This is a genomic window from Levilactobacillus mulengensis, from assembly GCF_003946045.1.
Taxonomy (GTDB): domain Bacteria; phylum Bacillota; class Bacilli; order Lactobacillales; family Lactobacillaceae; genus Levilactobacillus; species Levilactobacillus mulengensis.
Genome location: NZ_RHNW01000004.1, coordinates 1 through 215,930 on the forward strand (window position 1 = coordinate 1; position 215,930 = coordinate 215,930).

A 215,930-nucleotide genomic window follows, 5' to 3' on the forward strand; every position below is an offset into this window, starting at 1 on the left:
GCATAAAATCTAATTTAAGTTGCTCCAGTTCAAGTATCCCAAGGGCTGAAGCCTATTTGAGTACTTTCAACCTTTAGTTTTTTAAGGATTCTGGGACGGTTGTGGCCCAGGCCGATTCCAGATATGTATACAATATTTATTTGGAATCGGAGAATGACAGTACAAATAGTACCTTTGCTGGTGGTGGTGATACTAATCCTGTGACGTTACCGGACAGTGATGTCAATGGTGTGTCCTATAATGATTTCTTTAAAACGCAATTTAAATATCAGTTCAACTCACCTTACACGATGTATGACGTTATCAATACTTATTTTGATTATTCCAATAGGATTATTGACGAAAGTACGGCAATTGCTAAATTTTCCGACATGTATGCCAACCCTAAAAATGTTCCTGATGCAGAAGGGATTAATCAGAATATCGAACAACAGCTCGCAAGCTTTCCAAAGTCCTCTGTTGACATGGAGAAGACACGAGCAGAAGCTGGGGAAACTATGGTGCCAGAACCTGCTGCGGATCCTAATTCAGCGGGATATGATTATAAGATACCGGATTTTAAGATCTATATCGTTGATAATGATTATCAAATGACAATTAAATACGTCTTGCCAGATGGTACGGCGGCACATGCCGATGATGTGGTGACTGGCTATGCTGGAAAGACGCCAATCACGATTACCAGTCCATCCGTGGACGAGTACGTTCCTGACCAGAAGGAAGTTAAGATTAATTTCGCCAAGGAAGGAAAATACGTTACGACCGTGCATTACGTTAAACCGGGTAGCCAAACGGGGTCAACGAATGCGACTGATCAATCTAGTTTAACAGCAAATGATACTGCAACTGTTAAAGTGGGACAATCCATTGATGCGGCTACATTTGATGCAAAGGCAACTGATCGTTCGGGAAATTCTATGCCGGTTACGGTAGATACTGGTAAAGCCAATCTTCAGAAACCAGGGACTTATTTAGTCGTTCTCAAAGCCGCAAATGGGAAAACGAAGACTGTTTCGTTAACCGTGATGGCAGATGAGGCGGCTGATGTCGCTGCGCCTAAGCGGTCAGTTATTTATGGGCTAAAGACGTTGTACCTGTATCGAACGCCAACGTTTAACAAGAGTCAGCGGGTTGTAAAGTATTCTAAGACGACCAGAACGAATCGGCCAATGTTTGTCGTAACGGGCTACGCTTACTCTAAATCAGGTTCACTCCGCTACAAAGTTAAAGATGTAAATCATACTAGTAAAACTACTGGTAAGACAGGATACGTGACAGCCCGGAAAGATTTTGTTGGATCAGCTTATTATCAAAAGTCGGTCAAGCAGATTAAAGTTTTAAACAAAAAGGGTGTCAATTTATACCAGAATGTCAATTTAACTAAGCGGACGAAACATGTGAAGCAGAGCAAGGTATTGAAAATTGTTGGTTTAGAGCAGCATAATTTAGCGACACGTTTTGTCTTGAGTAATGGTCAATATTTGACTGCTAATAAGAAGATTGTGATGGCAATCAAATAAGTAGCCAGTTATGCGTTTAAAGTGGTGGTCTCTGTGGCCATCATTTTTTTGTCGAATTTTTTAAGCCTTTAAGATTTGTCCTCTCATAAATTTGTGTCAAAGCTAGCGTAAAGTTTATTAGTTTAATTACCTTTTTAGCTAATTTAGCGTAATCAGCTATTTGGAACAGGCTATTGCTGGAATGCTGATAGCCCTATACGATTGTAGGCCTGTTAGGGGTTACGGCCCCTTGTCCATAGTCAACCATGTGGCTATTTTTGCGAACAATAAGCATCTTTGATAGTTATTGAGAACATAGTATAAACGCTTTAAACACAGCGTTTTGGTTGATTTTATCATCTGATTAATATTTTTTAAAATATAAGCACAAAAATTGTTTACAACGAAATCAATTGGCCTTATAATAGCTTTGTTACATAGTTAGTGAATCGTAACACCTTTTCAGGGGCGTTGCGTTTATCCAACTGGTCGCAATGGTTGAGGTGCTTAGGCTTTTACCGAAATCAGCGAGGCCCATAAGCTTGTTGCATTGTTTTGGGAATTTATTAAAAGATAAATTAAGGGGTGCTTTATTTATGAAGAAGACATTAAGTACAATCGTATTAGCCAGTGCATTATTGTTGGGGACTGTCGCACCAGTTGCTGCTCATGCCGATGCCGTCACTGGGACTTCAGGTACGACCGACACGCATGCTACGTTCACGGCACCAACTAACAAGACCAACCCAGTTGATCCAAACAAGCCAGATACGGATGCTGGCGGTTCAGCCACCGATAATAATGGTGCCACGAACAACGATGGTCCATTAAGCTTCTTATACGTAACCAAGAACATGGCTTTCCAGTCTGTTCAAGCTGTTACTTCTGCAACGCAACCTGACATTGCTGTTGACAAGATCAGTACGGATACTTTCAGCAGCGCTACCGATGCGCAAGCCAACCCTAACTTTGTCACTGAAATCTCTGACACGCGTGCGACTAACGCCGGTTGGTCTGTCAGCGTCTCTAGCTCACCAATGACGGATAAAGATACGAACGTTTCTTTGAAGGGTGCCACGGTTGACTTCAACGGTGCTGGTGCTACGACCATCAAGAACTCTGGTGACGCCGCAGATGCTAGTGGTAACTCAGCTGGAATCTCAGCCAACACGGTTAGTGTGCCAACCACGACAGCTACCGCACAAACTATTTACAATGCTGAAAAAGGCTCCGGTGCTGGGTCAACGTCATTCCAACTCGATCCAACGAACATTAAATTAGCCAATGTCGGTGGGAACACCGCTGCCGGGACTTACGATGGGACCTTAACTTGGGCCTTATCTGATACCCCAGTGGACGCGCCAGCTACGACGCCTGCTAACTAAAAAAATGTGTGATTTACGAGAAAAGGTGTCCATTGGATAAAATGAACACCTTTTTTATTTACATATGGGGTATTATGAAATTGATGAGTTAAGTATTTAACTAGGGTAAATCAGGGGTGAAAGTATGACAAAGTTCAAGAAGTTTCAACTAATTTTTCTCGCAATTTTTGGTGTATTCATGGGTGGCTTAGCAACGGTTAAGGCTAACGCTGCGGCGCAAAACGATATTGGCTATAGTGTGGCGGCTCAGTTGCCGAAGAACCAGATTGACAAGCGCAACTCATTTTTTGAATTGAAAATGAAGTCAGGGCAAACGCAAACGCTGCATACCAAAATTTTTAACGTGACGAATCAAGAGATCAAGGTGAAGTCCGCGATTCATACGGCTTGGACCAACTCGGGTGGGGCGATTGATTATGTCAACCCAACTAAGACCTAAGATTCTTCATTGAAGTACAAGATGAGTGAGTTGACGAAGGTGCAAGGCCAGAAGACCGTCACGATTCCAGCTCATGGGTCTAAAGTGGTGACTGCTAAGGTCGCGTTGCCGCAAATGTCTGGGTTTAATGGCTTGGTTCTGGGTGCGTGGTACTTTGAACGGACCGACACCAAGGTGACGGGTAACGTCAAAGGGGCCAATAACGTTCGGAACAAGTACGCTTACGTGGTCGGCATGGAATACGTCCTGGGCAAGGTTCCCAGTGGCAATCTGACCTTAGGCAAGGTGGGCGCTGGGCTCAGCAACTATCACCGCGGTGTGATTGCGAACCTGCGGAACCCAACGGCAACGATTGTGCCTAACTTGAAGATGAACACCACCATTACCAATCGGGATGGTGGCAAAGTTGTGAAGCAACTGAAACAAACGAATGTTCAAATGGCACCGAACACGACATTTGGCTACCCCATGCTTTATGGCAAGACACCTTTAAAGGCGGGATACTATCATCTGCACATGGTTGTGAAGAATACGGATCGAACCTGGGTATTTGACCGCGACTTCACGATTACCAAGGCCCAAGCCAACAAGTACAACCGCAGTTCCGTGGACAATCCCGGGATGAATATGTGGCTGCTGATTGGGATCGGTGCGTTAGTCATGCTGCTATTGATCCTCTTAATCTTGTTGATCATCTATCTGATTCGCCGCCGTCGTCGGGATGAAGAAGACACTGAGAAATAAGCACGTTCGGCCCGAGAGGAGGGCGTGGGTGATGAAAAAAATAATCATGAGCGTCATCTTGGCTGTCACACTGGTTGTGGGGGTTGGCGTTGGCACGCCCGCACTCGCCACGACGGTTGGCGGAACCGGTGGGACGACCCAGATGGGGGTTCATATCATTGGGAACCCCCAGCAACAGCGGTTAGCTGACCTGGTGGATCAAATTCCCAGTGGGCAAACACCCACAACGGGCGCTGATGGCGATCGGCTAACCGGTTCTCAGTCAACCGCATCAAAGAAAACTGGATCCAAGACGGGGAACAAGCAGACTGTCCCAGGGGCCGTCGTCACGGCGGTTAAATCTGGCTCAGCTGACTTGGTCGCGGGTCGGTTGCCACAAACGAGCGAGTCACAACTATTTTTGGTGAGCTTGTTTGGCATGCTGCTATTAATGGTCGCCATGTTAGCCATGCTGGTTTACCAGCAAGCACGTCGGCTTAGGGAGAGGAATTAAGTTTCAGGATGAAGGTTAAGAAGGTTTTAGAACAGCTGGTTTTGCTGCTCGCGTTTATGGGGCTTGCGACTGGCATGCAAGTGGCACGGGCAGATACTTTGACCCCAATAACCACAGACTCAGGCGTTTACGGCAGAAATACCGACTTTGTTTTGGCTAAAGGTGATAGTGTTCCCTTTGGGACGTCGTCTTACCCTAATATAGGTGATGTGTCTGCGGATGGTGTGGTTAATGGCCGAATCACAAACAAGACAACCCAGTTTAAGATTATGTATGATGGGACGGCAACCACAACTAAAGGGAAGTATGGGACGTTCTATACCGACGTGATTGCCATGGTAGACGGCAAGCCGAAGTCGTTAGCAACTTCAACACCGACGCCCTGGACGATTACCAATTCTGGTCAGACGGCCACACCGCCAACGACAGGATTTATTTTCACGAATACGGTTGCGACAACGATCAACGTCGATTTGTCACAGTTAGGGACGAAGATCCCTCTACCGATCTACATTGGCTTTTCGTACGTAGCACCCTCAAGCACGGAGTGGGTTCACTATGGGGACATGGCGCTGACCGCTGCCAGTGACGCTGTTTCTAAAATGGCGGATGTCACCATTAATAAAGGTGCCGACCTGCCTTCGGCTAGTACAACGATTACGGGTACCGGTGAGTCTGGTACAACGGTCACGCTGTCTGGGGAGTCTATTCCGGATAATAAATATACGACGACGGTTGATGCCAACGGCAATTACAGTATCAGCCTCGGAGCAGCAACACTTAAGAGCTTAGGAAATATGTCAAGTGTGAAGGTGACCGAGAGTAATCAATTTGGTGATGCCAAATCAGCAACGGCCAACGTCAGTGACTCACTGCCACTGACGATTTCGCCAGCAACGTCGACTGTGAGCGTCACACCGGATGAGTGGACTGATCATATTACGGGCAAGTCATCGGCGGACATTGCTGATTGGCTGGCTGAGCAAGCTGGGTTGACCGTCACCAAACAAGGTGACCCAACGGCATTAACGAAGACGAAGGACGGTCTGGTTTTTAATACCAGTACAACAGCGGACACACTGAGCTCAGTGATGGCTGGTGGTAACACGAGTGTGGCTATTAACGCCAAGGACTCAGCCGGTGATACGAGTACGAGTGATGCGACGACTAACGTGTTGCGGAGTGCTGGTCAGCTCCAGTTTGGGACGTATACGTCACTGGAATTTGGTAGTAAGAGTCGGCCGTTGCCAATTCCAAATCAATCGACCTTGATTGCGCCTAATGGCAGTTTGAACACGGATGGTTCGGATGCGGGCGCCTACAGTGTTCACATTTCTGATACGCGGGCGAAAGGTTCGCCTTGGTACTTGGCAGTGCAAGCAACGCCACTGACAGATGGTAGTGACCATACCTTGAGCTTGGTTTACGCAGACGGTGAGGGGCATAACCAGACCTTGGATGATAGTTTAGTCAAGATAATGTCTGGAACGCGGTCGAGTGATGATACCAATGTCGCTAGTGATTGGGAGCATTCTGGTCAACAGTACCCAGGAAATGCTTCGGACGCGCCGGCAGGCATATACTTGCAGGCGCAGCCCAATATTTACGCGGGTGGTGGCCAGACAGCGAATTACTCTGGCAACATGACGTGGTGGTTGAACAACACGCCTTATTAGAGGGTTAATTAAATTTGATAAACGTCTCAACAAGGATTTATGGCTGACTTGTTGGGATGTTTTTTTGTTAAGTTTACTATTGAACTGGGGGCTAGAACTGGCGGAAATCAGGTCGAGTCGATTTTGGTTGGAAAGCACACACGAGAATTGGACAGACTGTTAAGTGCAATCGTGGGCAGCCATCCCAGCTCGGATGACAAACAATAATTTCTGCTTGAAGCAGGATAATATCACCATAACGTCAATAGTCGTCGCCACATCCACTGATTAGCCAGTGTGGCCGCGAACGGTTAGCATACGAGTTCGGCTCCTAAAAGCCAATGGCCCTATACGATTGATGACCTAACGGAATTTAGAAAGCGCTATCCAGAATCGTTTAGATGGCTAGTTCGTATGAACGATAAACAGCTGCAATAGTCCCGTTAAATGGGCTATAAATGCCCGAAGAACGGTAGTTTACTTAACTTTTATCAATTGATTAATATTTTTTAGATTTATGTCAGAAAATGGTTTACAACTGAACTATTTGGACTTATAATAGCTTTGTTACATAGTTAGTGAAGCGTAACATCCTTCTAGGGGGAGTTGCTTTTCCACAACTGGTCTTAATGATTGAGGTGCTCATCTTCTTGCCAAAAGTCATGACGACCCATAAGATGTGTTGTCTGTCACAGTGTTTTGGGAATCCATAAAAGATAAATCTAAGGGGTGCTTTATTTATGAAGAAGACATTAAGTACAATCGTATTAGCCAGTGCATTGTTGTTGGGGACAGTTGCACCAGTTGCTGCCAATGCGGACACAACTGCTCCAGATTCGACTGGGAATACTGCTACGCACGTTAAGATTGATGCGCCAGCTAACATGACTAAGCCAGTTGATCCATCGAATCCAGAAAATCAATCTAACACGGATCCAGCTGATCCATCAGATCCTAATAATTCAAATAATAACGGTGCTTCTGTTAGTGGTCCGTTGACCTTCCTGTACGTCACGAAGGATATGACTTTTGACGAAACAACTTCATCAATTAGTGAAGCTCAAACCATTCCAGTTAAGAGCATTACGGAAAGTACCTTTACCAAGGGTGGCGCACTCAACGATAACTTCGTCACTGAAGTTGGTGACTCTCGTGGGACGAACGCCGGCTGGTCAGTTCAAGTTAAGAGTTCTCAAATGACCAATGAAAATAGTGCCGTCTTAAAGGGTGCCACGGTTGACTTTGGTACTGGCGCTGCCGGAACTGAAAACACTGACACAATTGTTACCAACTCCGCCAAGGATACTGGCATTACTGCTAACAACGTTAGTCTGTCTACCGATGGTACTTCAAACCCAACTACCATCTACACCGCAGCTGCTGACCATGGTGCCGGTGCCACCGCTTTCCAATTAGCGACTGACAAGATTTCCCTGGGCAACGTGGCGCCTAACGCCAAGTCCGGGACTTACAACGGGAACTTAACTTGGAGTTTAACCAACACCCCAACTTCTTCAGATCCAATTAAATAATTGTTTGGTTGCGAGTGAAGGTGTCCATTGTTTAGAGATGAGCACCTTTTTCGCCTACATATGTAGTATCATGAGATTGATACGACAAAGTCTAACTAGGGTAAGGCAGAGGTGTAAGGATGTCAGGATTTAAGAAGCTTCAACTCATGGTACTCGCGATTTTTAGTGTGGTGCTGGGGTTATCGGTCCCAGTGATTTCAAAGGCCGCTGTGGCCAATGATATTGGCTATAGCGTGGAAGCCAAGATTCCACAGAATCAAATTGATAAGAACAAGTCCTTCTTTGATCTGGCCATGAAGCCAGGCCAAACGGAGACGCTGCAAACCAGAATTTACAACGTGACGACTCAAAATATTCGCGTTAAGTCCCAGGTGAATACCGCCTGGACGGGGTCATCTGGTGCGATCAACTATATGAGCGCCGCCAAGAGTTATGACCCATCGTTACGTTACAAGATGAGCGATATTAGTCGGTTACAGGGCAAACAGGTTGTGACGGTTCCTGCTAAAGGGTCCAAGGTTGTGACGGTCAAGGTCAAGATGCCCAAGAGCAATTTTAACGGGGCTATTCTCGGTGGCTGGTACTTTAAACGGGTCGATCGTAAGGTGACCGGTAGCGTTAAAGGGGCCAACAACATCACCAACAAGTATGCGTACGTGGTGGGGATGGCCTACACGGTGGGTAAGCTCCCGAACCCTGATTTGAAATTGGGCAAGGTTGGCGCTGGTATCAGTAATTACCACCGTGGCGTTATCGCTAATCTGCGGAACCCAACGGCCATCATCGTGCCTAACCTGAAAATGACCACCACGATTACTAACCGTGATGGTGGTAAGACGGTGGGTCACTTCACCAAGGAAAATGTTCAGATGGCCCCTAACACTGGCTTTAGCTATCCCATGCTTTATGGGAAGACTAAGTTGGCGGTTGGAAACTATCACTTGCACATGGTGGTGAAGAACACGGATCGGACCTGGGTGTTTGACCGTAACTTCACGATTACCCGCGCGCAAGCTAGTAAATATAACAAGGACTCGGTCGATGACCCGGGTGTGAACATCTGGCTCTTGATTGGCTTGGGTGCCTTGGCCATGTTAATTTTAATTTTACTGATTCTATTGATTATGTACCTGATTCGTCGCCGTCGTCGGGATGATGAGGATAACAAGGAATAGGCTGCTGTGTACGAAAGGAGGGCGCTGGTCATGAAAAGAATATTCATGCGACTGGTTCTCGTTTTGACAGTTTTAATTGGCCTTGGCGCGGGAACGCCAGCGCTCGCCACCACAGTTGGTGGTACGGGCGGCGATACCGGAACGGCTGTCACAATTCATGCTAATCCGAATGCGGCCAAGCTGGACGGCTCAGGAATGGGCGCCGGTGCCGATGAAGGTTCTGACACCATTTCGAATGGCCAAAAACCTTCTCTTAAGAATAAGACACAAGATGATCAGGTAGCCCCAGCGGCCAGTAAAAAGGCCTCGCCGGCCGCGGCGGTGGCTACGGTCGTGAAGGCTGGCTCAGCTGATTTGATTGCCGGTCGGTTACCGCAGACCAGTGAATCGCGGATGTTTTTAACCAGTATTTTCGGGTTGTTATTGTTAATCGTCCTAATCTTGTCGGTCACAGTTTATCGGCAAGCACGCCTATTACGGGAGAGGGAGTGAGCTAAGATGAAGTTGAAGAAAATTTTACTACAGCTTGGTTTGCTGCTGGCTTTTGTTGGTGTGGGGATGGCTGGTGTTAATACTGCTGAGGCCGCAGGGAGTAATCCGAGCGGTGTTGATGCTGATGCAACAAAGCTATCTGGTGCGTCTTTTGATAACAATCGAGATTCTCCAAATTATGTCAACGATGTAATCCAGGATAGTTGGTATGGGATAAACAATTATCCAGAGATGCCATCTGGCGTTTATGCAAATGGCGTAGAAAATGGCCGTGTGACAACTAAAACGACGAAATTTTTCCTTAAGTATACGCAATCGGGTAATGGAAGTAATCCAGAGATTAAAAATGGGTCGCTAATCAGTTTTTATCCGGATATCATGCACACTGATAGCGTACATTCGACATCGTTAGTTAAAAATTCGGTTACTAGCTGGCCAATTTCAGGAAAAAAAGTCACAAGTATTCCAAGCGGCTGGACTGAGCTAGACGTTGACTTAACCAACTTAGGTAAGGGGCTGACGTTGCCAATCTATATTGGCTTCACAGCTAATTATGGCACGAATCTTTATAACCGGTATTATTGGGTAAGTTTGAAATCTGACCCAGATGCTGTAGCAGCGATGGGTGATTTAACGATTGACGGTGGCGGTACAGTATCCTCGAGTGCCTCAAAAATTACGGGTACTGGTAAACCAGGATTAACGGTAAGTTTAAGCAGTGTTTCTGGTACGCATACGGCGACGGTTCAAGCTGACGGGAAGTATACGATTGATTTAGGTAGTGATACACTTAAATCTCTAAAGGCCGGGAATCAAATCACGGTTACTGAATATTCTGGCAACGAATTTGGTGATTATAAGGACGTAACTGCTAAGGTGGTTCCGACAGTTCCGCTTTCTATGACAGCTACTACTCCGACAGTTGCCGTTGATCCTGATACTTTGTCTGCAAACATTACCGGTAAGTCGGACGCCGATATACTCAAATGGTTGGCAAGTTCCAATGCAGCAGGGTTAACTACTATTAAAGAAGGATCTACGACACCTTTGAGCGATTCGGATGGATTGACTTATACAGCTGATAGTACCGATTTAGCAACTAGTATAGCCACAGCGACTGCAACCAAGCCTTTGACCATCAATGTTAGCGCTAGTGACAGTGCTGGTGACAAGACGACAAGCACGACACCTATCAGTGTATATGCAACGGATGGTGTTTTTAAGTTTAATTCACTGACAGATTTTGAGTTCGGTAGTTTGCCTGTTCCAGCACAAGAAACACTGTTTGCGCCAACTAAGGCACCGTCAATTTTACTTGACGATACACAGACGGTGGGTAGAGGTTGGACAGTGACGGCTAATGCTACCACAATGACAATGGCTGATGGCGATAAGAGCCCATTGAATGGGAAGCTCGTATATGTTGATGCTGATGGTAACAAGCAAAATATGACGGGCACAGCTGTAGAGGTTGGCAGCGGCAAACGTGAATCTGGTGCGACAACTGCTGATGTGGCCAAGGGCTGGGCAAGTGGCAATGCTATTCCTGGAAGTGCCTTTGATAAGGGGTCTGCAAGTGGAACAACCCAGGGTATCTATCTGGATGCACAGCCCAACATTTATGCTGGTGAGCTTGAAACGGATAAGGGTTATACCGGATCAATTGCCTGGGTTTTGCGGAATACTCCTCAGTAATTATGCTATAAACTTCAAGCTAAATTAAGATGAGTCGTGTTTTCCAATTGGAGAATGCGGCTCTTTTTGAGTAAATCATAATTTCTCGAAATAATTCAAACGAAAAAATCACCCCAGTCCAGCCGGACCAGAGTGATTATCTTAAATTCATTATCGTTGCACCAGCCGCATCCCCGCATCAACCAGCATCCCCACCGCCATACCCCACATTGCCAGCATGTCCAAGTGAAACGCCACCAGCAACAGGATCACCGCGTAGTAGGCGGTCGCCACAATGGCCCCAGTTTGCTTACCAGCCATTAGAGCGCCACAATCTTACCGACCGCAATCGGCAGGGTGACGTGCGTCGAGTAGTGGCCGACCGCACCGGCAACCGTGTCTGGCAGGACGACATCGTCCGTGACACCGTGGATGTAGATGACCCGCTTGTCGAGCGCCAACTCGCTATCGTTAAACGTCGCCTTAAATTTTTCGTCCAGCTTAGCCAGCGGCACGACCTTGGTGTAGGCGAAGTAGCCGTTCGCGTCTGAAACGGGGTAGTCGTCGTTGGGGATGTCCATCTCGTGGGGCGCGTCGTTGAATGGTACCATGGTGGTCCCGGAAACCGCGCCCGTCTCGGGGAGGTCCACGAAGCCATCGTGGTTCACGTCCTGCGCGCTCGTGGCGATGTCAGCGGCCTTGCCATCCGGGAAGCCGTGGAAATGTTCCCAGTGCTGCAGGTTGGCCGGGGTGTCAAACATTTCAATATTAATAGTCAGCGTGTCCCCGTTGATGGTGAACAGCGCCGTCCCGTGGGCCGCGGTCCCGATGACCTGTTCATTGAGTGGCAGGATGTTTGCTTGATAGATTTTCATTTGAAATGGCCTCCTCGAAGTGATGGGTTTAGTATATAATGGTTTTAGCAAATAGAAATTGATAATTGTCAAGAAAACGTCAAAAGGAGCGAAAAAAGATGACCCATTCGCCAATTAAATGTGTGCGGAGTGCCCCCATTTTCAAGGGGCTGGATGACGCCGCCATTGCGGAGCTTGCCAAGATTTCCGTGCACCAGCAGCTATTCAAGAAGGGCACGGTGCTCTACGACCCGACCAGTCAGCTGGACCGGATGATGATCGTCGATTCTGGGCGGGTCAAGGTGTATCAGCTCAACGAAAACGGCAAGGAGAAGGTGCTGTACATGCTGCGGGCCGGGACCATCGACAGTGAGGCCGCGCTGTTTGCCAAGCGCCAGCACTTCAACTACGCCGAGGCCGTAGAGGATACCCGCATCTGTTCGATTGGCCGCGCGGACTTCCAGGATCTCCTGCGCCGGAACCCAGACGTGGCGTTTAACCTCCTGAATATTCTGGGTGACCGCTTGACCGAGCTGGAGTCGGTGAGCGCGCTAACGGGCAATCTGACGGCGAAGAACCGGGTGCTGGCCTACCTCCAGCAGATTGGTCAGGCGCAACAGGCCACGGCGTTCGATTTACCCGTGAAGAAAAAGGAACTCGCCAGTTTCCTCGGCATCACGCCAGAAACGTTGAGTCGCCAGCTGGGCCAGTTGGTGGCGGACGGGCTGTTGGAGATTGTTGGGAAGCGCGTGACTTTGTTAGTAGAGTGAAACTGATTGGGACCAGGTTTACCTGAGATATTTGGCTGGCCTGGTCCTTTTTGCGTTATACTGGGGATGATCATTCCGGGTATGCAAAGTCAGCGGTGATAATTATTTTTATAAAACGTCATCATGACTTGACCCAATCAATTTGGCATAGGAAGTGGGAGTCGTGAAGACTGGAATTAAGGGAATTCTGGTTAGTGTTTTAGTGGGAGTCGTTTTGTTGATAGTAGTGGGGAAAACAGTTGTCGCGCACGGTGACGTTGTCACGGGGGAGGATTCATCGGAGCAACCTCAAGAAACGACATCTGGTAGTCAGGTGGTCGTTGAGGATGCGACTGGCGGGTACGTCACGACCCCAGTGATTGATATAGGAAATACAAAATACGTGACTCATCTTTATAATGATGAAGATGAGTTGATTGATGGACGCGCCTTAGGGCAGGGAACGGATTGGTTCGTGAATTCAGAAAAACTGAATCTCATGGATGGTTCCCAAAGCTGGCGAGTTAGTACGCATGACTGGGTTAGGGATAGTGATGTTAGGTTCCATTTTTCTATGGATCCTAATCAGGCTGTACCCGATATGCAGAAGTTAACCATTAACTTTGTAGATACTGCGGGAAAGGCTTTACGGGCACCAGAGAACGTGACGGTAGCTTTCGATTTTACCGCTGAGTTGAAAAAGGCGGTCTTACCCATTGCTGGTTATGACTTAGCCCGAACGGATGCCACCAAGCCAGGTGAGTTCACGTACATTTACCAGAAGAAGGTGCCAGCGGAAAACGGCGGTGGTACAGCGGTCACCACGCCACCAACGACAGTTACACCCACACCATCGACCCCAGCGCCAACTGATCCGGTCAAAGTCGTGCCTAAGGGGCAGGCGGTGTCGGCGTTTAAGAAGATTGGTCTTTACCGCATGGTCAACTTTAATCGAAAAAACCGCCTGCACTGGTATCCCAAACGCCCACGGAATCAGTGGCCCCAGTTTGTGGTGACAGGGTATCGGCGGAATGCTGCTGGTGTCTTGCGGTATCGAGTCCGCGATGTGAATCACCAGTCTAAGACGGACGGCCTGACGGGTTACGTGACGGCGAGTGATAGTGACGTGACCAACACCTATTTCAGAGTTAAACCACGACGCGTTCGTGTGCTGAATCCGTTAGGGGTTAACGCGTATCGCCTGGCTAATCTGAGCGGTCGGCGCCTTCAGCATTTCAAACGGGGAACGGTACTGAGGGTAAAGGCCATTCGGCATTATCATTTGACGACGCGGTTGGTCTTGACCGATGGGCGTTATGTGACGGCGAATAAAACGTTAGTTGTTAAAAAATAAGTGTACTCAAAAACGAGATGATTGGTCTGAAGTGACCGGTCATCTCGTTTTTAATTAATGGATGGTTTTGATGTAGTGGTGATTGGCCGTCACATACCCATGCGCCACGCGGTAACGCATAGTGCCATGAGCGCTGAAGTCCCAGCCCTTCACGGTGAGCGTAGTGCCCTTGCGGTAATGCTTCTGTCGGTGTTTAAAGTTCACGTCACGGTACCGATTGATAGCGGCCTTAGCCTTAAGCCTCTTTGGCATGGTGACTCGCCCATTCTTAACCAGTTTCTTGTTGGCGGTGATATAGTGGCCATTCGTGAGGACATACCGCGTAGTCAGGTTGTGTTTGACCAGCTTCTTCACTCGCAACGTTTGACCCTGGCGGTAGTGCGTTGCCTTGCCCGTCAGCGATTTGTTCCGGTAAGCATTCACGCCATTAGGATTGATGACGGTAATCTTCTTCGCCGCTTTGCGGTAATAAACCGGCGCCACATAAGCAGCCTGTGTTGTGATATAGCCTTCATCGCCAGCAGTCCTGGAGCGATGGTTAACGTCTTTGACCAAGTACCGTGGCCGTCCAGCGGTCGAATTGGCATAGCCGGTAACCTTAAACATGGGCCGGTTGATCCGTGGTTGCTTGCGGTACCAGTGTTGGCGGCCCTTCTTGGTGAAGTTGGTGCCATTGTAGAGGCCAATTTTCTTGGTGGCGTAGACCACGGTGCCCTTGGGACTGACGGTGTCAGTAGTGCTTTCTGAAGAGTCACTGGTTGATGAATCGGTACTAGCATTTGAGCCGGGCCAGTTTAAAGGAATTTCATAGTTTTCTACGTAACCACGTTTCTGACTGTCTGCGCTGGTTCTGTTTTGTAGAAATAGGGCGCGAATTTTGACTGAACGTGTGCCAGAGGGGATGTTGTACATTTGGGTTTCTGCTGATAGTTTTGTACCATCAGTAGCTGGGATAGATTGTTCATCGAGTTCGGACTGGAAAGCACTTGTTTCATCAGAAGTCGCAATGGGGTGAAAGTCAGTCTTTTGATAGTCTAAGGAATTAAATCTGTTAGCGTGAGATATCGTAGGATTAGACGAATCGCCATTGGCCATGCCATTTATTAAATCATAAAACGTTGGTATCTTACTATCCTGCAAAGGAATTCTACCAATAAGTAAGTCGTCCAAGCTCGCTTCATGGGCTGGCTCAGTCCCGTCTGAGTCATTCTTGTATGTGCGGTAAAAAAAATTTGGTCTTTTCGTGTATGAGAGATAGACTTCGTCGTTTTCAAAGTCGGGCTGGGAAATCCTTGTTTCATCAGCTGTGGCTAGAACATAGGTCGGTATTTTTTCCATATCAATATTAATAGAATTATCGACAACGTTTGCAGTCGACAAGCGCTGAGTTTTTGTGGGATGTTGTCCCCAGCCCACAAAGGCCCCGAGCTTATAAGTGCTAGCAGATGAAAAGTCGTAAATGCTGTTGAGCGGACTGAAATCTGAAATTTCATTTTCGGCAACGGATAATTCATTTACACCATGAAAAGTATATGTACTTTCGGGAAAAACCTCATCAACAGTTGGCTGAGCGGCAATAGTAGAACATAGATTCTTGAAATCTTCGTCATTCAATTGATCATTAATAAGTCCTAGTGATTGAATATAATTCTTGCTTTGTCCGTTGCGATTGATGAGATCCAGTAAATCGCTTAGATGTTCAGATAGATGGGATTGATTAGCAATTACTATGCGGGAGTAGGTCCCTTTGAGATACTTCAAATCTTGAAATTCTGTCATTTTGTCAGTGATATCAAGACGAGGGACTGAGTGGTCAGGATTGTATACTGATGAAGCCATTTTGTCAATTTCAGACAGTGGTGAGGTCGACTGCAAATTAATTTCTTCGAATGTCGTCAGAACTGCCTTAAGTAACACGGGGTCATTCCCAAATGCCTCCCCAACGGTCATATTCGTTGTATCGGGAGTAGTTGATGTCTGAGTAGCTTCAGATACGTTGCTAGTACTTGCAAGAGCAGGTGAGGTGAAGGCTGTAAGTGTCATGAGACTTGCAACAATTAAGGATAAACAGAGTGATTTATGCTGAATTAATAACAAAATAGCGCCTCCATGAACGATTTGCATACAATTTCAGTTTAACATAATTAGAACCTCTGAACGATTTTATTCGTTACTTATTCTCGGAGAGAAATAGTCGACTGGCTATAGTGTATCAATTGAAGCCAACAATGTTTTTTTGAGATTTAATGGGAGATAAATTACCTCAGATCTTGGCTAATGGATCGTTTTGATGAAGTGGCGGTTAGCAGTCACATACCCATGCGCCACGCGGTAACGTTTTGTCCCGTTGGCGCTGAAGTCCCAGCCCTTCACGGTGAGCGTGGTGCCTTTTCGGTAATGTTTCTGCCGACGAGTAAAGTTTACATCGCGATACCGATTGATAGCGGTCTTAGCCTTAAGCTTTTTCGGCATGGTCACTCGTCCATTTTGTACCAGTTTCTTGTTCGCCGTGATGTAACGGCCATTCGTGAGCACGTACCGCGTGGTCAGGTTGTGTTTGACCAGCTTCTTCACCCGCAGTGTTTGACCTTGGCGGTAGTGGGCAACTTTGCCCGTCAATCCGCGGTGGCGGTAGGCATTCACACCGCGCGGATTGATCACCGTCACGCGCTTGGCCGCTTGCCGGTAGTAAGTCGGCGTCACAAATTTACGGTTGGTCGTGATGTAGCCACTCTTACCCGCCGTTTTCGAGTGGTGGTTGACGTCCTTGACCAGGTACCGCGGCGTGCCGTGGACCGAGCGTGCGTAGCCGGTGACTTTGAACATCGGCCGATAGATGCGGGGCTAGCGATGATACCAGTGTTGGCGGGTGGCTCGTTTGAAATTTGTATCCGTGTACAGGCCAATCTTTCGGGTAGCGGTGACCACCGTTCCCGCGGGCACACCACCGTCGCCAGCGCCACCCGTGCTGAGGGAGGGCCGACTGGAACTCGTGGTGCCGCTGGAACCAGACTCACTGCTTGAACTATCGCTCGAACTGCTGGACGTCGAGGTGTCGGGCCAGGTCAGGGGGATGGTGTAATCCTGCGTGAAGCCGCGGAACGTCTCGCTGTACATGTAACGAAAGGCCGCGCGCACCTGAATGGACGGCGTACCCGAGGGGATGTTGGTGATCTGCGGGTCGGCACGGAAACTATCGGTGGCCGAGTAGCCGTCCGCTGCCAGACTGCTGAGGCTGCTGGACTGTTCGGCCGGTGACAGCCACTGGCGGTAGGCCGAGGGCGTCGTGTTTTGATAATTGAGCACACCAAAATTAGCTAAGCCACTCACTGTTTTTGATCCTTCATCAATCGTCAGTTTGGGAGTCGGTTGGACCATGGGGATGTCGTCGTACTGCAGGACGGGCTGGCCCATCTCCTGAGCTGTCAGTGCGTTTGGCACAAATGTGTCCGTCGTTAGCGCGTGGAGCCCGTCTTCGTTTAGTTCGGGGTGCACGCGAAACGCGGCCATTTGAAACGCAAAATTGTCAAAAGGTTCCGACGGGGTGTGGTGGTAAAGCCGCAGCGGTAACAGGTCATCGGCCTTTAGCGTGAGCTGGTTGTGAACGACGCGTTGTGCTGGGAGTGGGTTTAAGTGGCGCGACTGCCCCCAAGCCACCAACGTTCGGATGATCCGACCACCAGGGCGCGTGCTGTCGGCGAGGTCAGCTACGGGGGTTAGGTCGTCGATTTGATTTTCACTTAGGTTAAGGGTGTGGACGGGGAGGGTGTCACCGTCTGACGGGAGGGTCTTCAGGTGGTCGACGAGCACATCAAGGTCCGCGTCAGTCAGCTGGTCGCGATAGAGTAAGAACTCGCGGTTGGCTTCACCCGGCAACTGGTTGAGGGCCGCAATCACCTGTCGGAAGCCAGCCCCGGCTAGGTGCGTTTGGTTAGAAATTCGTAGGGACTGGGGGTAGGCGACGAGGTGCCGGAGGTCCTGATAGTCGCGGATACGAGGGTCACTGAGGATCAGTGGGATGTAAAGGCCGAAGCTTGCGGTCACACTCACGGGTGAGTCGGCCGTCACCTCGTTGCCATAGCGTTGAAGGGTGTGAAGAATGTCCGCCTGGAGGTAGGTGTCATGTTTGAAGGCCTCCCGGATGGTCAGGGTGTCAGCCGCGGAAATCTCACGGGTCTGCGTCGCACTGGAGGTCGATTGGGCGTGGACGGGTGGTAGCGCGACTGTGACGGTGCCGAGTAACCAGCCAGTGAGGCATAGGAGTAAGGGACGGAAGGAATTTGGCATAGGAAACGCCGCCTTTCTGATTAATTATGTAAACGCTTTATACACGTGATATCATATCATGACGGTCGGTGTTATCGATACCGTTAGGGTCTCAGTGAGGCGGATTATCGTTTTACCCTGACAGATAGTTAATAGACGGATTGATTAATATAAACATCCAATCAACAAAAAAAGTCAGCTCACGGTGTGTGGGCTGACTTGATCGGCACTATTTGACTTGGATAACCAGTCGCTTGTTGGCTGAAACGTAGCGGCCATTGGGTAACTGGTACCGCGTAGTCAGGTTGTGGGTGACGAGCTTCTTCACCTTGATGACTTGATTCCTACGGTAGTGGACTTTCTTGCCGGTGAGGGCCTTGGTTTTATAGCTGTTGAGGCCACGGAGCACCTTGATTTTCTTCGTCTTAGTCTGGTAGTAGGCGTTACCGGCAAAGCTGTCGTTGGCTGTGATGTAGCCGATTTGACCGTACGTTTTGGCGTTCGGCGTCACGTCCTTGACTTTGTAGCGGAGTACACCGTTCTTGGAACGGGCGTAACCGATGATCTTGAACATCGGCCGGTTTGTCCGAGTCGCCTGATTGTACCAGCAAACGCGAGCTTTACTGGTGAAGGTTGGGGATTTGTAGAGGCCAATTTTCTTGGTGGTGTAGACAATCTTGTTCTCGGGTTGAGTTTTGTCTGGCTGTGAGACAGTCGGGGTAGTGTCCTTAAATGAAGAGTCTGTGATTGGTGTAGTTGTAGCGGCATTTGAGGTCGAAGCCGGATGAAGCTTAACCGTGTAGTTTTGAATATACGATATTGTTGGATTGCCATCTTCTGAATCTGGATAGACTAACACACGGAGGTGCAGGACGGTGCTGTTGGCAGGCACGTTGGTGATGGTGAGACTGTTCGGGTCTGTCGGTGGTAGCACTGTATAATCTTTGTACGCTGGTGCTGTGTCTAGAAGGTTCTCAAAGTAGGCTAATTGATTGGCAGGAGCAGGTTCGTAGTAATTCTTACTTTGAGCATCAATGGTATCGATTTGTTGGAAATCAAATGTCTTTCCTTGAGGGGTATTCAGTGTATCTAGGTACGAAGTTGAGGGAAATTCCTTTCCAGAGATAAGTCTGCCAGTGCTGTCAAAATTACTAGGGTCGTCAAAGAAGTCAGAACCATTATTAACTTTGAAGGCAATTGTTCCACCGTGAAAAGTGATATCCTCAGATCCATTTGAGCTGGTGAATAGCGTTGTAAGTTCGCGGAATGTCGTAAATGGTATTTTGGCCGTAGTGCCAGTGAGTTGTGCAGTCAGTACGGGTGCTTCGGCTTCCAGCGAGCTTGGGGCGATTAAATCATAAATTGGCTTATTGTCTCCCGGTGACGCTTTATAGTCCATCCAGGGGGAAAAATCGCTGATGTTATTTTGGTAGAGACTGAGGGTTAAAAATGTTGTGTTCGTTTTAAACTGCTTAGCGGTATCTAAAAGCGCGGAAAGGTCAGAATTTGACAGGTCGTCTTGGTTTAAATTTAAAAATTCAATCGGCGAGTAGGCTGGATGGTTGGTTAATAGGGCAGAAATGAGGTTAGGGAGGTTGTCTTTGGTTTCAGGAGTACTGCCACTAAGGTTAGTTTGATGAGTTAAAGTTAGTCCGTTAAGCGTGCAGGCAATCTTAAGGAGTGGGGTGTAGTCCGTCAATGGCTGATCAATCGTAATTTGAGGTTTGTTTTCCTGAACCTGGGTCAGGGTCATGGTGGACTCGATTTTTGTTTTAGAGTTGGCGTTAAGCAAGGCTTTTTTGACGATTTGTTCATCGTTCGACCCATTATCGGGAAGGACTTGGTCAACAGTTTGGTTCATATCAATCGTCGTTACTGCGTGAACAGTAGCGGTGTTAGTCAGCAGGAGCCCAGTTAGCAAGACAATGAAACTAAGTACACTGAAACAAAGCGTTCTAAATAGGTTTCCTTTCATCAGATTTCCCTCCTTATCAAGTGCGGCAATTCACAAACTAAGCATAACACCTAATCTATTGGATAGTAACTGATTGGCATTATGAAAAATCATCCACCATAAGGACTCGCGGTGGGCGATAGTGAAAGCTTGATATGATGGGGGGAACGGCTGAAACTAAAGCTAGTTGAGTGCGCCAAATTGTTCGATGAAATTACTTACCGAATAGCGTGGACAACCAAATTAAAAAGGGCCAGCCATCCGGCTACCCCTTAGGTTCGTGCAAAATATTTCCCAGTGAAATGCCCAACGAAGCCAGCGTTAACGGCCAGCTCATGGCCAGGGTATACAGCCAGAAGTGACTGGCATCACTGGGTTTGAAGAATGACAGAATTGATAAGTGGGCGCTGGCACTCACGGCCACCAGTAGACCAAACATGACCAGCTGGCACAACAGGCCGCCATACGTGGAGAACCGGTATTTGTGAACGATGGCCATATCGTGGTCGATCTCCGGTGCCCCGTACAACGTGGCGTTGATGGTCGGGTTGTCGTAACCGACGTACAGGGTAATCAGCAAAATCCCCACCACGTAGGCCCAGCGCCATGGAATCAGCAGGAGCACGTGTCCCGCCAGCAAACTCACCTGGCTGAGCCGTAGCGCCCGTTTGGTGGACCCCCGTCCCAGTTTATTAAAGAGTGTATAACCGGTCTCAAACCCGACGAGGTACAGCGCAAAGACCACGTACATCCCTGCGTGCCCAAAGTAAAAGTAGGCGAAGAACCCGCTAAATAACAGCACCAGGCTCATCAAGAAGCCCCGATTTAACAGGCGAATCTTGTAGTTGGGCAAAATGTGGCGGTCGCCGTACAGTTCGATGGCCAGAATCACCAGTGCCACGCCAATAATGGCGAGCACTAACCCATTTGGCAGGTTCAGCGCGGCCTTCCGCAGCGTCGTCAGTAAGGCAATGGCCGCAAAGCCAATCAGGGACAACGCCCAGCGCCAACCCTGTTGGAGGCCGTGGGGATGCGTCGGTCGGTTTTGGTAGAAGTCGTTGGTAAAGTTGTCCAGCAAGATACCGCCGGGCAGCGCGCCCAAGTAGAGCAGCGCCAGCACGCTAAAGGTCAGCGTGTAGCTCCACCCGGCCGCCAGATCGACGGCCAGCATCACACCGAGCCCCAGGAAGATGAGCCAGTACAGCCGCTTCATTTTAAATTCGCTCGACTGACTGAGGTGCAGCTTGAGGGTCAAAAAGTACGGCCAAATCGTGGCGGCGCTGTAGCCCCACAACAGGCTGCCGACAACGAGCCAGCCCACGGCGCTCGTCAGGGCAAAGATCAAGCTCCCCAGCGCGCCCAACACCAGGCTCACGATGAGGTAGGTGCTCGACCGCAGATTTAAACGCTTGGTATAAAAAATGCTGGCCGCCCGCGAAATGTAGAAGGCCACCAGGGCAATCAGATACGTCTCGCTCTGCGTTTCCTGGTACTTCAACAGCATTAAAATGTAGGGTAACATGAGGCCGATATTTGCTAGAAAGTTCAGGGTGCCGACGGAAAAGTCGATACCCGCTTGCCGTAACCGCTCCACCCAATCATCTCCTTGGTTTTCTGTGTGTTTGGATTTAACTTTGCCGCCTGCGTCAGCTAGGTGCTCTCGTCCCATGAGGCACGCTCGAAGCCAAAGGGCGGTCTTCGGCCTTGCGGTCAAGCCTTACTGAAACCCGTAAGTCTCGACCACAGCCCGTGGTGTAAGGCCGGCAAGAACCAGCCGACCTAACACCACCGACACGGGACTTCGCACCTAGCTGACTCCGGCTAAGAGTTGTGCACCAACCCCAAGAAAAGCAAGGGATGATTGGTGTTTTGGCCGGATGTAGTTGTAGTTTGGTTTGACTTTAGCTAGGTGCTCTCGTCCCATGAGGCACGCCCGAAGCCTGAGAGGCGGTCTTCGGACTTGTGGTCAAGCCTTACCAAACCCGTAAGTCTTGACCACAGCCCGTGCTGTAAGGCCGAGGAAATCACTCGACCTAACAACCACCGACACGGGGTTCTGCCCTCCCCAGCTCCGGCTGAGAGTTGTGCACCAACCACAAGAAACTCAAGGGATGGTTGGTGTTTTGGTCGTGTGTGGTTGTAGGTTGACTTTAGCCAGGTGCTCTTGTCCCATGGGGCACGCCCGAAGCCTGAGAAGCGGTCTTCGGCCTTGCGGTCAAGCCTTACTGAAACCCGTAAGTCTCGACCACAGCCTGTGCTGTAAGGCCGGCAAGAACCGGCCGACCTAACACCACCGACACGGGACTTCGCACCTAGCTGACTCCGGCTAAGAGTTGTGCACCAACCGCAAAGAAACTCAAGGATGGTTGGTGTTTTGGCCGGATGTAGTTGTGTCGTTTGTTCAGACGGTATATCTAAATTCAGCATCGTAATCGTCAACACCTACGAATATTACTTTACATAGTATAACATTGATTTCCCACGAGGGTATCCGGGGAGCTAGGCCAATTTGCGGGCAATAGAAAAGCGCCATCTACCTCGGATAACCGAAGCAGGTGACGCTCAAATTATCAAAATTTACCAACCGGCGTGACAGCCATCTAGCCAATCACACTGGCGAATGGAACCCGACCACGGCTGCCGCCTAAGACTTCGCCAAACCAACATCGGATTGGTGTCGCAATCTGAGCCGGAGGAAGCCAGGACGGAGACGGCTGTGTCGGTGGTGTTAGACCGAGCGATTTTTGCTCGGCCTTACAGCACGGGACAACCTTTGAGACCTGCACGGTTCTCGCAGGGCTCAAAGTTGAGGTGGGAGCCCGCACCACAGGCGGAAACCGGCCCCACAGCAGGCGTAGTCCTGGAAGCCGCAGGCGGCCAGCGGTAACGCACTTGACCCAAATCCCTAAACAAATATTATTGTTCAGAAGAAGTCTTAGGCGTCAGACGCTTTTCGATGAAGGAGAGGACCAGGTCCGTGATAATCGCCATCAAAGCCGTTGGCAGCGCCCCGGCCAGAATAATGGCCCCACCATTCGTGGCGTTGGTCCCGCGGACGATGATGTCCCCGAGCCCACCGGAACCGATGAACGAGCCGATAACGGTGATCCCGATACCGATGACTAAGGCATTTCGAATCCCGGCGATGATCACCGATAGTGACAGGGGGATCCGGATGGTCATCATGACTTGTAGGCGGGTCATCCCCATGCCTTTCCCGGCGTCCAGCACGTCGGCGTCGACGCTCAGCATGCCGGTGTAGGTGTTTTTAATGATTGGCAGCAGGGAGTAGAGGAAGACGGTCACGATGACCGTGGTCTGCCCCAAGCCCAGGCCCAGCATCAAGATGGACAGCATCGCCAGTGACGGAATCGTTTGGATCACGTTGGCAATGCCAATGATGACGGGCGAGAGGCGCCGGTACTGGGAAATCCAAATGCCCAGCGGAATCCCGACGATGGCGCCCAGTAACACCCCGTAGATGGAAACGAGGAACGTTTGGTTAAATTGACTGAGGACGTACATCCCGTTGTGGCTAAAGTAGTAAACTAGCTGACTGAGTAAACCCATGTCTTTCATAACTAGTCGTTCCTCCCTTCAAAGTAGTGGTGTTCTTTCAAGAAATTGTTGGCAACCGTCTGGGGTTCTTCCAGTTGGTCGTCGACTTGGTAGTTCAGCTGTTGCATGGTCTTCAGCGACACCTTGCCGACCAAGCGATTCAGAACGCCGCGCAGTTCCGGATGCTGTTTCAAGATGGCATCGGTGGCCACGGCGCTCCCATCATAGGGTGGGAAGAAGTTCTTGTCGTCCTTTAGCATTTTCAAATGATAGCTGGCGACCCGGCCGTCGGTGGAGTAGCCCAGAATGGCGTCCATCTTGTCGGCGGATAAGGCGTCGTAGAGCAACCCGGTCTGCATGGGCAGCACGGTACCAAAGCTATAGCCGTACATCTTCTGGAAGGCGGGGTACCCGTCGCCTTGACGGTTTTGCCAGATTTGGTCGATCCCGACTTTCATGGTTGGCGCCAGTTTCTTGAGGTCACTGACGGTCTTCAGGTGGTGTTTCTTAGCGAAGGCCGGCTTGACCATCCAGGCGTAGGTATCGGCGAAACCGTATGATTTGAAATAAGTCATCTGGTAACGTTGCTGAAATTCACGCGTGACGGTCGCTTTGACCTTGGCGGGGTCCCGCTCAAATTTTTCATTCAGAATGGTCGTCAGGTCGGTCCCGTTGAAGCGGATGGACGAGATGTCCGCCTGCTTGTTCTTCAGGGCGTTGAAGCTGACGTTGCCAGACCCCAGGTTGTTGATGATGGTGGGTTTTAAGTTGGTATAGTGATCAATCATACCTGCAATGACGTAGGCCATGATCTGCTGTTCCGTGGTGTTCTGTGACGCGATTCGTACGGTGTTATTGCCCGAGCCAGACAGTCCCGGCAGCGCGCACCCGCCCAAAGGCAGGAGGACGACCACAACTAGCAAGGCAGCGAGCCATTGACGTAAATGTTTTCGCATAGCGGCCTCCTATCGTAATTGGCGTGGCGTGACGGCCGCTTCCACTTTACCCAACAAATAGTCGACGAGAAGCGCCAACAGGATAACGGGAATCGAGCCGCCAAGAATCAGGTCAGAGCGGTACAGGTTCAGTCCGTTGAAAATGAAATCTCCCAGACCACCGGCCCCGATGTAAGACGCCAGAGTGGCCCACGCAATCACGTAGGTCGCGGACAACCGGATACCGGCCATGATGACCGGTGCGGCCAAGGGAATCTCAGCCTGAACCATCATTTGCCACCAGGTCATGCCCATGCCTTTGGCCGCGTCGCGCACGGTCGGGGAGACGCCTTGCATGCCCAAATAGGTGTTTCGCAAGATGGGCAGCAGGGAGTAGATGAACAGGGCCACGATGGCGGGCGTCGAGCCGATTCCGAAGAGGGGAATCATCATGGCTAACAGCGCCATGGCCGGAATCGTTTGGAGCACGCCGGCGAGGGTGATGACAAAGTTGGCGCCGTGTTTCATCCGCGTCAACAGGATACCTAGTGGCACGGCCACGATGACCCCGAGGGCCAGGGCCGCGGCCGAAATGTACAGGTGTTGGCCGGTCTTGGCAATCAGTTGGGTCCCATAAGTTGCTAGAAAATGCATCATTGTGGGATTTCGCCCCCTTCATCGTGGGTCGCAGCGGCGTGAATGTCCGCGTTGATCGGTGAGGCTGGTTCTTCATTGGCTTCGGGTGCGCCACGCAGGGCATCGTAGACGATGTCGACCAGCGCCGTCCGGGTCACGATGCCGACCAGGTGTTTGTCCTTGTCGACAACGGGCACGTTTTTAACCCCCTGTTTCAGAATCCGGTCGACGGTATCGCCAATCAGCGAGTCGGCCTTCACGAAGAAGACTTGGCGGTTGGTGAAATCACCCACGGCCGTGTGGGGGTCGGTGATCCGGTTGATGTCTTCCAGATCAACGTACCCCTGGAGCACGCCGGCGTCGTCGGTTACCAGCAGCGTATCAACTCGCCGGTCATGCATCAGGTCGATGGCGTCGTCGACGGTCTTGTCGGGCGTGATGGAAACGGGGTTCTTTAACATGATTTGACTAACGGATAAAATGTTGGGTTGGGCCCGGATCAAGCGTTCCTCACCGATTAGGTTGGTGACGAAGTCGTTGGCCGGGTGACGTAAGATGTTTTCGGGGGTGTCGACTTGGACCTGCTTGCCTTGGCTCATGATGACGACCTTGGTGGCCAGGTGTAGCGCTTCGTCCATGTCGTGGGTCACGAAGATAAAGGTCTTGCCCAGGTCTTCTTGTAGATGCTTGACCAAATCCTGTAGCGATTCTCGCGTGATGGGGTCCAACGCACCGAAGGGTTCATCCATTAAAATGATCTCTTGGTCGGCAGCCAGGGCCCGCACAACACCGATTCGTTGCTGCTGCCCACCGGAGAGTTCACCAGGGTAGCGTTGCAGCATGTCGTCGGGCAGTTGGGCCAGCTCAATCATCTTGTGGGCTTGTTCGGCCCGCTTTTCCTTGGACCAGCCGAGGAGCTTGGGAACCATCTCGATGTTTTCCTGGATGGTCATGTGGGGCATCAGGCCAATGTTTTGGATAACATAGCCGATGGACCGCCGGAGCTTGACCGGGTCCATTTTAGAAATATCCTTGTCGTTGATCTTAATGGTCCCCGACGTTTGTTTCAGCATGCGGTTAATCATCCGCATGGTCGTGGTCTTCCCCGAGCCGGACGTCCCGATGAACGCGATAAATTCACCGCGGCCGACTTGCAAATTGAAGTCGTCGACGGCAATCTTGCCATTGGGATATTCCTTACGTAGATGTTCCATTGAAAGTAGCATAGATTAACCTCCTGTATGATGGTGTTGCGTATTAAATGGCACGTTGTCAGTGCCTCCGGGAGAATGAAAATAGGCCGTGACGCGGTGGGCGCCCGCCTGGAGCCAAAGGGCGGTCTCCAGACTTACTTTGAGCCGCTAAGAAGCGCGTCTCAAAGATAGCAGTTACCTAAGCGGGAACCCGCTAAGGTAACTCCCACGGCTGAGCCTATTTTCATTCTCCCTGCGGCTGACACTAGTTTAATGCGGCGACGAACGTGTCGGTGGTTAAACTAGTGTGACCGTGGTGCAGTTGTTCGTATGGGTAATATTGAACTGCAACGAGTAAGCCAGAGCTGTTGTTCTGCGGTCTAAATCTGTGTTGGCCGCAGGGCGGGGGAAAATGAGCTTAGCCGTGGGAGTTCCCTTGGTGGCTTTGCCACTTAGGGAACCGCTAGTTCGAGACTCGGTTTGTGAGGCTCAAACTAAGCACGGAGACCGCTCTCTGGCTCCGGGCGGGTGCCCACAGCGGACCGGTCTCATTTTCCCCCGCCCGGAGGCCTGGACGACACAGTTTAGCCCGCGTACAAAAATAACGATCGGTGTGCCGGGAGCACACGTCAAGACGGGCAACCTGGAGACCGGTCGTATTCGGTTTTTTCGTTTCGCAGTTACATCTATTGTACATGAAAGAGTTACATTTACCAAAAGATAACTATTCCTTCTGTTGATAATCTTCTAGTGTAAACGGATTCGGGATGCAACCGTATCGTTGCTGTGTCAGGCCTGTCGGGTATTTCGACACATTAACATATTTATATGAGTTTTTGATAAGTAATTGCTTATTTATTTGCTCAGAATTTTTTGAAAATAGGGGTTGCCTTCGACCTACTGTAACCCTATATAATCATTTACATTGGGTTAGGGACACCGCGTGATTGGTTGATTAGAGGAGACCGATAACGGGCGCCGCTGTGGGATTTTAACCACGCCCAATCACTTGAAGACGCACATATTCGCTGGCCAGTTGATACGCTAAGAAATTGACCAGCGCCTCAACTGATACATGAATGAAAGGAAGTTACGACCTTGAAACGACTCTTACTCGCTGGTGCCCTCGATGCTGCCAGTCAAAATTTTGTCCGTCAATTAAGCCAAAATAGTCAGTTAGACCTGACCGTTTACACCTCCAGTGCGGTGAGTTTGCCCGAATCTGTGACGGCGTTGACCGAAGAAGTGCTGGACGAGGGGGGCCTGAGCGCTGCCATGTTGGATCAGGACCTGGTCGTGGCCTTGGTGCCAACGATTCGCTTGGCCAAAACGGCTAGCACGTTGGCAACGGCGGTCCAGGCCGCGGGCAACCCACAACTGATCATCAGTCGCACGGATGACATCGAAGAGTTGCCACTGGAGGAACGCCATGCCCGGCAAACACTAGCAGCGGCCGGTGTGGCGTTCGACATGGTCGACGGCTTCGGCGGCATCAACAGTTTACTCGGCGTTAGCACGACGTCGGCAACGGTTTTTGGGCCGGGTGAAGAGGTTCCCCTTGAACGTTTTGTCGGGTAAACTGAACTGAAAATGGTGATGATGTTCGTTCCCGACGGTGGCCTCAAGGTAGCCTGCTGTGGGGACCGGCTCCAGCCTGAGGGGGGCGGTCTTCCGCCTCGCTTTTGAGCCTGAAAAGCGGTCTCAAAAGTCGTCCCGTGGTCTAAACTGAGAAAATCGCTCAAAATTTGCTAAATTCTATTTCAATACAAAAATGGACGATCCGGAAGTTTTCACTTCTAGGTCGTCCATTTTAATTTGTCATCGCTTAAGCTGTTTTAACACGTGCCTTACGAATTTCTGGGACTAACCACCAGATTAACGCAAGGTTGACCAGCATCAACAGGGCCGTGGAGAAGAAGACCGCGTTGTAGTCGAAGACCCCGGCAATCCAGCCGCCGAAAAGCGAACCCATCATGTTGCCGATGGCTTGGAAGGATTGGTTCCAGCTGAAGACGGTGGAGGTCAATTCGACCGGCGAGTTTTTCGTCAGGAGGGTTTGGATTTCTGGGAACAGGGCCCCGTCGGAAATCCCAATCATGAACCGTAAAATCCCGAGCATCCAGACGCTGGTGACGAATCCCTGTGGGAGGTACATGAGAAAGGCAAAGACGTAACCGAAAATCAAGACCTTACCAGAGCCGTGCTCATCCCCGTAACGCCCGAGACGTGGGGAAGCAAAGATGTTTGAAATCCCTGGTAAAGCCGCGATAATTCCGGCAACCACGGTGATTGGGCCGACGTTGTGCATTAACTCTTTCACGTACAAACTAATGATTGGTGAAATTGAAATGTTCCCGAATTGAACGATCATGGTTGAGGATAACAGAACCAGAATCAATTTGGGATTGGGGAAAGCGGCCAATGGATTGTGGCTCTTGGGCGCATCCGGTTGCTTGGTGACCGGCTTGAATTTTTCCTCAACCAGCACCCAACTCATGATGAACGTGAGGAACAACAGGGCAGCCGTGATGAAGAAGGTCAGCCGAATCGAGAAGACCTGCGCCAGCACCCCGCCAATGACGGGGCCCAGTAGCATCCCGCTGGTTACCCCGGTCATCAGGGTGCTGAGTGAAGCCCCGCTGTGTTTCCGAGGTGTCTGCGAGGCGACCAAGGCCTGCGCGTTGGAAATAAATCCGGCGAAGACCCCTTGTAAGGCGCGTAAGGCCACTAACTGCCAAACACTGGTGGCAAATCCCATCAACGCCATGGCGCCGGCCGTCCCGAGTGAGGCCCGCATCAGCATTAATTTCCGACCCTTGCGATCGGCGACCATGCCCCAAAGTGGGGAAGCAATCGCGCTCACGAAGAAGTCCGCGGCGTAAACCAAGCCACTATACATGGTCACCTGTGATTTGGTGTAGTCGCCTAAACTACTGATATATAACGATAAAAATGGCATGATTTCACTAAAAGCCATGCCGGCAACGAACGTACAGAACCAGAGAACCCGCAAATTACGCCGCCATGGGCCGGATTCCCTTTCAGACTCGTCCAAAATAGTTCAACTCCCTATTGATTGAATTGATTGGTGAGATTACCCAAAGTAACGCAAACCAATCGTGAATTATCCGTAATGGTAACTCTACTAAGATACGCCCATAGCGCCGGAACGTCAACGTTAGCGACTTGATTGTATGCGCTCGCAATTGGTTTGAAATAAAGGGTTGCGCCAATTGAAAAGTTTCGATGTGGGTCAGTTGATGTGGTTGAAAGAAAACCGGTCCTGGTTCACGCGAAGGAAAAACACGTGACTGGGGACCGGTTGGGGTTATAAGAAAATAGGATGAAGATATTAATAAGCTAGAAAAGGGTAGTGGGTTAGCACGGCAGCGCGGGGTTAAACCAGTATGAGCCGTGAGGGGAACGCAAATAAACCCAGCCGCGGGAATTTGCTTAGTGGCGATCTTGGCCGCTTAGCAAATTGGTATCTTTGAGACGGGGCTGTCGGCTCAAAGTAAGTCTGAAGACCGCTCTTTGGCTTCAGACGTCCGCCCACCGCGTTCCGGTTTATTTGCGTTCCCCGGTAAGGCGCTGTTCAGACTAGTTTAAGCTCCGTAGTTGCCGTCCGCGATGGTTTCGAGGAGGCGGCGGGACGGGATAAAGAACGCGGCCCCCGTAATTGGCGTACTAAAGTCTAGCAGCCGGTCGCTCTGGGTAAACATGTTGGTCAACATCCGTTGGGTCACGGTAAAGTGACGGGCATAGCCGATGAAGTAAGTGCCGACGATGCCTTGGCCGGGCAGTGCGTAGGGGACGTTCATCCGCACAATTTTGTGTTCGATGCCGCCCTCGTTGTCTTGAGAGGCAATGTTGTGGGCGTTAGGAAGTTTTTCATCGTCCTCGAGTTCACGGTCGCTAAATTTGTGCCGACCGATGGATTTTTCTTGGCCCTCGGTCTTCAGGGCGTTCCAGGCGTCCATGTTATGCTCGTATTTCTGGGCGAAGGCGTAGGACCCGTTAATAAATTCGGGGTCTTCGTCACCAATCAACGCGTACTGGGTGGCGTCCGGGCCGGCTGGGTTCTCGGTGCCATCGATGAAGCCAATGATGGCGCGGCCTTCGAAGTAGCGGAAGCCCGGCGTCTCATCTACGACAGTCGTCCAGTCGCGTAGAAATTTGCGAGCCTGGTCCATGACTTCGTAGACCACCGCCGTGTCCTTGGCGCGGACGTGCATGAACAGGTCGCCCGGGGTAGCGGGTGCCGTGTACTTGGGACCTCTGACCTCCTGAAAGTCGACGAGTTCCTTAGGCACGTTGGCGTTGGGGAAGAGGTCTTTCCAAGCGTTGGCACCAAAACCAAAGGCCACGCGGAGATTGGCATCGGGATAACGAATGTCCATGCTCCGTTCGATAGCGGCCAGCCGGTCGGCAAATTCGGCGATGGCTTCGCGGTCAGCCTCGAGGTGATCACGGTCGATGACGTAGGTGGTGAACATAATATTGTCACCGGCATCACGGTAAACATCTTGGGCATCAGCTGGGTTGATTGGCATAATAAGCATCCTCCTTTAAGGTCGTGAAAACGATATCAAATTCAGTATAGCACGGGTCTCGCCGGGACTCACCTATTAAGTTATCAAATGATAACTTGCCGGCAAATAAAAAACGCCCGGACGTTAGGCTAGCTAACATTCGGACGCCAGAATTAGTTTTGTTCAAAGGTGTGAATGCCTTGGGCCAAACGGTTTAAGCCGTCTTGCAGGCGTTCGGCGGGACAAGCCACGTTGATCCGCACAAAGTCGTGACCATCGCCACCATAAACGGCACCGGCTGTAATGAATAGCCCGGTCGTTTGGCGAATGACATCGCATAAGGCTTGGGTGTCATGAGTCACGTCGCGGCAGTCAATCCAGACCAGGTAAGTGGCATGGCCCTTGATGACGTGCAGGTCCGGCAGGTTCTTTTCAATGAAGGCCGTGAGCGTTTGCTTGCTCGCGGTAATCGTTGCGTTTAACTCGTGAACCCATTTGGCGCCTTGCGTGTAGGCGGCAATAGTGCCAGGAATGGCAAAGGCGTTGGGTTCAGCCAGCTCTTCACTGTTGATGCCGCGGTCAACGCTGTCTCGTAAGAATTTATTCGGAATGATCAGTGTTGCGGCATGCAGGGCAGCCACGTTAAAGGTCTTGCTGGGGGAAACGGCGGTGATGCTGTTGTTGGCAGCGGCATCGCTCACGGAGGCAAACGGGTAGTAGCCGTGACCGGCATCCGTAATGTCACCGTGAATTTCGTCGGAGAAGACCGTGACGTGGTTGGCCAGGGCGAGGTCGGCTAAGCGCCGCAACTCGTCTGGTTGCCAAACCTTACCCACGGGATTGTGGGGGTTGCAGAGAATTATCAGGGTGGTCAACGGATCGGCCAGCTTGGTTTCGAGGTCAGCCCAATCCACCTCGTAGGTGCCATCGTGGAAGTGGAGGTCGTTGGACAAAACGTGCCGGCCATTGTTGACGATGGAATTATAGAAGATATTGTAGACGGGTGCCTGAACCAACACGTTGTCACCTAGATGGCTCACGCGCCGAACGGCAGAGGAGATGGCGGGGACAACACCGGTCACGAAGCGCATCCAATCGGTATTGGGTGCCCAGTTGTGTTCGGTGGCGTACCAGTGTTGAACGGCTTCAAAGTAAGCGTCGGGGACTTCTTCGTAACCGAAGATGCCAGCGTCCGCCTTGTTTTTAATAGCAGCGACAATCGCCGGTGCCGTCCGGAAGTCCATGTCCGCCACCCACATGGGGAGCTCATTATCCTTAACGTCCCACTTGACGGAGTTCGTGTGCCGTCGGTCAATCATTTCTGAAAAATCATAACTCATTGATTCAAGGCCTCCTTGGTCGTGGTAATGGTCGTTTTCTGCGGGTCAATGGCGGGATCATCAAAGATGACTTGACCAATGGCCGGTGCTGTAATTTTACCATTAACGGGGTTCTTCACGCTATCGATGGCCGTGTTGATCGTGGCGTCGATGTCCGTGCAGTACTCAAATGAGAGGTCGGTGTTGATCAAGGAACAGTTCTTCAGCGTCAGGTGATCCACGTAACAGAGTCCCTGGTCACTTTCGAGCCAACAGTTGACGAAGGTAATGTTCTTGGTGTTCCAGGCCAGGTATTCGCCGATGATGGTGGAGTCATACACGGTCACGTTATCACAATTCCAGAAGGCATCGTGGGTAATGAACGTGGAGTTGTGGACCTCGACATTTTTACTGCCGTCGAAGGCATAGTTCCCGGTGATCTTGAGGTTATGGGCAACGACATTCTCGCTGTTCATGCCAAAGTAATCACCGGTCGCCGTGACGTTATCGAGCTGAACATCTTGGCACCACCAGAGGGTCTCCCCAGCGTCGGCGAAAGTCACGTCATCTAGCTTGAGGTTGCTGGCATGACGGAACGTCTTGGTGGCCCGAACGAGGCTGTGACGCATGGTCAGGTCGTCTGTGTACCAAATACCCGCGTGGGCGTCCGGTTGCCAGGTGGTGTGATCCAGTTGCGCGTGGTGCGTGTACCACAATGGGTATTTCCACTTAAAAATGGTGTGGTCAATGGCCACGTTTTGGCTGTGTTTTAAGGGCGATTCGCCATCAACGAAGGTGCTATTTGTAATATGGAGGTCGTGGCCTTGAAAAAGGGCCCGTTCTCCCGTTAAGGTTTGTTGATTAATTTCTGTTGTCAATTGTTGTTTCGACTCCTTTTTGAACCGATGAGGGACTAGAATTCGGGGTCAGTCTGCGACCCTATGAAGATTATTCTAGTACCTTCGAGTGGCCTTAAGGCAAGTGATTTCAACAAAAAAGTTTAAATCCGCCGGCGATACCAGTAGAATCGGTCGATGACTAAGAGTCCGCTCAGCCACATGGCCCCAAAGAGAAGCCAGAATTTTCCGTTAGAGAGCACGGGCGCGACGCTTTGTTGAGTCACGGCGAAGCGCAAGTACTGGTCAGGATGGGCGCTGAGTGCTTCCGGCAGGAGTCGATACGTGGCTGGAGCCGTGGTCAGTGTGATATCTTTAGGGCTACGATTGGTGACGGTCAGGCGGTATCGACCTGCGGGTTGAAGCGGCAGTGTTTGGTCAAGGCGAAGGCTGCGGCCACGGGACTGCCAGACCGTCTTGTCTGAGGCGGTCGTTAAGGTTAATCGTCCAGTCAATCGCTCGCCATTGTTGACCGTGATCTGGTCAAAGGGGAGCGACGCCGTGAAGGGCTGGGTCAGGGAATGATTTGATTTGAGTGTTAGCTGGTGATCTTGGAAGTAGCGCCCCTCGTTTTGACTGATAACGCTGACCGGATCACTGTTGGACCGGACCATCAGATTGGTGTTCTGCCAGGCGGCGAAGCCCAGCAGTGTGGTGAAGGCCAGGGCCATGCCCAAAGGCAGCCACCGCGACCGCTGCGAGTAGCGCAAGATGTTGAGTGGTTGGCGATATCCGGCTGCCGTACCCGCAGTCAATAGGAAGAGAACTGGTAGGGCGTAACGTTCTTCCGTTTCCCAGAAAATGACGTGGAAACAGATGAGGCCCATGAAGAAGAGGCCGCCTAGCAGATAGGCCGAGGTCAGGTGGTAACGGCGAATCTGTTGGATGCCCCAGCCTAGATTAACCAAAATTAGCGCTAGATAGCTGACCTGACACCAGTTAGCGAGAAACCAGTCGCTGGTGGCACGGTGCTGGCGATACCAGTTAGGCGCGCGGTCAAAGGCGGGATTGATCTGAAAACTGTCGAAGGTCCCGCTGGATAAAAATAGCCGGGCCTTGCGGAATAGGTGCTGGAGAACGCCTTGCCAACCCAGGTCGTGAAGCCGAGTCTTGAGCGTTTGGTTAGCCAATTTTTGTTTGGATGCTTTGGTCGGTTGTTGGCGAATGGCATTGACGTCTGCCCGCTTATATTGGCCGTAGGTATGGGGATTCCAACTCATCGCTACCCAACTTGTTGCGGGTAGTGATTGATTGACATCAACGGTATAGCCGTTCGCCTTTTGCCATTTGGTGGTGAGACCACCGCCGACAACTAGCGTGGCTAAGAGGACGAGGGTCAACAGGCAGCGCGTAAAGCTGGGGTGCGGGGATTGGTTGGGTCGTAACCAGATGGCTACGAGGACCGCAATCACCAGCACAATAAAGTTGGCCTTTAATAGATAGGCCGCAACCAGTAAGCAGCTTAACAGAATGCTCCGCCAGGTAATCTGTTCCCAGCTATTTGCGCGTTGTAGGTGGCGAAAGGCCGCGAAGGCTAGGAGCCCCAGTGGGAGGACGTAGGTATCGCTGTAAGTGTTTAGCGCGTAGGCATAGAGCGGTACCGTGGTCATAATGAGGACCAAGAATAAGTTGGCGCGTGCTGGATTGTGGCGTCGTAACTGCTGCCAAATGGCTAGGAGGCCGACATCCAGCCAGGCAAATTGGACGATGTTTAGCCAGACGCCAGAATAACTCCCGGTTAGGAGGTGGCCCACCCGCATGATGCCGCTGAGCAGGAGCGTAAAGGTCACGTTATTTGGGTAGACATAGAAGTAAGTTGACCAGTCTTGATGGCCGTTCAAGAGATTTAGGGCCTGTTGATGGACAAAGTACAGGTCGGCACGGGGAGCCGCCACCCAGGTGGTCGCGACCCACAGCTGAATCGCTAAGAAGGCCAGCCAGAGGCCCCCACTCAGCCACTTACCCGTTCGCGGCTTAATACGATGTAGGTAGCGAAAAAGCAGACCGACACCACCCAAGTACAGGGCGCTAGCCATCAGTAAAGCTAGTGGCTTGAGCCAGTCGTGGTCTACTCGAATCGTGACGGGCCAGAGGGCCAATAGAAAAGTTAATAAAAGGAGGCAGCTGATCAGGCCACCTAAAGTTACGGTGAGATAATGACGGATTTTCATGAGCGTTCTCCTGATTTAGTTCTGAATTGACTTAAGTGTAACGTAACGGCCGCAGAATTGCTCGGTTCCCGGTAAGCCGCGGTGAAACTTGGGGTATAGGTGTCCGTTTGAATGATGAAACGTGGGCGGTGCTTGACCTCCGTGAAGGTCCGCCCCACGTATTCACCAATAATGCTGATGGCTACTAGCTGAAAGCCACCTAGGAACCAAAGTGAAGCCATAATGGAGCTCCAACCCGTGACGACGGTTCCCCGGAAATGCTGGACGAGGATCCAGAGAATCATGAGGAGGGCACCCCCACAGATGGTTAGTCCAGCGACTAGCAACGCGCGAATTGGTGCGATTGAGAAGGACAGAATGCCATCTAAGGCGAAGCGCAACATTTTTCGCAGCGGGTACTTGGAGACGCCCGCCTGGCGGGGTTGCCGCTTGTAGTAGAGCTTAGTGGCTGGAAAGCCTAGCTGAGGAATGATGCCGCGAATGAACGGTCGGGTCTCGTGGCAGCGCATGAGGGCAGTTAGAACAGGATGCGTTAGTAGGCGAAAATCAGAGTGATTGGGAATCAGGTTGACGCCGAGTTTACCCATGACCCAGTAAAAGCCGTTAGCGGTCGTTCGCTTGAACCAGGAATCCGTGGACCGATCATTACGAACGCCGTAAACCACGTCGTATCCGGCACGGGCCTGAGTTACCATGGCGGGGATGAGCGTGGGGTCATCCTGGAGGTCGGCATCGATGGTGATCACGTAGTCAGCGTGCCGGGCGGCGGTTGCCATTCCGGCCATGAGGGCGGCCTCTTGCCCGTAGTTGCGACTGAGTTTCAGACCGGTAAAATGCGGATTTTGATGACGTAATTGTTCAATCAGTCGCCAGGTCCGGTCCTGACTGCCGTCGTCGACAAATAAGATGCGGCTGTCTGCGGTCACCAGGCGGTCGTGAATCAACTGGGTCAAGATATCTGCGAGAATGGGTGCCGTGGTTGGTAAAACGGGTTCTTCGTTATAACACGGGACCACTATAGCCAGTCGTGGCAGTTGCTTCAATGTCATTTTAAATCGTCTCCCCCGAAAAAACTAAGCATGTAATCCCCTACGTGTCCCAATGATAAGCTAAGCACAGTGTTTTGGGGTGTCAGGGACTTAGAATTGGGCGATTTTTAAGGGTGATTAACTTTGCGTGTTACATTTGATTAGCGGTTGATAAAATCACAAAATGGAGGTTTTCCAAGATGGGTAAATTAGATGGCAAGGTTGCAATCATTACGGGTGCCGCTCAGGGAATGGGAGCCGCACACGCGAAGCTATTTGTTCGTGAAGGCGCCAAGGTCGTGATCACCGACATCAAAGAAGCTGAAGGTGAAGCGCTGGCTAAGTCACTCGGCGAGAATACACTCTTCATCAAGCACAACGTGGCGAGCGCTGCCGACTGGGATAACGTGGTTGCTCAGACCAAAGCTAAGTTTGGCCGCATTGATATCTTAGTAAATAACGCTGGTATTACTTTTGCCAAGCGCCTGCAGGATATCAGCGAAGATGACTACCTGAAGATTTTCCAGATCAACCAATTGGGAACCTTCTTGGGCTTGAAGGCGGTTGCCAAGGAAATGGTGGCACAACATTCTGGTTCGATTGTGAATATTTCATCACTGAATGGGTTAGTTGGTGGGGCCGTGGGCTACACGGACACAAAGTTTGCCGTCCGGGGGATGACCAAGGCGGCCGCCCTGGAACTGGCCCCATCCGGTGTCCGGGTCAATTCCGTCCATCCAGGAGTGATTGAAACGCCAATGATTTCTCAACCTGGAACGGAAGAGGCCGTTAAGCAATTTGCCAAGGCCATTCCGTTACGTCGAATCGCTAAGCCAGAAGAGGTCTCTAAGTTAGTGCTGTTTGTGGCTTCGGACGATGCTAGTTATGCAACGGGCTCCGAGTTCGTCGTCGATGGCGGGATGTCTGCACAATAATTAAAATTCAAATATTCTGGTCACAAAAGGCCGTCGCATAACCTTTAATTGGGTCGCGACGGCCTTTTCTTGTGGCGTCAATTTAGTGGCGGAAGTGGCGGTTACCCGTGAAGACTAGGGCGATACCGAGCTTATCTGCCATGGCAATGGAGTCTTGGTCACGGATACTGCCACCGGGTTCGGCGATGACTTTGATCCCGTGTTGCGCGGCGTATTCGACGCAGTCTTCCATGGGGAAGAAGGCATCGGAAACCAAAACGGCTTGGTCGTAGTTTGGCTTCACTTCGGCTTTACCGACCGCAATCTTTACCGCATCGATCCGGTTCATTTGGCCGGGACCGACGCCTAAGGTTTGGTCAGCCGTGTTGATTAGGATGGCGTTACTCTTGACGAACTTGATGGCCTTGAGGCCAAAGGTAACGGCAGCCAATTGATCAGCGGTTGGTTGTGCGTGGCTGACGACTTGAAATTTGGCTGGGTCATCGTAGACGTTGTCGCGTTCTTGACGTAAAAGTCCACCACGGACACTGACCAGCTCATCTTCTTCTGGATCTTTGGCCGTGCTGAAATCAACCGTTAACAAGCGCAAATTTTTCTTCTTAGCCAGCACGTCGTAGGCATCGTCGTCAAAGGCTGGCGCGATGATGATTTCCAGGAAGAGCTTGTGCATCTTGGTTGCCGTCGCCAGGTCGACGGGCCGGTTTAAGACAATAATGCCCCCAAAAATAGACATTGAATCTGCTTCGTAGCACTTATCCCAGGCTGTTGAAAGGTCGACGGCTGAGCCAATACCACAGGGATTCATGTGTTTTAAGGCCACAACGGTCGGGTCGTCAAACTCGCGAATCAAGCCCAAGGCAGCGTCGGCGTCCTTGATGTTGTTGAAGGACAGTGGTTTCCCATGTAACTGAACGGCGGCTGCGATGGAGAAAGGAACCGGTTCACAATTTTGGTAGAAGGTGGCAGTTTGCTGTGGATTTTCCCCGTAACGGAGGGCCTGCTTGCGCTCGTAAGTCAGGGTCAACGTATCAGGCTTGGCCTCATCCGTTAAGTAATTGGCAATTAAGGCGTCGTAGTGCGCGGTGTGATGGAACACTTTGGCTGCTAAGTGCTTACGTAAGCGAAGGTCAACGTGTTCTTCGGCCAGGGCGTGACCGACTTGATCGTAGTCGGCGGGGTCACAAATGACCAACACATCCGCATAGTTCTTGGCGGCAGCCCGAATCAAAGAAGGCCCCCCAATGTCAATTTGTTCGACGGCTGCGGCCAAAGCCACGCCTGGTTGCGCAATGGTTGCGGCGAAGGGGTAGAGGTTCACACAGACCAAGTCGATGGGCGTGATGTCATGATCAAGCAATGTTTGTTGGTGTTCGGGGTTATCCCGCTTGGCCAAAATACCGCCGAATACCAAGGGATTCAGGGTCTTAACGCGGCCGTCCAACATTTCTGGAAAATGGGTGACGTCTTCAATGGGTAGAACGGGAATACCGGCCTGAGCGAGGACGGACTGGGTGCCACCAGTTGAGACAATTTCAAAGTCATGAGCAATCAGCGTTTGCGCAAATTCAACTAATCCAGTTTTATCAGAAACACTTAACAAAGCACGGCGCATAAGGGGCCTCCTAATAGTTTTTTTGAAGTAACCCCATCATACGTGATTTAATCTGAACAATCAACAAGAATAAATTATAAATATTCGTATATTAGTCTATACAAAATTTAGAAAGGACAGTTAACAAATATAATTTCATTAATAACGGAACAATGCTTGCTTTAACTAGCAAAATTATTTTTATCTCGTGATTCGCCCGCCTGGTAGTTGCGCGAGACTACACAAAGCGAGAGATTTCTACGCTTTGCCAGGTCAAAGAGCGAACCGTTATCCGCCCGGATTATCACGACTATCGTTGGTTTAGCGGCATTTCTGTAATAAATATAATCGTAAAATCTGGTAACTGAACTGCAATCACCCTGTTACGGCATGCACATTTTAATCGGTTATGGTGGAAAAGACGTGTGAAACGAGGAGGTGGCGCAACGCTAAAAGTAACCCATGTTGTGCGAACAGAAACTTAATTTTTAGATAGGGAAGTGTCAACAATATGTCGAGCAAACATTCATGGACCAAGCGACTGACGCAAGCCATTGTTGCGGCGAGTGCCTTGGCCGGTATCGCTGTGGCAGGCGGTCAGACCGTTGCCCAGGCGAGCACCTTAGCCATTCCAGATATTTCTGAATGGCAAGGGAAATTAACATCGAGTCAGGTTGCCAATTTGAAGAGTCAGGTCTCCTTTGTCATCAACCGGCGGCAGTACGGCTCTTCGTACAAAGACCTGTACGCCACCAATAACACCGCGCTTTACGTGAAGTACGGGATCCCGTTTGGCGAGTACGACTACGCGCGGTTTACTAGTGCGGCGAGTGCCAGACAGGAAGCGAAGGATTTTTATAACCGGTCGAATAAAAACGCGAAATTTTATGTTTTGGACTTTGAAGAAAATGACGTGACGTCCGGGACCACGAACGCCGCCGTTAAGGCCTGGTACGAGGAAATGAGTGCGCTGACCAATAAAAAACTCGTTTTCTATTCTTACCAGTCATTTGCCACCAGTTATGCCAACACCGCTCGTCAAAATTTTGACGCCCAATGGATTGCGAACTACTCCACGACGCCAACGATTTCCTACGCGTTGTGGCAGTACACGGATCACAATTATTTATCTGCACTGGGCGAATACACCGACAACAGTCGGGCCGTAACGACCGTGCACCCGATTTCGTGGTGGACCAATGGGATTGCGACGTCGCTGGCCAACACCGCCACGACTACGAATTATGCTTACAGTAGCTATAAGAAGGGTCAACACATTTACCTACATAATGGGGCGACCAAGTACGCTGACGGCACAGCCATTGCGGCCTCAGACCGGCAGAAGTTCTATGCGATTTCTGAGGTGAAGAGCGTGACAACTGACAAATCCAAGCAGGAACTCTACATTGATTCCCTGGGTAAATGGGTCTTGTCGCAGGATGCCACGGGCTACTGGGTCGGGCAACACGGTTCGTTTAAGCTGAATCACAAACTGAATATTTATTCTGATTCAAGTTTAAAAACCAAAACTGGCGGGTATTACGTGGCCGGTGATACGGTGGCCGGACAGGTCGTCAAGGCGCCAAGTGGCAAGTCATATCGCATCAAGACGAAGCTGGGATATTTGTCTGCCAACACAGAATATTCGGATCACGCTTACTATGAATCGCTGGGATCGAGCACGAGCGTGAAAACGAAGAAGAAAGTTTATGAATACACCAAGTCTTCCTTTAAGAAGGCCAACCGGTCGACTGCCGTTAAGAAGGGGACCACGCTGAAAGTCACTGGTATCAAGAAACGGTCGACGGGGTCGCGTTATCTAGTCCTGAGTAATGGCAAATATGTGACGGCCCAAACGGCTTACGTCACCCAAAAATAAATGAAAGAAGTTGAATAGATATGCAACGAAAGACGAAAATAATTACGACCGTCACGGCCACCCTCGCACTACTAGCGTTGGGATCAGGCACGGCCTTACAAATTCACGCCGCCAATGACGTCAGTTCCGTGAGCCAAACGACAGCGCCAACCACAGCGACGGCGGCTGGCACCAAGCTGAAGGCCAATAGTGCCAGCGGAACGAAGCAAAACTATCAGGTCGACTATTCTGCCAGTGACAGCCAGTCCGCAACCTATAAGAAAACGACGTATGGGAGCACCAACACGGCTGCCAAACAGGTCGATTACGTGGGCGGCAACACGTCGGGGACAACTGTTAAATTGAACAAGCAGACAACGGCCGTCGTGCAGGGGACTATGGGCCATACCTACGTTCACTGGAATAAGGGCGATTGGTCGGTCACGGCTGTCACCAGCAATGCCGATGAGAGTGGAACGCCAACGCAATTTGCCAAGCAGGTCAACCGGCAGATCACCAAGTCCAGTCTGCCAACCAGCGCAGACACGGGCGCCGTGACCGTCTACAGTCAAACTGATGATGACGAGGCCAACGAGGTGACTTGGCGGGACGGTAAGCAGGTGTACAACGTGACCGGTACCACCGCCGACGCCACCGTCAAAGTCGCCCAAAACGCGGACAACTAGGGTCGCTGGTTGTGCGTTGTACGTGCCTTACCGGGTGACACAAGCGTCATCAGTAGCTGTGTGTTGCCTGTTGGGCGACTGGACTGTGGCTAATGGTTAATTAGTCTACAGTATTCAAGTGTTTGATAAGTGGTAGTTATCGCTGATGTTAAATTAGTGATAACCACCACTTTTGTTGTGGGGCAATCTTTAAGTTGAAGGCCGGATGATAAGCATTTTACTGGAAAGCTATCATAAAAATAATTTTCCGCTAGGTTAGCGATAGCCGGAGCTGGTTAGACCTACCCCCTGTGTCGGTGGTGTTAGGCCGGTGGTTTTCCCGGCCTTACAGCACGGGACGAGCTTGGAAACTCGCGAACTTTAGCGAGGTTTCAAGTCGAGCTGGTGGACCGATTTTCAGGCCACCAGCGGTCCCCATAGGGGGTGGGTCTGACCAGCGGAGGCGGCAAGCGCCAGGACCCAAGGAAAATTATTTCCGCTTTCCAGTAAAAAGAGCTAGTCACTTGGGTGCACGAGCCTTAAACTAGAGCTATGCACATTTACGGGAGGGGTCGCATTGAAAAATTTGCGTCAACCAGAATCGGGATTCTCCTGGTTCTACCAACGATTTTTAAATAATCACATTACAATTCTGCTATTAAACATTTTTCTATTACTTTTGGTGCTCAACGAACTGATGCAAAACGCCTGGATTCTCGCGCCGGTTTGGAAGTTTATTGGGATTACCATGCCAGCCATCGTGGTCGCGGGCATTCTGTTCTACGTGCTGGATCCGTTCGTCCACTTCATGGAACGGCGACTCCACCTGCGCACGGGCCTGGCGATTGCCGTGGCCATGCTCCTGACGGCGGGCATCATTGTGTTGATTTTCCTCAATCTGATTCCGTTTCTAACCAAGCAGACCAGCGGCATCATTGGCGCGCTCCCCCAGTTTGCCAATGATATGCTCCACAACATTAATCACCTGAACCAGGAGCATCACTGGGTGTCCAACAGTAATTTGGCGGACATTAACGAGCGCGTGTCGACCTACTTTTCTAAACGGGGGCTGAACCTGTTGACCGGGACGCTGAGTTCGCTGGGCAACGTGGTGACGACCGTGAGCGACTGGGTCATCACGATTATCACGGCGCCGCTGGTCTTGTTCTTCATGTTGAAGGACGGGTCGCGTTTTCCCCATTACATCAGTCAGGTCGTGCCGACCGCTTACCGGAGCCGGTTCATCACGATGCTCGATCAGATGAACGTCAAAGTGAGTTCCTACGTGCGTGGTCAACTGACGGTCGCGTTGTGCGTGATGATTATTTTCACGACCGGGTATTCCATTATTGGGTTGCGTTACGCCTTACTGATTGGGCTACTGGCCGGTCCCCTAAACCTGATTCCGTACTTCGGGTCGGCCATCGCGCTGGTGCCTGCCCTGATTATCGGGGTCGTGACTAGTCCGTCCATGTTGTTGGGGGTAGTCATCGTTTACCTGATCGAATGGGTCCTGGAAACGCAGGTCCTGTCGCCACTGATCATGGGGAACAGCCTCGCGATGCACCCGATTACGATTGTCTTCGTTCTGCTGGCCGGGGGTAAAATGTTTGGCCTCCTGGGCGTCATCTTCGGGGTGCCAGGTTTTGCGGTCCTGAAAGTCCTGGCCACCACCACGTTCCAGTGGTATCAAGAATACTCGGCGCTTTATCCGGATGTGTTACCGCCGGACGAGCTCGAGCCTTAACGCTTTATTAACACAGTTATCATGAGAGAAAGTTTAACGAAACGGCGGTGCCTCAAGGGGTTCCGCCGTTTTTTGCGTTCCCGTGATTTGGCAAATGAAAATTAGTCGTGCCGGAATTTAAGTTTCCGCAAAGCCGGCTTTGGCATACTCGAAAGCATGACAAGAAATGGAGGCGACCTGAATGAACTTTTTCAAACGGGCCTGGTTAAATGTGTGGGCGAAGAAGGGCCGGTCAGTCCTACTGATTCTGGTCTCGTCCGCCATTCTGATGTTTGTGTTAGCGGGCTTGCTGATTCGCAGCGCCGCGGTTAAGGCGACCGACCAAGCAAAGGCCGACGTGGGTGCGACCGTGACGTTGTCGGCGAACCGGCAGGCGGCGTTTAAGAAGATGCAGAGCAGTAGCAGTTCCACCAGCAAGAGCAGTCGGCCGAAGATGACGCTGACACCGGTGAAGCTGAGCGATGCGACCAAGATTTCTCAGCTCAGCAACGTCAAGAGCACCAACGTGACCAGCAGTACCACCGTTAACGCCAAATCCTACGACGTGGTTTCGACCAGCACGGGGATGGGTAGCAGTAACGGCGGCGGTCCCGGCGGCATGAAGTCTAGTGCCAGCACCGGGGATACGCAAATTGACGGGGTCACGGCCACGAGTCTGACGACGGCATTTAGCAACAGTCAAAGCAAGATCACCAAGGGTCGCGGCATCACCGCAGCCGACAAGAATACCCACAACGTGGTCATCGAAAAGGACCTGGCGAGCCAGAATGACCTGACCGTCGGCGATACGATTACCGTCAAGGAGACCGCGGGTGACAAGGCTAAGGTCAAACTGAAGATTGTCGGGATTTACAAGGCCAGTTCGACCAGCACCAGTACTAGTCCAATGAGTGCCGACCCGGCCAACACGATGTACACCTCGTACACCATGGCCAACACCTTTAAGGGCAGTAAGTACGCGAATACCGCGGATTCCGTGACCTTCAACGTCAGCAATCCCGCCAAGGTCAGCAGCGTGAAGCAGGCCGGCAGACAGCTGATCAACACTAGTAAATATGCGCTGAGCACGGACGATGCCAGTTACCAAACGGTGAAGGCGTCGATGGCAAACGTGAAGAGCTTTGCCAATAAAATCGTCTGGCTGGTCGCCATTGCTGGCACGATTATCCTGGCGTTAATCGTCATCTTGATGATTCGCGAACGTCGCTTTGAAATTGGCGTCCTGCTCTCCTTAGGGGAAGCACGGTGGAAAATCATGGCGCAGTTCTTTACCGAGATGCTGATGGTCATTGTGGTCGCCGTGGCGATTGCTGGGGCCGGTGGTAAATTTGTCGGCGACCAGCTGGGTTCGCAACTTGTCTCGCAAAGTACGACGACCCAGATCACCGCGACCAGTTCAACCGGGCAACCCGGTGGTAGTGGGATGCACGGTGGTACGGGTGGACCTGGTTCAACCGGGACAACCACGAGTGCCAAGGCGGTCGATACCAATTTGGACATTAGCGTGAGTGCTGTTGACCTGGCGGAACTCGGTGGCTTTGGCTTAGCCATCACGTTCCTGTCGATCATGATTGCCTCCGGTGGCATCCTGCGACTGGAGCCGAAGAAAGTCTTAATTTCCTAAGGAGGAACGCGCATGCTGAAAACAGAAGGCCTGGGGTATTGGTACCAGGATAAAAGTGACCCATTATTTCAAGATATTAATCTGACGTTTGAGGTGGGCCAGTCCTACGCAATTCTGGGCCATTCCGGGACCGGGAAGACCACGTTTCTGTCGTTGATTGCGGGTCTGGATAAGCCCAAAGCGGGCGACATTTTGCTGGATGACCGTTCACTGAAAAAGATTGGGCTAACGACCTATCGGCGGCACGATGTGTCCATCGTGTTCCAAGCGTATAACCTGTTTACCTATATGTCGCCATTGAACAATTTGTTAACGGCCATGGCGATTACGGGCGCGGAACATGCGGGTGATAAACATTTTGCCCTACGGACGCTAAACGACCTGGGCATCAACGAGGACCTGGCGACTCGTAACGTTCAACACTTGTCCGGGGGCCAACAACAGCGTGTGGCGATTGCGCGGACGATGGCTTGTGATGCCCAGTTAGTGGTCGCCGACGAACCGACCGGAAACCTCGATGAGGACAACACCAAAGAGGTCATCGCGCAGTTTCAAAAGATTGCCCACGACCGGCAGAAATGCGTGATCATCGTGACGCATGAGCCGGACGTGGCGGCGCAGTGCGACCACCAGTACCGCCTCGAAAACAAGCAATTTACCCAGCTCGCCTAAGTAGGCGAATCGCGGTGTGGTACCTCCGGCGGCCTAGATAGCTCCGCCTGTGGGGGTGACCTCTGAAGCCTGAGAAGCGGTCTTCAGAGGCGGTTGGAAGCCGTGAAAGCGCCACGTCTTCCAACCGACCTGTAGCGTAAGCCGGCAAAAGACGCCAACTAACGCTACCGACACAGGTCCGCGCCATCTAGCCGCCTCCGGTACCACACCGCTGCTTAGACAGTAGACAGGTTGGGTGAGGTGTCGCGCAATGGTTATGTGAAAGAGCCATTGGAACTAACTAGTTTGCTTCATAAGTAGAGAACTAATTTCCCGCGGAAGAGGATACCACCGTCTAGCCATTTGGCTGGATTGCGGTATTTTTTTGTGGCCCCGTTAGTTATTTGTCGATTGTTAGCCAATTCAAGTCGTTAAACCTGTACTTTTATAAATTACGTGTTAGAATGATCACGGATAATGAACTGTGCTGGTGGCCCTCGTGGCCATTTTTCAGTTGCTGATGGTTGGGGTTAACCGGCACGTATAACTAATTCTAGTAAAGAAGGTCTTCAGTGTGACAGTTTTTAGTGCTTATTCTGATGAAGAAATTTCGACCTATCTCCAAGACCAAGTCAAGGATGGGACAATCTACACGGATGAAAAGACGTTAAAGAAACAGTCATTCAATCCCAACGCTTCTGGCGGTGAGACCGGCTTGGCACGGGCGTTCGTTGAGGCCGCCAGTGTCGAGGATATTCAAGGTGTTTTGCGGACAGCGCGGAAATTTCATATTGCCGTCGTTCCCCAAACAACCTTTAGCAGTACCGTGATTGGTTCCGACGGTATCGATGGCGCCATTATTATTTCGATGCGGAAAATGAATCAAATTTTGGAAATCAATAAAGAAGATTCCGTGGCCGTTGTTCAACCCGGTGTCGTCAACGGTGACTTGGATCAAGCTGCCCGGAAGCAAGGCTTGTTCTACGCGCCAGATCCTGGTTCTAAGCCATTTTCATCCATTGGTGGGAACGTCTCGACCAACGCCGGTGGGATGAGCACCGTCCGCTTCGGTGCCACCAAGGACAACGTCTTGGGCTTGAAGGCCGTACTGGCTGACGGTCGGGTGATCAAGCTTGGCGGCCGGACGTTGAAGCAGGCGTTCGGTTACGATCTGACGCAACTCTTCGTGGGTTCCGAAGGTACGTTGGGCATTATCTTTGAAATTACGGTGAAATTGATGCCAATTCCTCTAGGCAAGTCCGTCATGGGCGTGGCCTTCTTCAAGGATATGAGTGCGTTGGCCGCCGGCGTCACAGCGGTGCGGATGTCAGGCGTTTACCCGACCATGTTGGAAGCGCTGGATGGCAACACGGTCAAGGCGTTGGACCGTTATGAAGGCACTCACTACGGCGACAACAGTGGGTCCATGCTGATTTTCCGGTTGGACGGGAGCAGTGACGAAAGCGTGGGCGTTTTGAACGACCTGCTAGCGAAGCACGACGCCCAAAACGTTCAGGTCACTACGGATCCAGACGAGCAAAAGGCGCTGGAAAAGCTGCGTCAGGATATGTTACCAGCCGTCTTCTCCGGGAACAACCATTTGATGGAAGACATGGCACTGCCATTGTCAAAATTAGCACCAATGATGGACTTCCTGCAGGATCTGGGCAAGGAACTGGGTATTAAGATTTACACCGTTGGCCATGCTGGTGATGGGAACGTGCACCCAACTTACACGTGGTCCGAAGACGAGGATGAGGTTCCAGAAGTCATCATCGAAGCCTTACGGAAAACGTTCTGGAAGACGCTGGAACTGGGTGGAACAATCACTGGGGAACACGCCGTGGGCATGATGAAGAACCAGTGGAACAACCCTGAATTGGGTGAAACCGTGGATCTGTTACAACACCAAATCAAGACGCTGTTCGACCCCATGAACCTGTTGAATCCTAAGCGGAAGATTGATTAAACCTGAAAATTAAGTCGTCAATGAGCAGCTTTGCCATCAGCTATTCTGATGGTGAGGCTGCTTTTGGTTTTAGACAGGCGGAACGAACTGCATAAATATGCAGAGAAATGACCTGCCGTGAGGCTGGAACCGAAAGCGTAGCCAGGAATCGTGGAGGAGGTCAGTTAATAGCGGGCTGAATCAGTGTCAGCCGCAGGTGGGTGAAAATGAAGCGACTGTGTTAGTGACCAGAGGCGGACCAAAGTGCCCAGCTGTGTCGGTGGTCTTGGCTGAGGTGGTTTCACTCAGCCTAGCCCACGGGACGACCTTTAAGACCGGTTTTGGGGCTTAAAGTCGAGGTGGAAGCCCGTTCTTCGGCTGGAACCGACCCCCTAGCAGGGCACTTTGAGTCCGCCGGCGGGAACGACGATTGGCCACTCATTTTCATCCACCCGGAGGCGTTAACAAACGTTCAACCCGCAAAAATTAACGACTGAGCATAAAGTTTGCTAAATCAGCCGACAAATTAGATAATTATTGTTACAATTGGAGGCGAATACAATCCCCGGAATACAACAATTACAACCGGTTGCAGTTTAGCAACGAAAGGAAGACAGCAATGGCTGACGCACAGTGGTGGCAACACGCGGTCGGGTATGAAATTTACCCGAAGAGTTTCTTTGATACGAACCATGACGGTGTGGGCGACTTGCCCGGCATCCAAGCGAAAATCTCTTACTTACAATCCCTCGGCATCGACTTCGTTTGGTTGTCGGCTTTTTACCCCTCCAGTCAGGTGGACAGCGGGTATGACGTGATCGATTACCGCGACGTGGACCCGCAATATGGAACCATTGACGATTTCATGCAGTTGGTCGCGGCGTTCCACGCAGCCGATATCAAAGTGGTCATCGACCTGGCGTTGAATCACACCTCTAACCAACATCCGTGGTTCCAAGCGGCACTGGCTGATGCCGCCAGTCCCTACCACGATTATTATGTGTGGCGGTCGGCCACGGCGGACCAAGTGCCCAACAACTGGGAATCCATTTTTGGTGGGTCGGCGTGGACCTATGTGCCAGAAATGGGTGCAGCCTACCTGCACACCTTTGCGGAAGCCCAGCCAGATTTGAACTGGGAAAACCCAGCCGTTCGTCAGGCGATGGTGGAAACGATTCAGTGGTGGGCTGACCGTGGCGTGGATGGGTTCCGGCTCGATGGCGTGACGCACCTCAAGAAGCGGCAGGACTTTGCGAACGTTGCCCATCCCCGGACGGATTACTACCAGGACGTGACCGGAACGGATGCGTTTCTGGCTGATTTGAAGCCCGTGTTGCAACGCAATCAGCTCTTTGTGATTGGCGAAGCGGGGACCATTGACCAACAAACTGCCCAGCGTTGGCTGGACCCGGAACGGGGATTCTTTAACCTCCTATTGGAATTTGACCACGTTCATTTTTGGGAAAGAGCCGAACCCAAACTCCCGGTTGCCGCATTGCGGGCCACGCTTTCCAAATGGCAACTGGGCTTAGAAAAAATCGGCTGGAACGCCTTGTTCATTGAAAATCATGATTTGCCTCGTGCCGTTTCGTACTATGGGAACGCTAGTGACTATCGCCGGCGTTCCGCGAAGGCTTTAGGGTTGTGGTACTTGTTGATGAAGGGGACGCCGTTTGTCTACCAAGGGCAAGAATTGGGGCTACCAAACGCCAATTTCACCCAGATCAGCGAATACCGCGACCTGGATAGCCGGCTGTATTACCAGCAACAGCGGGCGGCTGGCGTGCCGGAAGCGCAGGTTCTTAGTCAATTAGGCATGAAGAGTCGGGACAATGCCCGGACCCCCATGCCGTGGACCCATCAGCAGTTTGGCGGCTTCTCGGACCAGCAGCCTTGGATCAGCATGACGCCTGGAACAGAGCAGATCAATGTGGAACGGGAAAGTCACGATCCGCACTCGGTCTTAACGTTTTACCAGCAGCTCATTCGCCTGAAAAAATCCGTTCCAGCCTTGGAACGTGGGCGCTATGAGTTGATTGACACCCGGGATGACCAACTGTATGTTTACCGGCGGACGTTAAATGGGGACAACTGGCTGGTCGTTGTGAACATGAGTAATCAGGTTGCGACAACGCAAGAATTTGATTTAAATACAAGTGAGTTAATTTTTACCAATACGGAAGTCGATGCAGACTCTGACGACCCACAGATTCAACCGTGGGAAGCCCGACTGTATCATTTGCGGAAACTAGAATGAAATGGCGGGAGCCGAGAAACGAATCTTCGGTTCCTTTTTTATACCGTAAACTTTTTTAATAAATTGTGGTCGAATGCTTGCAATTCGGTAAGTTGTTCTTTATTATTAAATATATAGATATTTCTATGGGGTCAACCATTTTGCGTATTGCTAGTCGTGTTAACTATATCACCGGTTAGCAAAGTGAAGATAAGGATATGATAATACTATGAAGAGTAAGGTCGTTCATGCGGAGAGTTTCTTTGAATCTTTCATGGAGCTGAAGCGAGAACTAGAGAAAGCAGCAACCCGATTCCAACGAACCATGGGGATTTCAGTGGATCAATATGCGATTCTGCACCATATTTTAGAGAATCCAGGGAAGCTGACGTCGGCAACGGTTGCCGATAGCCGAGGTATTTCTCGGGCCGCGGTTTCTCGCGGAATTTCGCAATTGATTCGGCGCGGCTATGTCGTGCAAAGTTATCAAAGTTCAGACCGCCGGGTACGGCAACTTTCTTTAACTGCTAGTGGGGAGCAATTAGAAATTACTTGTCACGAAGCACTTAAGGTGGCAGCCGATACCATGAGCCAAGTCGACTTAGATGACAGTGGCAGCCAATTTACCGTGGGGCAATTAACCAAGATGTTGGGTGCGCTGACAGCTAAGGAAGACGCCGATGAATCAGAAAAATAACCCCAAAATATGTTAATAGAAGGGATTAGTCGAACGCGACTAATCCCTTTTCTTATCCACTCGACCAAATGTGTGCGAATAAAGTCGGATACCGAAAACGTTCACAATATTTGGATATTTCGGTCTCGCCAATTTTTAGCAAAATTTGTTAGGGGACGTGGTACACTTAAGTTAACGACGGCAGAGAAGAGGAATTCCCATGATTGTTGAGCGAAAGATTGGGACGGGGGAGCAGAACCTCGTCTGGGTGATGGCCATGATCGAAGACGATTCTGACAAGGATTCGTTGCAGGTAACGTATGGTCTGACCGATGAAATTTTAACCTACGTGACCGACGTGAACGAACGCTCTCACTATGACCGTGACGAATACTTGAATACCCAATTGTTTGTTTTGCACGTGCCAGTGGTAGTCGACCAGGTGTCCCAACGGTATATTACCCGACCCGTGACGTTTTTGTTAAAGGGTAATCAAGTTTTTTCTATCACAACGAAGCGCACGCAATGGGTAAATCAGACCCTGAGTGAGCGAATGAAGTTGGACCAAATTTCAGATACCAATGAGTTCATGCTGATTGGCCTGTTCATTTTGTTCGACCAATTCATTCCACCCATTCGTAAGATTAACGCGGAACAAAACCGGCTGGATAAGCAGCTGAATCAGGCACCGGACAACAAGGATTTGATTGCGCTGTCCAACCTGCAACAGAGCCTGGCCTATTTCGTCAGTGCCACGCGCAACAACGCCATGATGGTGGTCAACCTGAACAGTACGCCGTTTGGCAAGCAGCTGTCGGACAAGAACAACGAACACCTGATGGATGCCGTCATTGAAGCCCGACAAACGTCTGAAATGACGGCCATTGAGGCGGACGTTGTCGATCGGATTTCAAATACCTTTAACAACGTGCTGAACAATAACCTGAACGATACGATGAAATTCTTAACGATTTGGTCGTTGGTTTTGACGATTCCCACGATTATCACCGGATTCTATGGGATGAACGTGAAATTGCCATTCGCTAACGATGCCATTTCTTGGATTTTTACGGTGCTGATGATGGTCGGCATCATGGGCGTGGTGGCTCTCATGCTCCGTCACCGGCATTTCTGGTAAAATTGTCTGGTACGTGGACTGGTCCGTTCCCGGCGGCGAGCTCAAGGTGCCCTGCTGTGGGGTCGGTTCCAGCCGAAGGACGGGCTTCCACCTCAACTTTGAGCCAAAGGGCGGTCTCAAAGGTTGCCCCATGCTCTAAACTGAGAAAATCGCTCAGTTAAGACCATCGACACAGCTGGTCACCTTGGCTCGCCTCTGGTCACTTCCACAACTGGCTCATTTCTCCAGTCCTGCGGCTGACGCAGGTTTATCCCACTTGTGAGCGACAACTTGATATTAGTTGGCCGATGCGTGGGTCTGTTCGTTCCCGCCGGCGGATTCAAAACGCCCTGCTGTGGGGGCGGTTTCAACCGAAGGGCGGGCTTTCACCTCACCTTTGAGCCTGAGGAACGGTCTCAAAGGTTGCCCCGTGGGCATTTTGATCCGCCTCCGGTCACTAACGTTGGCCACGCGGTACAATTTCCACAGCCCTGCAGCTGACACGGGTCTGACCTTATATCAGTGGCAATCAGTTCTGTGTTCATTTGATTAGCTGGCACCGCAACGTAAGCGTATAAATATACAGTAATTTTGGGCTTGGAAGTTTGTTCCAGGCCTTTTTCTACGGGGTCATCTTTTAATGAAAAATCGTGTTCCAGTCAACTTTACCCTTGAAATTTTTAAAATAACACGCTAGAATTGTTAGCTGACTAACAAAAGGAGCGATGAACTGTGACTGAACGACGATTAGGGGCCTGGCTGCGTGATGCCGAGCACCAGATGAACCTAGAAATGAATGACTTTGCGCGGTCCTATGGCGTAACTGGGATGCAATTATCTGTGATTGATTTCTTAAGTCGGCAACAAACGTCCGACGTGTTTCAAGTTGATTTGGAACGTGAATTTCACGTGCAACGGTCCACGGCGTCCTTATTAGTGAAACGCATGGTGGAACGGGACTTGGTGACGCGCGTCGTGGCGGCCAGTGATAGCCGCAAGCGTCAACTACAATTAACCGCAAAGGGCCAACGCCTGGTCCCGATTGTCCATGAACACCTGGAACAACAAGATGCCAAGATGGTGGCTGACCTGACGCCCGCCGAAGCCGCGGCGTTCCGGCGCGCGTTAGCGAATGTGAGCCACTGGCAAACAACGAAGGAGTAGATTATGAGCAAAGAAAAAATTGACCCACGGGTCGTGGGTGCGGTACTGGCGACCGGCCTGATGTCTTTGAGTGGGGTCATCGTTGAAACGGCGATGAACATTACGTTCCCCACGTTGATGAAACAATTTAACGTGACCACTGGAACGGTGCAGTGGATGACCACCTTGTACCTCTTGATTGTGGCCTGCATTGTGCCAATCTCGTCGTATTTGAAACGCCGCTTCAAGTTGAAACAGTTATTTATTGTGGCCAACCTGCTCTTTATTACGGGGCTCGTCATCGATGCCTGCGCGGGGAGCTTTACCTGGTTGTTATTGGGCCGGGCCATTCAAGGGTTTGGCACAGGGATTGCCTTACCGTTGATGTTTAACATTATCTTGGAACAGGTACCGCTCAGTCGAATCGGTATGATGACTGGCGTGGGAACACTGGTCACCGCGATTGGACCAGCGATTGGCCCCACGTATGGCGGTATCCTAGTCACCAGTCTGAATTGGCGGTATATTTTCTGGATTCTCTTGCCGTTCCTGATTGTGTCATTTTTCGTGGGGATCAGGACCATTAAGCAAGTGTCCACCACGCACTCGGAACGCTTTGATTTTCTGAGTATGTTGGGGGTTGTGGTGACGTTTGGCGGCTTGATCTTCGGCTTCAGTTCGCTGAGTAGCCAGCCGTTCTTGAGCTGGTCCGTTGGCGGTGCCATTCTGTTAGGGATTTTAGGCCTGGTCTACTTTGTCCAACGGACGCGCCACAGTGCGCACCCATTAATCCACCTTCAGGCGGTTGCCAATTCCGCGTTTGCTTGGCACTTGTTGGCATTTTTCCTGATTCAGATTACGGCGCTGGGACTCTCCTTCGTCCTGCCAAATTACCTTCAGTTGGTCGATCAACAATCCGCCTTTGTGGCTGGGCTAGTGGTCTTGCCGGGTGCCGTGATTGGGGCGGCGTTTTCGCCAATTGGGGGAAACATTTTGGACCGGTTCGGGGCTAAGCGGCCAATCCTACTGGGTCTGGGATTAGTCGTCATCATGTTAGTGGTGATGACTGGAACGGCTCATGGGTTATCCGCTTGGGCCATTCTTGGCCTCTACGTGGGCTACATGGTCGGCATCGGATCGGCCTTTGGGAACATTATGACGGACGGCTTGAAACAGTTGCCGGCTGAACTGAAAGCAGACGGGAACGCCTTGATGAACGCGATGCAACAATTTGCTGGTGCCATGGGAACGGCGATTGTTTCAGCCGTGATTGCGGCCAGTCAAGCCGGGAACGTTGGTAGCACGGCGGTTAAGACGGCTACCGGGTCACAATTGGCGCTGTTGATTCTGGTAAGCGCCGGAACAGGGGCATTCCTCAGTATGGTGGTTGCCTTCAAGAAGAATCAAAGCTAGCCACTTTACGAAAAATTAAGGGTCGCTAGAGACTCACGTTGGTAGCGCTACTTTCCTAACTATGGGAGGTGGCGTTATGTTTATTTAAGCTACCAGGTGCTACAATTCACTTCCAATAAAGCCCAAGCTGGCTGCGGAAAGTGAGGCGATTGGCATGAAATTTGATTGGCGATATGCATTTCATTCCTTCTGGTTTCTGATGACCCTAATGGTGTTCCTGAGCTTAACGACAGCGGTTGATAACTTCCACGGCGTTCGGATTGCGTTAGGGGTTATTTTAGGATTCTTGATCGTAGATGCGCTCTTAACGTGGCAGTACCCTTACTTTAATCGGTTAGGGCGCCAGGGCGTGACGGCGTTGATTAATTTAGGATTATTCGCAATTATTGCGGCGTTCACGCTAGCCTTTAAGCAAGAATGGTCGGCAAATATCTGGGGGTTCATCAGTTTCTGGCTCGCGGGTTTCGGTGGCATCATCGATGGTTATTTGGCCCAGCCAACCAAGATTCTAGCGGATCAAACGCGGGGCGACCTACGCAAGAAGGCAGAAATTTTGAAGAATTCTTCGCGACTGTAGAAAAAAGTGAATTGAATTGATTAGAAGACGGCTGTGAGGCCGTCTTTTTGCGTTCCAAATAGAATAGTGAAATTTTCTGGAACACAGAAAAGCCTCAACTGCTAAATGGCGGCTGAGGCTGAGTTAGCATATTTAGTTTTAAACTGGAACAGAGTTGGCGATGCGATAGCACTGAGCGTGTTGAAACTTGATTACATCTGTGTAAGCCGTGAGGGTGGCGAAAATAATCTCAGCCGTGGGAATGTCCTTACCGGTGATTTGTGCCGGTTAGTACATTGGCGTCTTTGAGACTCGGTCTAGGAGGCTCAAAGCGAGTTCGAAGACCGCTCTATGGCTTCGGACGTCCGCCCCAGCGTTCCGGATTATTTTCGTCACCCGGTAAGGCGCTGACAAAGCACCATTTATAGAGTTTCACCAGTTTACTCAGCGGCGTAAGTCCAATCGTACGACAGCAGCTGGTGGAACCGCTCGCCAACCGGCACCCAAAGCTTGGCCTTGGCGATATTGGTAATGGATTCCCAGAACAGCGGGTCCTGACGCTCTTGGTCGCTTAAGTTAATGTTGACATAACTTCCAGCTTCCGTTTTAGCAATCACGAAGGGGTAGAACACCTTCGTAATTTGCGCGGGCGTAATGGTTTTAATTTGCGGGTTGTCATCAATCAGCATATGAACGCTTCCTTTCACTTGTTGAAATCAGTATACCAAGCAAAGGTTACGGCAACCACCATGTTTGATTAAGGATTGTCTGAGAATTTCTTAGTTTTTCGTAGCGGGTGCCGGTTGAAGGGTGACGGTGAACCGCGCACCATGGGGGTCGTTGTCCGTGACGGCAATATGGCCTTCGTTGAGCTGAACCAGCCGGGAAACGATGGACAGGCCGAGGCCGCTCCCTGCAATCTTGGTGGAACGAGAGGCGTCAACGCGGTAGAAACGTTCAAAAATGTGTTCGCGTTCCGCTTCTGGAATGCCAGCACCCTGGTCGGCCACGGTCAAGGTAACGGCGTCCTTGGTCTGGGCGACGGTCACGTTGATCGGCTGATCTTCAGGTGAATATTTATGCGCGTTATCCAGTAGCGCCGTCAAAATTTGGTGGAGCATGTCCGTGTCGGCAAGCGCCATGACGGGCGTCTCAGGACTAACAAAGGTCACGGGTTGACTGACCAGGGGCTGATAGTGGTCAACGACGGCCTGTCCCAGCTTGCTTAAATTCAGTGGCTGCAGGCTGACGTCGGCCCGGTCGGCACGCGACAGGTGGAGTAAGTTTTCAATTAAGTGTTGCATCCGCAGGGATTCCTGGTCGATGAAGCCGAGTGATTCGGGGATGACCTCTGGGTGCTGGTCGCCGCGACGTTCGATCAATTTAAGGTTACCGCGAATCGTGGCGATAGGGGTGCGCAGTTCGTGCGAGGCGTCGGAAATGAATTGGCGTTCGCGTTTCAGGCGGCCGTTCTGGGCGGCCAGTAACTGGTTAAAATCACGTGCCAACTGGGCGACTTCTACGGGTTCCTCGGGTTGCGGCAATTCGGCCTGGGTATTTTCCGGGCTGGCCGCGGCTTGTTGGGCCGCATTTGCGAGGGCCAGCGTCGGGGCGCTCAGACTCTTGGCCAGTCGCCGCACGTAGAGCAGACCAATCAGGAGACTCAGGCCGATGGCGATGATCAGAACAGCAATGAGAACGTGTAAATTGCCAACCAGGACGTGCATACCAATATAGAGATAGTAAGTTCGCGTGCCAGTTCGCAGCGTTTCTGAGAAGTATAGCCCGCGTTTTTTAATGTAGACCAAGTGCGTAAAGGGGACCGAGACGGTGCTGGCGCTGGCAAGCTGACTCGTGTGCGGTAAGAGCGAGGTGGTCGTACCGTCTGCCTGTTTAATCAGAACAAACGTGTTGTGAGAGTTCAGGCCACTGCCCTGGTTGACCGCGAGCCAGTCCTTAAAATTGCTGACCTGCGTAGTTTGCAGACTGGTGCTGAGTTTCTCCGCCTGGTCCTGCGCCCGCAGAAGTTGGTCGACCGTTAACGTGACGCTGACGGTGAGCACGATGATGAGGCCAATTGTCAGCAGCAGGCTGGTGATTGAGTGGCGAATGATATCTGTGTAAGTTCGTGGGGCGCGTTTAGTGCTCATCGGCGTCATCTTCCTTCAAACTGTAGCCGACACCCCGAATCGTGTGGAACAGGTTGGGGGCACCGGCGACGTCAATTTTGTTCCGGAGGTAGCCGATGTACACGTCGACCACGTTCTGTTGGCCGAGAAAGTCCACGCCCCAGACGTTGTCGAGCAGTTCGTCACGGGTGAAGACTTGACCGGGATGTTGTAGGAGAAAGAGGAGTAGATCGTACTCACGTTGGGTCAACTGAATGGTTTTGCCGGCGCGGTCGACTTGGCGCGTCTTGGTGACCAGCGTCAGGTCGCCTAAGGTATAGGTCTGGTCCAGGCCGCTTTGATGGGCCGTGCGGCGTTGGATAACCCGGATGCGGGCGAGGAGTTCTTCAATTTCAAAGGGTTTCGTGATGTAATCGTCGGCCCCGTTGTCCAGGCCGGTGACCTTGTCGCCCAGGTAATCGCGGGCGGTCATCATGATGACGGGGAGTTCATCGTGTTTGCGAATCCGTCGTAGGACCTCCATGCCGTCCATCTTGGGCAGCATCCAGTCCAACAGAACCAGTAGTAGGTTATCTTTTTCGCGCTGGTAAGTTTCCCAGGCGGCTTCGCCATCGGCGGCGGTCAGAACGTTAAAATCTTCAAAGGTGAGTTCCTTAGCCACGTAACTGGCCAGGCCCTCTTCGTCTTCAACGAGTAAAATGGTATTTTTCATTTTGTAGTGGACTCCTTTACTATCGCAGTGAGTTACGATTAGTGTAGCATGTAAACGCATTTGTTGCTGGGTAAATGGCGTGCTTGTTTGCGCCTTACCGGGTGACGAAAATAGGTCGGCACGCGGTGGGCGGACGCCTGAAGCCAAGGGGCGGTCTTCAGCCTTACTTTGAGTCTCGAAAGGCGAGTCTCAAAGATACCAATTCGCTAAACGGTAAAAATCACCGTTTAGCGAATTCCCACGGCTGAACCTATTTTGCCGCCCACACGGCTTACAGGGATTTAACCAACAAAAACGGATTTGCTAGCTAATCTTTGTAGAAATACTGTTTGTACTTAAATAGATGGTCAATCGAAAATAACCGAAACCTAAGAAATTCACAGATTAACCTTAGCGTGCCTTCAAGATTTAGCGGGTAAATGCATGGTATAACTAACACATGCTTAATAACGAACGAAAATCAATGGAGGAGTGGTTGTAATGACTAAAGTAAAAGCAATGATGATGAAAGTAATGTTGGGGGCGATGACGGTAGCAACACTGCTGGGAACGTCTGCTGGTGCTTCAGCTGCGACAACGGCAACTGCCACGGCGACCGCTCCGCGTATTGAACGGACGACGATTCAATTTAACTCCCGGCCTGACACGACGGTTCAAGTGGTGAAGATTAAGTTGCACAAACCAACGACGACCAAGCAAATTTCCAATCAGGTCCAGACGGCCGTTGATGCTAGTGCGCTCAACCTCGACCGGCAACACACAGATAGTCAGCTGAAATAAGCATACCGGCCGCAACTTAAAGTTAGCCAAAAAGACCAGTAGCGGCGGGACCGTTGCTGATTTTTTGGCTAGCAATAAAAAAAGACTAGTCCTAACACTCATTAACAGCTAGGGCTAGTCTTTAGATGAACTTGTTTTGCCTCTTACTTAATCGCGTCAGCAACAGCCACATCACCGTTAACAATGGCAATGATCTGCTTAGGTTGGGGATGCTTGACGACGGCCACAACAGCAGCGGCCACGTCGCTGCGCGTGATCTTAGAAGAATCGGCGTTAGCGGGATCCACGGAAATCTTTCCGGTTGGGTCATCGTTCGTTAATATCCCGGGACGGACAATTGTGTAATCCAGGTTAGTCCGGTGCTGGAGCCATTGGTCGGCGTAGTATTTAGCCACGTAGTAGGGACGAATCCCAGACTTTTCCCAGAAGCTGCGGTCGTCGGTGCCCAGGGCACTCACGATGATGAACCGCTTGATGCCGGCCTTTTCCGTTGCAATCATCGACTTGATGGCCCCATCTAAATCAATATTCAGGGTCATGTCGTCCCCGGTACTGCCGCCAGAGCCAGCGGAGAAGACGACGGTGTCGACCCCGTTCATGGCGGGCACCATGGCATCTGCCGTCCCCATCAGGTCAAACATGCGGGCTTGGCCGCCCAGTTTGGTGATAGTTTCAGCCTGTTCCGCGTTCCGAATGGCCCCGTAGACGGTTTCCCCGGTTGCGGCGAGTTGTTGAACAATGTGCTGGCCAACTTGGCCGTGAGCACCAATAATTAAGGTTGTCATGAAAATTCCTCCTATACGCAGGTTAATTTACTAACTTCCACTGTAACGGTTTTGGGGGCTAATTTCAGCTATTGTGACTCAGAATGGCGTTGGCAACGGGTGACAACCCGGGTGGAAATGGGGGAAATAACCCAAATGCTTTGACGATTTTTACGGGATAATTACCCGTGAAGACTGGTCTCACAACGATTCAATTGTGCACGGTTGATTTGTGAAATAGATTACGATAGTTCCGAGCTGGTTTTTCACCTGATAAGCCGTATAATAGAGACAAATATCCCTGACGAGTTAGGTCACCTGCTGGTTCCAAATGGGGGGAGCAGTGAGTGTTAACTAAAATGTAACCGTTTTAGTTGGCCTGAACATTGTTAACTGACTGTACTTAGGGAGAACTTATTTAAATAGAAAAGGGGTCGTTTAATTATGGCAACGATTTTAGTTCTAGGTGGCGGGTACGCCGGTATGCGGGCCATCAAGTTCTTACAACGTGAGGTTCCCAGTGAAGACAAGATTGTTTTAGTGGATAAGACGGGGACTCATACCGAGAAAACCAATTTACATGAGGTGGCGGCCGGGACCATTGCGCCGGACCGGATTACTTACGAGATCAACGATGTGATTGGCAGCCGGGTCGAATTTATTCGCGATACGGTCACTAACGTGGATGTCGATCAGAAACAAGTCACGTTGACGGAACACGAACCATTGACCTACGATTACCTGGTCTTGGCGCTAGGGTTCCAGTCCGAAACGTTCGGCTTAAAGGGCGCCGCGGAAAATGCCTTACCAATGGATGACTTGGAAACGTCTGAAGCCGTTTACCAACACATCGAGGCCAAGGCCAAGCATTATGCTGAAACGCAGGACCCAAACGACTTATCAATCGCCGTTTGTGGGGCCGGGTTTACCGGGATCGAATTGCTGGGTGAACTGAGCCAGTCCCTGCCAAAGCTCCAGACGCGCTACAACACGCCAGCCTTTAAGGTGACCTGTCTAGAAATGGGCAAGAGCATTTTGCCAATGTTTGACAAGTCCCTGGCCGACTACGCGCTGGCCTTCATGGACAAACACAACATTGAAATGAAACTGGGCGCCGCCATTACCGAAATCAAGCCGGGCGCAGTGGTTTACCAGGATAAGAATACGGACGATGAAACGCCACACGAAGTCGCTGCCAACACGATTGTTTGGACCGTGGGGGTCAGTGGTTCGCAAGTCATTGCCGACTCTGGCTTTGAACAACGGCGGAACCGGGTCGTGGTGAAGGATGATTTGACCTTGGACGGCCACCCCGAAGTTTACATCATTGGGGATGTCTCCGCGGTCATGGATCCAGCCAGCAACCGGCCTTACCCAACGACGGCGCAAATTGCTTTGGCCTGCGGGTCACACGCGGCCAAGAACATTGGATTAGCGCTGCGGGGTCATGAAACGCGGCCATTCGTCTACAAGTCTAGTGGGACCGTGGCCTCACTGAGCGACCGCGATGGAATCGGTGAAATCTTCAGCAGTAACAAGAAGATTCACGGCTACATCGCCTCAGCTATGAAGAAGATCATTACCGACCGTTCCTTAATGGAAAGTGCCCACTTGAGTACCACCTTAGCTAAGGGCCGATTCGATCTTTACCACTAAACCGTTACATGGTCGTTGTCCGGGGGCCTTACCGGGCAGTGAAAATAGGCCGTGACGCTGTGGGCGGCCGCCGGAAGCCATAGAGCGGTCTTCCAGCTTAGGTTGAGCCGAAAAGCGCGTCTCAAAGATACCAGTTGTCTAAGCGGTAAACCGCTAAGACAACTCCCACGGCTGAGCCTATTTTCACTGCCCTCACGGCTAACATGGATGAGATCAGTCACGATTTGTGGGCTAATTAAAGAGCTTATCAGAGGTGTAGATATTTCCTGGAAATCAGGTGATGTCTACGCCTTTTTGTGTTGCGCTGGGGTGATGCAAGTGGACAGAGAGGACGTTTGTCTCAGTCTCTGATGGCATGGACGGATAATTTTAGCCGGAGGAGGCCAGGACGGAGCCAGCTGTGTCGGCGGTGTTGGTCGGGGTTCCCGGCCTACAGCGCGGGGCGAGCTTTGAGACACGGGCCTTGTGGCTCAAAGTCGAGGTGGAAGCCCGTCCCTCAGGCTGGAACCGACCCCATAGCAGGCGGAGCTCCTGGCAGCCGCAGGCGACATTATTCGTCAATCTAATCAGAGAAATATGACAAATTGGTAACAGATTGGCCTAGACGAGGGGGCAAGTTAGCCGACGCGCTTTTTTAATGGTAAAATTAAGCAAAAAGGGGAATGACGATGCTACAAAAACGCTTGGAGACGCCCTTGGGACCGGTTACGTTGATGTCGGATGGCCTGTCCTTGACCGGGTTATGGTTTACGGACCAAAAGTATTATGGTAGTACATTACCTAAACTGACTTTGGTAGCGGAACGCCCCATCTTTGCGAAGGTTGAGACGTGGCTGGCTGATTATTTCGCTGGGAAACAACCACCCGTTAATTTCCCGGTTCGGCCGCAAGGAACGCCTTTCCGGCAGGCCGTCTGGCAACAGTTACAACGGATTCCTTATGGTCAGGTGCGCACGTACGGTGAACTAGCTGCCGACGTGGGCGAGCAGTTGGGCCATTTCGTTGGCGCCCAAGCGATTGGCGGCGCAGTAGGGCACAATCCAATCAGTCTGGTCGTGCCCTGCCACCGGGTCGTCGCAGGTGATGGCGATTTGACCGGATACGCTGGTGGGTTACCACGGAAACAGGCCTTGCTTCGACTAGAAGGGTCGTTAAAATCAAACGAAATTAAGGTGAATTTCGAAGAAAACTGACCATTTTTTCCGAAATCTACGGAATTATTACCTATTGCGCGCAAATCTATCGCACAATAGGCCCCCAGTTATGCTATAATCAATCGTGTTCAAATACTGAAGAGTACGATTATTAATAGACATAATCGGTTGATAAAATTGCGCGAAAGGGGTTTCTTCTCACCGAAGAACGCGTATAATTTTAATCAGCTTAGGACGTTAGTTAAAGTTACTGACTGCCGGGGGGATAAGTCAGTGACGATTAATACTTAAACTTAAATGGTGTGTAAATGATTGGAGGTATCACGATGGCTGCATCGGAAACTAAGGAGCGCATTGCGGAGGCCTTGGCTTCGTTGTTGAACCACAACACGTTCGATAAGATTACGGTCCGTGAAATTGCGGACGAAGCGGAAGTTCACCGGAAGACGTTTTATTACTATTTCGCAGACAAGTATGAGCTATTAGCTTTTGTCTACGAGCACTTCATTGTGGAAGCGCCACGTCGCGAACAACCAATGACGTTGACCCTAGAGAACTGGCGACCAGCAGTAATTCAATTACTGGAACGGATCGCAGACCATTCAAAGATTTTCCTAAACGCTTATCCGTATGACGATGGTGTTTGGCGGCAATCCACGAATGAATTTGTGGCGTCACGACTGTCAATTTTGCTCCACGCAATGCCTGAGTACCGTTACTTAAAAGAAGATGTCATTGACACTTCAGCGGAATTTATCGCTGCCGGGGCGTTAGGCATCATCAACAAATGGGCCAATGATAACTTCACGGCAAGTCCGCGAACGGTTTTGGACCAAATTACGACGGCTAACCGGCTGTTCAACGGGATTTTGGATCGTTGGAAGTTGAGTTAACGCCTATATAAGCGTCACCGCGGGTCACTGTCAGTCAGTGACTCTTTTTTTGACGAAAAAATTACCGACTAATTGTCAAACCAAACGATTGGTTGCGGGCCAAAATGGATAAAAACTTACTAGACCAATTACGGAAAATGCAACCGGTTGAAAGCGGTTTAGCCTGCCCGTTTCACTAATAATTTGCTTGAAACGTCACAAACAAAGCACTGGTATTGCGCTATTTTAAAAGGTATAGTAACTCTCGTAAGGGGTTACATTGTGAATTCAGGATGACCCCATAAGGAGGAAATTAGAATGGCCTACCAAACTACCAATCCCTATACCAATGAAGTTGTTAAAACTTATGAGAACGCAACACCAGAATACGTTGAAGAAAGTTTAGCCAAAGCACAAAAGTTGTACAAAGAGTGGCGGAATGACCCCGTGTTCACGCGGACCCCAGTTTTGCACAAGCTGGCCCAAATCTTCCGGGACGAAACGGATAGTCTTGCCAAAGTCTTGACGACTGAAATGGGAAAGCTCTACACCGAAGCCAAGGGTGAAGTGATTCTCTGTGCCATGATTGCCGACTACTATGCCGACCATGCCGGCGAGTTCTTGGCACCACGGAAGATTGACTCGATTGCCGGTGAAGCCCAATTGGAGAATCATCCCCTCGGTGTGTTGCTAGCCGTTGAACCCTGGAACTTCCCTTACTACCAAATGATGCGAATCTTCGCCCCCAATTTTGCGGCCGGTGATCCCATCGTTTACAAGCACGCTGCGATTACCCCAGCTTCAGCGTTAGCCTTTGAAGACGCCGTTCGCCGCGCTGGCGCACCAGAAGGCGCTTTAACCAACCTCTTCCTGTCCTACGACCAAGTTTCTGACGTGGTCGCTGACAAGCGGATTCAAGGAGTGGCTTTGACCGGGTCCGAACGGGGCGGTACTGCCGTTGCCGAGGTGGCCGGCAAGTACCTTAAGAAGAATACCATGGAGTTAGGTGGGGTCGATGCCTTTATCGTGGCCCACGACGCCAACATGGCTGACGTGAAGGCTATCGCACCACGGGCACGGTTATACAACGCCGGACAGGTCTGCACCTCATCCAAGCGGTTTATCGTTACGGCAAACCACTACGATGAATTCCTGGAATCCTTAAAGGCCGCGTTCTCATCCATTAAAATGGGGGACCCCATGGATCCTGAGACGACGCTAGCGCCAATGAACTCCAAGAAGGCCAAGGAAAAGCTCCAAGCCCAGGTGGCAGAAGCCATTGCGGGTGGGGCTACACCTTACTACGTGCATGAACCAATCGATGACGACGGGCAATTCTTCATGCCAACGATCTTAACCGACATCGACAAGAGCAATCCGGCTTACGGCAAGGAAATGTTTGGTCCGGTTGCCCAGGTCTACAAGGTTGCTGATGACGACGCAGCCGTTGCCCTGGCTAACGACGCAGACTACGGCTTAGGCGGAATTGTCTTTGCTGGCAGCCAAGAGGCCGGTGCTAAATTGGCCTCCCGTATTGAAACTGGGATGGTCTTTGTTAACACCTTCTTCAGCTCCTTACCAGAGCTCGAATTCGGTGGGGTCAAGGGTTCCGGCTTCGGTCGTGAATTGGGCCAAAACGGGATTTCTAGCTTCATTAACCAAGAGTTAGTGGTTAAGCGTGATCGGCCAAACGACGATGAAACGGGTGGCTTGATTCTGCCACACAAGTTTTAAAAATTAAGTGAGTTTGAGGCGCGTGCCGTGTGGTGCGCGCCTTTTTGGGTACAATCGTTTTAGCCTAGTAAGCATGGGTATATGAAATTGTTTGGTAAGAATAACTAATTATCGATTTACTCTTTCAAATATCATGCTATATAAATGGTGAATATTCCGCTTGTGACGCAGATTAAACTGTCTAAAGGGTAACTACGCCGGAAATGGATTAAGATGGCTTAGACGGTCGGATATGGCCGTATAATAGTAGAAATTAAAAAAGGCTCAGCCTAGAATTGGCTGAACCTTCTCTATTTTCTACTATTAGGATAAGGCTAAGGCGTGATGATATTCTTCCATGAATGCCTTGGCATTGGCTGTAACACCAGCGAAGTCATCGTCGGCGGCTGGGCCAACTAATGAGCTCCCAGCACCAACAACGAAGGCACCAGCGTCGAACCAATCTGATAAGTTATCAACGTTCACACCACCAGAAGGCATGATGTTGATGTAAGGGAAAGGTCCTTTAAGCTCGTTGATAGCCTTAGGCGTTGCTAAGGAGCCAGGGAAGAGCTTAACGACTTCAGAGCCAGCTTGCATAGCAGTTTGGGCTTCGGTAGGCGTGTAAACACCTGGGATATAAGGAACTTGGTAAAGGTTGCACATCTTAGCGACATCAGCGTCAAAGGTTGGGCTGACGATGAATTCAGCACCACCGATGATGGCGATACGTGCGCTAGTTGCGTCGAGAACAGTTCCGGCACCGATGACAACAGCAGGGTTGTTTTGGTACTTTTCAACCAGTTCACCGATAACTTGATCAGCGTTGGGAACCGTGTAAGTTAATTCGATACCCGTTACGCCACCAGCGATGACGGCATCGGCAATCTTAACTGCCTTTGAAGGTGTGTCTGCCCGAACGACGGAAACGACACCTGTTTTTTGTAATTTGTCTAAAAGATTTGCTCGCTTCATTGCGTGATCTCCTTTTGGTAAGTAGCTAAAAATTCTTTAAGCTGAGTCCGGGTAGGGTATCCCGTACTGTCACCAGCTGATTGAACAGCTAATGCTCCGACGGCACATCCGCGTTGTGTGGCTTCAGCTAATGGTAATTGGTCAAGTAGTCCTGAGAGAACACCGACAGCAAATCCGTCGCCAGCACCAACGGTATCAACGACGTGGTCAACAGGGAAGCCAGAGACTGTTTCGTTAATGCCATCTCGCGTTTTGATGTAGGCACCAGCGGGACCTAGTTTAATGACGACGGCTTGAGTCACTTCGCTTTGATTCAAATAGAAATCAGCAATTTGCTCAGGGTCATCACTATCAATCAGAATCTTTCCCTCTTTAATTCCAGGCAAGACGAGCTGCGCTTGCTTAGCAATTTCATTGGTGACCTGAATCATCGTTGATTCATCAGCCCACAAGCTTGGACGTAAATTAGGATCAAAGGATATTGGAACTCGCTTTTCATGTAGTCGATCAATGAGGTAGTTTAAGGTGCTTAAACTTTGTGACGAGAGAGCTGCATAAATTCCTGATAAGTGCGCTAATTTAATTTGGGAAAGATCAATCGCATCGATTGCCTCGGTCGTCAAATTAGCGGCTGCACTATTCTTCCGGAAGTAGTATGTTGCTGGGTCGCCGTGACTAACCTTTTGTTTCAAGTAAAAGCCAGTCCAATGTTTTGGATCTACGCTCAAATCCGTTGTCTGGATATTATCTGCCTGCATTGCCCGACTGATGTAAGTACCAAATGGATCGTTACCAACGGCCGATACGTAGTGCGAAGTGTGATTTAAGCGTGAGATACCGACAGCGACGTTGAGTTCAGCCCCCGCTAGGAACTTAGTAAAATGGGTAGCAGTGGTTAGGTCTTGGTCTAAATCGTCAGCAGCGAAAACCACCATCGGTTCACCTAACGTTAAAAAATCAGCCATGTTGTCTCACATCCATTTCTAAAGTAATTTGGTCAAGATATTAACGAACTAAGTAACCACCATCAACGGCTAAGATGTGACCGTTTACATAGTTGGATGCATCGGAAGCTAAGAATACAGCCACACCCATCAGTTCGTAAGTTTCACCCCAGTGCTTAGCAGGAATCCGGCCAAGAATTTCGTCGTTCCGTGACTTGTCAGCACGAATTGGGGCAGTGTTAGCAGTCTTGATGTAGCCAGGTGCAATCGCGTTAACCTGAACGTTGTAAGCACCCATTTCTGAAGCAAAGGCCTTGGTTAAACCAGCAACCCCATGCTTAGAAGCGGTGTAGGCTGGAATGAACTTACCACCTTGGAAGGAAAGCATTGAGCCGATGTTGATAATTTTACCGGACTTTTGCTTAGCAAATTCTTTAGCAGCAGCCATTGATAAGTGATAAACCACGTTCAAGTTGATGTCGATAACTTTGCGCCAGTCATCATCGGTTGATTGAAGCAAAGGATTACGCTTGATCATCCCAGCATTGTTAATCAGAATGTCAATGTGACCAAAGGTGTCGATAGCTTTTTGGATAACTTGTTGAGGAGCGTCATCTTTCGTTAAGTCAATATCAAGGAATTCAACCTTGCGGCCCTTGGATTCAACGATTTCGCGGGTAGCATCCCATTCTTCTTTGCCATAGGTTGCAACCAAGATGTCAGCACCAGCAGCAGCTAAGGCAACGGTGTAGGCTTGACCTAAACCAGTGTTCCCACCAGTTACGATGGCAACCTTGTCAGTTAAGTCGAAGAAGTTCATGTTGAATTTGTTCAGAGTAGCAGTCCGTTCTTGGATTTCGTTCATTGATTCAGTCATAAGTAAATACCCTCATTTCTAAAAAGTTTAAAGTCAGTTCAATTAACAAGAAAAGAGATGGCCACATCGCAACTTGTATATTTCTAAATAAGAAATGACGTTTCTTATTTAACACTTTCAGTATAACGGATAGCATAAAAAAAGCAAGTACGAATTTCGTACTTGCTTAAATAACTGATATTAGAGGGTGGCGATAATCTTTGCCTGGGCGTTTTTAGCCCACTTGATAAAGTCTTCTTGTCGATCGATGGACATGCGGTACTTAGGTGTGGTGATTGAAAAGGCCCCGTACAGCTCGTTACCCTTAACCAATGAAAAACCTAAACAGTAAACATCAGGTTCGTTTTCCTCATTGTCGATAGAATACCCTCGATTTTTAACCTGGATTAAATCTTCACGGAGCTTGTCAGGAGAAGTAATCGTATTGGGGCCGATTTGTTGTAGCTCGCCGATCTCAGCAAAGTATTTATCCAGCTGTTCATCAGTGAACGTCGATAACATAGCCTTGCCCATTGAGGAAGAGTAGAGGGTCATACTGCCACCTATTTGGGACTTGAGATTGACACTTTGGGGGCTCTCAAATTTTTTGAGAAGGGTCACTTGGTGATGGGCAATGACCCCCAGGTTAATCGTTTCTTCGGTCTGATCCCGCAGATCACTGAGAGGGCCTTGGGCGAGTTGACGAATATCAAATTCAGCCGCGACCTTTTGTCCATAACGAAATAATTCCATACCAAGTTGGTAAGTCTTGCCGTCATCAGAACGATGAACCAGGCCAAGAACGTCAAGGGTCGTTAGAATTTTTAAAACGGTTGGCTTGGTCATTTCAATGCCATCACTAATATCTTTAAGGGTTGGTGCGGTGCGGCATTGCGCAATGAAATCGAGGATCTCTTTTGCACGGACCACGACGGTACCGTAAAGTTTTGCTTCTGCCATAATTTATCTTCACTCCAATATTTCCAAATAAGAAACTTTCACTAACACTATACCTAAGATTTAGGCGGAAGTAAACCAATCGCTTAGTAAAATTTGGTAAGAAAAAGGCTCCCAACCTATTGGTGGGAGCCCAAATCAGGTATGCTTGTCAAATTAGACAGCTTGGTGTGCGTCGGTAGTTTCGGCGTCAGCTTTCTTTTCGTTGTCACCATCAGCGACAATCTTCTTCCGGTTGTAGAGCATTAAGGCTAATGCACATGCAGCCAGTACGATAGGGCCGACGATGTTTAAGTTCGTCGTCAAGACGTAAGTCAGCCATGCTAATGGACTAGCAGCAAAGTCGATACTTGCAACTGAGGCAGTCCCGGCAGGAATCAGGGAAGCCTGAACGATGTGAACGGCAGACGTAAAGATTCCAGCTAAGGCAGTAGCTGAGAGAACCCCTAAGATCAGGGAAACTAAACCAACTAAGAAGGTCCGTAAAACGTTCCCTTTAGTGTATGGCAGAACCAGTGGGAAGATGTAGATCAACCCAGAGAGGCTGGCCAGTGGTAAGAATTCGTTACCAGGGATGATAACGGATAAGAACAGAATCGTTGGTACCAATAAGAGGGAAACAACCAGAGTGGTTGGGTGTCCGATAACCAGGGCAGGGGTCATCCCAATGTTGAAGGAACGGCCTTTGAACCGCTTGCTGATTAACTCTTGAGAACGCTTGGAAATTGGAGATAAACCTTCGATGAATAAGCTCGTAATACGAGGAATCAAGACCATAACGGCACTTAAAATAATCCCTAATTGGAGCATCTTAGCAACGGAGTAATGGGCCAAAAGACCGAGTAACATCCCGATAATAACCCCAAGGAAAATTGGGTCGCCAAGGATACCAAAACGCTTTTGTAATTTCTTAGCATCAAAGTCAACCTTGTTCAGGCCAGGAATCCGTTCAACAATCCAGTTGACGGCAATGGCGAAAGGAATAAAGGTCACACAGAATGCTTGTGGAATAGAGATACCGGAAAGATCCTTACCATAGAAGCTTTCCACTTTCTTTTGAGAGCGGTCGGCACCAACTAAGGTAACGATGAAGACGATGATGGCAGCAAAGATACCCCACCAGAAACTTTTCGTCGCGATTGAAACGATAGAACCGATAAAGGCAAAGTGCCAGTAGTTCCACAAGTCAATGTTTAAAGTTTTAGTGGTCTTAGTGACTAACATAATGATGTTTACAAGTAATCCTAGAGGGATAATAATAGCACCAACCTCAGTACCAAAGGCAACAGCTGAGGCAGCTGGCCAACCAATATCTAGGGTATGTAGATGTAAACTGTAGATCTTAACCATTGAGTTAACAGCTGGTCCAAGGTTATCAGCTAAGAGTTGCGTGATAACGTTCAAACCAACGAACCCAACCCCGACAGATAAACCTGCTTTTAATGACTTACCAATGCCCATCCCTAAGCAAATACCGAAGATGAGAAAGATAATTGGCATCATAACGCTTGCGCCAAGGGACATAATGTAATTAATAACGCCCATGATGGTCCTCCTTTGAGATGCTACCTAGTTCGTAAGAAAACGAGTAGAACCCCTATATAATTAATGTGTAAGTACAGGCTGGATAACCTTTGTGTCCCTGTCACAGTGCGCGCTACTATTTGAGGTGACGAGGATTTACATCCAGAAATGAGTTTCTTATAAAGAAACGATAAATCCTATAAGGAAACTACACGTTGAGTATAACCTGACGACCTAGAAATGGCAACCGCTTTCAATGAAAAAGTTTAAACCGAACGACTTAATTCGTTTGCCAAATCAAAAGCATTAAGTAGTAGAAAACGAATAAATTATTAGCCAAAATAATTTCAATAATTAAGTTTCATGTGATATTATGAACGAGAACTAAAAATCAAAAGGGGTGCGTATTTATGTCAGATCGTTTAAAAGGAAAAGTTGCTATTATCACTGGTGGGGTCGCCGGAATCGGCCTGGGCGTTGCGGAATGCTACGTTCGTGAAGGAGCGAAAGTTGTCCTGACTGCCAACCATAACGTGGACGGCGGGCATGCGGCCGTTGCCAAATTTGGTGATGCGGTGAGCTTGTTTGTTCAACAAGATGTTTCTAAAGAAGCCGACTGGCAAAAGGTGATCGATGCTACGGTTGAAAAGTTTGGCCGCGTGGATATCTTAGTTAACAATGCCGGTATCGGTGGCGTTAACGGCGCTGTCGAAGACCTGTCCTTAGAAGACTGGCAAAAGGTGATTGACGTCAATCTGACCGCCAACTTCTTGGGTGAAAAGGCTGCTATCAACGCCATGAAGGCAACGGCCGACGCTAAGGGCTCCATCATTAACGTGTCCTCCGTTGCCGGTTTGGTTGGTTTACCATTTGCCCCAGCCTATTCAGCTAGCAAGGGTGGTTCACGCCTGTTGACCCACGCCACGGCTTTGAACTTGGCACAACGGAAGATCGACATTCGTGTTAACTCTGTTCACCCAGGCTGGATTGACACGGCCATTGTCCCAGAAGCTGCCAAGCAACAAATTATTGCTGGGATTCCTGTGGGCCACATGGGGAAGCCCGAAGACATTGGTGAAGTTTGTGTTTACCTGGGTAGCGACGAATCCAAGTTCGCTAACGGGGCCGAATTCACCGTCGACGGTGGTCAGCGCGCTTAACTTGGGTTTGAGGTAGTCGCCTTCAGGCTGGTGAAAATGGTCTGGAACGCTGTGGGCGCACGCCTGGAGCCAAAAGGCGGTCTCCAGGCTTACTTTGAGCCTCTAAAATGCGAGTCTCAAAGATAGCAGTCATCTAAGCGGTAAACCGCTAAGATGACTCCCACGGCTGGGACCATTTTCACCAGCCCTGCGGCTAACACTGGCTTAACCCAATTTAGTGTTTTTTTCTTAATTTAACTGTAAACGGACGTCCTCACTAACATTCGACGGTTAGTGGGGACGTTCTTAGTTTAGTGTCGGTTAACGTGATTCCAGTCGAAGCAACCTTAAGACATAAGAAAGGCGTTACCCCTTCTGCTAATTCGCAGAGTTGGTAACGTCTTTTAATTCGGGTGGAATTCAGATTTCAGTTTTGAGTAAACGACCGCATCACTGTAGCCGTCTTGGATGGGGATGTGCTGACGCAAAATACCATCTTGGTGGTAGTGGTTACGCTCGGCGACGCGACGGCTGGGGTGATTGTCTGTCGCTGCTAGGAGTTCTAGCTTGTGGCATTTTAGATGGGTGAACCCAATGTTTTCAGTCATGGCGAGGCTGTGCGAGATGATGCCCTGACCACGGAAGTTGCGGCCCAGCCAGTAGCCAATATCGGCGTGACCGTCCTTGAATTCGTGGAGGTCAATCATACCAGCGGGCTGCTGGTCGACCCAAATAACTGCGAGCCACAGCTGTTTATCGGCCATTTGGCCCTGACAATAACGCAGAAAAATGCGCTCATCCGCTGTCGAAGTGGTTGTGGCGGCCCAAGGTAACCAGCGAGAAAGATTGGTGCGGTCCTGGTCAATCAAAGCATATAACGCTGCGGCGTCCGCAATTTTGGGGTCCTTTAGCTGAATATTTGGCGTACACATTTAACCACCTCGTTAACTTTTTTCTTTAGGTATACGCGTGTCGGGGACAAATGTCAAAGCGCAAAAAAATCCCCGTTCATTGACAACAACTGCCAGCGAACGGGGATATCAGCGAGGTTACTTGACCAGGCCGACGGTATTAAGAATCAGGTAAATGTTTAAGATAATGAGGATGACCGCGATGATCCAACCGAGGATTCGGCTCCAGGTCCGGTTGGCGAATTCACCCATCAGCTTCTTGCTGCTAGTGAACATGACCAGCGGAATCATGGCAAATGGTAACGCGATACTCAGGAAGACTTGCGACAACGTCAGGAGATTTTCAATCTTCGCTTCATTACCATGGTAGATAACGGCGAAGATGATGACTGGCGTCACGGAAAGTAACCGGGTGATTAACCGTTGTGCCCAAAGTGGCATCTTTAAGTTGATGAACCCTTCCATGATGATTTGCCCGGCCAGCGTCCCGGTAATAGTTGAGCTTTGCCCGGAAGATAACAGGGCTAAGGCGAACAGCATACTCAGGATTGGACTGGCGATGGCCCCAACGATTTGACTGTCGGACAAGGCATTGAACAAGTCAACGAACCGACCGAGGTCACTGTTGGTGCCAAAGAAGAGGGCAGCTCCCAAAATCAATAACAAACTGTTGACCACGAAGGCCAGCGTCAATTGGATGTTAGAATCAATCGTGGTGAACTTGATGGCTTGGGCCACACTCTTGCGGTCCTTACGATCAAAGCTCCGGGTTTGTGAAATTGAGGAACCCAGGTACAAGTCATGGGGCATAACCGTTGCACCAACAATCCCTAAGGAGAGGTACAACATCCCATGGTTCGTAATGATGCTGCTAGAAGGCAGGTAACCCTCTAACACTTGGTTCATATGGGGTTGGGCTAGGATAACTTCGTATAAGAAGACGAAGAGAATCACGGCAACCAAGGTCGCCACAATGGCTTCGATCTTGCGGAACCCTAACTTCATCAGGACCAACAGGACTAAAACATCCATGGCGGTGATGATGATCCCAACGATCAGCGGGAAGCCGAATAACAGCTTCAACGCAATCGCGGACCCAATAATTTCGGCGATATCAGTCGCCATAATGGCTAATTCAGTGACGATCCACAGGAAGAAACCGGTTCGCTTACCGGTATGTTCCCGGGTCAGCTGAGCCAAATCTTTTCCGGTGACGATTCCCAGTCGCGCCGACATAGCTTGTAACAGCATGGCGACTAAACTAGAAAGTAAAACCACGGTAAGTAACGTGTACTTGTACTGGGCACCACCGGCGATCGACGTGATCCAGTTCCCGGGGTCCATATACCCCACGGCAATTAAGGCCCCAGGGCCGGTGTAGGCCATCAAGGTTCGCCAGAAACCCGCATTTTGCGGGACTTCAACGGTCCCATTAACTTCATCCAGGCTCTTTTGGTTGCCCCCGGTTGATTGAATCATATGGTGCTTCTTCTCGTCGGTTTCATGATTATTCATAAAATCCCTCTTTTCTATTGGCTTAGAAATTCAGGTAGTCGATTGACTTCTGCCTTTCCTGGTGAACGCGAGTCAGCGTCAGCGTGGCGTAAATGGTGCGAATAATGGCAAAATTAACGAAGCTAACTCTTGTGACGCGCTTCAATTCCATTCGTAAGTATAGGCCATTTAGCCGTAATGTCAACCGTGTTGGGATTAATTTTTGGTGGGCCAAAAAAGTTTTTATATGTTTGTAACTATAATTTTTATATTAACTACTGGTGGGGGGCCTTGGGCGAAAAGCAACGTGGTGACGGTTTCATGGTTGCTCCGCCGTACCGTGTGAAAAAACCGATAAGTCGGGGGTCTACTGGCTGGTCAATGAGAACCAGAGGCTGCGACTAATTACAGGATTAGAATGGCCTAAAATTTAAACCGGAAAAATATTTTTTAGGTGTGTCGTTGTGTCCCATCATTAATGAGAACACTGGCGAGTGAAAGGGCAACTGAAACGGTTCGTTACGTTAGATTTAAAACAAAGTATAGATAACCTAGTTTTCAAAACCAGATGATTGCGTTATAATCTTAGTTATTATCGAAGAGCGAAACTAGGAGAAACGAGGTAACCGTCATGCAACCAGAAAAAATTGCCATTTTAGTCGATTCCTGTTCGGATGTGCCGGCTGAAGTGTTAGCCGCCGCTGACATGGCATTGATGCCAATGAACGTGGTCTTCCGTGACCGGGTCTACGAAGACCGATTAACCATTACCCCAACTGAATTTTATCGCCGTCAAGCGACCGAGAAGGCGACCACGGCGAGTCCCACTGGCAAACGGATCATGGACGCTCTGGAGCGAATCCAAGCGTCCGGCTACACCCACGTGATTGCCGTCTGCATTTCTGCTGCGCTTTCCGGGACTTTTCAGGAGACGCAGCTGTTGGCGGAAGATTCGCCGTTGACGGTCCACGTGATCAATACCCGCAGTGTCGGTATCGGTAGCGGTTTTTCGGCCATCTACGCGGCTCAGTTACGGGATCAGGGGTTAGCGTTTGCCGACATCATTAAGGAAGTTGAACGCGTGACAGCACAGACGAAGGTCTTCTTTTACGTGCCAAGTCTGAAATACCTGCAAGCCGGAGGTCGTATCGGCAAGGTGGCCGGCATGGCCGGGACCCTTTTAAACGTGAAGCCGATTATTTCTTGCGATCCCGAGGGCATCTACTACCCGATTGCCAAGGTCCGGGGTGCCAAACGCACGATTGGCAAGTTGCTGGACTTGGTCGATGGCGCCATTGGGGACGCCACCAAGGTCAACGTCGCCGTGTGTGATGGGGCCGACCCTGACCTGCGACAACAAGTCCTGGATCAGTTGAAGGCGGCTCACCCGAACGTGACCGACTGGTATGCCGGGGATGTGTCACCGGCTTTGGGTGTGCATACGGGACCGGGCCTCATCGGCGTCGGCGTCCAGGTTTTGGACTAACGGGCTTGATCTTGGATTTCGCCTCCGGGCCGGTGAAAATTGAGCCGTGACGCTGTGGGCGCACGCTGGAAGCCAAAAGCGGTCTTCCAGCTTACTTTGAGCCGAAGACCACGTCTCAAAGATAGCAGTTGTCTAAGCGGTACCCCGCTAAGACAACTCCCACGGCTGAGCTCATTTTCACCGCCCCTGCGGCTGACACTGGTTTAACCCGCGTGTAGTCCAGGGTGGATTCTAACTAATGGCGGTTGTAGTCAAACAGTGGCAAGCTCCCAACCAAGATATCGACACAGCTGGTCACCTTGATCCGCCTCTGGTCACTGACACTGTCCACGCTAAGCTCATTTTCACCGGCCTGGTGGCTTATACTGGTTAAATCCGCGTATAAGTCCAAGCAGACTTTAACTGTACTAGTTTGGGCTGGTTTCGTGCCGTCTCAGAGTTAGATTTACGCGAATTAACAGGTAGCTACAATATTTGAACTAGACACGCTATCAAACAATTTTTAATAACTGACGTTTGTCCAGAGATTAGCAACGAATTCGGCCAGAAACTTAGTCACTCTTACAATCTGGACGCACAAAGTTTTTTCCACTAAAAAAGCCACGATTCGCGTCGTGGCTTGAGGGGGGATACGAGCAGGGTTAGATACTTTGGGGGAGTGCTAAGTGCTGCTCGTAAAAGAGTATTAAGAATTTGGTACGACTCCGTTAGCAACAGTCTTTGTTACTAACTTGATTGTAGTGTAACCCCTAATCTAATTAGGTGCAATTGATTGGTTTCATAAATTTACTAATAATGGCGTTGGCTGTCAATCGTTGGTAAACTTAATGGCTGTTTCCACCTGATAAGTCGGGAGAACATCACTAATTATAAATAAAATTTTTGCGGCTACATCCCGGGGTGACGGCGATGTGGCCGTATTTTTGGCGGGCATCGCGGTTAACATCGCGGGTAGTACTGACAACTCGAATTTTAGACGTATAATAGGAAACAAGCGCTGGATTGGACGATTGGCGACGACAGTTTTGCTTGGTTGGACCAAGTCACTTGGTAAACCGGGGCTTGGACGTCAATTAGTAGGCACCAACGTAGACCAATCGTTGATTTAGTTATCAGTAGATTAAGAAAAAATGGGAAAATAAAGACTTGTCACCCGTTAATCATTTATAATGGTTTTGCTAATGAAAACAATAGCTAATAAGGGCTTTAATGGGTGCGATGGCGAAATGCCCCGTGGTTTAATTAGAAAGCCGCAGCAATTTTATGGGAGATTGGCCATCTAGGCCAAAGCGTGGCGCCGATTCAAAGTAAATTCACTTATCATTTGAATAAGGTGAATAATAGCGACCTGTCGGCAACAACGGAGGGAGACGTAGGATGAGTTTAATAGCGTTGATTTGGGAGGTCATTTGGCACCCGCTGACCGTGTTAGTGCCACTGACGAACCAGTTAGGAACAGGCATCTATCCGGTGCTATTCTTTTTAATTTTTTTGGAATCTGGCATGTTGATTTTTTCCTTTATTCCGGGGCAATCGCTATTATTCATGGTGGGGTCGATTGCGGCCAACCCGCATTCCCAGCTAAACATTTGGCTACTGGTTTTAATGTTCACGATGGCAGCCACGGCCGGGTCGGCTGTCAAGTACATCACGACTTTAAAGTGGGGTGACCTCCAGGAAAAACTGATCGATCGGTTACCGGAGGAAAAGGTCAAACAGGCCACGGCAGTCTTTACCCGCAACGAGGATCAAACGTTATTGATTGGGCGGTTTATCCCCTTCGTGGGGCTGTTTGTGCCAATCATAGCGGGCACCACAGATATGAAATGGCGTCAGTTCCGCTTCTATAATTTGGCGGGGAGCTTCATCTGGGTCTTCAGCTGTTCGGCGGTCGGCTACTTCTTCGGCAACACGCCGTTCATCCGCCAGAATTTCACGTGGCTGTTCATCGGCCTCCTGGCGATTCCGTTTTTGGTCCGCCAGGGCTGGCAGCATTACCGAGAAGCTCGGACGGCGAGGACTAATCGTTAGAAGACAGTTGTAAAACGAGTATTAATGGGATGTCATTAAAAGAGGACCCTCACGTAAAAAGCGTGAGGGCCCTTACTATCTTTATAGTAGGTAAAAGTCATGGAAACAATGTCCAAATGGAGTGGGCCGAGCCAGTCTAAGCCGCAGGGCTGGTGAAAATGAGCGGGCTGGTCGATGTTAGTGACCAGAGGCGGATCAAGGTGACCAGCTGTGTCGATGGTCTTAGCTGAGGTTTCTCACTCAGCTTAGAGCATGGGTCGACCTTTGAGACCGCTCTTTGGCTCAAAGTCGAGGTGGAAGCCCGCTCCTCAGGCTGGAACCGACCCCACAGCAGGGCACCTTGAATCCGCCGCCGGGAACGGTCAACTGCAGCGTCACGGCTCAATTTTCACCGGCCCGGAGGCGCAAGACAAAGTACAACCCCCCAGAGAAATTTGGGCATAGAAAAGGCCCTGAGCAACATGCGGATTACTCAGGACCTCTATTTAGGAATCTGTTAATAAATCACTTGTTTTGGGGGGAGTGCATCTATAGACAGTGATTCCTATCATCTATCACAGTGCTTAAGGTCAGAACGTATCACGAACCAACTACGCGTATAATACCGAGTCTTGTAGTTATTCGCAAGCGAATTGTAACTGTTCCAAAAAAATGGCTAGAAAGTGTGAGGATTAGGCTAATAGCTGGCAGCGGGACTAAAATTTAGAAATGAAACTAAGTCGGTTCCCATAAGGATTGGGTTGTTACCGGTTGCGGACAATGAATCAGCAATCGTCAAAATCAAAGAAGATTACTAGCGGAGTAGACAGGTTACGGTATCGACGTTAGACCTTAGATTAGATAAACCGCCCAAACCGCGGACTACCGGCAATTGTGGGCCTATTCGTTATTTTGACGCTGTTCTTTTTACGCTTTTTACTTATTGAATAATAAACTAATGGCGAATTATTTCTGTGCAAAACGCACATGCTTTCACCATTTTAATGAAAGTGTGAGGAAAACTCCTGATTTACCGGGTTTTCCGAGACGAAGTCATTTATCTTTCGCTAACTTTCAAGTAGACTAGCTTTAGAATCGTTTTTCATGTAGGAGGGTAAACATGAAAGTCATCATTGTTGGTAGTACACACGCTGGAACTAATGCAGCGCTACAAATTTTGCGTGATCATCCGGACACAGATGTGACCATTTACGAACGGCATACGAACGTCTCTTTCCTTTCATGTGGGATCTCATTGTTTCTTGATGGGCAAGTCAAACATCTTGAGGACATGTTCTATTCTTCACCTGAACAACTTGCGGAAGCCGGGGCAAAAGTTTTAACTCGACACAACGTGATTAAGATCGACGCAGCAACTAAGTCGGTCGAAGTCGTTGATATGGAGTCTGGGGATGTGACCACAGACACTTACGACAAGCTGATCATGGCGACGGGGTCAACCGTGACGGTACTGCCTATTTTTGGTATCGATGAAGATAAGGTCATGCTTTGCAAGAATTATGAACAAGCAGTTGCGATTAACAAGGCTGCCAAGGGTGTTAAACGGATTGCGATTGTCGGTGCCGGTTATATCGGAACCGAATTAGCTGAAAGTTATGCGCGGACTGGCCACGAAGTTCAGTTACTGCAATCACGTGACATCATCTTAAACCACTACGTTAACAAGGGCTTGTCTGACCATATCGTCAGCATCCTTGAAGACAAAGGGGTTAACGTGTTATTGAATCGGCGGGTGACTTCATTCACGGGGAACGATGACGGCGAATTAGTTATCGAAACCACGAACGGGGACTTCACCGCTGACTTAGCCGTTGTCTGCACGGGCTTTGTGCCCAACACAGAGTTGTTGCGGGGCCAGGTCGACATGGATCGGCACGGTGCCATCATCATCAACGACTACGTACAATCATCTGATCCTGACATCTTTGCTTGTGGGGACGCCAGTGTGGTTAACTTTAACCCAACTGGTAAGCCAGCTTACACGCCACTGGCAACGAACGCGGTCCGGCAAGGGATGTTAGCCGGAATCAACATCTTCGGTAACATTCAAAAGTACATGGGTACGCAAGCCACGTCCGCGATGCAAATCTTTGGGCGGACATTGGCGTCAACCGGGTTGACCATCGACCACGCGTTGAACGCAGGCTTTGATGCCGATATGGTCACGTTTGAAGGCACTTGGCGGCCAGCCTACATGCCATCAACCGATGACCTGACCATCAACTTGGTTTACAACCGGCAAAACCGGCGGATCTTAGGGGCGCAGTTGTTCAGTCAACATGAAGTGGCCCAATCCGCTAACGCCATTTCGATTGCGATTCAAAACCGCAACACGATTGACGACCTGGCCTTCGTGGACATGCTGTTCAATCCAAACTTCGACGACCCATTCAACTACTTGAACTTGGTCGCACAACAGGCTGTGGAAAAAGAAACCAAGCGTGGCAACAATCACCCACGTTTGACGGCCGGCATGGACGAAGATCCAGAACTGACGAAAGATTAACGAAGTGGTAAATAGGACGTGATGCCTGCGGGTGTCACGTCTTTTTTTGTCTACGTTGAAAACAAAAAGCTGGCGTCATCATACCCCTTGGGGTATACTGATGACACTGATTAGGAAACCGAGGAGGATGAATGAACATGCAAGCAATTACGAGCAAGGATTTTGAACACATTGGTGACGACACCGCGGTCACGGTCGTGGACTTTTGGGCTGACTGGTGTGGGCCATGTAAAATGCAGACGCCCGTCCTGGAAAGTTTAGACGAAGCCTATGGTGACCAAGTGAAGTTTGCGTCCCTCGACGTTGATCAGAACCAGGATCTGGCCCAGTCCCTGGGCATCATGAGTATTCCGTCATTGGTCATCTTTAAGAATGGTATGCCAACGGAAAAGGTTGTGGGCTTTCACCCGAAGGCTGCGCTCAAGAAGTACATCGACGAAAAATTAACTGAGGTGAGTGCTTAATGGTTCAAACAACGTCCAGTCAATTAAAGAATCGGCTTCGGCGAGCGGACGGCCAGCTACAGGGCATCCTGAAGATGGTCGATGACGGTCGGGAATGTCAGGACATCCTGACGCAACTCGCCGCCGTTCGTTCCGGCGTGGAGCGCATGATTGGGGTCGTCGTTGCTGAAAACGTCAAGCAGTGCATTGCGGATGACCAGCTCAGCGAAGACCAGCAACACGAATTACAAACAGCGCTTGATTTGGTTGTTAAGACGCACTAAGGTCGTTGTCAGCGCCTCCGGGCTGGTGAAAATGGGCCGTGGCGCTGTGGGCGCACGTCTGGAGCCTGAGAAGCGGTCTCCAGACTTACTTTGAGCCGCTGAGAAACGCGTCTCAAAGATAGCAGTTGCCTAAGCGGGGAACCCGCTAAGGCAACTCCCACGGCTGAGCCCATTTTCACCAGCCCTGCGGCTGACGTGGGTTTAACCGATGACAATGTCGTCGTTATTTGACATTGATTGTGGCTGAATTGACAATTGGTTTGTAGTTTGTAGTTTGTAGTTTGTAGTTTGTAGTTTGTAGTTTGTAGTTTGTAGTTTGTAGTTTGTAGTTTGTGATTTGAGTTGCGAATGAATCTGGCTGATTGATCTACTGCTTCAAATCTTCTTGGCCAATCCGTACTCAATCTAAACTAGTTTCACTAGAAGTCGCCCTAGTGGCGGCTTTTTTGGTACAATGGAAAGATACTTTTGGAGGAGGCCAGCAAATGGCTAACGTGTTTGCAATTATTGTTTTTGCCTTTCTTGGGGGCAGTGGGCGTTACCTGGTGGGGCAGGCTTTACCCGAGGCGGCCGGATTTCCCTGGGCGACGATTTTGATCAACTTAATCGGTAGTGGGCTGTTGGCTTGGCTATCGCACGCCAAACGCCTGACGGCTCAGTGGCCGGAAGCCGTGACCGTGGGCTTAGGTGTCGGCGGTGTCGGGGCGTTTACGACCTTCTCGACGTTTAGCGTTGACGCCGTGCGGTTGGTGAGTGAACAACGGTGGCTAGCGGCCATCAGTTATGTGCTGATCACCGTGATTGGTGGGATGATCTGCAGCGCCCTGGGTGTATGGATTGCCCGACGCTGGTGGACCTTTAACTTGGAGGAAGAGTGATGGCCGCGGTGGCTGGCCTGGGCGCAACCGTGGGGGCTCTGGGCCGCTACGGGATGACGCGATTGGTGCAGTCCTATCATGGCAATCGGTGGCCGCTCGCCACGCTGCTGATCAACTGGTTAGGATGTCTATTGTTTGGCTTTCTAACCGGTTGGCAAGCAACCAATTTAACCGCTGTTTTACTGGGGACCGGGGTCCTAGGTGGCTTCACGACCTACTCAACCTTTAGTCACGAGGTCATCATGCTGGCGGATCAACGCCGGTATGGCGCCATGACGCTGTATCTCTTGCTTAGTATCGTTGGTGGGTTGATATTGGCGGCCGGTGGTGGGTGGCTCGGCTGGCTCTTTCGCTAGGCCACGATAAATCAGTGGTATTCCGGGGGAAACTTCCCTATCATGGGGATATTGAGTGAAACGAGAGGAGTGGCAATCTTGGCAGAACGCTTATCGATTGCGGAACAAAATCAGGCGTTACGCGAACAACTTTCGCCAGAAAATCAGGCTTACTGGGACGACTTGGTGGCGGCCTTGCGGCAACAGCCCAAGTACGCTAACGAGGACACCCTCCAGCGAAAAATACGGGAAATATTGCCCAATTTATTAGTGGCCCAGTCCAAAGAACAATCCGCCCGAGACTTTTTCGGAGCGGACCCCCAGACCATCGCGGACCAGGTGGGGGCGGCTTCGACGGCTAAACCCGCGTGGCTAACCTGGGACTTGTTGGTGCCCGTCCTAATCTTTATCTTAGGGGTTGTGTTGCCCGCAGCGATTCTACCAGCCGTACCACTACAAGGCCTGTTAATTACGGTACAATTTGGCATCTTCGTCATCGCCATGATTCTGGGTATCTGGTGGGCCGGACGAGTGACCTCGCAAATGCAGTTGGTCGGTTGGCTGGTCATCATTGTGGCGCTGTTTCTCGCGATGTGGCTGGCCGCACGAGTCGTCCCGGCGCGGGGGCTAATTTATCTGACCCGCGTTGGCGGCAGTGTGTTCTTGCTGGTCTTTGCCCTGGCCGTCACCGGTCTGACCTGGTGGCATCACCGGCGGCACGCGGATTCCTGGTTCCCCGCCATTCTGGGAAGCCTGTGGATCACGACGCTGTTGGCCCTACTGGCGCGGTTCCCGCTGACCTCTGGGTTGATGGTGACTTCCGCGGGTAATCTGTTGATTGCGCTGGGAACGGTGTTGGCGGATGCTAGCATCCTAATCATCGGCTGGCACATCTGGCAACTCCGCCAAACTAAATCAGAGTAATTGGTTAAAAATAACCGCCTCCGGCTTCCAGGGATTCCGCCTGCTGTGGGGAACGCCTCCAGCCAAAGGGCGGTCTTCCGGCTCGCTTTGAAGCCTGGCAAAACCAGCCAGGCTCCAAAGTCGTCCCATGGTGTAAGTTACCTAAGAAACGGTAACTAACGCCATCGACACAGCCGACTCCATCCCTGGCTTCCTGCGGCTACGATTGATTTTTAACCAATCTCTGGTTTGAGCCGGAGTGGCCGTGTGAGTTTATTTTGGAATCAATTATTCAGCTAAGGCCATCGACACAGCGGGGAACCTTGACCCGCTTCTGGTCGCTCTTGGTCGTCTCTGATTTAGTTGGTCGGGTGGACTGGTTGTTTACCATTAGATATAGTTCCTTAACAATTAAACATAAACAAAGCAAATGCAGACCGACAATTCCAGGAGAATTGCCAGTCTGCATTTTTTAATCCGTTTATTTCGGTTCAAACCGATGAAAAGTACAGGTTTCTTTTAAAAGCCAATCGGGTCCAACGCGTCCGTTTGGAACGTGCTGGTGGTGGCTAAGCCTAGCGCTTGGCGGAGGCCCGTTGAGACCTTCGTAATTTCACTTTGCGGTGCGATTTGGTAGTCGATGCCGTTGATGGTGGCCGGTTGGCCCTGCAGCGTTTGGGATTCGATGTGGCGGCTGGTGTGGCCGTCCTTGGTGCGTAGCCACATCAGGTCGTCGAAGGTCAGATTCGTTTGCAAATTACTGTTGAGCGACTTCAAAACCGTTTGGTAGCGCAGGACCGAGCTCAGGCTGGCTTCCTTTAACACCAGTGCCTTGATGATTTGGCGCTGGCGAGCTTGGCGGCCGTAATCACCCAGTGGGTCCTGGTCGCGCATCCGGGAGTAGGCCAGGGCACTGGCACCATTTAGGTGAATCTTGACGCCCTTGGTGACGTTGGCCTGTTGATAGTGGAAGGTCAGTAGCGGATCAATCGTGACGCCGCCGACCGCGTTGATCATTTTCTCCAGGCCGCCCATGTTCAGTAGGACGTAGTAGTGGATGGGGATGTTGACCAGGTGCTCGACGGTCTGAATCGTGGTTTTGGCGCCGTAGAGTGGATAGGCCGCGTTGATTTTTTCCTCGTCATTTTGACTGCCGTAAATATTGACCAGCGTGTCCCGGGGGATGCTGGTCAGCTTGGCCGTCTGCTTCTGTGGATTAATCGTGGCGACAATCATGGTGTCGGTCCGACCAACCTGGGTCCGCCCCAGTGCGCCGGTATCGGTGCCTAACAGAAGAATGGCAAAGGGCTTGCCACTAGTAATGGTGGTATCGCTGGGCTTGCCCACGGCGTGATAGGTCTTTGAAAAAGTCTGTTGTGCCGTGTGCCAAGCGTGCCATCCGTAAAGTCCGCCGCCCACCAGGAAGAGGGCGAGCAGGGTCAATAAAATATGGCGCCCCCGGTGACGCCGACTGGTGAAATGCCGTCCCCGCGGCGGCAATGGTGCGTTTTGCATGATAATTCCTCCCCCTTATACGCTGACAAGTATAGTCATTTACGTGGCAAATGGCGGCGACCTTTACCTAATTAGGTAGTCTTTTAACCAAAACTTATCCGGCGGGTTAAGTCGTTGTATACGCCTCCGGGCGGGTGAAAATGGGAGCGGAACGCTGCGGGCGCACGGCCGGAGCCAAAGGGCGGTCTCCAGCCTTACTTTGAGCCGCTGAGAAGCGCGTCTCAAAGATAGCAATTTTCTAAGCGGTAAAACCGCTAAGGAAATTCCCACGGCTGGCCCCATTTTCACCCGCCCTGCGGCTCATGTCGACTTAGCCGGCAGGAAAAATTGGTTGGTGGCTGCCATTTAACTCTCCAGTAAAAATGGTGCCTGTGCCCTAATGAATCCTATCTGAATGTAGCCAAGTTGCTGGCAGATCAGCGTTTACAAAAATGGTTATAATTCACTAAAAGAAATTAGTGGCCGGTAGCGGTTACTTTGGTGTACAGTAAAGGAAGTATCATTAACAAGTTTCGTGTGGGCTAAGCCAGTGTTAGCCGCAGATATGGTGAAAATGGGCTTAGCCGTGGTAGTTTCCTAAGCAGCTTGGCTGCTTAGGAAACTGATATTTTTGAGACTCGATTTGTGAGGCTCAAAATAAGCTCGGAGACCGCTCTGTGGCTTCGGGCGTTCGCCCACAGCGTTCCGACCCATTTTCACCATGCCGGAGGCGAGTAGAAACACTTTTGATAACCCACACCAAACTGGTTATTAACATATATAATGAAAAGGGAGTTGGCAAATAATGGCAAAAGTTGAAAGTTTTACTTTGGATCACACAGCTGTTAAAGCACCTTACGTTCGGTTGATTACTCGGGAAACAGGGACCAAGGGCGACGTCATTTCTAACTTTGATTTACGATTAGTTCAACCTAACGAAAACGCCATTCCAACGGCCGGGTTACATACGATTGAACATTTATTGGCTGGTTACCTGCGTGACGAAATGTCTGGCGTCATTGACTGTTCACCATTTGGTTGCCGGACCGGGTTCCATTTGATTACCTGGGGCGAACAATCCACTGAAGAAGTTGCCAAAGCTTTGAAGGCTTCTCTACACCGGATCGCCTTTGATACGGAGTGGAAAGACGTTCAAGGCACTGACAAATACAGCTGTGGGAACTACCGCGACCACAGTCTGTTCTCCGCTAAGGAATGGAGCAAGGATATCCTGGACAAGGGGATTTCTAAGGACCCCTTCAAGCGCGAGGTTATCTAGATTAAGCTAAACGCAAATCCCAAAGGAATCTGGCAGGCTGCCGGGTTCCTTTTATTTTGCCTTAGCCAGTTAGTAATGTTGAATGCATCACATTAGCAGAATCTTTGTTTGCCAGGAATGCTTGCGATATAATTAATATAATAAATGCTTTTGGGATTGGTTAAACTGTCGTTGTCAGTGCCTCCGGGCTGGTGAAAATGACAGCCAAACAGATTATGGGATATTGATTATTTGGCAGGCAATTAGTCGTTGTAAAAGGTTTGGATTCAAACAGTGTGCAGGTTTGTAAAACGAAAAAATGTTGAGGGGATTTGATCATGAAAAAGCTACATTGGGGTGTAATGGTATTGGTGGCCGTCAGCTTGGGGCTGGGCGGCAGTACGACCGCGCAGGCCTACGGGACGTATCACCAGAAGTCATCCGCTTTAAGCGTGGGGCGGATGCGGCACGTGAATAATTCTCGCGTGCACTACGTTAAGGCGCCCAAAAATTATCAGCACGCAAAGAATACCCATGGTATCAACACCATCAAACGTAGTCGGGGCACGGCGGTTACCTTTAAAACGAAATATCTGTTACCGCTACCCGGCTATCACAATCAGGCCTGGGGGAATCCCCAGGGCCTGACCACCAACGGCCGTTATCTCTACGTTTTGTACTGTCCCACGGCTTGGCACAATCGTGGGCGCATCGTGCGTTACGATATGAAAAAGCTGAATAAACTGGGTCTGACGCCGCAACAATTACAGACGGCCTACACCAGTAACGCCAAGGCTCAACTTGCCAGTCATGCGGCGGTCAAGGTTGGGCAACCGTTTGAAACGGGACACGGTCAGTCGTTGGCCTATAACTGGAAAAATCATCACCTCTACATGTGGTGTGACAGGGAAAAGTCGGCGGCCACGCCCGTCAATCAGTACGGGTACATCAAGCAGATCAAGGCCAACACCCTGACGCCCCGCTACCAGATTCGCTTCCGCCTGAAGCACAAGCGGTTTGCGGTGCCGGGCGGCCACGTCTTAACGTTTGATAAAAAGGGGCACGCCTACTTCTGGAGTCGACCAACGACGCACCAGGCTTACATTTATCAAGGAAGTATCTCGAAGCATCACGTGAAATTCCGCTTGACCCGGCAGGTTTTGAAACACGGGCCCGGGACCCACGTGCAGAGCATGGGCTACAACCCGCACACCAACCGGGTTTACCTGGTGGCCGATGATTCAATCGCCAGTGTGCCAGTATCCAAGCTCTCCGGCAAGGGCCACCTGACCAAGAACAACGTGCGCTGGACCAAGTTCTCGTCCAAACGGGAATTTGAAGGCCTGACGTTTACCAAGGGTGGGCACGCCTACCTGTTGACCAATCACAATCCGGAAATCCTGCGGGGCAACCGGGTCAGTTGGTAAGTTTAGCAAGTTGAGAAAATCCTTATCTCCGCTAGTTGGCGGTCAGTGCAGTATACTGGCTGAAAACATTGAGGGGTGAGGGATTATGCGAAGAATTCATTTACTCGGGGCGTTAATCCTCAGTTTGGGATTGATGGGGATGGCGGTTCCCGCACAAGCAGATACGTTGGTAAAGCAGTCGGCCGCGGCCTTGGCCACACCGAAAAATTTGACGTCGTTAGATGATGCGCAGGTGCATTTCGTCACGGTACCCACGGCCTATGCCAATGCCACCAATCCACACGGGGTGAACACGATTGCTAGCGATCAGGGTAGCGCGGTCACCTTCACCACAAAATACCTGTTGCCGATTCCGGGGTACCAACATCAGGCATGGGGCGACCCGCAAAGTTCCGCGGTGGTTGGACAATACCTCTATGTGGTCTACTGTCCCACGGCTTGGCAGAATCGCGGCCGCATCGTGCGGTTCGATATGTCAGCCTTGGCCCAACTGAACGCGACGCCGCGGCAGATTCAAATGGTCTACGCGACCGCCGCTGATCATTCCGCCCAGGAAAAGCAGATTCGGGCGGCCATCAAGGTGGGGCCCGCGTTTGCGACCGGTCATGGCCAATCCTTAGCCTACGACTGGGCAACGCAGAAGTTTTACATGTGGTGTGACAAGGAGTCGGCGCCGCGGGTCAACCTCAGTAAGTACGGCGTGCTCCAGCAGATCAGTGCTAGCACGTTGACGCCGGTCCACAAGATTCAGTTTCGGCTGAAGTCCAAGACACTCAACGTTCCTGGTGGGCACGTCTTGGCCTTTGACCAGGCCGGTCACGCCTACTTCTGGACGCGTCCCGACCCCGTGAATGTCTACCTCTATCAGGGAACAATCCAAAATAATCGCGTGCATTTCCAATTGACCAAGCAAATTCTGGAACACGGCCCGGGCACCTGCGTGCAAAGCATGGCGTACAACCCGCACAACGACCGGTTATACCTGGTGGCCGACGATTCAATCGCCAGCCTGCCAGTTTCCAAGCTGGGGCAGTTGACCAGCGACGACGTGACCTGGACGGGCTTTGACTCGACCCGAGAGTTCGAGGGGTTGACCTTTGGCGATGACGGCCAGGCCTACCTGATGAGTAACCACAACCCAGAAATATTAACCAGTAACTCATTAAATTGGTAATGATTAGCCAAAATGGCGCCGGCCCGATGGGACTGAGCGCCATTTTTAGTGGGAAAAATTCGACTACGCTTTTTGCGGTTCCAGGTGTATCCTTATGGGGTGGTGGTTGAACCAGTTGTTGGCGAAATCATTGCCGTACATAATAAATGGGAGATGTTGGGCATGAAGAAGTTTTTGATCAGTCTCGTGGTCGTTTTGGCCGCAATCGTTGGGGCTAGCGCGGTGACGCCGGGGACGACGGCGCAGGCAGCGGGCTCAAAGTTTGGGTACGTTAAGAATACCCCGAAGAAGATGCGGGGGACATGGTATCACAAGTTTAGTAAGCGTGAAGGCGGTATGTATAAAATCGTCATTAAGAAGCACAAAGTTACTCTGGGCTCGGCGACTTTTAAGAACCTGACCATCTCGAAGATGTCACAAAAGGGTAAAATTTCTGACTATAGTTTTAACAGTAAGACATTACCCGTTAGCACATCAGGTTTCTTCAGTTACACTAAGAAAATCAATGGTAAGAAGCGGAATGTCATGGTTGAAATCCCACAGGGAACCGGTATGAGACCAGCCGTTTACACGCATTTCAAGCCTAAACAAGCCTACTCCGTATCGGCCTCAGTGTTGAAGCGGTTGTCTGATCCAATTACTCAGTAGGAAGGTCGGTAATGATGAAGAAATTTTTAATTAGTTTTGTTATTGTTCTGGCAACGCTGATTGGTGGCAGTGCCCTTAACGTAGGTACTACCACTGCACAGGCAGCCATGAAGCAGCGGACTGTAAAGGTCGCGCCGAAAAAGATGCGGGGAACCTGGTACAACTACCTGGGAAAAAAGGCGGGCATGTACAAACTGGTCATCAAGAAGCATCGGTTTACCTCTAGTATGGGTAATCAGTATAAATATACATTGCCAAGTCTGACGATTACCAAGTGGTCACAAAAGGGCAAGCGCTCAACGTATAATTTCAATAGTAAAACGCATCCTGGCGATACCGCTAGCTACTTTACCATGACCATGAAGATTCGTGGCAAGAAGCGGACGGTGATTGCCTCACCCCAACAGGATGCAAGTCTGAAGCCGATTGTTTTTACGCACTTTAAAACGAAACATCAGTATTTTGCGCCGCTGTCGATTCAAAAGCATTTAGCGTTCTAAGTTATTGCCTAAAGAGAATTCGCCAATAGGTGACGGATTCTTTTTATTTCACAAAATGTGCGTGTCCTGTGAAAATAAGTGGACACCCAAGCCCCAGAATAGTTTAGACTGTAGGTAAGCAAAAATTTTACGAGAAGGGAGGCTGGACGATATGGCAAAAGAGGATTGGCAGGCGATTTACCAAGACTTGGCCGAGTTAATTGGTGAGGAAAATACGCTTAAAGTCTTTAAGGATTTTCGGGGAAGTACGGTCAACTTCCCAATGCGGTTGATGCGACGTGAGGCCTTGCAGGAGCGGATTCACGGTGATTATTCCGCTGGCGCTTCGGTGCATGAATTGAGTGCGCAGTACCAGCTGGCGGAGCGCACCGTGCGCAAGTACCTCCAGCACGAAAATAAAAACGACGGTATTTGACGTGCAACTGTACAATCAATCCAGCAAATAACTGTGTATGCTATGATAGGTGTCGAAGCTATTACTATTTACCACAAAAGTTTGCTAACCTTTGTTTATAAACCTTTAAACATTCGGGAAGGCATGACAACTATGGATATTGATACAGATGCGCTCCAAGGCGTTTATAAAAAACTCAATGAACTGCTGGGGACCGACGAAATGCTCAAGTTTTATCAGGAATTTCGGGGGACCCAGTTGAACCTGCCGATGAAGCTGTACGACCGAAACGGGACGGTTGCGGCTATCAAAGACAACTACCCGCAGATGTCGGAGAAGCAGCTCGCCGATAAGTATGGCTATTCACAACGGTGGGTCAAGCGGGTCATCAGCGAAGGCAAGAACTAGTACATACAGAAGTAGTCGGAAACAACGACGGTGCTGAGACTTGGATGACGAGTGTTGGCACTGTTTGGCAAACGGACAAAAAGATAGGGGAGCTACTCATGCAAACGAAAGCGAAGTTACTCGGCCTCGCCTTAGTGGCGGTTGTGATTGTAAGCGGTTGCCGTGCAAAATCCACCACGCAGCAAAAGCTGGCCGATCAACCACAACCATCAAAACTGACAACGTTGCTGCAGCCGGTGCGAAAGCGTTCGGCGGAGGATGCGGGGACCCGAACCAATCAGCAGGTGACTTACTCACGATTCACGTATCACCAAAATCATTGGCGGTGGGCGTTGACGACTAACAAACGCACCGTGATCAAGGGCATCATCACCGGCGTCAAGTCACAGGATGGTCTTAAAAAATTGACGGTCAAGCTGCCCCAAAAGCAGACGGCCACGGTCATCTTTAGTTGGGTGGATAGCGCCAAGCAGGCCTATAATTTGAAGAGTACGTCACCCAAGTTCAACCGTAACTTTATCGTGGGTGATAACGGCAAGGGCTGGACAACGGGAGTGCCCGCAGAATTAAAGGGCACCTGGCAAACGGATCTGTACGCGGCTAAACGCTATCATCCGGGTGGTCTCGTTGATCCGGCTGGCGCCTATGAATCGTCGAATGACGCGTTTATGCGGACAACTTTCTACGTGAATGCTGACAGGTTAGATGGGCGCAATGACACCTATAATCAGCATAAGGAGTTAGTTTCTGAGGGTGCCGGTTGGGGTGCTAATCACCAGGCTTCCTATAAGAAATTGGCGCATCATAATTATTGGTTGAAGTCGTATGTCATTGGGGACAAAACGGCTTTAAACGTTTACCGGGTGCAGCTGACAAACGACCGGCTGAAGTTAATCGGGGTGTTTGGTAATATCCCAGCGATGAACAAATTGACGTCCGCACAGGCCAGGGCCGACCGGACCTATGGCGCTGCGGCTGCTCAAAAGGGGGATACCACGACGGCAAGTTCTAGTGAGCATCGTGAGAGTTCTGCCACGACCGGTACTAGCAGTAGTTCGACCGCAACCAGTACAGTGGATACGCATAATTTAACGACTGGTCAGGTCAATCAGTGGGTCTGGTTACACTTGAAGCAGGATTACGCGGGGAAGCACGTCACCATGCAGGACATGTTTTTCACACAAACAACGAATGATGATGGCACGCTGACGATTCAGGTCAAGGAGAATCACAGCACCGAGAACATGAAGAAACAAGGGGTCACGGAGATGGTGGACCCAACAGTGGGGTGGTACGGTATCAATTCGAAGGGTGAATTGACTGAAAACACGGCGGGTGACAGTAAAGTTATCGCCACGGAATATGGTAAGTAAATCGCGCGGACTCACGTGAAATTTGGCGGGCCGGCCTTGGAGGAATGAATAAGGATGACAGTGAAAAAATGGCTTAGATTCGGCATTGTGGGTGCGTTGGCGTTAGGCCTATTGGGGTCCACGGTAACGGCCCAGGCAACGACGGTCTCACACGAAAAAACGGCCATTAAGAAGGTAATCAAACGGGACATGGCGCCGGTTCACGGCCGATGGTCGGTCCAGGTCACGCGGTTGGACCAGCGACCACTAAGCGTGACCACGGGCAATCACAAGGTCCAGGCGCAGCGTTCGGCCAGTACCATTAAGGTCTACGTAATGCTGACGATTTTCAAACGGGCCCAGGATCACCACTTGAAACTGACCAAGACGGTGAAAACCAATTTGAAACGGATGATTTATAATTCCGATAATACGGCCACCAATGCCTTGATTCATCGGCTGGGTGGGTTCAAATTGGTCAATAAAACGGCTAAGCAGTATGGCTTTAAGCACACGCATCTAAAGCGGTACATGATGGATACGCGGGCAATCAGTCGCGGGCATGACAACTACACATCAGTGCATGATTTGACTAGGTTCTTAACGTTAGTCTCGCAACATAAGTTGTTAGGAAAAACAAAGGACAAGCAGATGATGAACTTGTTACATCATTGCAAGAATCATAGCAAACTGCCTAAGCTGGTGACGCACGCCGCCGTATATAACAAGACGGGTGAGTTCCCAGCCAAAGGGGTGCAGAACGATGCGAGCCTGTTTAAGACGGCCCACGGGACCTACACGGTCGTTGTGATGGCACAACAGGGCAATCAGTATCAGCAGTATCACGCCATGAACCGCTTGGGCCGAGACACGGTCACCTATTTGAATCAGCATCGGTAATGACTAGGTCGGGAGTGAAAGCTCTCGGCTTTTTTGTGCGCGTATAAATGCTGTTGTACAAGGATTTCTGTGCTTTCATTATTGTGAAATTTGTATGTAAATGTTGTGTAAATGGGCTATACGGCGGGGACTTTATCCGTTAACATTGGGGTAATCATTGGTGAGGGGGAGCAATCATTTCCCTGGGACAACCACCCCGGCAGGTCCTTCGGCCGGAACCGGGTTGGTTGCGCGCTCAGGGGATGACCAGCAACTGATGACGTGTGAAGGTCTGACAATGATCGTCAGACAAGCGTGGTGCCAGAACTGAGTGACTTAGACCAGCAGCAATGAACCTGGGGAGGGACATTATGGACGCAACGAGTTACGCGTTTTTCCGGAAGAAGTTAAAGCACTACATGAAGCGAGTGACCAATAATCAAGAACCCTTGATGATTACTCGTAAGAACAAGCATAACGTCGTACTGATTTCCGTGGAGGAGTACAGTAATCTGCTGGAAAATCAGTTTATTTTGAGTCACCTAGAAAGCCGGGCTTGGTTACAGGCAACCGCCGAGCAAAAGGAAGCTGCGGCCGTCGTGAGTCAGGAAATGGTGACGGAACCGGCAGAAGTCGAACCGTCATAGGACAGTAGCGCCCTCTTCACCAAGTCATCTGGGAAGAGGGCGCTCTTTTCTTAACTGAGAAAAGTGGAAATGGGGGATGAATATGACCGCCAAAATCGTGTATTTGGAACAAAACGTTCCGGATAATACTACCACGCAAGAACACAATTTATTTATGCTAGACTATCCTGTCTATCAGGTCGAAGCCAATGGTCAACTAACGCCGGTGTTGAGCACGTGGGGCAAGGTGCTCTCCATCATGATTGATAAGAAGGATCGGTTTAAAATTTTCTTCACATCGGGACGGACCTTTGTGTTAGGGAGCAAAAAAATTATGGCTTACGATACGGATGCGGATGGCCTGGATTCGGTGTCACGGATTCACAGCCACGGCTACCAGTTTGCTTCGGAACATCCCACGCTAGTTGCCCAGTCCAGCGCGCAATTGCGCTCGGTCTTTCCCAATATTCGGGTGTTACAGGAGATTCCACGCGAATACGTGGTCATTGACTGCGAGTTCGGGATTCTCTTTCGCACGCAACGAACGGGCGACCACATCGCCATGGATCGAACAACCATCGATGGCGAGAAGGCAGGAATCTTTCAGCTGGCCGCGTTGGGGTACCGGGGAGACCAGCCCCTGGATGTTTATTTCAATCGCTATTTTGATCACCCCGCCTTTGCCGCGGAAATGAAACTGCGCGGTCTCAAGGAGACGGGGACGTCTTTGGCCGACTACGAGCAACAGGCCCGGCCACTGACCGTATTGAAGGACTTTATCCAACAGGTTTTACGGCGGCAGTTACCGCTTGTTTTCTGGGACCAGGGCAATGATCTGCGCTTGCTCCGCCACACGCTGGCGGTGAACCTGCCGTACTTAGCGGAAGAGGACCGGGCGGCATTGATGGCGCCACTCTGCGTGTTTGACGGGAGCCTGTACACCAATCAGGTCATCAACCGCAGTAATCATCAGAAGGATACCCACCATTTCTTACCGTTAAATGGGATTGCGGGCCTGCTGAATATCTTCAACCCCAAGCAACACAATGCCTTGTGGGATGCCCAGACCACCCATTTTGTAATCGATGAGTTGGCCCGCATCAAGCAGGCTGATCCGGTGGTTATCCAGGAACCGCGGCCGTTAGCCCCACCCATCCTGCAATTGCCAACGGCGGTTCCCGTGCCAACCGCTACCCAGCTAACTGACCAACCGGCAGCGAAGACGTTACAGCAGTTGCGGGCAGCGGGGCAGACTTACCGGGAAATTGCCGACCGCTTCGGCCTCAGCACCAGTACGGTGTGGCGGGCAGTGAAACGGCGTGAAGAGGTTCGGTAAAGTGCCCGTCAGTCCTGCCAAGAACTGGTATTCCTTTAACATTAATTAATTTATAAGGCCTGGAACGTTAATTTTTACGAAAAGGCCGTATAATGAAAACAGTTCAAGGGATAAGGGGATTGATGAATGATGGGAAGATGGCAACCGCTACGGGGATTGTGGCGGATTAATCAGCGAATGGAACAGTGGCGAGCTATGCGGGCGATTAAAGAGGCGTTACGAGTAGCGTACCCCTTTATTTTAGTGATGACTTTAGTGGACGTTATCGGACAAAGCTTTTTAGCCTCCAGCGGCTTTTTCTACCAAATTTATCATATTGGGAATTGGCTGCCCGGCATCGACTTGTGGCAACAGTTCTTCCAGGCGTTAAGTCTGGTTGTTAACGGTGTGGTGGCGGTCATCGTGGCCTTTACAACCGGTCATTATTTGGCACGGACCTACCGTGGAGATGCCCTAGCAGTTGGTGTGATGAGTGCGCTAGCCTTTCTATCGCTCAACGTGAATTACGATATGCTGGGGATGCCTAATTCTGAGAGTGAAGGCATGTCGTTATTTGTCGAGAATAATTTAGGCCCACAAGGGATCTTTTTGGCCATTGTCGTTGGTTTGGCAGTGGGGTGGCTGGGAAGTCATTTAATGGCAAGCCTAACAAATTGGCAGCAACGCCATCCCCGTTTCGGTCAGATGTCCTGGGCCAGCCGGGTCGCGTGGCCGACTATCTTCGTGCTGATCATCACGGTTGCTTTGGGGTATGGTTTCAGTTGGTTCACGGATGGCGGGATGAATGATCTGGTCTACCAGGCACTGAGCGCAGTCGTGGTGAATCCCGGTCACCGGGGCTTCATTATTTTAGGCATCACGACGTTGAGTAATATCTTATGGTGGTTGGGTTTCATTGGCCCCGTTTCATTGGCTGGAAATAGCTCGGTGACTTCTCTGCAAAACCTGGCCTACGCCGTTCAGCATGGGTCTGGTTGGGGCGCCCCAAACGCGGTGACGCTTCATACCTTGGGCGATGCCTACGCCAACTTCGGGGGTGCCGGCATGACACTGGCCCTGTTGATTGCGATTGGTTTGGTCTCCAAGCAAGCCAGTTACCGGCGGGTAGCGGGCCAGACTTTCTTGCCCAATTTGGTTAATTTGAATGAACCTACGCTACTGGGGTTACCTGTTTTGTACAATCCCATCCTGTTGATTCCCTTTCTAGTAGCGCCCGCAGTGAACATTGTGTTGGCTTGGTTTGCCATTACCTGGAAGCTGGTCCCGCCAATCGTGTATCCGGTGCCACGGACGACGCCGGGACCACTGATTGCTTTTCTGGGAACCGGCGGAGACTGGCGTGCCTTGCTACTTAGTCTGGTGTGCTTAACCATTTCGGTCTTGATCTATATTCCATTTGTTCGGTTACTGAATCACGAAGGGGGCGAGGACCATGCGGCATAGTTGGTGGCGGTGGCTTCTCGGGGTGATCGCCGTGCTGGTGATCTTTCTTCCTAGTGTGGGCTGGATGCAACAGCGCATCACGCAATATAAAACAAACTATCGAACGCCCTTGAACCCGACCATCATGGTCCCGGGGTCGAGTGCGAGTCAAAATCGCTTTGATACACTGATTACGCAGTTGCGTAAAGAAACTAAGGCTAGTCATAGTGTGTTAAAGGTCAAAGTGGCCGAGAACGGCCAAATTTCCTATACCGGGTCGATTCGGCAGGGGGATAATCAACCGTTTATTGTGATTGCCTTTGAAAATAATCGTGATGGCTATGAGAATATTAATAAGCAAGCCAAGTGGTTATCGCTGGCGATTAAAGACTTGGTGAAAACTTACCACTTCAATCACTTTTCGGCGCTGGGTCATTCCAATGGTGGGCTGATTCTTAGCCTGTTTCTAGAGAAGGACTTCCCGCAGATCAAGCACGTGGCCATTGATAAACTGATGACCATCGCGACACCGTATAACATGGAGTCCGATAGTACAACGACCCGGACGGCGATTCTCAAGGAGCTGGTCGCGGGTCGCAGCAACTTGCCAAAGAAGCTGACCGTGTACTCCGTAGCGGGAACGGAAAATTATTCCAGCGATGGCACGGTGCCAGCAAACAGCGTCAATCAGGGGAAATACGTCTTTCAAAATCAGGTGGCGCACTATACCCAGATTACCGTCACCGGGGATGATACGACTCATTCGGACCTGCCGCAAAATAAGCAGATTGTCTTGTTGATTCGGCAATATCTCTTGCAGGAAAACTTGCCGGCCAAGGATCGGTATCAACGGCCCAGCAAGAACCAGCAACGTTCCATTACCGGGGAGACCGGTCTGCCTTAAAGGTTTGGTATAATGGAAAAAAACGGTGGGGGTCTTCTCGGTGAATTTTCGACAACTAGAATATTTTTTGGCGGTCGCCAATGCTGGTCAGATTACGGCAGCGGCGCAACAGCTGCATATGGCCCAGCCGCCACTGAGCTATCAGTTAAAGCAGTTAGAAACGGAGATGGGTGTGACCCTCTTGAACCGCTCAGCTAGTGGCACGACATTAACGCCCGCGGGGCAACTCCTGCGAGACTATGCGCAACAGCTGGTCGATCTCAGAGACCGGGCGGACAGCCAGGTGCGGTCGCTGGGACAAGGACTAGCGGGCGTGTTATCGGTTGGCGTGATTTCTTCATCGATTGGGGCAACACCGAACGCCAAGCTGCGCACCCTCACGCGCCATTACCCTAAGGTCCAGATTCGTTTGTTTGAAGACAACACGTACGGACTGATTGATCGGTTAGAAAAACATCTAATTGATGTGGCCATCGTGCGGACGCCCTTTACGGCACCAGGCCTAGCCAGCAAGGACCTGGCTACGGAATCAATGGTGGCCGTGGTACCTAAGAAGTATGACCACTTTCCAGCGGCCACGTTAAAGGTCGAGGACCTAGCGACCGTTCCCCTAATTATTTATCGGCGGTTCGAGCACCTGTTCCAGGCGACCTTCACTGAAAAGCAAATGGCACCGTTCATTGCTTGTACTTGTGATGATGCCCGAACAGCGGTCCAGTGGGCCGAGTCACGGATGGGGGTGGCGGTCGTGCCCCAGTCGGTGGCGGAACAGACGAGTGGTCTACAAACTAGTGTCCGGCAGATTCGGTATCAACCGTGGCGCACGACCCTGAAGCTGGTTTGGCCAGAACAAATCACGCCCAGCCCGCTCCTCCAGCGGTTTATCGACAGCTATTGAAGCCAAAACGACGTTGGAATGCGATAGTCTATCATATGTTAAATACAAAATAAAAGAAGTTGCCATATGATTTTTGTATGGCAACTTCTTTTGCTTATGAAAGCGATTGTAAGCCTGAACGTTTCCCCTTAGTTAAGGGTAGAAATTGGTTGAAAGTCATTGGGGTTAAGAAAAACATTATATTTGATATTGCACAAATTTGAATAACGAGGTTCGGAAACGCTGATATTTAGGTAATTGTAAATGTGAATTATTTAACAAATGAACAACGAATTATTCTCTGGCAAACTTGCCGCCACCCCCACAAAGGTTGATAATCGGTTAAGTAAATTGATGAAGGAGGCATTAGTCACTTATGATTCATACAACCATTATTATGTTGGCCGTGGGTATCTTCGCCGGAATTGCCGGGGCCATTTTAGGTATCGGTGGTGGGATGATCATCACGCCAATCTTAACCCTTGGGATGGGGTTAAACATTAAATACGCGATTGGGGCCAGTATCATTGCCGTTATCGCCACCAGTTCAGGATCAACCATCGCCTACCTGCGCGATAACGTGTTAAACTTGCGGGTCGCCATGTTCTTGGAAATTGCGACGACCATTGGGGCCATCGTGGGGGCCTTGTTGACCGGGGTCTTGGATCCCAAGTACCTGTACTTGTTGTTCGGATGTTTACTCGTTTTCTCCGGGTGGAACATGTACCGCAAGCTACGGCGCGGGTCCGAAGTCTTACAACGGGTTGAACCGGATAAGATTGCGGCTAAGTTGAAATTAAATGGAACTTACTTTGATAAGGCCGAAATGAAAGATATTGATTACCAGGTTGAAAACGTGCCTGCCGGTTTTTCCGTGATGTTTGGGGCCGGGGTCGCTAGTGGGTTACTGGGCATTGGGTCCGGGGCCTTCAAGGTGATGGCATTGGATACCTTCATGAAGATGCCACTGAAACCTTCCAGCTCAACGTCCAACTTGATGATGGGGGTTACGGCGGCAGCGAGTGCCACGGTGTACTTCTTTAACGGCGCGATTTTACCAGGGATTGCCGTTCCCATGGCCTTAGGTATCTTGGGTGGTGCCGTGATTGGTTCACGGATCATGCAAGTTCTGCCAGCACGGTGGATTCGGATCGTCTTTATTCCAATTATCTTGTACATTGGATTTGAAATGTTATTTAAAGGATTGGGGGTTCACTTCTAATGGCACAAAAACCAGCAACGACCGCCAGAGAAATGGCACAGGTCGAAACCATTATTGGGCGAATTCTTCAGGTCGGCGTTATTTTCTCCGCCATTGTCATGTTGATTGGCTTAGCCTTGTTCCTGGTCACCGGTTATTCCGGCTACGAAGGGGATTTTGTGCCCCGGCAAATGGGGATGATTTTGGCCGGCACGTGGCAATTAAAGCCCTACGCCATCATGATGCTTGGGGTGTACTGCCTGATTTTAACGCCCGTCTTGCGGGTCGTCGTTTCCATCTACGCCTTTTATAAAGAAAAGGATCACCTGTACGTGGCCATCACCACGTTAGTGTTAATTATCTTACTCATCGCCTTAGCGATTGGGGTTAAAGGATAAGCCACAGAATAGAAGAATGTGTGAAGCTCGGGAGGTGACTCTCGGGCTTTTTTTATGGAAAAATGAGCTGGTAAAATCAAGTGACAGTTGGCCCGGTTATGCTAAACTAAAAGGTAAGTAGATTTTCAGAAACGAGAGGCGACTCACCGTGGGAACACGTAAGACCGAGCAATGGCGGCGGAATTTAGCCGTCTTGTGGTTAGGGACATTTATTGCCGGCATGGGATTCAGTGAAATCATGCCATTTATTTCGTTATACGTCGATGACCTGGGGACGTTTACCAAGGGCCAGCTGACCATGTATAGTGGGTTGACCTACGCGGCGACCTTCTTTGTGATTGCCGTGGTGTCACCGTTATGGGGCAAGCTGGCGGATCGGAAAGGCCGAAAACTCATGCTACTCCGGTCCTCGTTGGGGATGGCCGCCGTCATTGGCTTGATGGGGTTTGTGACCAACGTGTGGCAGTTGATTGGCCTGCGCTTCTTACAAGGCTTCTTTGCGGGATACATCCCCAATGCCAGTGCGCTGATCGCGTCGGAAACGCCGAAGGAAAAGAGTGGTAATGCCCTGGGTATCCTGACGACCGGTTACGTGAGCGGTAATTTGATTGGTCCGGTGTTGGGTGGTATCCTGGCCCAGGTCTTTTCGATTCGGTGGACGTTTATCCTGACCGGGATTTTCCTAATTATCGTGTTTTTCCTGAGCGCAACGCTGGTCCATGAACACTTTACGCCCATCAGTAGGGAGCGCCAGGCGCAGGCCGGTTTTTTCCTGAAACAGGTGAAGAATCCGACTCTCATCGTGGTGTTATTGGTCTCGACCATGTTTATTCAAATAGGCAATAATTCCATCACCCCAATCATTAGTCTGTATGTCCGACAACTGATGCATCATACCGGCCCCATCACGCTGGTTGCCGGGATCATCGCGGCCTTACCGGGGATTTCAACCTTGTTGGCGGCCCCGAAACTGGGCGAGTACGGCGATCGGCACGGGACGCAACGCGTGTTGGTGTTTGGCTACGTCTTTGCCGTCTTGATGTACTTCCCTCAAGGCTTCGTGACCAGCGTTTGGCTACTCGGTATTTTCCGGTTTATGATCGGGATTTCGGACGGGGCCCTGTTCCCAGCGGTGCAAACGATGTTGACGAAGAATGCGCCACAGTCGTTGACCGGGACGGTCTTCAGCTGGAATCAATCCTTTCAGGCCCTCGGCAGTATGCTGGGTGCCATGCTGGGTGGGGTGGTCGCCAACTGGTTCAATTACAACGGCGTCTTTATGTTTACCGCCTTGACGCTGTTATTAAATTTCTTATTACTAGCGTGGCTGGTGCCCGAGATGCGGCAATGGCACAAGCGACCCGCTAAAAGGAGCGCAAATTAATGGCTAACGAGAACTTACCTGCACAGTTTCCCAACGATCCGACTTCATTGAAAGCTATCGACCAGTTTCGGTCGTTGATGTTGAATTACCGGAGTGCGGTCCAGGTCGTTGAAACCAAGATTCACTACCTTGACCAGGAATATCAAATTCAAAATGGCCACACGCTGGTCGACAGTCTCCAGTCACGCATCAAATCGCCGGAGAGTATTCTTGAAAAGGTGCAACGCAAACATTTGGCGCTTAACCTGCAGACGCTACCGGACCAGATGCATGACATTGCTGGTATCCGGGTCATTGTGCGGTTCGAGGATGATATTTTGTCCATGGAACGGCGACTGGAGAAGCAACCCGATATTAAAATTTTAAATCGCAAGGATTACGTCTCCAAGCCTAAGCCCAACGGTTATCGGAGCCTGCACCTGATTCTAGCGGTGCCCGTCTTTTTGGCGGCCGGTGTCCAAGAGGTTACGGTCGAGGTTCAGATTCGGACGATTGCCATGAATTTCTGGGCCTCACTTGAGCATGAATTGAGTTATAAAAAGAACGTGCACCACCAAGATGAGCTGCGGCGTGAACTGATTGCCAAGGCTGAGTTGGTGCATCAACTGGACCAGGACATGAATGGCATTAAGAATCAGATTCGGGCGGAAGAAAATATTTAGTGTGATTTTAAGCGCACTCGACAACCAGTCGGGCGCGCTTTTTTTACGTGGGCGAACGGTGCATTTGTCTGCTAAAGTAACCGTTTTCGTGATAAACTTAACCTATGAAGGGAGCGGATCATATGTTACGAAATAAAGTGATGACCGTTTTAGCCGTTAGCGCACTAGGACTAGGATTTGAAGGCCTCATCCAGGCACCACAACCGGCGGCCGCTAAGCAGAGCGTTTACCAGAAGATTCCCAAGCGTTACCGGGGGACTTGGAAGCTCAAGCATTCGACCGGTCGCGTGAAAAAGGGTAGTCAGTTGAAGATTAAGGCGCGGGTCTTTAAGAGTGATTTCGGTACATACAAGGACAAGCAACTGGGCGTTCACATTGGTAAGAAGGTCGGCAAGAAGTACGTGTCCGTCTTCCAAATCGCCAATGGAAAGCAGGTTGGCGAGTACAACGTTTTGCGCCGGACCCATTATAAGAATCAGGTCGCACTGAAGTGGACGTTCAACACCTCAACCGCCTACTACGTCAAAGCTAAGTAACGGGTGAAAACTGGGCCTGGTCGCGGTGGTTTTCGTTCCCGGCGGCAGATTCAAAGTGACCTGCTATGGGGCCGGTTACAGCCAGAGGGCGGGCTTCCACCTCAATTTTGAGCCAGAGTGCGGTCTCTAAGGTTGTCCCATGGGCTAAGCTGAGTGGGAAACCTCAGCTAAGGCCATCGACACAGCCGGTCACTTTAATCTGCCTCTGGTCACTAACAACGACCTAGCTGGGCCCGGCTTTCTCAGTTCCGTGGCTGACACGGGTTTGACCCGTTGTTGCGGTTAGTTCTTGAGGTGGTTGGGTTGTCTGGTGTTGTCTGGGGCGTTCACGCTGTTTGTAGTTGAAGCCACACTAACAGTTATTCTGTTCCAACGAGTACCTATTCCTACACGTCACGCCACGTTTCTTTGTTAAGTTACCTTGCCAAGCGGTTTCCTAGTACCCAAACTCTGCTCATCTAGTGATACGCTAAATGGTGAGGGGAGTGGATAGCTATGCTGAAACAATTATTCATGACGACAATTGCTGCGACCACTTTGGGCTTGGGGGCCACCATGTTGACGGCGCCTCAGCCGGCCGCTGCGCAGAGCGTTTATCAGTCGGTGCCACAGGCTTATCGGGGGACTTGGAAACTAAAGCACGCCACTTGGTCAGCGAAAAAGAATCTCAAATTAAAAATTACCGCGCGCTCGTTTAAGAGTCAGTTTGGGTCTTATGCGGGCAAGGAACTAGGGGTCTATCAAGGCAAGCACAGCATCTCGGTCTTTAAGATTGCCGGGGGCATGCAAGTGGGGGCGTACAACACCCTGCAACGCACGCGCTACCAGCAAAAGCCCGCCTTGAAGTGGTCGTTTAACGGCCAATCGATGACCTATGTTCGGGAACGGTAAACTAGTTGATACTTAGAACGAGAAAGCGGCAATCACCCAGCATGACCGGATGATTGCCGCTATTTTCATACAAAAAAGCCTCAGCATCAGCCAAGGCTCCGTTTATCGATCAAGCTTAACGTGACTTTTTATCACTGGAAGCTTGGTTATCACGGCTAAGTAGCGTGATTCCGTTGACCGCAATCACAGCGACTACTGCCATCCAGATCCCAATTTTCATGGGTTCCCAAGTCATTTGTTCCAACGTACCACCGATGTAACCCATAACTTCGCCGAAGATAACGGACCAAAAGATCACGACTAAATTAGATTCAAGCCACTTCACACGTGTCACCTCACAATCGTTATTAGTTTACCACGATTAGTCCTTCAACGGGTAATTAAGTTTGCGCTCGCAGGTAAATTTCTCACCAATTTATTGTATGACCTGACAGAGCGTGGTCGTCTGTGTTGCGAATGGTGGCGTTTTCTAGTATACTGTATGAAATATAGATTAGAGATGGTTGAAGCGATTGCTTTCAAGAACAGCGTCCTCCTTGGGTTGGGGGGACCGTTTTGAGGCGGTCGCTTTTTTCGTGCGAGGGAGGAAACTTGTGGAACTATTAAAAGACTTAACGTTAATCTTATTGGCAACAACCGTGGTGGGACACTACTGTACCCGTATCGGGATTCCGGCCGTTATCGGCCAACTGTTGGTGGGGGTCCTGGTGGGACCGGCCATGTTGGGCTGGATTTCACTCAGCCACTCACTGGAAGGCTTTGCGGAAATCGGGGTCATCATCCTGATGTTCATCGCCGGCCTCGAAAGTGATTTGCAACTGTTGAAACGCTACCTGAAGCCCAGCGTGTTGGTCGCCCTCATGGGGGTGCTGATCCCCGTGCTGGGGACGTACGCCGTGGGGATGTTTTACAATTTGGGCGTCACAGAAAGCCTCTTTATCAGTGTGATTTTCGCCGCCACGTCCGTGTCAATTTCCGTGGAAGTCTTAAAGGAAATGAACGCGTTAAATAGCCGCGAGGGGACCACGATTCTGGGGGCCGCCGTGGTCGATGACGTGTTGGCCGTTGTGATTTTGAGTGTGCTGGTCAGCACGACCGGGACCGCCGTTGGTGAGAGCGCCGCGCAGTCCAGCAGCCTCTTACTGACCACGATTGAACAGGTGATTTACTTTGCGGCCATCTACCTGGTCGTCCGCTGGTTAGCGCCTTACATGGCCAAAATTGGCGAACGTTTGTTGATTCCGATGGGTCCAACACTGATGGCTATCATTCTATGTTTCGGGATGGCTTACGTGGCCGAACTCGTGGGTTTAAGCGACGTGGTCGGGGCCTTCTTCGCCGGTATCGCGATTTCCCAAACGACGGCGCGCTCCACGGTCGACCGGCACATTGAGCCAGTCGGCTACGCGCTGTTCATTCCCGTGTTCTTTGTCAGCATTGGGTTGAACATGGACTTCAATGGCTTGGGCAAACAGATTGGGTTCATCCTAGTTCTGACGGTCGTGGCCGTGCTGTCCAAACTGATCGGTGCCGGGAGTGGGGCCAAACTGGCCGGCTTCTCCTGGGGCAGTTCCGCCGCAGTGGGTGCCGGGATGGTATCTCGGGGTGAAATGGCCTTGATCATCGCCCAAATCGGGTACGCGGCTAAGCTGATGTCGCCGGTCCGTTACTCGGCAATCGTGGCGGCAATCATTATCGCGACGCTGTTGGCACCGTTCCTGTTACGGTGGACGATGGACCGCGTGCACCGTGGGGAAGTCGACCGCTCCAAAGTCCGCCCGTCCGAATAAAAGTTTTGTCTTTGTTGGCGCCTCCGGGCTGGTGAAAATGGGCCGTGTCGCTGTGGGCGCACGCCTGGAGCCAAAGGGCGGTCTCCAGACTTACTTTGAGCCGAAAGTCACGTCTCAAAGATAGCAGTTGCCTAAGCGGGGAACCCGCTAAGGCAACTCCCACGGCTGAACCCATTTTCACCAGCCCTGCGGCTAAGACTCGTTTAATTCGTGGTCGGCTGTAGTCTGGTTTGCTAGTTTTTGGGTGTCTAACAAGGATCGCTGGGTGAGGCGACAGTCTACTATCGAAAAATACGATGCAATCGAATGAGTCAGCCGCGAATTAACTTGGTGGTTGGCTCATTTTTCTGTTCCCAATTTCCGTCGTTTCCCGCCCTTAGGGAATTGCCTACTTGTCGGTAGCAAAAAATGTGATACACTGCAATTGTAAGAGCTTTCACTACAGATTGGAGTGCCCGTCATGTTCCAGACCATTCTAACGGCCGTGATGCTGTATACCGCCACCGCCGTTGACCTGCTCGTCATCCTCTTAATGTACTTTGCTCACGTCAAAGACAAACGCCAGTACCTGGATATTTACCTGGGGCAGTACCTGGGGTCCGTGGCGTTGATTTTGATGAGCCTCTTTTTCGCGTTCGTGCTACACTATGTGCCCGAAAAATGGATGTTGGGCTTATTGGGATTGATTCCCATCTACTTTGGGATTCGGGTCTGGTTCGTTGAGGACTCCGGGGAGGCCAAGGCGAAGGAACGCCTGCACAGCAAGGGCCTCAGTAAGTTGACCGAGACCGTGGCCATTGTGACCATTGGCAGTTGTGGGGCGGACAACCTCGGGCTGTTCGTGCCGTACTTTGTGACGCTGACCCACCAACAGCTCATCGTGACGCTCATCGTCTTCCTGATCATGATTTACTTGCTGGTGTTCACGGCGCAGAAAATTTCCTGTCTCCCTGGAGTCGGGGAGTTCATCGAGCGCTACAATCGCTGGGTCATTTCGGCCATCTATATCGGCCTAGGTCTCTTGATTATTTTGGAAAATGGCACGATTCCGCAGTTACTTAAATTTTTGTAAACGAAAAGCTGGCGCTAACCTGTGAAGGGTTAACGTCAGCTTATTTTGGTTAAAAACGATGTTGATTTGCTAAATCCTCTTCGCGTTTTTTCAGGGGCCGTTGCCATTCTACCGTGACCCACAGGAGGAGGAAGATGGCGAAGCTGGCCAAACTAATGGTCATGCCCAACTTCAGTCCTGGTGTGGTGTAGTGCAGGACAACGTGGTTCTTGCCCGGCTTGAGCGGCACGCCGATCATTCCCGGATAGTTGTGGCGCACGGGAATCAGGGATTGCGCGTGCATGGCCGCTTGAATGGCGACTGGTTTGCCATTGACCGTTGCCGACCAACCCGGCGTCTTCGGAATCGCGACGTAGAGTAGGTTACGGTCCGTGGTCCCCGTGACGTCCCCGGACAACCAGGAGACACCGCTATTGGCCCGCAGTTTGAACCGTTGTTGCTTCAAACTATCGGCCAGTTTGACATATTTACGCTCGTTCATTGAGGCAAACTGGTTGGTGTAGCCCGCCAGTGGAGCCTGAGTGACGTAACTGATCTTCAGCACGTCGCCCTTGGTGAACCAGCCCAATTTTGCCAAATATCGGTAACCATCGGCCTTGATCATGGGTCTGACGGAACGGCCGTTGACCGCCAAACTCGAGTAGATTATCGCGTTGGCCGGTGAGTAGCCGTGCAACAGGCCGGTCGCGGTGACCCGCACCTTAAAGGTTTGGACAAAGCGTTGGTCCGGCATCTCGGTTGAGCCGGCAACCCGTTTGAGGTCGTCCTCATGCGCCCGGTGAGTCGTGACGCTCAGCACCTTCACGGGAGCCAGCGTATTCTTAGGCGCATCTAAGGCCGCCAGAATGCGTTGCTGGTTGATCAATGCCGCCTGGTCATCCAACTGGAGCTTGCCAAACTTTTGTGGCACCGCGAAGCCGAAACCGGCGTACGTGTCCAGCCGGTCGACCGGGTCCTGGTGCTTCGCGTTCAGCCGATATTTAACGCCCATCAGCGTGTCGCTCAGACTGGAATAGCCCTGCGAACTGATCCGCCGCGCGTTCGGACTGAAGTAGCCGAGGTCGTGTTGGAAGACCCGAGCCTGCTCGTTCAGCGTGGAACTGTAGTAACTGACGCCAGGGTAATTGAACATGATGGCGTCGTTGTAGTGGTTGTAAACGCCGCTGTAGGCCCGGCCAATTTGCGAATGGCTGAAGTCGATGCGGTGCAGGTTCGGTTTAGATTTGGCAGCCGTCACCCGGTTGAGGTTAGCGGCGTCCTTTTGGTAGTATTTTTCAAACTTGGGCTGCGAACCCCATTCCATGCCCTGCGTGGCCATCAGGAAGGTGCCCCCGAGCTCAAACGAAATCAAGACGCCCATTAAGCCCAGGCGAATCGGCCGCCACTCGGTGATAAAGAGTAGCATCGTGTTGAGCAACAACAGGCCCAATGCCGGCCACAGTAGGTGAAAGGCCGGTTGGCTCATAACGTACAGGTCGTGATTGTAGCTGGGCAGCAAGTGGTCCCAAACGGTTGGAATCACCTGGGCGCTCAGAAAGCCGATGACCAGTAGGCCCGCGGCCCAGACCAGGGCGAGGACCTTTTGCGGGTCGTTCATCGACTGCGACGGGTGCGTTTGCCAAGCCCGGTAGGCCGTCGTCAACGCCAGGAACGTAAAGAAGTAGACGTTGCGGTACGGGAAGCCAGCGGGCTGCTGGAACATGTGCCAGGCGGTGTTTAATACCGTGATGAATAGGCCCAGTCCCATGACAATTAAGAGCCACATCGTTCGCTTCTTTTCCACCGCGTGAATCTGCGGCGAGACGAAGTAGACGATGAGCAGGAGAAACATCAGCGTGCCCATGAATAACGACGGTGCGTGGTATAAATGAGACACGTAGGTGCTGGTGCCCGGCGCAAACTGGGCGAGCACTTCCGGCCCGAACATTGGCGTGGGCAGGTAGTTGTTGATGAAGAAATTACTCTTTCCGGTCAGCAGCATCCCCATCGCTGTCGGAATCAGTACGATCATCGACATCCCACCGGCAACCAGGGAGCCAATCGTGAATTGGCGGATGGCCGGCCAGTGCATGTGCCAAACGTCCTTGAATGGCGTCGCGGTTGGTTGATGTTCAATGATTAAGTAGATAAAGTACATAACTGAAAATAGGCAAGTCATATAACCCATATAGTAATTGCTAATGATGGTGACGGTCAGACTAACCGTGTACAGGCCATAGTGGTGCAGGCTGACGATGCGGTGCAGGCCCAGCGCGACCAGCGGCAGCCAAATCAGGGCGTCCAGCCACATCATGTCGTAGAAGTACATGCTAACGAATCCGCACAGGCTAAAGGCCGTGGTGAACAGTAACATGGACCAGCCGCTCTTTAAGAAGGCGTGCCGGATGAAAACGGCCATGGTCAGGCCAATCGTACTAATTTTTAAAATAATGATCCAGGTCATCGCCACCGGCAATTTGGTCGCCGAGAAGAGAAAGACCAGGAGATTGAATGGACTGATGACGTAGTAGGTCAGGAGGGGAATAATGCCGCTCCCAGACCCGAGTGAGAAGGAAAACAGGTGGAACTGCCCGTGCAGGACGGTTGCCCGCAAATTTTCCAGAATGGGGATGTACTGGGTCCCCATGTCGCTAAACAGTAAGTTTCGTGGGCCAAACGGTGTAATCTGTAAACGCCAAAAGATTAGACACAGAATGGCGAATGGAATTAGAAATGCGCCCCCATACACCCAGCGGCTAACTCTTAGGGCCGCTAGGGTGTGCCGTTGTTGCTTCATGAATACCCCTCCGTTATTGATCCTGGTTAAATTGTCCTTTGCTTTGACAGCGCCTCCGGGCTGGTGAAAACTGGGCTTGGTCGTGTCCGTTCCCGACGGCGGGCTCAAACTGCCCTGCTGTGGGGTCGGTTCCAGCCAAAGTGCGGGCTTCCACCTCAACTTTGAGCCTGAGATGCGGTCTCAAAGGTTGCCCCATGCTCTAAATAGAGAAAATCACTCTATTAAGACCATCGACACAGCCGGGCAGTTTGGCCCGCCTCTGGTCACTTCCACGACCGGCCCAGTTTTCCCAGCCCTGCGGCTGACACGGAATTTAATCCGCATCAATCGTCGTGGACGGTCTGCTTTTGTGATGATGTGTTGGTGAAAATGGTGTCGCGTCCGTTCCCAGCGGTGCGCTACGGTAATCGTCCTGCTGTGGGGTCGGTTCCAGCCTGAGAAACGGGCTTCCACCTCAACTTTGAGCCTGAGAAGCCCCATGCTCTAAGCTGAGTGAGAAGCCTCAGCTTAGAGCATCGACACAGCTGGTCGCCTTGGCGCACCTCTGGTCACTTCCACAACTGGCCCAATTTCACCAGCCCTGCGGCTGACACGGAATTTAATCCGCATCAGTCGTCGTGGATGGCCTGCTGTTATTATTTCATGGTACGTCGTTTTTTATCCTTGATGATTGCTAACTAGTTTTTAGTCAATTGTGAAGCAATTGGTTGTGACCCCACTCCGAAAGTCAGCAAGGGTCAAACCAACCAGTACCAAATATGTCTGACTATAATAGAATACCATGCAGACTCTTTGGTTAAAAGTCTACCGCAAAAATGGGGGAGCTCCGTCGGTGATGCCCCAAACTTCGTAAAAACTTAGCGTTTAGTTAGGGGAACGACTTAAGCTCGCGGTCAGCTCCGGGACTCGTCGCCGATTTTCGGTGATTTGGGGCGGCTAAACTAGGTGAATTTTCAAGGGAGTTTAGCCAAGTTAATATAGGCGTAACCCGACAACTTAAGGTTACGTTATTGTTAATGGTGTAGGGTGTAAGCTTAATTACGCTGGCCGGAAACGATAAGACCGGGTAACCACTCCGGATACGCAATCAGTTGTGGTAAAATTTAGCTGATTGGTTGCTTAAATTTAGTAGCCGAGGTAATTGAATTGTTGTTAATAAAACGAACTGTAAGCTAAAAGGTTGTCGGTCTGAGACAAATGTTTCAGGTCATTCACTACGCTTTAATGGATTACGCCGTCAGTGATTACCTGTGTCAACAGGCACGAGCATGTACCCGAAATTGACGACGGCAGTTGGTACGGGTTAAATCCGTGTGAGCCGCGGGGCTGGTGAAAATGAGTCAGTCGTGGAAGTGACCAGAGGTGCGCCAAGGTGACCAGCTGTGTCGATGGTCTTAGCTGAGTGGTTTTCTCAGCTTAGAGCATGGGACGACCTTTGAGACCGTACTTTGGCTCAAAGTCGAGGTGGAAGCCCGTTTCTCAGGCTGGAACCGGCCCCACAGCAGGGCGTCTTGAGCGCACCGCCGGGAACGGACGCGACGCGGCTCATTTTCACCAGCCCGGAGGCGCGGACAACGACCAATTTAAACTAAACCAAGATAAAATTATTAGGAGGAATGCCCGTTGCGTACTACTGCGAAGGTATTAGTTGTCGAAGATGAAAAGGAATTATCCGCGGACATTGTCGAATTAATTTCGCCAATTTGTGAAACCGAAACCGCCTTTGATGGCGAACAGGGGGAGTTTTTAGCCAGCCAGGATGTGTTTGATGCCATCATCTTGGACCTGATGCTCCCTGGCGAAAGTGGGCTGGACCTGCTTTTACACATCAGAAATAAGGGTATCAAGACCCCCGTACTGATTTTGACCGCCAAAGATACAATTGCCGATAAGTTGCGGGGCTTCAATGATGGGGCCGATGACTATGTCACCAAGCCCTTCCATCGGGAAGAATTACTTGCTCGCATGAAGGCGTTATTGAAGCGGACAGGTCATCTGAATAGCTCGGATGTGATTACCCTCGGCCAATTGTCAATCAACACCAGCAAGCATTTAGCCACCTTTAACGGGGAACCCTTGACGTTGAAGGGACGTGAGTTTGATCTGCTGGCTTATTTAGTCGCCAATCCGGGGACAATTATTACCAAGGAACAAATTTTCAACCGGCTGTGGGGCTTTGACTCCGAGACCAGCCTGTCCGTGGTCGAGGTCTACATGAGTAACCTGCGCAAAGAGCTGAAGAATGCCGGTAGTGACCTGTCGTTGCGGACCATCCGGAATGCGGGGTACATCGTGGAGGCCCCAGATGAGCAATAAAGTCAATCGCGCCCAACAGTGGCGGCTTTTTTGGAGCAGTTTCATCGGCTTTACTCTAATCTTTGTGTTGCTGGGAATCATCGTGTTCGTGCTGTTTCGGCGGACGATTCTGACGTCTACGGATCAGACATTGCGGGTCGAACGTAGCGCTCGGTTGGCGGGGCCGCCACAACAGAAGACGGTGCAGCCCTTTCAAAAGGATAAGCAGGACGCGCAACAGGCCCTGCACCGAACCGCCATTCATCCGTTCATGACCACGACGATAATTTTTAACACGAACGGTAAAATCTTAAACAAAATGCAACTGGGCTCGCGCTACGAGACGCTGAAAAATGTGGTGCTGGACACCGCGCAGCAGGGACAACTCCATTCGATCATCATCAATGACAAGTATAATTTCCGAACATTACTGGTGAAAGTGCCGCAGAGCAATACGGATAAATCGGTGGCGGGGAAGTACCTGCTGATCATGGAAAACATTGACCCACAAAAGGCCGCCATGCATACGTTTACCAAGGTCATGTTGATTACCATGGGCGTCTTCTGGCTACTGTCAATCTTGATGAGCATGTGGATGTCACGCTTGACCATGCGGCCGATTCTTCGGTCGTGGGGCCGGCAGACCGAGTTCGTGGGTAACGCCGCGCATGAGTTGCGGACACCGTTGACCATTATCCAAAATAAATTGGAGCTCCTCCTGACCAAACCGAACGATAAGATTATTGATCAGGCGGAAAATATTGCGATTGCCAGCAGTGAGAGTCAGCGACTTCAAAAGCTGACCCAGGATCTGTTGGCGCTAGCCCGGTCGGATTCCAATACGCTGCAAACGAACTTTGAACCGACGCACGTTGCCCAGTTCTTAGACCGGACCGTGGAACCCTACACGGAAATTGCCGCCAGCCAGGGGAAAAAGCTGGTCATGGAACCCGTGGCGGATTTCAAGGCCACGCTGGATCAGAACCTCATCCATCAATTGATGAATATCCTGATTGATAACGCCATGAAGTATTCGCCCAAGGGCAGTACTATCACGGTGACGGCCAAGTTAAGCACTCGTAAGTGGCAACTGATTGTTGCCGACCAAGGTATCGGTATTCAGGCGGCCGACCGCAAACGAATCTTTGACCGGTTCTACCGCGTCGACACGTCTCGGAGCCGGAAAACTGGTGGCAACGGCTTAGGCCTGTCGATTGCGCAGTGGATTGTCAGCCTCCATCACGGTACCATTGCCGTCAGGGACAACCAGCCGCACGGGAGCCAGTTTGTGGCGACGCTGCCCCTCAATCCAGAAAATGGGTTGACCAGCCGGTACGAAAAGAAATCGAAGAAAAAGTAAGGCGACTTAACTAAGCGGTCGTCAATCAGGTTCCAGCTAGTTATCTGCGGCTGGAACCTTTTGTTTACCCCAGCCAACGCGTAACCATTCAACCCGGAAAAAGTTTCAATGGCGCCGGTTCTATGGTAAGGTTGTTTCATCAAGACCGCTGGCTGGTGGGACTATTAGTCGTTGTCTTTGCCTCCGGGCTGGTGAAAACTGGGCCGTGACGCTGTGGGCGCACGTCTGGAGCCGAAAGGCGGTCTCCAGACTTACTTTGAGCCTCTAAGAAACGAGTCTCAAAGATAGCAGTTGCCTAAGCGGGGAACCCGTTAAGGCAACTCCCACGGCTGAGCCCATTTTCACCAGCCCTGCGGCGGACGGCGGCTTAGTCCATCGGTGAGCTGGTCATTATCTAATTTGATGGATATGTCAGTCGATATGATGACTGTAATTAGCTGTATTAATAATAAATATGATTGAAATCGTTAGAAATAAACATAATGTTAAAGCAGTTTGATCTGAAATGGGCGGTTGAAGTAAGTTAGCGCCACAGTAAAATGCGTGAACCGGTGTCAGTGACCAGAGGCGGGCCAAAGTGCCCAGCTGTGTCGGTGGCCTTGGCTGGGGTCCTTTCCCAGCCTAGCCCACGGGACGACCTTTGAGACCGGTCTTTGGCTCAAAGTCGAGGTGAAAGCCCGTTTCTCAGGCTGGAACCGACCCCATAGCAGGGTACTTTGAGCCCGCCGCCGGGAACGACTAGGGCACGCATTTTTCCGCTGGCAAGGTGACGAACCCAGCCGACCGGTTCGGATCAACTGATGAATAAGGAGTATGTCAAAAAGATGTTAACTATCCGCGATATTGCCGCGAAGGCCGGGGTCTCAGTATCGACCGCCTCACGGGCTTTAAATAATAATCCGCGCATTAGCCAGGCGACCCGGGAACGCATCCAGGCGCTGGCCGAGGCGGAGGGGTATTTGCCAAATTACAATGCGAAAAATTTAACGGCGGGTGAAGCAAATGCCGTGGGAGTAGTCTTTCCGACTGCCGACCACAGTCATCCTGAAAATCCCTTCTACATTGACCTGTTACGGGGTATCAACGGCCAATTAACCCAACGACATTACGTGTTGTCCGTGGCCATCAGCAAGACGTCCGCGGATCTGTTGGAGAACGTCAAATCCATGGTCGTTCAGGGGAAAATCAAGCGATTCGTCCTCATGTATGCGCACCACGATGACCCGATTGCGGCCTTCCTGCGCCAGCACCATTTACGGTTCGTGACGATTGGTCAGCCGGATGACAACGCCAACGATTACTTCGTGGACAACGATAACCTCCAGGCCGGGATCGGTGGGGCCACGTATCTGTTAGATCAGTTACAGGTCAAGCATCCCGTTTTCGTGGAGTCGGCGCACGACTGGGCCTACGAACAACAGCGGCGTCAGGGGTACGAACGCGTCGCTGCCAGCTTCAACGTGGAACCGTTGACCTGCAAGTTAGGCGAGGTCAATCGGGCCCGCTTGTTCATTAAGCAACATCCAGAAATTGATGGCATTATGGCGACCGATGATTTTAACGCGATTGAGTTCTATCGTTTGGTTCGTGAACAGTCCAGCATCCGTAATTTTCCGGTCGTCAGCTTTAACCACTCGCTACCAACAGGTTTGACGGATGCCAATTTGCATTCGGTGAACTTGTTCCCGGAAAAAATGGGTTCCGCGACCGTAGCTTTGCTGTTTAGTGACCGGGAACCTTTGGACACACCGACCCCCGGACAAATCAGAATTCCGTACGAAATTAAATAGATTGTGAGGGCCTGCACGACTGGCGATAAATCCAGTCGGCAGGCCTTTTTTAATTGTCAGCGGCATAAAAGCGCTTTAAAAAAGTTCCAAAAAAAGTTGCGCAAACGGTTGCATTAATTTCAATCCGGTGCAATAATGATTCATGTAATCGTTTTCAGCAATTATTTAAAAATGAGATTTTAGGAGGTTTTCACATGTCAGATGTTGCTTCTGAAAAGGCACCAACAGCTGAAGTCAAGCCCAAAAGTGGCCTGCCTAAACTGCCTGCCAGTACAATTTGGATGATCAACTTTGGTTTCTTGGGGGTTCAAACGGCCTTCACGTTACAAAGTTCTCAAATGAGTCGGATCTTCCAAACCATTGGGGCCGATCCTAACAGTTTAGGGTGGTTCTTCATTTTGCCACCATTGGCCGGCTTGATTGTGCAACCGATTGTCGGGTACTATTCCGACAGAACTTGGGCACCAAAGTGGGGTGGCCGCCGGTTACCTTACCTGTTACTTGGGACGATTGTCGCGGTCATTGTCATGTGCCTGTTGCCTAACTCAGGGAGTATGGGCTTCGGGTACGCGTCACTAGCTGCCTTGTTGTTCGGTGCCATTACCGTGGCCTTCCTGGACTTGTCTTCTAACGTTGCCATGCAACCGTTCAAGATGATGGTCGGGGACATGGTCAACGATGACCAGAAGAGTTACGCTTACGGGATTCAAAGTTTCTTATCCAACACGGGTGCCGTTTTAGCCGCCATCCTGCCATTCCTGTTCGCCGCAATTGGGATTGCCAACACCGCCTCTAAAGGGGTTGTGCCCGCAACGGTTAAGGTTGCCTTCTATGTTGGGGCTATCCTGTTGGTCATCACGAGTTTATTCACGATTTTCCGGGTTCACGAATATGATCCAGATACTTATGCAAAATACCATGGCATTACCAAGGAAGATAACGCTGAAGGTGGGAACTGGTGGACGTTACTGAAGTCCGCACCTAAGGTCTTCTGGACCGTTACCTTAGTACAATTCTTCTGCTGGGTGGCCTTCCAATACCTGTGGACTTACTCTGCCGGTGCTATCGCTGCCAACGTTTGGCACACGACGAACGCCGCATCCGCTGGCTACCAGGCTGCTGGTAACTGGTACGGGGTCTTAGCCGCCGTGCAATCCATCGCCGCTGTTATTTGGTCATACGTTTTGGCTAAATTACCAAACAACGTGCACAAATTGGGTTACGCCGGAAGCTTAGGCTTAGGTGCCCTTGGGTTTATCTCCGTCTTCTTCCTGCACAACCAATACGCTTTGATCGTGTCATTTATCTTAGTTGGGATTGCTTGGGCTGCGATGAACACTTACCCATTGACTATGGTTACCAACGCTTTGTCCGGTGCCCACATGGGGACTTACCTGGGATTATTCAACGGTTCAATTTGCTTGCCACAAATCGTTGCTTCCTTAGCTAGTTTCGCCTTGTTCCCACTGCTCGGTGGTGCCCAAGCCAACATGTTCTTGTTAGCTGGTGTCATCATGGCTATCGGTGCCTTCTCCGTCGGTGCCATCAAGGAAACGTACAAGGCTTAAACGGATGTTTGCATCGCCTTACCGGTTGGTGCAAATGGCCCGGAACGCGGTGGGCAGGACGCCCGAAGCCGAAGGGCGGTCTTCGGGCTCGCTTTGAGCCTCTTAGACCGAGTCTCAAAGTCGCCAGTTACTGAGCGTAGCGCTCAGTAACTCCCACGGCTGAGGCCATTTGCACCAACCTCACGGCTAACATCGGTTTAAACCGGCCAGTTCTTTTCCTTAACTGATTGCTTCAAGTTGATTGACGTTAACTTGTATGATGTCATTGTGATACTGGTTTATCTTATCGGTTACCTATTGATCAATAAGTAGCGGGCTATTTCAATGGTTAAACCAGTATTAGCCGCAGGGAGCCTGTAAATGGGCCCAGCCGTGGGAATCTTCTTAGTGGCTCTGCCGCTTAGAAGATTGATATCTTTGAGACGCTGTGGCGGCTCAAAGTAAGCGCGGAGACCGCTTCTTGGCTCCGGGCGTTCGCCCACAGCGTTCCGGTCCCATTTACAGGCTCCCGGAGGCGGACAACACACCATTTATAACATTGTAAATAAACTGGCCAAATAAACTTTGGCTGGGGCGGCCTGAGGGTTTAACCATTTTGGCTGAGCGCTTGGGTCGCTTTTCATTTAAACGAAAATTACACACTTAAAAAAGGAGACATGTTTACCATGAAACGTATTTTTGAGGTACAACCTTGGAACGTCATTACCCATACTTTTGACCCCCAAGACAAGCGTCTTCAAGAATCCATGACTAGCTTAGGTAACGGCTACATGGGGATGCGGGGTGACTTTGAAGAAGGTTACTCTGGCGACTCTTTACAAGGCATTTACTTGGGTGGCGTCTGGTATCCAGATAAGACCCGGGTCGGCTGGTGGAAGAACGGTTATCCCAAGTACTTCGGTAAAGTGGTCAATGCCGTTAACTTCATCAAATTACCCATCGAAATCAATGGTCAAGCCGTTGATTTAGCCAAGGATAAGTTTAGCGACTTCACCTTGGACCTCAACCTGCAACAGGGTGTCTTGAACCGGTCCTTCACGGTTGAACGCGGGGATGTCAAGGTTGCCTTGACCTTCCAACGTTTCTTGAGTGTGGCCCAACAAGAACTCTCCGTTCAAAAGGTCACGGTCAAGAACTTGAGCGACGCCAGCGTTGACGTCACCATCAAGCCCAGCATCGATGCCGATGTTAAGAACGAAGAAGCCAACTACGACGAACGGTTCTGGGACGTCTTAGCCGCAGAACAAGGCCAAGACAGCGGTAGCGTGGTTGCTAAGACGACGCCTAACCCATTTGGCACCCCACAATTCACTTCTGGGATGGAAATGCGCACCGTGACGGATCTTAAGAGCGTGGCCGTTACCCAACCGAACGACAAAGAAGTGGTCAACGCCTACACCGGGAGTTTAGCTCCGCAAGCAACCACTGAATTGGAAAAGCGGGTTATCGTGGTGACGTCTCGTGACTACGACACCCAAGAAAAATTAACGGCCGCTATGCACGAACTTAGCGACAAGGTTGCCAAGTCTTCCTATGAAGATTTATTCGACGCCCACACCAGCATCTGGGGCAAGCGTTGGGAGAAGTCTGACGTAGTCATCAACGGCGACGACGAATCGCAACAAGGGATTCGTTTCAACCTGTTCCAGCTGTTCTCCACTTACTACGGTGAAGATTCTCGCTTGAACATTGGGCCTAAAGGGTTCACGGGTGAGAAGTATGGTGGTGCCACTTACTGGGATACCGAAGCCTTCGCCGTTCCCGTTTACTTGGGAATCACGAATCCTGAAGTGACCCGTAACCTGTTGATGTACCGTTACAAGCAATTGGACGGTGCCTACATCAACGCCAAGGAACAAGGCTTAGACGGTGCCCTCTTCCCAATGGTGACCTTCGACGGAATCGAATGCCATAACGAATGGGAAATCACCTTCGAAGAAATTCACCGGAACGGTGACATTGCCTTCGCCATTTACAACTACACGCGTTACACCGGCGATACCAGCTACGTCCTGCATGAAGGGGCCAAGGTCTTGACCGAAATTTCTAAGTTCTGGGCCGACCGGGTACACTTTAGCAAGCGTAACAATAAGTACATGATCCATGGGGTCACGGGTCCTGACGAATACGAAAACAACGTTGACAACAACTGGTACACCAACATTCTGGCCCAGTGGACGTTGAAGTACACGTTGGAGATCTTGGGTAAGGTTGACAAGGAAACGGCTAAGAAGCTGAACATTTCCGCCGACCAAAAGGCCAAGTGGCAAGATATTGTTGACCGGATGTACCTGCCTTACGACAAGGACTTGAACATCTTCGTTCAACACGATGGCTTCCTAGACAAGGACATCGAACCCGTCAGTGCCATTCCAGACGGTCAACGCCCAATCAACCAAAACTGGTCGTGGGACAAGATTTTGCGGTCACCTTACATCAAGCAAGGGGACGTGCTCCAAGGTATCTGGGACTTCATCGACGACTTTACGCCGGAACAAAAGAAGTCAAACTTTGATTTCTACGAACCATTGACGGTTCACGAATCAAGTCTGTCTCCCGCAATTCACTCCGTCTTAGCCGCTGACTTGCACTACGAAGACAAGGCCGTTGAATTGTACAACCGGACGGCCCGTTTGGACTTGGACAACTACAACAACGATACGGTCGATGGCTTACACATCACGGCCATGACCGGTGGCTGGATTGCCGTGGTTCAAGGATTCGCTGGCATGCGGGTTCGCGATGGGCAATTACACTTTGCCCCATTCCTGCCTAAGCAATGGAAGAGCTACAGCTTCCGTCAAGTCTTCCGTGGTCGCCTGATTGAAGTCAGCGTTCACGCTGATGGCCCACACTTCAAGCTGATCAGTGGGGAACCATTGACGATTGACGTGGCTGGTGAAAAGGTCAACTTAAGCGCCGCAGTCACTGAATAAAAATGTGTGTACGATTTTCGTTCCCGGCGGCGGGCTCAAGCGGCCCTGCTGTGGGGTCGGTTCCAGCCGAAGGGCGGGCTTCCACCTCAACTTTGAGCCTGAAAAGCGGTCTCAAAGGTTGCCCCATGGGCTAAGCTGAGTGAGAAACCTCAGCTAAGACCATCGACACAGCTGGGCGGCTTGGCCCGCCTCTGGTCACTGACGGGGTTCGCACCCGTTTTTATCAAGCTGATGACTAAGCAGTTCTGCCGGCGCCTTCGGCATGGTGAAAATGAGACCGGTTCGCTGTAGGCGCCCGTCTGGAGCCAAAAGGCGGTCTCCAGACTTACTTTGAGCCTCCTAACCCGAGTCTCAAAGATAGCAGTTTTCTAAGCGGTAAACCGCTAAGAAAACTCCCACGGCTGAGCTCATTTTCACCATGCCTGCGGCTGACGCTGGTTTAGCCCATAGGTAGGCGGAGTCATCAAGTTTGCAATTACACAAATATAGTCAAAAGGCAGCGCTCACGTTTATGGTGGGCGCTGCTTTTGCTGTCGATTGCGGTTAGGAAGTTGAGTGTGTCTCGCTGTGTATTGGGTTAACGCCTCGAAGATATCGCCCGGTATAATTTGCTTAAATTTCAATCCGATTCAAGGGGATGATGGCGGTGAAAAAGCAAAATTTCATCATTGACGCTAATTTCAAGCGACTGCGAAACTATTGGTTGGCTTACGCATTGGGCCTGGTTACTTATTTGCTAGGACTTTTGGCTAATTGTCGCTGGATCTTCGACCGGATTGTGCTGGTGTGGGATGGGGTTTCCTGGTACTTGACGGTTAACCTGGTGGTGCTCTTTCCAGTGATCTGCATTGTCGGTGAAAAGGTGATTGCCCGCCATTACCGACATAGGGTGCCGCAGTTTGGCGATGCTGCGGGCATGCTTCAGAATCAACAGGCCTATGCGCACCTGGGTGGGCCATTCTTGATGGGTGGGTCCATCCGGGTTAAACGGCCGACCAGTCACGCTGGTGATTTTGACGTTTGGGTCCGTCGGTTGATTGATTTCTTGGGTGTCGTGTTGGCCCCACTAGTTTTAGTTGGGTTGCTGGGAATACTTAGCTGGCAACGGTTGATGAGTCGGTAAAAATAGTCCTCACCGTAAGTGGTGGGGGCTATTTTAGTAACTGATTTAGCGAATTGCCCGTACCAACTCATCAGTCAAGAAACGGGTTAACTGTTGAATCGTTGAATCCGCTGTGGTCAGGGTCATGATGGAGGTGTCGGTCCGGATAAAATTGGTTGGCAGGGGCATCAGGTTGTAGCGACCCGCGGGCAAGTGGCGTTCGGCCAGTTTGCGGGTCGTGATGGTTGTGGCATTGGTCATGTTGAAGACGGTTTTCAGGGCGCTGGCCGGCGTCGGCAAGAACAGCTGGTTACGGGGGTGAATGCCGACGCGTTTGAAGAGGTTATCCACGTAGGCTTGAAATTCGGAGTGGCCAGAAAGCCCAATGTAGCGGCACTCAGCCATTCTGGTCAGCGTGTCGTCCTCTAAGGGCAGGTAGAGCGTACTGGGGTCAAACGGCTCACAGGAGTCGGCAATCGGCAGGTAGAAAATGGGCGAGGGGAGGTCGTTGATTTCAATGTCTGCGGCGTTCCAACGCTGACCAATTGTAATATCGATAGCGCCCTCAGCCAGGTCACTGGCCACGTTGCGGGTCTGCGATTGGGTGAGTTCAATGTTGGCTTGGGGATGGGCATCCAGGTAGCGCGTGATGGCGTCAATAATGTCCTCAGTCAGAAAGGGATTCGTGTTGCTGATACGAATGGGACGGGATTGTTGCGCCTTGAGATTTTCAATGCCCGTGTTTAAACTGTCCTCGGCACTGGCGATTTTTTTCAGACTATTGAGAATAAAAACGCCAAACTTGGTGAGTTCTATCGGCTTGTCACGGCGGTTGATCAGCACGACGCCAAACTTGTTTTCCTCTTCCTTTATGATGCGGCTCACGTAGGGCTGACTCAGGTAAAGCCGGTCGGCAATTTCCGAAATGGTGGCCGAAAATTCGACGGATTGCAGAATACTTAACAAGGTTCGTTGACGATTCATGGGATTCGACTCCTTTGGTCATGGGTTATTACACTTTGGTTATATTTTAAGAATGAATGCGTATTGGTCAGGGGCGCTCTTTGCTAATATAATAACACTTGTGAACAGATTTACAAATTGAAAATAATCAAAAATCACCCAGGAGGTAATAGTCATGACCAATCGAATTTGCGATATTTTAGGAATTGAGAAGCCCATTATTCAGGGACCACTACTGTGGTTGACGGATGCTAAATTGGTGGCCGCCGTCAGCAATGCCGGTGGTTTAGGCGTGTTAGGGTTCAACGCGGGCCAAACCACGGGCACAAAGTCCTTAGATGAGACGATGGACCGGATGCGTACGGAAATTCATAAGACCAAGGCACTGACCGACAAGCCATTTGGATTGAATTTCGGACCGACCGGTGAGCCCAAGACCGACACCTTTACGCGGCCAACACTGGACCTGATCTATGCCGAAAAGATTCCGGTGGTGGCCTACGTGGGGCCAATCGTCCCCGCACTGTTCAAGGAATTACACGAGCACGGGGTCAAAATCGTTTACCGGTACATCACGCCGTCCGTCGAGAATGCCCGTCAGGCCGAAGCCAATGGCGCCGACATCATCGTGGCTACTGGTTTTGACGAGGGGGGCACCGTGCCCGAAAGAACCGTGGGGACCTTGTCCATCGTGCCATTATTAGTCGATGCAGCTGACCATACGCCCATCATGGCCGCTGGGGGCATTACGGATGCCCGGACGGCGAAGGCTGCTTTTGCCCTCGGTGCGGAAGGCGTGTACTGTGGCACGGCCTTTCTGGTGAGTCAAGAATCGCGGATGGCCGAAAATATCAAGGAACAGGCCGTTGCGACCAATGCCGATGACATGTTGATGTACCGGTCAGAACCAGCCTACTACCGGTCCTTGCCGGGCGAATTGCCAAATCATTTGTTGGAGATGAACCAAGCTGGCGCAACCGGTCAGGAAATCTTCAAGGCGTCTAATGCGTATGATGGTATGCGTCAGGGGATGCTGGTTGGGGACCTCAGTAAGGGTTACGCCTCATTTGGTCTCGGGATTTCTAACATCCACACGATTGATCCCGTACAAACGATCGTTGACCGAATCAACGCGGGGATTCCTGCCTAACTAAAAAGGGAGCTGTGACGATTGGGTCACAGCTCCTTTGTCATATATTATGTTAAAAATCGTTAGGCATATTTTCCTGTTGCTGTTCCTTGGCCTTGACCATGGGCGCGTCTTCTTGCCAGTAGGCCAGCCATTCACCGTGCGTGGTCAGGCTTTCCAGGTCGAGTTGGTCCTTGACCAAAAAGTCTTGTTCGAGCCGCTCTTTGAAAGTCGTGAGGAGGTGTTGCATGGTCGCGAGGTTTTCGTTCAGGTCGTCACTGCCCAGGTTGGCGATGTCCGTTTCAAATTCCGTGCGGATAGCGGTTTCAATTTTACGAAGCTGCCGTTCCTTGTCACGGGCCAGTTTCGGTTGGTTGTGCACGTCAAACGCCATGGCGGGGCTTACGCCAACGAATTGCGCGCTGATTTTAGGTAAGTCGAGGCCGTAGGGAACCTGATCCTCATCCCGGTTGCCATAAACGGTAAAGTCGCGAATGACCGTTAAGATTTCTGTCATGTGATTTTCTCCTTTTGGGAACAATGTTATCTCAAGTTTACGGCATGGAAAAACCCACGTCAAACGAAGCCGCGGGCAGGGTTTGACGTGGGTTGTGTTTTGAAATTTTGTTCAGTTTCTGGTGGACTTTGAAACGTGCTCCGCGAGCCAGACTCCTGCGCTTAACCCGGGTTCAGCAATGAACTGTGCCATTGACCGGGGACAGTGTTAGGTCGTTTGACTGGTTCTACACGGAACAATCCCGGTCCTGGCGGCCTCTGAAACGTGCTCCGCGGGGCAGGTCCCTGCGCTTAACCCGGGTTCAGCAATGAGCTGTGCCATTGACCGGGGACAGTTTTAGGTCGTTTGACTGGTTCTACACGGAACAATCCCGGTCCTGGCGGCCTCCGAAACGTGCTCCGCAAGGCAACTCCCTCCGCTTAACCCCATTAAGCACCGGACCGGGTCCCCCGGTCGGGCACTTAATGACGTTAATGCTCAGGAGTTAACCGCCTTGCTCCGCACTCTGTCTACCAGCTAGCCTTCCGGACCCCGGGAATTTGTCCCTGATGGGCTAATTGGCGGAAGTTTAACCGGGATAAACCGAACTTGCGCATGTAGGCGTGTGGTCGGCCGTCGAGGTGGTCTCGGTGGTGCATCCGAGTTGGGGAGGCATCCCGCGGTAACAGGGCGAGTGCTTCGTAATCGCCCGCTGCCTTTAATTCAGCGCGGCGTTCCGCGTACTTTTCAACGGTTTTTTCAATCCGTTTTGCTTTTGCAATCTTTGACTTCTTTGCCATGAATAGATGTCGCTCCTTTATAAATAGTAATAATTACGTTTTACTAACTTAGCATAATGGCCATTTAATTGTCAAACGAAGCGACTCGAAAATTCCAGGTAGGCGCAATCACTTAACGTTGCTAAAAAAATCTGACCACCCACAATAAAGGGGAAGTCAGATTTTTTAACAGCTATCTTTAGAGAAACGCACGCAGAAAAACTTTCTGCTAATGCTCGCAATAAGCTAAGCCGACTACCACAAGTAAGCCCATGATGGTGGGTTAAACCCGTGTCAGCCACAGCTTTGGTGAAAATGTGCCAGCGTGGTAAGTGTCAGTGACCAGAGGTGGGTCAAAATGCCCAGCTGTGTCGGTGGTCTTGGCTGAGGTTTTTCTCAGCCTAGCCCACGGGACGACCTTTGAGACCGATCTTTGGCTCAAAGTCGAGGTGGAAGCCCGTCCCTCAGGCTGGAACCGACCCCATAGCAGGGCGTTTTGAACCCACCGACGGGAACGAAAAGTTACCGCAGGTTAGCGCATTTTCACCAGATCTGTAGCGCACAACGACGTTTATCTCACCAAAATCAAGGGCTTAGTAAGTGATGTCGTAGATGATTTCGTCGCGCTTGGTCTCGCCCGGCGCCAGCTTAACGTCTCCAAATTCAGGGAAGTTCTGGGAATCAGGTAACCCTTGTGCTTCCAACGCAACGCCCATGTAGGGTTGGCCGGCGCCGGTCGTCAACTTCATGTCGGACGTGAAGGAGTTCGCGGTGAAGACCACGAGGCCATTACGCTTAGACTTGATGGTGACGGCCCGGTTGGATTGTGGATCGGATAATTTGGCGACCATGTCGTCGGCACCGGGAACCACGTGGTACACGTCATCGAAGCCCTTTTCGGGGATGTCTTGGAGTCCACGGATGGCCTTGCCTAAGTTCTGACCGTCGGCAAAATCGTAAGGGGTGCCGGCGTTAGCGACCATCTTCCCGGTTGGCAGTTTTTCGCCATCCAGGTCGAGGTGTTCTTGACTGTTGATCTGCAGCGTTTGCCCGGAAATCAACTGGTCATCGCCGACGTTAAAGTAGACGTGCAGCGTTGGGTTGAAGAGGGTCAGCGCCGTGCTAGTAGCTTCGAAGGCCAGGGTCACGCGGTCGTGGTTGTCCAGACTGTAGATCATTTTCGCCGTCAGGTCGCCGGGGAAGGAGTCGTCGGTACTCTTGAAGGTGTGGGTCAAAATGATCCGCGCCTTGTCGGGGTCCGTAGTGTCCAGGTTGCCGGCCCAGTTGACCGTGTTGAAGCCGTGAGGGCCACCGTGCAGGGTATTCTTTCCTTCATTAGGATCAACGTGAACGGTTTGACCGTCTAAGTCAAAAGTCCCGCGGGTGATTCGCCCAGCAGTTCGGCCAATGCCCATGCAAACGTAGAACGGATTGTCGAGGTAATCGGCCATCTTGTGGTAAGATAGCACCAGATTCTTATCACCCTTGGCAGTCGGGACCATTAACTGATGTAACGTGGCCCCCCAGCTCAGGATGGCAAGCTTCACACCATTGTCGTTTTCAATGGTGTATTCAGTGACGGCTTCATTTTGGTAAGTATCCCAGTGGTTCGTAGCAGTTTGCATAGCAAGTCCTCGTTTTCTATTTGTCTAAAGCGGTTTCATTTAAGTCTATCATATATTTTTATCCGGACAATTGTCAAATGAATTTCTAACAAAAACCAATAATTGGTGCGGTTAATCACAAGCCGGTTGTCAGGCAACGTTTGTTTGGCTAAGATAGGCCATAACTTATGCGGATGAATTTCCGGGTAAAAATGTTAACGGTGACAAATGTTTTGTGAACGAAATTTCACTTGTGTACAATTGAGAGAACTGGCATAATGGATTAGTTTAAGGAGGGTTGCGGTATGTGGCGTAAATTACGTTGGTTGCCAATGGTTTTGGGTGCAAGTTGGTTGGGGTTTCACTGGGCGAGTCGACAGACGACCCCAGCAGAGCCCTTGCGACGACGGCGACCGGGGGTAACTTACACGACAACGCCGACACTCTTTATTCCTGGCTGGGGCGGCAACGCGTGGACCTATAATGGGTTATTGCGGTGGCTGGCCCGAGCCGGATTTGGTCACAAAGTGTTAACGGTGCGTGTCGACCGTCACGGGGAGTTACATGTCACTGGCAAGTGGACCGGCCAAGCCGACAATCCACTGATTCAAGTGATCTTTGACCACCCATTTACGGCCGACTATCAACAGCAGATTGGCTGGATCACCGCGATTTTGCGGTACTTAAAAAGCCACGACCACGTGCAAGCCTATAATCTCGTGGCTCACTCGTGGGGTGGCAGTGCTGCAGTTAATAGTTTGTTATTGTACGGTGCGGCGGGGGATGTTCCCCGGCTGAACCGCTTAGTCCTCTTGGGCGCCCCCGTTGATGAACATGATGCGGATCACCCCGTTGATGCCACTTTTCAGCGGCTACGGGCCACGCCGGTCGACTGGTCGGCTCTGGGGACGGGGATGATTCACAATGTCTACGGCACGCTTTCTGGGCGGCTCACGGATGGGTCCGTCCCGGTGTCTCAGATTACCCCACTGCGCCCGCTACTAGCGGACAGTGCGCTTGGGTATCAAGAACACCACGTTCCCGGCGTTGGGCACGGCCGGCTCCACAGCTCACCACGGATGTGGCGGCTGATTGCCCGGTTACTGTGGGCAGACGAATGAGACAGGCTACCAGCAACTAACCGTTTGAATGGTTTAGCTAGTTTTAAACTTCGTCGGCTAAAATGGCCTCAATGACATCTAATACGCCATCGTGATCATTATCGGCGGGGGTAATTAGGTTGGCGACCTGTTTCACGGAATCCGTTCCGTTCTGCATCGCGACGCCGAGTCCCACGTGGGCCAGCATCTCCCGGTCGTTGTCGTTGTCGCCAAAGGCAGCGATTTCGCTGGGATCGATCTGCCAGGTCTTGGCGAGTTTGGTCAGACCAATGGCCTTGTTCATGTGGGCGGCGACGATATCGATGCTGCCAAAGCCACTGGCCATGGCGTTGATCTGTCCCGGGAACCGGGCATTGAGCTTAGCGGCCAGTTGCTGGATGGACTCGTTGGGCCACTCACCGTTGATTTTATAAATGGTGTCGTGGACCTGCGTCAGGTCAGGCACCCGGACGATGTTGTTGAAGAAGTAATCCTGAGATTTCGGGTCCGCGGGTTGGTCCGTCTGGTTGATGTAGGTGCCATGAGCCCCAGACAGGCGCAGTACTTGCGGCCGGAGGGTCTCATCAGCGAGAATGGCGGTCACCACTTGGGTAACGACCGTGGCATCGACCGGCGTTTCTAGCAAGGTCTGGCCCTGGTCAACGATCAAGCACCCATTTTCCGCGACGAACGTTTGGACGCGGGGCGTGGGGGCAAACACTTTCTTTAAATGGCCGAGGTGGTTACCACTGGCTACGACAAAGTGGATGCCGGCAGCGGTCAGGCGGGTGAGTTGTTGGTCAAAGCGGGTGTGGTTGTATTGCCGTTGTGAATTCAGGAAAGTCCCGTCAACGTCGGTGGCAATCAGTTTAATACGTGTCATGTTGGTCTCCTTCATGTGTTAAGAATTTCTAATATTAATGATAAAGACTTCCGGTTAGGAATTCAATGGTGTAGGTTAACGAGAGAATGAAAATAACGGTTCTAATTACTAGTGTTTTTAATCAATATGCTATAAACTATTAATAAATCGGTAACATAAAGACTGAAAGTAAGGGTTATAATAAATGGTTAGCGGGTCAGATAGTAGAAGCCACGCTAACGCAATACAGAAAGGAAGAAAGATTAATGACGCAAACGAACGATTTAAACCAATCCTTGGAATGGTTCTCACAACTCCAAAAGATCATGCGGCCAGTAACCACGATTAAAACGGAGGATATCACGATTTCGTTGGAACAATTTAACTTGTTGCACGCCATCACTGACCAAAAGGAAGAATTCACGCCAACCAAATTTGCTGGGCAAATTGGCGTTTCCAAGTCAATGATCTCCGGTCAAATCTCTCGGTTACTGCGCGCTGGTTTAATCGAAAGCATCGCCTCACAAGTTGACCGTCGTCAACACAACTTAAAGTTGACGCCAGACGGTGTAAAAGTTTACACCCAAGTTCGGGGTCAAGTTGTGGAACGCCTCAATGGCTTGCACGATGACATCTCACAATTAATGTAAGCTCTCGTGCAAACGAGGTGATTTCTGGGGTAGACCACGGTCGCCCAGAGAAAAGATCAAGTTAGTCTTTGAATCTTTAAGTCAGAAATAAGTCCCCTTTACGACTGGAATCTTTCAATCGTGTGACATTTTGGTTAAGATGGCCCAACGCTTTCTTGTCTTAGCTATAATGGAACATGTAGAAAGAATTTGGAACTGGAGGGGATTTTTTGAATTTGAGGAAAAAGCTCGGCCTATTGGTTACGGTTGCTGCGGGAGCAACATTGGTAGGTCTAAGCTCGGTCAATGTATTACCGAGTCTGAGCGCGAACGAGTCAGTTGCCTACGCGGCGACAACGATTAACGCAAAGCACCAGGGGATGGTTGCGGATGCCAAGACGGCGAACAATGACGCTTTGCAGGACATGATCGACAAGTGGAGCGGGAGTGTTACCATCCACGTGCCTAAGGGGACTTACCTCTTTGACGCGGGGAACATTAAGTTACATTCAAACATCACGTTTAAGTTTGATAAGGGTGCCGTTTTCCGGATTACTGAAGGCAACCGGGTGAACTTTGTTTATCCTAGTCCGGAAGCCGGTTACGACGGCGGTATCAGTAACGTGACTTGGCAAGGCGCCACGTTCCAAGGCGATAACACGTCTGGCGGACAGAGCGTCTTCACCCAAAGTATCCATCACGCCACGAACGTCAACTTTGACAAGTGTGTCTTTGACAACGCCGAATCACCAACTGGCCACTACATCGATATCGATGGGAGCCACAACGTGAATATTACCAATTCCGTTTTCACTGGATTCAACGGGTCACAAGATTTCAAGGAAGCCATTCAAGTGGATTACTCCAACAAGAAGGCCATGTCTTACAAGAACAAGGGCGACCAATACGATAACTTACCGAGTTATGACGTGACGGTCGACAACAACCAGTTCTTGCCAGTTTCTAAGAAGTCCGGGCAAGTCTCTTCATACGCGCCCAACCCAATCGGTGAACACGCCATCTACGGCCACGGGAAGGCGGGTATCATTCATGACGTCCACTTTACCAACAACACGGTCGTTGACCCCAAGCCATTGATGGACGATGGGGTTGCCACGATTCACTTTAAGGGCATTTCTAACCTGTGGATCACCGGTAACAAATTTATCAACCAACACGTGTTAGGTTCCGGGAACTACATTTACCTGTTAAACTCCGAACCCGCTTACACGATGACCAACCTGAACATCACGGACAACACGTTTACCAACGTTAACCCTACCAAGCAGTACGTTTACTTGGATAGCACGTCCGATGATAACCCAATGACGGATGTCACCATCACTGGGAACAATGCCATCACCCAAAAATTGGGGGCCACGTTTGTTAAGGGAAACTTCCCATTGACCAGCGCCGGCATCGACATCAATGACAACAAGATTACCAAGGGCAGCGTGGTCGACACCAATGTGACCTCGCAACAGACCATCACCGACACGACGGTCAACAAGCCATCTGGTTCCAACTCAACCAGCAAGCCTAACAAGAACAAGCAAAAGCTGAAGAAGCGTAAGCAAACGAACAAGAGTGAAAAGTACGTGGGCGGGTTAGACAGCCAACACGCTGAGCTCAAGGCCAACTTCGATACTTACTCCCTGTACAACCATATTCGCGGTCACAAGAACTGGAATATCATGAAGTACAACTGGAAGAAGCAAAAGAAGATGCGGGTTTACGTGGATATGCGGGCCACGGCCGATACCGGTGACTGGTACCGGATTCGCTTCAGCAAGAAATCCACGACCAAGTACTGGATTCGTAAGAGTGCCTTGCAATTCGATACCTTCTCAAACGAAGAATACAGTCGAGACTTAACGCTGATGAAGATTTACCCAGTTTACACGCTGCCATTTAACGATCCGATGTTAGCCAAGCAAAAAGGCACAACGGCAGACATCTCCGAACGGCGTGTCACGATTACCCACCGCGTTAAGCGGACCGATTCTGACGGCAAGGTCACGACTTATTACCAAATGAGTAATGGGTTGTGGACCCGGGCCTTAGCCTTCGATCTCGATTCATAAACCATTTTCCTCGCCTTACCGGACGGCAAAAATGGGGCGGAACGCTGTGGGCAGGACGCCCAGAGCCAAAGGGCGGTCTCTGTGCTCGCTTTGAACCGCTGAGTAACGCGTTTCAAAGACGCCATTAAAGAAGCGACGGCAGATGCCGGCGTTTTTTTAATCCCACGGCTGACCCCATTTTTGCCGTCCTCTCGGCTGAGACTGGTTTAGCCATGTCTTGTCTGGGTGATGATTTTATAAATAGTTCATGTGGTTCAACCTGCTTAATTGCGGGTTGGGCCTTTTTTTGTGCAGTGACAGCATGCAGAGTTGCGGGCAACTAGTGTGGTCGGGAATTCTGTTATCGGCCGCTGGGTTTTGCTACGCTGGTTGCGGTGCTTGTGAGATGCCCGAACCTTTGGAGAATTTCTCTTGCACCTAATAAAAGGTGCTCAGCGATTAGGCTGGCGCATCGTGGAGGATGTCATAGATGACAAGATTACATAAGCAATTACTACACGCTGGCCTGGCCTTGATGACGGTAGCAACGGTTGGGGCTGCAATCCCTGGAACGACGGCTAATGCCGCAACGCGGACAGTGCCTCAGTCCTTGAGAAATACCTGGTTTGCCTGGGGAAAAGGCGATGGCGGTGCGAATAGAGTTAAGATTACAGCCAAGACTTATACCAACACGCTTGGGGTGTATCAACATGGCAAATGGCGTGTGAATAGCGAGAAGCATACGCTGAAACTAGGCAAGAAGGTAAAGAAGAATAAGACCTTTACGTTGAGCAAAAAGGCGGACAAGAATGGTTACCGGACGTTGACGACCTCGGATCAGTATAGTAAATATGTAATGAAGGTTAAACGCGTTAAAGTTCACAACAAAACCAAGTTAAAAATGGTTACCAAATTTTCTGACAACTCTAAACGAACCGACATGTTCTTCCCGGTGACTAAGAAAATCATCAACACATATATGGATTAGGACAAGTTAGATTGAGATAGTTGCGGGCTTTTTTTGTTTGAGGTACGAAATGCAGAGTTACAGGCATTCTTCTCGGTCGGTAAGACTGTTATGGCCGTTTTAGTTTGCTAGGCTTTACCAAGTGTTTGCGAAGCGCTTCAATGACAGAATGTGACGTTAAGCACCAAATAAAGATGTGTCCGCCGAGTGTGGATGCATCATGGAGGATTGAAAATGACAGATTTACATAAACAGTTGTTGCGCGCTGGTTTGGCGTTGGTGACACTGACCAGCGTGGGATTGGCTGGGACAACGGCTAACGCGGCGACCAAGCTAGGCAATTCTGTGCCGAAGTCCTTGCGGGGAACTTGGTACGAGTTGAATAGCCAGTCAGGAATCATGCGGGTTAAGCTGACCGCCAAGACCTACAGCATTTCCAAGGGGTTCTTTATTAAAGGCAAATGGACGCCTAATTGGAACGGTGGCAAGACGTATCGGCTAGGGAAAAAGGTCAAGTTGCGTAAGACATTCACGATTTCGGCCAAGAATAATAAAAAGGGTTACCGAACGATTACGGCACGCCACAACAGTTATTCTTACGTGAAGTCCCAGTATAAACGGATGACCTCTAGGTATTCAAAACAAATTGTTTTGGGCCATAGAGCAATGACCTACACCAATAAACATACCCCTACAATGAGTGATACGTATCCGTCGGAGTTGGCGCCATATGCCAATCCGGCCAAGCATTTTTACGATGAATATGGCATTGGTAGTCTGAAGTAGGAGAGGTGAAAAAAATGAAACGTGGCGTATTGATTAGTGTGAGCCTGTTATTGGGGGCTCTCGGATTAGGCATGAGTCGGCCAACAGCAGCGGATGCCGCAACGACAATTCCCCAAAATATGCGGGGAACTTGGTATTTCTCTAATGGTGATGAAGATCCTGGACTCACACGGGTCGTGATGAAGGCCAAGACTTACGATATCGCGTTTGGGACGTTCAGTCATGGAAAGTTTGTTAAGAAGTGGAATAATAAGCAACCTTTGAAGCTGGCTAACCAATTGACGGTTAATAAGACGTTTACGACCAGTAAGCAAGGCAAGAAACTAATACTGAAGACTAAGATGGCGGATTGGGGACTGATCACGACTACCTATTCGATGAAAAAGGGGCATCTCTATCAACAATGGGTCAAGGACGATAGTGGCGCCAAAAACGTTTATTTGAGTGGGACATTTAAATATAGCAAGCTAGCTCACCCAGGAAAATATTTGAATGAAGTGTATAAAGCGGGAACTGCTCGCCGGTTATAACGCTTAGCTATTAATGAAATTGATTAAAGGAGCAATGCTAAAATGAAAAAGTCAGTATCAAGAATAGCCCTTACACTGTCCTTGCTAGGACTGGGGATTGTTGGCGCAACCGGTGTTTCAACAACGACGGCCCATGCTGCTAAGTTGTCAGCGGTGCCAAAGAATTTACGGAGTACTTGGGGCATGATGGGCGAAGAAGACTACATGGTTATTTTTACCAAGAATAGTTTTTCCTTCTCTACCATCAGGCGTTCGAAAAATAAGAATTGGGTTCTGGAAAAGTCACGCGAACCATATGTGAGTTTGAAGCTGGGTAAGAAAGTCAAAGCGAACAAGACATTTACAATCAGCAAGAATAAGTATGGTTATGCCTATGTTCACTACAGACTTAAGCGCGAGAGCAGTAGCGATAAGTTCTACTTTAAGGTTAAGGGAAAGAAGTTAAAGTGGAGCGATTACGCAAATGGCAAAGAGGCCGAGGAGTATACAAAGCTACCGACGATGGCTAGTCGGACGGCGTTCTTCGGAAAATACTAGACAACAAATTGATCAGCTTGGTGTGGATGATATATTTTTTGACAAAAGGAGATTTTTGAAATGAAGAAGTTAGTGAAATTAGGCGTTGCAGCGTTAGTTGCTGTGAGCTTTGGCGGATTAACAGTTACGACGGCGGATGCAGCAACCTGGCACAAAGGGTTGCCTAAGATTATTCGGAACAAGATGTACCGGACTAAATTTGATATGACTTATCCAAATGATCCGCAATTCACTTGGTACAAAGGGACTAAATCGACGTTAATGGAACATGCTACGCAAGGTGGTGCGGCAGATAAGATTTCTAAGACCAAGTATAAAAAGGTTGGCAAAACTTACGTTATTCATGGTTATGACAAGCTCGGTACTGCTAGAAATAAAATGTCTGGTAAATCTGGCAAGGTCTATGGCTATGTTCGTGTCCGCAAACTAAGCAATAAGAAAATCAAAATTGCTGACGGTAAGAAAACTACTAAGTATGAGGGAAAGTATTTAACGATGCAGCGTTTTTACCACTTCCCACGAGTCAATGGTCGGGTACAAAAGTAGGGTATAAATGTAAGTCAATTTGTGCCGCTTTAGCGTAAATGAGATGCTTAACGGGGTGAATGGTTGTGATCTGCCGCCGGCTAACCAGAATTGTTATGGCATAGGTGACAAGTCAATTTGCCTCGTTTTCGTACATAGGTGAATTTTGAAAATAAGACTCACGTACAGAAGAGGAGAAATAACAAGATGAACAAGTTTATTAAGACAGGGCTATCTGCTCTAGTTGTCGCTATCAGTGTTGGGGGGGCAGCGATAACCGGTGAGGCTGCAACTTGGCATAAAGGCTTACCGACATTTATTCAGAACAAAAAGTTTAAGAGTAAAATCAAACGTGAGATTGGCGTATGGTCTAAAGCAACTAAGACTACGGTGTTCATGAAACAGACGCAGGGCGAACAATTGCCAGCCATCAGTCATACTAAGTATAAGAAAATGGGAAAGGTCTATTTGATCAAAGGTAAGTATCACGACTCCCGCATAGGAAAAGGCATGCACACTTATTATTATCGGGTTCAAAAGCTCACTAATAAAAAAATAAAAATGGCAAGTGGTAAGACTGGCAAGCTAACTACAATGACAAGATTTAAGCATGCCCCTAAGAATAGCCAGACTTGGTGGTAGCGGGATATATAATCTTTCAGCATATTTAGTTGAAGCAGACTTAAGGAGCTAACGAAAAGGATGAAAAAAAGAATATTGTGGTTGAGTTTGCTGGTGGCCCTTGCCGTCGTAGGTGCAGGGTGTGGCAAACAAGCCAACTCTAGGAGTGGTCACCAGGACGGTCAGTCGACCAAGGTTGCCGACAAGACCGGCAATCAGCAAGCCACCGCGACTAAAGCGGAAACGCCTAAGCCCTCAGCGTTGACGACGTTGCTGTCCCCATTGATGGGGAAGAATGCTGAAGATCCGAGTACCCAATCGCAGAATGAATTGACGTATTCTCAGTTCTATTATCAACATAACAATTGGTACTGGCGGCTATCTTCTAAGGCACAGAAAACAATTGTTGGCGGAAAGATTACAACCCTAAATGGAGATTCTGGTGAGTACAAGTTGACTGGGAAGCAGACTAACGGGGATGAGTTTACCGTGAAGTTAACGCGGTATTCTGCAGATCGATTTTATTGGATAAAGTCCAGTGCGCCCAAGTTTAACCGGGCGTACGTGATTGGCGACACCAATGGTTCCTGGGCGACCGGGGCACCGACAGCGCTAGTTGGGACCTGGTCGACGCACATTTATAAGCCAGCACCAAGCAAATACGATGACGCCGAAACGCTAAAGAAGGAACCCTACAGTCGAACCCGATTCTTTATTAGTAATCAGGGAATCGATGGCCAAAAGGATAGCTTCACGCCGAAGTATACCGTCTATGATACGGGAAACGGTTGGGGGGCCAACGATGCGACCACTTACAAACAACTTAGTGACGATACCTATTTGTTGCGCACAACTTTAAATGGACGACTTTTTAACGTCTACAAGGTCACGCTTAAAAATAAACAACTGACCGTGGTTGGGAGCGAGAGCGACCTAGCCAATCTGAACAAGGTTTCTAGCAAACCGGGGCAGGCCTTTGGTTTTGACAACAGTGCGGCATTACACTTAACCTCGAAGCAACTGGATAACTGGATTGATCGGCACTTGTCGGACTTCAATCGAGACCCACATCAAGTTAAGCAGGCGTCGTTCATGGCCGATACGGATAAGCAGGGGCGGGTGACCGTCGACGTTTACGATTATGGCCGTGACATCCCAGTTGCTCCGCGGGTTGGTCGGTTCCGGGTTACCGCAATGGGGGTATTAGAAGGCCAAGAAGCTGGGGACACGACCTGGTGGCCGGTGTCTGATGATCCAACCAATTAACTTTGTAACTAGGCAAATAGGATAAGGGCAGAAGCATAGGTAAAGTTACCAGCAGTGGCAAGTCAGACGGTGTTATTCGGTAACTATTAACATCCCAATTTGCGCCGCTTTAGCGTAAGTGATATATTTAACGAGGTAAACGGTTGTGAATTGACAGTAATTTCAATTCGAACACGCACCTCGTTTTGTACATAGGCTTTTAAAATGAATTTTCAGGAGGAAAACAGGATGAAAAAGTTTTATTTAGCTTTAACTGTTCTGGCCGTTGCGACGGTCGGTTTAAGTGCCACGACCACGCCGGCTGCGGCCAAGACTGGTGCCAAGGTACTCAGCACCAAGAAGGTCAAGAAGACCGCGTACCATGTTACGAAGGGGACCATTTACAAGACCAATAAGCTGACCAAGGTTGCCCACCACGCCAAGAACTACAAATACACGACGCTGTACGTGACCAAGCAGAGCACGGTTCGCAAGGCTAACCACAAGAAGGCCGTCTACAGTTACATCACCACGAAGAAGGCTCGCGGCTGGATCTTGCGGAGCTACTTGAAGAAGGGGGTTGCGCCTAAGAAGTCGACTAAGACGATCCAGACGACGACCACCACCAACACCACTACGACGAAGAACGATGACTCGACCACGACGCAGACCACGGCGGCTACGTTTAACGCCAAAGCGGCCAACGCTGACTTTTTAGCCATGGTCAACAAGGAACGGGCCAAGAAAGGCGCCGCACCACTGACGATTGCGACCGACCTGACGAATTTGGCTAACCAACGGGCCGCTGACTGTGCGAAATTAGGCGATATTACCCACTACGATAGCGCGGGTAATACGGTCTACCTCGAAGAAGGACCAAAATTTGGCATCGACTTCAACGAGGGCCTGAGCTCTGAATGCCTGTACATGGCCGATGAGGGCTTTGTGGGCGACTACCAGAAGGCTGGCACCAACGCCGCCGACCAGTACCTCTACCACGATGCTGAGTCCAACTGGGGTCACCGGGACAACCTGATCAACCCTAAGGCCAAGACCATTGGGATTGGCTGGAAGATTTCTAACGGCACGATTTACAACGCTGTCGACCAACAAGGATAGAAAATATAAATGCAGCCCACCGGAGAATACAAATTTTTCGGTGGGTTGTTAAGTTTTCCTTCAAACTTGATTCACATCAATGACACCGTTTTCCTGAAAATGGTACACTGTCTCCAAGTTCTAGCGAGCATCTTCAAACAATCTTCACCTTTCCACCGTAAAACGGTTGCATTCCCCTGATAGAGTGTATTGTAAGCCCATGAAAAGTGGACGAACAGGCTAGCCAAATCGTGAGAATCTGAAGAAATTGTTAAAAGGTGGCCTAGACCGAGTAAAATGGGTTTCATCATTCCAGATTGTGGTGTACAATGAGAAACATAATTAGCACTCAACTAAAAGAGTGCTAATCCAAGTACCTCATCGAAGATAATCAATTGGAGGGCGATTCTATGATCAAAATGTACTTTCACGCTAAAACGACTGCGGTAACTAAAGCCATGAAATGGTTGGCGAACCACGATGCCATCTTTACCGCTCGCGACATTAAAAAACAACCTTTAACCAAGGATGAAATTCTTTACATGCTTTCTTTAACTGAAGAAGGCACCGACGACCTGATCTCAACGCGTTCTAAGGCTTACAAGGCCTTGCCTGCGTCCGTACAAGACATGGGGATGAACGAACTCGTTGACCTCTTGCAGAAGAATCCGGGGATTTTAAAGAACCCGATTGTTGTCGATCAGAACAAGTTAGCCACTGGCTTTGACCTGGAAACCATCCGGGAATTCGTACCAGCTGCTTACCGTAAGAAGGAACTGGCCAGTTTCTTCAAGATTTTAAACGGCGGGAACAACAATGCCGCTCTGGCTTAACACCAGCATAATAGAAGAGTAGATGACCGAGCACCGACACAATTTTGTGGCGGTGCTTTTTCTGTTGGTTGCTGATTTTCGTTCCCGGCGGCAATCTTCGCTACCGCTGCTGTGTCCGCGAAGTTGCCTCTGGTCGCTGACAACGGTCAGACCAGTAAAACACTGCCACAATTTGTGAGGAGTGCGGCCTTTACTCATCTTGAAATTAGTGATTTAGACGCAAAAAAGGTCCGAGATAGGTAATCTCAGACCTTAAAAGGATTAAGTGGTATTGGAGGTGCTTAGGCGGAAACAACGGAAACCTTGATCTTTAGGTCCAATCCGTGAGCGTAACGATTGAGTGTGGCTAAGGTTGGTGTGGAATCTAGACGCTCAATGCTAGCTAATTGGGCGGGGGACATGTTAATCCGTGTTGCCAGTTCCGACTGTGAAATTCCCCGTCGAATGCGTTCCGCCTGTAAAGCAGAGAGGGTATCAATAACAGTCATGTCATCTTTAGAAATTGAATGAATAGTCTTTTTGAAGTCTTGCCAAGTTGTCATTTGGCCCCATCCTTTCGCTGCAACCAAATCAGTCAAGTCCATTATACTAAAATAAATTATAAGTGGCTGCCTGGTAACCTTAGCTCAAGCTAGCTGGTCGGGAATACCCTACCGTGTGCCACCACGAAACGTTGGTTGCTTCGTTGACCACGCCGCGGAGTTGGGCGTCGATCATCTTGTTGTTCCCCTTGTAGATGCCGACGTGGCTGATGTTATTCTTGCTGGTACCGAAGAAAATCAGGTCGCCGGCCTTGGCGTTGGCGGCGCTCACGTGGGTGTAGGTATCGTACTGGGATTGGGCCGTCCGGGGCAGCGTTTGGCCAATGGCCTTATTGTAAACGTACTTGGTGAAGCCGGAGCAGTCAAACGAGCTGGGACCATTGGCGCCGTACACGTAAGGCTTACCTAGCAGGGACTTGGCCTCACTGTAGATGGCGCTGTACGTGCCGTTACCGGCTGTAGCGGTGCTGGTGTGGGCGTAGCTCTTCTTCTGTAGGTAACCGTGCCAGATCCAGCCGGAAGCGGTCTTCTTGCCGTTGGTGACGTAATAGTACAGGTACTTCACGCCGTTTTTCTTGACGATGTACCGCTTCTTAGTGGCGTGCCACGTGGTGTGGGGGTAGTTCTTTAGGTAGTGCGTTTTCTGTCCAAATTTCATATCGCTGGCAGTGCCACTCAGGTTGTAGGTCCAACCGGTCGCGCTCTTGCGCGTGTAGGCGGTGTTGGGCATGTTGCTGGTGCTGACGATGGTGTTGGTGCTGTTGGCCTGCGCGGTGGTTTGGCTCAGCGCAGGTACTAAGGCAGCGGCGAAGGCCACGGCCAAACTAACTTTTTTAAGTGTTTTCATAATTTTAATCCCTCATATGTAAGTTATTTGTGGTGCTTGTGACTCCTTCTAAGATAACGTATGGCTGTAACAAATTGATTACGGGGTGACATCATTGCGGTTACCATTGTGTGTATGTCAGTAATGTAACAAGGGTTGGATGATCCGGGTGAAATGCCGTGACTAGTTGTCATCAGGCTCTAATTGTTCAAAAAGTTCATAAGAACTAGTCGCTAAAAAGTCGACCTAAGCTGTGCCGGGACGGCGGTTAGTTGCGGTAACAAACTTTGACAGAATTCACATTGAATTCTCATATTAAGCGATTAATCTGTAACCGTTAACATTTCAGTATCTACAATCCTTACAGATTGTGTTAGACTATCCGTAGCGCTTATTAATTCCATTACATATTAAGAGGAGGGTGTTATTTTATGAATGGCTTTATTGGTGAGTTTTTTGGAACCCTGGTTTTGATTCTTTTGGGTGTTGGGACCATGGCTAGTGTTAACTTGAACAAGTCCTACGCTAAGGGGTCAAACTGGACCTACGTGTGTGTGGCCTGGGGTATGGCCGTAACGATGGGGGTCTACGTTGCCGGGTTACTCGGTTCACAAGGCCACTTGAACCCAGCCGTTACCATTGGGTTCGCACTGTTTGGTTACTTCCCATGGGCGGACGTTGTGCCTTACCTGTTGGGTCAATTCTTGGGGGCCTTCGTCGGGGCCGCGTTAGTTGCAATTCAATATTATCCTCATTTTAAAGATTCTCCTGACGAAGCCAGCGGTAACCACGTGGGAATCTTCTCCACGAAGCCCGCTATCAAGAACCCACTGTACAACTTTCTCTCTGAAACGATTGCCACTTGGGCCTTCGTCTTCGTTCTCTTGAACCTAGGGAACTTCACGGCCGGTTTGAAGCCGTTTATCGTTGGTCTGGTCATCATGGTCGTTGGGATGGGCTTAGGTTCCACGACTGGGTTCGCTTTGAACCCGGCCCGTGACTGGGGTCCGCGTCTGGCCTACACCATCTTGCCAATCCCCCACAAGGGAACGGCCGAATGGGGCTACGCTTGGGTACCAATGTGTGGCCCACTGGTTGGTGGTATCTTAGCTGCCGGCCTGCAATACTGGATTACTTATTAACCATGTTTCGGTCGGAATCAACGGGTTAGTCGTTGGTTAGGTTACTTGTCTTTCAAAGGTGTGACCCAATCCGTCCGAAATGAGATTCATCGCTTAAATGCAACGCTTAACAACTAATGGATTAAGGCTTTAAAGCGCTAAAAGGAGGCAACCGGGAATTTCCTGGTTGCCTCTTTTTGTGCCGTTATGACAGAAATTGCTGGAGATTTTGGTAAACGGTCGCTTCCAACTCGGCCGGCGCCATGCCCCGTAGATTGGCAATGATGCGCAGACTTTGTTTGAGAATCATCGGGTAGTCCGTCACCGTGACCGGGCGGTGTTGGGCCCAAGTCACGGCGGCCAGACCATCCGTTTCAATCAGGAGGCGGTTGAGGGGAATGGTCTTGGCCAGTTGGGTGACGGCCGGGTCGGTCAGGACGTCGGGACCAATCGTGAAGTAACAGTCGAGGCGGATGTAATCCGCTTGATACTCGGGCGAGGCGTACCAGTGAACCAGGTAGCGGTTGGGATACTTCTGAATGTTGGTCAACACGGCACGCTCACAGCCCTTGGTGTGGAGTACGACCGGTTTGCGGTGGTCGTGGGCAAAACGGAGCTGGGCCTCAAAAATGCGGGCCTGTTCCAGCAGATTCACATCCGTCCAAACGCTGTCCATGCCGATTTCGCCAATAATGTTGGTGGCTTCCAGATAGGGCGTGATCTCGGACCAGCGCAGTTCGGTGGCCTGCCAGGGGTGAATACCAAAGCTCAATGGCTGATGGCCGTCAACGAGCTGGCGATTGGTTTCCCATTCGGTGGGTGATTGACAATTGATCAAGGCTAAAATGTGTTCGTCGCGTTGAAGTGCGGCGAGTTCAGAACTGCCATCCAGATGACAATGCGCATCACATAACATGGTGGAGGCCCCCCTCGAGATTTGTTGCATTGAGTGTAGCACGTTCTGACGACGCCACCTACTGGAAGGGGTTAGTTGGCACGGTATTTTGTAAAAGGGGCCAATTAAGGGCCGCTTGGTAGGATTGGTTAATGGCCTTTCTTTCTACACAATTTAAAATTTGTAACATAACGGTTTTTACGAAAAAATGGCCAGACTTTGTGAAAAGGTTAAACCGTCTTACTTGTTATAATGACCGGAATGTAGGCAATTAAATCACAAATTTATCTTGTGTGTAAATTAGTTAAACTGACGAATGTGACTGTTAAACGTTTCGACCGTTTAGTAGATTTTAAAACTCGAAGTCGTTATAATTATATTCGTAAAGAGCATAGACCGTTTTGCATCAAAAACGGGTGGATCAACAATTACTCATGCGGTGAGTGAGCCACGATAACATGTTTTTAGAGGGGACTGTTATGTATGTTTAATACCAAAGAACACTATAAGATGTATAAAAAAGGGAAGACCTGGATTTTTGCCAGCATCGTCACAGCCACGTTAGCCTTGGGGGCTTTCGGCGGTCAGACGGCGCATGCGGATACTAGTGACGCCGCCACGGCCGGTGAAGAGACGGCGACCAAGGAATCGGTAGCACCAGTGAAACAGGTGACGCTCGGTCAGCAGCAACAATCACAGACGCCAGCTGATGCGGCGGTTAAGGAAGATACTGAGACCTCCACGCCGAGTGACGGCGCGAAGGACCCGGTGGCGGCACCCGCTAAGGAATCGGAAACAACACCGGCGCCGGATGCGACTAGCAATTCAGATGGCGACACGGCAGATGAAAACGGGGCCGCTGATTTACCAGCAACTCCAGCACCAGACGCAGATAAAACGGGTTCGACGGATGGCAGTAAGGTGACGGAAAAACCTGCCGCAGACGCACCGGCTGATCAGACCAATAATGAGGTCACGCCACCAACCGATAAGCAACCAGTGACGCCAGTTAATACGGCTGAGAAGGTTAATCCACGCTTGCGGTCAATGGCACCAACGCCGACACCAACACCAGCCGTGACGGCGGCTCAACCCGTTGCTGAGGCTGAGGAGTCGATTGATCAGTGGATGCCGAACAAGACATTGCAGCAGGTGGTATTTAATACACTTACAGCTAAAAATGATTATTTTAATCCTGAAGTTTCAGCTTCTGGAAAAACCTGGAGTAGTGTCAACGATATTACACAGGCAGATATGTTGTTGCTGAATCGTCTTGATGTGCAAGCATATGCTACTACGTACATTGATGGCAAGACGTCGTTTTCTTTGGAAGGCTTGCAGTATGCAACTAATTTAACCTATTTGGATCTTGCTAATGACTTGGATCGAGCGCCCTATGCTATGCGGGGAGATATTACGGATTTAACGCCATTAAAAGGACTAGTCAATCTGACGTGGCTACAATTTGCTTGGAACCGTGTTTCAGACATTACGCCGATTACCGGGTTAAAGAAAATTACGTATCTATCCATGGTGACCAATAGTATCGCTGATTTTTCTACATTGAACCTAGCACAATATACAGCCGGTTATTCAATTGGCCAGCAATATGTAGTGAACAACCTAGCTTATGTGCCACGAACAGGTTCATACATCATGTCTAATCCCGTAAAAGCACCACAAGGGAGCACTTTTGTAGCAAGTACGCCGGGAGGAGCAGTTGCAATCCCACTCTCCAATCCAACTGCGAAGAACCCAACGCCAACCGTTCGAATCTTTTGGGTAGGAGCTTCTTCGACAGTAACTGATAGCCAGATTACTTATTCAGATATCAAGGACCAGATTATGCCAGGGCAGACCTACAACCCATTGAGTGAAACGTATCCATACCTGGTCCAGGAAGATTATACGTATTTCTTGGATACGATCTTTTCGGATTCTGTTAACGGCATCACCGTAGCGATGGTAACGCCTTATGTTAAGGCAGATGCTGCCGAGGACGTAACAGTCAATTACGTTGATGAGTCTGGCCAGAAATTGGCTGACCCAGAAACCTTAACCGGGCTAATCGGTGAAGGCTACACGGCGCCAACGAAAGAGTTTGCCGGTTACGAACTGACTGAGACACCAGCCAATGCGACTGGGACCTTCTCCGACACGCCCCAGACGGTGACTTTCGTTTACAAAGAAGCCACGTCGTCCGTGACCGTGCATTACCAGGATGAAGCCGGGGCCACGATTCAAGCCGACACGGTGGCCTCTGGTCAGGTGGGGACGGCCTATGACATTGCTCACCCCGACATCACCGGGTACACCTATAAGGAAACGCAAGGGGATGCCCAAGGGACCTACACGGACACACCAACTGAGGTGACCTTCGTGTACACCAAGAACGCCGGGACCGTGACGCCACCAGTGGTTACACCTGATCAAACGATCACGGTCACCGTTCACTATCAAACGGCGGACGGCACCACGGTCGCGCCAGATGTGCTGGTAACTGGCAAGGCCGGCGACACCTACACGACGAGTCCAGCGGCTAACGTGCCGGATGGCTACAAGCTAGTCGCCACACCAGCTAATGCCAGCGGAACATTGGGCGACAGTGACTTCTCCGTGACCTACGTTTATGAAAAAGCTGGCGGAGAGGGCGACAAGGTCATGCCGGACACGGACAAGTCAACGACCAAGCCGACGAAACCGGGGACTAAGCCTGCCACTAAGCCAGCTACGACGCAGAAGACGCCGGCTAAGAAGACCCAGGCTGGTGGCCAAGCGGATGCCTTGACTGGCAAACGTGGTGGCAAGACCGTCGCAACTGTGGCCAAGGGTGGCGCGGCCGCTAAGGTAGATTTAACTGCCAAGACGGGCACGCAGGCAGACCAGCCAGCAGTGAAGAAGTCAGCTGCGGCCGATTTGCCACAAACCAACAGTCGTGAACAAACCTCGCCATTCTGGGGTGTTGCACTGTTAGTGGCGGTCTTAGGTGCATTCGGATTCAAATTTAAGCGTAAAGAACCATAAGCAGAATGACTGAACGGACTGAGCAGAACGACTCGGTTCGTTTTTTTGTTACAACTTTTTAATGATGTACCCATGAAAAACAAACTAATTTATGGGTGTCACGCTGCTAGCTTGTTTATTTAAAGGTCAAGCTTGGTGGTGGTTTCAGTCGCTTACATTTTAGTCACAATTTTGTAGTATGTCATAAATAGTTTCTGGGGTGTGGACATTCCATAAGTTAATCAATATAATGACCTTAGGGAGAGAATTAATTGAGATGCTAAATTAATAGGTGAATGTGAAGCATGCGGACAAGTACTTAGGGAGTGAGTATGATGTTGAAACAGTGCGGTGGATCAGAACATTATAAGATGTACAAGAAGGGGAAAACTTGGATTTTTGCGGGAATCCTAACCAGCTTCTTCTTGGTCACGACGGTGGGAACCGAGACGGCTCATGCGGAGACGACTGATCATGATACGGTAAAGAATGACACCCAGCAGGTCGTTCAACAGCCCACCACTCAGGAACAACAGGTCACGCTGAAGACGACGGCGGACCAAAAAGACGAGACGGTTCCACCCGTAGCGGATGAACCCGATGCGGACGTGACATCGGACGCTGAAAAGCCAGCGACTGATGCGGCAGAAAAGCAGACACCGGCGGAACCAGAAAATACGCCGCCCGTTGTTGAAGAAACACAAGACAACCGGCATATAGGTGACCCAGTCGAGAAGCCAGCGCCGGTGGTGACTCCGGACGTAGCTGTGACCAACAAGAATACGGCAAACCCCGATAAAACAGAGAATGTTAAACCAGTAACCGAAGTGACGCCGTCTAAGACCAAGGTTAATCCACGCTTACGGTCGATGCCAGCGCCACAGCCCGTGACGACGGCTCCGGTTGCTGCGGCTGCGGCCGTTCAGACGGACCAGTCGATTGATGAGTGGATGCCGAATAAACGCCTTCAAGGTATGGTTTTATGGACGTTGAATAATAGTAAGCTTGGGAAGACATGGGCTGATGCAAGTGAGATTACCAAGGATGACATGCTGTTACTAACAACGTTGTCCACGGACAATGGCCAATTCTCAGAAAACTGGACGTCAACTTATATTGATGGAAAAACTTCATTTTCACTAGAGGGGCTACAATATGCCACAAACTTAACCTCACTCGATTTAATTAATAATTTAAATCTTGGAGAAGGTTGGTATAACGGGGATATTACGGATATCACTCCGCTCAGTGCCTTATCTAAGCTGACATATTTACAATTATCTAGTAACCGGATTACTGATATATCCCCGATTGCGGGACTGAAGAACATTATCGAATTGGAGATTCCGTACAATTATATCTCTGATTTATCCTCGTTGAATGCGGCTCAATATACGAAGCGGTTCACTTTCAACAACCAACTGATTATAAATGATCCAGTTGTAGTTGATGGGGAATCACGAACATATACGACCCCGATTGTGGTTAAATTGCCACAAAACTATCAATCAGCGTTGACACCTAAAATTGGTTATGGATGGGCTTACCACACCACGACAGAGATTTATAACTTTTTACCAGCGGGTATAGATACTGTTGTTGGCGGGAATATTGTTTATTCAGAAATTCCTGATCAGGTTATGCCGGGGTCAACCGCTGTTCGTTTTGATGGGTTCACAACGTATAAACTCCCTTATTCTTACTATTTGAGTCAGTCTTACTTCGAGGGGAATAACGGAGATGGGGCATTGGACTTTTCTGTTTATACGCCATATACCATTGCTGCTAAAGCACAAGCAGTTACCGTTCACTATCAGGATACGGAAGGAAACGAGATTGCGCCGGCTAAGGTATTACCGGAGGGCATGGTTGGTGATGCTTATACAACGGAGCCTTTAGTCATTAAGGATTATACCTTGAAGACAACGCCGGAGAATGCCGCTGGAACTTACGGGGATACTGCGATTGACGTCACTTACGTTTATACCAAGAACGCTGGGACGGTCACGCCACCAGACGTTATACCGCCAGTTGTCACGCCGGACCAAACGATTACGGTTACCGTTCACTATCAAACGGCGGATGGGACCACAGTCGCACCGGATGTACTAGTAACGGGGAAGGGTGGCGATACCTATACGACTAGTCCAGCTGCCAACGTTTTGGACGGGTACGAGTTGGTTACGACGCCAGCTAACGCCAGTGGGACATTGGGAGACAGCGACTTTACTGTGACCTACGTTTACGCTAAGTCAGGTGGGGCTGCCGACAAAGTTACGCCAGACACGGATAAGCCAACGACTAAACCGACTAACCCAACCTCTAAGCCAGCCGATAAAAAAGAAGCGGCTGCCAAGAAGGTGACAAATGGTGGTCAAGCCGCTCAGCTTGCCAATAGTAAAAAGAGTGCGACTATTGCCAAGGGTGGTGCGGCCGCTAAGGTGGATTTAACCGCCAAGACGGGCACACAGGCGGATCAGCCGGCGGTTTCAAAATCAGCTGCGGCCGACCTGCCACAAACCAACAGTCGTGAACAAACCTCACCGTTCTGGGGGATTGCACTGCTGGTTGCGGTCTTAGGCGTCTTTGGATTCAAGCTGAAACGCAAGGAATAATAAGCACATAAGCAAACAGCCAGTCATGGTTCGACAAAGTGTCGAGCCGTGACTGGCTGTTTTTGCGTTTATTTAGTCTGATCAAACTTTTTAGCCTGCTCACTCCAGGCTTCCAACTGCGTATAGACCCGTTCAACATCGTTGGCAGGGACGTCGCCCAGAACCTGGTCCCAAAGCGATTGCTTGAGCTGGCGAATCGTCTTGCAGGCGGCTTTTCCCTTAGGCGTGATACGAATCCAAGTGATTCGGCGGTCGCTGTCATCGGGGGTTCTGGTGATGTAACTGGCGTGTTCAAGTCGGGTCAGTTCGCGGCTCACCAGGCCTTTATTGATGGCGAGCTCGGTCGTAATTTGTTTGGCCGTGACGCCGTCGTGCTCATTGATGAAGAGCAGAAAATTGGCGTTGCTGGCATTGATCTCGGGCAGCGTCAGTTCGTGATTCATGGCAATCTGAAAGCGACGGTGGAGTGCACCGATAAACTTGCCAATCTTGGTGATATCCAAAACAACAGCCTCCTTTTTTTGTTTAGTATAGCATAACATATAGTTGACAAATAAACTAAATTCGGTTATTCTTTAATAGTTGATTTATCAACTATGGGAGGATTTTAAATGACTTTGAAACAGCGCTTGATTTTTTCTTTCTTGATGTGCACAGGGATGGCTAGCAGCATGAGCTGGTTAGGCATGGCGAAAAATATGGGGATCAATGCAAACATGTGGCGGGTGTTTGGACTGTCTGTTGGGCCAACGATTCTATTTGCGTTTGTCCTCAATGTGTTGGTGGTCAGCAATCTGAGTACGTTGCTAGTGAAAATAGGCACGCGGCCGCTGGTCAATGCGTCTGCTATTCAGCTAAGGGCCGGCACGATTCGTAGCTGGACGATGCTACTGGTAATGTGCTTCACCATGAGTACCCGCGCGCTCCTGATGAACGGGACGCTGGCCCACATGACGCTGGCGCAGTTCATCCTGAGCTTCTTTAGTACCTTGACGATGGCCTATTTTATCCGTGATCTCTTGATTATGCCAGGGATTCAGCGGCTGATGACGCGGAAGCAGCGGGCTTGAGTGAAATTAAAATGATTGTTGGTGGAACGAGCTGAATGTATTTGGCTCGTTTTTTATTTGAAATTGAATTAAACCGATAATGATTATTGCTAAAGCAAGACTAGAATATAAAATTAGTTATTAAGAAGAAAGGTTTCACATATTTACTTGATTGTTATGTAGATGTTTCATATAATGATTTTGTGAGATGGCCAATGTAACCTTCTTGCGAGTTGGATAAGAGAGTAGGGACTGAATAGGGGGAGTTTATATGGATGAAGTTATTAGAAAATATAAAATAATGTATAATTCGGATAAAAGATGGCTAGTGATGACCACAGTCGCGGTTTCGTTGGTGTGGGGAATCTTGGATAGTCAGCCGGTGTGCGCAGATGTTGTGCCTGATGCTGGTACTGATCAGGAGAAGGTTATGGCAGACTCAGATGGGGATGGTCAGTCGGTGAGGTTAATGAGGCCTGTGGTGGACGGGAGTAGACAATCTGATGTCCCGGACAATGACAAACCAGATACTGAGAGTCCTGTAGAGGAAAAGACTGGTACGGATAATTGGGCGTTACCTGATGAGGAAAACGAGGAGGAGTCACACAAACAGGTAGACTCGACGTTGTTGATGCCTAAGATAAATCAGGATGGAGCAACAAGTGAGTCTCAATTGAGTGAGGTAAATGGCCAGAAAAAGGATAAGTTAAGGGTTCTCTCTAAGCGAGATACAGTGGTAAATGAGCCGCAACAGAATGACGTACATAAAACGCAACAATCAGTTCAAGCGAAACCAACATCGACTGTTGTAATCCAGCAGGCTAGAACTAGTGCACAAAGTTTGATTGATAATTGGATGCCTAATGAGAAGCTACAAGAGTTGGTTTGGAAGGAGTTGACGGCAGCTGATGATACTCGGAATTCTAGAGTTTTTAATTCAGGAAGACACTGGGAAACTGCTAAAGATATCACTCAAAGTGATTTGAAACTTTTGGATGATCTTGATTTAGCAGCTTATGGAACAACATACATTGATGGAAAACACTCATTTTCCTTAGAGGGGTTAGAGTATGCGACTAATTTAAAAAGATTGGATGTTTCAAATGATTTAAGATACGAACCGTATGCAATTCGGGGGGACGTTACTGATTTAACACCACTGAAAAATTTAGTGAATTTAGAATCTTTGAGTTTTGCTGGGAATCGAGTTTCAGATATTACGCCGATTACTGGTTTGAAGAACATCGAGGAATTGATCTTTACCGGGAATAAAGTGGCAGATTTTTCTTCTTTAAACGTTGCACAGTATATAAAAAACTTGTCAATTGGTGAACAATTTGTGGAGAGAAGCTTAGTATATATCCCCCTAACTGAAAATTACGAGTTGGTGAATCCAGTAAAGGCACCGCAGGGATGGAAAATACAAAAGCAAGAGGAAAGCGGGACTACCAATGTCCTGATGTTAACAATGCTAGACGCGACGAGTATTAAGCATGGAGTAGGACGAATATTCTGGGCTGGAACTTTAACTGACATAGATGGTGATAAGCTAATTGTTGTCTCACCTGCGAGGAAGCAAATCCCGATAGGACCTCAATATAACCCGATTCCAGACAAAGTTGAAACTGTCCTTCAAGAGAAGTATACGTATTTTTTGAACTGGGCTCTCACTTTTAGCGGTAATCGAGCGGGAAAAGCAGATATTCGCTTAGTAATGCCCTATATGCAATCGGACAGAGCTCAGGATGTAACAGTCAATTACGTTAACGAAGCGGGGGATATTCTACACAACTCTGTGACGTTAAATGGATTTATCGGTGAAAGTTATCAGGCGCCAACTGAGGAAATTTCCGGATATCATCACGATAGTCCTAATAACGCGGAGGGCACGTTCACCAATGAAAAGAAAACTGTTAATTTCACTTATTTCAAGGACAACCCCAAGCCAGTAACTCCACCCGTGACGCCAACCCATCCCGCCCAACTTGGCACAGTCACCGTTCATTACCAAACGACAACCGGAACAATGGTGGCACCAGATAGGGTACTTACTGGTAGTGTCGGGGATTCCTATAGCACCAAGCCAGCCGCCAACGTGTCATCTGACTATAAGCTGACCACGACGCCGGCTAATGCTAGTGGTATTTTCAGTAGCGGGCAGATCACAGTAACTTATCTCTATGACAAGGTGGTCACTGTAGGAGCAGGGGATGGTTCTAAGCCAACTCTCACACCGGAACCGACGCCAACGCCTGACCAGTCAACACAGCAACCAGCAGAGCCAGACGTGAATTCAGGCCAGCCGGATGAGCAAGCTGAAACGAATCCGGCCGCAATGCCAACACAGAGTGGCGCCGCAGTCCAAGGGACACCAACAAAGACTGCAACTAAGCCATTCACCCCAGGAACCCAAGCAACTTTGCCCAAGACCAACGACAAGCCAACGTCCCCATTTTTGGGAATGACCATCCTGTGGTTGCTCCTTGGTCTGTTAGGCATTAAGCAACGGAAACACTAATCAAAGTAGTACAACCCCAAAAGGGCGCCAGCGAAACGATTGGCGCCCTTTAACATACCCCAAAAATAGATGTGGGTCGAACTAATTCAAGTGACAAACTACACTATTAATGTTTCATCCTATGCTAGCTTTTCAAGCGATAACCGGTTATACTAGGGGTGGTTAAGGATGACCAACCAACACACTAATTATCGATTTCGTTACACCACTGTTGCTACCGGCAATGATGCCGACAAATTGAGGAGGATTAATGTGCTTAAACGGGATGAATCAACACACCGGGTGAAGATGTATAAGAAGGGGCGCACGTGGGTGTTTGCCGGCGTCTTAACGGCAGCGCTTGCGTTTGCGGCGCCAGCGGGTGTCCAAGCGGATACTACTGGTGAAACACCTTCCCCAGCTAAAGCAGAGACGACCACGACGACGAACGCCCATCAGGATCAAGAAGTGACGCTCACACCATCAGACGTTGACGGTCATCCAACCACGACGGAAACAGAGTTGGTTACTGATGCCGAAAATGAAAGCGGTATCACAAGCGATTCAGTAACGGAAGGCAATCTCGAAACAGAAGCCAAGGACGAGGCGACCACCGCGCCAGAAAAACCAGCGGCGGAAGTCACGACGGAAGACCCACAGACAGCCAATCCTATCGCAGCGGACACCGTACCGGAAACGGCCGTGCCCATTTCAGAAACGGCCAAGCCCAAGACCCACAAACAGACCGGGGCAACGACCGAGTTGAAGGCCGTGAAGCTGGTCAAGGCCGAGGTTGCCAAACCGGCCACGGTGAAGCTCGCGCATCAACAGCGGGCAACCGCTATCAGCGAGTGGATGCCCAACACCACGCTCCAACAGGCGGTTTTGAAGAGCTTGAAGGCTCAGAATCCGGGACAGAGCTGGAACAGCGTCGATGACATTACCCAGGACGACATGGCGCTCTTGAAGAGCCTGTCAATCATGAACGGTGCCGGCACCTATATCGATGGCAAGACCGAGTTTTCACTGGTTGGCTTGGAATACGCGACGAACCTCACGTCGTTAAGTATGGGTGGAAATTTGGACGCGGCTCCGGGTGCTTACTATGGGGATATCGCTGATGTGACGCCGTTAGCCGGATTGACCAAACTGGAAAAACTAGACCTGCAGCACAACCGGATCACCGATGTAACGCCACTAGCCAATTTAACCAATTTAAAGGAACTATTGCTGGCGTTCAATCGAATCCGTGATTTCTCACCGTTAAAGGGAATCAACTATACGAAGTTTCATGCGGGCTCACAAATGGTGATTTTGGACCCCGTTAAGGTGAGTGCCACGGACCTGAGCGCCCACCTGAAGATTCAATTTGTCACAATCGATGGCGACCTGATTCAGCTGGAGCAGGTGGCGGTCCGAATCGCCGACCCCGTCTTCTTTTATAACGGCGCCTTCACCTACCGTTTCTACTTCACCGGTGGGGTCGGGGTGAGTGACGGTCAGGGCGGGCTGAACTATACGGAGCTGAAGCCGCAGATTCCGGGCATCACGGAGTATCCGGGCGTGACGGTTGATCCACAGGAAAATAACTACTTTCTGACGGGCCGGGCGGATGGCGCTGACTCGTACGGCAGTTACCTGTTCGTGGTCGCCCAGGGCTACGATATCGCGGAGGACGCGGCCCCCGTGGTCGTGCAGCATCATGACGAGCAGGGCAACGCCATCGCTAAGGACGTGACGCTGCCAACGGGGATGGTCGGGGAAGACTACACGACCACGCCGTTAGACATTCCGGGATACAAGTTGAAAACGACGCCGGAAAACGCCACCGGTCAGTACGGCAGCGAGGCCATCACGGTCACCTACGTGTATGAAAAGGATGGCGGCGGTACCGTGACGCCACCGGTCGTGACGCCAGCCGCGGATGTTACGATGACCATTTACTATCAGTTGGCGGATGGCACCAACATCGCCGCTAGCCAGACGATTAGTGGGAAACCCGGGACCGCGTATTCGACGAGTGCCTTAGACGTGGCTGGGTATACGCTGGTGACCACGCCGGAGAATGCCAGTGGGGCCTTTGGCAACGCGGATGGGACCATCACCTATGTTTATGAAAAAATGGAAACTGGGGGTGATGGGGACCTGATTACCGATGGCAATGACGGCGACGAGGGTGATTTGGTCACGGACGACGCTGATGATGATCAGAAACCAAGCGTTTCCGTGACGACGGCCCAGGACGGCGGCGCGGGGGCAACGGCCAGTGGTCAGCCGGTCCAGTTGGCTAACGGCGCGCCTGCTGTGACGTCACAGAAGTCCGCAGCCGCAGCGACAACCTTGCCACAGACTAATGACCAAGCAACCTCTGTCTGGTGGGGCGTGGCGTTATTGGCCGCGACGACCATCGGTGGCTGGCTAGGTGTTCGTCGGAAAAATGAATAAGTGAGTGGATGAAAGCCTTGATGTCTGTGACGTTGAGGCTTTTTTGCTGTCAAAATGTAAACACAGGTAAAGGCAATCGTTATATTATAAATAATTAATATTATAGTAGATTTTTGCCGACTACTCCACTATAATAATTTATATCGAAATGGTGGGCAGGTCCCACTATTAACATAATTATTTTCGGTGAAACGGCACTAGTTGACGAACTTTAGGGGGAAGACAATTGGGGAAACGACGAAGAAAAGATTGGCAAAAGTATGGGTTATGGACAGCAGCCGCGTTGGCCGGACTTGGCTGGCAGCTGACCACGGGGACGGTCGCCGAAGCTGATGAGGTGGTCGAAGCCGTGCCCGTGGCAGAGCCGGTGGTGCCGGCGGAGACCGCGGAATCGGCCGCAGGAATGGGAGTAGAGAAGCCTGAATCTACGGTAGCAACGCCTAGCTCTGAAAACGAGACTGTGGAAGAGCCAGAGTCCATTGAGGAGACGGGCACAATAGCACCGCAGGCCTTCAGTGGCGAGGGTGTCGTTTTACCTCAACCCGGTAAACAGAAATCAAACCGGGGCAAAGGGAACAAAGCGGGGAATGACCAGCAGTCCACGACGGCGGTAGTTGCGGCGACACCGGTACCAGAAGTAGTGGAAGAGAAAACTGATGCGCCAGCCAAACAGCCTAAGCGCACGGAGACAGCGATTGATCAGTGGATGCCGAATAAAACGTTACAGACGGCTGTTTTGACGGAACTACGGCGCGAGCCACAGGCAGACCATAAAACCTGGGTGGCCGAGAATGAGATTACGCAACAGGATATGTTGCGTCTAGATGCCCTAAGCATTACAGGTAATGCGGAATCAAGCGGAATTAGTACATATATTGATGGGCACACAGAATTCTCTCTCAAGGGCATCGAATATGCCAAGAACTTGGAACATATTGCCTTAGGCGGAGGGCTGGCGAATAATAGCCCCTATCAAGTGTTTGGGGACGTCGTGGACCTCTCGCCACTAGCTGGCTTGACACACTTGCGGTCAGCCATTCTCGATAACAATCGCATCAGAGATATTTCGCCGCTGAAAAATCTGAATAATCTGGAGCAACTCTATTTAACCTTTAATCAAATCTCGGATTTCCGGCCGCTCAATGGTAAAGATTTTTGGCAATTAACGATTACGGAGCAGTATATTACGTTGCCTACGATTAAAGTCGACCCGGCAAAACGGACGGCCCATATGCTGGCCCCCTACTATCTACCGAGCGGGGATCTTCCCGGTCTGTATAGTCCTGGGGAATGGGTTGAACAAATTATGGATTTTCATATCGATGAGAATAACCATAATGACTATTACTTCAATCGTTATATTTATCACAATATTCCCAATGATGATGTCTTGTTGGGGGGAGATATTGACGAGAACGATTGGGGAAATCTGACCTACGTTAATATCCCAGACCAGAAGCCGGGGGATGCGGAACCTTTAGAGGAGCACCAAATACAGCTTCCCAATTATTACTATTTGGTGGCGATGGCAGACGTGGAACCGGGGGATGTGGTTTCCGATGATTCGAACGTTGAGTGGTACGTGATTCAACCTTACACTACATCTAAACAGGCGGGGAAGATCACCGTTCATTACCAAGACGAAGAAGGAAACTCTCTAGAGGATGATTATGAACTTCCAATGGGGTACGTCGATGATGCCTACAGGACGACGCCACTGAAACTCGAGGGATACACACTCAGTCAGACGCCGGAGAATGCCCAGGGCGTTTATACAGAAATGCCCATCGAAATTACTTATGTTTATCGGAAGAAGGCAACGGAGAAGCCTAGTGTCACGCCCCCGGTCGTCACACCTCCAGTCGTCACGCCACCGACTGTGACGCCGCCAACTGACGGGGGGACACCCCCAACTACGGCCGCCACGCCCGGTCAGCAACCAGATCAGGTGGATACTGGGAATAAGCCGGAGCAGATAAAGCCGGTGCCGGTTAGTGTTGCCGGTAGTGCGGCCGACCAAGTGGATACAGGAACGACCAGTCAGTCGACCGCACCGGCTGAACCGCACCCTAGCAAATTGCCACCTGTCATGCCAACGGCAGTTCAGTCCAAGGGCAACACACTGTTACCTCAGACAGATGGTCAGAGTGCTACCTATCGGCTTCTGGGCGTAATTGGCCTGCTGATTGCTTTTTGGGGATTGGCGTATCGTGGGAAAGATTAGAAATTTGGACAGTTACAAAAGTAAAGTCAAAGAACACTGCCGAGTAGGGGTGTTCTTTTTGCGTAAAGTAAAGATAAATAACGAATATAGGGTGGACTAAAATCATTTAAAATGATGATTCTTGACTTAAACGACAGACAGCTGATTTTGTCCCTAAAAACCGCTTGTAACCGGGTTTGAAGGACTAGCTGATTTTTAATTCAGAGCAGGTAAAACCATTGACGAAACAGGGATTCATCTTTATCAAAATTAATTATTTTGATGAAAACACGATTTAAGTGTGATTAGTTTTATCACCTGACAATTAAGCTTGCTTTTGTTGTGAATCTGACTACAATGTAAGTGTAGAAAAGATTATCCATTTTTACTGAACTGTTACAATTAAAACCAATGACTAGGGCGAACGCAACAACACAAATCAACGAGGAGGAAGTTATCATGCGGAACTTAAAGAGCGAATCAAAGGAACACTACAAGAGTTACAAGGCAGGCAAGCACTGGGTTTTCGCTTGCATCACGGTCATGAGTCTCGGCTTGGGTCTGGTGGGGGCCAACGAAACGGCACAAGCTGATACCAATAACGCAAGTGAACCAGATACAAGTGTGGTCACACCGGCAGCTAATGAGCAAAAGCCAGCAGCCAGTGATACGGTTGATGGTTCTGAATCTAACGGCGATTCAGGCGTTTCTGGCAAAGTCGATGGTTCTGCAAACGGTACGGTCGGGTCCGATACTGATAAGGACGTTAACCAAGACAGCAATAGCGACATCAATAACGACGAGAATAAAGATAACAATACCAAGGATGCTAACAAGAACGTTGACCAAGATAAGGATGCTCCAAAGAATGTGGCCGGCGACAAGCAAGATGATCCTAGTAAGGATGTCCAAAAACAAGGGCAACCAGTAGACGACCAGCAACAGCCAGGAAATCAACAGCAACCAGAACAAACAGTACCCGAAAATAAGGTTGAACAGAAATCTCCAGAAGTACCAGTAGATGAGAACTCTAACGGGGGTAAGCAAGAAGACGTCAGCAATCTTGGCAAGGTTAAGCCAATGGCTGAAAGCTACTCCCTGTTACGGGACGAAGCACCAAGCATTGATGGTATTGATGCTTCGGTTTGGATGCCGGATGCGAACTTTCGGGCCTGGGTTGAAGCGGCCTTGAGCAAAGCGAACAGGACGACCGTAGATGACAGCAACCTGTCTGGTTATGTGCAAAGAACCACGAGTATTTATCCCGACTCCTCTAAGACTTTTGCTGATATTCAAAGTCTAGAAGGTCTGCAATATTTCACGAATCTGACTAGCTTTACTTACTACGGCTACGTCCCAACTTCCGGCATGATTGACTTCTCGTTTGCACCTAACTTAAACTCATTGACGCTTAACAACAAAGGCACCGCGACTGGTACTATGGATGCGACAACGTTCATTAATTTGTTGGCTAACAATCAAAAATTACAATGGTTGAATGTCACGAACTATGGGTTAACCGGCCAATTTCCTGATTTATCCGGATTCACTGACCTGAAGAACCTTCAAATGGGGCATAATCAGCTGACTGGTGCGATTCCTAGTCTGACGACGATGCCCAAGGTGACATACTTATATCTGGGGTACAATAATTTGACGGATATTCCAGATATGAGCGGGTATACTGGGTCATACGATTTCAGCCATAATCACCTTGTCACGGGGATTCAGAAAAATATGGGGATTTCGGGAAACAGTATGGATCAAACCGTTACCGGTAAAGACTATACCATCACCCCAACGGTTCGTTCGTTTGACCCAATTACCGATGTGATCAAAGGTGTTCAGGACGAGAATGGTCAACTGGATCTCACCGACCCGATGGTTGCGTACAATTTAGGTACTCCAGGAGATTTGTACTTTACGGTTGAGGCCGATTCGGACAACCCGATTGGTTTTAACATTGTGGCTGCTGAAGGGACACCTGATGGTACCTACACCATTGAGGTCTTCAATCAGAAGACCGAGCACTACAACTTTGATCTGACCTTCACCGTAACCAATGCCAAAGATCCTGTCGTTGACCCAGGGACTGGCACCACCAATCCCGGCACTGGTACTACCAATCCTGGCACCGGCACCACGAATCCAGACACTAACACCAATCCGGGTACAGGTACCAGCACTGTCACCCCAGGCACCGACACGACGACCACGCCTGATGTCACGGTCGATAATGGCGGCGATGCAGACCAAGGTGTGACGGACACCAATCCGGGCGCTACTAACACGCCACAAACCGGTGGAGACGCGGCGACGATTGACACCACGACGCCTGCTAAAGCTAAGCCAGTTGCCAAGGCGGGTCAGGCTGACCAATTAGTTGCTAAGACAAGTCGTCAATCTGCTAAACCAGTCACCGAGTCCAAGGGTCAAGCCACTAAAGTTGTTGCCCCAAAGGCACTGGCTTCCAGCGGTCAACAACAAGCTACCACAACGCCCAACCAGGCCAAGACGACGTTGCCACAAACCAACGAACGGAGCGGCGCTAGTCTGCTGGCGGCGGGGGTTGCTTTGATCATCGCCACCTTCGGCATGGGTCTCACTGCTAAGCACCACGAATAACCATAAATGTTAATTATCTGAGGGCTCGCTAAATGTTAGCGGGTCCTTTTCTTGTGAACTTTTTAGCCAAAATGGTCATTGTGGTAAACTAACGGACGATTAAGTAGTTTTTGTACAAAATATTTTCATCATTTATGTTGATTGTTTCCTTAAGAAGGACCAAAATAGGGGTGGAGTTTTATTAGGGAAAGGTAGGGATTTAATCGATATGGAAACGAAACGGACACACTTCAAAATGTATAAGAGTGGCCGTCGCTGGGTCTTCGCCTGTGCTGTGATGTTAGTCACGTTAGGCGCGGGGACCACGGTAACTGCCAATGCCGACACGAACTCATCGAGCGCCAGCAGTACGACTGAAGTGAAGGCTGCGACCAGCTCCGAGAGTGGTTCAGAGCAGAATGGTCAATCCTCACAATCTGAAAGTGAATCTAGTAGCCAATCAACGTCAACTAGCGCATCTTCAATGTCCTCAGAACAAAGCAGTGCTGACGCACAAGATAGTTCAGTTAACAGTCAATCGACCAGCTCATCTGCAGCCAAAACGGTGAAGACGACCAGCGTTCGGCCAGGGACCACTCTGAAAAAGGGCACGTTGAAACCAGGCTTCAAGGCAAACAAGTTAGTTAAGAAGTCAATCAAGAAGACGGTTAAGCGTGCCACAACGACTAAGACGGTCACCTATGCGCACACTAGCGCTGCCGGTGCCAAGGCCGCTGTTGCAAGTTTAGCTAGCTCTGAAAAGACGCAAGCCGCTAAGCAAACGATTGCCAACATGCTCCAAAAGCTTGCTGGAACCGCCACGAAGACCAGTGCATTTGAACCTTACGCGGATTCTGGGATTCAAGCCGGTGGCAGTGTTTACGATGACTTTCCTGACCTGAACAACATTCTCGGGGTTTCCTCTGTCTTTCACATTTTTGCCCGTGAAGCCGAATTGAACGCCCACACCAACGGGAACGTGGCCGTCCAAAACCTGACTGGGAACGTGAACTTCGGGACCAACATCATTGAAGAACTGCTCGACAAGGATATTTCTTACATACAGAACATTACCAACATTGCCAACAGCTCCTTCGTTTCCGGGGGATCAACTCGGGAAAACAAGGTTATCTTTGGTGAAGGTATTGAAATTGATATCAGCAACCCGAACCGGCCGATGGTCAACGGCCAATACATTGACCACTTATTGGCTCAGGAAGTTTACCAAGACCAAAACGGCCAAACGTACATCGACTTTGACGCCGAATTTGCTAAGCTGAAAGCCTTGAACGAAGCTCTGGCCAATCAAAAGAGCGAAGCCAGCTATTCCAACAGCGACTTCGACGACCAGAACAACCGGGTCATTGATATCAGTGACATGACCCCTAACGCTAACGGCCAGATCGTCATCAATTTGACACCGGACGTGCTTAACAGCGATACGCCACTGACCATCTCCGGGTTATCACCAGACGCTGATGGGACCACGGTCATCATCAACGTGGATACCGGTGGTGCCGCTGACTATAACGTCAACTCCCAAATTAAGATCAAGTACAGTGACGGGTCCGACCGGGACAATCACGAAACGGAAGACTTTGGGGACAACCATTTGCTGTGGAACTTCTACAACAGCGGTGCCAGCGATAAGCAGTACACCGGGACGTTGGACTTTAAGAAGGCCTTCCAAGGCAGTATCTTAGCCCCATCCGCCACGGTCGTTGCTAGCTCCAACATTGATGGGAACATCATCGCGGACAAGGTCATCGTTAACGCCGAAACCCACCGTTGGGACTTGCAAGATAACAAGGACAACGAAGGCGACGACGGGGATGAGGACACCGACGAAGAGGAAGACCTCGAAATCCCTGTTCACCCTGGTATCGACGTTGAAATGCCAGAAATTCCTGACACGGAAGATCCTGACACCGAAACGCCGGGGACTGAAGAGCCTAATACGGAGAATCCGAATACTGAGGAACCTAACACTGAGGAACCTAACACGGAAGAACCCGACACTGAAGAACCTGAAGGCGAAGCTAACGGTGGCGATGAGGACTTAACCTACGAACATGAGCACCCAGAATACACGGAAGACATGGCCGAAGACTTTGAAGACGACCTGATCGACTTTGAAGCTGAGCGTAATACGGCCGCTGAAGAAACCTTGTTGAACAAGGTGGATGCTGCCATTGCCGCTGCTCGGGCCAAGGGTGATACGGAATTAGTTGCCCAATTGGAATCCGTTCGTGGCAATATCTTACAGGCTTTGGGCCTGTCTGATGGCTTACCACAAACTGGCGAAGCTAACGATAGCTGGTTGAGTGCCGTTGGGTTTACGCTGGCGGGCACATTATTAGCCACCGGCATCGCCGTTGACCGCAAGCGCCGGTACTAAACCGGTGTTCTTGCGCCTTACCGGGCGGTAAAAATGGCCTGGAACGCGGTGGGGAGGACGCCCAGAGCCAAAGGACGGTCTCTGGACTTGCTTTGAGCCGCCAAACGCGCGTCTCAAAGTCACCATTTACTGAGGGTTCCCCTCAGTAAATCCCACGGCTGAGGCCATTTTTACCGCCCTCACGGCTGACACTGGTTTGGTACCGTCGCTAGCAGTCTCCTTGTTTTAGATTGTTAGTTGGTGGTTTTGAGTCGGTGGCTGCCGGTATGACATGGATCGTTAATTTTCAGTAGAATAGACAGAAACAGGCTTTGGCCTCACGTTGTTTGCGTGGGTCAAAGCCTGTTTTAGTTTGGGAATTATTAACGGTCCATTTAGAGAATCATGCGCAGACCCATGATGAGCAGGAGTACACCCATGAAGGGTTTGACGTAGTAGTTGAGTTTTTCTGGATTCACGTGCATCAGGAGGCGGGGTGCACAGATGGCGCCGAGCACCGCCCCAATCATCAGGCCGATGCCGACGTGCCAGTCGATGTTGTTGGCTGACAAATGGAAAAGCAGTCCGACTAGTGAAGTCCCGACTAACACATACGAGGAGGTGGCCGCGGCCGGTAACATGTCTAGGCCGAGGACCAGGAGCCCCGCGATAATGGGGCCACCGCCACTCAGTCCGGCAACACCAACCATGATGCCGCTTAGCATGCCATAAATGGCCGCCTGTAAACCTTGATGCCGTGCGGGTTTATTGGTGCGCGTTAGAAAGCGTTTGACCAGGACCTGCACACCTAAGCCAGTCAGGATAATGGCGACGATCCATGTGTAGACGTCGTTGGGGATGTAGGGAGCCAGCAGCGCGCCAATCACTGTTGCCGGGACGGCCGTCATCAGCATCTGGTTGCCGACCTTAAAGTGAATCTGGCCGGTGCGATAGTGACCATAAGCGCCGACCACTAGGGATGGAAATGCCGTAAATAGGGAAGTCGATGCCGCCACAGCCGGGGCGAGACCGAAGACACTAGTCAGGAGCCCCAAGTAAATGGCCGCACCGCCACCCCCGGTGGAAATAACCAATAGGCCAACTAAGAACCCAATTATTAGAAAGACTAACCACATCATTTACCCAATCGTCTCCTTACCGACTAATCATGTTGATTAGTTTACCGGTTGTGGTTTGATACGTCAATTTGGTAAGGAGTTGTGAGTGAGGGACTTTTTCTTGGATGTGCGGTTGTTGGTAATATTGGCTTAGGGCGCTAGATTTTCTCTCGCCAATATATCCGGGAACGTGCAGCCTCTGAAACGTGCTACACGAGCCAGACTCCTGCGCTTAGCAAAAGAAAGGACTCCCGGTCGACGTTGTCGACCAGAAGCCCTTTCTTCGCTAATGCTCAGAGTCTAAGCGGCTCGTTCCGCACTCTAATAACTAGTCCACCCACCGTCAACCGGTACGACCGTCCCGTTGACATAACTTGCGGCGTCTGAACATAAGAACAGCGCCGTTTGGGCGATTTCGTCGCCAGTTCCTGGTTCTGGTGAGAGTGGCATGCCGACACTTTGCCGTTGCATGCCTTCTTTGTCAATGCCCTTCATGGATTCGGCGATGTTGGTCTTGATACCACCTGGGGCGATGGCGTTGGTTCTGATCCCAACGTTTTCGTACATGTAGGCGGTGTTCTTGGTCAAGCCGACCACAGCGTGTTTCGAAGCCGTGTAAGCCGCACCGGCCCGGCCGCCACCGATGCCACCGACGGAAGCGATGTTTAAAATGACTCCGGATTTTTGCTTCGTAAATAGCTTCAGCGCTTCCCGGGTTGCCAACATAACGCTGGTGGTGTTGACCGTCATAACGCGGTCCCACAACTCGTTGGTCAACGTGCCGACAGGGGCCATGTTGTCCATGATCCCGGCGTTGTTGACCAGAATGTCCAAATGCCCATAGTTATCGACGGCCGTCTTGACCATGGCAACGACATCGGCTTCCTTCGTCACGTTGGTGACAGCGGCGACGGCGTCATTACCCGCATCGGTGATGGCCTTAACGACCTCGTTTAACCGGTCCTCATTGATGTCAGCGGCGACAATTTTCGCGCCTTCTTTGGCAAACAATTCGGCCATGGACTTACCCATGCCGGACCCGGCACCCGTGATGATTGCAACTTTACCTGCTAATTGTTGAACCACGTTACTCACTCCTTGTTTATATTGATTTTAGGGTTAATACCTAACCCTTATTATAGTCTCTTTTGTGTTGGAAAGCGCTTAATATGCTGAGTGCTGAGACTAAATGTTTGACGTCAAAATGAAATGATGTAACAATTAAAGTAACATCAAAAGGAAATGAGGAATGAACCATGACAAAGTATGTGATTACCGGAGCCACCGGGCATTTAGGCAGCCAAATCGTGAACGAAGTCGCCAAGCGAGTTGCCGCCGATACAATCACCTTGGGCGTCCACACGCCAGCAAAGGCCGCTGCGTTTGCGCAACAGGGGATGACGGTTTTACCGCTGGATTATCGTGACCAAGCTAGCATCGCCGCCAGTCTTCAGGACGCCGACGTTGCCATTTACGTGCCCAGCAAGACCCACACGAGTTTTAGCCGGGTCACCGAATTTGAAAATGTGATTGCTGCAGCCGAAACGGCCCAGGTCAAACACTTATTGGTCATGGGCTTCATTGCGGACCAAGCGGACAATCCGTTTGACCTGTCCGCGTTCTATGGGTATGTGCCGCGGCGGTTAGCCTCATCCAGCCTGTCCTACACCATTTTGCGGAATGCGCTGTACGCCGATCCGCTGGTGCCTTATTTACCAGAGCTAATTGAACGCCACAACGTCATCTATCCCATGGGCGATGCATCGCTGAGCTTCATCAGTTTAGCGGACAGCGCCGCAGCTTTCGCAGAGGTCGCCGTCACACCAAGTCTGTGGACGCAACCCATGTACACGTTGACGCAGGAACGGTCCTACACCATGCCGGCCTTGGCCCAAGTCTTAAGCCAAGTGTCAAATGAAACCATCGGCTATGCACCAGTAACGCTCAAACAATTTGAAGAGATGTACAATGAGGGCAATGAAGGGCACATGCTAGCCTCCATGTACGCCGGTGGGGCCAAGGGGTTACTCGCTACGGTTACGGACGATTACCGTAAAATCATGGGTCGTCCAGCCCAAAGCCTGCCAGATTTCTTAACGGCTAGCCTTGCGAACGAAAACTAAATTGGTATAATTATCGTTATAATGAAGCTAGTAAATGGTAAGTGTTTTTTGTTCCAAGAATGACTAAGTTGAAAAAGTTGTGAAATGGAATTGTCAATTCGGGTTAAACCAATGTGAGCCGTGAGGGCGGTAAGGCGCTGCTAAGGTTTAAACCCAGAAGGAGGGCTTGTTCGTGCGTTATTCGCATAAATTGAGTGATGCTGTTCATATTTTGGCATACATTGATATTTGTCATGATGGCGATTTATCCAGTGCGGCTATCGCGGCTAGCGTAGAGTCCAATCCCGCTCTGGTACGGAGGCTGATGGGGGCACTACGGCGAGGCGGTCTTTTAGCCACGCAACAGGGCTCCGCGACGCCCAAGCTGGCCCAGGACCCGGCTGAAATCAATTTGCTAGACGTCTATCGCGCCGTGGAAGACGATGGCAATCTGTTACACATAGATGATAAGACCAATCCGCACTGCATCGTGGGTGGCAACATTCAGGATACGTTGCGGGTGGCTTACGCAGAGGTCCAAGCGGCCGCGGAAGCGCAGATGAAAGAAGTCACGCTAGCCCGCCTGATTGGTGACATCCTGACACGGGAACGACAAAAAAATCAATAAACACAAACAAACCCGATTGGCGCAATCTACCAGTCGGGTTTGTTGTCTATTCTGTTGGGAGCTGAACCACGGTTAAGGGCGCGGTTCGATTGGGGGAAACTCACCTGAGGGGGGTGAGTTGTTTTTGAGGGGCCGGTTAGTGTTTGGGGGAGGCTAGCCGGTTAAGAGGTAAGAGGGGGAAATGAGGTAGTCGTGCGCGTCAGTGTTTGGGGGAAGCTGGCCGTAGCGGACTAATCAGGCAAAATTATTTGAGTTGGCTGTCATGGTGTTGTTGATCCAGATTCAACGCACTGGCATCAACGGCCGTTTGGACTTGGCTAGAAATTTGGCTGGACGTGACGTGTTTGTGGAGCTTGATGGTCGTTGGCTGAATCTCGGGTTGGGCCTGTCGTTTCAAACTGATAGAGGTTTCTGCGACGGCCGGCGCGGGGGTCGACACCTGGGTGGTTGCCGCGGAAGCGCCGGCAGACGTTGCCAACAGGGTCGTCACGGTCATGGCACCTAACATTACTTTCGTCATCATTGCTTTAATTTTACGCATATTACTCACTCCTCAAGTTTGTTGGTTTGGCGTATCGCTTTCGATGTATTAGTTATACCATCCGGGACGCCGAATCATCTTGAGGGCGGGATAAGCTTAACCTGTGAATTTCTTAGAATCGGTTTAGAAAGTGTTGAGAAATGGGTGTAAATGCTGGTGTATCAAGGTTTTACTGATTTAAAAAGCACACAAAATTCGTCTGAAATTGGCCGAATTTTGTGTGCTTTAATTTTCTGTTCCGATTGATTTGAACTCTATGAGGCGAATATTGAAACGGTTATATTGATGAGAATGTATTTAATATTTGAGTCAGGGCCACGTTTAGGGTTAAGCGGATGTAAGCCGAGAGGGCAGAGAAAATGGATTCAGCCGTGGGAATTCTCTTAGCGGTTCACCGCTTAGAGAATTGGTATCTTTGAGACATGGTCCACGGCTCAAAGTAAGCCAGAAGACCGCTCTACGGCTTCGGGCGTCCGCCCACAGCGTCCCGGTCCATTTTCTCTGCCCGGTAAGGCGCCAACAAAGCGCAACCCTAAACGTCGTCGCGGCTGAGAAGGGTGATCTCTTCGCCCGCAGCCTCGCGCCGGTCGATATTGTCCTCGCCCCAAACGCACAGCTCGTGCAGAATTCCCGACAGCGATTCGCCGTAGTCGGTCAATGAGTACTCAACTTTGGGCGGTACCTGTTTGTAAACGTGGCGGGCAACGATGTCCGCGTTTTCCAGCTCTCGAAGTTGTTGCGTCAGCATCTTTTGCGAAATCTGGGGAATGGCGCGAGCAAGTTCGCTAGTCCGCATGGTTTGATGGCGGAGGTGGCACAGAATAATGGATTTCCATTTACCACCGATGATCTCCATCGTGGCTTCGACGCCAATATGATAAGTTTTTGTGGGCATGTTAAACGGCCTCCTGTCTAATAGTTACCTTTTGGTGGGTAGGGCACTTTAAAGTCGGTTCTTGTTCTCCGGTTGCTAACCAGTATAATCATTATTTATTACGTTAGCAAACGAAAAACGAGGAGGTCATTATGACTAAGAAAATTTCACCAGCCATGACGTTATTGGCACTGGCTATCAGCGCATTCGCCATTGGCTCAACCGAATTTATCAGCGTGGGGTTGATGCCCCTGCTGATTCAAAGTTTCCACATTAGCATCGCTCAAGCCGGGTTAACGGTGTCCGTTTACGCGTTGGGCATCATGATTGGGGCGCCATTGATGACGCTCCTGACCGGCCAAATCAACCGGCACACGTTGATGATCATTATTATGTTGTTATTTATCTTAGGTAATTTAGTCGCTGCCTTTGCACCGGCCTTCATCGTGCTCCTGGCAGGGCGGGTGATTGCGGCCTTGGCACACGGAATCTTCATGACCGTCGCTTCCGTGATTGCGGCGGACGTGGTGGCGCCTTCTAAACGGGCGTCGGCAATCGCCGTGATGTTTACCGGTTTGACGGTGGCCACGGTGACCGGTGTGCCGCTGGGAACCATGATTGGCCAACTGGGCGGCTGGCGCTGGTCCTTCATCTTCATCAGTGTCATTGGGCTGATTGGCTTGGTGGCCGACTACGTGTTGGTGCCGCGCAACCTGCCATTGCCAAGTAAGGCAACGGCCCGGGGAATTCTCCGCGTGCTGGGCAACCCCCAAATTTTAGTAGCCCTGTTAGTGACGGCCTTAGGTTATGGCGGCACGTTCGTCGCTTATACCTACCTGTCCCCACTTTTGGAACAAAAGATGGGGTGGTCGGCTGGTGCCGTCGTCATCATTCTGGTCGTTTACGGCTTGATGGTAGCCATCGGCAATACCCTAGGTGGTCGTTGGGCCAACGCGAAACCATTGGCAGCGCTGCTGAAGATGTTCACGGGGCTGTTCGTGACATTATTAGTCTTGACGTTTACCGCAAATAACCAATGGTTGGGCTTACTGACCGTGTTAGTGATGGGCTTCTTTGCCTTCATGAACGTGCCCGGCCTGCAGCTGTACATTGTTCAGCTAGCAGAAAAGCAAACGCCGAACGACATTACCATGGCCTCGGCCCTCAACATTTCTGCGTTCAACGTGGGGATTGCGTTGGGCTCCGGTATCGGTGGTCAGGTCACGAGCCAATTTGGGTTGGGCTGGACGCCATTGTTTGGTGCCGGCATGGTGGCCTTGAGTATCGGTTTAACGCTGTTACTGATCCGGTTAGCCCGACCAGTGAAGCGGCTGATTCACAAGTTTAACGAATACTAAATAATAAGCAAAACAATTAAAGCCAACGCCAATCTTGTGGGATAAGATTGACGCTGGCTTTTTGCGCGTGTCACTGGCGCAATAGCCCGGAGAAAATTGGGGCCGTGATTAGCTGTGGCGTTAAAGGATTAAACCGCCAAATTTGTAATGGCAGTCGCGAAGAAACTGGCGTGAAACTGTTTTTATAAGTGACGTTATATTTAAATAATTATAAAAGTTAACATTGATTGTCATGAACTATCTCATCCTGTATAATCCAAATTATGTTGGTTAATAGGCTTATATTTATTGGGAATCGGACTAGGGGGAGGATGACATGAAACGGTGGTTGATGGGGATAGTAGTGGGCCTAAGCCTACTATTGCCAATGATAAGTGGTCAGGCCAATGCGGACCTGGACCACGCGTTGGCAACGGCGCCACAGGGAGTGCCGTTGGATAATTTATTTTCGATGGCGGGGTCGGATAACTTTACTAAGCTGATTGATTCTCCCTTGGTGCCGTCTTCAGTTGCCCAGATTACGGTGGATAATCCAGATAATAGGTTTGTCCAAGCTGGGGCTATCTGGTCTAAAACGGGGCTAGCCCGGATGAACAATCAATTTAATATGAATGCGGAAGAGCATATCGCGTTGTGGCTGTACTTTGGTAATAAAGGCCAGGAGGCTGGATCCGGCATGGCCTTTGTTTTGCAAAATTCGGACAGGAAGAGCCGGGCAGTTGCGGGAGCCAGTCAATCTTTAGGCGTGTGGGGGAATAATCGGAACGGCCTCGGAGTTGGTTTAGTTGTCCAAACAGCTATTCAGAACAGTTGGGCATTGGAATTTGATAGCCATGTAAATAAGAATGATGCTGATAAAGATACCAGTAAGCCCACCAATAATCCCTCATTTTATGGAAAGAATGATGGATTTGATCTTGAAAAACCTGTCAATTCTGGGATGCACATTGCCAGTGGTTATCCGGGAGAGGCTGAAACCTATCATCAATTTGGAAGTGATAATCGCGCCTACTTCAGTATGAATCACAAACAACCCAAGATGGTGACGAATTTTGCGGACGGTCAGTGGCATCATTTGACCTTAGATTGGCAAGCGGATAAAAAGCAAATGACCTACCACTACAATGACCGTGATCCAGTGACCGGAATGGCACGGCGTGGGGTAGATGTCGTGCAGGATACAGTGGCTGTTGACCCTATTAAGTTAGGTGCGACGGCAGAAAATGGAAATGTTTACTGGGGAATTACCGGGTCGACCAGTGGCTATAAGAGTGAAAATGCCCTGGCAATGGTTGACAGTTCCGACAGTTTAGGAAAAATCACCCCGCACGCCACACTTTACAATTTGACGACTAAGCGACCGGTCCCGGCTGGTGGACGCGTAGCTGTGGGTGACCAGTTACGCTACCAGTATCAATTTGATTATGATGCCGCAACCAGTAATCAGGATATTCAGTCGTTGACGATGAACCTGCCGTTACCGCAACCCCTGACCTGGACGGCTGGTGGGGTCAGTTATGATCGGGATGCCATTAGCGAACCATTTAGTCTGGCTGAATTGACGCAACCTGAAATTAAAAAAGCCTGGAAGGAAACCCTGGATAAAAGCCGCAACCGGGTGACCGTTTCAGCGACTGGAACAGTCCCGGCGGTAAGTCATGAAACGACTGTTCCAGCTGTGACGGCACGCTTTTACGGCCCTAATTACCAAACGCAGTTACCATTGCCCAGCTATCGGATTCAGCCAGGCGTGCAACTGAAGTTGGCTAATTTAGGCGATGTCACGCAACAGCTCGGCCATCACGAGGATGCGACGGTGCGGGTTCAGCTGACCAACAACGGCGAGCCCTTTGCGGTGGATGAGCTGGCGGGGTATCGGTTGCGGGCCAAAATGAATGGCCAGACCATTTCCATGACTGATTTAGCCGATCAATTAGTCGCGGGACAACCAGTTGGCACGGCCCAGTTAACCGTGAAATCAGCGCTCCTCAAGCCGGGGGACAATCAGCTGACCTTGCAGGCAGAAGACAAGGCGGATGCGCAGGTCCATTCCAATGAAATTCAGGTCAATTTGACGCGAGGGCCCGGAACATTAGGCTTTGCGGAGGTATCTCCCCAAGCGGACTTTGCGACCACGACCTTGACTGGAACGGCGCAACATATTCAACGTAAGCCGGGCTGGCGGCTAACCGTGTTGGATGAGCGGGGACCGCAGCAGCGGTGGAAATTATTCGTGCAACAGCAGACGCCATTTCGGACTGCTTCCGGCCAACTATTAAGTGGCCACGTGATTTTTATGCGGGACCATGAGGAACAGCCGGTGGGTGATCAGAGCCAGGCGGCAGTGCTGGTTGCGGAAAAGACGACGGCGAGTGACTCGGAACAGACCAGCGTGAGTGGGAGCTGGCAGGCGGACCAGGGGCCGCATATGCTCGTGAATAGTGATACGCTGGCGGGTAAGTACCAGGGTGTTCTGGAATGGCGTCTCCAAGACGCACCTTAAATTTGTCAATTAGCGTTTCCGTTCCCGACGGTAGGCTCAAGGTTCCCCGCTATGGGGTCGGTTCCGGCCTGAGAGGCGGTCCTCCATCTCGACTTTGAGCCAAGAATCGGTCTCAAAGGTCGACCCATGGTCTAAGCTGAGATAAACCCACTCAGCTAAGACCATCGACACAGCTGGGAACCTTGGCCCACCTCTGGTCACTGACACGAATCGACAAATTTAAAATTATTTGCAAAAAAAGGTTCCTGCCCATGGCAAGAACCCATAGAAACTGGAAGACCCAATGACTAGGGCTGTAAAACTTTTTCCAGTTCGGCGACTAAATAGCCGGCTTCAACGTCATCGTCCCACGCCCGATTGGGGAAGAGGACGTACCGATCCAGGACGTAGCCGACAACGACGGCAATCATATAACGGAATATTTCGTTAAACGGCCAGTCAATAATGATTTTATTTTTTTGTAACAACAAAATGGTATCTTTGAATGCGGCAATCAATTCCTGCCGGGCGGTCTCAATGAATTCGGTCCGCAACGTTTCGTTGTAAAGGAGTTCACTGAAAAAAACCTTGATGGCATCCTGGTTATTTGCCGCGAACGCCATACGGTTACGGACGAAGAAGTCCAGAAATTCATGGAGATTGGCAGCCGGGTGCGTCAACGTTTCGCGTTTGAACTCGGCTTCGACGTCGGGAATGATTTCGTGAATGATGGGCTCCAGGGCCGCCCGCAAGATGTTGGCCTTAGATTTAAAATGTTTGAACATGGTCCCTTCGGACTGGTGCGCGGCTTCAGCAATCTGGCGCGTACTCGTGTTGGCATAACCCTGTTCGGCAAAAAGACGGATGCTGGCAATCAGCACGTCTTTTTGTTTTTGCGTTAGGTCTTCGTTGGCCTGAATGACGTCAGGAAATTCGTCTAAAATTTTCTTATTTGACATGAAAATACCACCTTTGGTTGAGTCAAATTTGTTTACGGTTAAAGCTGGTCGTTTTACTTGCCTCCGGGCTGGTGAAAATGGGCCGGAACGCGGTGGGCGCCGCCTGAAGCCAAAGGGCGGTCTTCAGGCTTACTTTGAGCCGGAAAAACACGTCTCAAAGATAGCAGTTGCCTAAGCGGGAAACCCGCCAAGGCAACTCCCACGGCTGAGCCCATTTTCACCAGCCCTGCGGCTAACGGTAGATTTAATCGTTAATGTTCTGCTGTCGTTATGATTATCTGTGAACTAGTTTACACTTGAAAAGCCCGAGTTTAGAGTGGCTGATGAGTGATGACACTCTGCGTACATGGCAACTCAAAAGATGAAGAAATCATTTTTCGGTGAAACTGGCGTGCGCGGTGTCAGTGACCAGAGCTGGGGGCCATAGCAGCTAATCTTGAATTCGCCGCCGGGAACGGTACTAACACAACCAGTTTAACCCGTTGAAAGCAGGAATACTAGAGCAAAAGAGCCGGTCTGTCTGTGTCCAGGACAGTCCGGCTCTTTGTGTCGTCAGGGGTGAAACGGGAAATCTAAGCGTTGTGGGTTGACCCGACTTTGCGGTAAGCCAGGACTAACTGGATGATGGCTAGGACCACGTTGACCCAGTTGACTGCGGTGAACCAGCCGACCAGAACGGCCACGCTAGCAGCACCGTAGAATACCCAGAAGCCTAGGATGATCGCAATCACGTTGATCCAACCGAACCATTTCATCAACTCCTGGTTATCCGTTGCAAAGCAAGTCCAAACGCCGTTAACAACTAACCAAATAGCAAGAATCCAAAAAATAGTGGTAAACATGATTATAATCCCCTTTCCAAATCTTCGAGTGAGCACTTACTCGCCCTCAAGAACAACTTCAGTTTACCACCAATTTTTAAAATGACAACCCTTTTGGCCAAAAATTTTAAGCAATGAAAAAGGCGACGCTGAATCCCTTAGAGTACCAGGGATGGCGTCGTCTTTCTCAGTTGAAATTAATTTTTCGGTTTTAAAAATAAGTTTATGGCAGGTAGTTGCCGGCAGCAAAGTAGATGTCGTACCATTCCTGCTTCGTCAGGTTAACGTCGGCACCGGCCGCGCTATCCTTGATGTGGTCAGGGTTCATGGTTCCCAGCAAGACTTGAATGTTGGCTGGGTGCCGGAGAATCCAGGCCGTGGCGATACCGTTCTTGGAAATGCCATACTTGTCAGCGAGTTCTTGCAGCTTGGCGTTCAGTTCGGGGTACTTCGGATCGTTGATGAACATACCTTCGAACAGACCGTACTGGAAAGGTGACCAGGCTTGAATCGTGACGTGTTTGCGCCGTGAAAATTCAAGCAAACCGCCGTCGGTCACGGCTGGGGCGTCGTCCATGTTGACGCGCAACCCTTCCGTCACCATTTGGGCGTGAGCGGCACCAAATTGCAGTTGGTTGAACATCAGCTTCTGGTCAACGACTTCCTGGACCATCAGGTATTGTTGCACGTTGAAGTTAGAAACCCCAAAGTGACGAACTTTTCCTGCTCGTTGCAGGGTATTGAAGGCGTCCGCGATTTCTGCGGGGTCCATCAGTGGGTCTGGCCGGTGCAGCAGGAAGGCGTCCAGGTAATCCAACCCCATCCGTTCCAAAATGCCATCGACAGCATCCAACAAGTGTTGCTTGGAGAAGTCGTAACGTTGGCCAAAGACCAAGCCATCGTGGCTACGACTTTGATCCAGCACGATGCCACCCTTGGATTGGATGTAGAAATCATCGCGGGAAAGGCCGGACTTAGCCAGCGCTTCTTTGAAAATCTTTTCGGATTGACCGTCGCCATAAATATCGGCGGAGTCAATGTAGGTAATGCCAGCTTCGTGCGCAGCTTGTAAAGCTTTAACGGCATCGTCAACGGAAAGTGTCGACATGCGCATGATTCCCAGGGCAACGGCTGACGCTTGCCAGTCGGTCCCACCTAATTGCAGTTGTTTCATCGGAAAAACTCCTTTAATTGTAGAATAAAAGCTTACAGCTACTAGTGTACACGATTTTCGTCAAAAATTCGCGTGAGAGCCTTCCAGCACTTGGTTACGGGTGGACACTTGTCTTTGCTTTTCGCCTCCGGGCTGGTGAAAAATGGGCCGTGACGCTGTGGGCGCACGTCTGGAGCCGAAGGGCGGTCTCCAGACTTACTTTGAGCCGAAAAATCCGTCTCAAAGATAGCAGTTGCCTAAGCGGAGGACCCGCTAAGGCAACTCCCACGGCTTAGCCCATTTTCACCAGCCCTGCGGCTGAGACTTGTTCAGCCCGCAACTAGGTGCACGGCTCACGTCTATTTTTGTTTACGCCAGGTATTCGTGAGTGTTATTGGTCAATGTTGCTGGGGAGGTGGCTACTTTGCAAGGCGCCCTGCTGTGGAGTCGGTTCCAGCCAAAGGGCGGGCTTCCACCTCAACTTTGAGCCTGGGGTGCGGTCTCAAAGGTTGCCCCATGGTCTAAGCTGAGTGAGAAACCTCAGCTAAGACCATCGACACAGCTGGTCACCTTGGCGCGCCTCTGGTCACTCCCACGACCGACCCAGTTTTCCCAGCCCTGCGGCTAAGACTGATTTGGCCCGCAGCGCGTGTGTGCCAACTCTTGGGCTATTTCTTGATATGTAATGTGTTGTGAGCACCTATTTGTTGACTTGTTTCGGAAAATTTGAAAGGTTATGGAGAGTTGCTGGTAGTTTGGGGGATTAACTGACTGACAGTTGACTGAAGAGTATCCTCGCATTAAATTTTGTCGCGGTTGTGGACCAGCTTAGCCGGAGGAGGACAGGACGGAGCCAGCTGTGGCGACGGTGTTGGCTGGGGTTCTTTCCCAGCCTACAGCGTGGGACAATCTTTGAGACGTGAACTTCGGCTCAAAGTTGAGGTGGAAGCCTGCCTCATAGGCTGGAACCGGCCCCATAGCAGGCGGAGCTCCTGGCAGCCGCAGGCGACCTGGTCCCGACAACGGCAACATAAAATTTAATGTTGACAATTCCCCAAGAACCGTTATAGTTAATTACACAAGTAACTAACCAACAGACTAATGAGTGGGGGAATTTAACATGACAACAAACACAGTGGTCAGCGTCAGTGGCCTAGAAAAAACGTATGGTAAAGCAAACGAACGGCAGTACACCGCCTTGAAAGGCCTGAACTTCACCGTCGATTCCGGGGAATTCGTCGGCATCATGGGGGCGTCTGGGTCCGGGAAGACGACGCTGTTGAATATGCTGTCCACATTGGATACGCCAACCAAGGGGGATGTGGTGGTCAACGGCCATGACGTCACTAAGATGCGCGGTAACCAGCTCGCGGATTTTCGGGCGCAGGAAGTCGGCTTTATTTTCCAAGACTTCAACCTGCTGGAGAGCTTGACGGCCGAAGAAAATATTGGTCTGCCACTGGCCTTGAAGGGCACGCCATCCAAGGTGATGGATCAGGCGATTCACGAGGTGGCCGAGACGCTGTCGATTGCAGACTTATTGCAAAAGTATCCTGCCGAACTCTCCGGGGGCCAGAAGCAGCGGGTCGCCGCTGCCCGGGCCATCGTTCACCACCCCGCCATTTTAATGGGGGATGAACCGACCGGGGCGTTGGATTCGACCAGTGCCCGGGAACTGCTGGACCTGTTGACGACCATCAACGAACAACAAAAGATGTCCGTCCTCTTGGTCACGCATGATCCGTTCTCTGCCAGTTTCTGCCAACGCATCCTGTTCATCAAGGACGGGCAGATTGGCTCCGAGTTACGCCGCGGCGACCAGGACCGGAGCACCTTTTATCAGGGGATTTTGACCGAATTAGGCACGTTTAACGAGTAGGGGGACGCACGATGTTAGGAAAATTAGCTTTAGCCGGGATTAAGAACCGGCGGCGAGACTATCTGGTCTTGCTGGCGGGTCTGACTATGTCGGCCGCCATCTTTTACATGTTCGCCAATCTGGCAACGAACCAGGCCTTTCTGAAGGCCAACGCCGCCATTTCCTCTGCCAACGTGATTTTCGGCTTCGGGGCGGTCCTGTTGATTCTGATCACCGTGGTCTACATCATGTATGCCAACAGTTTCCTGCTGAGCATGCGGCAACACGATTACGGGCTGTTCATGATGCTCGGGGCCACGCGTAAACGGGTCGGCGAACTCGTCTTCCTGGAAACGTTGATTCTGGGAACCATTGCGACGGCGATTGGATTGGGCTTAGGATTATTGATGAGTAAATTCCTAGTGGGCTTCCTGCTAAATATGCTGGGGTTACACCTGAGCCATTTGACGGCAGTCTACGTCCCAGCCATCGTGGCCACGGGCGTACTCTACGTGGGGTTGTTCATTCTGGCGTCTCTGTTTAACCTGATCAAGCTGACGCGGACCACCGTGTTGAAATTGTTGCACAGCGATGAACTGGCCAACCAGCCGAAGGTCAAGCCGTTTCGACAAATGGTCCAGGGCGTGCTGGGAGTTGTCTTCCTGGCTGCCGGCTACTGGGCACTGGCGTCTATCAAGGCCCTTCAGTTGGCGGCGATTCCGATTGCGCTGGTCACGATTACGTTGGGGACCTACCTGTTGTTCCGAGCAACCATTTTAATGGTGATTCGGGCGTTGCGTCACACGGGTTGGGCCAAGAAACATTTGAACGGCTTCCTATTAGGACAATTAAACTTCCGGGTCCACAATTACACGCGAATGTTAACGATTGTCTCACTGCTCTTTGCCATGGCCTTGGGTGCGATTACCGTCGGCTCCGGGTATCACCGCCAATTGCCGATGATGGCCGAGAAGATTGGCACGTACACGGTTGCTGTGCATGACAAAAATGCCCGCGAGCAAAAGCTGATCGACCAGCTACACATCGCCCATCAGGCGACCTACACGCAAAAGCGTCAGGGCAAGACGGTGTATTACAACGCCAGTGAATTAGCGCAAACGCCAGTTGAACTGCGGGCGTACAGCAATTCCGGCAACATGAACGATCAGAAACTTTACACGGAATCCTTAAAAAAATTCAAGAAATCTGGCATCAGTGATTTAGACTTTCTCAGCTTAGCCTTGGGCAAGGTGGGGGCCTACTCACCGAAAATCTTGACGGCCAAGCAGTTCGCTAAACAATCCGGCAAGGTGGTCACGGTCACCACGGTGCGAGTCAAGAACCTGCAACAGGACCTGCCAGCGCTGAAGAAGCTGAACCAGCTGGAAACGGCGCGTTTCAGCCAACCGGGCACCATGACGGTCGGCAACTACCAGAACTATGAAATGATGTTAGCCTTCTTCGGGGGATTAGAGTTTATCGGCTACTTTCTGGGAATCGCCTTCCTGGCCATGCTGGCGTCCTGCCTGATGTTCAAGATTCTCTCGGGGGCCCCCGGCGACCAACGGCGTTACCGCATGCTGTACAAGGTAGGGGTGCGCCAAAGCTTGATGCGCCACGGCATTGCAAAAGAAATTGGGATTTTATTCCTGATTCCTGGTATCATGGGAGTAATCGATGTTTTGTTCGGGCTACAAATGTTTAAGCCACTGATGGCTGCGCCGATGAGTCCTTATCTGGGAATTGGCAGTACCTTCCTGATTTTTATCGGGCTATACGCCATTTACTACCTCATCACGCTGGCCCTGTACTGGCGCATCGTGTTGCCACAAGCACCGAACGACTAGTGACGAAATGCACGTCAAAAGAATGTGGGAAATTGTATGAATTTTAACTTTGATAGTCCGGAACCGATTTACCTGCAGGTGGCCGAGCAGATGGAAGACGCCATCTTTACCGGCATTTACCAGGCAGGTGAACAGGTCCCGTCGACGACTGAGATGTCCAAAGAATTTCATATCAATCCGGCGACTGCCTTGAAGGGCATGAACCGCCTAGTAACGGCGGGGATGATTGAAAAACGCCGGGGGCTGGGGATGTTCGTCACGCCGGCAGCCGAGAGCATGATCCGCGAAAAGCGCCGTGCAGAGTTCTCGGACCGCTACGTGGCGGGATTCACCAGTGAGGCCAAGAAGCTCAACCTGTCGGAAGACGAGTTGATTGCCATGGTCAAACGGAGTTATGAAAGTTAACGTCCTAACCGCAAAAGTCGTCAACCGCTGAATGAATCGGTGGTTGGCGACTTTTTTGGCTGGCGTCAGAATAAGCGCCTTGCCACTTTGACACTACCTATTTGTAAGCAAAGTCGTTTACTTTCAGGAGAAGTAGGCGTATAAATAATTGTGTGCAATATGATTGTGGCAATGAATCAGAGAAAAGAGGCAGCTGATAATGAAAATAACAATTAAAGATGCGGCAAAAGCTTATTTAGCTGACAACGTACAGCCCGAGACGGTGCTGCTGTTGACGTTGGATGATGGGTCCAACCAGTATTCTACGTTGGGCGGAAGCTGTGCCATTGGCGACAAGTTCCAGTTTGTTGCCCTGACCCAGCCGGACCCCAAGTACAGCATGCCTGTTGAAAATGACGCCGGCCTGAATCTGTGGACCAATGCCGATACGGAACTGTACCTGAACAACGGCCTGATTCTGGACCGGGTCTTCAACCAGCTTTCTCTGCGTGATGACACGGGCATCCTCGACAGTGCCGTTGGGATGATTACCTACACGGCCACAGAAAAATCCGACTTAGATTTGAAGAAAGAAATGCAAACGTTAGGCACCCGAATCTGCTAGGTGCCGGAGCGCTCTCGAGAGTTACTTTCGGGGGCGCTTTTTGCATGCAACCTATCATTTAGGACAACCTGGTCAGGGACTATTGCCAAGTGTCCGGTGAGGCGCGTATACTCAAACTACGTAAAAGTTATGGGAGGGGATTTTTTTTAGTAAAAACAGTAAAGTTTGGCGACTACTAATCGGACTGCTTAGTTTAGTCTTTGTGTTAGTTGTCAGCCAAGCTGCAACACCAGCCAAGGCGGCCACGCACAACGGGGCTGATTTCACCACCGCGGCTAGTGTCACGAACGGACCGGACTTTAAGCATGCCGATACGGTTGACGTTCAGTACAAATTGGATTTTGGCAGCACGCCAATACATAGTGGGGACACCATCACGCTGGACTTTCCTGATAATTTAAAGGGGAAAAATCCGGGAGATACCTTTGATGTGACGGATGAAACCGGCCAAGTCATCGGGACGGCTGTCGTGTCCGATAAAGGTGTGGTCATTACCATGAACGGCGCACTTGAGGGCAAGACGAATGCAAAATTAACGCTGAATATGGCCACCAAGTACCGTTACGATGATTCCGGCGAGAAGGACGTTGTTTTCCCATTGGAAAATAACGGTAGCAGTACCTCCCAGATCAACATCGTGGAGAACGACGCTAACATGTCCAAGAAGGGGGTCCTGCAAGACGACGGGACCATCAAGTGGACGATCTTAGTTGACCGGCGTGAGATCGAAATGAAGAACCTGGACATCAAAGACACAATTGGCGATAACCAAGAACTGATCAAGGGTGTCACCGTCAGCAATGCCCACTGGAACAGCAACACGAGCTATACCCGTGAAAAGCCAGCCATGACGGAAGGTACGGATTACGATGTAACCTATACCGACAAAGGGTTTGATTTGAAATTTAACGATACTGTAAATAACCTGGTCACGATTGATTACTACACCAAGGTAACCGACCCTTCACTGATTCATTCCGGCTATAAGTTCCGGAACAATGCCGTGATGAGTTGGGGTGGCGGCACTTCCGGTGGTAAGAACTCGGAAGAAGCTAACGGGAAAGTTTCCTCTTCTACCGGGAATAGCGGTTCCGGTGGCGGTGACGTCAACGAGACCGACGAAGAGGACCCGGACGAAGACACCGGGACCATCGATGTTGATGAAGGGACCGAAACGGACGAGGAAGAAGCCGCCCGCGAGGAAGAAGAACAGGAAGCAGAAGAAAAGGAAGAGGCAGCCAAGGAAGCTGCTAAAGCCAAGAAGAAAGCTGCCAAGAAAGCCGCTGCCAAGAAAGCGGCTGCTAAGAAGGCTGCCGCCGCCAAGGCTAAAGCCGCAGCTGCCAAACCGGCCGTATCCAAGGCAACCGCAACGCAGACGCCTGGGACCACGACGACCCTGCATCACACGAACGCCAACACCAAGTTACCGCAAACCAAGGACGCTAATGGCCGTGTTGCCAGCATCCTCGGGGCAACGGTCTTCTTGGCAACGCTGGGTAGTGCTGTGATTCGCCGGCATTTCTAAGTTAACTGAGTGATTGCTGTGAGACTTGCCGTTGGGTGGGCCTCACTTTTTTGTTGTGGTTAACGGTTGACTGTTCGGCTAGTTTAGCGGTCGAAAGACTGACTCGTCAAGTGTGGCAAAAGTCACAAGCTCTGCTATACTCGACCTATAAAGAAAACAATGGGGAGGGGAATTTTATGCAACAACTCCGTCAGTACAAACAATTTTGGTTTGTTATCATTCTAGGAGTCATTGCCTTATGGCTCCAATTTGTGAATCACCAAGCGGGTTATGCACAAATTCTGATTACCGGATTGGGTATTTTACTGGCTCTACTGATGTTTATTGAGATGGTTAAGACGTTGCGGTCAGGGAAATTTGGGGTGGACCTGCTCGCGATTACCGCGGTTGTTGCCACGTTAGCGGTTGGCGAATACTGGGCGGCATTGATTGTTCTGTTGATGCTGACCGGTGGTGACGCGCTGGAAGACTTTGCCGCGCGGCGGGCCAACAGTGAGTTGCAGGAACTCCTTAATAACTCGCCCCAGTCGGCGCATAAGGCGGATGGTGATACGATTACGGACGTTGCCATCCAGACGGTCGTCGTGGGTGACCGATTGCTGGTTAAACCTGGCGAGGTCATGCCCGTCGATGGCACGCTAGAGACCGGTCCAACCACGGTCAACGAGTCCTCACTGACCGGTGAAGCCCGGCCAATTGAGAAACAAGCCGGTGACACCGTCATGTCCGGGAGCGTCAACGGGGAGGCATCGGTCTACCTGATGGCCGACCAGACGGCCGATAACAGTCAGTACCAAAATATTGTGCGGCTGGTTAAGCAGGCCGAATCACAACCGGCCAAGTTTGTGCGGATGGCCGACCGTTACGCCGTGCCATTTACCCTGCTGGCTTACGTGATTGCGGGAATTGCCTGGTATCTGTCCGGCGATCCTGTCCGGTTGGCGGAAGTGTTGGTTGTGGCCTCACCGTGTCCCCTGATTCTGGCGGCGCCGATTGCCCTGATTTCGGGGATGAGCCGGGCCAGTCGAAATGGGATTATCGTTAAAACGGGGACCACATTGGAAAAATTGGCGCAGGTCAAGACGTTTGCGTTTGACAAGACCGGGACCATCACCCAAGGAAAATTGGTGGTCGATAAGGTCGTTCCGGTGACGGCTGTGCCAACTGAAACGCTCCTACAATTAGCAGCGAGTGCGGAACAACATTCTGGACACGTGCTGGCGCAATCCTTAGTGGCCGCGAACACCGAACCCCTGCTGGTGGCGACGGACGTGAAGGAAACCACGGCACAAGGGGTCGTGGCCACCATCAACGGCCAAGTTGTCCGGGCCGGGAAGGCGTCCTTTGTGACCGATGATCCGGTCAAGAAGCCGGACCAAACGGCGGTTTATGTCTCTGCCGCTGGGGTCTATCAGGGTTACGTGAGTTTCAGTGATCAGGTCCGGCCGGAAGCGGCCCAGACCATGACCGACCTGCATCATCTGGGCGTCGGCAACCTCCTCATGATTTCCGGGGACCGCGAACCGATTGCCAAACAGATTGCGGGTGAAGTCGGGATCGACCAAATTCACGCCGAATGTTTGCCAGCGGATAAGATTCAGGTGTTGGCGGACTTACCCGCGGAACACCGGCCAGTTGCCATGGTCGGTGACGGGATCAACGATGCGCCATCCTTAGCGACCGCCGATGTCGGTATCGCCATGGGGGCACACGGAGCCACCGCGGCCAGTGAATCCGCTGATGCGGTTGTCCTGAAGGATGACTTGACGCGGGTCAGCACGGCCCGGGCGATTGCCCACGATACCATGCGGGTCGCCAAACAAGCCGTGATGATTGGGATTATCATCTGTACGGTCCTGATGCTGATTGCCAGTTTCGGGGTCATTCCAGCCATCATTGGGGCGGTGTTCCAGGAAGTGGTGGATACGGTCACCATCCTCTACGCCCTTCGCGCCCGGACTGACCGGTAACGTTTGCTTCGCCTGCGGTGGTTTAAGCAGGCTAACCCAAGGGGACCGGCTGAAGCCAAAGAGCGGTCTTCAGCCTCATTTCCAAGCCTCATAAAAGGCATGAGTCTTGAAAATGTCCATGGTGTAAGGCCGAGGAAAACGCTCGGTCTAACGCCATTTTCATGGGTAAGCAGACTTAACCACCTCCGGCTAACGTTCCGGGTCAGTCGCTTGTTCCAGTTGTTGATTGGGGTGGTTGGAATTGAAATCTTAGAATCATCGACCTAACACCATCGACACGGGATTCCATAGGGACTCACCTCCGGCTACCGTTACCGTTCAGTCGTTTGTTCCAGTTGTCTGACTTGATGTAGCAATGTCCATGGTGTAAGGCCGAGAAAAACGCTCGGTCTAACGCCATTTTCATGGTTAAGCCTGCTTAACCACCTCCGGCTACCGTTACCGTTCAGCCGTCTGTTCCAGCTGTTCCAGTTGTGAAAAACTAGATAGCTGACGGGCTGTTCTTTTAGGAATCGCCTTTTACAAATAATTTAATAACACAAACGAAGCATCTAGACGGAACTGGTCTGGGTGCTTTTTCATTTGCTAACGGTTTCTCGGGGTGGAACGTGGCGTTCGTGAGTGGAGACTTTTTCTTCCTTCGTGAATGCGGTATCATTGAGACAGATACATTTGCTTAAATAATCGAAGAGGAGTCCGAAAAATGACAAAATCAATCCATACTGATTATTTCTTTGATGAAACAGCTTATAACACGCATGATGGGGGCTATGTTCCCTTAGAGGAACCCGATGTGCCGCAACAGCCACTGCGGGTGCCACCCCTTTTGAAGCCGGATAAGGAAACGCCGACGGATACTTACTACACGGTCGTTGCCCAGACCGGTGAAACGCAGTTATTGCCTGGTAAGAAGACCAAGACTTGGGGCTACAATGGCTCTTTGTTGGGGCAAACGATTGTTTTTGCCAAGGGCAAGACGATGCATATTGATTTGAAAAATGAATTGCCTGAACTGACCACGTTCCACTGGCACGGGTTGAACGTTCCAGGTCCTTACACCGATGGCGGTTGCCACGCCCCGGTTTATCCCGGGAAGACGCGCCACATTGATTTCAAGGTTGACCAACCGGCCGCCACGCTGTGGTTACACGCGCATCCGTGTCCATCAACGGCGGAACAAGTTTGGCACGGCCTGGCTGGTTTAGCGCTGGTCACGGATGAAACGGAAGCTAAGTTGCCGTTCCCACACAATTATGGGGTCGATGACATTCCGTTGGTTTTGCAAGACCGCCGTTTCCACGAAGATAACCAGTGGGATTACGAGGCCGACTACGATCCAGATGGGGTTCAAGGTCCGACGGCCATGATCAACGGGACCATCAATCCTTACTTTGATGTCACCACGCAACGGCTACGGTTACGGATTTTGGACGGGGCCAACCGGCGTGAATGGCGGTTACACTTTAGCGATGACCTGCCATTTACGCAAATCGCTTCCGATGGTGGCGTGATGCCAGAACCCGTTGAATTCACCCACTTGATGTTGACCTGTGCGGAACGGGCCGAAATTATTGTCGACTTTGGCAAGGTGACGCCGGGCCAAACTGTCACGCTGTACAGCGATGATGTGCCGTTGGTTCGTTTCCGGGTCCACGATTTTGAAACAGACGACACCCAGTTGCCAGACCACCTGGTTGATATTCCAAACCCAGACGTGACACCTGATACGCCAGTCCGCAAGGTTGTGATGTCCGGGATGGATGAAGCCGTCATGATGGACGGGAAGAAATTTGAAATGCAACGGATCGACGCCCGGCAAAAAGTCGGTAACGTTGAGCTCTGGGACATTACCAACACCAATGATATGGACGCCGGTATGGTTCACCCGTTCCACATGCATGGGACCCAGTTCCTAGTATTGTCACGGAACGGCCACGAACCTTATGCCAACGAACACGGCTTGAAGGATACGGTCGGCGTCAACCCAGGCGAAACGGTTCGAATCAAGGTTTGGTTCGAACACACCGGGGTCTACATGTACCACTGCCACATCATCGAACACGAAGACGGTGGCATGATGGCGCAAATTGAGGCTTACGACCCAGACCATCCACAGACGTACAAGCTGATGGATATGGACACGTTAATGAATGCGGTCGCAGAAGAACGCGGGATTGACGTGAAGGACTTGAAGCTGCCTGGGATGAGTTCTTATGAGAAAATGGGTATGAAGATGTAGAGAGTGCGGAACAGGGCGGTTAGGTCCTGAGCATTAGAGGAATAAGGTGTCCTGCTCGGCAAGGCCGAGTAGGGCACCTTATTTTTCTAAGCGCAGGGACCTGCCCTGTGTAGCACGTTTCGGATAAGAGTGCGTCGAAGGGCGGTTAGCTGGCGAGCATTAACGGCATTAAGTGAATGACCCCGGGCCTGGGTCGTTTGCTTAATGGTGTTAAGCGGAACCAGTTGCCCGATAGTAGCACGTTTCGGAGGACGCAGGTTTCCGGACAGATTGGCGAGAGCAAGGTTAACGGGTTCAGACAGTCTAGTCAGCAACAGGCAAATTACCGTAGTGAAATGGAATATCACCTAAATAATATTGAATACGAATGATACTTAGCGGATAATATATGCCGTGAAAAATAAATATTTGGAGGAGATTTCATGGAGTTGAAACGACGTGGTATTTTATTGGTTCTAGTTTTGTCAATGATATTCGGGGTAGGAATGATGACGAGTTCATCGAATCAGGTGGCCTTTGCTAAGACGCGAAGAACAATGAAGACCTTTCCCAAGAGCATTCGGGGGACTTGGTATAGTTATCAGGATCATAAAATGTCTCGGACTAAAATTACAGCAAAAAAAATTGTTAGTGATGGCTATGTATATCGATTACACTCACGAAAGGTAACCTATGTTGTGAAAAATAACGCTAAGATGAAGCATCCATCTTGGGTTACAGCTGGAATGATAACTCTTAGTAATAAAGAACGTTGGGTAAACGTGATGGGATGGTATCAAACAGCAGGTGATGGCAGCTCCTACCGGAAAGTGACACATAAATTAGCTGGTCATAAACACAGCATTCTACAAGTATCTGTTGGTGCAGAATTTTGGACATATAGTCATGGCTATCATAGCAAGCATTTGGCCAAGAAGTATGGCAATCACTACTTTAAAGGCGAACGTATAAATAAATAATCGCAAACAAAAAACCGTTTGGAACGTCCATTCCAAACGGTTTTAATGTCCATGTGTTTTCCCACGCAACACGTGATCAACGTGCGCCAGGGTTTCGTTAACGATATCTAAAATATGGGGATCATCGAGTTGGTAAAAACTCTGTTTGCCCACGCGACGTGAGGAGACTAACTGTTCCTTTTTAAGCATGGCCAACTGGTGGGAGACCACGGATTGTTCCGCTGCCAGTAGGGTGCTGAGCTCGCTGACGTTGAGTTCCCGTTGTTCCAGCAAGTAGAGAATTTGCAGACGGGTCGTATTGCTTAATAATTTAAAAATGTCCTGGGACGCACCCAGCGCGGGTTCAGTGATTAAATGCACGTTTTCAGTAATATCTGTCATGAAAAAGCTTGCTCCTTTCATATGAACGTGATAACATATGTTGTAGATAACATGTGTAAAGGGATGAGTTCATGATGAAGACGATTTTAACCGGGGTGACGGCGTATATCTCCACCGGGTTAGACTACTTAATTATTCTAATGGTAATCTTCGGCCGCGTAAAGCACCAAGACCGCTGGCTGGTCCTAATCGGGGATTTTTTAGGGACCATTGTGCTGGTCGGGAGCTCGTTAGCCATCGCGTTTTTCCTGGGCTTCGTGCCCGCGCCGTGGCTACTGGGCTTTCTGGGATTGATTCCAATTTACTTGGGAATCAAGCTCTGGGTGGCCGGGGATGACGATGATACCGACGCCATCGCGGCCAAGGTCGCTGATCCGAAACGCCTGATTGGCAGTGTGGCGTTGATTACCATGGCAACCTGTGGGGCGGATAACGTGGGTATCTATGTCCCACTCTTCACCACGGTTGCGCCGGCCACGATACCGCTAATTTTACTGACGTTTGCCGTGATGGTCGTGATTTTCTGGGAAATTGGCTATCGGTTGGCCTGCCTGCCCAAGGTGGCGGATGTTTTGGAAAAGGAAGGGCGCTACATTACGATTGCTGTGTACATCCTGATTGGGCTGTACATCTTATGGGACAGTGGGACGTTCCAGCATTTGTTAGCCCTGTGATAGTGGAACAGTCTTCATGAAAAAAGCGACACCCGCAATTTTGTGGGCGTCGCTTTAATTGTGTTGTCAGTTTAAAAGAGTGGCTAGAAGAACAACTTGCTGGCAATCGTCACACCGGTTAGGAGTACGACGGACGACAGTGTGGCTGCGAGGAAGGCATTGCCCCCGCGCTGGAAAATGACGCGGAAGTTGACGCTCATGCCCAGGGCAGCCATGGCCATGCCCAAGAAGATGTAAGCCAATTTGACCAAGGCGGCTAACGCAGCGGCGCCCAGCGGAATCCAGGTACCGATGACGCTGGTCAACAGAAAGCCGGCCATGAACCAAGGAATCGGCAGCTTGGTGGGGCCGTCGTTGGTCGTGGTGCCGGCCGTTTGCTTCTGGTACCACCAGCCAATGATGAGGGCGGCGGGGGCCAGCAACAGGACCCGGGATAACTTGGTGATGATGGCCGTGTCTAAACTGACCGGACCACCCGCACTCCCGGCCGCAACGGCGTGGGCGATTTCGTGCAGGGACCCACCCGTCATGACCCCGAATTGGACGGCGGTCAGGTGGAGGAGTGGTTTCAACCCAATTTCAATCAAGGTAAAGACCGTTCCTAAAATGGCGACGATGGCCACGGCCAGGACTTCGTTTTCGCGCTGACGTTCGGCCTTGTCCGGACTTACCTTGATCTGCGGCGACACGCCCATCACGGCAGCGGCCCCACAGATGCTGGTCCCGGTGGCGGTGAGAATGGCCAGCTCCCGGTCGACGCCGAGCTTGCGGCTGAGGTTGTAGGTCAGAAGCACCATCCCGGTGACCACGACGGCGGCCAAGGTAATCGTCTTGACACCAGCTTGAGCGAGTTGAATCAGGTTCAATTTGAACCCTAAAAGAATAATCCCTAAACGCAGAAATTTATTACTGATGAAACCGATCCCGGCGCGATTGGCGTTGACTGCCTGTGGTGCCAGTTGGAGCGCCATGCCCAGCAGGAGGGCGATGACCAGGGCACCGACTAAGTTCAGGTAAGGCAGTTGGGCCAGCTCGCTGCCGGCGACGGCGCAGATTAGGGTTAGACCGGCGGCACCCCAGAAGCTGCGTGTCGCCATAGTTGCTCGAATATTCAAATGAAACTCCTCCTCAAATGGGTTAAACCGGTCGTTGCCAGTGCCTCCGGGATGGTGAAAATGAGACCGGTTCGCGGTGGGCGGGCGTCCAGAGCCAAAAGGCGGTCTCTGAACTTACTTTGAGCCGCTGGGAAACGCGTCTCAAAGATACCAAGTCCCTAAGCGGCCAGGCCCGCCACTAAGGGACTTCCCACGGCTGGGCTCATTTTCACCATCCCTGCGGCTAGCATGGGTTTAATCCATAGAAATGTTTGTTATTACTAATAATCCGTTCTTATTAAGCAAGTAATAGTTTACTGGAAATTTGTTATAAGATAAAATTGGGATATTTAATAACACTATAAATTCAGCTTATAATGAAGCCAATTTGGAGGTGTTCGGATGTTAGATAATCGTTATCAAACGTTATTAGTGCTGGTGCAGACCAAATCGTATACGCAAACGGCGCGGCAGTTATTTATTACGCAACCGGCCGTGTCGCAACAGATCAAGAGTTTGGAGACGGAATTAAATGTAGAGTTGGTGCACTACGAACGGCCGCATTTAACCATTACGCCGGCGGGGCAGGAGCTGGCCGCTTTTGTGCAGCGGGTGCAGGTGCAGGCGGGCAAGGTCGTTGCCAGTCTCCAGCATCCACAGGCCCAACGGCAACTCACCTTTAGCACGACCCTTTCGCTGAGTGAATTTCTCGCGCCCCAATTGATTCGGCTGCTGCAAGGCCAGGCGGACTACCGGCAAGTGACCTGTCAGGTAACCAACACTCAGGCGGCGTTGACGGCCATCGATGAGGGGACCAGCGACTTTGCTTTAATTGAAGGGAATTTTGACAAGACCCGCTACGATTACCAAATTGTTCGCGAGGAACCCTTCGTGGGCGTCATCGCCGCGGATCAATCGGTCGCCCAACAGGCAACGGTGAGCTGGCACGACCTCACGGCATATCCCTTGTTGGTCCGGGAAGAGGGATCCGGTAGCCGGGAAATCCTGGTCAGTCTGGCCCAGGCGGCCAATGTCACATTAGCTGAATTCAGCCAGTTGATCACCGTCAACAATCCAGCGGCCATTCGTCAACTGCTGCTACGAGGTGCGGGTATCAGTTTTGTTTACCGCTCGGTCGTGGCTGACGAGTTGGCCAGTGGTCAGCTGAAGGTCCTACCGTTACCGGCCGGCCACCTGTTACATGACCTAGATGTGGTCTACGCCCGCGACAGCGTCTTCGCGATGAACTACCGGCGTTGGGCTAAGGCACTGGGGTAATGGAGCGGCTAGTCAGGCTGGAAAATTGTTATCATATAAAATTCTCAGTGAATGGATACGTTTCAGTCCGGAATGTTGATAACCAGTGGTTATGGGGGAATAGCTGTATTTGGAACTAAGCCAGTCTTCTACCATAAAGATGGACACAAAATCGATGGTAACCCGCCGCTAATATGAGTTGAATCAATATGAGCCGGGAGGGTGGTGAAAATGAGTTCAGCCGTGGGATTTGCTGGGCAGAGCCTAGCAAATGGCGACTTTGAGACTCGAATTTTGAGGCTCAAAGCGAGTTCAGAGACCGTACTTTGGCTCTGGACGTCCTGCCCACAGCGTTCCAATCTCATTTTCACCACCCGGTAGGCGCTGCAAACATTAATAAAATAAAGGTTGCACCCGTTATTCTTTGAGCGTAAGATTAGACAACTGTCATTAAATATTGTTATTATTATAATATTGTTGTCAAAATCTCAGAGAAGGGGTGAGCCACCGTGACGAAAAAAACGAAACGGGCCATTTTTATCTTAATCTTTAGTGAATTTTTAGTGTGTTTGGGAATCAGTTTGATCATTCCGGTCATGCCATTCTTGAAAACCGAGTTACATCTAACCGCAACCGACATGGGGATTATGAATGCCCTGTTTGCCTTCGCCCAGTTCGTGGCGTCACCCCTGATTGGGCGATTGTCCGATCGGATTGGTCGGAAACCAGTCCTGACGGCGGGCCTGATTTTATTCATGGTCTCCGAAGTCCTGTTTGCCCTGACCAACTACCTGTGGGTCTTCGACATCTCCCGGCTGATTGGGGGGCTGTCCGCCGCGATGGTTGTGCCAACCGCAATGGCGTTAGCGTCCGACATTACCACGAAACGGCAACGCGCCAAGGTTATCGGCTGGCTGTCGGCGGCCTTTAGTGGGGGCCTGATCTTAGGCCCTGGTATCGGGGGAATCCTAGCCGGTATCAGCTACAAGACGCCGTTTTGGGTCGCCGGTGGGTTAGGCTTGATCAGTGCCATTGTGCTGATCAGCCTCTTGCCAAATGACGTCGAAACCAACCGCGTCGTTGAGGAACCGGCGGCAGACGCCCAGCCTTCCGCGCACCCCATGACCCGAGCGTTTTGGACGGTGCCCATCATCATCTTATTTACGATGATTCTGGTTTCTTCCTTTGGGTTGCAAGGGTTTGAAAGCATCTACAGTATCTACGTCAACGAAGTGTTTAACTTTAGTCTGAGCAACATTGCGTTGGTCCTGACGTTAAACGGACTGATTTCCCTGTTTCTGCAGGTGGCCATGTTTGACACGCTCGTTAGCAAATTTGGCGAGCGCCGGGTCATCCGGATGTGCTTCTTCTTGGCAGCCATCTGTACGATTTGGATTACGCAGGCGCACACCAAGATTGAGGTCATGATTGCCACGCTGATTATTTTCTCAGCGTTCGACCTCTTACGGCCAGCCATCACCACGCTACTGACGAAGGCTAGTGAGTCTGACCAAGGCCTGATCAACGGGCTGAACATGTCCCTGACCAGTATCGGGAACATCGTTGGGCCAATCATGTCGGGGATGCTCCTCGACTGGAACACCCACGTGCCATACCTGGTCGTGTCTGGCTTCCTGATTGTGTCCTACTTGATGGCGTTCCTACTGAAACGGCCGGAGAGTTTGCGACCGAACCAATCAACAGAATAAATAAAGTAAAGGTCAATCCGATTGTGGATTGACCTTTTTGAATGGCGCATTTAACGAATCTGTTTAGGACAGAAGGAGAACTATAGTTATAAGCCGTCAGAGCGTGTGCGGCTAGTGATAATAGTGATCAGAGGCGAATCAAAGTGGCCAGGCGAGGTGGAAGACCGTTTCTCAGGCTGGAACCGTTCCCCACAGCAGGGCAGGTTGAATTCGCTGCCGGGAACGGCAATACAACACCCATTTTCGCTAATCTGAAACGCAAAAAAGCCACGTCCCCAAGACGTGACTTTACTGTTTCCCCCAAAGACTCCGGTGGCCAATACCTATCCTACTGGTGATTTTCTCGGTCGTTTCCCCCCAGAAACGACTGGGAAAATCAGACGAACACGTTGGAAGTGTTGCCGGTTCGGCCGTTGCCCCCACAACGACGGAACTTTGCGGTCTGATTTTCTATAGGAGAATGATTTGGTTACGGCCCAAATCATTCCAGGTGGGTGGACGGTCGGTTAGGTATTTCCCCTTAAATACTAAGCCGATAATCGTCGAATCCGGTCAATGGTCAGATACGAGACTTTTTAACGCCCATCCGGATGTTACAAGTTCATTATATCGGGGGGAACGCAAATCTATAATCCCGTAATCTAATGATTGGATTACTAAATTTAACCTTATTTTCGTCGGACGTGGTATGCTTGTAGCTGAAGAGTACGTTAAATTGGTATATCTTAGCCGAAAGGACAGAAATGGGGGTATCTGGAATGCCACGGCCGTATCATGAACGTTTAGATTTTACTACTGTATTGCCACTGCGGGTGATTTCACACGGGACCGGTGGACCGAAGATGGTTTTGCCACATTGGCATCAAGCCGTTGAATTGGCCTATGCCTATCGGGGCCACCCGGGCACCGTACATATCGGGAGCTCGTCGTATGAATTGACCGAGGAACACTTGTACGTGGTCAATTCTGAAGTTGTCCACAGTTATGAAACTTTCTTAGACGAGGAGGATCAAATCATCACGCTGCTGTTACCACAGGCTTGGCTGCGGAACGTGGTGGCCAACGAGCAGCTGCCTATTTGGGGACCGTTGGAATTAGACCTGCGCGCAGAGCCGTATCAGGAGCTGGCACGGTCGGTTCACACGCTGGCGACTAATGCTGTGATGGAGCCGGATGAGCGCGCAGATTATCTAGCCAGCTTAGGTGCGGAATATCAATTGGTGGGTCAGTTGTTAAAGCACTTGACGGTTAATGGGCAAGTCAATAGTGACCAGTTGCCGTTGCCAGACCCCTTGCGCCAAGCTGTTACCGAGATTCAAAACAACTACGGCGAGGCGGTTTCGATTGCCAAGATGGCCGAACAGCTGAACTATTCCAGCGTTTATTTTTCCCGATACTTCAAGGAATACATGGGGGTTTCACCCAAGGTCTACCTGGGGCAAATCCGTTTGGAACGCGCCACCCAGCTCCTAATGACCTCGCAGGAATCCATTCAGAGCATTGCCATGAAGACCGGGTTCCGCACGGAGAAAAACTTCTTCGTCACCTTCAAGCAACGCTACCAAATGACGCCCAAGACCTACCGCGAAAAGTACGCGGCGGAACAGTCCTGGTCGTAGGTGGAGACTAATAGGATTTTAGCGCACCCAGAATCAAAATGTGAGTGATGCGTAATCAATGTTCATTAGTGAAGAAAATGTAACAGACGCGGCGTGGTGAACTTGCGTGGACAATGTGAGTGACCAGAGGCGGATCAAGATGACCAGCTGTGTCGGTGGTCTTAACTGAGGGGGCTTCACAGTTTAGAGCACGGGACGGCCTTGGAAACTCGCGAACCTTAGCGAGGGTTCAAGCCAAGGTGGAAGCCCGCCCTTTAGGCTGGAACCGTTCCCCACAGCAGGGCATCTTGAATCCGCCGCCGGGAACGGATACGCCCACCGCATAGAGTTTATGTTCAAGAACCCAGCGGATACGTTGCTTGTCAGTAAGATTTATGGTAAACTACGCTAACATGTCATAACGAATATAAGTTGAAGCCAACGTCGCCGTTAACCTGACACGTTGGTTTTTTACACGCAAATACAGGAGGTATCGTTCATGTTAACCGTCAATAATGTCAGTATGCAGTTCTCCGACCGGAAGCTCTACGACGATGTTAATCTCAAGTTCACCCCAGGAAACTGCTACGGGGTCATTGGCGCTAACGGCGCTGGGAAGTCCACGTTCCTGAAAATTATCGAAGGCAAATTAAAGCCAACTAGTGGGAACGTTTCAATGGGACCCAACGAGCGGATGTCCAGCTTGAACCAAGATCACTTTGCTTTTGAAGATAACTTGGTCATGGACACGGTCATTCAAGGCCACAAGAAGTTGTACGATATCATGGTAGAAAAGAACGCCATTTACATGAAACCAGATTTTAGCGACGCAGATGGGATTCGGGCCGCTGAACTGGAAGGCGAATTTGGCGAAATGGGCGGTTGGGAAGCCGAAGCCGAAGCGAGTCAAATGTTACAGGCTTTGGGCATCGACGAATCACTCCACCAAGTGCCAATGAGTGAACTGACGGAACCGCAAAAGGTGAAAGTCCTGTTGGGCCAAGCTCTGTTCGGTCACCCCGACGTTTTACTGTTGGACGAACCGACCAACGGGTTGGATGTCCAATCGATTAGCTGGCTGGAAAACTTCCTGGCGGACTACGAAAACACTGTTATCGTCGTTTCTCATGACCGGCATTTCTTGAACCAGGTCTGCACGCACATGTGTGACGTGGACTTTGGGAAGATTACGCTGTTCGTTGGGAACTACGATTTCTGGATGGAATCTAGCGAATTGGCCGCGCAATTGAAGGCTAACGCTAACGCTAAGAAGGCCGACCAAATCAAGCAGCTGCAAGAATTCGTGGCCCGGTTCAGTGCCAACGCCTCGAAATCTAAGCAGGCAACGTCGCGGAAGAAGCAATTGGAAAAAATCACGTTGGATGACATCAAGCCATCTTCACGGAAGTACCCCTTCATCAAGTTCAATCCAGAACGCGAATTGGGGAACGACCTGGTGCGCTTGGAACACGTGTCCAAGGCCATCGATGGCGTGACGATTTTAGACGACGTGAGTTTCACGTTGCGGCCAGGCGAGAAGACCGCCTTTATCAGCCGGAATGACGTAACGACCACGACGTTGATGCAGATTGTTGCCGGCGAAATGGCACCAGACAGCGGTAACGTGGTCTGGGGGCAAACGACCAGCACGACCTACCTGCCGAAGAACGTGAATGACTACTTTGCCGAAAACCAAATGACGGTGATCGACTGGTTACGTCAGTTCGCTTCCAAGGAAGAAAGTGACAACACCTTCCTCCGGGGATTCTTAGGGAAAATGCTGTTCTCTGGGGACGACGTGAACCGTGAAGTTGACGTGATGTCCGGGGGCGAAAAGGTCCGGGCCATGCTGTCCAAGATGATGTTGAGCAAGGCCAACGTGCTGTTGCTGGATGATCCAACCAACCATTTGGACTTGGAATCCATCACCGCGTTGAACGACAGTCTGGTTGGGTTCAGTGGCAGTATCCTGTTCACTTCCCATGACCACGAGTTCATTCAAACGATTGCCAACCGCATCATTGAGGTATCACCAAAGGGTATCGTTGACCGAGCTGACACGACTTACGATGAATTCTTGGGCCACAAACAGGTTCAGGACCAAGTCGCTAAGCTGTATGACGCTGAATAAATTTTAACCAAAATAAAGGACGCTAACACAGGCTCCTTGCCGTTTGCAGGTGAGGGGGATGGGTTAGCGCCTTTTTTGTCGTCCATGTGGAAAAAACTGGCAGGTGGTCAAGACGCTGGGGCCATTTTGCCGGCTAACCATTTAACGTCTTAATGGCGATAGGGCCTAAAACGATAACCATTGTCTGACCCTATAAGTGCATGTTACCTTGGGGTCGTAGGTGGCGGTTAGACGTCAATTATAAAGGAGCGTAATCATGACAAAATTAAATGAACCCACACAACCAGAGCACCTTGACTTGGCATTAGATCCGCAATTAAAGCGGGATGCGACAGCAGTTTATCAACAATACGGGATGAGCCTGACGACGGCCATTCACCTGTTCTTACAGCAATCGGTGACGGATCACGACTTGCCCTTCGACTTGGAACTCAGTAAGGAGCAACTACAGGCGGAACTTGCGCGGGAAAAGGCTACCGGCGATACGCAATCGTTGGCGGCCGTGGAGGCGTTGTGGCAGGATTGGAAAGATTTGTAGACTAGGTCAATCAGCTGAATAGATAGTGAGTAGTTAAAACAGGTAGTGCCCGGACTAATCCGAGTGCTACCTGTTTTTGACGTCATTATTTAGAATAACCGAATCAAAACGACCCCGCCAATGAGAATCAACAGGCCGAGCAACTGAACGGCCACGACGGGCTTGCGTTTGGCCCCCAGCAGGCCGAATTGGTCGACCAACAAGCCACCGGCGATCTGGCCAAGTAAGGCGAAGACTACCGTTTGACCGGTCCCGATGATGGGCGCCAGATAGGCGTTTCCCAGGACGAAGATACCGCCCATGGCCCCGCCAATCCAGATCCACCAAGGCTTACCGTGACCAGTGGCCCGCTTGATTTCCCGGAAGCCGTGATTGACGACCAGGACAATGAAGAAGAGGCAGAGGGCCCCGACTAGAAATGAGATGAAGGCGGCGTGGAGCGCCGAGTTCAGGGCCAGGCCCAGCCGGCCGTTGATGGTCGTCTGCATAGCACCTAACGCCCCCGTACAGATGCCTAGTAGCCGCCAGGGCCACGGGTTACCAGCGCTAGCAGCATCGGACTGACCATTAGCTCGGCGCCGAAGAATGTCTGGCAGAGCGACGGTGATGACGATACCAGCCAACGCTAGCAGCAAGCCCGTGGCCCTTACCCAGGTCAAAGGTTGCTGGGTGGAGTTGAACCAGCCAAAATTATCGATGATGGATCCCATGAAGACTTGGCCCAAAATTGGCATAATAGCGGTTTGGACCCCGCCGATGTGGGGGAAGAGGAGAATGTTGGTGGTTAAAAAGATAACGCCCAAGAGACCGCCAATCCAAATCCACCAAGGCTGCGTGGCAAAGATATTTCCAGAGACACCTAAAGATTCGCGGCTAGCCAGCATCACCACGGCCAAGAAGAGTGTGCCAATGGTAAAGGACACGAAGGAGGCTTGATAGGGTGAGCCAATGAAGCTCCGCAACCGAGAATTTACAGCGCTTTGAAGCGACAGGATGATACCAATAACGATACCGATGGTGATGGGAAGCATAATTTTTCCTCCTCAAAGACATTTTCATGATAGTTGTGGTTAACCGCGGCTTATGTAGAGAGTCGACGCAACTGAAATTAATGCGACAAAAAAGGAGTAGTCCGTTGACCACTCCCTTAGTATAGCTTATTTATCGGCTAAAATCGCCAGTTCGTCGATTCGTTTGAAGAAGGCGTCGTGGTCAACCGTGGTGACCAACGTGACGGGACGACCCGCTGGGGTTTCAAAGGTCCGACCGCGACCAGGACCGGTGGTGAGGACGTCACTGGTGACCTGCTTGGTCGTGACAATGGCTGGGGATTCACTGGCAACCGTTGCCAAGACATCCCACAGGAAGTACGTTGAGTTCGTTTCAAAGTGTTGGAGAGCAGGAACTAGGGCGTATCCTTGGCCAATGAAATCAATGGCTGGATGTTGCCGTTGTAAAGCCCAATTTTGCCGGATGGCAGGGGTTAACGGCACCTGGCGGGTACTTTCCAAGCCGACCATTTGAATGGCGATGTCGCTATCCCAAACCGTCTTAACGGCTTCCGGATCCCAGAAAGCGTTCCACTCAGTCGTACCGTCTTGTTCGGGCTCGGCGACATTTCCACGGCCGTCAAAGGTCCCGCCCATCCAGTAAAGTTTGTCGATCTTAGCGGTGATACCGGGTTCCAGGACGATGGCCCGGGCCAAGTCAGTTAAAGGACCGGTCATGACCAGTGTCGTTTGGCCGTCAGTCTGGTTGAGTTTGTCAATTAAATCCAGGTGAGCGGGTTTAGCCGCAACGGGCGTGGTGATGGTTCCCGCTTCGTTCAGAATGGGGAGCGCGTCGAGACTAAAGGCATCGAGCCGCCACTCCTTGGGAAAGGGATGGACGCCACGAGAGTCCGAAGCTGCGACGTCTAGTTGGGCGCCATGGCCGAACCGGTCGATGATCTTACGACTGGCCGCCAGTGCGGGTTCCAGGTAGGAATCAGCGCCGACAACCCCCACGCCAGTCAGATGAACGTCAGGCATTTGCAGCAATAACAATAAAGAAACTAAATCGTCGACACTACCGTCATGATTGAAATAAACATTACGCATGGCACAATCGCTCCCTTTTATTACGAACGTTATAATTGATTTGTTCTTCAATAGTTCATATTCTACCGAACTGACCCGCGGATTGCAAGGGTGTTTCCGAATTATTTTAGCCAGGGTTAAGGAAACTTTCGTATACTTGTAAACAGGTTAATGAACAAGTGGTTAATCGAAAGGATGAGTACGGAATGAAATCAGTCCGTCAAGGGCCTAAACATTGGTTAGCACTATTGGTAGCAGGAGTTATCCTCTTTGCCGGTGGTGGCGGAATGGGGTATATGCTGGGCCAACAGCAAGCCAAATCCGCACAAACAACGCAATTAAAAAATGCCCCGAAAGGTATGAAGAGTCGGCCGTCCGGTAAACCTAGTGGGGTGCCGGGACAAAGTAGCGGTAGTAGCAATTAACGAACATTGGTGCAATTGTGGCACATAAAAAATGCGTAACACCGTCAAAAAAACTGACAGGTGGTACGCATTTTTAGTGTGAGTTTCGGTTACTTTGTCGTAATTTTATTTAACCCAACAGTCGCGCTACCCGGATACAACGCCATGCGTTGCGCGCGGTAGCTCCAGTCGCCGTGTTTGAAATGGGTGCGGTTGACGTCGAAGACGATTTGGTTCGTCTTGCGGTTGACCTCGACGAACTCGCTACGTTTCCCGTTGCTGGCATACCCAAAGCCAATCAGGGTGTTGTTGCGACCGACAGCGTAACTACTGCCGACGATGTTGGTGAAGTTACGTTGACCCAACGTTTTCCCAAAGCTCCAGGTCTTGGTGACCGTGTGCTCCAGCTGGTTGATCGAAACGATTTCACCGGCCGACCACTTCTTGGACTGCTTGGTCTTACCACGAGTGACGGGCACGTTGTTGTCATAGAATTCGAGGCCAACCGTGTTACCTTTAGTCTGTTGCGGAATGATGTTGACCGCGTGTTGGCCACCGTTGTAGCGGTAGTTCTGGGTGGTTGGTTGTAAGAGATACTGCTGATAATGCTTTGGCAGCTTTTCTGGAGCAGCCAGAATCCATTTTAAATTCGTCGTCTTATAGTTAATGGCAAAAATCATATCCTGGTTTCGACCGGAGACGATGAGTTCATCCTTCTTGGCATCGTAGACCATCGAATTTTGGTGGAACCAGTCGATCTTGCCGTCAGGACGGTGCGTGCCCGTGTAGTGGGTGTAGGCCGATTGGGGAAGAATCCGCTTGAGGTCAATGACTTTGACGATTTTGGCCGTCTTGTAATCAATCTCGATCATGGTGTCTTCCACGTACTTGCTACTCCCGTCGTCGACCGTCAGCAACAGGTTGTGGTTCGGCAACTCGATGGCATCGTGATGAATCACGGTGTTAGTTTCCAGCTTGCTGTGATCCTTGCGCGTTGGAAATTTCCCTTCAAAGTTGTATTGCCGGTAAACGCGGCCGTAGAAGTCGGTTTCACGAAGCGCGTTATATTTGTGCTCGCTCGCGGAAATCTTGGTGAGAATCAGCAGGTGGTTGTTAGCCAGGCGTTTGAAAACGTGGGAGATGAGGTTGGTGCTGTACCACCGAATCTTCCCCTGCGCGTCCAATCCATAGGTGATACCTTGGCTGGAGACGGCAAACGTCAGCCGGTTGTTGCCCTTACCCAACGCCATCTTCTGGGGATGGCTGGTCTTCAGCGTGTTTTTGCCGATTTCCTTGGGTGCCTTGCCCGTCTGCATGGTGTACGTGGCGTAGGTCTTTTGCCCGTTTTTCTTGGTAAACGTCAGCGTCACCCGGTTGGTCCGGTTGGCGTAGAGGCCGAGCACCCCAATGGCGTGATTGGTGTGGTACTTGGGCAGATATTTCGTCAGTGTGGTCTTGGGCGTATCCCCGTGAACGGTGAGTTTTACCTTCGTGGCGGCCTGGGTCTTAACCAGAATCAAGCCGGAAAGGGGAGATGTCTCGTACGGATTGACGATGACCTTTGCGTGGGCAACGCCGGGCGTCAACTGCGCCAATTGTTGCCGGTAGCCAGCGGTAATCTTGTTGGTCGCCGTGGTGTTCTTCGTCGAAATGGCGGGTCGCAGATTCAGCTTGATCTGGCTGGTCGACAGCACATTTTTCTTGTGGTAGTGCTGATGAACGAGCAGGACCTTACGAACATTGTGTCGTTCGTGGTAGGCCCCAGCGCCACCGATGACAACCAGTGCAAGCACCACGCTCAAACTGATTTTCCAAAACTTCTTCATAATATGACAAACTCCTTACCTATTTTCCGTGCGAATAACGAACAATTGCTCCTGCTATTTTAGCAATTAATTGTGTCAAAGACAACCGCACCCATAGTAACAAAGATTCCATGTGTGAATTAATATGTGGTCGAAGTCAGGAAATTTCGGTTAGTGGGGGAGTTTTCCTATTGCCCAAACTAAAAATCTTGTATACTATTATTAGCTTCAACGTTAACTGAATAGGGAAACCTTTCAGGTGAACAATGATTAATGGAGAGCGACTGTTGGTACAATGATGTGCTTACTCATGGGAAGATAATTTGCGAAGATAATTCTGACTATGAGGATGGTGAAATTTAGTTACTATGTGAGTGACCAGAGGCGGGCCAAGTTGCCCAGCTGTGTCAGTGGCCTTGGCTGAGGGATTTGCTCAGCCTAGCTCACGGGACGACCTTTGAGACCGTTTTTCAGGCTCAAAGTCGAGGTTGAAGCCCGCTCTTGGGCTGGAACCGGCCCCATAGCAGGGCAGCTTGAGACCGCCGGCGGGAACGAAATGGTAACGTGGTTTTTACCAGCTATTTAGGTAAGCAACTTGTTGGGCAACGGTTGAGACGAGGCAACTCGTCGGGAGGAGAAGACATGGACAAACAAGATCGGTTAAACTTTAAGTTGGGGGCCAAGCAACAGGTCACCACCAACTTTAAATTCTATTTGCTATTATCAATTTTATGGTTAGCACTCCAATGGATTGGCGGGAGCATGTACGCCCGCGATATGAACTGGGTAGAACGCATCAACGAGGGAAATGGGATGGGCCTCAATGGCTTCTTCTCGTTTGCGGGGCTATTTTTCTTAGTTGCCGCTATGTTGCGGATGGGGGCCCGGCTGACCATGATCGATTTGGATCGGGGCAAGGCGACCTTGGATAACCCGATTCAACGCAGTTTTGCACTGTTCGACAAGGGTCAATATTTCTTAGGCTGGATTTTCATCAGCATCTTGGTCGGGATTTTCACCTTCCTGTGGTCGTTACTGCTGGTATTCCCCGGTATCATCAAGGCCTACGCGTATTCTCAAGCATTCTACATTTACCGTGACGCGTACGACCGGGGCGAGCAAATGTCGGCGCTACAAGCTATTACGGCGTCTCGTCGACTGATGGATGGCAACAAGTCGTTCCTGTTCATCATGGACTTAAGTTTCATTCTCTGGTTCCTGCTGGTCTCTATCACGTTCAACATTGCTGGCTTGTTCGTCTACCCATACTACGATATGGCCCGGGCCAAGTTCTACAACCAGCTGGTGGTTCGTCAACAGGACCAACCAGGCGCCACGCAATTCACCGACGATTCCCAACGTGAGGACTAGCTGAAATGTTCTGGCTAATTGCTGGTCATGCTGGTCGTTGGGGTCGCCTTACCGGGCGGGCCAAATAGACCGTGACGCTGTGGACGGACGCCGGAAGCCGAAGGGCGGTCTTCCGGCTTACTTTGAGCCGCCAAGAACGAGTCTCAAAGCTACCATTTCTCTAGCCGGCACTAATCACCGATAAGAGAATTCCCACGGCTGAGTCCATTTGGCTCGCTCTCACGGCTAACGATAGTGTGACGGGAGCGTCTTGGTTTCTCGGCTAAGGGTGGCCGTAGTTGGCGTGACGTCGATTAAATATAACTGTATAAATGACAAGGAGACTTCTGCAGAGGCCTCTTTTTTTGTTGGCGTGATCGTAACCAGCAATCACGTAAACTCGGAGACACAAGCAAAGCTGGCAAGACCGCCACACTGATTTGGCAAGTCCGGTCCTTGCGCCAGCGTCAGTGAAGCCGGAGGCAGCCAGATTCGGCTATCCCTGTGTCGATGGTGTTGGACCGGTGGTTTTTCCGGTCTTACAGCATGGGACGACTTTGAAGACACGCGGGCTTCGTGGCTTCAAAGCGAGCCGGAAGACCGCTTCTCAGGCTGGAGGCGGTCCCCACAGGGTAGTCGTGTCTGGCGGCCGCAGGCGAAACGAAAATCAAAGCTCAAAAAAGGACTTGCCAAATCGAGTGTACTAGGTATAATAGTACACACAGGACACGTGGCACACACCAAGGGGTGAGAGAAACATGCAAACAAACGATTCAAGCCTACCCTACTACGAACAGCTAGTTCTCCGGGTCAAACAGCAGATCGTCCAAGGCATTTTACAGCCGGGCGACCGTTTACCATCCGTGCGAGACATGGCGCGGCAGGAACAGCTGAACCCGAACACGGTCAGTAAGGCGTATAAGCAGTTGGAAAGTCAGCAGGTCATCACCACCGTTCATGGCAAGGGCACGTACGTCCGCGAGACCACGACGGCGGCCGGCGACTCGGCGCAGGTCGTGGCAAGTAAAAAGCAATTAATGACATTACTCACAGAGATTCGGTATTTAGGGGTCCCACTCGATGAAGTTGTGAGTTGGATCAAGGCGGCATATGAGGGGGCAGAACAATGACCTTGGAAGTGAAAGCATTAAGCAAACAGATCAATGGGAAATCCATTATCGACGATATTAGTTTCAAATGGGCGCCGGGCGAAATCATCGGGCTCGTTGGTCGGAACGGCGTGGGGAAGACCACGTTGTTTCGAACGATGATGAACCATTACGTGCCGGACCGCGGCGAAGTTGTGGTGGATGACCAGAACCTGGCTCAGGTTTCCGTTAAGCAGCGGGAAGTCTTCTTCCTGGACACGCAGTACAACTTTTTAAGCAATTATAGTTTAAAGGAGTTGCCAGATTTCTTTGGCATCGTCTATCCGCAATTTGACCGGCAACGGTACGTCGAGCTCCTGAATCAGTTTGACCTAAACGCGGGGAGTCAGTATCGCCGGTTATCTAAAGGGATGCGGGCGCTGGTCAACGTGATTTTAGCGCTGACTTCTAACGCGACCTATCTGATTTTAGACGAACCCTTTGATGGGTTGGACGTTATCGTGCGCGAAAATATTGCGACGATGGTGATTGATGAGGTGGCCGAACAACAGAAGGGTTTCCTGATTTCCTCCCACGATTTAAACGAGTTAGATGGATTGAGTGACCGGGTCTTACTGCTAAAGGAAAGCAAGCTGGTTCACGATTACAATCTGGAAGACGTGCGGGCATCGGCCAAGAAGATTCAACTGGTGTTGCGCGACAAGACGATTCCGGCTGTCTTAAAGGAACACAGCCAGTTGATTCGCGTTTCCGGCCGGGTGTTGGTGGTCGTCATTACCGATTACACGGACGCCATCGATCAGGAACTACGGGCGCTAGACCCCGTGTTGCTTGAAGAATTACCGTTGGCGTTGGAAGACCTGTTCCGGGCGAACTTAGCCCACGACACGGGTTATCAATTGCTGAAATAGGGGGCGGAGACTTTGCAAAAACAATTAAACAAGTTAATTTGGCGGCGTCACCGACGGCTATTTGGCCTGATTGGCGGCCTATCTTTACTGGTAGCCCTGTCCAACGTGGTGGTCGTGTTGCATACCTTGAGTAATGAGAACAACGTGCACGAATTAGTTAGCAACAAGATCAATCAGTGGCAAATTTATGATACCAATGAATTTTCCGCTTATTCATTTTGGCTCTACTTTGCTTTTTGGATGCTGGGCTTTGTGTTGATGAATACGGATCTGAAGGACAACTTTAACCAATTCTTATTCAGTAGTGGCTTTACCCGGCGGCGGGTCTATTGGACCAAGTTGGGGATGGGCTTAGGGGCTGCAATTGCTGTGGCCGTCTTGACGATAGCTTTTCAGTGTGGTATTTTTTGGGTCAGTCTTCCGGCAAGCGTGGGCTTTCATTTAGCCTGGCCGGGGCTATTGACCTCATGGGCGTCCGGCTTGGCGGGCTCCATCGGGTTCTTCGCCATTTGCTGGTTTGCCGCGTTGATTATCGGGCAAACGGGTGCATTGGCGATTACCGTTATTGGTTTTTCACTATCGTTAACGGGCGTCATCAATATTGTCGAAAGCATTTTCGGCAAAACGGGCATGGGTCTCAGTAGCACACAATTTTCGTGGTTGTGGGCCGGTATCTCACTGGTCGCAGCACTGATTTTGTTCGTCTGGGGGGCCTATTTATACCCACGACTGTCACTGGAACACAACGGCGAGTACCTACTCTTCCCGGGGTTGAAAGTGCCAGTATACATCGTGTTCGTCGTGTACGTGACTTTCCTAAACGCTTGGAACGCAGCCGACGGCACTTCCGCCGTGATTGCCTTTCTGGTCTCGGTCGCCTTCGGTTATTTCTGGCTTTGGCGGCCCAGCATCATGGAAAAGTGGCACGAACGACGGTCTCGAGGTTAAGGCTAGAGAGTGAGTCGGAGTAGGCAATTAAAATCGTGACATCGGTGGCCACCAGCTTGGGGAAGCTGGGGTTGCCAAGGGGAACCGTCACACGTTGGGGAACGTGGGGCGGTCAAAAAAGACGCGGTATCTGTCGTAAGTGACAGGTGCCGCGTCTTTTGATGTCGTGATATTAGTGCCGGAGAACTTGTGCCATGGTTTTGCCGTGGGCGAGCTCATCGACGAGCTTATCCAGATAGCGAATGGCTTGCATGGTCGGATCCGAAATCGTCTCGACCCGGACGCCGCAAATGACGCCAGTGATGAGTTGTCGCTTGGGATTGAGTTGGGGCGCGTGATCGAAAAATTCTTGGCAAGTGATTTGGTCTGTCAGGGCCTGTTGCAGCTGGACGTCGGTCATGCCCGTCAGCCAGGTGATGACCTGATTGAGCTCGGCAGTCGTCCGCTGTTTCTTATGGAGCTTGGCCTGATACAACGGATAGATCTTAGCAAAGGGCATCTTGAATATCCGGGGTTCGGTCATAAGGGAAACTCCTTTCGACTAGTGACTTAGGCTTGGTGCAGGTACCATTGATAAATGTCGTTCGCGGCGGTTACTGCGAGGTAACGCAGGTGAATCGACTGATTCTTATTGCCGTGGCGCACGTTAATGGTCAGGTGTGCGAGCTGGGTGCGTTTCATCCAAATGGAGCGTTTCAGCTTCATGGACTGAATTTTATCGACCGGGACGTAGTAGACCTCGCGGGTCCAGAAGTGGCCGGTCTGCAAGGCCAGCAACGTTGGCGTGATGAGATTGCCGGCGGTATTGTGCGCGGCGTAGCGGCCTTCCATGGCGGCGATGGGTAGTAAGATGAGGCTTAGCCAGCCCCAACTGGGAAACAGCCACCAGAGTAGGGCCACGGGGGCGGCCACGATGAGCAGAGCATTACGAATCTGATACCAGCTCCGGGGGACGGTCAGTTGACTGAGGTCGGGCCGTTGGGCGGGCAGCCAGTCAATGAATGGTCGCATGACGGTGTAGACGGTGGGTGTCGGAATGACCGGCATCACGACCAGGTCGTTGTCGTCATCGTCGCTCGCAGCCTTGGAAGCAATCAGAATCTGGACCGTTTGGAGATGCAGCCACTGTCGCAAAATATTTTGCTTGATGCGGACGGCCTGTAGCCGATTCAGCGGGGCAGTGATGGTGTTGCGTTGAAATAACCCCTTGGCCGTAATCAAGTTGTCGTCGCGACGCGTGAGTTCGAAATGGTAGTAACGGGTCAGCGTCCAGAGAAAGGCACCCAGCCAGGCCACCACGATGATGACCAGGGCGCCACCAATCAATAGTGCCAAAGCCAAGTGGCTCGCATCCGCAATCAGGTGGTCGGATAGTGACCGGGGAACCTTGTTGTAGAGTCCCAGCAGGACCAGCAGAAACGGAATGAAGATGAGCGACGTGAGTCCAAATTTGATCAAATCGCCATTGTTGATCTGGTAGTGTGAGTCTGCTGAGGTGCTAGGAGTCTCCGTGGTTGGCATTGCCTCATTGGTTACTGAGCCGTTGGCGATTGGTGCCAGACTGGCTTGTCGGCGACGCTCAATCGCCACGGCCACGCTGGTTGGGACGGCGGCGAGGCGGGCTTCCGGTGTCCGGTCCTCGTGGCTGGCGGTTTCAATCAGAACCTCCTCCAGCTTGAAGGGTTTCAGATAGAACCACTGCTTGCTCTGGACCGTTTGAATCCGGGAATAGGGGATGTGTTCGTGGTGGCGAACGAAGACGCCGGAGTGAATGATCACGGCGTTTTCGTCGACCACGTAGGTCAGGGTCAGCCATTTGGCAAGGGGATCGAGGATAAAGGCCATAACTAGTAACGTGATGATGGCCCAGAACCAAATGGAATCTGTCTCACGCTGGGTGAATAGTAGAATAATTAAAAACCAATAATCCTTAAATGATTTCGCAATGTGTTGGAGCAGGCCCAACGGATGGGTGCGCTTAGGCTTGGTCATGGCGGGCCTCCTGCGCCAACCGCATGATTTGTTCACGGAGACGCTCAGCTTCTGGTAATTCCAGGCCCTCGATGTCGTGGCTGGTGGCGGCCGTGGCGATGGAGACCTTGGTCAACTTTTGCCACTGTAGTAAGGGACCGGCGTTCAGCGTGACGTTTTGCACCCGGGCGATGGGGATGGCGACGCGCTTTTGGAAAATGAAGCCGGCCTGCATTTCCACGGCCAGGTCGGTGATCTGGTAGCGGGTAAAGCGGTAACGGTAGGGAATCAAGCCCGTTTCAATCGTGGGCTCGATGACGGTTAGGATTAAAAAGAAGATGACCAGCCAAAAGGGCCAGTCCCAGAATTTGTAGGCAAGCCAGATCAGGCCGTCGAGGACCAGTAGGACGAGCAGGCTGCCGAGGGCGCTAAAGCCCCAGATACGCTTGATGCGGGGTGGTAATTGATGGGTCTGTGGTTGTTCCATGTGTGTGACTCCTCCCTGTGATAGTCCTAGTGTATCAAGCCAACGCATGGTTGACAACCTTGACTGAAATGGTTCGGAAATGTCCGGCAGGATGGACGAATTTAGGGGTAAATAGCTTGACGTGATGGACGAGTTCGCGCTTAAAAATTAAGTCAACAGCGGCCGAGACTACGCCTGCATTTGTGAAAATGATGATTGACGATGTATTTTCAAGCCCGTATAATAGCTAACAACAACCAAATAGTCCTTTTAAGTTAGTCCCGTGAGGCTAATAAAGGTCCGGTAGAATTCACTGTTTAAGCGAAACTGTGAGCTAGCGGCCTGACTCCTTGCGGGATCCGGCCGCTTTTTTCATGGCCGGCTGGTTGAAATGAAAACATTGGAGGAGTTTTTTTATGGCACAGATTTATGTCGCAAGTCCGTTTTTTAGTCCCGAACAGGTGGATCGGGTCAAACGCCTAGAAGCCGCTTTAGCTGCTAATCCGACGGTGACCGATTACTACTCACCCCGGTTACACCAAGATGCTGCCAACGAACAGTTCACGAAACCGTGGGCCACGGAAATTTTCCACCGGGACATGAGCCAAATCGAAGCCGCAGACGTCATCGTGACGGTGATCGACTTTGAAGCCAAAAACTTAGACTCCGGGACCGCCTACGAGTTGGGTGTGGCAACGATGAGTAAGAAGCCCATCCTGGCCTTACAGGAAAAGGACGAGGCGGTCAACTTGATGATTACCGAGAGCCTGCACTGGTATACCAAGAACGTGGATGACTTCAAGAGCTATGACTTTAACGAAATGGCCAAGGGCGAGTTCGTCGGCGAAATCCTTTAAACCAAGTTGACTGGTCTTTGACAGAGCCTCCGGACAGGTGAAAATGAGGCCGGGACGCTGTGGGCGCGCGCCTGGAGCCGAAGAGCGGTCTCCAGGCTGAGCTCATTTTCACCAGTCCTGCGGCTGAGACTGGTTTAGCCCGAGAATTGGATTAGCTTTTAGAATTTGGGCTTTATTGTCTCTTCTAATGACGGATTTAACCGGAATATGAGGACTGTCTGAAATCAGCAATTCGGCCAGTTCTTAAATGGCGGTTCTTAGTCACCAATTATTCTTATTACTAAGCGTCATTATGTATAAAATTTAAAATATTGGTGTGGTAAAAGTCGGGGCCTTCAGATGATCTGGTGGCTTAATCATTGCCAGTCACCAATTATTTGGAGGTTCCACCTGAGCCGAACCAAGCGAAAGGTGAGGAACCATGGCACAAGAGGTTAAAACAGTTGCTAGCACCCAGAAGACGCCCAGCTTTGGGCGGGTCGAGGCCATTCCATTGGCTCATCGGCGGATGTCTAATTGGGATTTATTTGCGACTTGGATTGGCGCTAACGCCAATAACGGAACGTGGTACATCGGTGGAGTCATCGCGGCCTGTGGTTTTGTCACGGCTTCGACGACTCTGGTGATTGTCGGCCTGATTTCCTATGCCCTGCTGGCGGTTGCCAGTTACATGGGATATTGCACCGGCGTACCAGCCATGGCGCTCACTCGCGCTTCATTTGGCTTGCGGGGGAGTCTGATTCCCTCTGCAATTAATGTGATTCAATTCATCGGCTGGGCGGCCGTGAATACGTTTATCGCCGCCACGTCGATCAGCTATATTTTTGGCGAGCTCTTTGGCTGGCCCCTGTATGGCAAGCCAGGCGGGACCTTTGGCCTGATTGTCGGCATTCTAATCATGAGTGTGCTGCATTTATTAAGTATTTCCTTGGGCGCGCGGTCAGTTCAATTGATTGAACGGGGCGGCATCGTCCTGGTCGTCATATTCGTGCTGTGGGAATCCGTCGTGGTTTTCCGGACGGTCTCCTTTCACGAAATTTTGGCGTGGCAAGCGCCAACGAGTCTCCAGATGTCTTCGGGGATGGCGGCCGATACGCTAGCTGCCTTTAACTTGGCGTGGGTCACGGCGGCCTCGGACTTTAGTCGCTTCACGGCCAAGAAGTCTGCGGCAACTACGGCGTCATTTCTGGGAGCCAACGTGGGATTATTCTGGTTTGCCTTCATTGGCTTATTTGCCACGATTGGCACGGCGGTCTCGCTAAACCATTTCGACCCCAATAATTCGGACCCTAGTACGGTTGCGGCTAAATTGGGACTGGGCGTGATTGCCCTGTTGGTCATCGTGCTCACGAGCACCACGGCCAATGCCGTCAACTTAATGTCGGCGGGCTCGGCCCTGACCAACATGACGCACCGGCTGTCGTTGAACGTGAGTCTGTGGTTGGTGACGATTGCGGCCACGTTAGTCACGTTCATTCCGGTGTACCTGGCCAGCTTCCTGGATGTGTTCGAGACCTTCTTAGATGGTATTGGCATGTTCCTCGGACCAGAAATTGCCGTGTTCTTAGTGGATTATTTTTTCTTGAAACGCAAGGACTACCGCTTAGGCGAGTTCACCAAGATTCGGGGGGCCTACTGGTATGCCCATGGGGTGAACTGGGTGGCGGTCGCCAGTTGGGTGCTCGGCGTTGTCGCATACTGGGGCTTGAAGCAGGTGCCAGTGATTGCGACCACGGTCGGGGCAACGTTCCTGGCAATGGCCATCACGGCGGTCATTTACTGGGCCGGGATGCGGCTAACCCAGAAACAATCGATTCACGCGTAAACTTAACAGCCTAGTGGTGGGGCAGTGCCTCACAAACGGTGAACTAGGCCAATCAAACAACTAAGCTAACGCCCGTCAGTCCTTTGTTGGCGGGCGTTTTGAAATATTCCGCTAACAGAAAACGCCTCATCCAAAGTGCCGTTAGGGCAAGTGGATGAGGCGTTTTTAAACGTTGCTGATTAGTATTGTTGAAACTAGTGCGCCAGTCCAAAGAGACGGTACGGGTCAACCAATGTCAGTGACCAGAGGCGGATCAAGGTGACCAGCTGTGTCGCTGGTCTAGGCTGGGTACCAGCCTAGACCAGGGGGCGACCTTTGAGACCGGTTTTGGGGCTCAAAGTCGAGGTGGAAGACCGGGCTTCAGTCTGGAACCGACCCCATAGCAGGCCACCTTGAATCCGCCGGCGGGAACGAGCTTAGTTGCGTTGTACCAGTCTATTTTACAAGCCAATCACTGATGGAAGGCCAGCTTTCCCGGTTGATGATCAACCGGGGCGTTTCATTCAGATTAGTCTGACTGGAAACAATGCCGGAATCCAAGGTCGCGACCCAGTCCAAGTCCTGTTGGGCCAGGAAGTTGTTGATTTGGCGCGTTCCACCACCGTAAGGGTAGGCGAAAGACGTGGCTGTTACGCCGGTGTGTTCCTTTAATTCCGTGACCGAAGTGGCAAAGTCCTTTTGGAATTTACCGAAAGTGTGGGGTTCCAGGAAAACCGGTTGCATCTTACTGTCTAAATAGTGCATGTTGTGGGTGTGTAACCCCAGGGTCATCAGGTGCCCGGCTTCGTCTTGGGCGCCCTTGATCTGAGACCAGGTGGCCATTTGACTGCCTTCCCGGTAGCGGCCGGTGTTCCCCGTAATCACGAAGGTTGTGAACGGGAAGTTGTAGTGGCGCATGACGGGGATGGCGTTGTCAATCACGCTGCGGTCGATATCATCGAAGGTCAGGACCACGTATTTTCCCTTGACTGGGCGGTGTGACTGCACCATCCGGGTCATGGTTGCGGCTGAGATGACCTTGACGTGATGTTTCTTTAAGAAGGCCATCTGCTTGGCAAACGCACTCGCAGGCACGTTGAATTCGTGAAGCTGCGAGTTGTTAGACAGCTTTTGGGCGATTTCCGTGGACATCGAATCCTTTAAGACCCGGTGATAACAGAAGACCATGATACCGTTCTTCATTTTTTCATAGCGGGCAGGCAGGGCGTAGCTTTCTTCTGTCTGATGTTGCTTGGCGGCTTGGCGGTCATAGGTCCAGCCCAGGGTAAAAACCAGGGTCAGGAGCAAGACGACCAGTAGGCCTTGGCGGATGTGACGGCTCATGAACGGGCCTCCTTCGTCAGTTGATGCCACCGCCAACCGCAGTATACGGGGACGATGAGCAGTAGGATACCAATCAAAATCAAGAGACTATTGTTGGCGTGGGGCTGCAGGTTGAGCACCAGGTACAGGCTGACTAGGCCATCGCTGTACCACCCCAGGCTAAAGCTGATGTTGGCAAAAACGACCAGGGCCACGAAAACCCACAGGACAATTAACAGGATGGCCCGGATAACGCGACTCGTGCGGCTCGTTTTGTGGCGAATAACTGGATCAAAATTTTGTAATTTCATATTTTATAACCCCCGGTCTGGACTACGCCAGGTCCCCTTGCGTTGCGGACTAACGAAGTAAGATGCGATAGCGGACAGACAGCTGACCAGATTGACCATCCAGTAGTAGAGCACGTAAATGGGCACTAGCAGTAGTTCTGGGCCAGCGAGTCGCGCGGTCATTTGGGAAGCCAGAAAGCCGACGGTAAATTGAATACCGCTCAGACACAGCAGAATGATCAGCAAGTTGCCATCTAGTGATAAATCGTGCAAGAACAGCAATTTAATGCTGTAAATCAGGACACTGAGTGCCGTGGAAATGGCCCACAGGTTGCTGACAACGGTCTCTAATAGCAGGAAACGTTGGCCCCAAGGATTACGGTAGAAGCCACGCCAGTTAGTTACCAGAACTTCCAAACCACCCCGTGACCACCGCTGGCGTTGCTTCAATAGTCCCCGTAAACGTTCAGGAACCAGAATCCAGCACATCGCGCGTGGTTCGTAGGCAACGCGCCAGTGGTGACGGTACATCCGCCAGGTGATATCAATATCTTCGGTCATGACGGCCGGATTCCAGCCGCCCACATCCTCTAAGGCCGCGCGGCGAAAGGCCACGATGACCCCAGAAACGGTGGTAATCGAACCGGTCAGGTAGGCCTGGGCCTTCTTGATGAGGTCGATCACGCCGATGTATTCCAACAGTTGGAGGCGACTCAGTAAGTTGGAGCGATTACGAACGACGGGCTTCCCGGTCACGGCACCGTAATCGGGCTGTGAGGTCAGCGTGGTCATCAGTTGCGTAACGGCGTCGGGTGCCAGTAAACTATCGGCATCGATGCCGATGATGTAGTCTCCCTTAGCGGCCTTAAGCCCTTCGTTTAGGGCATTCGCCTTGCCTTGATTGACGGGCAAAGCCACAATGGTGATGGCGATGTTAGCCCATTGTTGTTTCAATTCTGCCATAACACTTAGCGTATTATCGCTGCTACAGTCGTCGATGAGTACCAGCTCGTATCGTTCATAGTTTAATTCTGCTAAAGAACGGACGGCGGCTTGTAGAGTCTCCGCTTCGTTGTGGGATGGGACTAGGATCGAGACGAAAGGTGCCGTCTTCTCGTTTAAGAGAGTTCGGGACTGACGTCGGCGAAATAGCCCAGAAAACAGACAACCCGTGATCCAAATGATGGAAACAAAGATTGGATACCCGATCACGAAAGCGGCATTTAGCTTGTTAAACCACATAACTTATTATTCTCCCCTAGAATTTAACCTTATTAATTAGCGGCTATCAGCATACCACAGCTAGGGATTGAAAATAAAGGTTAAAATGAAAAATGACGAAATCCTAACCTTTCATAAATTAAATTTTGAAAGCTGCCGGTTGCGAGCGGTGTTGAACACTAGTTACCGGTCGCCGTGGTAAAATATAGGTGGAATTGAAAGAGAAAGGGTGAGCAAAATGATGCAGGAAATGCCGATTCTACCATTGATTGAACGGCTGACTGAGGGCGAGAGCGTGACGTTGTCCACGGACAAGGGCCAAGACGTCCGCGTTTCACCAGAAGTCGTTGCCGGTCAACTCACGGGAAACTTTGTCAGCACGATCCTCCCAGGCATTCGTTACGACGATGCCCGGATTATTCTGAAAGAAACTTTAGCGAAATTTGATGAACAGGGCGTTACTGTGACCAGTATCGATTAGATTTATCCGTGATTGCCCCTGAGTCGGTGGGAGAGTATTCCCGCGGCTCAGGGGCTTTCGCCATATTAAGTACAAGGGGGAGAGCGCGTTGAAAATTGATTTTGCCATTTTAAATGATCGCGCTATTTTAAAAATTCGGTTACTAACGTTTATTCGGGATCATCATGGGGCCTTTAGCCTAACGGACTTCGCCACGTTGGTCGACCTGAGTTATTCGCGGGCCTACCACGTTGTCTTGAGCTTGCGAGAAGACTTAACGGCCTTGGATCAAACGGCGGTGCTGACGAAGGATACGTTGGTCACCACTGTCAGCATGGATACCTACCGTCACTGGTTGTATCAACAGAGTATTCCGTACCAGGCCTTGCTAGCAACGCTTAGGCAACCGGATTTGTCACTGCAAGCCTTCTGTCAGGAACACGGCATCAGTTCGTCAACCTTTAACCGGCAAATGCGGCCGCTGCGTGACGAGCTGTCCCAGTATAATTTGCAGATGGCGGTCAAGCCGATGGGGATGACCGGCAACGAGGCGTTGATTCAGCTGTTTTATTTCATGGTGTTGACGTCAACGTTGACACCAATCACGGAGCTGCCTAGGTTGTCTGAGGACCTGCAACCGCTGGAAACGGCCATTGCGCGGACCTACACGACGTCGGGGCTGTATCAGGACTCGCCTAGTCTGCAACGTCGCCGGGAACTGATGATGACCGTCGCGCTTCTGCGATTGGGTCAGGGCCACCGTTATCGCAAATTACGCTTGCCGCTGGGGCATCTGACGGACTTACGGCCACTGGCGGAGCTCTTCCAGGAAAGATTGGGGGACACGCCGCTGCAGGCCTTGACCGAGTTGGCCACGCTAGATTACTTGGTGACCAGTTCGCCTTATTTTGTCCGGGCTTTGCGACCGGCCGCCTTGGCGCGACTTTATCGGGGCCTCCGGCAAAGTCACGGGGATTATCAGTTAGCACCCGGGATTGCGACGCTGGCTGATTTTGCGACCGGGAAAAATTGGTTCGCCAATTGGCTATTCTCACTATGTCAATTTATGTTGCTGTTCCGCGTTGACCCGTTGCTGCGACCAGAAATCACCGCGCTGTATCAACCAACGCCGACCTCAACGGCTGCGGCCCGCGAGATTGCTAAGGAAATGGGCAAACTCTATCCCGGCCAAGTTGGCCCCATGGACCTGCGGCTGGTGCAGAAATTTTTAAGTAAGTACACGAACGGCCTGACCCTGACGGCCGCCAAGGTGGAAATCTTGGTGACCTACGACATGATCGGCGTGACCACCGACATCTTTAATCGCTTGCTGAGCGGGGTGGTCCACCTGAGTCTGCTAACGAACGAGACCCGGATTGATCCGGATGACCGGGATAAATATCTGGTCGTCTATGGCGTTGACCCGTTGGCCAAGGAGTTTGCGGAGCAACATCAGGTGGAGGCGTTTCATTGGGTCAAGGAGCTGGCCTATGGGGAGAACTTGGACCGGCTGATTCGGAAGCTGCGGCACCACGAGCTGTCCATCTTCGCCCTCAACTTCGACAACCGCCCAGAATGACGGTGTTGGTCTTTGTATTCGCCTCCGGGCTGGTGAAAATGGGCCTGGTCGTGTCCGCTCCCGCCGGCGCGCTCAAGGGGCCCTGCTATGGGGTCGGTTCCAGCCTGAGAAGCGGGCTTCCACCTCAACTTTGAGCCAAAAGGCGGTCTCAAAGGTTGCCCCGTGGGCTAGGCTGGGAAATTACCCCAGCCAAGACCACCGACACAGCCGGGCGCCTTGGCGCGCCTCTGGTCACTTCTGCGACTGGCCCAGTTTCACCAGCCCTGCGGCTAACATCGACTGAGCCCAGTCATTGTGCGGTAGTTGGTTTCTTGTGGCCAGATTGCGTTGGTATGGAGTGTCTATAACACACAAGTTACATTGGCAACTTCAGTATCTTTTTACAATTTGACCTATTTTGCTACTTTAATGAGAGTAAATTGATTTAATTCTTGAATCTGTAGGCAGCTAATTGGTGGGCTAGTGGCAACGGTCGTGCCGTTTAATTCTATTGACCAAGAAAGATTTTACGCAGTCAACTGAGTTTACCTAAACCAAGGGCCTGGGAGCAAAACCGGGCCCTTTTGTTAGGCCATTTTATCTGGGCGAAACGTGGAACAACAGGCAGCCGGTTCCGCTTAAACCCGATGACCAAACAATCCAAGACCAGGGTTATTCGGTTATCAGCCTTAATGCTCGCCAGCTAACCGCCCGTTGTCCCACTCTTTTTTACGTCGTATCAGAATTCACCAAAATGCGGTAGAATAGGAGTCAATTAGTAACGGGAGGTGGCGCCATGACGCCAGCAGCATTTAGTACGGGACGGGTCCAGGTCAACAAAACCATCGATGAGCTTCGGCGGATGGGGAAGGCGGCGCGGATGCAGGTGCCGTTTGAACAGTTAGGGTCCTACACGCCAACGGATCGGGATAGCAATCAGATGATGGACCGTATTCGCCAGCTTTTGATTCCGGAACTCTTACCGGAACGGACGCAGCGGATGGGGGCCTCAGCGTTTGCCTTTTTCCGGGGGACGGCCGAACTGATGGAAGCCGATTTGAGTGCCCAGCCGGATTCCACGATTGCGACCTTTATTTGTGGGGATGCACACATCGGGAACTTCGGGTTTTATGCGTCTCCAGAACGCCGATTGTTATTTGATCTGAACGACTTTGACGAGGCGGGTATCAACCCGTGGGAGTGGGATTTGAAACGCCTGCTGGTGAGTGTATTACTGGCGGGGCAAGCCAACGATTTCAAGGATAAAAAATTAAAGCAACTCTTGCCAATGGTGGCGGCTAGTTACCGCAAGAGCATCAAGCAGATGTTTGCGCAAACCACGCTGAACCGCTTTTACCCCATGAATGAAGTGGAGAAGCTGGTGCAGGCGAGTGCGTTGGACGAGGACAGTTCCAAACTACTGACGTCCATCGTGGGTCGTGCCAACAAGCGGGACTCCGAGCAAGTGGTCCGTAAGTTTACGACGCTCGATGTGCGGGGCAACCTGTGTTTTCGGGAAAATGCCCCACGGACGACCCACGTGGCCGATGACTTCACGAGCCACATTGCGGCTTACTTCTCTGCTTACCGCCAAACGTTGCGCCCCGACGTGAACCTCCTACTGTCGCAGTATCACATCACGGATGTGGTTCGGCACAGTGTGGGTGTCGGTAGTTTTGGCTCGCGGTGTTACCTGGTCTTGTTGACCAGCATCGATGGGTCACACCTGGTTCTCCAGGTGAAGGAAGCCTTGCCAACGCGGCGCAAAGGGAGCCAACAAGCCACCCACATCACGGTGGCCCTGGAACAAACGGAAGGCGAACGAATCGTCGACTGTCAAAAGATTTTACAGTCCGCCTCTGATCCCTTCCTGGGGTATTTCGCCGGCGCCGAACAGAGCTTCTACGTGCGGCAATTCCGAGATATGAAGGAATCTGTCGACTTAACGCAGTTAGACTGGGACCAATTCCAAACGTACGCCAACACCTGCGCCTGGACACTAGCCATTGCACACTGCCAAAGCCCAACCGCAGCCATGATTCGCGGCTACCTAGGCAACGGCAAGCAGTTCGACGAGTCCCTGGCAGATTTCGCCTGGGCATACGCGGAGCAGGTCCAAAAGGATTACCAATCTTTCGTTAGTTACCGTCTGGCATAATCGTCCACCACGATGCTGTGGTGCGTGGTATAATGTAAGCGGATACATTACTGATATAGGTGCATCTAACTGCATTGGGATCCCCACAGTTTTGGGAATTCTTCCAATCAACAGTCATAGGTTTATCGGTAAATGAGCCATTTGATGAGTGCAATATGCTGGTTAGTTTTTAGGTCAGTGAGAATGAGCGGTCAATGTGAGTGACCAGAGGCGGGTCAAGGTGCTTAGCTGTGTCGGTGTTCTTAACTGAGTGATCTTCTCAGTTTAGAACATGGGACGGCCTTGGAGACTCGCGGTCTTTAGCGAGGCTTCAAGACGAGGTGGAAGACCGTCCCGCAGGCTGGAACCGTGCCCCACAGCAGGGCACCTTGAACCCGCTGACGGGAACGGACAGCACCACCCTCTATTTTTACTGTCCTGTGGAACGAAAGTCAGCATCTATTAAGAAAACCATCAAATGTGGAGAAGGAAGTGGGGAGTATGGCGAATCAGGAACAGCTGCAGCAGCTAACGCAAATCTACAGCTTAGTCACGCAGTGTTATAATCAACCGCTAACGGGGCTGGCGGTGAATCTGCCGCAGTGTCAGTTGATGAGTTACGTAGCGGCCGAGCATTTGTCCGTGGCGCAGGTGGCCCAGAGATTGGGCTTCTCGGCAACGCGCACGTCAAATCTAGTCGTCGACCTATGTAAACGCGGTTACTTGAAACAGCGAGTGGCGCCGAATGATCGACGTCGGCGGTACTTGGGCCTGACCAAGCTAGGGGAAGAGAAGCTCGCACTGATCGAGCAGCAGTTGCCCGAGATTCTTGACCAAACGTTGACGGAACTACGTGGCACCACGCGTGAGTTTGGCTAATTTACATAGAGAAAAATCGGTAGACCCGCGTGGGCTTACCGATTTTTTGTTTGTTCGTGAAGTTGTTGCGCCTGACGATGGGTCCAGCTGTCTGCCAGCAGGCCACTGAGCATAACGACGAGTAAGCCACCGGCACCGAGTCCGGTGAGGCCAACGACGACCGGACTTAATTGCCAAGTGAGGAGGGCGGCCAATCCGGCTAATACCAGAATGGCAATAAAGATTGGCGCAAGAATTTCAATAAATACTTTGGTATTTGACATCAAGGTCACCACTTTCTGAAAATTTCTTTGAAAGATTATTATCGACCAAGACTCGTGAAAATACAAGAAAATTTGGTATTTTAGGGATTATTATTTTAATGGGTAATATAAATTTAAAGTTAGGCTCAGTTAAAAAAGGCTTTACAATCGCCGGCCAGCCAGTATAATAGTGGGATATCATAGAGATAGGGGAGTTGAAAAACATGACAGACAACGTTTCAACGAAGACCAGCTTGACTGGTTACGCGAACGGCCCGTCATTACAAGAAATTAATGGGACCGTGACGATTCCAAAGGAAAAAGGCTTCTTAAAGAACCTCCTGGCCTTCTCTGGTCCAGGGGCGTTAGTTGCCGTGGGTTACATGGATCCGGGGAACTGGGTGACCTCAATCGGTGGGGGTGCACAGTACGGTTACCTGTTAATGTCCGTCATCTTGATTTCGAGTTTAATCGCGATGCTATTGCAATACATGGCGGCTAAACTGGGCATTGTGACGCAGATGGACTTGGCCCAAGCGACACGGGCCCATACCACTAAACGCATCGGTGCCGTTTTGTGGGTCATGACAGAACTAGCGATTATGGCAACGGATATTGCGGAAGTTATCGGGGGCGCAATCGCCTTGCAACTGTTGTTTGGAGTTCCCCTGATTCTCGGGGTTTCCTTGACCGTTTTTGACGTTTTATTACTATTGTTATTAACTAAGCTGGGTTTCCGTAAAATTGAAGCAATCGTCTTATGCCTGATTACGGTGATTCTGGTGGTCTTCGCCTACGAAGTCATCATTGCCCAGCCCAACATGGGCGCGGCCGTTGCCAACTTCATTCCTCGCCCAGAAATTGTGCATCCGGGGCAATTGACGATGGCCTTAGGGATTGTGGGGGCAACCGTGATGCCACATAACCTGTATTTACATTCTTCCATTTCACAGACCCGGAAGTTTGACCGGGAAGACCCGGCTGAAATGGCGCGGGCCGTGAAATTCACGACTTGGGATTCTAACATTCAATTATTTGGCGCGTTTGTGATCAACTGTCTGTTACTTTTGCTGGGGGCAGCGATGTTCTTTGGCAAGGGGACGGATCAGTTGGGGACGTTCGGTAACCTGTACGCGGCTTTACAGGATAACCATCTGGCGGGCGCCGTGGCGTCACCCGTCTTATCCACGCTGTTTGCGGTGGCCTTACTGGCTTCCGGGCAGAACTCCACGATTACGGGAACGCTAACGGGACAAGTCATCATGGAAGGCTTCATTAATATGAAGATTCCGTTGTGGGTCCGGCGATTGGTTACCCGGTTGATTTCCGTGGTGCCTGTGATTATCGCGACCGTCTTCTACGGCGGGAGCGAACGCGCGCTGGATAACCTGCTGGTGAACTCACAGGTCTTCCTGTCGATTGCGCTGCCGTTCTCAATGATTCCGTTGACCATCTTTACCTCCTCCAAGAAGATCATGGGGGAACAGTGGGTCAACAAACGCTGGGTGACGGTACTGGCGTGGACTTGTACGATTGTTTTAACGATTCTCAATATCCAAATTGTACTGACCACGATTAAGGACTTATTTTAGAGCCTTCTTAGCGCCTGATGGGTAAAACCGCAGCCGTCTATTGACTTTTCGGTGCGCGCCCGGTATCATCAAGGGCATAAGCTAAGAAACAGTTCAGTAGTGAGGGCGGCTCCGGTCAAGAGATCTGACGGTGCTGAGAGTCAGAACGTCCGTGTTCACGAATTACGCTGTGGAGCGGCCGGATTTTCCGGCGGGTCATTCCGTTAACGATGGCGAGCGGTTGTCGATTGACAACAACTTGGGTGGTAACGCGGATTTTAATTCGTCCCTGATGGCATTAGCCATTGGGGACTTTTTTTATGTTGTAGCTAATTTAGGAGGAACGAAATATGTCGATTATTGATGAATTGAAATGGCGCGGCGCCATTAACCAACAGACTGATGAAAATGGTTTAGGCGACTTGGTCAACGAAAAGGCCGTTGGTCTGTACGCAGGGATTGACCCAACCGGGGACTCCATGCACATTGGTCACTTGATTCCCTTCATGATTTTGAAACGATTCCAATTAGCCGGTCACCGGCCATACATCGTGATTGGTGGGGCCACCGGGTCAATCGGTGATCCTTCAGGTAAGAAGGCTGAACGGGTCTTACAAACCATGGACCAAGTTCGCCACAATCAAGACTGCTTGACGAAGCAGATGGAACACCTCTTCGGTCAAGACGGGTCCTTCAAAATTGTGAACAACTATGACTGGCTTTCAAAGGTTTCCTTATTAGACTTCTTGCGCGATTACGGGAAGCTGTTCAACGTGAACAACATGTTAAATAAGGAAGTTGTCGCTTCACGGCTTGAAGTCGGGATTTCTTACACGGAATTCACTTACCAAATCTTGCAATCCATCGACTTCCTTCATTTGTACCAAGCAGAAGATGTTCAACTGCAAATTGGTGGGGCTGACCAGTGGGGAAACATCACGGCCGGTATTGATCTCATCCATAAGCAAGAGGGTGCAGATGCCAAGGCTTACGGTTTAACGATTCCATTACTGTTGAAGGCTGATGGAACCAAATTTGGGAAGTCCGAAGGCGGCAATATCTGGTTAGACCCAGAAAAGACCTCACCTTACGAGTTCTACCAATTCTGGATCAACACGGATGACCGGGATGTCGTGAAGTTCTTGAAGTACTTTACGTTCCTGAGCCAAGATGAAATCAAAGAACTGGAAGACGCGGTTGCGACGCATCCAGAAAAGCGTTTGGCCCAAACCCGTTTGGCTGAAGAAGTCACGGCGTTTGTTCACGGTGAAGACGCGGTTGCGGAAGCCCAACACATTACCAAGGCCCTCTTCTCTGGGGATGTTGCTGACCTGACGGCTAGTGAAATCGAACAAGGTTTCAAGAAGATGCCTTCCGTCACGGTTAACGCTGATCAGAAGAACATCGTTGAATGGTTAGTTGATGACACGAAGATTGAATCCTCTCGCCGTCAAGCACGGGAAGACTTAACTAACGGTGCCATTCGCATCAATGGTGAAAAGGTCACGGCAACGGATATCGATATTGATCCAACCAGTGCCTTTGATGGTAAGTTTGTGATCGTTCGTCGGGGCAAGAAGCGTTACTTCTTGGTTCGAGTTGAAGCTTAATTGCTAAAATAATGAAGCACGCGCAGTCGATTGGATTGCGCGTGCTTTTTTGTCGTCAAAATAAAGACGAACGGTCGCTAGTCGAAAATCAGGAAACACACGGCCGTCAGGTAACTATTTGGAAGCTTTCAATCATAAGATATGCCTTTGAAAAAAGATCGTTTTATTTTCAGTTTTTAGTTGACGGGGTGGGCTGTGGTTGGTATAGTTATATACGTTGTCACGGCGATTAACCAACTAGACCAATTTAAATGATTGAAAATAGTTGTTGACAAGCATGACGACAAAATGATATATTAATTAAGTTGCTTCGTTGGAAGCAGCCATCAACGAGAAACGTTGTTAAATCAAACTTCTTGTTGACATCAAATCAGTTAAATGATATGATGATTAAGTTGTCTGCGGGAGCAGATAACTGGTAGACCTTTGAAAACTGAACATTGTTTCGACAAACCAAATATGTGTAGGGCGGTTTGATACTTGGTATCAAACCCAAACAATATTTGCGAAGTCAATTCGCTTTTATAACAAATAAAGTAACAACAATCGATGAGCTATTCAAGCATCA

The 215,930-nt window shown here is 50.6% G+C and carries 180 protein-coding genes, 1 pseudogene and 1 other annotated feature; of the genes and pseudogenes, 121 read left to right on the forward strand and 60 right to left on the reverse strand.

Annotated features, from left to right (window positions below):
• Positions 1-101 precede the first annotated feature (101 nt).
• The 10 genes and pseudogenes from EKM84_RS05315 (at position 102) to EKM84_RS05355 (ending at position 11,109) form a co-directional block, all read left to right on the forward strand.
• The gene (locus tag EKM84_RS05315; RefSeq protein WP_164511324.1) at positions 102-1,520 is read left to right on the forward strand and encodes a DUF5776 domain-containing protein; all 1,419 of its coding nucleotides are present in this window, start codon (positions 102-104) and stop codon (positions 1,518-1,520) included.
• Between the two features lie 575 nt (positions 1,521-2,095).
• The gene (locus EKM84_RS05320; RefSeq protein ID WP_164511325.1) at positions 2,096-2,884 is read left to right on the forward strand and encodes a WxL domain-containing protein; all 789 of its coding nucleotides are present in this window, start codon (positions 2,096-2,098) and stop codon (positions 2,882-2,884) included.
• 178 nt (positions 2,885-3,062) lie between these two features.
• Positions 3,063-3,470: pseudogene (locus tag EKM84_RS14305) on the forward strand (DUF916 domain-containing protein); the annotation flags it as partial.
• A gap of 27 nt (positions 3,471-3,497) precedes the next feature.
• Positions 3,498-4,067, forward strand: a complete 570-nt coding sequence (locus tag EKM84_RS14310) for a DUF3324 domain-containing protein (protein ID WP_225418157.1) — start codon at positions 3,498-3,500, stop codon at positions 4,065-4,067.
• A gap of 31 nt (positions 4,068-4,098) precedes the next feature.
• Positions 4,099-4,560 carry a hypothetical protein gene (locus tag EKM84_RS05330; protein WP_125764444.1) on the forward strand — a complete coding sequence of 154 codons (462 nt, stop codon included), beginning with the start codon at positions 4,099-4,101 and terminating at the stop codon, positions 4,558-4,560.
• An 8-nt stretch (positions 4,561-4,568) separates the two neighbouring features.
• A complete protein-coding gene (locus tag EKM84_RS05335; RefSeq protein ID WP_125764446.1) occupies positions 4,569-6,236 on the forward strand; it encodes a hypothetical protein in 1,668 nt (555 codons plus the stop codon).
• Positions 6,237-6,955: 719 nt separating this feature from the next.
• Positions 6,956-7,747, forward strand: a complete 792-nt coding sequence (locus EKM84_RS05340; protein ID WP_125764448.1) for a WxL domain-containing protein — start codon at positions 6,956-6,958, stop codon at positions 7,745-7,747.
• A gap of 146 nt (positions 7,748-7,893) precedes the next feature.
• Complete coding sequence (locus tag EKM84_RS05345; RefSeq protein WP_225418152.1) at positions 7,894-8,922, forward strand: DUF916 and DUF3324 domain-containing protein; 1,029 nt, start codon at positions 7,894-7,896, stop codon at positions 8,920-8,922.
• A gap of 30 nt (positions 8,923-8,952) precedes the next feature.
• On the forward strand, positions 8,953-9,414 hold the full coding sequence (locus tag EKM84_RS05350; RefSeq protein ID WP_125764452.1) for an LPXTG cell wall anchor domain-containing protein: 462 nt from the start codon (positions 8,953-8,955) through the stop codon (positions 9,412-9,414).
• 6 nt (positions 9,415-9,420) lie between these two features.
• Positions 9,421-11,109, forward strand: a complete 1,689-nt coding sequence (locus EKM84_RS05355; RefSeq protein ID WP_125764454.1) for an Ig-like domain-containing protein — start codon at positions 9,421-9,423, stop codon at positions 11,107-11,109.
• A gap of 150 nt (positions 11,110-11,259) precedes the next feature.
• Here the strand turns inward: EKM84_RS05355 and EKM84_RS14155 are convergent, their stop codons facing one another.
• Together EKM84_RS14155 and EKM84_RS05360 are read right to left on the reverse strand one after the other, a co-directional pair.
• A complete protein-coding gene (locus tag EKM84_RS14155) occupies positions 11,260-11,409 on the reverse strand; it encodes a hypothetical protein (RefSeq protein WP_164511326.1) in 150 nt (49 codons plus the stop codon).
• Positions 11,409-11,963, reverse strand: a complete 555-nt coding sequence (locus EKM84_RS05360; protein WP_125764456.1) for a hypothetical protein — start codon at positions 11,961-11,963, stop codon at positions 11,409-11,411. The genes EKM84_RS14155 and EKM84_RS05360 overlap by 1 nt, the downstream gene beginning before the upstream one ends.
• 98 nt (positions 11,964-12,061) lie before the next feature.
• Between EKM84_RS05360 and EKM84_RS05365 the strand changes: the two genes are divergently transcribed.
• Together EKM84_RS05365 and EKM84_RS05370 are read left to right on the forward strand one after the other, a co-directional pair.
• Positions 12,062-12,712, forward strand: coding sequence for a Crp/Fnr family transcriptional regulator (locus tag EKM84_RS05365; RefSeq protein ID WP_125764458.1), 651 nt, complete (start codon positions 12,062-12,064; stop codon positions 12,710-12,712).
• A gap of 163 nt (positions 12,713-12,875) precedes the next feature.
• Positions 12,876-14,045, forward strand: a complete 1,170-nt coding sequence (locus tag EKM84_RS05370; RefSeq protein WP_125764460.1) for a DUF5776 domain-containing protein — start codon at positions 12,876-12,878, stop codon at positions 14,043-14,045.
• Positions 14,046-14,099: 54 nt separating this feature from the next.
• Here EKM84_RS05370 and EKM84_RS05375 read toward each other — a convergent pair whose 3' ends face one another.
• From EKM84_RS05375 to EKM84_RS05415, 9 genes are all read right to left on the reverse strand, one after another.
• Entirely contained in the window at positions 14,100-16,142 is a 2,043-nt protein-coding gene (locus EKM84_RS05375) for a DUF5776 domain-containing protein (RefSeq protein ID WP_125764462.1), read from the reverse strand.
• Positions 16,143-16,319: 177 nt separating this feature from the next.
• Positions 16,320-16,871, reverse strand: coding sequence for a DUF5776 domain-containing protein (locus EKM84_RS05380; protein ID WP_125764464.1), 552 nt, complete (start codon positions 16,869-16,871; stop codon positions 16,320-16,322).
• 18 nt (positions 16,872-16,889) lie between these two features.
• Positions 16,890-18,332, reverse strand: coding sequence for a hypothetical protein (locus EKM84_RS05385; protein ID WP_125764466.1), 1,443 nt, complete (start codon positions 18,330-18,332; stop codon positions 16,890-16,892).
• A gap of 208 nt (positions 18,333-18,540) precedes the next feature.
• Positions 18,541-20,286, reverse strand: a complete 1,746-nt coding sequence (locus EKM84_RS05390; protein WP_125764468.1) for a DUF5776 domain-containing protein — start codon at positions 20,284-20,286, stop codon at positions 18,541-18,543.
• 244 nt (positions 20,287-20,530) lie between these two features.
• Positions 20,531-21,859 (reverse strand): hypothetical protein, encoded by a 1,329-nt coding sequence (locus EKM84_RS05395; RefSeq protein ID WP_125764470.1) that lies wholly within the window; start codon positions 21,857-21,859, stop codon positions 20,531-20,533.
• A 1,322-nt stretch (positions 21,860-23,181) separates the two neighbouring features.
• Complete coding sequence (locus tag EKM84_RS05400) at positions 23,182-23,844, reverse strand: ABC transporter permease (protein ID WP_125764472.1); 663 nt, start codon at positions 23,842-23,844, stop codon at positions 23,182-23,184.
• Between the two features lie 2 nt (positions 23,845-23,846).
• Complete coding sequence (locus EKM84_RS05405; protein WP_125764474.1) at positions 23,847-24,779, reverse strand: osmoprotectant ABC transporter substrate-binding protein; 933 nt, start codon at positions 24,777-24,779, stop codon at positions 23,847-23,849.
• A gap of 9 nt (positions 24,780-24,788) precedes the next feature.
• Entirely contained in the window at positions 24,789-25,415 is a 627-nt protein-coding gene (locus EKM84_RS05410) for an ABC transporter permease (RefSeq protein ID WP_125764477.1), read from the reverse strand.
• The gene (locus EKM84_RS05415; RefSeq protein ID WP_125764478.1) at positions 25,412-26,620 is read right to left on the reverse strand and encodes a betaine/proline/choline family ABC transporter ATP-binding protein; all 1,209 of its coding nucleotides are present in this window, start codon (positions 26,618-26,620) and stop codon (positions 25,412-25,414) included. Before EKM84_RS05415 ends, EKM84_RS05410 begins: the two co-directional genes overlap by 4 nt.
• A 1,065-nt stretch (positions 26,621-27,685) precedes the next feature.
• Here EKM84_RS05415 and EKM84_RS05420 point away from each other — a divergent pair.
• Positions 27,686-28,165 (forward strand): hypothetical protein, encoded by a 480-nt coding sequence (locus EKM84_RS05420; protein WP_125764480.1) that lies wholly within the window; start codon positions 27,686-27,688, stop codon positions 28,163-28,165.
• Between the two features lie 247 nt (positions 28,166-28,412).
• Here the strand turns inward: EKM84_RS05420 and EKM84_RS05425 are convergent, their stop codons facing one another.
• The 6 genes from EKM84_RS05425 to EKM84_RS05450 form a co-directional block, all read right to left on the reverse strand.
• Positions 28,413-29,642, reverse strand: coding sequence for an MFS transporter (locus EKM84_RS05425; protein ID WP_125764482.1), 1,230 nt, complete (start codon positions 29,640-29,642; stop codon positions 28,413-28,415).
• 550 nt (positions 29,643-30,192) lie between these two features.
• Positions 30,193-31,140, reverse strand: a complete 948-nt coding sequence (locus EKM84_RS05430) for a Dyp-type peroxidase (RefSeq protein WP_125764484.1) — start codon at positions 31,138-31,140, stop codon at positions 30,193-30,195.
• A 152-nt stretch (positions 31,141-31,292) separates the two neighbouring features.
• Entirely contained in the window at positions 31,293-32,459 is a 1,167-nt protein-coding gene (locus EKM84_RS05435; protein WP_125764486.1) for a MalY/PatB family protein, read from the reverse strand.
• The gene (locus EKM84_RS05440; RefSeq protein WP_125764487.1) at positions 32,456-33,316 is read right to left on the reverse strand and encodes a DUF3737 family protein; all 861 of its coding nucleotides are present in this window, start codon (positions 33,314-33,316) and stop codon (positions 32,456-32,458) included. The genes EKM84_RS05435 and EKM84_RS05440 overlap by 4 nt, the downstream gene beginning before the upstream one ends.
• A gap of 122 nt (positions 33,317-33,438) precedes the next feature.
• Positions 33,439-35,505: a hypothetical protein gene (locus EKM84_RS05445; protein WP_125764489.1), complete on the reverse strand. Its 2,067-nt coding sequence runs from the start codon at positions 35,503-35,505 to the stop codon at positions 33,439-33,441.
• Positions 35,502-36,554 carry a glycosyltransferase family 2 protein gene (locus EKM84_RS05450; protein ID WP_125764491.1) on the reverse strand — a complete coding sequence of 351 codons (1,053 nt, stop codon included), beginning with the start codon at positions 36,552-36,554 and terminating at the stop codon, positions 35,502-35,504. The genes EKM84_RS05445 and EKM84_RS05450 overlap by 4 nt, the downstream gene beginning before the upstream one ends.
• A 179-nt stretch (positions 36,555-36,733) precedes the next feature.
• Here EKM84_RS05450 and EKM84_RS05455 point away from each other — a divergent pair, with 179 nt between their 5' ends.
• Entirely contained in the window at positions 36,734-37,468 is a 735-nt protein-coding gene (locus tag EKM84_RS05455) for an SDR family NAD(P)-dependent oxidoreductase (protein ID WP_125764493.1), read from the forward strand.
• 82 nt (positions 37,469-37,550) lie between these two features.
• Here EKM84_RS05455 and purH read toward each other — a convergent pair whose 3' ends face one another.
• Positions 37,551-39,080: a bifunctional phosphoribosylaminoimidazolecarboxamide formyltransferase/IMP cyclohydrolase gene (purH, locus tag EKM84_RS05460; protein WP_125764495.1), complete on the reverse strand. Its 1,530-nt coding sequence runs from the start codon at positions 39,078-39,080 to the stop codon at positions 37,551-37,553.
• A 490-nt stretch (positions 39,081-39,570) separates the two neighbouring features.
• On the opposite strand from purH, the gene EKM84_RS05465 reads away from it, so the two are divergent.
• The 12 genes from EKM84_RS05465 to EKM84_RS05520 all read left to right on the forward strand — a co-directional run bounded on the left by EKM84_RS05465 (position 39,571) and on the right by EKM84_RS05520 (position 54,714).
• Positions 39,571-40,938, forward strand: coding sequence for a GH25 family lysozyme (locus EKM84_RS05465; protein WP_125764497.1), 1,368 nt, complete (start codon positions 39,571-39,573; stop codon positions 40,936-40,938).
• 20 nt (positions 40,939-40,958) lie between these two features.
• A complete protein-coding gene (locus EKM84_RS05470; RefSeq protein WP_125764499.1) occupies positions 40,959-41,603 on the forward strand; it encodes a hypothetical protein in 645 nt (214 codons plus the stop codon).
• Between the two features lie 556 nt (positions 41,604-42,159).
• Complete coding sequence (locus tag EKM84_RS05475; protein WP_125764500.1) at positions 42,160-43,329, forward strand: AI-2E family transporter; 1,170 nt, start codon at positions 42,160-42,162, stop codon at positions 43,327-43,329.
• Between the two features lie 181 nt (positions 43,330-43,510).
• A complete protein-coding gene (locus tag EKM84_RS05480; RefSeq protein ID WP_125764502.1) occupies positions 43,511-44,953 on the forward strand; it encodes an ABC transporter permease in 1,443 nt (480 codons plus the stop codon).
• 12 nt (positions 44,954-44,965) lie between these two features.
• Positions 44,966-45,625 (forward strand): ATP-binding cassette domain-containing protein, encoded by a 660-nt coding sequence (locus EKM84_RS05485; RefSeq protein WP_125764504.1) that lies wholly within the window; start codon positions 44,966-44,968, stop codon positions 45,623-45,625.
• Positions 45,626-46,178: 553 nt separating this feature from the next.
• Positions 46,179-47,573 (forward strand): FAD-binding oxidoreductase, encoded by a 1,395-nt coding sequence (locus EKM84_RS05490; RefSeq protein WP_125764506.1) that lies wholly within the window; start codon positions 46,179-46,181, stop codon positions 47,571-47,573.
• A 598-nt stretch (positions 47,574-48,171) separates the two neighbouring features.
• Positions 48,172-49,809 carry an alpha-glucosidase gene (locus EKM84_RS05495; protein WP_125764508.1) on the forward strand — a complete coding sequence of 546 codons (1,638 nt, stop codon included), beginning with the start codon at positions 48,172-48,174 and terminating at the stop codon, positions 49,807-49,809.
• 208 nt (positions 49,810-50,017) lie between these two features.
• Complete coding sequence (locus EKM84_RS05500) at positions 50,018-50,485, forward strand: MarR family winged helix-turn-helix transcriptional regulator (RefSeq protein WP_225418153.1); 468 nt, start codon at positions 50,018-50,020, stop codon at positions 50,483-50,485.
• Positions 50,486-50,684: 199 nt separating this feature from the next.
• Positions 50,685-51,602 (forward strand): magnesium transporter CorA family protein, encoded by a 918-nt coding sequence (locus tag EKM84_RS05505; RefSeq protein ID WP_125764510.1) that lies wholly within the window; start codon positions 50,685-50,687, stop codon positions 51,600-51,602.
• A 711-nt stretch (positions 51,603-52,313) separates the two neighbouring features.
• On the forward strand, positions 52,314-52,745 hold the full coding sequence (locus EKM84_RS05510; RefSeq protein WP_125764512.1) for a MarR family winged helix-turn-helix transcriptional regulator: 432 nt from the start codon (positions 52,314-52,316) through the stop codon (positions 52,743-52,745).
• Positions 52,746-52,748: 3 nt separating this feature from the next.
• A complete protein-coding gene (locus EKM84_RS05515) occupies positions 52,749-54,137 on the forward strand; it encodes a DHA2 family efflux MFS transporter permease subunit (protein WP_125764514.1) in 1,389 nt (462 codons plus the stop codon).
• 154 nt (positions 54,138-54,291) lie between these two features.
• Entirely contained in the window at positions 54,292-54,714 is a 423-nt protein-coding gene (locus EKM84_RS05520) for a hypothetical protein (RefSeq protein WP_125764516.1), read from the forward strand.
• A 419-nt stretch (positions 54,715-55,133) separates the two neighbouring features.
• Here EKM84_RS05520 and EKM84_RS05525 read toward each other — a convergent pair whose 3' ends face one another.
• The 3 genes from EKM84_RS05525 to EKM84_RS05535 form a co-directional block, all read right to left on the reverse strand.
• Entirely contained in the window at positions 55,134-55,382 is a 249-nt protein-coding gene (locus EKM84_RS05525) for a hypothetical protein (RefSeq protein WP_125764518.1), read from the reverse strand.
• Between the two features lie 90 nt (positions 55,383-55,472).
• A complete protein-coding gene (locus EKM84_RS05530; RefSeq protein WP_125764520.1) occupies positions 55,473-56,843 on the reverse strand; it encodes a sensor histidine kinase in 1,371 nt (456 codons plus the stop codon).
• Complete coding sequence (locus tag EKM84_RS05535; protein WP_125764522.1) at positions 56,833-57,534, reverse strand: response regulator transcription factor; 702 nt, start codon at positions 57,532-57,534, stop codon at positions 56,833-56,835. The genes EKM84_RS05530 and EKM84_RS05535 overlap by 11 nt, the downstream gene beginning before the upstream one ends.
• A gap of 480 nt (positions 57,535-58,014) precedes the next feature.
• On the opposite strand from EKM84_RS05535, the gene EKM84_RS05540 reads away from it, so the two are divergent.
• A complete protein-coding gene (locus EKM84_RS05540; RefSeq protein ID WP_125764524.1) occupies positions 58,015-58,314 on the forward strand; it encodes a hypothetical protein in 300 nt (99 codons plus the stop codon).
• Between the two features lie 143 nt (positions 58,315-58,457).
• Here the strand turns inward: EKM84_RS05540 and EKM84_RS05545 are convergent, their stop codons facing one another.
• The gene (locus EKM84_RS05545) at positions 58,458-59,099 is read right to left on the reverse strand and encodes an SDR family oxidoreductase (RefSeq protein WP_125764526.1); all 642 of its coding nucleotides are present in this window, start codon (positions 59,097-59,099) and stop codon (positions 58,458-58,460) included.
• A 423-nt stretch (positions 59,100-59,522) separates the two neighbouring features.
• Between EKM84_RS05545 and EKM84_RS05550 the strand changes: the two genes are divergently transcribed.
• The 4 genes from EKM84_RS05550 (at position 59,523) to EKM84_RS05565 (ending at position 64,494) form a co-directional block, all read left to right on the forward strand.
• Positions 59,523-60,734 (forward strand): NAD(P)/FAD-dependent oxidoreductase, encoded by a 1,212-nt coding sequence (locus EKM84_RS05550; protein ID WP_125764528.1) that lies wholly within the window; start codon positions 59,523-59,525, stop codon positions 60,732-60,734.
• Positions 60,735-61,402: 668 nt separating this feature from the next.
• Complete coding sequence (locus EKM84_RS05555; RefSeq protein ID WP_125764530.1) at positions 61,403-61,927, forward strand: methylated-DNA--[protein]-cysteine S-methyltransferase; 525 nt, start codon at positions 61,403-61,405, stop codon at positions 61,925-61,927.
• Positions 61,928-62,214: 287 nt separating this feature from the next.
• On the forward strand, positions 62,215-62,781 hold the full coding sequence (locus EKM84_RS05560; protein WP_125764532.1) for a TetR/AcrR family transcriptional regulator: 567 nt from the start codon (positions 62,215-62,217) through the stop codon (positions 62,779-62,781).
• Between the two features lie 297 nt (positions 62,782-63,078).
• The gene (locus EKM84_RS05565) at positions 63,079-64,494 is read left to right on the forward strand and encodes an NAD-dependent succinate-semialdehyde dehydrogenase (RefSeq protein WP_125764534.1); all 1,416 of its coding nucleotides are present in this window, start codon (positions 63,079-63,081) and stop codon (positions 64,492-64,494) included.
• Between the two features lie 303 nt (positions 64,495-64,797).
• Here EKM84_RS05565 and EKM84_RS05570 read toward each other — a convergent pair whose 3' ends face one another.
• From EKM84_RS05570 to EKM84_RS05590, 5 genes are all read right to left on the reverse strand, one after another.
• Positions 64,798-65,448: a bifunctional 4-hydroxy-2-oxoglutarate aldolase/2-dehydro-3-deoxy-phosphogluconate aldolase gene (locus EKM84_RS05570; protein ID WP_125764536.1), complete on the reverse strand. Its 651-nt coding sequence runs from the start codon at positions 65,446-65,448 to the stop codon at positions 64,798-64,800.
• The gene (locus EKM84_RS05575; RefSeq protein ID WP_125764538.1) at positions 65,445-66,413 is read right to left on the reverse strand and encodes a sugar kinase; all 969 of its coding nucleotides are present in this window, start codon (positions 66,411-66,413) and stop codon (positions 65,445-65,447) included. Before EKM84_RS05575 ends, EKM84_RS05570 begins: the two co-directional genes overlap by 4 nt.
• Positions 66,414-66,453: 40 nt before the next feature.
• Positions 66,454-67,269: a 2-dehydro-3-deoxy-D-gluconate 5-dehydrogenase KduD gene (gene kduD, locus EKM84_RS05580; protein WP_125764541.1), complete on the reverse strand. Its 816-nt coding sequence runs from the start codon at positions 67,267-67,269 to the stop codon at positions 66,454-66,456.
• Positions 67,270-67,449: 180 nt separating this feature from the next.
• Positions 67,450-68,208 (reverse strand): IclR family transcriptional regulator, encoded by a 759-nt coding sequence (locus EKM84_RS05585; protein ID WP_125764543.1) that lies wholly within the window; start codon positions 68,206-68,208, stop codon positions 67,450-67,452.
• Positions 68,209-68,361: 153 nt separating this feature from the next.
• Complete coding sequence (locus EKM84_RS05590; RefSeq protein WP_125764545.1) at positions 68,362-69,750, reverse strand: PTS galactitol transporter subunit IIC; 1,389 nt, start codon at positions 69,748-69,750, stop codon at positions 68,362-68,364.
• A gap of 389 nt (positions 69,751-70,139) precedes the next feature.
• Here EKM84_RS05590 and EKM84_RS05595 point away from each other — a divergent pair, with 389 nt between their 5' ends.
• On the forward strand, positions 70,140-70,889 hold the full coding sequence (locus tag EKM84_RS05595) for a glucose 1-dehydrogenase (protein ID WP_125764547.1): 750 nt from the start codon (positions 70,140-70,142) through the stop codon (positions 70,887-70,889).
• A gap of 383 nt (positions 70,890-71,272) precedes the next feature.
• Here EKM84_RS05595 and EKM84_RS05600 read toward each other — a convergent pair whose 3' ends face one another.
• Positions 71,273-71,800 (reverse strand): GNAT family N-acetyltransferase, encoded by a 528-nt coding sequence (locus EKM84_RS05600; RefSeq protein ID WP_125764549.1) that lies wholly within the window; start codon positions 71,798-71,800, stop codon positions 71,273-71,275.
• A gap of 117 nt (positions 71,801-71,917) precedes the next feature.
• A complete protein-coding gene (locus tag EKM84_RS05605; RefSeq protein ID WP_125764551.1) occupies positions 71,918-73,294 on the reverse strand; it encodes an Nramp family divalent metal transporter in 1,377 nt (458 codons plus the stop codon).
• Positions 73,295-73,904: 610 nt separating this feature from the next.
• Between EKM84_RS05605 and EKM84_RS05610 the strand changes: the two genes are divergently transcribed.
• From EKM84_RS05610 to EKM84_RS05650, 8 genes are all read left to right on the forward strand, one after another.
• The gene (locus EKM84_RS05610; protein WP_125764553.1) at positions 73,905-74,759 is read left to right on the forward strand and encodes a DegV family protein; all 855 of its coding nucleotides are present in this window, start codon (positions 73,905-73,907) and stop codon (positions 74,757-74,759) included.
• Positions 74,760-76,136: 1,377 nt separating this feature from the next.
• Positions 76,137-76,790 carry a VTT domain-containing protein gene (locus EKM84_RS05615; protein WP_125764555.1) on the forward strand — a complete coding sequence of 218 codons (654 nt, stop codon included), beginning with the start codon at positions 76,137-76,139 and terminating at the stop codon, positions 76,788-76,790.
• 1,099 nt (positions 76,791-77,889) lie between these two features.
• A complete protein-coding gene (locus EKM84_RS05620) occupies positions 77,890-79,296 on the forward strand; it encodes an FAD-dependent oxidoreductase (RefSeq protein ID WP_125764557.1) in 1,407 nt (468 codons plus the stop codon).
• Between the two features lie 137 nt (positions 79,297-79,433).
• On the forward strand, positions 79,434-79,760 hold the full coding sequence (gene trxA / locus EKM84_RS05625) for a thioredoxin (protein WP_125764560.1): 327 nt from the start codon (positions 79,434-79,436) through the stop codon (positions 79,758-79,760).
• A complete protein-coding gene (locus tag EKM84_RS05630) occupies positions 79,760-80,023 on the forward strand; it encodes a metal-sensitive transcriptional regulator (RefSeq protein WP_125764562.1) in 264 nt (87 codons plus the stop codon). The genes trxA and EKM84_RS05630 overlap by 1 nt, the downstream gene beginning before the upstream one ends.
• Positions 80,024-80,508: 485 nt before the next feature.
• Entirely contained in the window at positions 80,509-80,901 is a 393-nt protein-coding gene (crcB, locus tag EKM84_RS05640) for a fluoride efflux transporter CrcB (protein WP_125764566.1), read from the forward strand.
• Entirely contained in the window at positions 80,901-81,257 is a 357-nt protein-coding gene (locus tag EKM84_RS05645) for a fluoride efflux transporter FluC (protein WP_125764568.1), read from the forward strand. Before crcB ends, EKM84_RS05645 begins: the two co-directional genes overlap by 1 nt.
• A 69-nt stretch (positions 81,258-81,326) precedes the next feature.
• Entirely contained in the window at positions 81,327-82,160 is an 834-nt protein-coding gene (locus tag EKM84_RS05650) for a DUF1129 domain-containing protein (protein ID WP_225418154.1), read from the forward strand.
• Positions 82,161-82,658: 498 nt separating this feature from the next.
• Here EKM84_RS05650 and EKM84_RS05655 read toward each other — a convergent pair whose 3' ends face one another.
• Positions 82,659-83,654 (reverse strand): LCP family glycopolymer transferase, encoded by a 996-nt coding sequence (locus EKM84_RS05655; protein ID WP_125764572.1) that lies wholly within the window; start codon positions 83,652-83,654, stop codon positions 82,659-82,661.
• Between the two features lie 784 nt (positions 83,655-84,438).
• Between EKM84_RS05655 and EKM84_RS05660 the strand changes: the two genes are divergently transcribed.
• From EKM84_RS05660 to EKM84_RS05755, 20 genes are all read left to right on the forward strand, one after another.
• Complete coding sequence (locus tag EKM84_RS05660; RefSeq protein WP_125764574.1) at positions 84,439-84,912, forward strand: S-ribosylhomocysteine lyase; 474 nt, start codon at positions 84,439-84,441, stop codon at positions 84,910-84,912.
• A gap of 317 nt (positions 84,913-85,229) precedes the next feature.
• Complete coding sequence (locus tag EKM84_RS05665; protein WP_125764576.1) at positions 85,230-86,318, forward strand: hypothetical protein; 1,089 nt, start codon at positions 85,230-85,232, stop codon at positions 86,316-86,318.
• Positions 86,319-86,403: 85 nt separating this feature from the next.
• A complete protein-coding gene (locus tag EKM84_RS05670; protein ID WP_125764578.1) occupies positions 86,404-87,492 on the forward strand; it encodes an SdiA-regulated domain-containing protein in 1,089 nt (362 codons plus the stop codon).
• A 162-nt stretch (positions 87,493-87,654) separates the two neighbouring features.
• Entirely contained in the window at positions 87,655-88,140 is a 486-nt protein-coding gene (locus EKM84_RS05675; protein ID WP_125764580.1) for a hypothetical protein, read from the forward strand.
• A gap of 11 nt (positions 88,141-88,151) precedes the next feature.
• On the forward strand, positions 88,152-88,640 hold the full coding sequence (locus tag EKM84_RS05680; protein ID WP_164511327.1) for a hypothetical protein: 489 nt from the start codon (positions 88,152-88,154) through the stop codon (positions 88,638-88,640).
• A gap of 151 nt (positions 88,641-88,791) precedes the next feature.
• Positions 88,792-89,055 carry a Mor transcription activator family protein gene (locus EKM84_RS05685; protein WP_125764584.1) on the forward strand — a complete coding sequence of 88 codons (264 nt, stop codon included), beginning with the start codon at positions 88,792-88,794 and terminating at the stop codon, positions 89,053-89,055.
• Positions 89,056-89,187: 132 nt separating this feature from the next.
• On the forward strand, positions 89,188-89,442 hold the full coding sequence (locus tag EKM84_RS05690; RefSeq protein WP_125764586.1) for a hypothetical protein: 255 nt from the start codon (positions 89,188-89,190) through the stop codon (positions 89,440-89,442).
• Positions 89,443-89,540: 98 nt separating this feature from the next.
• Entirely contained in the window at positions 89,541-90,815 is a 1,275-nt protein-coding gene (locus EKM84_RS05695) for a hypothetical protein (RefSeq protein WP_125764588.1), read from the forward strand.
• Between the two features lie 54 nt (positions 90,816-90,869).
• Complete coding sequence (locus EKM84_RS05700) at positions 90,870-91,694, forward strand: serine hydrolase (protein ID WP_125764590.1); 825 nt, start codon at positions 90,870-90,872, stop codon at positions 91,692-91,694.
• Positions 91,695-92,044: 350 nt separating this feature from the next.
• Entirely contained in the window at positions 92,045-92,320 is a 276-nt protein-coding gene (locus EKM84_RS05705) for a type II toxin-antitoxin system Phd/YefM family antitoxin (protein WP_164511328.1), read from the forward strand.
• An 82-nt stretch (positions 92,321-92,402) separates the two neighbouring features.
• A complete protein-coding gene (locus EKM84_RS05710; RefSeq protein ID WP_164511329.1) occupies positions 92,403-93,635 on the forward strand; it encodes a helix-turn-helix domain-containing protein in 1,233 nt (410 codons plus the stop codon).
• Between the two features lie 126 nt (positions 93,636-93,761).
• Positions 93,762-95,078, forward strand: a complete 1,317-nt coding sequence (locus tag EKM84_RS05715) for a PTS transporter subunit EIIC (RefSeq protein WP_125764596.1) — start codon at positions 93,762-93,764, stop codon at positions 95,076-95,078.
• Positions 95,068-95,961, forward strand: coding sequence for an alpha/beta hydrolase (locus EKM84_RS05720; RefSeq protein ID WP_125764598.1), 894 nt, complete (start codon positions 95,068-95,070; stop codon positions 95,959-95,961). Before EKM84_RS05715 ends, EKM84_RS05720 begins: the two co-directional genes overlap by 11 nt.
• Before the next feature lie 40 nt (positions 95,962-96,001).
• Positions 96,002-96,859, forward strand: coding sequence for a LysR family transcriptional regulator (locus EKM84_RS05725; protein ID WP_125764600.1), 858 nt, complete (start codon positions 96,002-96,004; stop codon positions 96,857-96,859).
• A 355-nt stretch (positions 96,860-97,214) separates the two neighbouring features.
• The gene (locus EKM84_RS05730) at positions 97,215-98,060 is read left to right on the forward strand and encodes a sulfite exporter TauE/SafE family protein (protein ID WP_125764602.1); all 846 of its coding nucleotides are present in this window, start codon (positions 97,215-97,217) and stop codon (positions 98,058-98,060) included.
• On the forward strand, positions 98,060-98,437 hold the full coding sequence (locus tag EKM84_RS05735; protein WP_125764604.1) for a DUF1634 domain-containing protein: 378 nt from the start codon (positions 98,060-98,062) through the stop codon (positions 98,435-98,437). Before EKM84_RS05730 ends, EKM84_RS05735 begins: the two co-directional genes overlap by 1 nt.
• Before the next feature lie 148 nt (positions 98,438-98,585).
• On the forward strand, positions 98,586-99,821 hold the full coding sequence (locus EKM84_RS05740; RefSeq protein ID WP_125764606.1) for a multidrug efflux MFS transporter: 1,236 nt from the start codon (positions 98,586-98,588) through the stop codon (positions 99,819-99,821).
• A complete protein-coding gene (locus tag EKM84_RS05745) occupies positions 99,821-100,483 on the forward strand; it encodes a GTP pyrophosphokinase (RefSeq protein WP_125764608.1) in 663 nt (220 codons plus the stop codon). The genes EKM84_RS05740 and EKM84_RS05745 overlap by 1 nt, the downstream gene beginning before the upstream one ends.
• A 122-nt stretch (positions 100,484-100,605) precedes the next feature.
• Complete coding sequence (locus tag EKM84_RS05750; RefSeq protein ID WP_125764610.1) at positions 100,606-101,019, forward strand: hypothetical protein; 414 nt, start codon at positions 100,606-100,608, stop codon at positions 101,017-101,019.
• Between the two features lie 495 nt (positions 101,020-101,514).
• Complete coding sequence (locus EKM84_RS05755) at positions 101,515-101,910, forward strand: hypothetical protein (protein ID WP_125764612.1); 396 nt, start codon at positions 101,515-101,517, stop codon at positions 101,908-101,910.
• A gap of 115 nt (positions 101,911-102,025) precedes the next feature.
• On the opposite strand, the gene EKM84_RS05760 is transcribed toward EKM84_RS05755, so the two are convergent.
• On the reverse strand, positions 102,026-102,235 hold the full coding sequence (locus tag EKM84_RS05760; protein WP_125764614.1) for a YjzD family protein: 210 nt from the start codon (positions 102,233-102,235) through the stop codon (positions 102,026-102,028).
• A 268-nt stretch (positions 102,236-102,503) separates the two neighbouring features.
• On the opposite strand from EKM84_RS05760, the gene EKM84_RS05765 reads away from it, so the two are divergent.
• Complete coding sequence (locus EKM84_RS05765; RefSeq protein WP_125764616.1) at positions 102,504-103,700, forward strand: cation:proton antiporter; 1,197 nt, start codon at positions 102,504-102,506, stop codon at positions 103,698-103,700.
• Positions 103,701-104,160: 460 nt separating this feature from the next.
• Complete coding sequence (locus EKM84_RS05770) at positions 104,161-104,772, forward strand: CadD family cadmium resistance transporter (protein WP_125764618.1); 612 nt, start codon at positions 104,161-104,163, stop codon at positions 104,770-104,772.
• Positions 104,773-104,821: 49 nt separating this feature from the next.
• On the opposite strand, the gene EKM84_RS05775 is transcribed toward EKM84_RS05770, so the two are convergent.
• The gene (locus EKM84_RS05775) at positions 104,822-107,548 is read right to left on the reverse strand and encodes a YfhO family protein (RefSeq protein WP_125764620.1); all 2,727 of its coding nucleotides are present in this window, start codon (positions 107,546-107,548) and stop codon (positions 104,822-104,824) included.
• A gap of 1,623 nt (positions 107,549-109,171) precedes the next feature.
• On the opposite strand from EKM84_RS05775, the gene EKM84_RS05780 reads away from it, so the two are divergent.
• From EKM84_RS05780 to EKM84_RS05805, 6 genes are all read left to right on the forward strand, one after another.
• Positions 109,172-109,864, forward strand: a complete 693-nt coding sequence (locus EKM84_RS05780) for a response regulator transcription factor (protein ID WP_125764622.1) — start codon at positions 109,172-109,174, stop codon at positions 109,862-109,864.
• Positions 109,854-111,203, forward strand: coding sequence for a sensor histidine kinase (locus tag EKM84_RS05785; protein WP_125764624.1), 1,350 nt, complete (start codon positions 109,854-109,856; stop codon positions 111,201-111,203). Before EKM84_RS05780 ends, EKM84_RS05785 begins: the two co-directional genes overlap by 11 nt.
• 824 nt (positions 111,204-112,027) lie before the next feature.
• Positions 112,028-112,993: a LacI family DNA-binding transcriptional regulator gene (locus tag EKM84_RS05790; protein WP_125764801.1), complete on the forward strand. Its 966-nt coding sequence runs from the start codon at positions 112,028-112,030 to the stop codon at positions 112,991-112,993.
• Between the two features lie 194 nt (positions 112,994-113,187).
• Positions 113,188-114,561: an SLC45 family MFS transporter gene (locus EKM84_RS05795; RefSeq protein WP_125764626.1), complete on the forward strand. Its 1,374-nt coding sequence runs from the start codon at positions 113,188-113,190 to the stop codon at positions 114,559-114,561.
• A gap of 665 nt (positions 114,562-115,226) precedes the next feature.
• Positions 115,227-117,497 carry a glycoside hydrolase family 65 protein gene (locus tag EKM84_RS05800; RefSeq protein ID WP_125764628.1) on the forward strand — a complete coding sequence of 757 codons (2,271 nt, stop codon included), beginning with the start codon at positions 115,227-115,229 and terminating at the stop codon, positions 117,495-117,497.
• A gap of 646 nt (positions 117,498-118,143) precedes the next feature.
• Positions 118,144-118,620 (forward strand): hypothetical protein, encoded by a 477-nt coding sequence (locus EKM84_RS05805; protein ID WP_125764630.1) that lies wholly within the window; start codon positions 118,144-118,146, stop codon positions 118,618-118,620.
• Positions 118,621-118,665: 45 nt separating this feature from the next.
• On the opposite strand, the gene EKM84_RS05810 is transcribed toward EKM84_RS05805, so the two are convergent.
• The gene (locus tag EKM84_RS05810; protein WP_125764632.1) at positions 118,666-119,583 is read right to left on the reverse strand and encodes a LysR family transcriptional regulator; all 918 of its coding nucleotides are present in this window, start codon (positions 119,581-119,583) and stop codon (positions 118,666-118,668) included.
• Between the two features lie 154 nt (positions 119,584-119,737).
• Here EKM84_RS05810 and EKM84_RS05815 point away from each other — a divergent pair, with 154 nt between their 5' ends.
• Positions 119,738-120,712, forward strand: a complete 975-nt coding sequence (locus EKM84_RS05815; protein WP_125764634.1) for an NAD(P)H-dependent flavin oxidoreductase — start codon at positions 119,738-119,740, stop codon at positions 120,710-120,712.
• 52 nt (positions 120,713-120,764) lie between these two features.
• Here the strand turns inward: EKM84_RS05815 and EKM84_RS05820 are convergent, their stop codons facing one another.
• The 3 genes from EKM84_RS05820 to EKM84_RS05830 form a co-directional block, all read right to left on the reverse strand.
• Positions 120,765-121,208 carry a hypothetical protein gene (locus EKM84_RS05820; protein WP_125764636.1) on the reverse strand — a complete coding sequence of 148 codons (444 nt, stop codon included), beginning with the start codon at positions 121,206-121,208 and terminating at the stop codon, positions 120,765-120,767.
• Between the two features lie 509 nt (positions 121,209-121,717).
• A complete protein-coding gene (rpsN, locus tag EKM84_RS05825) occupies positions 121,718-121,987 on the reverse strand; it encodes a 30S ribosomal protein S14 (protein WP_125764638.1) in 270 nt (89 codons plus the stop codon).
• Between the two features lie 572 nt (positions 121,988-122,559).
• A complete protein-coding gene (locus tag EKM84_RS05830; protein ID WP_125764640.1) occupies positions 122,560-123,591 on the reverse strand; it encodes an aldose epimerase family protein in 1,032 nt (343 codons plus the stop codon).
• Between the two features lie 284 nt (positions 123,592-123,875).
• On the opposite strand from EKM84_RS05830, the gene EKM84_RS05835 reads away from it, so the two are divergent.
• The gene (locus EKM84_RS05835) at positions 123,876-124,691 is read left to right on the forward strand and encodes an alpha/beta hydrolase (protein ID WP_125764642.1); all 816 of its coding nucleotides are present in this window, start codon (positions 123,876-123,878) and stop codon (positions 124,689-124,691) included.
• Positions 124,692-124,734: 43 nt separating this feature from the next.
• Here the strand turns inward: EKM84_RS05835 and EKM84_RS05840 are convergent, their stop codons facing one another.
• Positions 124,735-125,553, reverse strand: a complete 819-nt coding sequence (locus EKM84_RS05840; RefSeq protein WP_125764644.1) for a Cof-type HAD-IIB family hydrolase — start codon at positions 125,551-125,553, stop codon at positions 124,735-124,737.
• 245 nt (positions 125,554-125,798) lie between these two features.
• Between EKM84_RS05840 and EKM84_RS05845 the strand changes: the two genes are divergently transcribed.
• The 11 genes from EKM84_RS05845 to EKM84_RS05895 all read left to right on the forward strand — a co-directional run bounded on the left by EKM84_RS05845 (position 125,799) and on the right by EKM84_RS05895 (position 135,366).
• Positions 125,799-126,182: a MarR family winged helix-turn-helix transcriptional regulator gene (locus EKM84_RS05845; RefSeq protein WP_125764646.1), complete on the forward strand. Its 384-nt coding sequence runs from the start codon at positions 125,799-125,801 to the stop codon at positions 126,180-126,182.
• Positions 126,183-126,391: 209 nt separating this feature from the next.
• Positions 126,392-128,245, forward strand: a complete 1,854-nt coding sequence (locus EKM84_RS05850) for a glycoside hydrolase family protein (RefSeq protein ID WP_125764648.1) — start codon at positions 126,392-126,394, stop codon at positions 128,243-128,245.
• Between the two features lie 469 nt (positions 128,246-128,714).
• Positions 128,715-129,212 (forward strand): hypothetical protein, encoded by a 498-nt coding sequence (locus EKM84_RS05855; protein WP_125764651.1) that lies wholly within the window; start codon positions 128,715-128,717, stop codon positions 129,210-129,212.
• A gap of 213 nt (positions 129,213-129,425) precedes the next feature.
• Positions 129,426-129,977: a hypothetical protein gene (locus EKM84_RS05860; RefSeq protein ID WP_125764653.1), complete on the forward strand. Its 552-nt coding sequence runs from the start codon at positions 129,426-129,428 to the stop codon at positions 129,975-129,977.
• Positions 129,978-129,991: 14 nt separating this feature from the next.
• Positions 129,992-130,507, forward strand: coding sequence for a hypothetical protein (locus EKM84_RS05865; RefSeq protein ID WP_125764655.1), 516 nt, complete (start codon positions 129,992-129,994; stop codon positions 130,505-130,507).
• 42 nt (positions 130,508-130,549) lie between these two features.
• Entirely contained in the window at positions 130,550-131,044 is a 495-nt protein-coding gene (locus tag EKM84_RS05870; RefSeq protein ID WP_125764657.1) for a hypothetical protein, read from the forward strand.
• A gap of 60 nt (positions 131,045-131,104) precedes the next feature.
• Positions 131,105-131,590 (forward strand): hypothetical protein, encoded by a 486-nt coding sequence (locus EKM84_RS05875; protein ID WP_125764659.1) that lies wholly within the window; start codon positions 131,105-131,107, stop codon positions 131,588-131,590.
• A gap of 186 nt (positions 131,591-131,776) precedes the next feature.
• Complete coding sequence (locus tag EKM84_RS05880) at positions 131,777-132,211, forward strand: hypothetical protein (protein ID WP_125764661.1); 435 nt, start codon at positions 131,777-131,779, stop codon at positions 132,209-132,211.
• A 60-nt stretch (positions 132,212-132,271) separates the two neighbouring features.
• Positions 132,272-133,456, forward strand: a complete 1,185-nt coding sequence (locus EKM84_RS05885; RefSeq protein ID WP_125764664.1) for a hypothetical protein — start codon at positions 132,272-132,274, stop codon at positions 133,454-133,456.
• 228 nt (positions 133,457-133,684) lie between these two features.
• Positions 133,685-134,554, forward strand: a complete 870-nt coding sequence (locus EKM84_RS05890; protein WP_164511330.1) for a CAP domain-containing protein — start codon at positions 133,685-133,687, stop codon at positions 134,552-134,554.
• Positions 134,555-134,943: 389 nt separating this feature from the next.
• Entirely contained in the window at positions 134,944-135,366 is a 423-nt protein-coding gene (locus EKM84_RS05895; protein WP_125764668.1) for a Spx/MgsR family RNA polymerase-binding regulatory protein, read from the forward strand.
• 281 nt (positions 135,367-135,647) lie between these two features.
• Here the strand turns inward: EKM84_RS05895 and EKM84_RS05900 are convergent, their stop codons facing one another.
• Positions 135,648-135,908, reverse strand: a complete 261-nt coding sequence (locus tag EKM84_RS05900) for a helix-turn-helix domain-containing protein (RefSeq protein WP_125764670.1) — start codon at positions 135,906-135,908, stop codon at positions 135,648-135,650.
• 79 nt (positions 135,909-135,987) lie between these two features.
• Positions 135,988-136,755 carry a C40 family peptidase gene (locus tag EKM84_RS05905; protein ID WP_125764672.1) on the reverse strand — a complete coding sequence of 256 codons (768 nt, stop codon included), beginning with the start codon at positions 136,753-136,755 and terminating at the stop codon, positions 135,988-135,990.
• A gap of 410 nt (positions 136,756-137,165) precedes the next feature.
• On the opposite strand from EKM84_RS05905, the gene EKM84_RS05910 reads away from it, so the two are divergent.
• Entirely contained in the window at positions 137,166-137,876 is a 711-nt protein-coding gene (locus EKM84_RS05910; protein WP_125764674.1) for an MIP/aquaporin family protein, read from the forward strand.
• 184 nt (positions 137,877-138,060) lie between these two features.
• Here the strand turns inward: EKM84_RS05910 and EKM84_RS05915 are convergent, their stop codons facing one another.
• Positions 138,061-138,771 (reverse strand): TatD family hydrolase, encoded by a 711-nt coding sequence (locus EKM84_RS05915; protein ID WP_125764676.1) that lies wholly within the window; start codon positions 138,769-138,771, stop codon positions 138,061-138,063.
• Between the two features lie 462 nt (positions 138,772-139,233).
• On the opposite strand from EKM84_RS05915, the gene EKM84_RS05920 reads away from it, so the two are divergent.
• A complete protein-coding gene (locus tag EKM84_RS05920; RefSeq protein ID WP_125764678.1) occupies positions 139,234-141,774 on the forward strand; it encodes a MucBP domain-containing protein in 2,541 nt (846 codons plus the stop codon).
• Positions 141,775-142,088: 314 nt separating this feature from the next.
• Positions 142,089-144,368, forward strand: a complete 2,280-nt coding sequence (locus EKM84_RS05925) for a MucBP domain-containing protein (RefSeq protein ID WP_164511331.1) — start codon at positions 142,089-142,091, stop codon at positions 144,366-144,368.
• A gap of 68 nt (positions 144,369-144,436) precedes the next feature.
• Here EKM84_RS05925 and EKM84_RS05930 read toward each other — a convergent pair whose 3' ends face one another.
• Positions 144,437-144,871 carry a MarR family winged helix-turn-helix transcriptional regulator gene (locus EKM84_RS05930; protein WP_164511332.1) on the reverse strand — a complete coding sequence of 145 codons (435 nt, stop codon included), beginning with the start codon at positions 144,869-144,871 and terminating at the stop codon, positions 144,437-144,439.
• 108 nt (positions 144,872-144,979) lie between these two features.
• On the opposite strand from EKM84_RS05930, the gene EKM84_RS05935 reads away from it, so the two are divergent.
• From EKM84_RS05935 to EKM84_RS05960, 6 genes are all read left to right on the forward strand, one after another.
• Positions 144,980-145,438: a hypothetical protein gene (locus tag EKM84_RS05935; protein WP_125764684.1), complete on the forward strand. Its 459-nt coding sequence runs from the start codon at positions 144,980-144,982 to the stop codon at positions 145,436-145,438.
• A 250-nt stretch (positions 145,439-145,688) separates the two neighbouring features.
• Positions 145,689-147,935: a MucBP domain-containing protein gene (locus EKM84_RS05940; protein WP_125764687.1), complete on the forward strand. Its 2,247-nt coding sequence runs from the start codon at positions 145,689-145,691 to the stop codon at positions 147,933-147,935.
• 252 nt (positions 147,936-148,187) lie between these two features.
• On the forward strand, positions 148,188-150,359 hold the full coding sequence (locus EKM84_RS05945; RefSeq protein ID WP_164511333.1) for a MucBP domain-containing protein: 2,172 nt from the start codon (positions 148,188-148,190) through the stop codon (positions 150,357-150,359).
• A 226-nt stretch (positions 150,360-150,585) separates the two neighbouring features.
• Positions 150,586-152,583, forward strand: coding sequence for a MucBP domain-containing protein (locus EKM84_RS05950; RefSeq protein WP_125764691.1), 1,998 nt, complete (start codon positions 150,586-150,588; stop codon positions 152,581-152,583).
• A gap of 438 nt (positions 152,584-153,021) precedes the next feature.
• Entirely contained in the window at positions 153,022-155,187 is a 2,166-nt protein-coding gene (locus tag EKM84_RS05955) for a KxYKxGKxW signal peptide domain-containing protein (RefSeq protein ID WP_164511334.1), read from the forward strand.
• Positions 155,188-155,395: 208 nt separating this feature from the next.
• A complete protein-coding gene (locus EKM84_RS05960; protein ID WP_125764695.1) occupies positions 155,396-157,564 on the forward strand; it encodes a collagen-binding domain-containing protein in 2,169 nt (722 codons plus the stop codon).
• A 374-nt stretch (positions 157,565-157,938) separates the two neighbouring features.
• Here the strand turns inward: EKM84_RS05960 and EKM84_RS05965 are convergent, their stop codons facing one another.
• Both EKM84_RS05965 and EKM84_RS05970 read right to left on the reverse strand, forming a co-directional pair.
• The gene (locus EKM84_RS05965) at positions 157,939-158,682 is read right to left on the reverse strand and encodes a sulfite exporter TauE/SafE family protein (protein ID WP_125764697.1); all 744 of its coding nucleotides are present in this window, start codon (positions 158,680-158,682) and stop codon (positions 157,939-157,941) included.
• A 300-nt stretch (positions 158,683-158,982) separates the two neighbouring features.
• Entirely contained in the window at positions 158,983-159,747 is a 765-nt protein-coding gene (locus tag EKM84_RS05970; RefSeq protein ID WP_125764699.1) for a glucose 1-dehydrogenase, read from the reverse strand.
• 170 nt (positions 159,748-159,917) lie between these two features.
• On the opposite strand from EKM84_RS05970, the gene EKM84_RS05975 reads away from it, so the two are divergent.
• Together EKM84_RS05975 and EKM84_RS05980 are read left to right on the forward strand one after the other, a co-directional pair.
• Positions 159,918-160,784 (forward strand): SDR family oxidoreductase, encoded by an 867-nt coding sequence (locus EKM84_RS05975; RefSeq protein WP_125764701.1) that lies wholly within the window; start codon positions 159,918-159,920, stop codon positions 160,782-160,784.
• A gap of 172 nt (positions 160,785-160,956) precedes the next feature.
• Positions 160,957-161,391 (forward strand): Rrf2 family transcriptional regulator, encoded by a 435-nt coding sequence (locus EKM84_RS05980; protein ID WP_125764703.1) that lies wholly within the window; start codon positions 160,957-160,959, stop codon positions 161,389-161,391.
• Between the two features lie 244 nt (positions 161,392-161,635).
• Here the strand turns inward: EKM84_RS05980 and EKM84_RS05985 are convergent, their stop codons facing one another.
• Entirely contained in the window at positions 161,636-161,932 is a 297-nt protein-coding gene (locus EKM84_RS05985) for a hypothetical protein (protein ID WP_125764705.1), read from the reverse strand.
• 532 nt (positions 161,933-162,464) lie between these two features.
• A complete protein-coding gene (locus EKM84_RS05990; protein WP_125764707.1) occupies positions 162,465-162,827 on the reverse strand; it encodes a winged helix-turn-helix transcriptional regulator in 363 nt (120 codons plus the stop codon).
• Between the two features lie 131 nt (positions 162,828-162,958).
• Between EKM84_RS05990 and EKM84_RS05995 the strand changes: the two genes are divergently transcribed.
• Both EKM84_RS05995 and EKM84_RS06000 read left to right on the forward strand, forming a co-directional pair.
• Positions 162,959-164,164 carry an MFS transporter gene (locus EKM84_RS05995; RefSeq protein ID WP_125764709.1) on the forward strand — a complete coding sequence of 402 codons (1,206 nt, stop codon included), beginning with the start codon at positions 162,959-162,961 and terminating at the stop codon, positions 164,162-164,164.
• A gap of 316 nt (positions 164,165-164,480) precedes the next feature.
• Positions 164,481-166,667: a lectin-like domain-containing protein gene (locus EKM84_RS06000; RefSeq protein WP_125764711.1), complete on the forward strand. Its 2,187-nt coding sequence runs from the start codon at positions 164,481-164,483 to the stop codon at positions 166,665-166,667.
• Positions 166,668-166,954: 287 nt separating this feature from the next.
• On the opposite strand, the gene EKM84_RS06005 is transcribed toward EKM84_RS06000, so the two are convergent.
• From EKM84_RS06005 to EKM84_RS06015, 3 genes are all read right to left on the reverse strand, one after another.
• A complete protein-coding gene (locus tag EKM84_RS06005; protein WP_125764713.1) occupies positions 166,955-167,605 on the reverse strand; it encodes a TetR/AcrR family transcriptional regulator in 651 nt (216 codons plus the stop codon).
• 572 nt (positions 167,606-168,177) lie between these two features.
• Positions 168,178-168,447, reverse strand: coding sequence for a hypothetical protein (locus tag EKM84_RS06010; RefSeq protein ID WP_125764715.1), 270 nt, complete (start codon positions 168,445-168,447; stop codon positions 168,178-168,180).
• Between the two features lie 202 nt (positions 168,448-168,649).
• A complete protein-coding gene (locus EKM84_RS06015) occupies positions 168,650-169,600 on the reverse strand; it encodes an aldo/keto reductase (protein ID WP_125764717.1) in 951 nt (316 codons plus the stop codon).
• A 1,099-nt stretch (positions 169,601-170,699) separates the two neighbouring features.
• Here EKM84_RS06015 and EKM84_RS06020 point away from each other — a divergent pair.
• From EKM84_RS06020 to EKM84_RS06055, 8 genes are all read left to right on the forward strand, one after another.
• Positions 170,700-171,458 carry an ABC transporter ATP-binding protein gene (locus tag EKM84_RS06020; protein WP_125764719.1) on the forward strand — a complete coding sequence of 253 codons (759 nt, stop codon included), beginning with the start codon at positions 170,700-170,702 and terminating at the stop codon, positions 171,456-171,458.
• Positions 171,459-171,469: 11 nt separating this feature from the next.
• Positions 171,470-173,284: an FtsX-like permease family protein gene (locus tag EKM84_RS06025; RefSeq protein WP_125764721.1), complete on the forward strand. Its 1,815-nt coding sequence runs from the start codon at positions 171,470-171,472 to the stop codon at positions 173,282-173,284.
• A 36-nt stretch (positions 173,285-173,320) separates the two neighbouring features.
• The gene (locus EKM84_RS06030) at positions 173,321-173,689 is read left to right on the forward strand and encodes a GntR family transcriptional regulator (protein WP_125764723.1); all 369 of its coding nucleotides are present in this window, start codon (positions 173,321-173,323) and stop codon (positions 173,687-173,689) included.
• 199 nt (positions 173,690-173,888) lie between these two features.
• Positions 173,889-174,293, forward strand: a complete 405-nt coding sequence (locus tag EKM84_RS06035) for an iron-sulfur cluster biosynthesis family protein (protein ID WP_125764725.1) — start codon at positions 173,889-173,891, stop codon at positions 174,291-174,293.
• A gap of 202 nt (positions 174,294-174,495) precedes the next feature.
• Positions 174,496-175,818: a collagen binding domain-containing protein gene (locus tag EKM84_RS06040; protein ID WP_225418155.1), complete on the forward strand. Its 1,323-nt coding sequence runs from the start codon at positions 174,496-174,498 to the stop codon at positions 175,816-175,818.
• A 176-nt stretch (positions 175,819-175,994) separates the two neighbouring features.
• On the forward strand, positions 175,995-177,788 hold the full coding sequence (locus EKM84_RS06045) for a heavy metal translocating P-type ATPase (protein WP_125764729.1): 1,794 nt from the start codon (positions 175,995-175,997) through the stop codon (positions 177,786-177,788).
• 703 nt (positions 177,789-178,491) lie between these two features.
• Positions 178,492-180,027: a multicopper oxidase family protein gene (locus EKM84_RS06050; RefSeq protein WP_125764731.1), complete on the forward strand. Its 1,536-nt coding sequence runs from the start codon at positions 178,492-178,494 to the stop codon at positions 180,025-180,027.
• A gap of 422 nt (positions 180,028-180,449) precedes the next feature.
• Positions 180,450-180,986 carry a hypothetical protein gene (locus EKM84_RS06055; RefSeq protein ID WP_125764733.1) on the forward strand — a complete coding sequence of 179 codons (537 nt, stop codon included), beginning with the start codon at positions 180,450-180,452 and terminating at the stop codon, positions 180,984-180,986.
• A 42-nt stretch (positions 180,987-181,028) separates the two neighbouring features.
• On the opposite strand, the gene EKM84_RS06060 is transcribed toward EKM84_RS06055, so the two are convergent.
• Positions 181,029-181,367: an ArsR/SmtB family transcription factor gene (locus EKM84_RS06060; RefSeq protein WP_125764735.1), complete on the reverse strand. Its 339-nt coding sequence runs from the start codon at positions 181,365-181,367 to the stop codon at positions 181,029-181,031.
• 74 nt (positions 181,368-181,441) lie between these two features.
• Here EKM84_RS06060 and EKM84_RS06065 point away from each other — a divergent pair, with 74 nt between their 5' ends.
• The gene (locus EKM84_RS06065) at positions 181,442-182,041 is read left to right on the forward strand and encodes a cadmium resistance transporter (protein ID WP_225418156.1); all 600 of its coding nucleotides are present in this window, start codon (positions 181,442-181,444) and stop codon (positions 182,039-182,041) included.
• 83 nt (positions 182,042-182,124) lie between these two features.
• Here the strand turns inward: EKM84_RS06065 and EKM84_RS06070 are convergent, their stop codons facing one another.
• Positions 182,125-183,138: a YeiH family protein gene (locus EKM84_RS06070; RefSeq protein WP_404819568.1), complete on the reverse strand. Its 1,014-nt coding sequence runs from the start codon at positions 183,136-183,138 to the stop codon at positions 182,125-182,127.
• 399 nt (positions 183,139-183,537) lie between these two features.
• Here EKM84_RS06070 and EKM84_RS06075 point away from each other — a divergent pair, with 399 nt between their 5' ends.
• The 5 genes from EKM84_RS06075 to EKM84_RS06095 all read left to right on the forward strand — a co-directional run bounded on the left by EKM84_RS06075 (position 183,538) and on the right by EKM84_RS06095 (position 190,368).
• The gene (locus EKM84_RS06075; RefSeq protein WP_125764742.1) at positions 183,538-184,413 is read left to right on the forward strand and encodes a LysR family transcriptional regulator; all 876 of its coding nucleotides are present in this window, start codon (positions 183,538-183,540) and stop codon (positions 184,411-184,413) included.
• A 488-nt stretch (positions 184,414-184,901) separates the two neighbouring features.
• The gene (locus EKM84_RS06080) at positions 184,902-186,101 is read left to right on the forward strand and encodes an MFS transporter (protein ID WP_125764744.1); all 1,200 of its coding nucleotides are present in this window, start codon (positions 184,902-184,904) and stop codon (positions 186,099-186,101) included.
• Between the two features lie 758 nt (positions 186,102-186,859).
• Positions 186,860-187,720, forward strand: a complete 861-nt coding sequence (locus EKM84_RS06085; protein WP_125764746.1) for an AraC family transcriptional regulator — start codon at positions 186,860-186,862, stop codon at positions 187,718-187,720.
• A gap of 478 nt (positions 187,721-188,198) precedes the next feature.
• Positions 188,199-189,830: an ABC-F family ATP-binding cassette domain-containing protein gene (locus EKM84_RS06090; protein WP_125764748.1), complete on the forward strand. Its 1,632-nt coding sequence runs from the start codon at positions 188,199-188,201 to the stop codon at positions 189,828-189,830.
• A gap of 256 nt (positions 189,831-190,086) precedes the next feature.
• Positions 190,087-190,368 carry a type II toxin-antitoxin system RelB/DinJ family antitoxin gene (locus EKM84_RS06095; RefSeq protein ID WP_125764750.1) on the forward strand — a complete coding sequence of 94 codons (282 nt, stop codon included), beginning with the start codon at positions 190,087-190,089 and terminating at the stop codon, positions 190,366-190,368.
• Positions 190,369-190,457: 89 nt separating this feature from the next.
• Here the strand turns inward: EKM84_RS06095 and EKM84_RS06100 are convergent, their stop codons facing one another.
• Both EKM84_RS06100 and EKM84_RS06105 read right to left on the reverse strand, forming a co-directional pair.
• A complete protein-coding gene (locus EKM84_RS06100) occupies positions 190,458-191,399 on the reverse strand; it encodes a DMT family transporter (RefSeq protein WP_125764752.1) in 942 nt (313 codons plus the stop codon).
• Between the two features lie 126 nt (positions 191,400-191,525).
• A complete protein-coding gene (locus tag EKM84_RS06105; RefSeq protein WP_125764754.1) occupies positions 191,526-192,467 on the reverse strand; it encodes a nucleoside hydrolase in 942 nt (313 codons plus the stop codon).
• A gap of 185 nt (positions 192,468-192,652) precedes the next feature.
• Here EKM84_RS06105 and EKM84_RS06110 point away from each other — a divergent pair, with 185 nt between their 5' ends.
• Complete coding sequence (locus tag EKM84_RS06110; RefSeq protein WP_125764756.1) at positions 192,653-192,871, forward strand: hypothetical protein; 219 nt, start codon at positions 192,653-192,655, stop codon at positions 192,869-192,871.
• A gap of 89 nt (positions 192,872-192,960) precedes the next feature.
• Here the strand turns inward: EKM84_RS06110 and EKM84_RS06115 are convergent, their stop codons facing one another.
• On the reverse strand, positions 192,961-194,676 hold the full coding sequence (locus EKM84_RS06115) for an aryl-sulfate sulfotransferase (protein ID WP_125764758.1): 1,716 nt from the start codon (positions 194,674-194,676) through the stop codon (positions 192,961-192,963).
• A 621-nt stretch (positions 194,677-195,297) separates the two neighbouring features.
• Here EKM84_RS06115 and EKM84_RS06120 point away from each other — a divergent pair.
• From EKM84_RS06120 to EKM84_RS06135, 4 genes are all read left to right on the forward strand, one after another.
• Entirely contained in the window at positions 195,298-196,026 is a 729-nt protein-coding gene (locus EKM84_RS06120) for a DUF975 family protein (RefSeq protein WP_125764760.1), read from the forward strand.
• Positions 196,027-196,763: 737 nt separating this feature from the next.
• Positions 196,764-197,135, forward strand: a complete 372-nt coding sequence (locus EKM84_RS06125) for a GntR family transcriptional regulator (protein ID WP_125764762.1) — start codon at positions 196,764-196,766, stop codon at positions 197,133-197,135.
• Positions 197,132-198,025 (forward strand): ATP-binding cassette domain-containing protein, encoded by an 894-nt coding sequence (locus tag EKM84_RS06130; protein ID WP_125764764.1) that lies wholly within the window; start codon positions 197,132-197,134, stop codon positions 198,023-198,025. Before EKM84_RS06125 ends, EKM84_RS06130 begins: the two co-directional genes overlap by 4 nt.
• 12 nt (positions 198,026-198,037) lie before the next feature.
• Positions 198,038-198,973 (forward strand): ABC transporter permease, encoded by a 936-nt coding sequence (locus EKM84_RS06135; RefSeq protein ID WP_125764766.1) that lies wholly within the window; start codon positions 198,038-198,040, stop codon positions 198,971-198,973.
• Positions 198,974-199,145: 172 nt separating this feature from the next.
• Here the strand turns inward: EKM84_RS06135 and EKM84_RS06140 are convergent, their stop codons facing one another.
• Genes EKM84_RS06140 through EKM84_RS06150 form a run of 3 tightly spaced genes read right to left on the reverse strand, consistent with a single transcriptional unit; the run spans position 199,146 to position 201,431 of the window.
• The gene (locus tag EKM84_RS06140; RefSeq protein ID WP_125764768.1) at positions 199,146-199,496 is read right to left on the reverse strand and encodes a DUF2200 domain-containing protein; all 351 of its coding nucleotides are present in this window, start codon (positions 199,494-199,496) and stop codon (positions 199,146-199,148) included.
• A 26-nt stretch (positions 199,497-199,522) separates the two neighbouring features.
• Positions 199,523-200,965, reverse strand: a complete 1,443-nt coding sequence (locus EKM84_RS06145; protein ID WP_125764770.1) for a PH domain-containing protein — start codon at positions 200,963-200,965, stop codon at positions 199,523-199,525.
• A complete protein-coding gene (locus EKM84_RS06150; RefSeq protein ID WP_125764772.1) occupies positions 200,952-201,431 on the reverse strand; it encodes a PH domain-containing protein in 480 nt (159 codons plus the stop codon). The genes EKM84_RS06145 and EKM84_RS06150 overlap by 14 nt, the downstream gene beginning before the upstream one ends.
• A gap of 395 nt (positions 201,432-201,826) precedes the next feature.
• Here EKM84_RS06150 and EKM84_RS06155 point away from each other — a divergent pair, with 395 nt between their 5' ends.
• Together EKM84_RS06155 and EKM84_RS06160 are read left to right on the forward strand one after the other, a co-directional pair.
• The gene (locus EKM84_RS06155; RefSeq protein WP_125764774.1) at positions 201,827-202,267 is read left to right on the forward strand and encodes a nucleoside 2-deoxyribosyltransferase; all 441 of its coding nucleotides are present in this window, start codon (positions 201,827-201,829) and stop codon (positions 202,265-202,267) included.
• A gap of 421 nt (positions 202,268-202,688) precedes the next feature.
• Positions 202,689-204,092: a cytosine permease gene (locus tag EKM84_RS06160; protein ID WP_125764776.1), complete on the forward strand. Its 1,404-nt coding sequence runs from the start codon at positions 202,689-202,691 to the stop codon at positions 204,090-204,092.
• Between the two features lie 435 nt (positions 204,093-204,527).
• Here EKM84_RS06160 and EKM84_RS06165 read toward each other — a convergent pair whose 3' ends face one another.
• From EKM84_RS06165 to EKM84_RS06175, 3 genes are read right to left on the reverse strand one after another with little or no spacing between them, the layout of a single operon-like run.
• Positions 204,528-205,415: a polysaccharide deacetylase family protein gene (locus EKM84_RS06165; RefSeq protein ID WP_125764778.1), complete on the reverse strand. Its 888-nt coding sequence runs from the start codon at positions 205,413-205,415 to the stop codon at positions 204,528-204,530.
• Entirely contained in the window at positions 205,412-205,705 is a 294-nt protein-coding gene (locus EKM84_RS06170; RefSeq protein WP_125764780.1) for a hypothetical protein, read from the reverse strand. The genes EKM84_RS06165 and EKM84_RS06170 overlap by 4 nt, the downstream gene beginning before the upstream one ends.
• A 3-nt stretch (positions 205,706-205,708) precedes the next feature.
• On the reverse strand, positions 205,709-206,926 hold the full coding sequence (locus tag EKM84_RS06175; protein ID WP_125764782.1) for a glycosyltransferase: 1,218 nt from the start codon (positions 206,924-206,926) through the stop codon (positions 205,709-205,711).
• 217 nt (positions 206,927-207,143) lie between these two features.
• Here EKM84_RS06175 and EKM84_RS06180 point away from each other — a divergent pair, with 217 nt between their 5' ends.
• The 4 genes from EKM84_RS06180 (at position 207,144) to EKM84_RS06195 (ending at position 211,939) form a co-directional block, all read left to right on the forward strand.
• Complete coding sequence (locus tag EKM84_RS06180) at positions 207,144-207,386, forward strand: hypothetical protein (RefSeq protein ID WP_125764784.1); 243 nt, start codon at positions 207,144-207,146, stop codon at positions 207,384-207,386.
• Between the two features lie 88 nt (positions 207,387-207,474).
• On the forward strand, positions 207,475-208,944 hold the full coding sequence (locus EKM84_RS06185) for a helix-turn-helix domain-containing protein (protein WP_125764786.1): 1,470 nt from the start codon (positions 207,475-207,477) through the stop codon (positions 208,942-208,944).
• Between the two features lie 775 nt (positions 208,945-209,719).
• On the forward strand, positions 209,720-211,081 hold the full coding sequence (locus EKM84_RS06190) for a DUF2252 domain-containing protein (protein WP_125764788.1): 1,362 nt from the start codon (positions 209,720-209,722) through the stop codon (positions 211,079-211,081).
• Positions 211,082-211,561: 480 nt separating this feature from the next.
• Complete coding sequence (locus EKM84_RS06195; RefSeq protein WP_125764790.1) at positions 211,562-211,939, forward strand: MarR family winged helix-turn-helix transcriptional regulator; 378 nt, start codon at positions 211,562-211,564, stop codon at positions 211,937-211,939.
• Positions 211,940-211,974: 35 nt separating this feature from the next.
• On the opposite strand, the gene EKM84_RS06200 is transcribed toward EKM84_RS06195, so the two are convergent.
• Entirely contained in the window at positions 211,975-212,202 is a 228-nt protein-coding gene (locus EKM84_RS06200) for a hypothetical protein (RefSeq protein ID WP_125764792.1), read from the reverse strand.
• A 203-nt stretch (positions 212,203-212,405) separates the two neighbouring features.
• On the opposite strand from EKM84_RS06200, the gene EKM84_RS06205 reads away from it, so the two are divergent.
• On the forward strand, positions 212,406-213,773 hold the full coding sequence (locus EKM84_RS06205; protein ID WP_125764794.1) for an Nramp family divalent metal transporter: 1,368 nt from the start codon (positions 212,406-212,408) through the stop codon (positions 213,771-213,773).
• Between the two features lie 74 nt (positions 213,774-213,847).
• Positions 213,848-214,046: a binding site (T-box leader), on the forward strand.
• Positions 214,047-214,102: 56 nt separating this feature from the next.
• Positions 214,103-215,362, forward strand: a complete 1,260-nt coding sequence (gene tyrS / locus EKM84_RS06210; RefSeq protein WP_125764797.1) for a tyrosine--tRNA ligase — start codon at positions 214,103-214,105, stop codon at positions 215,360-215,362.
• Positions 215,363-215,930 lie beyond the last annotated feature (568 nt).

Excerpts from the sequence above, each read along its gene's own strand:
- EKM84_RS06170 (WP_125764780.1), bottom strand. The coding sequence starts at position 205,705 with ATGAAATTACAAAATTTTGATCCAGTTATTCGCCACAAAACGAGCCGC.
- EKM84_RS05770 (WP_125764618.1), top strand. The coding sequence starts at position 104,161 with ATGTTCCAGACCATTCTAACGGCCGTGATGCTGTATACCGCCACCGCC.
- EKM84_RS14155 (WP_164511326.1), bottom strand. The coding sequence starts at position 11,409 with ATGGCTGGTAAGCAAACTGGGGCCATTGTGGCGACCGCCTACTACGCG.
- EKM84_RS05985 (WP_125764705.1), bottom strand. The coding sequence starts at position 161,932 with ATGCGTAAAATTAAAGCAATGATGACGAAAGTAATGTTAGGTGCCATG.
- EKM84_RS05430 (WP_125764484.1), bottom strand. The coding sequence starts at position 31,140 with ATGCCAATCAACCCAGCTGATGCCCAAGATGTTTACCGTGATGCCGGT.
- kduD (WP_125764541.1), bottom strand. The coding sequence starts at position 67,269 with ATGACTGAATCAATGAACGAAATCCAAGAACGGACTGCTACTCTGAAC.
- EKM84_RS05880 (WP_125764661.1), top strand. The coding sequence starts at position 131,777 with ATGAACAAGTTTATTAAGACAGGGCTATCTGCTCTAGTTGTCGCTATC.
- EKM84_RS05660 (WP_125764574.1), top strand. The coding sequence starts at position 84,439 with ATGGCAAAAGTTGAAAGTTTTACTTTGGATCACACAGCTGTTAAAGCA.
- EKM84_RS05735 (WP_125764604.1), top strand. The coding sequence starts at position 98,060 with ATGGCACAAAAACCAGCAACGACCGCCAGAGAAATGGCACAGGTCGAA.
- EKM84_RS05720 (WP_125764598.1), top strand. The coding sequence starts at position 95,068 with ATGCGGCATAGTTGGTGGCGGTGGCTTCTCGGGGTGATCGCCGTGCTG.
- EKM84_RS05620 (WP_125764557.1), top strand. The coding sequence starts at position 77,890 with ATGAAAGTCATCATTGTTGGTAGTACACACGCTGGAACTAATGCAGCG.
- EKM84_RS05335 (WP_125764446.1), top strand. The coding sequence starts at position 4,569 with ATGAAGGTTAAGAAGGTTTTAGAACAGCTGGTTTTGCTGCTCGCGTTT.
- EKM84_RS06010 (WP_125764715.1), bottom strand. The coding sequence starts at position 168,447 with ATGTTTACCACTATTTTTTGGATTCTTGCTATTTGGTTAGTTGTTAAC.
- EKM84_RS06095 (WP_125764750.1), top strand. The coding sequence starts at position 190,087 with ATGACAAAATTAAATGAACCCACACAACCAGAGCACCTTGACTTGGCA.
- EKM84_RS05585 (WP_125764543.1), bottom strand. The coding sequence starts at position 68,208 with ATGGCAGAAGCAAAACTTTACGGTACCGTCGTGGTCCGTGCAAAAGAG.
- EKM84_RS05340 (WP_125764448.1), top strand. The coding sequence starts at position 6,956 with ATGAAGAAGACATTAAGTACAATCGTATTAGCCAGTGCATTGTTGTTG.
- EKM84_RS05600 (WP_125764549.1), bottom strand. The coding sequence starts at position 71,800 with ATGTGTACGCCAAATATTCAGCTAAAGGACCCCAAAATTGCGGACGCC.
- EKM84_RS05455 (WP_125764493.1), top strand. The coding sequence starts at position 36,734 with ATGGGTAAATTAGATGGCAAGGTTGCAATCATTACGGGTGCCGCTCAG.
- EKM84_RS06140 (WP_125764768.1), bottom strand. The coding sequence starts at position 199,496 with ATGACCGAACCCCGGATATTCAAGATGCCCTTTGCTAAGATCTATCCG.
- EKM84_RS05960 (WP_125764695.1), top strand. The coding sequence starts at position 155,396 with ATGGAAACGAAACGGACACACTTCAAAATGTATAAGAGTGGCCGTCGC.
- EKM84_RS05435 (WP_125764486.1), bottom strand. The coding sequence starts at position 32,459 with ATGAGTTATGATTTTTCAGAAATGATTGACCGACGGCACACGAACTCC.
- EKM84_RS05955 (WP_164511334.1), top strand. The coding sequence starts at position 153,022 with ATGCGGAACTTAAAGAGCGAATCAAAGGAACACTACAAGAGTTACAAG.
- EKM84_RS05630 (WP_125764562.1), top strand. The coding sequence starts at position 79,760 with ATGGTTCAAACAACGTCCAGTCAATTAAAGAATCGGCTTCGGCGAGCG.
- EKM84_RS06025 (WP_125764721.1), top strand. The coding sequence starts at position 171,470 with ATGTTAGGAAAATTAGCTTTAGCCGGGATTAAGAACCGGCGGCGAGAC.
- EKM84_RS05870 (WP_125764657.1), top strand. The coding sequence starts at position 130,550 with ATGAAAAAGTCAGTATCAAGAATAGCCCTTACACTGTCCTTGCTAGGA.
- EKM84_RS05925 (WP_164511331.1), top strand. The coding sequence starts at position 142,089 with ATGTTGAAACAGTGCGGTGGATCAGAACATTATAAGATGTACAAGAAG.
- EKM84_RS05875 (WP_125764659.1), top strand. The coding sequence starts at position 131,105 with ATGAAGAAGTTAGTGAAATTAGGCGTTGCAGCGTTAGTTGCTGTGAGC.
- EKM84_RS05330 (WP_125764444.1), top strand. The coding sequence starts at position 4,099 with ATGAAAAAAATAATCATGAGCGTCATCTTGGCTGTCACACTGGTTGTG.
- EKM84_RS05645 (WP_125764568.1), top strand. The coding sequence starts at position 80,901 with ATGGCCGCGGTGGCTGGCCTGGGCGCAACCGTGGGGGCTCTGGGCCGC.
- EKM84_RS05535 (WP_125764522.1), bottom strand. The coding sequence starts at position 57,534 with ATGAAAAATACCATTTTACTCGTTGAAGACGAAGAGGGCCTGGCCAGT.
- EKM84_RS05575 (WP_125764538.1), bottom strand. The coding sequence starts at position 66,413 with ATGGCTGATTTTTTAACGTTAGGTGAACCGATGGTGGTTTTCGCTGCT.
- EKM84_RS05905 (WP_125764672.1), bottom strand. The coding sequence starts at position 136,755 with ATGAAAACACTTAAAAAAGTTAGTTTGGCCGTGGCCTTCGCCGCTGCC.
- EKM84_RS06105 (WP_125764754.1), bottom strand. The coding sequence starts at position 192,467 with ATGCGTAATGTTTATTTCAATCATGACGGTAGTGTCGACGATTTAGTT.
- EKM84_RS06045 (WP_125764729.1), top strand. The coding sequence starts at position 175,995 with ATGCAACAACTCCGTCAGTACAAACAATTTTGGTTTGTTATCATTCTA.
- EKM84_RS05695 (WP_125764588.1), top strand. The coding sequence starts at position 89,541 with ATGCAAACGAAAGCGAAGTTACTCGGCCTCGCCTTAGTGGCGGTTGTG.
- EKM84_RS06000 (WP_125764711.1), top strand. The coding sequence starts at position 164,481 with ATGAAACGGTGGTTGATGGGGATAGTAGTGGGCCTAAGCCTACTATTG.
- EKM84_RS05355 (WP_125764454.1), top strand. The coding sequence starts at position 9,421 with ATGAAGTTGAAGAAAATTTTACTACAGCTTGGTTTGCTGCTGGCTTTT.
- crcB (WP_125764566.1), top strand. The coding sequence starts at position 80,509 with ATGGCTAACGTGTTTGCAATTATTGTTTTTGCCTTTCTTGGGGGCAGT.
- EKM84_RS05750 (WP_125764610.1), top strand. The coding sequence starts at position 100,606 with ATGTTACGAAATAAAGTGATGACCGTTTTAGCCGTTAGCGCACTAGGA.
- EKM84_RS05500 (WP_225418153.1), top strand. The coding sequence starts at position 50,018 with ATGAAGAGTAAGGTCGTTCATGCGGAGAGTTTCTTTGAATCTTTCATG.
- EKM84_RS05520 (WP_125764516.1), top strand. The coding sequence starts at position 54,292 with ATGAAATTTGATTGGCGATATGCATTTCATTCCTTCTGGTTTCTGATG.
- EKM84_RS06030 (WP_125764723.1), top strand. The coding sequence starts at position 173,321 with ATGAATTTTAACTTTGATAGTCCGGAACCGATTTACCTGCAGGTGGCC.
- EKM84_RS05570 (WP_125764536.1), bottom strand. The coding sequence starts at position 65,448 with ATGAAGCGAGCAAATCTTTTAGACAAATTACAAAAAACAGGTGTCGTT.
- EKM84_RS06060 (WP_125764735.1), bottom strand. The coding sequence starts at position 181,367 with ATGACAGATATTACTGAAAACGTGCATTTAATCACTGAACCCGCGCTG.
- EKM84_RS05915 (WP_125764676.1), bottom strand. The coding sequence starts at position 138,771 with ATGTTATGTGATGCGCATTGTCATCTGGATGGCAGTTCTGAACTCGCC.
- EKM84_RS06195 (WP_125764790.1), top strand. The coding sequence starts at position 211,562 with ATGGCGAATCAGGAACAGCTGCAGCAGCTAACGCAAATCTACAGCTTA.
- EKM84_RS05590 (WP_125764545.1), bottom strand. The coding sequence starts at position 69,750 with ATGGGCGTTATTAATTACATTATGTCCCTTGGCGCAAGCGTTATGATG.
- EKM84_RS05820 (WP_125764636.1), bottom strand. The coding sequence starts at position 121,208 with ATGACAGAAATCTTAACGGTCATTCGCGACTTTACCGTTTATGGCAAC.
- EKM84_RS05775 (WP_125764620.1), bottom strand. The coding sequence starts at position 107,548 with ATGAAGCAACAACGGCACACCCTAGCGGCCCTAAGAGTTAGCCGCTGG.
- EKM84_RS05790 (WP_125764801.1), top strand. The coding sequence starts at position 112,028 with ATGTTAACTATCCGCGATATTGCCGCGAAGGCCGGGGTCTCAGTATCG.
- EKM84_RS05665 (WP_125764576.1), top strand. The coding sequence starts at position 85,230 with ATGAAAAAGCTACATTGGGGTGTAATGGTATTGGTGGCCGTCAGCTTG.
- EKM84_RS05615 (WP_125764555.1), top strand. The coding sequence starts at position 76,137 with ATGAGTTTAATAGCGTTGATTTGGGAGGTCATTTGGCACCCGCTGACC.
- EKM84_RS05380 (WP_125764464.1), bottom strand. The coding sequence starts at position 16,871 with ATGTTCAAAGTCACCGGCTACGCACGCTCGGTCCACGGCACGCCGCGG.
- EKM84_RS05595 (WP_125764547.1), top strand. The coding sequence starts at position 70,140 with ATGTCAGATCGTTTAAAAGGAAAAGTTGCTATTATCACTGGTGGGGTC.
- EKM84_RS05785 (WP_125764624.1), top strand. The coding sequence starts at position 109,854 with ATGAGCAATAAAGTCAATCGCGCCCAACAGTGGCGGCTTTTTTGGAGC.
- EKM84_RS05860 (WP_125764653.1), top strand. The coding sequence starts at position 129,426 with ATGACAGATTTACATAAACAGTTGTTGCGCGCTGGTTTGGCGTTGGTG.
- EKM84_RS05450 (WP_125764491.1), bottom strand. The coding sequence starts at position 36,554 with ATGACATTGAAGCAACTGCCACGACTGGCTATAGTGGTCCCGTGTTAT.
- EKM84_RS05485 (WP_125764504.1), top strand. The coding sequence starts at position 44,966 with ATGCTGAAAACAGAAGGCCTGGGGTATTGGTACCAGGATAAAAGTGAC.
- EKM84_RS05470 (WP_125764499.1), top strand. The coding sequence starts at position 40,959 with ATGCAACGAAAGACGAAAATAATTACGACCGTCACGGCCACCCTCGCA.
- EKM84_RS05730 (WP_125764602.1), top strand. The coding sequence starts at position 97,215 with ATGATTCATACAACCATTATTATGTTGGCCGTGGGTATCTTCGCCGGA.
- EKM84_RS05940 (WP_125764687.1), top strand. The coding sequence starts at position 145,689 with ATGGATGAAGTTATTAGAAAATATAAAATAATGTATAATTCGGATAAA.
- EKM84_RS05890 (WP_164511330.1), top strand. The coding sequence starts at position 133,685 with ATGAAAAAGTTTTATTTAGCTTTAACTGTTCTGGCCGTTGCGACGGTC.
- EKM84_RS05415 (WP_125764478.1), bottom strand. The coding sequence starts at position 26,620 with ATGCTACTTTCAATGGAACATCTACGTAAGGAATATCCCAATGGCAAG.
- EKM84_RS06050 (WP_125764731.1), top strand. The coding sequence starts at position 178,492 with ATGACAAAATCAATCCATACTGATTATTTCTTTGATGAAACAGCTTAT.
- EKM84_RS05815 (WP_125764634.1), top strand. The coding sequence starts at position 119,738 with ATGACCAATCGAATTTGCGATATTTTAGGAATTGAGAAGCCCATTATT.
- EKM84_RS05345 (WP_225418152.1), top strand. The coding sequence starts at position 7,894 with ATGGTACTCGCGATTTTTAGTGTGGTGCTGGGGTTATCGGTCCCAGTG.
- EKM84_RS05840 (WP_125764644.1), bottom strand. The coding sequence starts at position 125,553 with ATGACACGTATTAAACTGATTGCCACCGACGTTGACGGGACTTTCCTG.
- EKM84_RS05685 (WP_125764584.1), top strand. The coding sequence starts at position 88,792 with ATGGCAAAAGAGGATTGGCAGGCGATTTACCAAGACTTGGCCGAGTTA.
- EKM84_RS05900 (WP_125764670.1), bottom strand. The coding sequence starts at position 135,908 with ATGACAACTTGGCAAGACTTCAAAAAGACTATTCATTCAATTTCTAAA.
- EKM84_RS05810 (WP_125764632.1), bottom strand. The coding sequence starts at position 119,583 with ATGAATCGTCAACGAACCTTGTTAAGTATTCTGCAATCCGTCGAATTT.
- EKM84_RS05555 (WP_125764530.1), top strand. The coding sequence starts at position 61,403 with ATGCTACAAAAACGCTTGGAGACGCCCTTGGGACCGGTTACGTTGATG.
- EKM84_RS05800 (WP_125764628.1), top strand. The coding sequence starts at position 115,227 with ATGAAACGTATTTTTGAGGTACAACCTTGGAACGTCATTACCCATACT.
- EKM84_RS05830 (WP_125764640.1), bottom strand. The coding sequence starts at position 123,591 with ATGCAAACTGCTACGAACCACTGGGATACTTACCAAAATGAAGCCGTC.
- EKM84_RS05350 (WP_125764452.1), top strand. The coding sequence starts at position 8,953 with ATGAAAAGAATATTCATGCGACTGGTTCTCGTTTTGACAGTTTTAATT.
- EKM84_RS05465 (WP_125764497.1), top strand. The coding sequence starts at position 39,571 with ATGTCGAGCAAACATTCATGGACCAAGCGACTGACGCAAGCCATTGTT.
- EKM84_RS05495 (WP_125764508.1), top strand. The coding sequence starts at position 48,172 with ATGGCTGACGCACAGTGGTGGCAACACGCGGTCGGGTATGAAATTTAC.
- EKM84_RS05995 (WP_125764709.1), top strand. The coding sequence starts at position 162,959 with ATGACTAAGAAAATTTCACCAGCCATGACGTTATTGGCACTGGCTATC.
- EKM84_RS05975 (WP_125764701.1), top strand. The coding sequence starts at position 159,918 with ATGACAAAGTATGTGATTACCGGAGCCACCGGGCATTTAGGCAGCCAA.
- EKM84_RS05410 (WP_125764477.1), bottom strand. The coding sequence starts at position 25,415 with ATGATGCATTTTCTAGCAACTTATGGGACCCAACTGATTGCCAAGACC.
- EKM84_RS05965 (WP_125764697.1), bottom strand. The coding sequence starts at position 158,682 with ATGATGTGGTTAGTCTTTCTAATAATTGGGTTCTTAGTTGGCCTATTG.
- EKM84_RS05710 (WP_164511329.1), top strand. The coding sequence starts at position 92,403 with ATGACCGCCAAAATCGTGTATTTGGAACAAAACGTTCCGGATAATACT.
- EKM84_RS06020 (WP_125764719.1), top strand. The coding sequence starts at position 170,700 with ATGACAACAAACACAGTGGTCAGCGTCAGTGGCCTAGAAAAAACGTAT.
- tyrS (WP_125764797.1), top strand. The coding sequence starts at position 214,103 with ATGTCGATTATTGATGAATTGAAATGGCGCGGCGCCATTAACCAACAG.
- EKM84_RS05895 (WP_125764668.1), top strand. The coding sequence starts at position 134,944 with ATGATCAAAATGTACTTTCACGCTAAAACGACTGCGGTAACTAAAGCC.
- trxA (WP_125764560.1), top strand. The coding sequence starts at position 79,434 with ATGCAAGCAATTACGAGCAAGGATTTTGAACACATTGGTGACGACACC.
- EKM84_RS05445 (WP_125764489.1), bottom strand. The coding sequence starts at position 35,505 with ATGAAAATCCGTCATTATCTCACCGTAACTTTAGGTGGCCTGATCAGC.
- EKM84_RS05715 (WP_125764596.1), top strand. The coding sequence starts at position 93,762 with ATGATGGGAAGATGGCAACCGCTACGGGGATTGTGGCGGATTAATCAG.
- EKM84_RS06205 (WP_125764794.1), top strand. The coding sequence starts at position 212,406 with ATGACAGACAACGTTTCAACGAAGACCAGCTTGACTGGTTACGCGAAC.
- EKM84_RS06125 (WP_125764762.1), top strand. The coding sequence starts at position 196,764 with ATGCAAACAAACGATTCAAGCCTACCCTACTACGAACAGCTAGTTCTC.
- EKM84_RS05935 (WP_125764684.1), top strand. The coding sequence starts at position 144,980 with ATGACTTTGAAACAGCGCTTGATTTTTTCTTTCTTGATGTGCACAGGG.
- EKM84_RS06090 (WP_125764748.1), top strand. The coding sequence starts at position 188,199 with ATGTTAACCGTCAATAATGTCAGTATGCAGTTCTCCGACCGGAAGCTC.
- EKM84_RS05670 (WP_125764578.1), top strand. The coding sequence starts at position 86,404 with ATGCGAAGAATTCATTTACTCGGGGCGTTAATCCTCAGTTTGGGATTG.
- EKM84_RS05480 (WP_125764502.1), top strand. The coding sequence starts at position 43,511 with ATGAACTTTTTCAAACGGGCCTGGTTAAATGTGTGGGCGAAGAAGGGC.
- EKM84_RS06200 (WP_125764792.1), bottom strand. The coding sequence starts at position 212,202 with ATGTCAAATACCAAAGTATTTATTGAAATTCTTGCGCCAATCTTTATT.
- EKM84_RS05365 (WP_125764458.1), top strand. The coding sequence starts at position 12,062 with ATGACCCATTCGCCAATTAAATGTGTGCGGAGTGCCCCCATTTTCAAG.
- EKM84_RS05390 (WP_125764468.1), bottom strand. The coding sequence starts at position 20,286 with ATGAAAGGAAACCTATTTAGAACGCTTTGTTTCAGTGTACTTAGTTTC.
- EKM84_RS06160 (WP_125764776.1), top strand. The coding sequence starts at position 202,689 with ATGGCACAAGAGGTTAAAACAGTTGCTAGCACCCAGAAGACGCCCAGC.
- EKM84_RS05550 (WP_125764528.1), top strand. The coding sequence starts at position 59,523 with ATGGCAACGATTTTAGTTCTAGGTGGCGGGTACGCCGGTATGCGGGCC.
- EKM84_RS06130 (WP_125764764.1), top strand. The coding sequence starts at position 197,132 with ATGACCTTGGAAGTGAAAGCATTAAGCAAACAGATCAATGGGAAATCC.
- EKM84_RS05525 (WP_125764518.1), bottom strand. The coding sequence starts at position 55,382 with ATGCTGATTGATGACAACCCGCAAATTAAAACCATTACGCCCGCGCAA.
- EKM84_RS05795 (WP_125764626.1), top strand. The coding sequence starts at position 113,188 with ATGTCAGATGTTGCTTCTGAAAAGGCACCAACAGCTGAAGTCAAGCCC.
- EKM84_RS05675 (WP_125764580.1), top strand. The coding sequence starts at position 87,655 with ATGAAGAAGTTTTTGATCAGTCTCGTGGTCGTTTTGGCCGCAATCGTT.
- EKM84_RS05320 (WP_164511325.1), top strand. The coding sequence starts at position 2,096 with ATGAAGAAGACATTAAGTACAATCGTATTAGCCAGTGCATTATTGTTG.
- EKM84_RS05910 (WP_125764674.1), top strand. The coding sequence starts at position 137,166 with ATGAATGGCTTTATTGGTGAGTTTTTTGGAACCCTGGTTTTGATTCTT.
- EKM84_RS05400 (WP_125764472.1), bottom strand. The coding sequence starts at position 23,844 with ATGAAAGACATGGGTTTACTCAGTCAGCTAGTTTACTACTTTAGCCAC.
- EKM84_RS05835 (WP_125764642.1), top strand. The coding sequence starts at position 123,876 with ATGTGGCGTAAATTACGTTGGTTGCCAATGGTTTTGGGTGCAAGTTGG.
- EKM84_RS05700 (WP_125764590.1), top strand. The coding sequence starts at position 90,870 with ATGACAGTGAAAAAATGGCTTAGATTCGGCATTGTGGGTGCGTTGGCG.
- EKM84_RS06110 (WP_125764756.1), top strand. The coding sequence starts at position 192,653 with ATGAAATCAGTCCGTCAAGGGCCTAAACATTGGTTAGCACTATTGGTA.
- EKM84_RS06150 (WP_125764772.1), bottom strand. The coding sequence starts at position 201,431 with ATGGAACAACCACAGACCCATCAATTACCACCCCGCATCAAGCGTATC.
- EKM84_RS06165 (WP_125764778.1), bottom strand. The coding sequence starts at position 205,415 with ATGAGCCGTCACATCCGCCAAGGCCTACTGGTCGTCTTGCTCCTGACC.
- EKM84_RS06055 (WP_125764733.1), top strand. The coding sequence starts at position 180,450 with ATGGAGTTGAAACGACGTGGTATTTTATTGGTTCTAGTTTTGTCAATG.
- EKM84_RS05545 (WP_125764526.1), bottom strand. The coding sequence starts at position 59,099 with ATGACAACCTTAATTATTGGTGCTCACGGCCAAGTTGGCCAGCACATT.
- EKM84_RS06035 (WP_125764725.1), top strand. The coding sequence starts at position 173,889 with ATGAAAATAACAATTAAAGATGCGGCAAAAGCTTATTTAGCTGACAAC.
- EKM84_RS05405 (WP_125764474.1), bottom strand. The coding sequence starts at position 24,779 with ATGCGAAAACATTTACGTCAATGGCTCGCTGCCTTGCTAGTTGTGGTC.
- EKM84_RS06145 (WP_125764770.1), bottom strand. The coding sequence starts at position 200,965 with ATGACCAAGCCTAAGCGCACCCATCCGTTGGGCCTGCTCCAACACATT.
- EKM84_RS06070 (WP_404819568.1), bottom strand. The coding sequence starts at position 183,138 with ATGGCGACACGCAGCTTCTGGGGTGCCGCCGGTCTAACCCTAATCTGC.
- EKM84_RS05560 (WP_125764532.1), top strand. The coding sequence starts at position 62,215 with ATGGCTGCATCGGAAACTAAGGAGCGCATTGCGGAGGCCTTGGCTTCG.
- EKM84_RS06005 (WP_125764713.1), bottom strand. The coding sequence starts at position 167,605 with ATGTCAAATAAGAAAATTTTAGACGAATTTCCTGACGTCATTCAGGCC.
- EKM84_RS06175 (WP_125764782.1), bottom strand. The coding sequence starts at position 206,926 with ATGTGGTTTAACAAGCTAAATGCCGCTTTCGTGATCGGGTATCCAATC.
- EKM84_RS05515 (WP_125764514.1), top strand. The coding sequence starts at position 52,749 with ATGAGCAAAGAAAAAATTGACCCACGGGTCGTGGGTGCGGTACTGGCG.
- EKM84_RS06100 (WP_125764752.1), bottom strand. The coding sequence starts at position 191,399 with ATGCTTCCCATCACCATCGGTATCGTTATTGGTATCATCCTGTCGCTT.
- EKM84_RS05610 (WP_125764553.1), top strand. The coding sequence starts at position 73,905 with ATGCAACCAGAAAAAATTGCCATTTTAGTCGATTCCTGTTCGGATGTG.
- EKM84_RS06115 (WP_125764758.1), bottom strand. The coding sequence starts at position 194,676 with ATGAAGAAGTTTTGGAAAATCAGTTTGAGCGTGGTGCTTGCACTGGTT.
- EKM84_RS05680 (WP_164511327.1), top strand. The coding sequence starts at position 88,152 with ATGATGAAGAAATTTTTAATTAGTTTTGTTATTGTTCTGGCAACGCTG.
- EKM84_RS05690 (WP_125764586.1), top strand. The coding sequence starts at position 89,188 with ATGGATATTGATACAGATGCGCTCCAAGGCGTTTATAAAAAACTCAAT.
- EKM84_RS06155 (WP_125764774.1), top strand. The coding sequence starts at position 201,827 with ATGGCACAGATTTATGTCGCAAGTCCGTTTTTTAGTCCCGAACAGGTG.
- EKM84_RS06065 (WP_225418156.1), top strand. The coding sequence starts at position 181,442 with ATGAAGACGATTTTAACCGGGGTGACGGCGTATATCTCCACCGGGTTA.
- EKM84_RS05920 (WP_125764678.1), top strand. The coding sequence starts at position 139,234 with ATGTTTAATACCAAAGAACACTATAAGATGTATAAAAAAGGGAAGACC.
- EKM84_RS05865 (WP_125764655.1), top strand. The coding sequence starts at position 129,992 with ATGAAACGTGGCGTATTGATTAGTGTGAGCCTGTTATTGGGGGCTCTC.
- EKM84_RS06180 (WP_125764784.1), top strand. The coding sequence starts at position 207,144 with ATGATGCAGGAAATGCCGATTCTACCATTGATTGAACGGCTGACTGAG.
- EKM84_RS05845 (WP_125764646.1), top strand. The coding sequence starts at position 125,799 with ATGACGCAAACGAACGATTTAAACCAATCCTTGGAATGGTTCTCACAA.
- EKM84_RS05565 (WP_125764534.1), top strand. The coding sequence starts at position 63,079 with ATGGCCTACCAAACTACCAATCCCTATACCAATGAAGTTGTTAAAACT.
- EKM84_RS05385 (WP_125764466.1), bottom strand. The coding sequence starts at position 18,332 with ATGCCAAATTCCTTCCGTCCCTTACTCCTATGCCTCACTGGCTGGTTA.
- EKM84_RS05360 (WP_125764456.1), bottom strand. The coding sequence starts at position 11,963 with ATGAAAATCTATCAAGCAAACATCCTGCCACTCAATGAACAGGTCATC.
- rpsN (WP_125764638.1), bottom strand. The coding sequence starts at position 121,987 with ATGGCAAAGAAGTCAAAGATTGCAAAAGCAAAACGGATTGAAAAAACC.
- EKM84_RS05540 (WP_125764524.1), top strand. The coding sequence starts at position 58,015 with ATGACTAAAGTAAAAGCAATGATGATGAAAGTAATGTTGGGGGCGATG.
- EKM84_RS05990 (WP_125764707.1), bottom strand. The coding sequence starts at position 162,827 with ATGCCCACAAAAACTTATCATATTGGCGTCGAAGCCACGATGGAGATC.
- EKM84_RS05705 (WP_164511328.1), top strand. The coding sequence starts at position 92,045 with ATGGACGCAACGAGTTACGCGTTTTTCCGGAAGAAGTTAAAGCACTAC.
- EKM84_RS06075 (WP_125764742.1), top strand. The coding sequence starts at position 183,538 with ATGTTAGATAATCGTTATCAAACGTTATTAGTGCTGGTGCAGACCAAA.
- EKM84_RS06085 (WP_125764746.1), top strand. The coding sequence starts at position 186,860 with ATGCCACGGCCGTATCATGAACGTTTAGATTTTACTACTGTATTGCCA.
- EKM84_RS05530 (WP_125764520.1), bottom strand. The coding sequence starts at position 56,843 with ATGAGCACTAAACGCGCCCCACGAACTTACACAGATATCATTCGCCAC.
- EKM84_RS05505 (WP_125764510.1), top strand. The coding sequence starts at position 50,685 with ATGATTGTTGAGCGAAAGATTGGGACGGGGGAGCAGAACCTCGTCTGG.
- EKM84_RS05605 (WP_125764551.1), bottom strand. The coding sequence starts at position 73,294 with ATGAATAATCATGAAACCGACGAGAAGAAGCACCATATGATTCAATCA.
- purH (WP_125764495.1), bottom strand. The coding sequence starts at position 39,080 with ATGCGCCGTGCTTTGTTAAGTGTTTCTGATAAAACTGGATTAGTTGAA.
- EKM84_RS05745 (WP_125764608.1), top strand. The coding sequence starts at position 99,821 with ATGGCTAACGAGAACTTACCTGCACAGTTTCCCAACGATCCGACTTCA.
- EKM84_RS05885 (WP_125764664.1), top strand. The coding sequence starts at position 132,272 with ATGAAAAAAAGAATATTGTGGTTGAGTTTGCTGGTGGCCCTTGCCGTC.
- EKM84_RS05855 (WP_125764651.1), top strand. The coding sequence starts at position 128,715 with ATGACAAGATTACATAAGCAATTACTACACGCTGGCCTGGCCTTGATG.
- EKM84_RS06190 (WP_125764788.1), top strand. The coding sequence starts at position 209,720 with ATGACGCCAGCAGCATTTAGTACGGGACGGGTCCAGGTCAACAAAACC.
- EKM84_RS05755 (WP_125764612.1), top strand. The coding sequence starts at position 101,515 with ATGCTGAAACAATTATTCATGACGACAATTGCTGCGACCACTTTGGGC.
- EKM84_RS06120 (WP_125764760.1), top strand. The coding sequence starts at position 195,298 with ATGGACAAACAAGATCGGTTAAACTTTAAGTTGGGGGCCAAGCAACAG.
- EKM84_RS05655 (WP_125764572.1), bottom strand. The coding sequence starts at position 83,654 with ATGCAAAACGCACCATTGCCGCCGCGGGGACGGCATTTCACCAGTCGG.
- EKM84_RS06015 (WP_125764717.1), bottom strand. The coding sequence starts at position 169,600 with ATGAAACAACTGCAATTAGGTGGGACCGACTGGCAAGCGTCAGCCGTT.